Source organism: Paenibacillus sp. UMB7766-LJ446 (genome assembly GCF_030226665.1).
Taxonomy (GTDB): domain Bacteria; phylum Bacillota; class Bacilli; order Paenibacillales; family Paenibacillaceae; genus Paenibacillus; species Paenibacillus vandeheii.
Genome location: NZ_JASOYM010000005.1, coordinates 1 through 230,686 on the forward strand (window position 1 = coordinate 1; position 230,686 = coordinate 230,686).

195 protein-coding genes, 2 rRNA genes, 1 pseudogene, 4 CRISPR repeat arrays and 1 riboswitch (1 of these 203 cut by a window edge) are annotated in these 230,686 nt (G+C 47.1%); of the genes and pseudogenes, 141 read left to right on the forward strand and 57 right to left on the reverse strand.

The genetic code is table 11. The features are described 5' to 3' along the window. From QP794_RS13965 to QP794_RS13980, 4 genes are all read left to right on the forward strand, one after another. Nucleotides 1–123 (forward strand): 23S ribosomal RNA (locus QP794_RS13965); the annotation flags it as partial. An 83-nt stretch (nt 124–206) separates the two neighbouring features. Then, nucleotides 207–323 (forward strand): 5S ribosomal RNA (gene rrf / locus QP794_RS13970). A gap of 225 nt (nt 324–548) precedes the next feature. Then, on the forward strand, nt 549–1,172 hold the full coding sequence (locus QP794_RS13975) for a deoxynucleoside kinase (RefSeq protein ID WP_285077490.1): 624 nt from the start codon (nt 549–551) through the stop codon (nt 1,170–1,172). Further along, nucleotides 1,169–1,819 carry a deoxynucleoside kinase gene (locus QP794_RS13980; RefSeq protein WP_285077492.1) on the forward strand — a complete coding sequence of 217 codons (651 nt, stop codon included), beginning with the start codon at nt 1,169–1,171 and terminating at the stop codon, nt 1,817–1,819. The genes QP794_RS13975 and QP794_RS13980 overlap by 4 nt, the downstream gene beginning before the upstream one ends. A 57-nt stretch (nt 1,820–1,876) precedes the next feature. Here QP794_RS13980 and QP794_RS13985 read toward each other — a convergent pair whose 3' ends face one another. Beyond that, nucleotides 1,877–2,320, reverse strand: coding sequence for a ferritin-like domain-containing protein (locus tag QP794_RS13985; protein WP_285077494.1), 444 nt, complete (start codon nt 2,318–2,320; stop codon nt 1,877–1,879). A gap of 191 nt (nt 2,321–2,511) precedes the next feature. On the opposite strand from QP794_RS13985, the gene QP794_RS13990 reads away from it, so the two are divergent. Beyond that, nucleotides 2,512–2,994, forward strand: a complete 483-nt coding sequence (locus QP794_RS13990) for a hypothetical protein (protein WP_285077495.1) — start codon at nt 2,512–2,514, stop codon at nt 2,992–2,994. A gap of 276 nt (nt 2,995–3,270) precedes the next feature. Here QP794_RS13990 and QP794_RS13995 read toward each other — a convergent pair whose 3' ends face one another. From QP794_RS13995 to QP794_RS14050, 12 genes are all read right to left on the reverse strand, one after another. Next, nucleotides 3,271–4,014, reverse strand: a complete 744-nt coding sequence (locus tag QP794_RS13995) for a MerR family transcriptional regulator (RefSeq protein ID WP_285077497.1) — start codon at nt 4,012–4,014, stop codon at nt 3,271–3,273. Nucleotides 4,015–4,358: 344 nt separating this feature from the next. Next, a complete protein-coding gene (thiE, locus tag QP794_RS14000; RefSeq protein ID WP_285077500.1) occupies nt 4,359–5,024 on the reverse strand; it encodes a thiamine phosphate synthase in 666 nt (221 codons plus the stop codon). Then, complete coding sequence (thiD, locus tag QP794_RS14005; protein ID WP_285077502.1) at nt 5,024–5,836, reverse strand: bifunctional hydroxymethylpyrimidine kinase/phosphomethylpyrimidine kinase; 813 nt, start codon at nt 5,834–5,836, stop codon at nt 5,024–5,026. The genes thiE and thiD overlap by 1 nt, the downstream gene beginning before the upstream one ends. Next, entirely contained in the window at nt 5,833–6,645 is an 813-nt protein-coding gene (gene thiM, locus QP794_RS14010) for a hydroxyethylthiazole kinase (protein ID WP_285077503.1), read from the reverse strand. Before thiM ends, thiD begins: the two co-directional genes overlap by 4 nt. 303 nt (nt 6,646–6,948) lie before the next feature. Next, a complete protein-coding gene (locus QP794_RS14015; protein ID WP_483311915.1) occupies nt 6,949–8,016 on the reverse strand; it encodes an ABC transporter substrate-binding protein in 1,068 nt (355 codons plus the stop codon). 3 nt (nt 8,017–8,019) lie between these two features. Further along, nucleotides 8,020–8,844 (reverse strand): ABC transporter permease, encoded by an 825-nt coding sequence (locus tag QP794_RS14020; RefSeq protein ID WP_483311909.1) that lies wholly within the window; start codon nt 8,842–8,844, stop codon nt 8,020–8,022. Beyond that, nucleotides 8,831–9,598, reverse strand: a complete 768-nt coding sequence (locus tag QP794_RS14025) for an ABC transporter ATP-binding protein (protein WP_285077507.1) — start codon at nt 9,596–9,598, stop codon at nt 8,831–8,833. Before QP794_RS14025 ends, QP794_RS14020 begins: the two co-directional genes overlap by 14 nt. Before the next feature lie 169 nt (nt 9,599–9,767). After that, nucleotides 9,768–9,870, reverse strand: a riboswitch (TPP riboswitch). Between the two features lie 114 nt (nt 9,871–9,984). Further along, complete coding sequence (gene hisC, locus QP794_RS14030) at nt 9,985–11,097, reverse strand: histidinol-phosphate transaminase (protein WP_285077509.1); 1,113 nt, start codon at nt 11,095–11,097, stop codon at nt 9,985–9,987. 24 nt (nt 11,098–11,121) lie between these two features. Beyond that, nucleotides 11,122–11,898 (reverse strand): ATP-binding cassette domain-containing protein, encoded by a 777-nt coding sequence (locus QP794_RS14035; protein WP_285077511.1) that lies wholly within the window; start codon nt 11,896–11,898, stop codon nt 11,122–11,124. 24 nt (nt 11,899–11,922) lie between these two features. Continuing rightward, on the reverse strand, nt 11,923–12,717 hold the full coding sequence (locus QP794_RS14040; protein WP_483311910.1) for an ABC transporter permease subunit: 795 nt from the start codon (nt 12,715–12,717) through the stop codon (nt 11,923–11,925). Nucleotides 12,718–12,733: 16 nt separating this feature from the next. Beyond that, complete coding sequence (locus tag QP794_RS14045) at nt 12,734–13,786, reverse strand: ABC transporter substrate-binding protein (protein ID WP_285077515.1); 1,053 nt, start codon at nt 13,784–13,786, stop codon at nt 12,734–12,736. Beyond that, nucleotides 13,783–14,943: an iron-containing alcohol dehydrogenase family protein gene (locus QP794_RS14050; protein ID WP_285077517.1), complete on the reverse strand. Its 1,161-nt coding sequence runs from the start codon at nt 14,941–14,943 to the stop codon at nt 13,783–13,785. The genes QP794_RS14045 and QP794_RS14050 overlap by 4 nt, the downstream gene beginning before the upstream one ends. Nucleotides 14,944–15,217: 274 nt before the next feature. On the opposite strand from QP794_RS14050, the gene QP794_RS14055 reads away from it, so the two are divergent. From QP794_RS14055 to QP794_RS14100, 10 genes are all read left to right on the forward strand, one after another. Beyond that, nucleotides 15,218–15,910, forward strand: coding sequence for an aspartate/glutamate racemase family protein (locus QP794_RS14055; protein WP_285078024.1), 693 nt, complete (start codon nt 15,218–15,220; stop codon nt 15,908–15,910). Between the two features lie 137 nt (nt 15,911–16,047). Then, a complete protein-coding gene (locus QP794_RS14060) occupies nt 16,048–16,923 on the forward strand; it encodes a radical SAM/SPASM domain-containing protein (RefSeq protein ID WP_094938439.1) in 876 nt (291 codons plus the stop codon). Nucleotides 16,924–17,288: 365 nt separating this feature from the next. Next, nucleotides 17,289–17,957 carry a pectate lyase gene (locus QP794_RS14065; protein WP_024628995.1) on the forward strand — a complete coding sequence of 223 codons (669 nt, stop codon included), beginning with the start codon at nt 17,289–17,291 and terminating at the stop codon, nt 17,955–17,957. Nucleotides 17,958–18,602: 645 nt separating this feature from the next. Then, on the forward strand, nt 18,603–19,196 hold the full coding sequence (locus QP794_RS14070; RefSeq protein WP_285077521.1) for an ECF transporter S component: 594 nt from the start codon (nt 18,603–18,605) through the stop codon (nt 19,194–19,196). Further along, on the forward strand, nt 19,197–20,705 hold the full coding sequence (locus QP794_RS14075; RefSeq protein ID WP_285077523.1) for an ABC transporter ATP-binding protein: 1,509 nt from the start codon (nt 19,197–19,199) through the stop codon (nt 20,703–20,705). Continuing rightward, a complete protein-coding gene (locus tag QP794_RS14080) occupies nt 20,680–21,474 on the forward strand; it encodes an energy-coupling factor transporter transmembrane component T family protein (RefSeq protein ID WP_285077524.1) in 795 nt (264 codons plus the stop codon). Before QP794_RS14075 ends, QP794_RS14080 begins: the two co-directional genes overlap by 26 nt. A 109-nt stretch (nt 21,475–21,583) precedes the next feature. Next, nucleotides 21,584–23,872 (forward strand): outer membrane protein assembly factor BamB family protein, encoded by a 2,289-nt coding sequence (locus tag QP794_RS14085; RefSeq protein ID WP_285077526.1) that lies wholly within the window; start codon nt 21,584–21,586, stop codon nt 23,870–23,872. A gap of 131 nt (nt 23,873–24,003) precedes the next feature. Beyond that, entirely contained in the window at nt 24,004–24,822 is an 819-nt protein-coding gene (locus tag QP794_RS14090; RefSeq protein ID WP_285077528.1) for a methionine ABC transporter ATP-binding protein, read from the forward strand. Then, a complete protein-coding gene (locus QP794_RS14095; protein WP_285077531.1) occupies nt 24,809–25,480 on the forward strand; it encodes a methionine ABC transporter permease in 672 nt (223 codons plus the stop codon). Before QP794_RS14090 ends, QP794_RS14095 begins: the two co-directional genes overlap by 14 nt. Nucleotides 25,481–25,559: 79 nt before the next feature. Then, nucleotides 25,560–26,399 carry a MetQ/NlpA family ABC transporter substrate-binding protein gene (locus tag QP794_RS14100; RefSeq protein ID WP_079350005.1) on the forward strand — a complete coding sequence of 280 codons (840 nt, stop codon included), beginning with the start codon at nt 25,560–25,562 and terminating at the stop codon, nt 26,397–26,399. Nucleotides 26,400–26,526: 127 nt separating this feature from the next. Here QP794_RS14100 and QP794_RS14105 read toward each other — a convergent pair whose 3' ends face one another. Continuing rightward, nucleotides 26,527–27,390 (reverse strand): helix-turn-helix transcriptional regulator, encoded by an 864-nt coding sequence (locus QP794_RS14105; RefSeq protein WP_285077534.1) that lies wholly within the window; start codon nt 27,388–27,390, stop codon nt 26,527–26,529. A 142-nt stretch (nt 27,391–27,532) separates the two neighbouring features. Here QP794_RS14105 and fabF point away from each other — a divergent pair, with 142 nt between their 5' ends. From fabF to QP794_RS14120, 3 genes are all read left to right on the forward strand, one after another. Beyond that, the gene (gene fabF / locus QP794_RS14110; protein WP_285077536.1) at nt 27,533–28,771 is read left to right on the forward strand and encodes a beta-ketoacyl-ACP synthase II; all 1,239 of its coding nucleotides are present in this window, start codon (nt 27,533–27,535) and stop codon (nt 28,769–28,771) included. Nucleotides 28,772–29,077: 306 nt separating this feature from the next. Beyond that, the gene (locus tag QP794_RS14115) at nt 29,078–29,497 is read left to right on the forward strand and encodes a hypothetical protein (protein WP_285077538.1); all 420 of its coding nucleotides are present in this window, start codon (nt 29,078–29,080) and stop codon (nt 29,495–29,497) included. Nucleotides 29,498–29,520: 23 nt separating this feature from the next. Beyond that, on the forward strand, nt 29,521–34,506 hold the full coding sequence (locus tag QP794_RS14120; RefSeq protein ID WP_285077539.1) for a DUF4132 domain-containing protein: 4,986 nt from the start codon (nt 29,521–29,523) through the stop codon (nt 34,504–34,506). A 202-nt stretch (nt 34,507–34,708) separates the two neighbouring features. On the opposite strand, the gene QP794_RS14125 is transcribed toward QP794_RS14120, so the two are convergent. Next, on the reverse strand, nt 34,709–35,497 hold the full coding sequence (locus tag QP794_RS14125) for a formate/nitrite transporter family protein (RefSeq protein ID WP_285077541.1): 789 nt from the start codon (nt 35,495–35,497) through the stop codon (nt 34,709–34,711). 298 nt (nt 35,498–35,795) lie between these two features. On the opposite strand from QP794_RS14125, the gene QP794_RS14130 reads away from it, so the two are divergent. The 3 genes from QP794_RS14130 (at nt 35,796) to QP794_RS14140 (ending at nt 38,520) form a co-directional block, all read left to right on the forward strand. Further along, complete coding sequence (locus QP794_RS14130; protein WP_285077544.1) at nt 35,796–36,971, forward strand: sensor histidine kinase; 1,176 nt, start codon at nt 35,796–35,798, stop codon at nt 36,969–36,971. Next, nucleotides 36,958–37,605 carry a response regulator transcription factor gene (locus QP794_RS14135; RefSeq protein ID WP_285077546.1) on the forward strand — a complete coding sequence of 216 codons (648 nt, stop codon included), beginning with the start codon at nt 36,958–36,960 and terminating at the stop codon, nt 37,603–37,605. Before QP794_RS14130 ends, QP794_RS14135 begins: the two co-directional genes overlap by 14 nt. Nucleotides 37,606–37,710: 105 nt before the next feature. Further along, nucleotides 37,711–38,520, forward strand: a complete 810-nt coding sequence (locus tag QP794_RS14140) for a CPBP family intramembrane glutamic endopeptidase (protein WP_285077548.1) — start codon at nt 37,711–37,713, stop codon at nt 38,518–38,520. Nucleotides 38,521–38,631: 111 nt separating this feature from the next. Here QP794_RS14140 and QP794_RS14145 read toward each other — a convergent pair whose 3' ends face one another. Further along, a complete protein-coding gene (locus QP794_RS14145) occupies nt 38,632–38,856 on the reverse strand; it encodes a hypothetical protein (protein ID WP_285077550.1) in 225 nt (74 codons plus the stop codon). A gap of 131 nt (nt 38,857–38,987) precedes the next feature. Beyond that, nucleotides 38,988–39,977, reverse strand: coding sequence for a quinone oxidoreductase family protein (locus tag QP794_RS14150; RefSeq protein WP_285077551.1), 990 nt, complete (start codon nt 39,975–39,977; stop codon nt 38,988–38,990). Between the two features lie 137 nt (nt 39,978–40,114). On the opposite strand from QP794_RS14150, the gene QP794_RS14155 reads away from it, so the two are divergent. The 3 genes and pseudogenes from QP794_RS14155 to QP794_RS14165 all read left to right on the forward strand — a co-directional run. Continuing rightward, a complete protein-coding gene (locus QP794_RS14155; protein ID WP_285077553.1) occupies nt 40,115–40,984 on the forward strand; it encodes a LysR family transcriptional regulator in 870 nt (289 codons plus the stop codon). Between the two features lie 14 nt (nt 40,985–40,998). Further along, nucleotides 40,999–42,099: a threonine aldolase family protein gene (locus tag QP794_RS14160; RefSeq protein WP_285077555.1), complete on the forward strand. Its 1,101-nt coding sequence runs from the start codon at nt 40,999–41,001 to the stop codon at nt 42,097–42,099. A gap of 185 nt (nt 42,100–42,284) precedes the next feature. After that, nucleotides 42,285–42,424, forward strand: a pseudogene (locus QP794_RS14165) (LysR family transcriptional regulator); the annotation flags it as partial. Nucleotides 42,425–42,470: 46 nt separating this feature from the next. Here the strand turns inward: QP794_RS14165 and QP794_RS14170 are convergent. Beyond that, nucleotides 42,471–43,502, reverse strand: a complete 1,032-nt coding sequence (locus QP794_RS14170) for a PocR ligand-binding domain-containing protein (protein WP_285077557.1) — start codon at nt 43,500–43,502, stop codon at nt 42,471–42,473. 364 nt (nt 43,503–43,866) lie between these two features. Between QP794_RS14170 and QP794_RS14175 the strand changes: the two genes are divergently transcribed. Further along, nucleotides 43,867–45,009, forward strand: coding sequence for a glycerol dehydrogenase (locus QP794_RS14175; RefSeq protein WP_285077559.1), 1,143 nt, complete (start codon nt 43,867–43,869; stop codon nt 45,007–45,009). Continuing rightward, nucleotides 45,006–46,775 (forward strand): dihydroxyacetone kinase subunit DhaK, encoded by a 1,770-nt coding sequence (gene dhaK / locus QP794_RS14180; RefSeq protein ID WP_285077561.1) that lies wholly within the window; start codon nt 45,006–45,008, stop codon nt 46,773–46,775. The genes QP794_RS14175 and dhaK overlap by 4 nt, the downstream gene beginning before the upstream one ends. 199 nt (nt 46,776–46,974) lie before the next feature. On the opposite strand, the gene QP794_RS14185 is transcribed toward dhaK, so the two are convergent. After that, entirely contained in the window at nt 46,975–47,529 is a 555-nt protein-coding gene (locus QP794_RS14185) for a TetR/AcrR family transcriptional regulator (protein WP_285077563.1), read from the reverse strand. Between the two features lie 149 nt (nt 47,530–47,678). On the opposite strand from QP794_RS14185, the gene QP794_RS14190 reads away from it, so the two are divergent. The 3 genes from QP794_RS14190 (at nt 47,679) to QP794_RS14200 (ending at nt 51,415) form a co-directional block, all read left to right on the forward strand. After that, nucleotides 47,679–48,587, forward strand: coding sequence for a ketopantoate reductase family protein (locus QP794_RS14190; protein ID WP_285077566.1), 909 nt, complete (start codon nt 47,679–47,681; stop codon nt 48,585–48,587). Nucleotides 48,588–48,851: 264 nt separating this feature from the next. Then, a complete protein-coding gene (locus QP794_RS14195; RefSeq protein ID WP_285077568.1) occupies nt 48,852–50,030 on the forward strand; it encodes an alanyl-tRNA editing protein in 1,179 nt (392 codons plus the stop codon). Nucleotides 50,031–50,110: 80 nt separating this feature from the next. Then, nucleotides 50,111–51,415 (forward strand): DUF1963 domain-containing protein, encoded by a 1,305-nt coding sequence (locus tag QP794_RS14200; protein WP_285077570.1) that lies wholly within the window; start codon nt 50,111–50,113, stop codon nt 51,413–51,415. 157 nt (nt 51,416–51,572) lie between these two features. On the opposite strand, the gene QP794_RS14205 is transcribed toward QP794_RS14200, so the two are convergent. Continuing rightward, complete coding sequence (locus QP794_RS14205; RefSeq protein ID WP_285078025.1) at nt 51,573–51,914, reverse strand: DUF1801 domain-containing protein; 342 nt, start codon at nt 51,912–51,914, stop codon at nt 51,573–51,575. Nucleotides 51,915–51,916: 2 nt separating this feature from the next. Next, nucleotides 51,917–52,492: a GNAT family N-acetyltransferase gene (locus QP794_RS14210; protein ID WP_179132839.1), complete on the reverse strand. Its 576-nt coding sequence runs from the start codon at nt 52,490–52,492 to the stop codon at nt 51,917–51,919. Between the two features lie 255 nt (nt 52,493–52,747). On the opposite strand from QP794_RS14210, the gene QP794_RS14215 reads away from it, so the two are divergent. Continuing rightward, entirely contained in the window at nt 52,748–53,203 is a 456-nt protein-coding gene (locus tag QP794_RS14215; RefSeq protein WP_285077572.1) for a GNAT family N-acetyltransferase, read from the forward strand. Nucleotides 53,204–53,570: 367 nt separating this feature from the next. Further along, a complete protein-coding gene (locus QP794_RS14220; RefSeq protein WP_285077574.1) occupies nt 53,571–54,920 on the forward strand; it encodes an amino acid permease in 1,350 nt (449 codons plus the stop codon). 143 nt (nt 54,921–55,063) lie between these two features. Here QP794_RS14220 and QP794_RS14225 read toward each other — a convergent pair whose 3' ends face one another. Together QP794_RS14225 and QP794_RS14230 are read right to left on the reverse strand one after the other, a co-directional pair. Then, entirely contained in the window at nt 55,064–55,573 is a 510-nt protein-coding gene (locus QP794_RS14225; protein WP_285077576.1) for a GNAT family N-acetyltransferase, read from the reverse strand. A gap of 166 nt (nt 55,574–55,739) precedes the next feature. Next, nucleotides 55,740–56,507 carry a helix-turn-helix transcriptional regulator gene (locus QP794_RS14230; protein ID WP_285077577.1) on the reverse strand — a complete coding sequence of 256 codons (768 nt, stop codon included), beginning with the start codon at nt 56,505–56,507 and terminating at the stop codon, nt 55,740–55,742. Between the two features lie 196 nt (nt 56,508–56,703). On the opposite strand from QP794_RS14230, the gene QP794_RS14235 reads away from it, so the two are divergent. From QP794_RS14235 to QP794_RS14255, 6 genes are all read left to right on the forward strand, one after another. Then, complete coding sequence (locus tag QP794_RS14235; RefSeq protein ID WP_285077579.1) at nt 56,704–59,025, forward strand: beta-L-arabinofuranosidase domain-containing protein; 2,322 nt, start codon at nt 56,704–56,706, stop codon at nt 59,023–59,025. An 82-nt stretch (nt 59,026–59,107) separates the two neighbouring features. After that, nucleotides 59,108–59,344 (forward strand): hypothetical protein, encoded by a 237-nt coding sequence (locus QP794_RS33165; RefSeq protein WP_350338869.1) that lies wholly within the window; start codon nt 59,108–59,110, stop codon nt 59,342–59,344. Then, the gene (locus QP794_RS33170) at nt 59,311–59,610 is read left to right on the forward strand and encodes a Uma2 family endonuclease (RefSeq protein WP_350338870.1); all 300 of its coding nucleotides are present in this window, start codon (nt 59,311–59,313) and stop codon (nt 59,608–59,610) included. The genes QP794_RS33165 and QP794_RS33170 overlap by 34 nt, the downstream gene beginning before the upstream one ends. Before the next feature lie 448 nt (nt 59,611–60,058). Further along, nucleotides 60,059–60,790: a hypothetical protein gene (locus QP794_RS14245; protein ID WP_285077581.1), complete on the forward strand. Its 732-nt coding sequence runs from the start codon at nt 60,059–60,061 to the stop codon at nt 60,788–60,790. A gap of 11 nt (nt 60,791–60,801) precedes the next feature. Further along, complete coding sequence (locus QP794_RS14250) at nt 60,802–62,490, forward strand: vWA domain-containing protein (RefSeq protein ID WP_285077583.1); 1,689 nt, start codon at nt 60,802–60,804, stop codon at nt 62,488–62,490. 79 nt (nt 62,491–62,569) lie between these two features. Next, nucleotides 62,570–63,709: a toxic anion resistance protein gene (locus tag QP794_RS14255; RefSeq protein WP_024628952.1), complete on the forward strand. Its 1,140-nt coding sequence runs from the start codon at nt 62,570–62,572 to the stop codon at nt 63,707–63,709. 112 nt (nt 63,710–63,821) lie between these two features. Here QP794_RS14255 and QP794_RS14260 read toward each other — a convergent pair whose 3' ends face one another. Beyond that, on the reverse strand, nt 63,822–64,424 hold the full coding sequence (locus QP794_RS14260) for a TetR/AcrR family transcriptional regulator (protein WP_285077588.1): 603 nt from the start codon (nt 64,422–64,424) through the stop codon (nt 63,822–63,824). Between the two features lie 190 nt (nt 64,425–64,614). Between QP794_RS14260 and QP794_RS14265 the strand changes: the two genes are divergently transcribed. Continuing rightward, nucleotides 64,615–65,373 (forward strand): SDR family oxidoreductase, encoded by a 759-nt coding sequence (locus QP794_RS14265; protein WP_079349979.1) that lies wholly within the window; start codon nt 64,615–64,617, stop codon nt 65,371–65,373. Nucleotides 65,374–65,569: 196 nt separating this feature from the next. Here the strand turns inward: QP794_RS14265 and QP794_RS14270 are convergent, their stop codons facing one another. Beyond that, entirely contained in the window at nt 65,570–66,598 is a 1,029-nt protein-coding gene (locus QP794_RS14270) for a LacI family DNA-binding transcriptional regulator (RefSeq protein WP_079349978.1), read from the reverse strand. A gap of 457 nt (nt 66,599–67,055) precedes the next feature. Here QP794_RS14270 and QP794_RS14275 point away from each other — a divergent pair, with 457 nt between their 5' ends. The 4 genes from QP794_RS14275 (at nt 67,056) to QP794_RS14290 (ending at nt 72,075) form a co-directional block, all read left to right on the forward strand. Next, nucleotides 67,056–68,342, forward strand: a complete 1,287-nt coding sequence (locus tag QP794_RS14275) for a sugar ABC transporter substrate-binding protein (protein ID WP_285077592.1) — start codon at nt 67,056–67,058, stop codon at nt 68,340–68,342. Between the two features lie 95 nt (nt 68,343–68,437). Next, complete coding sequence (locus QP794_RS14280; RefSeq protein WP_079349976.1) at nt 68,438–69,793, forward strand: carbohydrate ABC transporter permease; 1,356 nt, start codon at nt 68,438–68,440, stop codon at nt 69,791–69,793. Next, entirely contained in the window at nt 69,790–70,626 is an 837-nt protein-coding gene (locus tag QP794_RS14285; RefSeq protein WP_024628944.1) for a sugar ABC transporter permease, read from the forward strand. The genes QP794_RS14280 and QP794_RS14285 overlap by 4 nt, the downstream gene beginning before the upstream one ends. Nucleotides 70,627–70,788: 162 nt before the next feature. Then, nucleotides 70,789–72,075 carry an MFS transporter gene (locus tag QP794_RS14290; RefSeq protein WP_285077599.1) on the forward strand — a complete coding sequence of 429 codons (1,287 nt, stop codon included), beginning with the start codon at nt 70,789–70,791 and terminating at the stop codon, nt 72,073–72,075. A 104-nt stretch (nt 72,076–72,179) separates the two neighbouring features. Here QP794_RS14290 and QP794_RS14295 read toward each other — a convergent pair whose 3' ends face one another. Next, nucleotides 72,180–74,336, reverse strand: a complete 2,157-nt coding sequence (locus QP794_RS14295; RefSeq protein WP_285077601.1) for an alpha-amylase family glycosyl hydrolase — start codon at nt 74,334–74,336, stop codon at nt 72,180–72,182. 674 nt (nt 74,337–75,010) lie between these two features. Between QP794_RS14295 and QP794_RS14300 the strand changes: the two genes are divergently transcribed. The 3 genes from QP794_RS14300 to QP794_RS14310 are packed head-to-tail and all read left to right on the forward strand — an operon-like array spanning nt 75,011 to nt 79,205. Then, nucleotides 75,011–76,384 carry an alpha/beta hydrolase gene (locus QP794_RS14300; protein WP_285077603.1) on the forward strand — a complete coding sequence of 458 codons (1,374 nt, stop codon included), beginning with the start codon at nt 75,011–75,013 and terminating at the stop codon, nt 76,382–76,384. 2 nt (nt 76,385–76,386) lie between these two features. Continuing rightward, nucleotides 76,387–77,802: a cysteine peptidase family C39 domain-containing protein gene (locus QP794_RS14305; RefSeq protein ID WP_285077605.1), complete on the forward strand. Its 1,416-nt coding sequence runs from the start codon at nt 76,387–76,389 to the stop codon at nt 77,800–77,802. Then, the gene (locus tag QP794_RS14310; RefSeq protein ID WP_285077607.1) at nt 77,799–79,205 is read left to right on the forward strand and encodes an ANL family adenylate-forming protein; all 1,407 of its coding nucleotides are present in this window, start codon (nt 77,799–77,801) and stop codon (nt 79,203–79,205) included. The genes QP794_RS14305 and QP794_RS14310 overlap by 4 nt, the downstream gene beginning before the upstream one ends. A gap of 237 nt (nt 79,206–79,442) precedes the next feature. On the opposite strand, the gene QP794_RS14315 is transcribed toward QP794_RS14310, so the two are convergent. After that, nucleotides 79,443–81,212, reverse strand: coding sequence for an alpha-glycosidase (locus QP794_RS14315; protein WP_285077609.1), 1,770 nt, complete (start codon nt 81,210–81,212; stop codon nt 79,443–79,445). A 255-nt stretch (nt 81,213–81,467) separates the two neighbouring features. Continuing rightward, complete coding sequence (locus QP794_RS14320) at nt 81,468–82,046, reverse strand: hypothetical protein (protein ID WP_285077610.1); 579 nt, start codon at nt 82,044–82,046, stop codon at nt 81,468–81,470. Nucleotides 82,047–82,450: 404 nt separating this feature from the next. On the opposite strand from QP794_RS14320, the gene QP794_RS14325 reads away from it, so the two are divergent. Continuing rightward, nucleotides 82,451–85,960, forward strand: coding sequence for a glycoside hydrolase family 2 TIM barrel-domain containing protein (locus QP794_RS14325; protein ID WP_285077613.1), 3,510 nt, complete (start codon nt 82,451–82,453; stop codon nt 85,958–85,960). Nucleotides 85,961–86,085: 125 nt separating this feature from the next. On the opposite strand, the gene QP794_RS14330 is transcribed toward QP794_RS14325, so the two are convergent. After that, nucleotides 86,086–87,636, reverse strand: a complete 1,551-nt coding sequence (locus tag QP794_RS14330) for a stalk domain-containing protein (protein ID WP_285077615.1) — start codon at nt 87,634–87,636, stop codon at nt 86,086–86,088. 197 nt (nt 87,637–87,833) lie between these two features. Here QP794_RS14330 and QP794_RS14335 point away from each other — a divergent pair, with 197 nt between their 5' ends. Together QP794_RS14335 and QP794_RS14340 are read left to right on the forward strand one after the other, a co-directional pair. Next, the gene (locus QP794_RS14335) at nt 87,834–88,079 is read left to right on the forward strand and encodes a hypothetical protein (RefSeq protein ID WP_285077617.1); all 246 of its coding nucleotides are present in this window, start codon (nt 87,834–87,836) and stop codon (nt 88,077–88,079) included. Continuing rightward, complete coding sequence (locus QP794_RS14340) at nt 88,025–88,306, forward strand: DUF4362 domain-containing protein (protein ID WP_285077620.1); 282 nt, start codon at nt 88,025–88,027, stop codon at nt 88,304–88,306. The genes QP794_RS14335 and QP794_RS14340 overlap by 55 nt, the downstream gene beginning before the upstream one ends. A 142-nt stretch (nt 88,307–88,448) precedes the next feature. Here QP794_RS14340 and QP794_RS14345 read toward each other — a convergent pair whose 3' ends face one another. Then, a complete protein-coding gene (locus QP794_RS14345) occupies nt 88,449–89,582 on the reverse strand; it encodes a DctP family TRAP transporter solute-binding subunit (RefSeq protein WP_285077621.1) in 1,134 nt (377 codons plus the stop codon). Between the two features lie 113 nt (nt 89,583–89,695). Between QP794_RS14345 and QP794_RS14350 the strand changes: the two genes are divergently transcribed. The 18 genes from QP794_RS14350 (at nt 89,696) to QP794_RS14435 (ending at nt 109,412) form a co-directional block, all read left to right on the forward strand. Continuing rightward, entirely contained in the window at nt 89,696–91,333 is a 1,638-nt protein-coding gene (locus tag QP794_RS14350; RefSeq protein ID WP_285077623.1) for an ATP-binding protein, read from the forward strand. Then, nucleotides 91,293–92,009: a response regulator gene (locus QP794_RS14355; RefSeq protein ID WP_285077625.1), complete on the forward strand. Its 717-nt coding sequence runs from the start codon at nt 91,293–91,295 to the stop codon at nt 92,007–92,009. Before QP794_RS14350 ends, QP794_RS14355 begins: the two co-directional genes overlap by 41 nt. A gap of 253 nt (nt 92,010–92,262) precedes the next feature. Then, nucleotides 92,263–93,696: an NAD-dependent malic enzyme gene (locus tag QP794_RS14360; protein ID WP_285077627.1), complete on the forward strand. Its 1,434-nt coding sequence runs from the start codon at nt 92,263–92,265 to the stop codon at nt 93,694–93,696. A 25-nt stretch (nt 93,697–93,721) separates the two neighbouring features. Next, the gene (gene dctA / locus QP794_RS14365; RefSeq protein WP_285077630.1) at nt 93,722–95,026 is read left to right on the forward strand and encodes a C4-dicarboxylate transporter DctA; all 1,305 of its coding nucleotides are present in this window, start codon (nt 93,722–93,724) and stop codon (nt 95,024–95,026) included. A 180-nt stretch (nt 95,027–95,206) separates the two neighbouring features. Then, nucleotides 95,207–95,407: a helix-turn-helix domain-containing protein gene (locus QP794_RS14370; protein WP_285078049.1), complete on the forward strand. Its 201-nt coding sequence runs from the start codon at nt 95,207–95,209 to the stop codon at nt 95,405–95,407. Next, the gene (locus tag QP794_RS14375) at nt 95,371–95,550 is read left to right on the forward strand and encodes a PadR family transcriptional regulator (RefSeq protein WP_285077632.1); all 180 of its coding nucleotides are present in this window, start codon (nt 95,371–95,373) and stop codon (nt 95,548–95,550) included. The genes QP794_RS14370 and QP794_RS14375 overlap by 37 nt, the downstream gene beginning before the upstream one ends. A gap of 264 nt (nt 95,551–95,814) precedes the next feature. Beyond that, on the forward strand, nt 95,815–96,165 hold the full coding sequence (locus QP794_RS14380; protein WP_285077634.1) for a hypothetical protein: 351 nt from the start codon (nt 95,815–95,817) through the stop codon (nt 96,163–96,165). A 652-nt stretch (nt 96,166–96,817) separates the two neighbouring features. Next, nucleotides 96,818–97,552 (forward strand): DUF4183 domain-containing protein, encoded by a 735-nt coding sequence (locus QP794_RS14385; protein ID WP_285077636.1) that lies wholly within the window; start codon nt 96,818–96,820, stop codon nt 97,550–97,552. Nucleotides 97,553–97,634: 82 nt separating this feature from the next. After that, the gene (locus tag QP794_RS14390) at nt 97,635–97,919 is read left to right on the forward strand and encodes a DUF4183 domain-containing protein (RefSeq protein ID WP_024628929.1); all 285 of its coding nucleotides are present in this window, start codon (nt 97,635–97,637) and stop codon (nt 97,917–97,919) included. 133 nt (nt 97,920–98,052) lie between these two features. Beyond that, the gene (locus QP794_RS14395; RefSeq protein WP_285077638.1) at nt 98,053–99,399 is read left to right on the forward strand and encodes a WXG100 family type VII secretion target; all 1,347 of its coding nucleotides are present in this window, start codon (nt 98,053–98,055) and stop codon (nt 99,397–99,399) included. After that, entirely contained in the window at nt 99,399–100,211 is an 813-nt protein-coding gene (locus tag QP794_RS14400; protein ID WP_285077640.1) for a hypothetical protein, read from the forward strand. Before QP794_RS14395 ends, QP794_RS14400 begins: the two co-directional genes overlap by 1 nt. Nucleotides 100,212–100,530: 319 nt before the next feature. After that, the gene (locus QP794_RS14405) at nt 100,531–101,013 is read left to right on the forward strand and encodes a hypothetical protein (protein WP_285077642.1); all 483 of its coding nucleotides are present in this window, start codon (nt 100,531–100,533) and stop codon (nt 101,011–101,013) included. A 666-nt stretch (nt 101,014–101,679) separates the two neighbouring features. Continuing rightward, nucleotides 101,680–102,279, forward strand: coding sequence for a hypothetical protein (locus QP794_RS14410; RefSeq protein ID WP_285077644.1), 600 nt, complete (start codon nt 101,680–101,682; stop codon nt 102,277–102,279). A 199-nt stretch (nt 102,280–102,478) separates the two neighbouring features. Beyond that, the gene (locus QP794_RS14415; protein ID WP_285077646.1) at nt 102,479–105,616 is read left to right on the forward strand and encodes a DUF3427 domain-containing protein; all 3,138 of its coding nucleotides are present in this window, start codon (nt 102,479–102,481) and stop codon (nt 105,614–105,616) included. 444 nt (nt 105,617–106,060) lie between these two features. Further along, nucleotides 106,061–107,188 carry a hypothetical protein gene (locus QP794_RS14420; RefSeq protein ID WP_285077649.1) on the forward strand — a complete coding sequence of 376 codons (1,128 nt, stop codon included), beginning with the start codon at nt 106,061–106,063 and terminating at the stop codon, nt 107,186–107,188. A gap of 34 nt (nt 107,189–107,222) precedes the next feature. Next, nucleotides 107,223–107,603 carry a hypothetical protein gene (locus tag QP794_RS14425; protein WP_285077651.1) on the forward strand — a complete coding sequence of 127 codons (381 nt, stop codon included), beginning with the start codon at nt 107,223–107,225 and terminating at the stop codon, nt 107,601–107,603. A 254-nt stretch (nt 107,604–107,857) separates the two neighbouring features. Then, on the forward strand, nt 107,858–108,178 hold the full coding sequence (locus tag QP794_RS14430) for a hypothetical protein (RefSeq protein WP_285077654.1): 321 nt from the start codon (nt 107,858–107,860) through the stop codon (nt 108,176–108,178). 499 nt (nt 108,179–108,677) lie between these two features. Further along, nucleotides 108,678–109,412: a restriction endonuclease gene (locus tag QP794_RS14435; protein ID WP_285077656.1), complete on the forward strand. Its 735-nt coding sequence runs from the start codon at nt 108,678–108,680 to the stop codon at nt 109,410–109,412. A gap of 77 nt (nt 109,413–109,489) precedes the next feature. On the opposite strand, the gene QP794_RS14440 is transcribed toward QP794_RS14435, so the two are convergent. Beyond that, the gene (locus QP794_RS14440; RefSeq protein WP_285077659.1) at nt 109,490–109,831 is read right to left on the reverse strand and encodes a helix-turn-helix domain-containing protein; all 342 of its coding nucleotides are present in this window, start codon (nt 109,829–109,831) and stop codon (nt 109,490–109,492) included. 141 nt (nt 109,832–109,972) lie between these two features. Here QP794_RS14440 and QP794_RS14445 point away from each other — a divergent pair, with 141 nt between their 5' ends. The 4 genes from QP794_RS14445 (at nt 109,973) to QP794_RS14460 (ending at nt 112,768) form a co-directional block, all read left to right on the forward strand. Then, the gene (locus QP794_RS14445; RefSeq protein ID WP_285077660.1) at nt 109,973–110,494 is read left to right on the forward strand and encodes an SNARE domain-containing protein; all 522 of its coding nucleotides are present in this window, start codon (nt 109,973–109,975) and stop codon (nt 110,492–110,494) included. A 173-nt stretch (nt 110,495–110,667) separates the two neighbouring features. Then, nucleotides 110,668–111,702, forward strand: a complete 1,035-nt coding sequence (locus tag QP794_RS14450) for a WXG100 family type VII secretion target (RefSeq protein ID WP_285077662.1) — start codon at nt 110,668–110,670, stop codon at nt 111,700–111,702. A gap of 8 nt (nt 111,703–111,710) precedes the next feature. Continuing rightward, nucleotides 111,711–112,214 carry a hypothetical protein gene (locus tag QP794_RS14455; RefSeq protein WP_350338874.1) on the forward strand — a complete coding sequence of 168 codons (504 nt, stop codon included), beginning with the start codon at nt 111,711–111,713 and terminating at the stop codon, nt 112,212–112,214. Between the two features lie 227 nt (nt 112,215–112,441). After that, nucleotides 112,442–112,768, forward strand: coding sequence for a nucleoside triphosphate pyrophosphohydrolase (locus QP794_RS14460; protein ID WP_285077666.1), 327 nt, complete (start codon nt 112,442–112,444; stop codon nt 112,766–112,768). Between the two features lie 102 nt (nt 112,769–112,870). On the opposite strand, the gene QP794_RS14465 is transcribed toward QP794_RS14460, so the two are convergent. Beyond that, nucleotides 112,871–113,335, reverse strand: coding sequence for a hypothetical protein (locus QP794_RS14465; protein WP_285077668.1), 465 nt, complete (start codon nt 113,333–113,335; stop codon nt 112,871–112,873). 526 nt (nt 113,336–113,861) lie between these two features. Between QP794_RS14465 and QP794_RS14470 the strand changes: the two genes are divergently transcribed. The 4 genes from QP794_RS14470 to QP794_RS14485 all read left to right on the forward strand — a co-directional run bounded on the left by QP794_RS14470 (nt 113,862) and on the right by QP794_RS14485 (nt 116,920). Next, complete coding sequence (locus tag QP794_RS14470) at nt 113,862–114,209, forward strand: hypothetical protein (RefSeq protein ID WP_285077670.1); 348 nt, start codon at nt 113,862–113,864, stop codon at nt 114,207–114,209. Between the two features lie 26 nt (nt 114,210–114,235). Continuing rightward, entirely contained in the window at nt 114,236–115,003 is a 768-nt protein-coding gene (locus QP794_RS14475) for a hypothetical protein (RefSeq protein WP_285077672.1), read from the forward strand. Between the two features lie 165 nt (nt 115,004–115,168). Further along, nucleotides 115,169–116,467, forward strand: coding sequence for a galactokinase (locus QP794_RS14480; RefSeq protein WP_285077674.1), 1,299 nt, complete (start codon nt 115,169–115,171; stop codon nt 116,465–116,467). Nucleotides 116,468–116,638: 171 nt separating this feature from the next. Next, nucleotides 116,639–116,920: a hypothetical protein gene (locus tag QP794_RS14485; protein WP_285077676.1), complete on the forward strand. Its 282-nt coding sequence runs from the start codon at nt 116,639–116,641 to the stop codon at nt 116,918–116,920. Between the two features lie 431 nt (nt 116,921–117,351). Here the strand turns inward: QP794_RS14485 and QP794_RS14490 are convergent, their stop codons facing one another. From QP794_RS14490 to QP794_RS14500, 3 genes are all read right to left on the reverse strand, one after another. Next, nucleotides 117,352–117,618: a hypothetical protein gene (locus QP794_RS14490; RefSeq protein ID WP_285077678.1), complete on the reverse strand. Its 267-nt coding sequence runs from the start codon at nt 117,616–117,618 to the stop codon at nt 117,352–117,354. Between the two features lie 272 nt (nt 117,619–117,890). Next, complete coding sequence (locus QP794_RS14495) at nt 117,891–118,421, reverse strand: hypothetical protein (protein ID WP_024628910.1); 531 nt, start codon at nt 118,419–118,421, stop codon at nt 117,891–117,893. Between the two features lie 353 nt (nt 118,422–118,774). Further along, nucleotides 118,775–119,053: a hypothetical protein gene (locus tag QP794_RS14500; protein ID WP_285077681.1), complete on the reverse strand. Its 279-nt coding sequence runs from the start codon at nt 119,051–119,053 to the stop codon at nt 118,775–118,777. A 334-nt stretch (nt 119,054–119,387) separates the two neighbouring features. On the opposite strand from QP794_RS14500, the gene QP794_RS14505 reads away from it, so the two are divergent. Then, nucleotides 119,388–119,765: a hypothetical protein gene (locus QP794_RS14505; RefSeq protein ID WP_285077683.1), complete on the forward strand. Its 378-nt coding sequence runs from the start codon at nt 119,388–119,390 to the stop codon at nt 119,763–119,765. An 89-nt stretch (nt 119,766–119,854) separates the two neighbouring features. Here the strand turns inward: QP794_RS14505 and QP794_RS14510 are convergent, their stop codons facing one another. The 3 genes from QP794_RS14510 to QP794_RS14520 are packed head-to-tail and all read right to left on the reverse strand — an operon-like array spanning nt 119,855 to nt 123,610. Beyond that, nucleotides 119,855–121,018, reverse strand: coding sequence for a Ger(x)C family spore germination protein (locus QP794_RS14510; protein WP_285077685.1), 1,164 nt, complete (start codon nt 121,016–121,018; stop codon nt 119,855–119,857). Then, nucleotides 121,015–122,517 carry a spore germination protein gene (locus QP794_RS14515; RefSeq protein ID WP_285077686.1) on the reverse strand — a complete coding sequence of 501 codons (1,503 nt, stop codon included), beginning with the start codon at nt 122,515–122,517 and terminating at the stop codon, nt 121,015–121,017. The genes QP794_RS14510 and QP794_RS14515 overlap by 4 nt, the downstream gene beginning before the upstream one ends. Next, a complete protein-coding gene (locus QP794_RS14520) occupies nt 122,477–123,610 on the reverse strand; it encodes an endospore germination permease (RefSeq protein ID WP_285077688.1) in 1,134 nt (377 codons plus the stop codon). Before QP794_RS14520 ends, QP794_RS14515 begins: the two co-directional genes overlap by 41 nt. Nucleotides 123,611–123,806: 196 nt before the next feature. Between QP794_RS14520 and QP794_RS14525 the strand changes: the two genes are divergently transcribed. The 5 genes from QP794_RS14525 (at nt 123,807) to QP794_RS14545 (ending at nt 130,910) form a co-directional block, all read left to right on the forward strand. Beyond that, the gene (locus QP794_RS14525) at nt 123,807–124,700 is read left to right on the forward strand and encodes an NAD(P)-dependent oxidoreductase (RefSeq protein WP_285077690.1); all 894 of its coding nucleotides are present in this window, start codon (nt 123,807–123,809) and stop codon (nt 124,698–124,700) included. A gap of 244 nt (nt 124,701–124,944) precedes the next feature. Beyond that, nucleotides 124,945–125,676 (forward strand): nuclease-related domain-containing protein, encoded by a 732-nt coding sequence (locus tag QP794_RS14530; protein ID WP_285077693.1) that lies wholly within the window; start codon nt 124,945–124,947, stop codon nt 125,674–125,676. A gap of 384 nt (nt 125,677–126,060) precedes the next feature. Next, nucleotides 126,061–126,963 carry a hypothetical protein gene (locus tag QP794_RS14535; RefSeq protein WP_285077695.1) on the forward strand — a complete coding sequence of 301 codons (903 nt, stop codon included), beginning with the start codon at nt 126,061–126,063 and terminating at the stop codon, nt 126,961–126,963. A 277-nt stretch (nt 126,964–127,240) separates the two neighbouring features. Further along, the gene (locus tag QP794_RS14540; protein ID WP_285077697.1) at nt 127,241–129,088 is read left to right on the forward strand and encodes an ABC transporter ATP-binding protein; all 1,848 of its coding nucleotides are present in this window, start codon (nt 127,241–127,243) and stop codon (nt 129,086–129,088) included. After that, nucleotides 129,069–130,910 (forward strand): ABC transporter ATP-binding protein, encoded by a 1,842-nt coding sequence (locus QP794_RS14545; protein ID WP_285077699.1) that lies wholly within the window; start codon nt 129,069–129,071, stop codon nt 130,908–130,910. The genes QP794_RS14540 and QP794_RS14545 overlap by 20 nt, the downstream gene beginning before the upstream one ends. A gap of 105 nt (nt 130,911–131,015) precedes the next feature. On the opposite strand, the gene QP794_RS14550 is transcribed toward QP794_RS14545, so the two are convergent. Continuing rightward, complete coding sequence (locus QP794_RS14550) at nt 131,016–131,990, reverse strand: NADP-dependent oxidoreductase (RefSeq protein WP_285077701.1); 975 nt, start codon at nt 131,988–131,990, stop codon at nt 131,016–131,018. A 174-nt stretch (nt 131,991–132,164) separates the two neighbouring features. On the opposite strand from QP794_RS14550, the gene QP794_RS14555 reads away from it, so the two are divergent. Next, nucleotides 132,165–132,728 carry a TetR/AcrR family transcriptional regulator gene (locus QP794_RS14555; RefSeq protein WP_285077702.1) on the forward strand — a complete coding sequence of 188 codons (564 nt, stop codon included), beginning with the start codon at nt 132,165–132,167 and terminating at the stop codon, nt 132,726–132,728. A gap of 126 nt (nt 132,729–132,854) precedes the next feature. Here the strand turns inward: QP794_RS14555 and QP794_RS14560 are convergent, their stop codons facing one another. After that, nucleotides 132,855–134,843: a DUF4832 domain-containing protein gene (locus QP794_RS14560; protein WP_285077704.1), complete on the reverse strand. Its 1,989-nt coding sequence runs from the start codon at nt 134,841–134,843 to the stop codon at nt 132,855–132,857. Nucleotides 134,844–135,485: 642 nt separating this feature from the next. Between QP794_RS14560 and QP794_RS14565 the strand changes: the two genes are divergently transcribed. The 5 genes from QP794_RS14565 to QP794_RS14585 all read left to right on the forward strand — a co-directional run bounded on the left by QP794_RS14565 (nt 135,486) and on the right by QP794_RS14585 (nt 141,029). After that, entirely contained in the window at nt 135,486–136,586 is a 1,101-nt protein-coding gene (locus QP794_RS14565; RefSeq protein ID WP_285077706.1) for a Gfo/Idh/MocA family protein, read from the forward strand. An 11-nt stretch (nt 136,587–136,597) separates the two neighbouring features. Continuing rightward, entirely contained in the window at nt 136,598–137,488 is an 891-nt protein-coding gene (locus tag QP794_RS14570) for a carbohydrate ABC transporter permease (protein WP_285077707.1), read from the forward strand. Between the two features lie 12 nt (nt 137,489–137,500). After that, a complete protein-coding gene (locus tag QP794_RS14575; protein WP_285077710.1) occupies nt 137,501–138,334 on the forward strand; it encodes a carbohydrate ABC transporter permease in 834 nt (277 codons plus the stop codon). A 70-nt stretch (nt 138,335–138,404) separates the two neighbouring features. Continuing rightward, on the forward strand, nt 138,405–139,748 hold the full coding sequence (locus QP794_RS14580; RefSeq protein WP_285077712.1) for an ABC transporter substrate-binding protein: 1,344 nt from the start codon (nt 138,405–138,407) through the stop codon (nt 139,746–139,748). A 252-nt stretch (nt 139,749–140,000) separates the two neighbouring features. Then, nucleotides 140,001–141,029 carry a LacI family DNA-binding transcriptional regulator gene (locus tag QP794_RS14585; RefSeq protein WP_285077715.1) on the forward strand — a complete coding sequence of 343 codons (1,029 nt, stop codon included), beginning with the start codon at nt 140,001–140,003 and terminating at the stop codon, nt 141,027–141,029. Between the two features lie 136 nt (nt 141,030–141,165). Here QP794_RS14585 and QP794_RS14590 read toward each other — a convergent pair whose 3' ends face one another. The 3 genes from QP794_RS14590 to QP794_RS14600 all read right to left on the reverse strand — a co-directional run bounded on the left by QP794_RS14590 (nt 141,166) and on the right by QP794_RS14600 (nt 143,689). Beyond that, a complete protein-coding gene (locus QP794_RS14590) occupies nt 141,166–141,771 on the reverse strand; it encodes a DUF4179 domain-containing protein (RefSeq protein ID WP_285077717.1) in 606 nt (201 codons plus the stop codon). A 97-nt stretch (nt 141,772–141,868) separates the two neighbouring features. After that, entirely contained in the window at nt 141,869–142,450 is a 582-nt protein-coding gene (locus QP794_RS14595) for an RNA polymerase sigma factor (protein WP_285077720.1), read from the reverse strand. A 333-nt stretch (nt 142,451–142,783) separates the two neighbouring features. Continuing rightward, complete coding sequence (locus tag QP794_RS14600; protein ID WP_285077722.1) at nt 142,784–143,689, reverse strand: AraC family transcriptional regulator; 906 nt, start codon at nt 143,687–143,689, stop codon at nt 142,784–142,786. 203 nt (nt 143,690–143,892) lie between these two features. Between QP794_RS14600 and QP794_RS14605 the strand changes: the two genes are divergently transcribed. Genes QP794_RS14605 through QP794_RS14615 form a run of 3 tightly spaced genes read left to right on the forward strand, consistent with a single transcriptional unit; the run spans nt 143,893 to nt 146,484 of the window. Then, the gene (locus QP794_RS14605) at nt 143,893–144,519 is read left to right on the forward strand and encodes a carbohydrate-binding family 9-like protein (RefSeq protein WP_285077724.1); all 627 of its coding nucleotides are present in this window, start codon (nt 143,893–143,895) and stop codon (nt 144,517–144,519) included. A gap of 50 nt (nt 144,520–144,569) precedes the next feature. Beyond that, nucleotides 144,570–145,418 carry a sugar phosphate isomerase/epimerase family protein gene (locus tag QP794_RS14610; RefSeq protein WP_285077725.1) on the forward strand — a complete coding sequence of 283 codons (849 nt, stop codon included), beginning with the start codon at nt 144,570–144,572 and terminating at the stop codon, nt 145,416–145,418. A 55-nt stretch (nt 145,419–145,473) separates the two neighbouring features. After that, the gene (locus tag QP794_RS14615; RefSeq protein WP_285077727.1) at nt 145,474–146,484 is read left to right on the forward strand and encodes a Gfo/Idh/MocA family protein; all 1,011 of its coding nucleotides are present in this window, start codon (nt 145,474–145,476) and stop codon (nt 146,482–146,484) included. A 395-nt stretch (nt 146,485–146,879) separates the two neighbouring features. Here the strand turns inward: QP794_RS14615 and QP794_RS14620 are convergent, their stop codons facing one another. Beyond that, on the reverse strand, nt 146,880–148,553 hold the full coding sequence (locus QP794_RS14620; RefSeq protein ID WP_285077729.1) for a bifunctional metallophosphatase/5'-nucleotidase: 1,674 nt from the start codon (nt 148,551–148,553) through the stop codon (nt 146,880–146,882). A gap of 240 nt (nt 148,554–148,793) precedes the next feature. Here QP794_RS14620 and QP794_RS14625 point away from each other — a divergent pair, with 240 nt between their 5' ends. From QP794_RS14625 to QP794_RS14645, 5 genes are all read left to right on the forward strand, one after another. Continuing rightward, on the forward strand, nt 148,794–149,777 hold the full coding sequence (locus QP794_RS14625; RefSeq protein ID WP_079349915.1) for a phosphate/phosphite/phosphonate ABC transporter substrate-binding protein: 984 nt from the start codon (nt 148,794–148,796) through the stop codon (nt 149,775–149,777). Between the two features lie 168 nt (nt 149,778–149,945). After that, nucleotides 149,946–150,746, forward strand: coding sequence for a phosphonate ABC transporter ATP-binding protein (phnC, locus tag QP794_RS14630; protein WP_024628881.1), 801 nt, complete (start codon nt 149,946–149,948; stop codon nt 150,744–150,746). Continuing rightward, nucleotides 150,743–151,606 carry a phosphonate ABC transporter, permease protein PhnE gene (gene phnE, locus QP794_RS14635; RefSeq protein ID WP_236703666.1) on the forward strand — a complete coding sequence of 288 codons (864 nt, stop codon included), beginning with the start codon at nt 150,743–150,745 and terminating at the stop codon, nt 151,604–151,606. Before phnC ends, phnE (QP794_RS14635) begins: the two co-directional genes overlap by 4 nt. After that, a complete protein-coding gene (phnE, locus tag QP794_RS14640; RefSeq protein ID WP_029880708.1) occupies nt 151,603–152,409 on the forward strand; it encodes a phosphonate ABC transporter, permease protein PhnE in 807 nt (268 codons plus the stop codon). The genes phnE (QP794_RS14635) and phnE (QP794_RS14640) overlap by 4 nt, the downstream gene beginning before the upstream one ends. A gap of 238 nt (nt 152,410–152,647) precedes the next feature. Beyond that, entirely contained in the window at nt 152,648–153,061 is a 414-nt protein-coding gene (locus QP794_RS14645) for a hypothetical protein (protein WP_285077738.1), read from the forward strand. Nucleotides 153,062–153,156: 95 nt separating this feature from the next. Here QP794_RS14645 and QP794_RS14650 read toward each other — a convergent pair whose 3' ends face one another. Both QP794_RS14650 and QP794_RS14655 read right to left on the reverse strand, forming a co-directional pair. After that, nucleotides 153,157–155,964, reverse strand: coding sequence for a chitinase N-terminal domain-containing protein (locus QP794_RS14650; protein ID WP_285077740.1), 2,808 nt, complete (start codon nt 155,962–155,964; stop codon nt 153,157–153,159). A 204-nt stretch (nt 155,965–156,168) separates the two neighbouring features. Continuing rightward, entirely contained in the window at nt 156,169–156,645 is a 477-nt protein-coding gene (locus QP794_RS14655; protein WP_285077742.1) for an RNA polymerase sigma factor, read from the reverse strand. A 206-nt stretch (nt 156,646–156,851) separates the two neighbouring features. Between QP794_RS14655 and QP794_RS14660 the strand changes: the two genes are divergently transcribed. From QP794_RS14660 to QP794_RS14690, 7 genes are all read left to right on the forward strand, one after another. After that, nucleotides 156,852–157,565: a response regulator transcription factor gene (locus tag QP794_RS14660; protein ID WP_024628875.1), complete on the forward strand. Its 714-nt coding sequence runs from the start codon at nt 156,852–156,854 to the stop codon at nt 157,563–157,565. Then, complete coding sequence (locus tag QP794_RS14665; RefSeq protein WP_285077745.1) at nt 157,562–159,025, forward strand: sensor histidine kinase; 1,464 nt, start codon at nt 157,562–157,564, stop codon at nt 159,023–159,025. The genes QP794_RS14660 and QP794_RS14665 overlap by 4 nt, the downstream gene beginning before the upstream one ends. Further along, nucleotides 159,022–160,179, forward strand: a complete 1,158-nt coding sequence (locus tag QP794_RS14670; RefSeq protein ID WP_285077747.1) for a hypothetical protein — start codon at nt 159,022–159,024, stop codon at nt 160,177–160,179. Before QP794_RS14665 ends, QP794_RS14670 begins: the two co-directional genes overlap by 4 nt. Before the next feature lie 244 nt (nt 160,180–160,423). Further along, the gene (locus QP794_RS14675; protein WP_024628872.1) at nt 160,424–161,128 is read left to right on the forward strand and encodes an ABC transporter ATP-binding protein; all 705 of its coding nucleotides are present in this window, start codon (nt 160,424–160,426) and stop codon (nt 161,126–161,128) included. After that, entirely contained in the window at nt 161,125–162,495 is a 1,371-nt protein-coding gene (locus QP794_RS14680) for an ABC transporter permease (protein ID WP_285077749.1), read from the forward strand. Before QP794_RS14675 ends, QP794_RS14680 begins: the two co-directional genes overlap by 4 nt. A 36-nt stretch (nt 162,496–162,531) precedes the next feature. Further along, nucleotides 162,532–163,671 carry an efflux RND transporter periplasmic adaptor subunit gene (locus tag QP794_RS14685; RefSeq protein WP_285077751.1) on the forward strand — a complete coding sequence of 380 codons (1,140 nt, stop codon included), beginning with the start codon at nt 162,532–162,534 and terminating at the stop codon, nt 163,669–163,671. A 556-nt stretch (nt 163,672–164,227) separates the two neighbouring features. Beyond that, on the forward strand, nt 164,228–166,660 hold the full coding sequence (locus QP794_RS14690; protein WP_285077753.1) for a glycoside hydrolase family 6 protein: 2,433 nt from the start codon (nt 164,228–164,230) through the stop codon (nt 166,658–166,660). A gap of 87 nt (nt 166,661–166,747) precedes the next feature. Here the strand turns inward: QP794_RS14690 and QP794_RS14695 are convergent, their stop codons facing one another. Next, nucleotides 166,748–167,194: a tetratricopeptide repeat protein gene (locus QP794_RS14695; protein WP_285077755.1), complete on the reverse strand. Its 447-nt coding sequence runs from the start codon at nt 167,192–167,194 to the stop codon at nt 166,748–166,750. 527 nt (nt 167,195–167,721) lie between these two features. On the opposite strand from QP794_RS14695, the gene QP794_RS14700 reads away from it, so the two are divergent. Then, on the forward strand, nt 167,722–170,046 hold the full coding sequence (locus QP794_RS14700; RefSeq protein WP_483311916.1) for a rhamnogalacturonan lyase: 2,325 nt from the start codon (nt 167,722–167,724) through the stop codon (nt 170,044–170,046). A gap of 421 nt (nt 170,047–170,467) precedes the next feature. Here QP794_RS14700 and QP794_RS14705 read toward each other — a convergent pair whose 3' ends face one another. After that, entirely contained in the window at nt 170,468–170,869 is a 402-nt protein-coding gene (locus tag QP794_RS14705) for a histidine phosphatase family protein (RefSeq protein ID WP_285077757.1), read from the reverse strand. 173 nt (nt 170,870–171,042) lie between these two features. On the opposite strand from QP794_RS14705, the gene QP794_RS14710 reads away from it, so the two are divergent. Together QP794_RS14710 and melA are read left to right on the forward strand one after the other, a co-directional pair. Next, entirely contained in the window at nt 171,043–172,053 is a 1,011-nt protein-coding gene (locus tag QP794_RS14710) for an AraC family transcriptional regulator (RefSeq protein WP_285077758.1), read from the forward strand. 180 nt (nt 172,054–172,233) lie between these two features. Then, nucleotides 172,234–173,739: an alpha-glucosidase/alpha-galactosidase gene (gene melA, locus QP794_RS14715; protein ID WP_285077760.1), complete on the forward strand. Its 1,506-nt coding sequence runs from the start codon at nt 172,234–172,236 to the stop codon at nt 173,737–173,739. A 113-nt stretch (nt 173,740–173,852) separates the two neighbouring features. On the opposite strand, the gene QP794_RS14720 is transcribed toward melA, so the two are convergent. Beyond that, complete coding sequence (locus tag QP794_RS14720) at nt 173,853–174,434, reverse strand: hypothetical protein (RefSeq protein WP_285077762.1); 582 nt, start codon at nt 174,432–174,434, stop codon at nt 173,853–173,855. A 301-nt stretch (nt 174,435–174,735) separates the two neighbouring features. Between QP794_RS14720 and QP794_RS14725 the strand changes: the two genes are divergently transcribed. The 4 genes from QP794_RS14725 to QP794_RS14740 all read left to right on the forward strand — a co-directional run bounded on the left by QP794_RS14725 (nt 174,736) and on the right by QP794_RS14740 (nt 179,142). After that, complete coding sequence (locus QP794_RS14725) at nt 174,736–175,506, forward strand: amino acid ABC transporter substrate-binding protein (RefSeq protein WP_024628860.1); 771 nt, start codon at nt 174,736–174,738, stop codon at nt 175,504–175,506. Between the two features lie 109 nt (nt 175,507–175,615). Then, the gene (locus QP794_RS14730) at nt 175,616–176,275 is read left to right on the forward strand and encodes an amino acid ABC transporter permease (protein ID WP_113054586.1); all 660 of its coding nucleotides are present in this window, start codon (nt 175,616–175,618) and stop codon (nt 176,273–176,275) included. Nucleotides 176,276–176,338: 63 nt separating this feature from the next. Next, nucleotides 176,339–177,094, forward strand: coding sequence for an amino acid ABC transporter ATP-binding protein (locus QP794_RS14735; protein WP_285077766.1), 756 nt, complete (start codon nt 176,339–176,341; stop codon nt 177,092–177,094). Nucleotides 177,095–177,319: 225 nt separating this feature from the next. Then, nucleotides 177,320–178,563: direct repeats of the CRISPR family, unit length 33 nt; unit sequence GTCGCACTCCGTATGGAGTGCGTGGATTGAAAT. A gap of 237 nt (nt 178,564–178,800) precedes the next feature. After that, entirely contained in the window at nt 178,801–179,142 is a 342-nt protein-coding gene (locus tag QP794_RS14740) for a DUF4190 domain-containing protein (RefSeq protein ID WP_285077768.1), read from the forward strand. Between the two features lie 126 nt (nt 179,143–179,268). Here the strand turns inward: QP794_RS14740 and QP794_RS14745 are convergent, their stop codons facing one another. From QP794_RS14745 to QP794_RS14755, 3 genes are all read right to left on the reverse strand, one after another. Next, entirely contained in the window at nt 179,269–181,455 is a 2,187-nt protein-coding gene (locus tag QP794_RS14745) for a YhgE/Pip domain-containing protein (RefSeq protein ID WP_285078027.1), read from the reverse strand. A gap of 84 nt (nt 181,456–181,539) precedes the next feature. Beyond that, complete coding sequence (locus tag QP794_RS14750; RefSeq protein WP_285077770.1) at nt 181,540–182,118, reverse strand: TetR/AcrR family transcriptional regulator; 579 nt, start codon at nt 182,116–182,118, stop codon at nt 181,540–181,542. A 378-nt stretch (nt 182,119–182,496) separates the two neighbouring features. Next, nucleotides 182,497–183,818: direct repeats of the CRISPR family, unit length 33 nt; unit sequence GTCGCACTCCGTATGGAGTGCGTGGATTGAAAT. Nucleotides 183,819–184,453: 635 nt separating this feature from the next. After that, nucleotides 184,454–184,663 carry a helix-turn-helix domain-containing protein gene (locus QP794_RS14755; RefSeq protein ID WP_285078029.1) on the reverse strand — a complete coding sequence of 70 codons (210 nt, stop codon included), beginning with the start codon at nt 184,661–184,663 and terminating at the stop codon, nt 184,454–184,456. Between the two features lie 364 nt (nt 184,664–185,027). Between QP794_RS14755 and QP794_RS14760 the strand changes: the two genes are divergently transcribed. The 9 genes from QP794_RS14760 to cas2 all read left to right on the forward strand — a co-directional run bounded on the left by QP794_RS14760 (nt 185,028) and on the right by cas2 (nt 195,460). After that, nucleotides 185,028–185,378, forward strand: a complete 351-nt coding sequence (locus QP794_RS14760) for a hypothetical protein (protein ID WP_285077772.1) — start codon at nt 185,028–185,030, stop codon at nt 185,376–185,378. 289 nt (nt 185,379–185,667) lie between these two features. After that, a CRISPR array of direct repeats spans nt 185,668–186,166; the repeat unit is 32 nt; unit sequence GTCGCACTCTATATGAGTGCGTGGATTGAAAT. Between the two features lie 713 nt (nt 186,167–186,879). Next, the gene (gene cas3 / locus QP794_RS14765) at nt 186,880–189,339 is read left to right on the forward strand and encodes a CRISPR-associated helicase Cas3' (protein ID WP_285077774.1); all 2,460 of its coding nucleotides are present in this window, start codon (nt 186,880–186,882) and stop codon (nt 189,337–189,339) included. A 237-nt stretch (nt 189,340–189,576) separates the two neighbouring features. Further along, nucleotides 189,577–189,780 carry a hypothetical protein gene (locus QP794_RS14770; RefSeq protein ID WP_285077776.1) on the forward strand — a complete coding sequence of 68 codons (204 nt, stop codon included), beginning with the start codon at nt 189,577–189,579 and terminating at the stop codon, nt 189,778–189,780. A gap of 95 nt (nt 189,781–189,875) precedes the next feature. After that, nucleotides 189,876–190,598, forward strand: coding sequence for a type I-C CRISPR-associated protein Cas5c (gene cas5c, locus QP794_RS14775; RefSeq protein ID WP_285077778.1), 723 nt, complete (start codon nt 189,876–189,878; stop codon nt 190,596–190,598). Beyond that, entirely contained in the window at nt 190,595–192,610 is a 2,016-nt protein-coding gene (cas8c, locus tag QP794_RS14780) for a type I-C CRISPR-associated protein Cas8c/Csd1 (protein WP_285077780.1), read from the forward strand. The genes cas5c and cas8c overlap by 4 nt, the downstream gene beginning before the upstream one ends. Then, entirely contained in the window at nt 192,611–193,486 is an 876-nt protein-coding gene (cas7c, locus tag QP794_RS14785) for a type I-C CRISPR-associated protein Cas7/Csd2 (RefSeq protein WP_285077782.1), read from the forward strand. It abuts the gene before it with no gap. Continuing rightward, entirely contained in the window at nt 193,473–194,132 is a 660-nt protein-coding gene (gene cas4 / locus QP794_RS14790) for a CRISPR-associated protein Cas4 (protein ID WP_285077784.1), read from the forward strand. Before cas7c ends, cas4 begins: the two co-directional genes overlap by 14 nt. Continuing rightward, entirely contained in the window at nt 194,129–195,160 is a 1,032-nt protein-coding gene (cas1c, locus tag QP794_RS14795) for a type I-C CRISPR-associated endonuclease Cas1c (protein WP_285077786.1), read from the forward strand. The genes cas4 and cas1c overlap by 4 nt, the downstream gene beginning before the upstream one ends. Nucleotides 195,161–195,169: 9 nt before the next feature. Then, nucleotides 195,170–195,460 carry a CRISPR-associated endonuclease Cas2 gene (gene cas2, locus QP794_RS14800; protein WP_285077788.1) on the forward strand — a complete coding sequence of 97 codons (291 nt, stop codon included), beginning with the start codon at nt 195,170–195,172 and terminating at the stop codon, nt 195,458–195,460. A 194-nt stretch (nt 195,461–195,654) separates the two neighbouring features. Continuing rightward, nucleotides 195,655–197,311: a CRISPR direct-repeat array (repeat unit 33 nt; unit sequence GTCGCACTCTGTATGGAGTGCGTGGATTGAAAT). 112 nt (nt 197,312–197,423) lie between these two features. On the opposite strand, the gene QP794_RS14805 is transcribed toward cas2, so the two are convergent. Beyond that, the gene (locus QP794_RS14805) at nt 197,424–197,549 is read right to left on the reverse strand and encodes a hypothetical protein (RefSeq protein WP_285077790.1); all 126 of its coding nucleotides are present in this window, start codon (nt 197,547–197,549) and stop codon (nt 197,424–197,426) included. Between the two features lie 108 nt (nt 197,550–197,657). Here QP794_RS14805 and QP794_RS14810 point away from each other — a divergent pair, with 108 nt between their 5' ends. From QP794_RS14810 to QP794_RS14860, 11 genes are all read left to right on the forward strand, one after another. After that, nucleotides 197,658–198,287: a TetR/AcrR family transcriptional regulator gene (locus tag QP794_RS14810; RefSeq protein WP_285077792.1), complete on the forward strand. Its 630-nt coding sequence runs from the start codon at nt 197,658–197,660 to the stop codon at nt 198,285–198,287. Beyond that, complete coding sequence (locus QP794_RS14815; protein WP_285077794.1) at nt 198,284–199,249, forward strand: alpha/beta hydrolase; 966 nt, start codon at nt 198,284–198,286, stop codon at nt 199,247–199,249. The genes QP794_RS14810 and QP794_RS14815 overlap by 4 nt, the downstream gene beginning before the upstream one ends. A gap of 277 nt (nt 199,250–199,526) precedes the next feature. Further along, entirely contained in the window at nt 199,527–199,736 is a 210-nt protein-coding gene (locus QP794_RS14820; RefSeq protein ID WP_094939836.1) for a tautomerase family protein, read from the forward strand. Nucleotides 199,737–199,792: 56 nt separating this feature from the next. Then, the gene (locus QP794_RS14825; RefSeq protein ID WP_285078030.1) at nt 199,793–200,710 is read left to right on the forward strand and encodes an ABC transporter permease; all 918 of its coding nucleotides are present in this window, start codon (nt 199,793–199,795) and stop codon (nt 200,708–200,710) included. 12 nt (nt 200,711–200,722) lie between these two features. Continuing rightward, nucleotides 200,723–201,601 (forward strand): carbohydrate ABC transporter permease, encoded by an 879-nt coding sequence (locus QP794_RS14830; protein ID WP_024628844.1) that lies wholly within the window; start codon nt 200,723–200,725, stop codon nt 201,599–201,601. A 43-nt stretch (nt 201,602–201,644) separates the two neighbouring features. Beyond that, entirely contained in the window at nt 201,645–202,682 is a 1,038-nt protein-coding gene (locus QP794_RS14835; RefSeq protein ID WP_285077798.1) for a response regulator transcription factor, read from the forward strand. Beyond that, complete coding sequence (locus QP794_RS14840; RefSeq protein ID WP_285078031.1) at nt 202,682–204,517, forward strand: cache domain-containing sensor histidine kinase; 1,836 nt, start codon at nt 202,682–202,684, stop codon at nt 204,515–204,517. Before QP794_RS14835 ends, QP794_RS14840 begins: the two co-directional genes overlap by 1 nt. A 30-nt stretch (nt 204,518–204,547) precedes the next feature. Further along, nucleotides 204,548–205,315: a glucose 1-dehydrogenase gene (locus QP794_RS14845; protein ID WP_285077800.1), complete on the forward strand. Its 768-nt coding sequence runs from the start codon at nt 204,548–204,550 to the stop codon at nt 205,313–205,315. Nucleotides 205,316–205,349: 34 nt separating this feature from the next. Further along, nucleotides 205,350–207,719 carry a DUF4962 domain-containing protein gene (locus QP794_RS14850; protein WP_285077802.1) on the forward strand — a complete coding sequence of 790 codons (2,370 nt, stop codon included), beginning with the start codon at nt 205,350–205,352 and terminating at the stop codon, nt 207,717–207,719. Between the two features lie 362 nt (nt 207,720–208,081). After that, complete coding sequence (locus QP794_RS14855; RefSeq protein WP_285077803.1) at nt 208,082–209,632, forward strand: extracellular solute-binding protein; 1,551 nt, start codon at nt 208,082–208,084, stop codon at nt 209,630–209,632. Between the two features lie 59 nt (nt 209,633–209,691). Beyond that, on the forward strand, nt 209,692–214,113 hold the full coding sequence (locus tag QP794_RS14860; RefSeq protein WP_285077805.1) for an alpha/beta hydrolase fold domain-containing protein: 4,422 nt from the start codon (nt 209,692–209,694) through the stop codon (nt 214,111–214,113). A 200-nt stretch (nt 214,114–214,313) separates the two neighbouring features. On the opposite strand, the gene QP794_RS14865 is transcribed toward QP794_RS14860, so the two are convergent. Both QP794_RS14865 and QP794_RS14870 read right to left on the reverse strand, forming a co-directional pair. Then, nucleotides 214,314–215,255, reverse strand: coding sequence for an NADP-dependent oxidoreductase (locus QP794_RS14865; RefSeq protein ID WP_285077807.1), 942 nt, complete (start codon nt 215,253–215,255; stop codon nt 214,314–214,316). Nucleotides 215,256–215,283: 28 nt separating this feature from the next. Then, nucleotides 215,284–215,781, reverse strand: a complete 498-nt coding sequence (locus tag QP794_RS14870) for a MarR family winged helix-turn-helix transcriptional regulator (RefSeq protein WP_094938598.1) — start codon at nt 215,779–215,781, stop codon at nt 215,284–215,286. A 171-nt stretch (nt 215,782–215,952) separates the two neighbouring features. On the opposite strand from QP794_RS14870, the gene QP794_RS14875 reads away from it, so the two are divergent. From QP794_RS14875 to QP794_RS14900, 6 genes are all read left to right on the forward strand, one after another. Beyond that, the gene (locus QP794_RS14875) at nt 215,953–216,597 is read left to right on the forward strand and encodes a Vat family streptogramin A O-acetyltransferase (RefSeq protein WP_285077811.1); all 645 of its coding nucleotides are present in this window, start codon (nt 215,953–215,955) and stop codon (nt 216,595–216,597) included. 243 nt (nt 216,598–216,840) lie between these two features. Then, the gene (locus QP794_RS14880; protein ID WP_285077813.1) at nt 216,841–218,652 is read left to right on the forward strand and encodes an ABC transporter substrate-binding protein; all 1,812 of its coding nucleotides are present in this window, start codon (nt 216,841–216,843) and stop codon (nt 218,650–218,652) included. An 88-nt stretch (nt 218,653–218,740) separates the two neighbouring features. After that, entirely contained in the window at nt 218,741–219,751 is a 1,011-nt protein-coding gene (locus tag QP794_RS14885; RefSeq protein WP_079349874.1) for an ABC transporter permease, read from the forward strand. Nucleotide 219,752: 1 nt separating this feature from the next. Continuing rightward, entirely contained in the window at nt 219,753–220,589 is an 837-nt protein-coding gene (locus QP794_RS14890) for an ABC transporter permease (RefSeq protein WP_285077815.1), read from the forward strand. A 4-nt stretch (nt 220,590–220,593) separates the two neighbouring features. Next, nucleotides 220,594–221,730, forward strand: a complete 1,137-nt coding sequence (locus QP794_RS14895) for an ABC transporter ATP-binding protein (protein ID WP_285077816.1) — start codon at nt 220,594–220,596, stop codon at nt 221,728–221,730. A 60-nt stretch (nt 221,731–221,790) separates the two neighbouring features. Beyond that, on the forward strand, nt 221,791–222,591 hold the full coding sequence (locus QP794_RS14900) for an ABC transporter ATP-binding protein (protein WP_285077817.1): 801 nt from the start codon (nt 221,791–221,793) through the stop codon (nt 222,589–222,591). 271 nt (nt 222,592–222,862) lie between these two features. Here QP794_RS14900 and QP794_RS14905 read toward each other — a convergent pair whose 3' ends face one another. Continuing rightward, nucleotides 222,863–223,135, reverse strand: a complete 273-nt coding sequence (locus tag QP794_RS14905; protein ID WP_024628827.1) for an HU family DNA-binding protein — start codon at nt 223,133–223,135, stop codon at nt 222,863–222,865. A gap of 73 nt (nt 223,136–223,208) precedes the next feature. Then, complete coding sequence (locus QP794_RS14910) at nt 223,209–223,409, reverse strand: cold-shock protein (RefSeq protein ID WP_024628826.1); 201 nt, start codon at nt 223,407–223,409, stop codon at nt 223,209–223,211. A gap of 172 nt (nt 223,410–223,581) precedes the next feature. On the opposite strand from QP794_RS14910, the gene QP794_RS14915 reads away from it, so the two are divergent. The 7 genes from QP794_RS14915 to QP794_RS14945 all read left to right on the forward strand — a co-directional run. After that, nucleotides 223,582–224,343 carry a tyrosine-type recombinase/integrase gene (locus QP794_RS14915; protein WP_285077819.1) on the forward strand — a complete coding sequence of 254 codons (762 nt, stop codon included), beginning with the start codon at nt 223,582–223,584 and terminating at the stop codon, nt 224,341–224,343. 25 nt (nt 224,344–224,368) lie between these two features. Next, nucleotides 224,369–224,509, forward strand: a complete 141-nt coding sequence (locus QP794_RS14920; protein ID WP_285077820.1) for a hypothetical protein — start codon at nt 224,369–224,371, stop codon at nt 224,507–224,509. Then, complete coding sequence (locus tag QP794_RS14925; RefSeq protein ID WP_285077822.1) at nt 224,487–224,759, forward strand: hypothetical protein; 273 nt, start codon at nt 224,487–224,489, stop codon at nt 224,757–224,759. The genes QP794_RS14920 and QP794_RS14925 overlap by 23 nt, the downstream gene beginning before the upstream one ends. Before the next feature lie 454 nt (nt 224,760–225,213). After that, complete coding sequence (locus tag QP794_RS14930; RefSeq protein WP_285077823.1) at nt 225,214–226,980, forward strand: response regulator; 1,767 nt, start codon at nt 225,214–225,216, stop codon at nt 226,978–226,980. Between the two features lie 50 nt (nt 226,981–227,030). After that, nucleotides 227,031–228,701 carry a cache domain-containing sensor histidine kinase gene (locus tag QP794_RS14935; protein WP_350338871.1) on the forward strand — a complete coding sequence of 557 codons (1,671 nt, stop codon included), beginning with the start codon at nt 227,031–227,033 and terminating at the stop codon, nt 228,699–228,701. Between the two features lie 80 nt (nt 228,702–228,781). Continuing rightward, nucleotides 228,782–230,002 carry a sugar ABC transporter substrate-binding protein gene (locus tag QP794_RS14940; protein ID WP_285077825.1) on the forward strand — a complete coding sequence of 407 codons (1,221 nt, stop codon included), beginning with the start codon at nt 228,782–228,784 and terminating at the stop codon, nt 230,000–230,002. A 127-nt stretch (nt 230,003–230,129) separates the two neighbouring features. Then, nucleotides 230,130–230,686 carry the 5' portion of a galactose ABC transporter substrate-binding protein gene (locus QP794_RS14945; RefSeq protein ID WP_285077826.1) on the forward strand. 505 nt of this gene lie beyond the right edge of the window, so 557 of the gene's 1,062 nt are visible here — the first part of the coding sequence; it begins with the start codon at nt 230,130–230,132; the stop codon falls past the right edge of the window.

A 230,686-nucleotide genomic window follows, 5' to 3' on the forward strand; every position in this document is an offset into this window, starting at 1 on the left:
CCCCTCAAGATGAGATTTCCCAGTATGTAAGACCCCTTGAAGACGACGAGGTAGATAGGCTGGGGGTGGAAGTGCAGTAATGCATGGAGCTGACCAGTACTAATCGGTCGAGGGCTTATCCAAGATATGCAGGTGATACATCGCGAATTTCGTTTCGGATCTAGTTTTCAGAGAATGATCTCTGAAATGTAAGGCTAAGCTATGCGTTTGGTGGCGATGGCGGAGGGGTTCCACACGTACCCATCCCGAACACGACCGTTAAGCCCTCTAGCGCCGATGGTACTTGGACCGCAGGGTCCTGGGAGAGTAGGACGCCGCCAAGCAATCGAAAGACACGATCGTATATAAGCGATCGTGTCTTTTTCTGTTATTAGAATTATAGGGATTATTATAATTACTATAGACTGTCTTATTTATATTAGTCCGTAGAGATAAAACTCATTTTATACATAAAATACTGGCCTTCCCATCATCGAAGCTGTGATACAATAGGTGAGGTCTATATAGAAACGGAAACACGCATGAGTATGAGGGGGAACTGGAACACGATGAAATCCGCACCGTTTATTGCAGTGGAAGGTCCCATTGGAGCCGGGAAAACAACGTTGGCAACAATGCTTTCCCAGGAATTGAATCTTCCGCTGGTCAAAGAAATTGTAGAAGAGAATCCCTTTCTGGCTTCCTTCTATCAGGATATAGATGAGTGGAGCTTCCAGCTTGAAATGTTTTTTCTGTGCAACCGATTCAAGCAACTGGAAGACACGGGCGCTCACTATATTCAACAGAACACTCCCGTTATTTCGGACTACCATATCTATAAAAATATGATTTTTGCCGATCGTACCCTAAAGGGAACAAAACGGGACAAATACCGTCAAATCTATCATCTCTTAACGGATGATCTTCCGAAACCAAATCTGGTGCTATATATTGAAGCTGGACTCGATACATTGATGCAACGCATCAACAAACGTGGACGGTCTTTTGAGCAGGATATGGACCCTGCGTATATGGAACAGTTAATCGCAGATTACAAAACAGGTATGGCCTACCTGGCTAACAGTCCGAATCCGCCGATTATCATTAAGGTGAATGCGGAACAGCTCGATTTTGTAGAATATCCTGAACATTTTAAACAGATTGTTAATCAGGTAAAGGAGTATATCACATGAACAACTATGGCATTCCCACGAATGCATTAATCACGGTAGCAGGTACTGTAGGGGTGGGCAAATCCACACTAACTGCAGCTCTGGCAGAGCGTTTAAATTTCAAGACCTCTCTTGAGCAAGTCGACCACAATCCATATCTGGAGAAGTTCTATCATGACTTTGAACGTTGGAGCTTCCATTTGCAGATCTACTTCCTGGCAGAGCGTTTCAAGGAACAGAAGAAAATCTTTGAACTGGGCGGCGGATTTGTACAGGATCGTTCCATTTATGAGGATACTGGCATCTTTGCGCAAATGCATGCCGATCAGGGCACAATGTCGACTACGGATTTCGAGACATACAGCAGTTTGTTTGAAGCGATGGTGATGACACCATATTTCCCTCATCCGGATGTACTGATCTACCTGGAGGGTAGTCTGCCATCCATCCTGAATCGAATTACGGAACGTGGACGGGAAATGGAGATCCAGACGGATCGTTCCTACTGGGAGCATATGCATGAGCGCTATTCGGTATGGATTAATCAATTTACGGCTTGTCCGGTGTTGCGTTTGAACATTGATGAGTATGACGTGAATGACCCAGCATCGGTGGATGCCATTTTGGCACAGATTGCAGCTGTCATTAACCCGGCTAAGGAAATCTAAATAAGAAATCATTATAATTTCGCATCCCCTCCTATGACAATAGGAGGGGATGTATTTTTATTTTACAGTGGAGCTTGGTTTATGCTTTGTCAGATAGTACAGGAACCATACGGCATGCCTTTGCTCGTCTGTGGCAGCCCGTCTAAATGTTTCTTTAATATGCGGGTCAGTGGCCTGATCTGCAGCATCAGAATAAAATTCGACGGTCTGTTGCTCATCTTTGAAGGCATAGTGAATTCCCGCGATGTATTCGGATGGACAATCCTGGGAGATTTGGACAGTGGGCTGAACTCCCGTCAAGGATACATAGATACTAATAAAATATTGAAGATGCTTCATTTCATCCTGGCGTATCTCCTGAATACGCATTTTTTCTTCTGTAGTTGGTGCCAATTCGGCAAGTTTAGTATAACAGGCAATAGCTGAGGATTCTCCGTTTATGGCTTTCGTAACCTGAGCTATGATCATGCTGTCATTCCGATAATAAGGATAACTGTACAAGGGAGTTGCTCCTTCCGTACATCTTCTTACAGCATATTATGTGAATCATAGGCAAATGTGCCTGTTCTAAAAATCAATAATCTGCATACCTAAGCATAGAAATTTGTTGAATAAAAGCAGGTTTTGTGGTTTCATAGGAAAGGTGAATTCTGGAAAATAAGCATAAGCATGACTCAGGAGGGAAAGTCAACGTGGAAGAGAAACAAGGGATCAAGATCGGCATGCCAATCGTTGGTGGTTTATTGGCAGCAGTTATAGGGGGTATTGTGTGGGCAGTGATCGCTGCCATGACGGAAAGAGAGCTTGGGCTCATTGCTATTGTCATTGGGGCGCTCACAGGCTACGCGGTTGTATTGTTCTCAAACAAACGAATCGCAACAGTACATAAAGTCATCGCAGTTATATTTGCACTTATAGGTATTTTGCTTGGAAAGTATCTGACGGTGGTGTATTTTACATCCGAGTTGTTCAGCGATGCGAGCATGATGGATCTGGTATTTGATGGTGAGATGGTAAGCGCATTTGTGGAAACCTTTACGGATTATTTCAGCGAGCCGGTTGATCTGTTATTCATCGTACTGGCGATCGTGTCGGCATGGCAGATTCCAGGACGGATGGCAAAAACCAGTCTGGCATCGGATGCATCGTCGTCTGATCACGCTCCAAGAGCTTAAACTGATTCGACTGGAAGACGCAGAAATTCTGTGGAATACAGGATTGCATGCAAAAAAAGGCGTACTCAGAGTGAATGGCTTTAAAGCCCGTTCACATTGCGGCTGAGATACGAAAAAGGGGACGTAGGCCAATGGCGTACGTCCCTTTTTGAATGAACTCAGCAAGAGGTAGATCCAATTGATCCTCTAATGTTCTAATCGTCCAAGTAATCACATGAATACCTAATGGTGGTGGACATCGGATGAGACAAAATGGAACTACAGCTTATTGCCTGATTAGCTGTTTCGATCAGCAAAGGCAGTCATGGCATCCCGCATAAATACAGCCAAGCCTTCGCCGAATTGATCAATATTACGTGTAAAGCGTTCGTCTTCCACGTACATCTGCCCCAGCCCTTTGAAGGCTTCAGGTGAATAATTACCCATGTTGTTTAGATAGGTGTACCATTCCGAGATACCGGCTTGAGCTTCGGCAGATGTGGGGTCAATGTGACGAATTGCTGCCAGTCGGGTGTAGATTGAGTTCATTTGATCGGATAGGGCTTTTTGCTTCTCAGGAGGCTGGTTCTGTAATTTTTGGTTAGCCTGATCCACGACTTGGTCTCCCCAACGTTCCCGCGCTTCCTGCTCATACGGATTATGACTGAAATTAAATCCTTCGAATTGTTCCTTGGCTGTCATTTTAATTTCTCCTCTCGCGTGTTGAACTGATTTATCAATGGTGGCAATCATTTGGTCCAACCGCTGGCGCTTTTCCAGTAGAATACGGCGATGCATATTTAGGGCTTCCTCCTGATCGAAAGAGGGATTGTTTATAATTTTCTTGATATCTTTCAGGGAGAAATCGAGTTCTTTGAAAAATAAAATCTGCTGCAGCATTTCCAGATTGGCATCTGAGTACAGTCGATAACCGACAGAAGTCACTTCGTCCGGTATTAACAGTCCGATCTCATCATAATGATGCAGTGTGCGCACACTGATCCCGACAAGTTCAGCTACTTCTTTTACTTTCATGGCCATGATTAATACCTCCTTACACCACCGATTGTACAGTGTCACGTTACGTGAGAGTCAACAGGGAAAAATGAAAAAACAAGATGCGAGCATGGAAACCGCATCTTGAGAATGGATTGGGGGAGTGAAAGCTAAGTAAATGTGTAAATGAGTAAATGTGTAAATGATTGCAAGCTTGGATAATTTCAATTATCCGTTGCTTACAGGAGTGCTGCTTGTCCATGTTATAGACTGTTGCGCTGTATGGGTAGTGCGACTGCCTCCTCTGTTATGGAGAGGAGGCAAAGTGTTGTTAGGCTGCACCAGGCACTTGGTGCAGCACAAGAGCTGGCGGTGCAGGGAGCGCATGGCTACGCCTGCATCCCGCGCACCGCCGCAGCGAACTGCGCAGCCGCTGCGCGCACATCGGCCGCGCCCGCGATGGCGGAGATGACGGCTACGCCGTCGGCTCCTGCCGCCATCACGGCGGCCGTGGTATCGGGCGTAATGCCGCCGATACCTACCACCGGAACTGCGATGCCTGCGGCGCGCAGTTCGGCCACCCCGGCGGGGCCCAGCACAGCGTGGGCATCCGCTTTGGACCGCGTCGGGTACATGGGCCCGACGCCAAGATAATCGGCGCCCGCCTGCATCGCACGGCGGGCTTCCAGCGCGGAGTGGGCGGATACGCCAAGCATCCGCCCTTCTCCGATGCGGGCGCGTACCAGCGCCGCGTCCGCATCGTCCTGGCCGACATGCATGCCGTCGGCCTCCACCGCCACAGCCAGCTCCACATCATCGTTCACGATGAACGGTATGCCGTGCTGGCTGCACACCTCGCGAAGCCGCATCGCAAGCGTGATGCGTGCTTCGCAAACCAGAGCGCCAGTTCCTTTTTCCCGGAACTGGAACAGCGTAATGCCGCCAGCGATGGCCTGGCGCAGCACCTCCACCGGGTCACGCGTCGTATTCACGCTGCCCATCACCAAATACACCTGCATCGCACGGCGTATCGCTGCTGCATCCAGATGGCGCATCACTGCTCACCTCGCTGTCTGCGCTGATACGCAAAATGATTCGTCGGCCCATGCCCGGCCCCAATCCCTAGCTCATCTTCGATAGCTGCCTGAATGAATGCTCGCGCGGTCGTGACGGCAGCAAGCACAGAGGAGCCCTTCGCCAATTCGGAAGTAATGGCTGCAGAATACGTACATCCCGTTCCATGGGTATGTCGTGTCACTACCCGAACATTCTCCAGGTAATGAAATGACTGCCCATCATAGAGCACATCGACAATCATGCCACTTCCCTCATCATGACCACCCTTCACCAAAGCATACGTCGAGCCCATCTGCACGATCCGCTTGGCAGCTTCTTCACGCTGACCCAAATTCATAATGGACATTCCAGTGAGCAGCTCGGCTTCCGGAATATTCGGTGTCGTGATCAGTGCATGAGGCATTAACTCTGTAATTAGCGCCTGAACGGCTTCCTGCTGTAACAGGGGGGCGCCGCCTTTGGCAACCATAACCGGATCAATGACCAGATTGGACCAGGCGTATTGCTGCCATTTCTCCGCGACCAGCCGAATGATCTCGGCACTGTAGAGCATGCCTGTCTTTACCGCTGAGGGCTGAAAGTCATCACCGGTCGAATCCAACTGTTGAGCGATACCTTCATATGAGATAGGGAAGACGCCCTGCACACCTGTTGTATTTTGGGCAGCAATGGCTGTAATCACAGTCATGCCGTATGCGCCGAGCTCCTGAAAGGTCTTCAGATCGGCCTGAATTCCAGCGCCGCCGCCATTATCCGAACCTGCGATCGTCAAAGCCTGCGCAATACTCATTGGACACCTCCATCGATCTGGCGAACCTGTACCCGTTTTGCGAGAATGTCAGGTGTCACTAGGGCCAGTTGATTTAGCAACTCGATTTGGAAGCTGCCCGGTCCCTGGTCAGCGGTACGTTCTGCCGCAATCTCTGCTGCAATGCCATAAAAAGCGAGTGCTTCCACAACGCTGTTCAGCAAGTCGTCACCTGGTTTCGCTAGGGCTGCAAAAGCCCCAATCACTGAACTGAGCAAGCAGCCAGCACCGGTCACTTGGGTAAGCAAGGCATGTCCATTACTCGTCAGGAACGTCGTTTGTCCATCCGTAATGACATCCTCTCGTCCGGTAATGACAACCACACAGCCGAGTTTTTGTGCCGCCCGTTCGGCTATTCCGACGCGATCTCCCTCGCCTTGACCTGCATCCACGCCTTTGATACTCCAGCTCTCACCGATGACATTGGCGACTTCCGCCACATTGCCACGCAATACCGTAAGGCGAAGCTCACGAACGAGCATCTGGACCGTTTCCGTACGATAGGGGGTTGCCCCAGCTCCGACCGGATCAAGCACAACAGGCACGTTATTTGCATTCGCCGATTGACCAGCCAGGCGGATTGCTTCAACTACCCTTTCGTCCAGAGTGCCAATGTTCAATACAACCGCTCCGGAAATTTTGGCGACATCTGCCACTTCTTCATGTGCATAGGCCATAAAAGGAGATGCACCGAGTGCAAGTAAACCGTTGGCGGTAAAGGGAGCAACGACAATATTAGTAATGTTATGAACAAGTGGATTTTGCGTACGAACACGTTCCAGATAAGACATATAAGATCCTCCTTATAAACAAGAAATTCGATCAACAAAAGCAGGCAGGGAAGGGTTGCCCTTATATTCAGTTGTTAATTCTGCAACGTTGGGAGTAGTGGGGGTTCCAATAAATGATGGGAGTTAAAAGCTATTCACGGATAGCTGCAAAGTCCATTTGTAAAAGCTTAATTAAAGATCCAAATCCTCGATAAGAATTCTATTCGTCCAAGAGCTGAATTCCGAATCTACTCAGGTGGACCGACATGGATAATGAATGACAATTTTCGGATTTTGCTTGATCTCATCCAGCAAGCGATTTCCTCACTCGCCCTGCAAGTTAATAAAAGCTTCCTCTGCCTTCACGGAATCTGGAATCAATTCACTTTGGACCAGCCATGCACGAACGTTTTCCCAAGACGAGGCGTCCTGTCCACCAAACGGCTGACCTTCTTCATTCATCAGGGGCAGTAAAATATTCAAGCTTTTGGTTTCGATCTCCGGGTCAAGCGGAGAGGTTTCGTTCTCATGTGCGAGCAGAATGTTCAACGCGTCCTCGGGGTGCTCCGTTACGTATTTCTGTCCTTCCTGTATCGCTTTGATAAAGCGTGTAAGCTGATCCTTTTTCGTTTCAATGCCCACCTCACTTGCAGTGAGGACCAGTTCATAATAATCAGGTACGCCGTAATCGACGGGATTGAATGAATTTATCGCATGGCCTTCTTTTTCCAAAATCAATTGCTCATGGTTAATAAAACCACCCATAATGGCATCCGCCTGTCCGGAAGCCATGGAAGGAATCAGGTCGAATCCCACATCCACCAGATCCATCTTGTCAGGATTACCTCCATCCTGGCTGATCATCGTACGCACCATCGCTTCATACAGGGGAATTGAGGAATAGCCGACCGTGAGCCCTTGAAGATCTTTAGGCGACTTTACTTTACCATCTACTTCAGTCAACAGATGCACAAGCGGATGCCTAACGATGGCTGCAATGGAACGTACAGGAATGTTCTCCCCACGCGCGAGCAGAATTTGCGGCTGGTAGCTCAACGCCAGATCGATTTTTCCGGCAGCAACAAGCTTGAGCGAGTCATTCGTATCGGCAGGCATCTGGACATCGACATCTAGTCCTTGGTCCGTGAAGTAACCTTTCTCCTGAGCAACATAGATGAAGGAATGTACGGCATTCGGGTACCAATCGAGCATGATGGACAGCTTATCGTTGGAATCTGATGACGTTTTGGTCGCAGATGATTCTGTATCTTTTACATCGGGAGCTGAATCAATAGCAGGTGTGTTGGTACCCGTATTCCCGCATCCGCTAACGATCAGCATCAGGGTTATAAGAAGGAGGGGGAGTAGGGGATAGATATGCTTTGTATTCATCATTTAAAGTACCTCGTTTCCTTGTTTTCTGTTTTGAATATGACGTTGTGTACCGAATCTTCTTTCCAGCCATGCAATAAGTACAAACAGGGCAATACCAAGCAGGGATAACAGCACAATAGCGGCGAACATGGCATCCGTGTTCATGTTGCTCGACATTCTGCGGCTGAAATAGCCAAGTCCCTTACTTCCGCCGAGCCATTCTCCAATCGTTGCACCAACTACGCAGTACACCACAGACATCTTCAGTCCTGAAAAGAAGGAGGGAAGGGCAAGTGGAATCTGGAGTTTACGAAAAATATCCCACTTGTTGGCCCCCATCGTCAGCAGCAGTTCACGCTGTTCCGGATCACCTTGGCGCAGGCCATCATAGGTGCTCACGACAATCGGGAAGAACGCGATCAGGAATACCACCGCGACTTTGCTCCACAGCGTGTAGCCAAACCACAGGATGAAGACGGGGGACAAAGCGATTAGTGGAATCGTCTGACTAATTACGATGAAGGGATATAACGCCTTTTCAATGGATCGGTTCATATGCATGCCTGTTGCAAGCGCAATCCCTGCACCAATGGACAGGACAAAACCGACGGTAACTTCGATCAAGGTAGCAGGTAAATGTGTAGCCAACAGGAGTCGGCGATGCTCATATAGCGAACTGGCAATTGCCGTAGGGGCTGGAATGATGAAGGAGGGCACCCATACCATATTCACAATCCACTCCCAGATAACGAGCAGTAACAACATGAGCAAGAGAAACAGACCATAACGGGCAAGCCAACGCTTTACACTATCCTTCATGCTGTCTCTCCAGTTACCGTTTCGCATGCAGTTGTTCCTCCAGAAGTCGTCTCATCTGAACGAGAGCCGATGCATAGATCATGTCTGAATGTCTTGGACGCGGCAAAGGTACCGTTATATCCTGCAGCTGTTGGCTTTGTCCCCCTGGAGTTAACAGGATAATTCGATCACTGAGCAGCAAGGCTTCTTCAATATCATGCGTGATGAACAACACGGTTTTGCCCAAACTTCCCCAGAGTTCTAGCAGCCAGCGATGCATCTCCCGTTTGGTCAGGGCATCGAGTGCACCGAATGGTTCATCCAGCAGCATCAGCTGGCCGCCTGTAAGCAGGGTGCGCAGCATTGCGACTCGCTGCCGCATGCCGCCGGACAGTTCGTCCGGGTACGCATGCGCGTAGCCGGATAAGCCAAATCTGTCGAGGCCAGCCAGGATGTCCGCCCGAATCTTTGCCTTGTCCTGCCGCCCTGAAGCAAGTTCGGAGGGGAGCATACAATTCTCCATGACGGTTCGCCAAGATAACAGGAGGTCCTTTTGCGGCATGTATGCCACGCGTCCAAGTCGTTCTCCTTCGCGAACCCACGGAATTTCGATGGTTCCGTGGGTTGGCTCGAGTAAGCCTGCCAGCAGCTTGAAGAGAGTGCTTTTACCGGAGCCGCTGGAACCGATGAGGGAGACGAATTCGCCTTCCGCTACACGCATCGACACATTGGAGAGCACGGGGGAATCCCTTTTTTCCGGGAAAGCAAAGCTCATGTTGTGAATGGTTATGTCGTTATCCATCTCGTTCCGTTCCCCCTTCTGATTCAAACATCAAACTGCGGGATCTTTAATTACATCTTCTGATCTGTCGCAGAACGCGAAAAAGACCCACCCATTTCCAGAGAAATGAGTGGGTCTATACGTTCAATTCATATTAAATTTCATCATTAACATGAAAAAATCCGCTTACGGATAGGCCGCTCCACTTCCCTCCGCTGGTATAATCCAGATCAGGTTCAAAGGGTCCGAATCGTTCGATTCATCTCAGCCGCAAGGCCCCCCTAGTGCAATGTGCAAGATATGCAGTTGTGTACTCAGCATATATCACAATGAAGCGGAATGTAAAGAGCAGGATCAGGCACGTCGTGGTGAGAAGATAAATGAATGAGAGAAGAAGCATGTACCGACTAGTGAATGAGTACACCCAGCTCACGGATCAAACGGGCAATCTGCTCAGGGGTGCCAATCGTAATCCGAAGCCAGGTAGACATACCGAATTCGGCACCGCCGCGGACAGAGATGCCTCTGTTCAACAATTCTTTGGTAATGGGGCCGCTATCCTGTAACAGATTGACCATGATGAAATTCGTATGGGAAGGAATATAGGGCAATTTCCACTGATCAAAGGATCGCATTAACGTTTCCCGTCCCTCACGATTGTAGTGCAGGCAGTGAGAGACAAATTCATGATCATCCAGACTGGCCGAAGCGGCTGCCTGAGAGGTAGCGGTCAGACTGATGGGCAGCTTGACCCGGTTAATGCCTTCAATGATGCTTTCATTCCCGATGCCATATCCGATTCGCAGGCCGGCAAGTCCATATATTTTGGAGAAGGTCCGCAAAATAATCAGATTATTGTAATGCTCCAGCAGTTTGACCGTATCGGGATAATCCTTGCTCTCCACAAATTCATAATACGCTTCGTCCAGGACAACCACCACATGAGAGGGAACATGCTCGAGGAAACGATGCAGTTCCTCTGCGGTAAATATAGTTCCGGTCGGATTATTCGGATTGCACAGCCAGATGATTCGGGTTGAAGCGTTGATTTGCTGCCGGAATTGCTCCAGGTCGAGCGAATGGTTGACCAAAGGCACTTCACGGATGACACCGCCTACCAGCAGCGTCGCGCCCTTATACCAGTTGAAGGAGGGTACCGGAATGAGTGATTCCTCGCCCGGATTAAGATAGGCTTGGGCAGTGAGGGTCAGCAGCTCGAATGATCCACTACCAAATACCAGTTGGGATGTACTGACACCCAGTCGCTCCGCAAGTTTGTCACGCAACAGTTGGCTGGAACCGTCGGGGTATTGTGCCAGAAGATCGGAGCCTAGCGATCTGACCGCTTCCGCAGCCAGGGGAGAAGAACCAAACGGATTCTCGTTCGCTGCAAGTCGATCCACACTTTCCAGTCCCAGCTCTCGCCGGATCTGTTCCATGGATTTGGCAGGAGTATAAGCCGGAATTTGATTTAACAGGTTTTTAACAGGAGGAGAGGGAACGGGTGAAAGGGATTGCATAATCATGCCTTCTTTCCAGTGGAATTAGATCGAGAATGATATCTGTTTCTGGGCAATCTGCTGTGGTGTCTCTTGTGGCGGAGTCAACAATCGATTCAGAATCAGGTTTTCAAAATGAGCAAACCCGCTGTCCCGAATGCGTGGCCGCTCCAGCGTAATTCGGGTATCCATCGTTATATGACCATCCTCGATTAACAGGACTCTGTCCGCAAGGGCCACCGCTTCACTTACATCGTGGGTGACCAAAATGACGGTCAAGTCTTCTTCCACCCACAAGCGTTCGATTAACTGCTGCATCTCAATTCGGGTCAATGCATCCAGCGCACCCAGCGGTTCATCCAGCAGCAGTAAGCGTGGATGACTGGCGAGTGCCCGTGCCAAGGCGACACGTTGTTTTTGCCCGCCGGATAATACGCCCGGCCAATCGCCTTCACGCTCTCCCAGTCCTACATTCCGAAGTGACTGGCGTGCATCTTCCTTGTTCTTGTCGGGGATGCCCAGCCGTACATTGTCGAGCACGGATTTCCAAGGCAGCAGTCGGGCTTCCTGAAACAGAAACCGTGTCTCGGGTGCCGTACTGCCAAGTTTTCTGTTGCCCAGCATAACGCTCCCGGAAGAGGGGGCTTCCAGCCCGGCGATCAGACGCAGCAAAGTACTTTTGCCACAACCGCTTCGTCCAACGATGGCTACAAATTCCCCTTGTCTTACATTGACGTTGATGTCAGATAGAATTGTCCGCTGATCATACGATTTCTGAACCCCGTTGACTTGAAGAAAAGGACTGATCTGACTTGTGCTCATGGATTAGTTCACGCTCCTTTGGCTTTACTTGCGGGATAGAGTCGGGTTCCAGCCCAGCCAGCGCCGTTCCAGCCATTTGGCGATGGTATCGGACAGCTTGCCCAGCAGAGCATATAGCAGAATGCTTAAGACGATCACATCCATCTGCATGAATTCCCGTGCGTTCATCGCCATGTATCCAATTCCCGCATCCGCTGCAACCGTCTCCGCTACAATGAGTGTCAGCCACATGATGCCAAGTGCATAGCGAATGCCCACCAGAATGGAAGGCAGCGCACCTGGCAGGATGATGTCCCTGTAGAGCGACCAACGGCTGAGGCCGTACACCTTGCCCATTTCAATCAGACCGGGATCGACCGACCGTATGCCGTGGAACGTATTCAGATATACGGGAAAGAAGACGCCCAGGGAAACGAGAAACAGTTTCGCTTCTTCACCGATCCCGAACCATACGATAACGAGGGGGATCAACGAAAGATGTGGGATATTACGGATCATCTGGACAGAGGAGTCTGCCACCTTTTCCGCAAGAGTAGAGATGCCATTCAGTACACCAAGCAGGAAACCGAGACCACCGCCAATGATGAATCCACCCAGGGCACGCCGCGCGCTGATACTAATATTGTTCAGCAGCTCACCGTTACGAAGCAGCCGAATGAAAGCCTCCAGTACCTGAGCGGGACGGGGCAATATATTGGCTGCAACGACTCCAGACGCCGTGAGCCATTGCCATAGAGCCAGAATGAGCAATGGTACGACAAAAGGGATGAATCGGTTAAACCATGTCCGGTTGAATATGTTGGAACGCACGTTAAGCATACCTCCTTGCCTGTTCTTATTTGCCTTCAGCAGCTGGCAACTGATCGCTAAGTACATCACTCCAAAACCTGCTTACATCTACCGCTTGATCAAAAATGCCTGCTTGCTGGAACGTATCCGCTACATCCTGTTCGGACTTGAGTGCATTATCAGAAATGGCAACAATGCGTGAAGGCCGTTGGGCTTCTCCGTCCCTGTAGGTTTTAAGTGCCTGCTCCAATGGCTGGTGGGTGCTGTCAGCAGTAATTTGAGCCCATTCTTCCTGATGTGTGCGAGCCCATTCGTTAAATTTGTTAATTCGTTCCAAATAGTCGGCGAGAGCCTTTTTCTGATCTTCATCGGCAAGGGCCTGATCCGAGGCGGCAACAAGAAAGCTGCCTGACAGAATGTCTTTGGCGCTGGCGATGGTGATTGCTTCATTCTGATGTGCGGAGATGATGGCGTTGCCGTAACTGGCGAGAGCTTCCACTTTTCCGCTGATCAAGGCGCTGTGGCCATCAGCAGTCGTAAGTTCGACAGGGCTGATGTCACTCCAGGTTAATCCAGCTTCCTCCAGCATTTTGAGCAGGAAATAGTGGGCAGTTGTATTTTTTACAAATGCGACTTTCTTGCCTTTCAATTCAGCGATGGATTGAATCGGTGAATCTTTGGGTACAACAACTTCCTGATTTAATGTGCTGCCTTGTTGTACGGCTATGATTTTGAAGCTCCCACCGTTCGCAGCTTGGGAGGCAAAAATAGGAGGGATCTCGCTAGTCACACCAAAGTCAAGCTGGTTTGCGGCCATCGCTTCCAGGATGAGATTGCCGCCCTGAAATACGTTGTAATGCACTGTGTAGAGGGTGTCATCGAGCCCGGCGGCCTTCAGCCCTAATTCAAGATTGCCCCATCCAGTCTGACCTACCCGAATGGAAACACCACTGGTTGAATTAGAAGCGGCTGTAGGTGATGTGCCTGCACCTGTAGCCTGATGATCAGCTCCTGTAGAACAGCCGGACACAATGAGAAGGAGAAATGTACTCACAAGAGCGGTTAAAGGTAGGGAGTAACGGCGATTTCGACGAATCATAGGGAAGAAACCTCCTTGGTATGTGAAATTCTCTCAGTGGACTTATCAGACTCATAGAAGCTGCCGGATGCAATAAACGCTCTGCCGATACGGTCTGCCTGAAGAATGGCTTCGGTTACCTGCGCTGTACTAACTCCGAAGGAGAGGTGTTCTGCACTGCCTTCTCGTAATTTCAATCCAACTGCAATGCGTACAGCAGCTTCCTGTGGTTGACTATGTAGGCCAAGCTGGGCAAGGGTAATGGGTAGATTCAGCTTGTGTAACAGAGTAAGCAGCTCATTCAGCTCGGCATCTGCTTTGCCTTCGAGAATACGTTGGGTGAACAGCCCGAAAGCTACCTTTTCTCCGTGCAGCGAAGCATGCGTCTCAGGCAATCTGGTGAGGCTATCGTGTAATCCGTGAGCTATAGCTGCATGGAGGGATCCGTCACTGATACTGCCGACAAGCCCTGCGAGGACAATAATAGCGTCGATAACATCACGGAATTGCGGTGTATTTCCGGTAGTGTCGGGGGACTCATAGACATCGATAGCATGTGCTTCCAGAATATCGAGTGCAAGCTTGGCGGTGCTGACACTATGTCGCAGCGTAAGACTGGCGCTGTTTCCACTGAGGTTGACCGCGAACTCATGCCATTTGACCAGCGTATCGCCAATGCCTGCGGCCAAATATCGTTTAGGGGCAATTGCCAGGATGCGACTGTCAGCCAGAATCAGATTCGGAGAACGACGGAGGGGGCGATATCCTGCAGCCTGCCCTTGTTCATCGTAGAGCACGGTTAAGGCAGACCATGCGGCACAGGTTGCTGCAATGGTTGGAATGGTCACAATCGGAAGGTTCGCCTGCTCCGCAACCGCTTTGGACAGATCGAGTACCCTGCCGCCCCCTATACCGATAATCAGATCAACGTCCAGATCGAAAGCGTGCTGGGTGAACGCATCAATCTGACCTGTCGTCACTTCCCCACGAAATAGCTGCACATGGAACTTGACCTGATGCTCTTCCAGTGAAGGCAGAAGGTGGGGCTGTACGGCTCCCCATGCAGACTCACCGGCAATGATGAGAGCATGATGCCCAAGCTGTGCAATCCTTGAGCCGCTTCGTTCAAGAAGGTTAGCCTCGTGTACATATACTGCGGGTGCTTTAACAGTAATCATGATTACACTCCCTTTATAACATATTATTCTTACGTTTTAACTTGGTTTTAAATTGTTTAGATTCTAGCATTGCAACTCTCCAACCACAATAACCTGGACAATCAATACATCCTATACTTCGATTGAAAGAATCTATAGGTGATAACAGAAAGGAGAAAAAAGAAACATCGACTCTCTACTCCTCTTACTGGGGCAGGTTTATTTAATAAGAAAGATACGGTAAAATTTCTATATGTTGCTTTCGGGATATCAAATAGGGGGAGTGTTTATGATTATGAAAACTATTGGCCTTATTGGTGGAATGAGCTGGGAATCATCGTTAGAATATTATCGAATTATTAACGAAGAAGTGAAAATTAAATTGGGAGGATTGCATTCAGCCAAGTGCATTTTATATAGTGTGGATTTTGCAAAAATCGAGCGCTATCAAGCTGAAGGTGATTGGGAAAGCTCGGGTACATTATTAGGGAATGCTGCTCAGTCTTTGGAAAAGGCAGGAGCAGAAATGATTGTATTGTGTACAAATACGATGCATAAAGTGATTAAACATATTGAAGAAAAGGTGAGTTTACCCATTGTACACATTGCCGATTCAACAGCAAATCAAATTCAAAAATCCAAAATAAGTACGGTTGGTTTACTTGGCACTAAATATACGATGGAACAAGACTTTTATAAAACAAGAATTGAATTAAATGGTATTAAGGTTTTGATACCGAATGAAGAGGATAGAAAAGTAATAAATAAAGTAATATATGAGGAATTATGTATAGGGGAAATTCAACAATTATCAAGGGATTATTATAAAAAGGTAATCAAGAGGTTAGTTGATGATGGAGCTGAGGGGATAATATTAGGTTGCACCGAAATTGGATTATTAGTAAAACCAGAGGATTCAGAAGTTCCATTATTTGATACAACACGAATACATGCCATCGAATCTGTTAATTTGGCATTAGCTAAATAATTTTGACACAACCAGATAAACTAGTTCTCGGATTTACCTTGGCTCTCTAACCCGATATAATAGTGGTGGCACATATGGGCCGGATCATAAATGAGGGTGGGACTGTTCTCCCTCTTAAGCAGAATGGGGACCCCGAGTTGAAAACATTCAAGAAAGTATATATTGAGATCACAAGTATATGTAATCTGGCATGCAGCTTCTGCCCGCAGACGAAACGTGCCAAAAATTTCATTGACCCCGAAGTCTTCAACAATATATTGGATCAGATCAAACCCCATACCAAGCATATTTATTTACATGTCAAAGGTGAGCCGCTGCTTCATCCCAAAATTGACTTGTTACTCGATTCCGCGCATGAGAAGGGGTTCAAGGTTAACATTACGACGAATGGTACACTGCTGCCCAAGACCCAGCACAAGTTGCTCGGCAAACCGGCGCTGCGTCAGATGAACTTTTCTTTGCACAGCTTTGATGGACACGAAGGTTCGACAGATCGTGAGGGCTATCTGGGCAATGTGTTGTCTTTTGTCCGGGAAGCAGTGAAGCACAATGTTATTATTTCATTCCGTCTCTGGAATCTGACACAGGATAACTTCACCAATGCCCAGATGAACCGTAACCGGGAGACACTGGAGGTTCTTGAACGGGAGTTTAATCTGGATTTCCGCATTGAGGAAAAGGTGGTGCCAGGCAGCGGTGTGAAAATTGCGCATAATGTGTACCTCAATCAGGATCACGAATTCCAGTGGCCGAGTCTGGATGCACCGGAAGATGACGGTAAAGGCTTCTGTCATGCGCTTCGCAGTCAAGCAGCTGTGCTTGTCGATGGAACTGTGGTTCCATGCTGCCTCGACGGTGAGGGTGTAATTAACTTGGGCAATGTTCACGAAAAATCGTTCTCGGAGATAGTAGATGGTGAACGAGCAAACAATCTGTTCTATGGTTTCTCCAAACGGGAAGCGGTGGAGGAATTATGTCGGAAGTGCGGATATCGTCAACGGTTTGGAGCCTAAAGCGTAATTTAATAAATATAATCAGAGATCAAAATAATAGAGATCACATTGTCTGGAAACAGATGAAGTGGTCTTTCGTTTTTTCTAGAACGATAAAGGAGCATCTAACCATAGATTACGAGTTGTAAATAAGGCATACCCGAAGTTGAGATCGGCACATTCGACGTTGAAGTGCGCTGCAAAAAATGCCGAGATCACAGGCATGATGCTGACGTTTCTATATCTAAGCTAATGATTATTATTGTAACATCCCTTTTTTGGTAGGATTAGGGTAGGTTCCGAACCAGAGGTGCACCTCTGAGGGGTTCCGTAAGGACAAGCTCTTGCTTGTACGCCAAATATCAGAATAAGGGAGGATTTAAGTTATGAAAAAAATGTTGACGTTGTTGCTGTCCGCCGGTCTGGTCGCTTCATTATTTGGTGCAATCCCCGCTTTAGCTGCACCTACCGTTGTAAACTCAACAATTATTGTAGCCAAGGGTGAAACGTTTGACGGCAAAGGCCAAACCTATGTAGCTAACCCCTCCACACTGGGAGATGGATCTCAAGCAGAAGATCAGAAGCCGGTATTTCGCTTGGAGGCAGGCGCTACGCTCAAAAATGTGATTATCGGTTCGCCTGCAGCTGATGGTGTTCATTGTTACGGTAACTGTACGATATCAAATGTGGTTTGGGAGGATGTAGGCGAGGACGCTCTGACTCTGAAGTCAGCTGGCACGGTCAACATTACGGGCGGGGCAGCTTACAAAGCCTATGATAAAGTGTTTCAAATCAATGCAGCGGGGACGATTAACATTAAAAATTTCCGTGCAGACGATATTGGCAAGCTGGTGCGTCAAAATGGTGGAACAACCTTCGCGGTGAACATGACGCTCGACAACTCGGACATTTCCAATGTTAAAGATTCTATTATGCGTACGGACAGCAGTACATCGCAAGGGAAAATTACAAATACACGTTACTCCAAAGTACCGACCTTGTTTAAAGGCTTTGCATCAGGCAAAACAAGTCAATCCGGGAATACGCAATATTAAATACGGTTCGTGTCGGTTCGTAATCGTTTTCCTATAAACGAGTTGAAGCATGCCAATTAAAAGGGGCTGTCCCATAAGTCATCATAATGACGGGGGACAACCCTTGTTGGCGTTATTTTTGGTCTAAATGAACCTGACACACTATTCGCTCCCATTTACACCGTTGTGAGATGCAGAAGCATATTTCCGCAAGAAGAACCATATATTTAATCACTCTTTCCCCTAGGTTAAACTTGATTTTCTCTTATCGGGATTGTCACAAATACCCATGTGTTGTACAGTAGAAGCAATGAAATAAGTGAACCGGGAGCTCAATGAAGTTGGGCTGAGAGAGTGGCCTTGTGCCGCTGACCGTATATCTGATCTGGGTAATGCCAGCGTAGAGAACATGAATTTGCGATGTGCAATGGTAAGGATTAAGGATAAGGAATAGATGATAGATGATAGATGTCAGCGTTTCTTGGGTGCAGCGGGATTTTTCCTGATGTGACGGGGATGGTGTCGTTTGTTTTCTTCTTTCTCCATATTTGCCTAATCCGTAGCATCGTGAGAATTGTAAACTGTGCGTATGGCCTGCCTGGTAACCGGGGAGGCTTTTTTGTTTTTTTTATAATCCAAGGGAAACAGAGGAAGGAAGTAGAGAACATGTCGACAGAATCACGCAGTAACAAATTGAAATTAACCGATATCTTGGTAACGATCGTGATTGCAGTTGTGTTTGGAGTAATCTACAAAATATGGGGGCCAACGTATGATCTGATGAAACCGTTCGGCGTTCATGCAGAGCAGATGATCTATGGCATGTGGTTTATGGCGGGCACGTTTGCTTTTGTCATTATCCGTAAGCCGGGCGTGGCTATTCTCGCTGAAGTTGCGGCATCAACAGTGAGTGCTTTTCTTGGAAGTGAATGGGGGATGTCCACACTGGTGTATGGCTTGTTTCAAGGACTGGGGGCAGAGATATTCTTTGCTGCAATGCTGTATCGAAAAACGAACCTGTTTGTCACCTGCCTCGCAGCGATTGGAGCAGCAGCGGCATCGCTATTGCTGGATTATCAGTACGGGTACATCGATTCACTCTCGGCGTGGAATTATACGCTGTTTATCGGTTTCCGCTTCATAGGTAGTATTCTGATTGCGGGTGTATTCGCCTATTATCTGGCCAAAGCGTTGGAGCTGACAGGGGTTACGCGCTCGCTCAGACCAGTTTCAAAGCAGGATTATGAGGCATTGGACTAGATGATCACGAAGGGGAATGCGCAGGCGGCAGGTGTTACGAATCTAAGATGCAAGTTCCCGGGAGAGAAGGCCTTGGTGTTTCAAGGCTTGTCTCTCTCTGTGCGTCAAGGGGAGAAAGTGTTGTTACTTGGACCCAGTGGCTCGGGCAAATCGACCTTGTTGCAAATTCTGAGCGGTCTGATTCCGCGATCTGTGGAGATTCCGATGAAGTGCGACGATATTCAGGTGCCCGAACAGCCCGGCATTGTTTTTCAAGATCCGGACACCCAGTTCTGTATGTCATATACGGATGAAGAGATTGCTTTTGTCCTTGAAAACAGAAATATTCCGCGTGAGCAGATGCCAGCTCTTATCCATCAATACTTGGAACAAGTCGGGTTACACTTTGAACATAATCGAACACTGATACAATCCATGTCTCAGGGCATGAAGCAGCGTCTTGCGATGGCTTCGATTCTTGCGATGGAGCCGGACGTGCTCTTTTTGGATGAACCAACGGCGCTGCTGGATGATGAGGGAACCTCACAGGTGTGGGATACGGTGAAACAGATTGCACAGGACAAAACACTCATTATCGTTGAACATAAAATTAATGAAATTGTCGATTGGGTAGATCGAATCATCGTATTGTCGCCTGAAGGAAAGATTGTAGCGGATGGCCCCGCGAATCAGGTGTTTACGGATGAGCGGAATATGCTGAGAGAATACGGAATCTGGTATCCAGGGGTTTGGGAAGAACGGGGCCAGACGAGGTCACAGGTGTTGGTCAAAGAAGAGCCTATTCTTTATGCGACCACAGAAACTGAAAGTATGGGTAACAAAGAAGAGCGAGCTTCTGCTCAGCTCCAGCCAGTCCTGGAAATGCAGCAATTCACCGGATGGCGCGGAAAAACGCCATTCATTCAGGTGGAACAGGCCAAGGTATGTTACGGAGATTGGGTGGCGATTGTCGGAGCTAACGGGGCAGGTAAAAGTTCATTATTGCTGTCTATGATGAATATCCTAAAAACGACAGGTCATTATGTTGTGGAAGGACAAACGGCCGGAAAAACGGAACAGCTTGCAGATCACATTGCCTTTGTATTCCAGAATCCTGAATTTCAATTCGTGACAAATACGGCCCGGGAAGAAGTGGGATTTTCCTTGCTGGGTGGCAAACTAACTGCCAAAGACAGAAATGTTCGAACTGATCATATGCTGGAGCAATTCGGACTGGAAGAGCTGTCCGAGCGGCATCCCTACCAACTGTCGATGGGACAGAAACGCCGCTTGAGTGTAGCGTCTGCTCTGGTGCGAGAACAGCGTATTTTGTTACTGGATGAGCCTACATTTGGACAGGATGCGCGAAATACCTTTGCGATGTTATCACAGCTGGAACGGCTGCGGCGTGAAGGGACAGCTATTGTGATGGTTACGCATGACCGGGAAATCGTGAAGCGTTATTGCAACCGGATCTGGACGGTGGATAAGGGGAGGTTAACGGATGCAGCTTTCGTTTCCTCATCGTGAGACCTGGCTTCACGCGGTGAATCCGGGATTGAAAATGACTTTCCTGACATTGCTGTTTGTCTTCGTCATCCTTATTCACAACCTGAATGTAATGGCTAATGTGGCAGTTGTCATGCTGTTATTGTTGGTCTGGACAGGTCACCCATGGCCCAGGTTATTGCTGTACGCGTCTCCGTTCATTCTGGTATTTATATCAACTTCCACAGGTATGATCATGTTTGGTAAAGGCGAGACCACTTGGTTTCAGTGGGGATTGATTCATATTACCGAAGAGAACTTTTATCGTGGGTTACACCTGGGATTTCGTTCGCTAAGTATGGCGGCGGCTGGATTGTTGTTCGGCCTGACGACCAAGCCTGTTCGTCTCTTTTATTCTCTCATGCAGCAGTGGAGGCTCCCACCCAAGTATGCTTATAGTTTTCTGGCGGCTATGCGAATGATTCCGATTTTACTGGATGAATTCCAGACGCTGCTTTACGCCATCCGCATTCGGGGAACGAGGCAGCGCGGCTCCCGCTGGAATGTTTATGGCATCCTGAAACGATATGCTATTCCACTACTTGCACAGAGTATTCGCCGTGCGCAGCGTATGGCGGTGGCGATGGAAGCGAAGGGATTCAAGGAAGGCGGGAGCCGGACGTTTTATGTTCAGATTGGGTACTCCCAAGCGGATGTATGGTTTGTGGGGTATTTTATCATTATGTTAACGGCTGCTTATCTATTGGGGATCACATTCCCTTATAATTCAACGGTTGTGGATGTAAGGTGAGACCTGTAATTATTTCACGCTTGGTAAATATATTTGGGAGTAACAGTAACTTTTCCTTGTTCAAAACGTCTTTAATGGAAATAACTTCAAATAGATGAGGTGAACGAGCGTGAAGAGAGGGTCGATGTGGCAAAAGACGGGGTACCTATGGATCACTGTAGCTGGAATATCGGCCGTACTGGTTACGGGGTTCATGCTGGTGGAAATGGATACTGAACCACGGGCAGGACAGGGCTCCGGTTCGACAACTCAAGCCTTGTCTGCACAAGCGAAAACGACTTATAAAAAGGGAGATACCTTGAATTTGGAGGCAGGTATGCCCCTATACACCCAAGTTATAGATAACAAAGTGCCCGTTGATTTGATGGGAATACAGTACTACACCTCCAGCAATGAGAAAATTAAAATACAAGCCGTTCGCGGCGAATGGATCAAATTCGAGGATTACAGCAGAGGGGAATTCTGGATTCCCGGCTGGTACGCATCCAAGGAAAGTCGAAGTTTGAAGACTATAACTCCCCAAACGTTCAGTCTTCGTCCCGGAAGTAAGCTGTATCTGGCTCCGGGAAGCTCGACAAGCTGGTCTCCAAGTCCATCGCTTACAGATCAGGCGGTGATTGTTGCAGCGACAAAGGATTGGTATGGCGTTTCCATCGCTCCACGAATCTGGAACAAGGAATCATTCACTTATCGACCTGCACTGCTCTGGATCAAGGCACAGAGTATAGAGCAGCAAGCCATTGTAGCGGATGGTTGGTTTCAACAGGATGCATCGCAGTCCGCGTTGGCTGTACGCCATTTGACGGATATCATGTTGAACAAAAAAACAACCTCCAAACAAGTCAAACAATGGCTCGGTGAACCGGACTGGAAAGAGAATTCGGCCAATTTGAATGACACTGGTTATGCAATGAGTATTGGACAGACCTGGCGATATGAGCGAACAGATGCCCAATTTCTGGTGACATTCGATAAGAACGGCAAACTTGCCAGAACACGCTGGAACATATCGCAAGATGATCCAAACAAGGTGGAGTCTGATTGGAGCTTCGGTCGTTCGGATGAATACGAATTCACCACCAAAATCACAGGCAAATCATTGCCGATAACACTACCTTGGAAACCAATATGGACGAATCAAGGGGATATCAATTATACCTTTTTGCAAGCAGCGACGGATGATGTGCTCCTGATGAAAGGGGATGACGGTGGATTTAGTGGGGGTTACTACGAAGGTTCCATATACGCCCTTAATCGTCATACAGGCCAGAAACTATGGCAGATCAATTCAGGGTATGGTGCGCTGCAAGCATATATAGATAGCGACCGTAAAGCTGTGACGATATATACAAGTTACGACCCAGACAAGAAAGAATATGTGGATCGTATACGCCATCTCCGGCTGAAGGATGGAGAGGTCACTTGGGAGTACACCCCACAGAAACAAAACAGATTGAAAGGCATTACTGCCGCAAAGAATGCAGTCGTTGTTGATAGTCCGGTTGTTGAAGGTTCAAGCAATAGCTGGTTAACCGTGTTGGACAGCAAGAACGGAAAAACATTGTGGAAGCGTAAACTAACTGCCGGCTATGAATTATTAAACAAGAGCGCAGAAGATCCTTATGTCATGTATTGGGAAAAGGATAAATTGATTGCAGCCGATCCGCGATCTGGCCGTACGGTGTGGAGCATTGCTGCGGCAAAATCGACGATAGAGCCTCTGGATCGGAATCCTTATTTTGATGGAATCATCCGCCTTGATCCGTTTGCAGCTGCACAGCCAGAACGCTGGATGCTGCTGGATGACCTGTGGGTGCTGGTCGATCTGAGCACAGGTAAGAAGCATGCACAGTTTCCAGCCCGGATGGGACAGCAAATCGAAGTGCTGAATGACGGCATGATACTCATCCGTGAGCACAAAAACGGGGAAATGTATGGTGATTATGCAGATTTCACAACCACCTTGTATAATGCCAAGAGTAGTAAAAAACGATGGACGCTGAACGACAAAATTGAACGGGTCCTCGTGGAGGACGATCAATTATATGTAATCAAAAACGGTTATCCAGCAGCCCTTGCATATGATACAGGCGAAACACGTTGGTCCGCACAAAACACGATTTCTTCACTTCGATATCCTACCAATCAGGGGAGTTACCTGGTGATTGATGATCAGCTTTTGCTGCCGATGGGTGAGGATCTTCTGATCATGGATAAACATGACGGTACCTTGATCGGCCGTGTACATGACGTTGTAATGGGAAGCCCGGAGCATCGTGATCGGGATGCGAAGAATGGAACCATGAATCGGCTCGGAAATGAAATCTATATCGGATCGTCCAACGGACGGTTTAGCATATATGAAGCAAGTGACTTGAACATAGATATCTCACGTTAAAGCTTGTTTCATGTCGAATGATGATTTATTATAGATAAACAGGATTGCTCGCGCTCCGGTTATCGGCTGTGCGGGCTTTCTTCATGTGTTCTTAAAGGACCATGTACGATCAATCGCAGGAGGAATCTCCCATGATTTCATTATACGGGGTAAGCAAGCGTTATAACGAGCGTGGGTCCCGTGAGGATCAGGGATTCGAGGCGCTAAGCTCGGTTTCCCTGGAAGTAGGCCAGGGAGAGATCCACGGCATTATCGGCTCCAGTGGTGCAGGGAAATCCACGCTTCTGCGCATGCTCAATGGATTGGAGAAACCGGATGACGGCGAAGTCATTGTAAATGGGCAGCATCTGACCCGGATGAGTGAGCGGAGTCTGCGTCAGGCCCGAAGGTCCATTGGCATGATTTTTCAGCACTTCAATCTGGTTAGCAATCGGACAGTGATTGGCAATGTCTGCATGCCTCTGGAACTTGCTGGCGTTTCCCGTTCCGATCGGCTTGCGCGGGGACAGGAAGTATTGAGATTTGTCGGACTTGAGGATAAGGCCAATCAATATCCTGCACAATTAAGCGGAGGGCAAAAGCAACGTGTTGCCATCGCAAGAGCACTTTCCAGCCGTCCGGATGTGCTGCTCTGTGATGAACCTACATCATCGCTCGATCCGCAGACAACGAGTGGAATTCTGGATGTGCTGCGTCATGTCCATGAAACGCTGGGTGTGACGATTGTACTTGTTACGCATGAGATGGAGGTTGCCCGAAAGCTTTGCGACCGGATATCGGTGATGAAAGAGGGACGGATTGTCAAAACGCTGTCGAAAACGGAAGTACGCAGTATACCGGTACCGCAGCCTGATCTGCTGACATCCTTACTGATGGGTGAGGATATATCCATTATCGGACGAAATGCCTCTCTTCATGGTGGTCAGGAGGATCATAATGATGATACCTGAATCCGTTGTGGAATATCAGCATGAAATATGGCAAGCCATCGGGGAAACCTTTGTTATGGTGGGGATCTCCATCATGGCGGCAGTGTTAATCGGGTTGCCACTTGGAACACTATTATATCTGTTCAGAAAAGGGCAACGTTATCAGAATCGACCTCTGTTCACGATTCTGGGAAGCCTTGTTAACATCATTCGTTCCTTCCCGTTTCTGTTGCTGGTCGTATTTATGATTCCGTTCACCCGCCTAATCGTTGGAACATCCATCGGGACGCTCGCGGCAACCGTCCCGCTCTCGATCATCGCAATTGCTTATTACGCCAGACTGGTAGAACAAGCATTGCTTGATGTACCGAAAGGTGTGGTTGAAGCTGCTTCTTCCATGGGCGCATCGACCATGCAACTTGTGGTGAAGTTCCTGTATGTGGAGGCCCGTTCAGGACTCGTCCTCGGTTTAACAACTGCCACCATCAGTTTCATCTCATACTCTACGGTGATGGGGATCGTCGGTGGTGGTGGGGTTGGTGATTTTGCGATTCGTTACGGCTATCAGCGATTCGAGACGGAAATCATGGTATTTACCATTATCATTATGATTATCCTGGTACAGATGATCCAATTCACAGGCAGCAGATTATCCCGCTGGCTTGATCGCAGATCCTGATTAGGGACAGGCCAGCAAAGAAAAAAATGAAATACAGCATGACCAATACAGATTACATGATGAAGGGGTAAATATACAGATGAAAGCAAAACTAATGCTCATGCTGCTGGCAGTAACGCTGGTTGCAGCCGGATGCGGCAAAAAAGAAGAAACACCTGCGGCGGAAGGAACCAAGGAAGGCAGCCAAGCCGGACAAGAAGTGACATTGAAAGTAGCTACTTTGATTCCGCCAATGACGGATGTGTTGGATATTGTGAAGCCATTGCTGAAAGAAGATGGTGTTAATCTGGAAGTCGTGGTGCTTTCGGATAACGTTCAACCGAATACTGCACTGGCGAACAAGGAAGTGGATGCAAACTTCTTCCAGCATGTGCCTTATATGAACCAGTACAATGAAGCGAACAATGCCAATCTGGTAGCTGTGCAGCCAATCTACAATGCGATCTACGGAGCGTATTCCAAAAAGTTTAAATCCATGGAAGAACTGCCTGAAGGTGCAACGGTTGCGATTGCCAACGATCCATCTAATATTGGACGCTCGCTGGTGATGATGGAGCAGAATGGCCTGATCAAGCTGAAAGAAGGCGTCGGATTCAATGCAACACAAGCAGACATCACGGAGAATACGAAAAACTTCAAGTTCAAAGAAGTGGATCTGTTGATGTTGGCCCGCATGCTGGATGATGCCGATCTGGTTGCCATGACTCCGGCCTATGCGAGTCCACTTGGACTTACACCGAAGAAGGATGCGCTGTTTACGGAGAAGGATGATTCCCATTTTGCCATTACGTTGGTTGCCCGGGAAGATAACAAGGATTCTGAAGCCATTCAGAAACTGGCGAAGCGTATGGCGGGTCCAGAAGTGAAGGCATTCTTTGAAGAGAAGTATGCGGATATTGCGATCCCGGCTTTTAAATAAGATCTCAGTTCATCTGCAACTGAAATGATTTTAAACCTATGATCCAAGACAAATACGAAGACCCAGGCCTCATCGCCTGGGTCTTTTTTGTTAATCTGCATTACGGAGTAAATGAGAAAGAGCAGCATCAGCTTTTATCAGAATCACCTTCTGCCTTCGGCCCCATGAGGCGGATCAATTTCCGCTCGGTAGCGGTGTCTGTTGCAGGTGTGTAGATGCTGCACCGCAGATCAGCATTTCCCTGAACCTGTAACGAGGTAAGATCAAAAAGCATTTTGCCAGCTCGGGAATGTCTAAATTCAATCAACACGTCCGGGGCGCTGCTAACACTGCTTTGTTTCCAGAGGGTATGAAAATCAGGATATCGGTCCATCATGTCATCCAAAAACAGGTTATACCATTCATCATCGACATATTGACCGTAATAAGCACGGAAAATAGCCAGAAATCCGCTAACAAAATCCTCCCAATTGACGGCCAGTCTACGAAATTCTTTTCGTTCAAACAACAAGCTGATCATGTTCCGTTGTTCTGCAGGAATCTGTTCAAAGTCCATAAACACATGCCGGGCCGCGTCGTTCCAGCCAACAATATGGCAGCGTCGGTCCGAGATGATTGTGGGACAATTGCGAAGTTCCTGCAATATTTTCTGCAAGGAAGGATGAATTTGGAGCGGCTTCTCATCCAGGATATAAAGTTCCGAATGATACTCTAGAGCAAGGGAAAATAAATATTTCCGTTCATCCGCAGTCAGCTTGAGAGCTGAAGCGATGTTATCCAGCACGGAATGAGATACCTGAATATCCCGGCCCTGTTCCAGCCAGGTGTACCACGTTGTGCTTACACCAGCCAACTGGGATACTTCTTCTCTTCTTAATCCTGGCGTTCTTCGGCGTGTGCCTGCGGGTAATCCGACGGATTCCGGAGAGATTTTGGAGCGTTGGTTTTTCAGAAAAGCGGATAGTGCCTGTAGCCTGACATCATGGTTCATGCCATCACCTTCAATCCTGAGTTTATCATGGTAGTCATTATACTATTATAATTGGCAACTTGTAATAGGATAATACGAATGGCAATATAAGTGCATAACTGAACGAAACAGGTATGGAAAGAGCACTGAAGGAGGATGCATTATGGAACGTGTAGTTATTACTGGAATGGGGATTATCTCTCCTTTGGGGAATGATGTGCATACATTTTGGAATGGATTGGTGAAAGGCAAATCAGGAGTTTCGCCTATTGAGGCGTTCGACACAACGTCCTACAAAACGAAGATAGCAGGAGTGGTCCGTGATTTTGACGGAGAGGAACGGTTTGGACGAAAGGAAGCACGGCGTATGGATCGGTTCGTGCAATTTGCTGTTGCGGCAGCAGATCAGGCTCTGGCTGACTCCGGTCTTGTGATGGATCATGTGGACAGGGAGCGAGTTGGCGTATATATCGGTTCCGGCATCGGCGGAATACAGACCCTGATGGAACAAGGCAAACTCCTGTCTGAACGTGGGCCTGCACGAGTCAGTCCAACACTGGTGCCCATGATGATATCTAATATGGCTGCGGCCATGGTGAGCATGAGGTTTGGCTGTTGGGGACCGACTCTCTCGCCAGTGACAGCCTGTTCGATCGGTAATACCGCGATAGGTGAGGCTTTCCGGCTGATTCGTCACGGTGGGGCAGATGTGATATTTGCTGGCGGGACGGAGGCTGCTGTCACCGAAGTATCGCTGGCAAGCTTCGGTAATGCAACGGCGCTATCTACGAGAAACGAAGCGTATGAAGGGGCGAGTCGACCATTTGATGCAGGCAGAGATGGTTTTGTCATGGCTGAGGGCGCCGGGGTCCTGGTTGTGGAGTCCTTGTCCCATGCCCTTGCTAGAGGCGCAAACATCCTTGCGGAGATTGTTGGGTATGGTGCCAGTTCAGACGCGTATCATATGGTGGCCACCCATCCGGAAGGGCGGGGTGCATACTTGGCGATGAAAGCCGCTCTGGCAGATGCGCAGCTTCAGCCGCATGAGATAGATGTCATTAATGCTCATGCTACCAGTACAGAGGCGGGGGATCTTTCTGAGACCCGAGCAATTAAGCAGCTGTTCGGTGCAGAAGCTTATGATATTCCGGTAACGGCAAACAAATCGATGACCGGGCATATGCTGGGTGCGGCTGGTGGGGCTGAAGCCATATCACTCATTCAAAGCTTGCGAAGCGGCATCATTCCACCGACGATCAATCAAGAGCAGGGCGACCCGGAGTGTGATCTCGATTATGTACCCAACGTTGCACGAGAAGCTGACATGCAGATAGGCATGTCCAACTCCTTTGGCTTTGGTGGTCATAATGCGGTTATTATTTTGAAGAAATATTCATCTTAACAATACAGAGAGCAGTGACTGTCCGAGGGCGCACTGTTCTCTTTTTATTTGCTGTGGGCGACCGATCCGGCTGTCAAAATGCTATATAGGTCATTAGTTCGCTAGTTGCATGTAAATATGAGGATTGGCCCATGAATATGGTCGGAATATTCGTTAGAATGTTCAATAGGGGCACATATGTACGTATATTTAAATGAATAACGAAATAGGAAGAAGCTTCAGTTTGGTCCTTTTTCCACGGTGATATAGATATAAGGGCGGATAGAGGCTTCTTCTAACATAAAGCTATACATAGGAGGGAACGCAGTGAACGTGTGGATTACGGTGAAAAGTCTGGGGAAACGCAAGCCGGCACTTGCCAAACAAGCTGCCGAACTTCCGGAAACAACCGATACGCCGAGACAGCTTATTAAGAACATGGTGGCTCAGCAGCTCAAGGCTCTTCAGGACAAGAAAAATGAAGCGGAATGGCTTGCCTACCTGATGCCCGAGGACATTCAGGAGCAGGGGAAAGCAGGCAAAGTGGGCTTTGGCGCGATTTACAACGAAGAGGTTCCTGATATAGAAGGCGCCATGGATACAGCTTTAACCGCATATGAAGATGGGTTATTCAAAGTGTTTCTCAATGATGAAGAGTTGCAGGGACTGGATGAGCCGTTGATTATACAAGAAGACGATAACGTGGTATTTATCCGTTTTACCATGCTTGCCGGGCGTCTGTGGTAGAGAGTGACGAGGAGGAGAATGGAATGAATCAGGAAGATAAAGTTCAACAGTATCAACAAGCGTTGCAGGAAAAAGTAAAATCGCTGAATGGTGTGGAGCAGGAACTCGCCGGCTATGTTGCAGAGATGGCTGGATTCACCTATTTGCGCGAAGACGAAAAGGCCTATTTGAATGCAGATGTACTATTGAAACGTATGGCCGCTGAGATGCAAGCCGCATTGTTCCGTCCATTGCTGGATGTGCTGGAACATCTGGTCAGCGAACCATTTCTGGCGAGGTTCCGCTACATTGCCGAACGTGCCGCGAATTTTCCTTATAGCAAAAATTATGAGCGCAGACCTTTTCGTACAATCGATCCCGAACAGCATATTGGACAGGTTTTTCGTAAAATGATCGCCTTGTTTCGCATGGAGATGCATGGCTTCTCTCTGAACGAGTATGTATCCATGCGGGAGTACAAGTTTGATTATCTTCATGAGATCAGAGCTGTTTTACCGGATTGCATTGCCTATGAGCTGGATCATGAAACCGGAGATATGAAGCAGGCACTGCATGATATTATCTATGGCGACAATCAGAATGCATTGCTGACCAATGAGATGATTAAGGGTATCTTTATGAGCGATCAGGTGGATGCTTACCAGATGGTTGGGGAATTGCTGATTGCAGCAAGGCTGCAGGAGGGTTTGCGCCAGAGCATTGTGGAACGGATGGATGAAGGAACACTTGAGGCGTATATATACATATTAAAAATAATTATCGACAACAACCTGATTCGGTTCAGTTCGGTGGTGAGAGCGCTCGCCGTATGGACAGGGATCGGAATTGAAGCAGCGAATCAGCGTGTTGCTGCGCAGCTCATCACCCAAGCGCATCAAGCATTGACTGATCCTGTGGTGCGAGAGGAATGGCAGCAAAGTGCCAATGCAAACCAATTGTTTGTTAGTCTTTGGGCAACGGCTGTCATCGAAGAGAAGGAACTGGAGCGAAAAGTCATCCAGATCATGGGTCACGGACAAGCATATCAGCAAATTGTTGCACAATACGTACTCGCAAACAGTCAGAACAGAGGGCTGCGGTTACATATCGCACGTCAGTATCTTGAAGTACAGGATCTGGAATTACTGCATTGGGTGATTGAGAATTATGATGCCATGTACATGTTTAACTGGAGCTTTGAAAATGGAGAGAATCAACGGAGTGTTCATGTCTGGCCGCTGCCTGTTTTTGAAGATAAAGCCGTGCGTCGGCGTGACTTCGATCTGTTCAAACAAATGCTGACCCACATTCCGCAGGGAGGGGATGGTGGACCATCCGGGGTTCTTGAATTTGTTCAATATCGCATCGATCCAGATGATGTAGTGAAAAAAATGCTGTACCTTGCTGCGTATGACATGGACCCGGAATGGATTGGCGAGATCATTGCACTCAAGGACAAGCTAAGCCCGGATTTGCGAGGGGAATTGTTGTCCCAGTTTGTCCATCACCCCGAGAATGAGGTCCAGAGACAGTTTATTTTTGACAGCTTGTCGGATAAAAGCATGAACAACCGTGAGAATGCTCTGATCAAAGCGAAGCTGTTGACGCTGACGGTTGAAGAGCTGCTGCAAATGGAGGCGTTGCTGAAGCTGAAAACGGGAACACTGCGTCAGAAGATCATTCAGGTAATGCTGCTTCAGCCAGCAGATCAGCTGATGGTATCACTGAAACGACTCCTGCAATCCAAAAGCGAACTACAGCGATTGGGCGCACTGGAACTGTTGACTGAGGTCTCCGCAGATCCACAGCGCTCGGACCAGCAGGAGCAGATGCAACCATTAATAGAGCTCATCAAGAAACCAACGGCCAAGGAGCAAAAGCTGCTGGATAAGCTTACAGAGCAGAGCAGCAGATATACGGCGGCTAATGGATTCGGCTTGTATGATCCTTCTTGGGAAAATCCACTGCTTCATGAAGAACGTGATCTCGGTGGCTTCAAGCCCAAGGATGTGTTTACCCTTTCTCTAGAAAAAGCGAAGCAGTTTCTTGAAGGTTTGGATGCGTTGGTGCATGAACACAGAGACCATGAATATGAGGCTGAATATTATGCGGGCTACAAAGAAACCTTGCTTGTAGGTGCGACTTTGCGTGCGATGGTCTACACCCCTTACGATCAGCGGCAGGGTGTAGTGTTATTGGAGCAATTCCCTCTCCATAATATATGGGGGGAATATGTGCAGAAGAGTGGTCTGGATAGTAAGGAACTGCTGCAAATGTTGTTCGCGATTCGTTTGGAGGATCTGAACAAGAAGCTGGATGATTATTACCGATACTATTCCACCGTATACGAATATGGTGAATTGGAGAAACGCTGGCTGCTGGAAGGCTGGCGTAAGGAATTTGCTGAAGAGGTCTATCCAGTTCAGCATATCCAGGACATGAAAAAGATGGTCAGTGAGCTTCGTTACGCAGATCAGGTGAAAACGCTGATTGAGGCTATTTATGAGGACAGTGATAGGTCAGATACATTTGAAATTGCTGAGCGGACACTGTATGCGTTGATGAAAATGATGCCTGAGGAACAAATGGAAAAGGAATCGGGCATGCTCGCTCTCTTGTCTGGTCCATGGTTCTATATTGTGCGGGATCGTGTACATGACGATAACAGTTTCAAACGGTATTTCCAGACGCTAAGCCAATTCGACCAATTAAATAAGGACAGTAACCGAGGTTCCTTCCTCACTCTGAATGATTACCTGCGTGCCTATGAATTGGACCTTATTGATGCACAGGAAGTCTACAAGCAGCTGCTTGTGGGAGAATCCCGTGCCCTGTTTATTCGGGAATTGACATCCAGTCGGGCCGACTGGATTGCGGAGAAACCGGAATTGGCAGAACTGCGAAGAACAGTTGTTGAACGAATTCTGGAGATTGAGCTGACCCGAGGAGAGCTCTCAACTGAAGTAAGTACGCTGGCGATGAAGCTTGAGCGCATAGATGGTTTGGAGCATTGGGTGCATCTCGTTGCTGCCATGGATCAGGATACCTTTGTCCGTGGATATATCTACAGCTATGGTGACAATACAACACGTAAAGAAACGTTCAGCCACCTGATCCAGGTATGCCATCCGCGTGATGGAGAGGACGAAGTGCTGTTGGGACAATTGCTGGCGAAGCATCCCATTCAGGAGAAGAAGCTCCTGGAAGCCGCGATGTACGCGCCGCAATGGATGGAGCTTGTTGCGAAGCATCTGGGATGGGAAGGTCTTCGCAGTGCAGCCTGGTACTTCCATGCTCATATCAATGAACGATTCACTGCTGAAAAAGAAACGATCGTGGCGCATTATTCTCCTATCACACCACAGGACTTCAATGAAGGCGCATTTGATATTGCCTGGTTCGAGGAGGCATATGAGGCCGTCGGCGAGGAGCGATTCAGTCTGTTGTACGATTGTGCCAAATATATATCCGGGGGAGCCAATCACCGCAGATCACAATTGTTCGCAGATGCGGCACTGGGTAAGCTGAAATTAGAGGACATGCGTGAGTCTGTGGAAGAGAAGCGCAATAAAGATCATTTGTTGACCTACAGCCTGATTCCGTTTGCAGCAGAAAAGGAACAGGATCTGCGCGAGCGATACGACTTCATTCAGAAGTTCCTGATGCAGAGCAAGCAGTTTGGCGCACAGCGCCGGGCCAGTGAAGGTCTGGTATCCCAGATTGCGCTGGGCAATCTTGCCCGTAATGCAGGATATGCCGATGTTACCCGGCTGATGTGGGATATGGAAGCTCGCAAGCTGGATGAAATGAAGTCTTATTTTGAGCCCTATGAACTGGATGAGGCGACCACAGCTCAATTGGTCATTGATGAAGAAGGTCAGCCGGAACTGCTCATCGTAAGCAAAGGGAAAACACTCAAATCTGTACCTGCCCGGTTCAAGAAAGAGGGATACATCGCCGAATTGAAGGAACTAAAGACAGATCTGGTTGAGCAGTATCGCCGGGCAAGACAGGAATTGGAGCGTTCCATGACCGCAGGAACTTCCTTTACGCGTCAGGAAGTTTCAAGTCTGTTGCAGAATCCGGTTCTTCGTCCACTGGTTCGCACCCTTGTGTTCCAGGCAGATGAAAAGCTTGGACGATTCGATGTAACGTCTGGTGGGCTGGTAGCTCAAGCTTCAGCAGGTTCGGAAGGCTTGATTCAAATATTGAGGGAACAGGATCGGCTGCTCATTGCTCATCCATTACATCTGTTCGAGAGTGGAAGCTGGAGCGAATTCCAACGCGATCTGTTCAACCGTCAGGAACGGCAGCCATTCAAGCAGGTGTTCCGTGAACTCTATCTTCCGAATGAGGATGAGTTGGCTAATGGTACAGTGTCCCGGCGATATGCGGGATATCAGATTCAGCCGAAAAAAACAGTCGCCCTGCTCAAAGGACGCCAATGGACCGTCAGCTATGAGGAAGGGCTGCAAAAGGTAAGCTATGAGCATAATCTGATTGCCAATCTCTATGCCATGGCAGACTGGTTCTCACCGGCAGATACTGAAGCACCTACCCTGGAGACGGTACAGTTCTATAATCGGAAGACGTATAAACCTGTTGCGTTGAAGGATGTTCCACCTGTCTTCTTCTCGGAAGTCATGCGTGACATCGATTTGGTCGTTAGCGTTGCGCATGTTGGCGGAGTAGATCCGGAAGCCAGCTTGACCACGATTGAGATGCGTCATGTGATCGTGAATGAGTCGCTGCGTCTGTTAAAAATCGATAATGTGCGTTTGGATGGAAATTATGCGCGAATTGATGGTGAACTGGGCGAGTATGCCGTTCATCTTGGTAGTGGCAATGTGTTCAAACAGGCGACGGGCGCGCTTCACATTGTACCGGTACACAGTCAGCATCGGGGCAGAATCTTCCTGCCATTCCTAGATGAAGATCCGAGAACGGCTGAAATTCTATCCAAAGTGATGTTATTGGCTGATGACAAGAAGATCAAGGACCCGCAAATCCTTGCACAATTGCAGCAATGATTAGAAATGTTGAGATGATGCTGTAGCCAAGTGGTACTCGGTTGGTAGAAACGAGGGCTGGCATATAGCGGACTGCCCATGAATAAACGCCCCCGCAACCTTCATCACAGGATGGAAAGGTTGCGGGGGCGTTTATGGTTTAGCTTACCGCCAGCCACGGTCAGGTGACCGGGCCAGTAAGGAGGATTTTTTTGCCCAAAGATTAGTGTGACTCTTCGTCCAGAAAAGGTTTGTTCACCGCATAATACATAAAGCCCATCAGCAGAACGCCGCCTACCAGATTACCCAGTGTCACCGGAACCAAGTTGTGGATTACCCCGCCGAACGAGATGGTCCCCGAATGGTTCAATACCAACGCAATCGCAAAAGTACACATATTGGCGACGCTGTGCTCATACCCCGAGATGAAGAAGCAGAAGACAAAGAGCATCATGGCGAACATTTTCGCACCATTCTCCTTCATGAACATAGGCACAAAGAATGCCAGACATACGAGCCAGTTACATAGAATCCCCCGGAAAAAGAGCTGCATAGCTGGAGCTTCCATCTTGTGCTCTACGACACTCAGCAGAAAACCATTAACCTGAGACGAATCGAACAGTCCCGTCAGATAGATCAACAGAGCAAAGACCGCCGCACCCATCAGATTCCCGCTGTAACTTGCGATCCACAGCTTCACGACTTCGAACCATTTCAGTTTCTTGCGTAAGGCAGCATAGGTGTAGTAGAACGTATTCCCGGTGAACAGGTCACCGCCACCATAGGCAATCAGAATAATCGCAGCGCCGAACGTGAGGGCAGCCATGGGGTATGTAAAAGGGGAATTCTCCATATAAAAGAAGTTACCCGTCTTGAACGCCACGATGACGCCAAACCCGATAAACATGCTGGCGAGCATGGAGCGTGCAAGGTACCTGATTAAGCTTTGTTTGTAAATCTTATGTTTCTTCAGAGCAAGCAGTTCCACGTTCCGCAAACCTTCCGTTTCCATAATTCGCCTCCTGATTTCCTGATGTCTTGTTTACATTATAACGAAAATATGGAAGTTGGGGAGAGGTGGCTAACAATTATAGGAACTTGGGTTGGTACGAAACAATTATATTTGAATTTTTGATTTGTCTTCATGACTAATCGTGAAGTTCGCACGTAATGTGCGGGCTTTTTATAATGGCCTCAGCCAATTGAGTGCGTGAAAATCCCGTTTATTTGGACGTCCCCAGATCAAACATATCGAATATTTGCGTAATTCATTTATTTCTTGGATTCCGAATTTCCTGTAGGATGAAGTTATGAAAAAGATATTGCCTTTTATGGATTGGAGCATATTTGCTCTTCGTTTTTATCATTATTTTTTGCTAGCCTCCCGTCTATTTGCAGAAACTGAGTTTTCGATGCTAACGGTAGTGAACATCATCTGGCTAATCTTAGCGCTTGTCGTCCCTCTTCTGTTCTGGTTCCCGGGGTGGAGAAATAACAAGGCCTGGTTCTGCATAATGGAGCTATTGCTGGGCGGTTCTTATTATGTGAATTCAGTCATCCATCCGGATCTGACATCAAGAGCTGACTATTTACTGCTGAGTCTTATAATGGGATATTTATTAACGAAGAAGACTCTCTGGGCCATTCCTGCGGTGGCGGTCATTCCTTTTTTATCGCAGTCTTACTTAAAACTACCTTGGGAGCTTGCTTTTAGTTTCGCAACAGACAATCTGTTGTTCTGCTTCATCGGTATATGGGCGAGCTCCGTAGCCAAGGCGTATGAGCAGAAGAATGAACTGGCCCTTAAAGTGGAGCTGCAAAATAAGCTGTTAACCCTCTACACTGCGGAAATCGAGAAAATGACGCTGCATGAAGAGCGTAACCGCATGTCCAAGGAACTTCATGATACATTGGGGCACTCCTTTATCTCACTCATTATGAGCCTTGATGCTTCGATTGCCCTTCTGGATCGCAAGCCTGAAGAGGTCAGAGACCGGTTAATCCGCTTAAGGGCATTGGCTGAACAAAATCTGGACGACATGCGAAACATTGTTCATGAGATGGGGGAAGAAAAGGAGTCGAGTCTAACACAACAGATCGAGTCCTTTGTTACCCGTTTCCAGGAGCATACTGGAACTGAATTGACCGTCAATCTGTTGGGGACAGAGCCCAGAATGCGTTTTGAAGTGCGGCAAGCGATTCTTCGGGTCATACAGGAATCTTTTACGAACGCATTAAAGCATGGAAAAGCATCTCAATTGTATTTGGAGCTTGAGTTTGGCGAGAGCACGATACAATTAATCGTTCAAAATAACGGGCAACTCATTGATAAGCTGAATTACGGGTTCGGCTTGACCACGATGAAGCATCGAATTGAGCAATTGGGAGGCAGCGTGTCCGTGTATTCTAAGGAGGAAGCTGAGGCGATCACCGAAGTCAGATGTGAAATTCCGCTGAAGGGAGTGTTGCTGCATGGCGAACATTAAAGTGCTGATTGCCGATGATCAAGAATTGATACTGGAGAGTTTACATATCGTGCTGTCCATGCATGAAGATATCGAAATTGTCGGGTTAGCCAAAAATGGGAAGGAAGCTATTGATGGCTGCGAGCAGTTTCAGCCGGACGTTGTGCTGATGGATATTAATATGCCAGTCATGGACGGCGTGGCTGCAACGGCCTTGATTAAGAAGCGAATGCCTGGTATCAAAATAATAATGCTGACATCCTATCGGGAAGTGGAATATGTGCTTGCGGCGTTAAGCCATGGCGCAGAAGGTTATCTGCTCAAGGCCATTCATCCTAAGGATCTGGCTGCAGGCATACGGGTGGTTCATGCCGGAGGAACCTTAATTACGCAAGAGATGGCGAGTAAAATGATCAAAAGCATGAACACGAACAATACCACCTTCGAGAAAAGTAATGAATACGGGCTTAGCGTCCGTGAGATTGAAGTGCTGCACAAGCTGGCTTCTGGTCTTCGCAATCAGGATATTGCGGAGGCGTTGTTTCTTAGTGAAGGGACAGTTAAAAATTACATATCAACGATTTATTCGAAGCTTCATGTGAAGGGAAGACGGGAGGCCGCCCGCAAAGCTCGAGATTCCGGAATTCTGGATTAAAACTAGCCAAAGCATGACAAAAGCGCACTATTTCTTTATGACTTTTTCGGTATATACTCAGAGCTATCAAGCACAGAGGAGTTGAAGAAAGACATGAAGAAAAAAATGAACATAAGCAAAAAGATATTGCGCTTTCCAATCATTTGGATGCTTATAGGGGCGGTCGCTATTATTCTGGTGCAGGGGTTATTCCTGTTGCTAACTGAACGAGTAGAGGGGATCGGTTCCCTGTTCTTGACAATAATATTAGGCTTCGTGGCTATCCTGTTGTATAAGTTCATAATGAAATACGTGGCGGGGCGATCAACGCCAGAGCTATCAAAGCAGAGTGCAGGGATTGAAGCTGTGTGGGGCGTACTAACCGGGGCGATTTTTGTCACAATGTCCACTTTTATTATTGTGGCAATGGGAGGCTACTCCTTTCAATGGGCACATGCAGATCCGGTTTCTGTTCTTATGACTTCTATTGAAACAGCATTAAGTGCAGCCATTGTCGAGGAACTAGTGTTTCGGGGATTGATGCTTCAAGCCATTCAAAAACTGGGGGGGAGCTGGATTGCACTCGCTGTAACCTCTCTTACCTTTGGAGCCTTTCATCTTGGCAATCCAGGAGCAACGCTATGGAGCGCGTTTGCCATCACCTTAGAAGCAGGGGTACTGCTCGGAGCTGCATTCTTGTGGCGGCGCAACTTGTGGTTCGCCATGGGATTACATTTTGCTTGGAATGCAATGGAAGCTTTGCTTGGCATTCCTGTTTCGGGATTCCCTGCTGAGGGCTTGTTTACTGTGGAGGTAAGTGGCCAAGCGCTGCTCACAGGAGGGGATTTTGGTCTGGAGGGCTCTATTGTTACGGTGATCCTAGGTCTTGTGATTGCCATTCCGATGTTGATTGGCGCTGCACGAAAGAGGTTGTAAATGTCCGCCCCCTGTGTTGAAGGAAAGGATGCAGATCCATTCGAACCAAATCGATTAAATGCAAATGGTTGGACATATGATACCTCCTGAATGATTCATAGAGTGAACAGACTAGTCTGTCATGGGCTGATCCAGTGGGTCATACGTAACGATCACCGGGAAAAATTTGGGCTCAAGCATCAGGCTAATGACCTTTTCGTCTTGATCAGCATAAGAAATGAAATAGCCTCCAAAATGAGATTCATAGATGAAATTCCTGTATCGAAAGGAGTGTTCAGGGTACTTCATGTTTACATATAACGTAGTTACCCCTCGGGCAAAGGTTTCTTTCAACATAGGAATTTGGGCCAGCAGCATAATAGCAACAAGAACAATGGCTGTGCGTTTAGAGAGACGGGTCAGATGGATTCACCCCATTATCGTAAAATTATTTTACCAAGTCATGAAGGTCCATCTAATATCAGATGTCACTCCACGAGTATAGCAAGATTGCCAAACTGCTCTCCCTTTTCCATACGTTCGAAGGCTTTCGCTGTGTCCTGCAGCGAATATATGCCATCGATTACAGGATGTATATCATGTTGCTCCACCCATTGCAGCATCTGGACAAACTCTTCGCGGCTTCCCATGGAAGTTCCAAGCAGGCTAACTTGCGGGAAAAAGATCGAGCGGATCGGAATATTCAGATCATCTCCCGAGCTTGCACCATACATCACGATACGGCCACCCGGTCTGATTATATCAAAATATTTCGGGAACATGGCTTGTCCGATGCTATCCAAGATTATGTCAACAGGTTCCAGATCGTTATGCGAACTCCAGTCTGCATGGCTATCCAATGCACGGGTTGCGCCAAGACGCAGAGCCTCATGTCTCTTGGCTTCACTTCTGGACGTAACGGTCACTTTCGCACCAGCGGCTACGGCCATGAGCAGGGCATATGTCGCTACACCGCCCCCGATGCCGGGAATGAGGATATGTTCACCCTGTTTAAGTCCGCCACGAGTGAATAAGGCGCGGTATGCTGTCAGAGCCGAAAGGGACAACACCCCTGCTTCCGCCCATGATAGATGAGAAGGTTTGGACAAGGCATTTCTGGCAGGCAGCGTAATATATTGTGCGAGAGTTCCATCCGTAGGGCCACCAACAATATCGGGCACGAGAGGTACGTCAGCTGCATGCTCCCAACCGAGAGTAGGGTGGATAATGACCTCATCCCCAACCGATAAGCCTTCTACAGCTTCTCCAATTGCTATGATTACCCCTGCTCCATCGGAACCAAGAATGAGCGGTGTGTCCTGGAATGTACGTCCTGCCATGATGAACAGATCACGATGATTAATTCCAGCGGTTTTTAGTTGGATCTGAACTTCCCCGGCTTGCGGTGCCCGAGATGTTGAATCTGTATATTGAAGACCTTCAAGGCCGCTTTGGCCGGCATGTATAATCGCTTTCATTTTCAAAGTTCCTCCCTGACTATATAAAAATTTTACTACTGAGCCTCATTGTACAGATGGGTCAGATTCACGTAAAATGAACAAAAATGAATGTCACTATCAATTCAGATTATAGATAACAAGCAGGTGATCAGGGCATGGATGCCGGAGATTTGAAAATATTTCAGGCGGTTGCCCGCGAAGGCAGTATCAGCAAAGCCGCATTAGCGCTGAACTATGTGCAATCCAATGTAACAACACGAATCAAACAGCTGGAAGATCAGCTGCAAGTGCCACTGTTCCATCGTTCCAACCGGGGCATGTCGCTCACACCAGCGGGTGAGAATTTGCTGGGATATGCGGATAAAATATTACATTTGTTATATGAAGCGGAGCAGGCAACACAGAAGGGGAGTCCACCCGCAGGGATGCTTCGTCTTGGTGCAATTGAGACCGCAGCCTCCAATTTTCTGACGCCGATGCTCGCTGAATACCGTTTATGTTACCCCGAGGTCCAGCATTCGCTAATTACAGGTGGTACACATGAACTGAATCAGCAGGTCATTCAACATGAACTGCATGGGGCTTTAATATATGGCCCGGTCGACCACCCTGAGCTGAGTTATATGAAAGTGTACGACGATGAATTGGTATTGATTGCCGAACCCGGAAACCACGAATTGCATGATTTATTGCGCAAACCGATGTTGTTTTTTGAAGTAGGCTGTACCCATCGCGATCAGGCAGAAGCCTTTTTGAAGGATCAAGGCGTTCACACCCTCAATGTCACGGAATACGGAACACTGCACACCATTATGTATGGCGTATCTGCCGGGTTAGGGGTGTCATTACTCCCACGCTCCTCGGTTACCAAAGCAGAACATAGAGGCGAGGTTACAGTGTTATCTTTGCCTGATCCGTATCGCAGGTTGGAAGTAGGATTTGTCTACTCACGGAGTGAGCATCTATCCGGAGCACTGGATGTATTGGTACAGATGATGATGAAAAAAGAATCAGAACAACAATAAAGGAGTGAATAACCTTGAAGGATACAGAGTTAACGTTAGCGGAAGCATTTGGTCAGGCGGAGTTTATTATAGGCGGCCATGGCAGCCGTAAAGTCAAAGTGCTTCAGGAAGTGCTGGCACATGTGGATGGGGAACAATATAGTGATCATTATGGCAACGGCGAAATTATTGATCAATTCCAGCAGCAGATGGCTGACGTTCTGGGCAAGGAAGCGGCTGTATTTTTCCCCAGTGGTACGATGGCACAGCAAATTGCGCTGCGTATCTGGTGTGACCGGAAAGGCATCAAGCGGGTAGCCTACCACCCTTTATCTCATCTGGAAATCCATGAGGAAGACGGACTGAAGGAGCTGCACCAGATTGAATCCATTTTGCTGGCGGACGAGGACCGATTGATTCGATTGGAAGATGTAGAGGGGATCGATGAGGGGATTTCCTGTCTGCTGCTAGAACTGCCTCAACACGAGATTGGAGGACAATTACCTGCGTATGAAGAGTTGGAGGCAATCTCATCCTATTGTCGTGAACGTGGAATCAAGCTTCATCTGGACGGGGCACGCCTGTTCGAAATCACGCCTTATTATCAGAAGACAGCAGCCGAAATTTGCAGTCTGTTTGATAGTGTTTATGTGTCGTTTTACAAAGGCATTGGAGGCATCGCTGGGGCCATATTGGCAGGGGATACGGATGTTATGCAAGAATCGAAAATATGGAAACGGCGTCACGGCGGCGATCTGATCGGCCTTTATCCATATATTCTGAGTTCTCAATACTATTTCAATGAACGGATTGGTAAAATGGGGCTTTATTATGAGCAGGCGAAGGAGCTGGCCTCCTTGTTAAATGCGTGTCACGGTATAAGTACGCTGCCAGAAGTGCCTGTCTCCAATATGTTTCACGTACATATTCCGTTGGCCCAAGCCGAGGTGGAAAGTATTTTGGCATCCATGGCTCAGCAATTCGGCATAGGGATCACTTCATATTTGCAGCAGACCAGTGCTCATAGCTGTGCCTTTGAACTCTCAACAGGGGATCGGTATCAGAATGTGCCCAAGGACAAGCTGTATTCAGCACTGGATTGGTTGGATGAAGAGCTGCATAAACAGGTGAACTAATAATGTTATACTCATATTGCCTTATCCACTTCTGGATAGGGCATTTTTTTTGTAGGAATAGTAGGAAAGGCGACGAAAGGTACTACTTTAATGAATGAATGATCGTGCTGGCTGAACAGCCGTCTGGGTTCAGGAACAAATGAAGTAATAGGCTAGTATAGTTGGGAGGCCCGTACAACAGACGTATGGATATTCGAAAATTACGATACTTTATCACCGTGGCGGAAGATTTCATTTCCACCGTGCGGCAGAGAAATTAAATATGACGCAGCCACCGCTGAGCCAACAGATTCAGAATCTGGAAGAAGAGCTTGGTGTGAAACTTTCTGGGTAACTTTTCCTGGTTAGCAAAAGCTTATGGTTATTCTCGCTCATTGCTCCTGCATGTATTTGCGATAGAGGGCAGGCGTAATCTCCTCAAACTTTTTGAATATTTTGATAAAATACCCCGATTCATTGAACCCCAGTTCATCACTGATCTGCGACACGGGCATGTCCGTTACTTCAAGCAGCTGCTTCGCCCATTTTATTTTAAGCCGTGCAATATAGGTTGTGAAGTTCTCACCCGTCTCCTTGGCAAACAGCCTGCTAAAATAACTTGGACTCAGGTGGCACAGATCGGCCATTTGTTTAAGCGAGACTTGCTCACTCTTGTGACTGTGGATGTATTCAAAAGCAGGTTGGAGCACCAGGTTGGAGCTTTCCGTTTCGCTAGGACTGTTTTTAAGATAGGCATCCGCAATCGCATTGGTCATTTCTTTTTTGATCGACTCAATATTTCGGATAGAGTAGCCGGGCAGAATGGTGGACAGGTTCAGAGATTCCTGATTCCCCGAAGCTTTCTCGAACATCTCCACCAGCAAATTTTTGTTGAGCGCTTCCTCCACAATGTAGTTACAGAGTAAAGAAAGCATGTTGGAAATTTTCACAACTTCTTCATAGGTCATGACAGGCAGTTGGTCATAATCGTCCTGTAATTCCTTTAGCTTCGCAGCATGCATAGGCACGTTCTTGGACGTGACGATCTGTTCCAAATCCGTCCCTTTCTCCGGGTCAGCGAGCTTCACCTGTCCCGCCATTACGGCGCCGATATATTTGCCATCGATCGTGATCGGAATGGCGATGTCCACGATATTGAAATGGCACAAGTAGACATAAGGCTCATTCAAGCGAACGGCTTCCAGACCCCCTCGAGAATCACATTTCTGGCAGTAGGGGAGCAGTTCGGGATCTTTGCGTACATTTTGGCAAAACGCCTGGCAGCTGCTATGGCTCGTTACGGGAATGCCTTTATAATCGACGGTTAGAATAGCCAGCTTGGTCACGGTGGCAAGAGAATCCTGTAGACGTTTCCATTTATTCAGGTCGAGGATTTTATTAATATGCAGATATTCTTTAATCATGGGTGTAACCTCCATAGCTAACCTGATGAATGATTACGTTTGTTAAAAGTTAGCAAGTTGTACATATTAAGATGAGTTCATGACGGGTAATGTATAGATGATGTCAAAAAATTTCATCCATCTCATGACAATAAGATACCATGATTTCGTTGAAAAGCAAAAAATTACGATTGCAAATTATAATAATTTGTTATCAAAGTCCACTGTAACCCGTACATGCATGAGTTATATTTAGAGTTAATTGAGAGTATTTAAAATTTAATGTATAAGTTCATCCAAGAATTACATCAGGTAGCCTTGTTGAAGGCATGTCGGTAATTGATACCGTTAACGAACTTATATCATCCATAGGAGGCATATCATTATGAGAAAAGCATTTATTAGCCCAACGAAATACGTGCAAGGTGAAGATGAGTTGTTGAACCTAGGTTACTTTGTGAAATCTTTTGGTGAATCTGCATTACTGATTGCGCATCCCGATGATGTAAATCGTGTAAAAGCGAAGCTCGATGCAACCGCACAGAAATTTAATATTACGTTTGTTGAAAGCGGTTTTAGAGGAGAATGTTCGCGCGAGGAAGTCGCTCGTCTCCAGGAAATTGCGAAGGAAAAAGGTTGTACATGCACCATCGGTCTCGGTGGCGGTAAAGCGATTGATGCAGCCAAATGTGTAGCAGAAGGCGAGGCATTGATTATCTGCCCAACGATCGCAGCAACAGATGCACCAACGAGTCACTCTGCCGTGTTGTATACGCCAGAAGGTGCTTTTGATGACTACGCTTATTTCAAACAAAGCCCAAGTGTGGTACTCGTGGATACAACGGTTATCGCAAACGCACCAACACGTTTCCTCGTATCGGGTATGGGTGACGCATTGTCTACGTACTTCGAGGCAAGAGCTACAGCAAAATCATACTCTCGTGTGAATGCAAGTTTGCCAATGGGTTCCCGTGAAGGATACACGCCATCCGCAGTAGGAACGAATGCTGCACTCGCGCTGGCCAAATTGTGCTACGAAATGCTGCTCAGCGACGGTGTAAAAGCGAAAGTGGCAAGTGATAGCAACATGGTCACCCAAGCGCTGGAAAATATCGTAGAGACGAACATTCTGCTGTCCGGTCTTGGATTCGAAAGTGGCGGTCTGGCGGGAGCCCATGCGATCCATAACGGATTCACCATTCTGGAAGGCACACATCACTTCTTCCACGGGGAAAAAGTAGCCTTCGGTACGATAGCACAGCTCGTTCTTGAAAATGCCCCGACTGAAGAGCTGCACCAGGTGCTCGACTTCTGTCTTGAAGTTGGTCTGCCGGTATGTCTCGCAGACATCGGTGTAGATACCATTAGCCAGGAAGAGCTGCTGAAAGTGGCTGAGATTGCTTGTATTCCGGAAGAATCGATTCACGCGATGCCGTTCCCTATCACCGTGACTGAAGTAGCTGGTGCGATTGCTACCGCTGACCGGATCGGTGCTGAATACAAAGCTCGGCGGGAGGCGAAATCATGAAGAAAATCATCAATCAGGCTGAAAATGTAGTCATGGAAATGTGCAACGGGATTGCGCTGGCGCACCCGGAGCTTGAATTTTTAAAGAAATATAAAGTGATTAAACGCAGAGAGATACAGGCTGATAAAGTTAGCCTGATCAGCGGCGGCGGCAGCGGCCATGAACCAGCTCATGCGGGTTACGTTGGTAAAGGCATGCTGGATGCTGCGGTCTGTGGAGATGTGTTCGCATCTCCTTCCCAGATTCAGGTGTATCAGGCGATCAAGGCCACAGCCAGCAAGAAGGGCACCCTGTTAATCATCAAAAACTACAGCGGCGACATGATGAACTTCAAGAACGCGGCTTATCTTGCGGAGGAAGATGGCATTGACGTGCAATATGTACGGGTTGAGGATGACATCGCTGTTCAAGACAGTCTGTATACGGTAGGACGTCGCGGCGTGGCCGGAACCGTATTGGTACACAAAATTGCTGGAGCCGCAGCCGAAGAAGGCCGCAGTCTGGCAGAGGTGAAATCCGTCGCCGAGAAAGCAGCGCAGAACGTACGCAGCATTGGATTTGGATTTACTTCCTGTACTGTGCCTGCCAAAGGCACGCCTACATTTGAAATCGCTGAAGATGAGATGGAATTCGGTGTAGGAATTCATGGTGAGCCAGGCATTCGCCGCGAGAAATTGGTATCTGCAGATGAGCTTGCAGGACGCATGATTGAAGCGCTGCTTGCAGACATGAAGCTGGACAACGGTGCATCCGCGGAGATTGCTGTGCTTGTCAATGGGTTCGGGGCTACACCTTTACAGGAGCTTTATCTGCTCAACAACTCGGTTCAGCGTGAGCTGGCACAGCGTTCAGGTCTGCATGTAGCTACTACATTTGTTGGCAATTACATGACGAGCATCGATATGGCAGGTGCATCGGTAACCATCCTGAAACTGGACGAGGAACTGAAGACGTTGTTGTTCAAGGAAAGTGACACACCGGCGTTCAAAGTGTCTGGTCCTCCTGCAGCGCAAGTAGCATATTCCGAAGCATTGGAAGCCGTCGTGACTGAAGATGCGCCTGTATCCTATGAAGTAGAGACAACTGCATCATCTGCGGTAATCAACAACAATCAATTCTCCCTGGATAATATCATTTATCTGATCGATAAGATGAGTGAGATTATCATTAAGAACGAAGTGCCGTTCTGTGAACTGGATTCCCATGCGGGTGATGGCGACTTTGGCATGAGCGTAGCGAAGGGTTTCAGACAGCTCAAGCGCGAATGGAACCATATCGTCAACGAAGAGAAAAAGAATATCGGTTCATTCCTCGATGCCTGCTCTCTTGTCATTATGGAATACTGCGGCGGTGCATCCGGCCCGATCTGGGGATCGGCATTCCGGGCGGCAGGCAAAGCCGTAGGTGACAAACAGCAATTGAGCGTTGCAGATTTCGCTGACATGATGCAGGCGGCAGCACAAGGAATTCAATCTACAGGCGAGCGTTCCTTTGGACGTGGTGCCGTTGTAGGTGACAAAACATTAATTGACGCACTTGTTCCTTGTGCAGACTCATGGACGCAAAGTGCGAAGTCTGGAGATGACTTCAAGACGGCGTTTGCCAAAGGTGCTGAAGCGGCAGTAGAAGGTGCGAAGAAAACAGAAGACATCGTGGCACGCATGGGCCGCGCGGGTGCTGTTGGTGATCGAAGTCTCGGATACCCGGATGCTGGGGCATATGCGCTGGGGGTTATTTTCACAGAGTTGTCTGAGTCAATGAAATAAAAATGTGTGCAGTCGGTAACTAAAAAAAGATCGACAATAAAACGAGCCTCTAGAATCGCTTCTAAGGCTCGTTTCGCATTTCAGGAATTATATTTAACCGACAGATTTCAGTGGCTACCATTTAAATTGGTGGCTTTTTTGGTGGTGATCGCTGCAGAATACTTACCTTCAGCCGCGTACACAGCTTTTCGGACCTTTTTCAATTTTCCTCACTATACGGCGTTACCCCTTTTGAATATAGGTTATCCACTAACTTGAAAAACTCTTCTGACGATAAATCCTTTTGTCGCTGGAGCCAAAGACGAAACAAAGAAAGTGATGTTGAGATGTGAAACTCAATTAAGTATGGCGTTATGGCACTGTCTGGCGGTAGGTTTAATTCCAATCTGCCAAGGGTGATTTCTCTTTTCAAGCGTTCTAAAAAACGAATACTGCCATAATCGCCCAAAAAGGCATTGAGAACCGAGAGATATTCCATGTTTTCCAAACAATGCAACGCATCTTGAACAGGATGTGAAGATAGCTCTTTTTTCGCCAATTCTTCTTTTATGTAGTTCACTAAGTCATTTTCAACAAAGTCTAACAGTTCGTAAATATCAGTAAAGTATTGATAAAATGTACTGCGGTTATATCCCGCCTTATTCGTAATCTCTTGAACCGAGATTTTTTCAATCGGCTTTTGACTATATAATTCACAAAAAACATTGATAAACGTTTGTCTTGTTTTTTCCGTGATTTGGGGCTGCTTTTTCATTTTTTTCTCCTATCGGTAACAAGAGTATCATCCGACAAATATTTAAAAATTGATGTTTGATCAAGGGCATAATAACGATTTATGATTAAATCATACAACACGTTGTTGCATAGTCAAGAGAGATTATTCAAAAAAGAGGGAGGATTGTTATGTCCGTTAAACAAATTAGAATTTTAATTTATGGTGCAGGTGTTATAGGGAGCATATACGCAATGAGATTCATAGAAGCAGGGCTTGACGTTACTATGTTTGCACGTTCTAATCGATTTGAAACATTGAAAGAAAAGGGTCTGCAATATAATGAAAAAGGTACGGTTAAATCGATAAAAGTCAATGTCATTGATACGCTTGAAAATGATGATATATATGATTTTATTTTCGTTACCGTTCGTTATGATCGATCCGAATCAGCGTTGTTAGCACTACAAGACAATCAAAGCAAAAATATTGTTACAATGACTAATAATTCAATTGGATTTTCTTCCTGGCTAGATATGGTTGGAGATAGACTTTTACCCGCTTTACCCGGTGTAGGCGGACAGATTAAAGAAGGAATATTGTTTGCCCGATTTCCACCAAAGATTCTAGTGACTACTGTGTTCGGAGAAATTAGTGGTTTAGTGACAGAACGTGTAGAGAACCTGGCAAAAATATTTAAAACAGCAAAACTCCCGTACACAATGAATAAGGATATGAAGTCGTATCTAATCACTCATGCCGTATCGGATATTGCAATGCTTGGCTTTTTGAAAATTGATAATAAGATCATTGACCCTGATACAGCTAACAATAGAAAAAAGGCACATCAAATAACACACACTTTAAAAACATATCTTAGGGCCATACAAAAGGCGGGCGTTGCTATTACTCCATCTGCATTTAAAATAGTGCTTACATGTCCAGATTTGATTTTGGATTTGTTATTTATGATATGGTTACGGACCAAAATGGTGAAGGATATGATGTTGCCGGACTATGCGAGTAGTGCAAACAACGAAGTTGTGCAGCTGAATAACGATTTATTGAAGTTTTTAAGTCAAAACGATATCACACCCTAAGAACGGAAACTGAGATTTTGGGTCAGTAAGTTGTATCGTCATGCTACTGAGATTCACATGACCGTCCTGTAGCTTGACTTGCAGAGCGGTTTTTTTGATAGGAAAAAGGATGCTTGCAGGCTGAAACTTGGCTTGTTTATGCCAGATAGTGTAATCTGGAGATCAGGTACATAAGGATTTTGCATAGATCAGAAAGTGACGATGCATTCGTAAAAATGCTAAAGCAACACTCTACTTTGAACGAGAAGGGATCGGGATGATTCGATGACGCAAAAAATCTATTATGACTCTGCATACACACGGGAGTGGCATACACAAATTACAGGCAGTGTGGACAAAGAAGACGGTGTATATGTCACGCTGGCGGAGACGGCTTTTTACCCCCATGGAGGTGGACAGCCTTGTGATCTGGGACAGATCGGTGGCATTACCGTGCTGGATGTGATTAGTGAAGACGGTGAGGTACTACATAAGCTGGAGCGTGCGCTGGAACAGAATGACGTGGATTGCCAAATTGATTGGCAGCGCAGATTCGATCATATGCAGCAGCATAGCGGGCAGCATTTGCTGTCGGCTATTACGCTGAAGCTGGCAGATGCGATGACGCTCAGTTTTCATCTGGGGACAGATTATATCTCGATTGATGTGGCTGCAGCCGAACTGGGAGCGAACCAACTGGCTGCAATTGAATTGGAGGCCAATCAGCAGATTTACCGGAATGCCAGAATCAGCAGTTCCTGGGTCACTGCGGAAGAAGCAGCACGACTGCCACTGGTGAAACTGCCTTCCGTAACCGAAGATATTCGCATCGTAGAGATCGAGGGTGTGGAATATAACGCTTGCGGAGGAACACATGTGTCAGCCACAGGTGAGATCGGGATCATTAAACTGTTGAAAACCGAGAAAATGAAGGGCAGCACCCGAATCTATTTTAAATGCGGATACCGGGCACTGAACGAGTTCAACACTGTACAAAGCGTGCTGAGCGGAATTTCGGCCAAATTGAAGACCAGTAGGGACGAGCTGGCGGATCGAATCGACAAAATGGATGCAGAACAAAAGCAGCTGCAAGCCGAGCTGAACACTGTGAAAGCCTCCAATGACGCTTATTATGCGCAAGAGCTTTTATCTGCACGGGAAGGACTGGTCATTGCTCAAATCTTTGAGGACAAATCGCTCAAGGATATGCAGAGTCTGGCGACCAAGCTGACATCGGAACATGAGGGACTTGTACTCTTTGCGAGCATCTCGGAGGCCAAAGTTGTTCTGGCACAGAACGGACAGCCGCCGGAGTGGGCTTGTGGACCTTTCTTCAAGGGCAATCTCGGAGCCTACCAGGGCAAAGGCGGCGGCAGCGACAAGATGGCTCAGGCGGGCTTTGCCAGCAGTGAAGATGCAATCGCATTTTATGAATTTACGAAGGACCAACTGGGACATCACTAATCTACGACTTTTCGCTAATCGATATGGATTGGGCTAAGTGGATCGTAAGGTGGAATCAACAGTAGAGGAGGTGCCCACAGATGACAGAACGCATTCCGTGCATACGTGAGGGGTGCCCAAATACGATTTTGCCAGCAACAGCTGCCAGAACAGGCGGGTACTGCATGCCTTGCAAGCAGGAGATAGAGCGCGAGGCACATCGTAAATACATTGAAGCCAATCGGCGTGACGTGAACTTGTATGAGGGAATGACAGACCCTGTGGAGATTCTAAAAATCATGCATACCCGCCAGGTTCATGATCCGTTAATCTGTTATGTTGCATACGAGCATTCCAAAGAAGAAGTATATCTGTCCTTGTCTGCGGAGCAGCAAGCGCTCATGATCGACTATGCGATGCAGGTCATTCGTGCAGGGGATGATGATACAGGTAAAGATATTCTGGTATATCTGGTTTGTTACCATGATCTTTCGTTGTCTGCACAGATTCCGGAGCTGATGGAGCGCGAAATCTACTACCCTGTCATTTTGTGTAAGAGTGCCTCTGCCGAAGTACGTGATCAACTCCTACAGCAGGTGAACACTGGTGATGAGAATCGGAACAATCTATTGCTCATGCTCGCCTATATTGGAGATGAGGTTGTCGTATGTCAGTTCCAGCAATGGAGGCAGTCTCCGCCTCGCTGGGCAGATCAGCTGCATGTTGCACCAGAGCGCTATACAACCGAAGCCGGTTGGGAGTTGACGAATGAAGGCCAGCGCAGGGATTTATTCATCACCCCAAGTTATTCACTCTATAAAGTAAAAGAGAATGAAAGTGCTGACGACACATCAATCAGCGCTCCGATCTCGGTGCTGTTGACCCGTGCCGATAACTGTGAGTGGTGTGGCGGTTTGTTAACGACCTTAATTGATCTGGATGTACAGCATCCAGCACTGAAGGACGTTGCTTGGAACAGTGAGCGGCTTCAAGTGCAGACTTGCGTGATATGCAGTTGTTATGGTGTCGTTTATATGGAGATGGATTCAGCAGGTGAACCGTGCTGGAGTGCCCATAATATGATGCCCGTGGGAGCGGATGATCTTGACCCGGATGACTATGCTCAGCTTGCACCGGATGCAGGTCGGCAGTTCCGGATTGCGACTGCACCACGTCAGGCGTTCCATGCCAGTGAGTGGGCGATGGAGCCTTCTTCTTCCCAGATTGGGGGCCATCCCGGATGGGTTCAGGACGCGGAGTATCCGAATTGCCCATGCTGTTCTTCGAGCATGAGGGCCGTTGGTCAACTGGACTGGAGCGAGGTTGAGGAGTATGGGGATGGCATGTATTACATGTTCGTTTGCGAGCCGTGCCAGATGACGGCGGTATCTTATCAACAGTCCTGATGAAGGAAGCAACGATCTGTTTATTTCATAGAAGCGATTTAGGTGTAATGACAGCAGCATACCCAATAGGGGCTATCCCATATGACTTAAACATGATGGGAAGCCCCTTTCGTATGATTAGGTCAACCATATGCTGGTTGGCCTTTTTCTCTAACGTTTAGAGTTCTGCGGATGCCTGTGTCAGAAGGCCAGCCAGCCACTCATAGTCTGGCGTATCTTTTTCCTTGATCTTGATTGTTTTGCGTTCCGCAGGGCCTTCAAATATCCCATCTGGCAGATCAAGCCCGGTTGCATTGAAGATCGTGAAGGATACTGCCGGCTTGGACGGGGAGATGACCGCCGCGTATTTGCCGTTTTTCAGAAAATGAGGTTTCTTGTATTGCACACGTTCTTGTACTTCAGGAATGGACTCATGTACCAACTCTCGCAGTTTACTTGCAACCTGGGCTTGCCAGGGAACCGGGATCTGTTCGATAAATTCAGTGACCTCTGCATTCATATTCATGCTTGTCCACCCTCCACATTGATCTGATTGTGTGCTTCCCATTCCGGTCTTAGAATTCCCATCAATAAGCGATCATAGCGCTTGCCGTCACGATATACAGCTGATCTGGCGCGACCTTCCAGCTGAAAGCCGACTTTCTCATAGGCACGGATGCCTTTTGCATTATAGGCGATGACATCCAGACCTACCCGGTCTAGATTCAATTCATGGAAGGCATATCGCAAAATGAGATTCAACGCTTCCGTTCCATACCCCTTGTTGCGATGCTCTGCGAGTCCAATACCAATGGCAAGCTGTCCGCAGCGGTTGTTCCATTCAATGCTGTGAATGACAACGAATCCGATCAGTTGTTCATCCTCAAGCGTTCGAAGCCGGAAGTAAACTTCCTTGTCCTTTGTCTCACCTTCATCTTCAAGCTGCTTTTCCGAAAAAGGGATGGCAATGTCCGTATCCACATTTCGCAAATATTCGGGATCTTCATTCCATTGCAGCATGGTTTGTACATCTTCTGTACGGGGCGGAGTCATTTTCAACCGTTTGCTATAAAACAGATTTTCAGTTGTTAGTGTCATGCTGGTCTCCTTTGAATAAATTAAGTTCGCTTCACCTCAAAACGACAATTAGCTATATGAATACTCCGCAATATTCTTCGCTCCTTTTGGTTTCAGATAGCCTCACTATAATGGAAATTTCAGGGCATCACAATAGACATTTTGTTCGTGTTCTTGAACCTGTTGTCAGAAAACCTGTCATGGTAGTACTATATAAATAATAGACATGTATTCAGTGATACACACACAACAATATTGTCGGCAGGAGTGGTAGATATGGAGATCAAAGTAGATGATTTGAGCGGTCATCAAGTCATTGGATTAATTGCAGAACATTTGCAGGGCATGGCAGCAGATTCGCCGCCGGAAAGTATTCACGCCCTGGATCTGGATGGATTGAAGAAACCGGAGATTACATTCTGGTGCGCATGGGAAGCGGAGGAGCTGCTGGGCTGCGGTGCCATGAAAGAATTGAACTCGGAGCATGCAGAGTTGAAATCCATGCGTACAGCATCGGCTCATCTGAGAAAAGGCGTGGCGAAACAAATTCTTGCCCATATTGTCGAGGTTGCCAAGAATCGGGGTTATAAACGAATCAGTCTGGAGACAGGTTCGATGGATTCTTTTATCCCGGCGCGGAAGCTGTATGAGGACTTTGGATTTGTTTACTGTGAGCCATTTGCAGAATATAGTTTGGACCCGAACAGTGCTTTTATGACAAAGGAATTATAAATCGAATGATAGATATATAGGCATAACGGCATAACGGGAATACCAGATAACCAGCATTCTGTTGTATGCAGACCGCTGGTTTTTTTGCGTGTAACGATTGTTTTGCGAAGTGGTGGACTGCAACAAATCATACATATTGGAGAGCGCAAGGAGAGTAGAATGTATTTAAATGAATGAGTTGGAAGCATACCGATTGGCTCGTATCATTGTGGGGTATAGAACATAAGTCATGTGAGCATAGGCATGGGATGAATTGGCCGTACGGAACTGCTGGGCTGAGGCATGCACAATAGGGTATACTGGACATTATGTTTATGTAAAAATGAAACAGGAAATGAAGACGTTTTTTACATCAGGAGGATTGGAATTGGCTCAGACAGAAGGAACATTGCAGAAGAAACTTAAACCAAGACATATTAGCTTTATGGCTATGGGTGGTGTCATTGGAACCGGAATTTTCAAAGGAAGCGCCGAAACGATTGGACTCGCAGGTCCGGGAGTCATTGTAACGTACATCTTTGCAGGATTGTTGCTGCTGGTAGTCATGGCTGCGATGGCAGAGATGGCTACAGTGTACAAGAACAAGAACATGAAAGATTTTGTGCAGGAAGCATTTGGTAGCAGGGTATCCTTTATTATGGGATGGATGTACTGTTTCCTCTGGTTATCGGTATGTGTGATTGAGGTGATTGCCGCAGGGAGTTTTTTGCAGTACTGGTTCACGGAAGTGCCGCTGTGGATGCTTAGTCTGACGTGTGCGGTGTTTATAATATTGATTAATCTGTTAAGTGTAGGCGTATTTGGGGAATTTGAATTTTGGTTGGCAGGCATTAAAATCGCCATGATTATTATTTTTATTTTCCTCGGTGCTGGTCTGATCTTCGGGATCATTCCAAGTGACAACACGCCTTATCTGCAAAATTACACGCAAGCAGGCGGTTTCTTCCCTAATGGATGGTCATCAATCTTCTCGGCATTGTTGGTCGTCATGTTCTCTTATGGAGGTTCAGAGTTGATTGGTTTGACACTGACCGAGACGGAAAATGCGGACAAGGTGATGCCCAAAATTGTGGGGAACTTCATGCTGAGAATTATTTTGTTCTTCACGCTGCCGATTCTCATCATCTGTGGCCTCATTCCGTGGAATGAGTTGGGTCCAGAGAGCAGTCCCTTTGTACAGGTGCTGGCTTCCACGGGACTCCCAGGTGCAGCGCATATTATGAACTTTATTTTGGTAACCGCCGTTCTGTCTGCTGCGAATTCAGGCATTTACGGTGCGTCCCGTATGATGCACTCCATGGCGGTAGGTGGTGAAGCTCCCAAGGCATTATCTCAAACGAATCGCAACGGCAGTCCGGTAAATACACTTCTGGTATGTGCTGTGATTCTGCTTGGTGGCTCCATGTTGGGACTATTCGCACAAGATCAGCTCTTCCGCGTGTTACTGGCGGTTCCGGGGTTTGTCGTGATGCTCGTGTGGATATGTATTGCCACCTCACAGCTGAAGCTGCGCAAGAGCTATCCGGTACAACCTTCATTTAAGGTTTGGGGATTTCCTTATATCACCGGGGCAGCAGTGCTGTGTCTTGGGGTGATTGCCGTCATGTTCGTGTTTGATGAAAGCAACCGTTTCAGCATCAGTATCTGTTTATCTGTACTCGCTGTGCTGATTATTTGGTCCCTGATCCGATTCAGGAAAACGAATGGACGGGCATAAAATGAAGTTATAATAAAATGAATTCAATTAAAAAAATAAAAGGCCGCTCTTGTTGAGCGGCCTTTTTGCGTAAATAACACCATATCGTTATTTACCTGTTATCTTTCTTTCCTGCGATCCACGCTCAATACCGTTTGCTAGAGTTATGAATCGTAACGGTAACAGATCGCTTTGCCTTCACTACTTTCGGAACTGAATTCCGGGTCTTCTACAAAACCGAAACGTTCGTATAGTCGGATCGCGTTAACCATTTGGCCGCCTGTATATAAATACACCGTATTTTTACCCATGTCTTTGGCCGATTCAACACATTGTTGAAGCAGCTTTCTGGCGATGCCATGACCTCTCCACTTGGGATCAACGCCCAACAGCCGAATAAACGGATAATCAATAGGCAGCTCGAAGGTCGGATAGGCCTTATGCGCGGTCTCGAACAATTGGACTGTTCCAACAATCTGATTATCTATTTTGGCAATCCATAATTGCTTGATGTAAGGATTAGTCGGCGATTCTCGAATATCCTTCAAATAATTTTCCCATTGTTCCTGGGGTTGGAACGTGTCCCGGTACTCGGAGTAACTTTCAATGAGAATATCTACAATTTCTTCATAATCTGCTTCTGTAGCGGGATGAATCGTTACTGCCGTTGTCATCTCAAGTTCTCCTTCTGATCTTGGTTTAATAAGAGATATAGTTGACTTGAATTGTATCACACCTGAGGGTACTTGATTAATTCAAATATTCTATATATGACTCATGAAATTCTATGAGTTGGTCTATCCGAACAAGCACATTCAAGGTTCGCACGGTTAAGGCTCATTATAGGCGATTGAGCTGTGTGGAATACAAATTATTGCGATATTCGGTAGGAGTATTGCCCTCGTATTGTTTGAACATGCGCAGGAATAGTTTGTAATCGGAAAAACCGCATTGTCCAGCAATTTCTTTTACACTGGCATTGGTATTGAGCAGCATCTGCTTGGCCCGGCGAATCCGTTCCGTGAGGATATAGGTTTTGAGGCCAATGCCTTTCTCACGTTTTACCATTTTGGAGATGTAGTCCTTGTTAAAATTAAAAGTCTCGGCAATCTTGCCAACCGTAATGTCGGTATGCAGATGAATATCCACCCATTTGCAGATGTGGTCAACGATCGCATTGTGCGGTCGATAACCCGCCTGTGTGTTGCGTTCCAGTTCTTTGAGCAGCAGCAGCAATGCCGCAACCGCTTCTTCTGGAGAGAACGATGAACTATGGAGCAGCTGCTTGAACAGCTGATTAGCCATGGACGGAACCTGAATGGTTGCATGGGTGGGATACTGGTCGAACTCTTTCTCATTCGAATCATAATGAACCCAGTAAAAGCTGACGGGAGCATCGCTGAACTGATAACCATAATGGGTGCGGCCAGCTCTCAGAAATAGCAGATCATTTGCACGAACTACGTATTGCTCGTCCTCCTCCGCAATGTACAGCTCACCTTCTAGCATCAAAATGACCTCGTGAACAGGCATGCTGCGCTTCATGTGGCTCCAATTGCCTTCGGATATGAACTTGCCGCACAGGTAATGCTCCAATGGTTTGTGCATAGGACGGATTTCTCCACCTTTTCTTGGATTATGAGTCTGATGTAGTTGTATTTTATTTGATAATATGAGGATATTCAAGGCCTGTATTAAGAAAGATCGTAAGGGATACATGAATCGCAGCACGGATTTTAACCCTTTGTACATCCATATAAGTACTTCTAAATATCCAACTACATATCGAGAGGAGAAAGCAGAAATGATTGAAACTAAAAAAGGATTTCTGGGACCTGAGCATGTCAATCTGTTAAATGGCGTTTTTCAAACGTCACAGGAAGTTGGAGAAAAGTATTTGTTATCCCTGGACATTGACCGTTTTCTGGCACCATGTTTTGAGGCCCACGGGTTACCTGCCAAAAAGGAATGGTACGCGGGATGGGAGGCACGCTCGATCAGCGGGCATTCTCTTGGACACTATCTGTCTGCCCTGGCTGTGACCTATCAGGCGACAGGCAATGAAACGCTAAAGCAAACACTGGATTATGCCGTCAGCGAGCTTGCATCCATTCAACGGCATACAGGCAGCGGGTATATCGGCGGATTATCCGAAGAAGCTTTCCACATTGCATTTCGGGCAGAGCATATTGGCGGTTTCAACATCGGGGAATACTGGGTGCCTTGGTACAGCGTGCACAAAATCTATCGCGGACTAATTGACGCCTACAAACTAACGGGTAATCAGCAAGCCCTTGAGGTGGTAATACGGTTTGCTGATTGGGCGGTAGACGGTCTGAGCCCGATGACCGAAGAACAAATGCAGATTATGCTTCAATGTGAGCACGGTGGCATGAACGAAGTATTTGCACATTTGTATGGCATCACGGGGAAGCAAGTATATCTTGAAATAGCCAACAAATTCACACATCAAATCATCCTTGAACCGTTGGAACACCAGCAGGACGATCTTCAGGGCAAACATGCCAATACGCAGATTCCAAAAGTCATCGGTGCAGCCGAAATCTACAATCAGGACCATACTCATGAGAGTTACCGGACAGCGGCGGAGTTTTTCTGGGACACCACGATTCATCACCGTTCTTATGTATTTGGCGCAACGAGCATTTCGGAGCACTATGAAGCGAAAGGCATGGAGAGTCTGGGCATCAAAACCGGGGAAAGCTGCTGTACCCACAACATGATGCATCTGACGAAGCAGCTCTACACCTGGAACCCCGACAGTGCCTATATGGACTATTATGAAAATGCGATCTACAACCACATCCTGGGCACACAGGACCCGAATACAGGGAACAAAACGTATTTTGCATCCACACTGCAAGGCCACTACAAAATTTACGGTGCGCACGATACCGCCTGGTGGTGCTGTACAGGATCTGGCATGGAGAACCCGGGCAAATACGCCGAGGCGATCTATTTCGAGGATGAACAGGATCTGTACGTCAACCTGTATATCGCTTCCCAATTGGACTGGAGATCCCAAGGCATATCGCTGAAGCTCGAAACCGACTTTCCATATTCGGAAAAGGGTACCCTTACGATCACCGAAGGCAGCGCCTCGGCCAATCTTAGATTACGTGTGCCGTCATGGCTGCAGGAGCCAATGACGGCAATAGTCAACGGGGATACGGCCCATCCGTATACCCGGATGGAACCCGGATACCTCAACATCGACCGCACATGGACCGCTGGCGATGTCATCACCATCACGCTGCCGATGTCGCTTCACCAATACACGTCCCGGGATGATGCACATAAGGTGGCGTTCCTGTATGGCCCGATTGTACTGGCAGGGGCTTTGGGAAGCGAAGGATTGCCCGAGGATACCATCGTGGACGAAACCGCTCTGAATCCCAAAACAGCCCCTGTACCTGTGATCTGGACGGAACAGGAGGATGTGCGTGAGTGGATTAAAGTCGTGGACGCAAGTACGCTGACGTTTGAAATCAGCAAGGAGGTCACCTCGGACGGCAAGCCGGTGAAGCTGATCCCGTTCTATGATGTGCATCATGAGTTCTATACGGTTTATTGGCCGTTTAACGATGAAGGGGATGCGCTGGAGAAGGAATTGAACGATATCACCATCGACAGGGTACAGCCTGACGGTCAGCAGGATGAGATTGGACATCATCTGGACAGTAATTGCCGTGCAGAACATCATAACGGTTCGTATACAGACAGCCGTAACAAGCTGCATATGTGGCGGGAAGCTTTTGGTGTCAGCGGGTCTTACTTCAGCTACCAGCTGGCGGTGGATGGTTCCGCACCGAACTATCTATGCGTTGCATACTGGGGAGGAGATCATTCTCCTTTTGAACGGGAAGGTACGCTGTATGAGAAAGTATTTAGTATCGCCGTCGATGGAAATGTGGTCGGAGAACAGCGGATTCATATGAACAAGATCGGCGAAGTATTCTATGTTACCTATGATATTCCTGAGACGATTACGTCAGGCAAAGACGTCGTTCGGGTTGCATTTCAGGCATTGGACGACAACGGCTGTGCCGGGAAAGTCGTGGAGGTACGTACAACGCGCAGCAAACCGGAGTCCATCTTTTCTTAAATGAGGTATGGTATGAAAATGGGCAAACACAATGGTATATTAAAAGCAAAATGCTCGTTAGGTAAAAGAGGAGGTTGAAAGTGTGGCCAAACCGGATAATAAAGGCATCTATACTTTTCAGGATTGGCTGACCTGGGAGGGTGCATGGGAATTAATCAACGCGAAAGCCTATAGCACGTCTCCAGCACCCACCTCATTAAACCAGTTTATTGTGGGTGAGCTGCACTTCTCCTTACGTACTTTTTTTCAGAATCGGAAATGTTTTGTATTTGTGCCCCTTTTGATGTGTATTTCAGTGAAAATGAACAGTATGACGTAGCTGACCATGTTGTACAACCGGATCTGTCGGTGGTTTGCTCTAAAGACCAAATATCCAAAAACGGCTGTCACGGTGCGCCGTCTCTAATCATAGAAGTGCTGTCTCCTTCAACTGCGCTGAAGGATTTTAACGAGAAGTTTAATCTGTATCAGAAATATGGTGTGAATGAATACTGGATTGTTGACCCTGGCAATCAGACCGTCCATGTGTATACATTGGAAGAAGGCAGTTACCAGACCGTCATCTGTACACGGAGCAAGAAATGATTCAATCGGTGTTATATCCGGAACTGGAGATTCCGCTTCGGAATTTATTCAAACTGAATTAGAATATCATAGATTTGCTCTAAGCAGTTTAACGAAGAACTAAATTCATCATCACTCCGGCGCTGGCGTCGGGGTGTTTTGTTTTTTTATCGAATAAGCCCTATATAAAAAATGACACGCACTGCAAATTTCCACGTATTACCTGATAACATTTCTTTTTCCGCCACCGATTGTTCAAGGGCACCAGCTCGTTTTCCAGAGGTTACAAAATCTTATCCACGTTGTCCCTCTAAAGATGAGATGGGATAAGCCCATGCCACGTATATTATGAGTATCCATATTAATCCACCCGAATGCGGCAACATCATGTACAATGATAGAAATATGCAATTGGAAATATCAACCTGTAGATCCGACATATAGCGCGAAAGGAGGTCTGATGATTTACATGATGAAGTACATAAAACTGCTGGGGCTGATCTTCGGCATTGTCGTCATGAACGTTCTATTATTCTCGCCAGGATTCATCGGGCTGAATTTTGATGGGGGTGCTTTTACGACAGCACTCTCGGTCACGTTCTTGTTCGGAAGTGCTCTTGCTCTCTTTTATGGAAGTTATACCTTGTTGTTCAGACAGCCTGTAGTCTTGCCTGTGAAGAATATCGAAACCCATGAAGATTATGTGGAAGCGTTATCCTTTTATCGACGCATTAAAGTGCTTGAGGAAGATATAACACTGGGATTATCCCAACTGAGCCGCATGAAGAAAAAGAAAGAAACCCTCCTGAACGTGTTGAATCAGCGATTTGATCCGGGGGAACTGAGCTACAAGAAATTTGCTTCGGTCACCCTCGAAGTGGAGAAGCTGTTATACCTCAACATCCGAAGCGTGCTGAACCGACTCAATGTGTTCGATGAAGCGGAGTACGCCAGCCTGATGAAGTCCAAATCCGCTACACTTCCCCAGAAGCTTTTTCAGGAAAAGACCAAAGTATATAACGACTATCTCAGTTACGTGAAAAATTCGCTTCATAGCAATGAGGAAATTCTTTTGAAGCTTGACCAGCTAATGCTGGAAATCTCCCGCCTGGACAGCTTTGAAGCTGGAAATATCGAACAGATGCCTTGTATGCAGGAAATTGACCAATTAATCAAGCACACCAAATTATACAGACAGTGAGGGGTTGCCTTATGGCGAAGAAGGGAAAGTTTTTTTTCATATCGATCTTGATGCTGGTGCTCGTGTTCGGCCTCGTATATGCAGGCATTACACTGACGTCGAACGTTGGTAAATCCAGTACACAGGTGACGACAGAGAATGCAGGCAAAGAATTAGGCAAGCTGTATGCGGACATTGCTCCTGCAACAGCTGAACCTGTGAAGGGACAGATCGATCTCGATCCGGTCGATGTGGCAGAGTCCTTACCGGACATCTCCAAATTCCCGATCACGGTCGAGAATACAACCAATGATTATGTAGAGATATTCTCTTCCATCGAAAAGGCGGGAACCGGGGCAGACGGCTGGTTAACCGAAGTAACCGAAGAGTTCAACAAGGCTAACATTATCGTTGGCGGCAAACAGGTTTCGGTGAAATTACGCAATATCGCATCAGGTACGGCGACCGATTATATCAAGTCTGGTAAGTATGTGCCTGATGCGTTTACTCCCTCGAATGAGTTATGGGGCGAGATGGTGGCCGCGAGCGGTGTAAAGACCGATCTTGTATCCAAAAGACTGGTGGGGAACGTTCCCGGTATCGTCATCTCCAAAGCCAAGTATGATGCACTGGTCGACACATACGGCTCGGTGAATGTAAAAACCGTGACCGAAGCGATTGCGAACAATGAGCTCGCGATGGGGTACACTGATCCGTTTGCCAGCTCCACGGGGCTAAATTTTCTCGTGACAGCACTCAACACATATGATAGCTCCAATCCGCTCGGTGAGAAAGCCATTGAGGGTTTTGAGAAGTTCCAGGCGAACGTACCGTTTACGGCTTCTACAACCATTCAGATGCGTGAAGCAGCCAAATCAGGGCGTCTGGACGCATTTGTACTGGAATATCAGACTTACGTAAACACTGCAGATCTGGAAAGCGGATACGTCTTTACACCTTTTGGCGTAAGACATGACAGCCCGCTGTATGCACTGGGGCAATTGCCACAGAACAAGCAGGAGATCATCAAGAAGTATGCGGAATTCGTAACCCAAGCGAAGTATCAGCAATCGGCTGAGGAATTCGGCTTCAACGGTTTGCAGGATTACAAATCCGAATTGAATACAGTGGATGGTGGCACCCTGTTATCCGCTCAGAAAGTATGGAAAGAGAAAAAGAATGGCAGCAAACCCATCGCAGCCGTATTCGTCACCGACGTGTCCGGAAGCATGGACGGGGAACCGCTAAACCGTCTCAAGGAATCCTTGCGCAAAGGCCAGAAGTTCCTGGGCACAGACAATAGTATTGGCCTCGTCTCCTACTCTAGTGGCGTAACCGTGAACCTGCCGATTGCCAAGTATGATACAAATCAGCAGTCCATGTTTGTCGGTACGGTGGATAGCTTGCAAGCAGGTGGCGGTACGGCAACCTTCGATGGCATCGTTGTGGCGATGAAGATGCTGGAAGATTACATGGCTACCAATCCAAATGTGAAACCGCTGATCTTTGTCCTCAGTGATGGGGAGACCAACGAAGGTCATACTCTGAAGGATATTCGTGATCTGGTCGAGACGTACAAAGTGCCAATCTACACGATTGGTTACAACGCGGACATCAAAGCTTTGGAGAGCATCTCCAGCATTAATGAAGCGGCGAGCATTAACGCGGATACCGACGATGTGGTGTACAAAATCGGTAACCTGTTCAACGTGCAGATGTAATACGGTTGCTGCACTCAAAGTGACCTAGTGTAAGTTCATTATTTTAATTATATAGCACGTAATTTGAGGGGGAACTTGGATGTCGTTTTCGATGGAGATACCTAGCCAGAAGGAAATTCAGAAGGTGATTGAGGAAGAAATAAAGCCTGTACCTGCCGAGGTGGCAGAGCTGCAGCAAGTGGCGGATGCCAACGTGGAGATGATCATGACACTGGATCTCGAATCGCTGGAGAAACGCAAAGAGATCTTGCAATCTATTGACGGCTTTGGCATGAACACGATGAGATCCTCTTCCGAGAAAAACGCGTTGCTTCAAGTCTCCGTTGGACATCTGTCCAAGACGGGAGATGAGGGCGGTCAGGTCGCCAAAGGCTTGACTGAGCTGCATATGCAGCTGAAGGATCTCGACCCAAGCGTGGTCGATTTTGCCAAAACCGGATTCCTCGGCAAATTGTTCAATCCGCTGCGGGCCTATTTCCTCAAATACCAGAAGGCTGACGCGGTCATCGCTGACATCGTGACGTCGCTGGACAAAGGCAGAGCAACCTTGAGAAATGACAACACCACACTGGAGATTGAACAGCAAAATTTACGGGAACTCACCAAACGACTGCAAAAGGAAATTCAGCTGGGTGTACTAATGGATGAGTCGATTGATGCACAGATCGAAGCCGCCAAAGTCCGCAACGAGGACCCGGAGAAAGTTCGTTTTATCACGGAAGAAGTGCTGTTCCCGCTCCGTCAGCGGGTCATGGATTTGCAGCAAATGCTTGTGGTGAACCAGCAGGGCATCATGGCAATTGAAGTCGTCATCCGCAACAACAAGGAACTGATCCGCGGTGTGGATCGGGCCAAAAATGTAACGATCTCGGCATTGAAAATTGCCGTCACCGTCGCAAGTGCACTTTACAACCAGAAGATTGTGTTGCAGAAAATTGAACTGCTCAACCGGACGACCAATGATCTGATCGCAGGTACGTCCAAAATGCTGAAAGATCAGGGCATTGCCATTCAAAAGCAAGCTTACGATGCCAGCATTTCAGTGGATACGATGAAGCAGGCGTTCACCGATGTACTTTCTGCGCTTGACTCGATCAGTGTCTATAAGCAGGAGGCGCTGCCGCGGATGCGGGAGACCATTAACCAGTTCCGTGAACTGGCCGATACCGGGGAGCAACAGATTCAGCGGTTGGAGAAAGGACAGAAGCTGGGGTTATAATTTTAACTTTCATAAACAAAAAATTGCGACCGTTCCTTGTTAAGCACTTGGGAATGGTCGCTTTTGGTATTCTTTAAGAATAGCTTTGTTCTTGAAATTCCCTTCACTAAACTCATTTTAGGTTAGACTGGACAACCATATTGCCCGGTTTGAAATTAATGATTTTAAATAACTCATCTGCCATATACGCGGGACTGTGCTCGAATTCCTGCCGAATCCATTCAATAATCATGCCAAAGATCGCATGGGACTGGTAACTTGCCAGCAGCTCACGGTTAATGTGAGACGGAAATATTTCGTTCAGATCCTGAAGGGCAAGGTCACGCAGAACATCGCAGATCATCTGTTGGAAATTGGAGGAGGCCTCCGACTTCACAACCAGAGTGTAAAATTGTGCATGCTGATGCACATGTTCAAATATTTTGATTGCAGAAGAGGGCATATGACTTACTTCAAATATTTCTTTATCCAGATAAGGTTCGCGATAGGAGAAGACCAGATCCTTGATCACGTCATCAATCATTTCATTGAAGAGGTCTTCCTTGTATTGATAATGTCTGTAAAAGGTACCTCGATTCAGATCGGCCAGCTGTACGATATCGGTAATGGATATTTCCTTAAACGACTGCTTTTGCATTAATTGGATGAGAGCATCCTTCAGCGCCGCTTTGGATTTTTTGATTCTTCGATCCATGGAATTTGGAAGTTCGGTCATATACAGTACTCCTCGTAAATGGATATTTTAAGATAAAGTACATTCTGAATGAGAAGTGTTGATTAACGTACAATTGGGCAAGCTTTTACTGATTGAACAAGATTGCTATGACTTATTATACTAAGGATAAGAGTTAATGAACATTTGTTTGTTAACTTATTGTAAACGAATACATGGAGGATGATACAATATGAGACTTCAAGATAAAGTAGCTGTAGTCACAGGTGCAGGTTCCGGCATGGGTAAAGCAATTGCAACACTGTATGCACAAGAGGGTGCAAAGGTGGTTGTATCGGATATCAATGAAGCTTCAGCGCAGGCGGTTGCGGAGGATATCAAGGCAAAAGGTGGAGAAGCGACGTTTGTGGTTGCGAATGTGGCGAAGGAAGAGGATATTCAGAATCTGATCGATACGACGGTTAACACTTATGGAACAGTGGACATCCTGGTCAATAATGCAGGCATTATGGACAGTATGGAACCAGCTGGCGACATTGTGGATGACAAGTGGGAACGGATCTTTGCAATCAACACCACAAGTGTAATGCGTGCTACCCGCAAAGTACTGCCAATCTTCCTGGAAAAACAAAAAGGCGTTATCGTTAACATCGCTTCAGCAGGCGGATTGCATGGTGCACGTGCAGGAGCGGCCTACACAGCTTCCAAACATGCGGTCGTGGGATTCACGAAGAATACAGGCTTCATGTATGCTCAGCAAGGTATTCGCTGTAACGCGATTGCTCCGGGCGGGGTTGAAACCAATATCGCTTCTACAATGACAAACATTAATCACTTCGGTGCGAGCAGACAACAGCTGGGAATGGCGATCAATCCGCGTTCAGGTAAAAGTGAAGAGATAGCACAGGTAGCCCTGTTCCTCGGTTCGGATGAATCCAGCTTCGTGAACGGAACAGTCGTAACAGCAGATGCAGGGTGGAGCTCCTACTAATCTATCGTTTAGGGCAGAAACGGAGATAATAGGGAAGATGTCATCATACGTCTTGCTTGTATCTGTTCTGCTTGTGAGCGAAGTGTCTGAAATATGCAAAGAAGCTCATACCAGGTGTATGGGCTTCTTTTGTCGTTCACAACAGGCAAGAATGTGGGACATCAAGGCAGTAGGACAAACGTTTGCACAGGCATGTCTACGCATTCCCAGATAACGTAAAGAGGGACGAATCCCGAACAATTAAGCGGTGCGGGATAATAACCGGATTTTGAGGCAGATGTTCACCATGCAAAATTTTCAACAATACCTGAACCGCAGTATAACCTAGCTGATAAGTTCCGATATCAATGGAACTGAGCGGCGGGGAAGCAAGCTCCGATAAGGCGATATTATTAAAACTCACAACACTTATATCTTCAGGAACGTTATATCCCAGTTCGGCCAGAGCACGAAGCACTCCGAAGGCAACATTGTCGTCGATGACAACGAGGGCGGTTGGTCTGTCCGGCAGCGACATGAACAGGGACATCGCCCGGAAGCCGCTTTCCTGCAGGAATTCTCCTTCCACGATCCAGTCATTGTTAGCATCAAGACCCGCTTCTTTAAGTGCATTATTATATCCCCGCAAGCGATCATGAGACAACGTCAAATCCGGTGGTCCGCTAACAAATCCAATTCGTTTATGTCCTTGGGCAATCAGATGTGTAGTTGCATCGAATGCCGTTTGTATATTGTTATTGTCCACCATCGGTGCATCGGGATGCGTTTCGCTGCGGCCAATCAGTACAAAGGGGAACTTTTCCGCCTCCAAAAATGAAATAATCGGGTCTTCCCGTTTGGAGCCAAGCAGCAAAATACCATCCACACGTCGCCCATGCACCAGGCGGGATATGGCATTCAATTCATCGCTGGAAGACGTTTCGGTGGAGAGAAGAAGTTCATAATTCATGCGGGTGGCATGCGTAATGATTCCCCGAAGCAATTCTCCGAAAAAGTAGTTCTGAAACAGCTCTTCAGCAGGTCGGGGCAGCATGATACCCAGGGTATGAGTCGTTTTGGAAACAAGGCTTTTGGCCATCATATTTGGATGATAATTTAGTTCTTTCATGATTTGTTTCACTTTGAGTGACGTTTCCGAACTGATTCTGGGATGGTTGGAAATAACCCGTGAGACCGTAGAAGGGGATACACCCGCCAATTTGGCAATATCTTTGATTGTAATCATGTGAAAAATCCCTTCTGTACAAGCATTTCAACATGTCTCCTATGTTAATTCAAAGACTTTGATAAATCAATTGCTAACTGCACCTTGAGGAAGAAGACGCAGCAAAATAAAGGAAGAAGGCGGGAGATCAAGGAAATCAGAAATTACAGGGACATATGCCGCCGAAATGAAGGAAAATGAGCAAAAATGACTTGTGCAAACGTTTGTGCAAATAAAGTTAGCTATTGTATGATGTGATTGTTATTATAGCGCTTACATGACTTGAATCAACATACATCTAAGAAAATTCATCCCGATTACATAAGGATTGGACCAGTCTGAGGTTAATATGAGCAAACGTTTGTATTACGTTCGAACGGATAGATGCCGAACTTCAGAATACAGGAACAGTACACAGAAAAACGGGTGAAAAGCGCAAGTACAGCATCGATCATGACTACGAAAAGGGGGAATTTCAATGAGAAAATGGCAGCAAGCAGCACTTGCAGGATTCATGGCACTCACACTTACCGCATGTTCAAGCGGAGGTGGAGGCGCTGCGCCAACCACAACAGACAGCGGTGAGACTGGTGAAACAACAGTGACCGCGGAAAATATTCAGCCAGAAGAGGGCGCAAGCCTTGTCATATGGGAGGATAAAAATCAGCGGAGCTTTATCGAGGAGCGAGCGAAGAAATTTGAAGAGGAGTACGGCGTCTCTGTAAAGATCGAGGAATTGCCGCCGACCGATCAGGTGACCAAGCTGACAACGGACGGACCCGCGGGATTGGCTGCGGATGTAGTCGTTTTCCCGCATGACAAGATTGGCAGCGCTTCAGAAGCCGGACTGATCTTGCCGAACGATATTTTTGAGCAACAGACCACACAATCATCCAGTGACAATGCGGTTAAAGCCGTAACCTTCAAAGACATCTTATACGGCTATCCCTACAGCGTAGAAACTTATGCATTGTTCTATAACAAAAAGCTTTATCCCGAAGCACCGAAATCATTTGATGACATTATTAGCTTTGCCAAAACCTTTAATGACACCAAAAACAACAAGTACACCCTGATGTGGGAGCTCCAGCAGTTCTATTACAACTTCGCTTATCTGGCTTCCCAAGGTGGATATATCTTTGGCGATGAAGGCATGAACAGCGAGGATATTGGCCTCAACAATGAAGGAGCCATCAAGGGCGGTCAGTTCTTGCAAACGCTGAAATCGGAAGTACTGCCTGTGAAAATGGGCGATGTGAACTATGACATTAAGAAAGGTCTCTTTTCAAGCGGAAAACTGGCTATGGATATCAACGGACCTTGGTCCATCGCCGATTATCGCAATGCCGGTATTGACTTCGGTGTTGCTCCACTCCCGGCGATTGAAGGCAAACCGATGACTTCCTTCTCTGGAGTCAAGGCATATTACGTCAATGCATTCACAACCTATCCGAATGCTGCCAAGCTGTTTGCGGCATATCTCTCCAGTGCCGAATCTCAGATGGTCAACTTTGAGATGAACGGAACTCTCCCGGCCAATAAAGACGTTGCGGCAGATCCGAAGATTCAGGGGGATGAGATTACAAAGGCATTCCTTGAGCAATTCAACAACTCCACTCCAATGCCTTCGCTTCCTGCCATGGACAGCGTTTGGGGTCCCATCAGCGCGGCAATTACCGACATATGGGATGGAGGCAAGGATGTAAAAACCTCTCTGGATAACGCAGTCAACCAAGTCAAGGAGAGCCTTGCAACTGTCCAATAAATAAAAAAAGAGCAGGTGCAGAGGATGCCAACACTTCCTCTGCACTCTGCTATAACTGATCGGTAACTTCGCTTGCCGGGAAGGAGTAGGAATGAATGAAACAGCAGCATGTTCCAGTCACTGTCAAGCCGAATAGAGAAAGACAGCATCGCATGACAGCGGCTGTGTTGTCCGTGGTCCTGCAAGGACTTGGACAGTTGTATAACCGTCAATGGATCAAGGGAATATGTTTTCTGATCCTGGAGGGAATTGGACTCGCATATCTGATTCCTCGTTTGAATCAAGCCGTATGGGGAGTATGGACGCTGGGCGAGCAGACGCAGCGTTTTGTCAAAGTGAATGGATCAACGGTGCTGCAGCAGGGCGACCACTCCATCTTCTTGCTGCTCAATGGAATTATTGTACTTTTGGTGTTTTTCGTTTTTCTTCTGCTGTATATCTTCAATATCCGGGACGCGTACCTCACGGGGAAATTAAGAGAGGAAGGAAAGCAGGCTACCAGAGCTTCTGCTTCCCTGAGATATCTGCTCGATAAACAATTCCCGTATCTTTTCTTGTCGATTCCAGCCCTCGGTATCCTGTTTTTCACGATTATGCCGATTTTGTTTACGATTACGCTGGCCTTCACTAACTACTCGGCACCGGATCATATTCCGCCCGCCAAGCTGGTGGACTGGGTGGGCTTTAAGACGTTTACGGACCTGGTTCAGCTTAAATCGTGGAGCCATACCTTCTTTGGGGTATTAACGTGGACGGTCATTTGGGCCATTCTGGCAACCGTCACTACCTATTTTGGGGGCGTGTTGGTTGCGCTTCTCATCGAACAGAAGGGCATTCGTTTCAAAAAGCTGTGGCGGACGATATTCATTCTTCCTTATGCCATTCCGCAGATTATTTCACTGCTTTTGATGCGTAACTTGTTCAACGGACAGTTCGGTCCCATTAATACGTATATGAAGGCTTTTGGTCTTGAGGGGCTGCCTTGGTTAACCGATCCGTTCTGGGCAAAAGTTACCGTCGTCATTGTCAACATGTGGATCGGAATCCCGGTCAGCATGGTGCTCATCCTGGGCGTGTTGACGGCGATTCCACGGGATTTGTATGAAGCGGCTGAGGTAGACGGGGCGTCCGGCTTTCAGAAGTTCCGCATCATTACGCTTCCTTTTATCATGTTCGCTACGACACCGGTGCTTATTATGCAATTTGCCGGGAATTTCAACAACTTCAATGTCATCTTCCTGCTGACGAATGGTAATCCGCTGCGAGGCGATTATCAATATGCGGGATCAACCGACCTTCTCGTGACCTGGTTGTACAAACTGACGTTGGATAACAACAAGTTCAATATGGCTTCGGCGGTCGGCATTATTATCTTCCTGATTATTGCGTCGTTCTCCATCTGGAATTTCCGTCGTTCCAAATCGTTCAAGGAGGAGGACATGATTCAATGAAAAAGCGCAACAATCCCATGCGTCTGACGATCAGTTATGTGCTGCTGGTCATCATTGCCATCGTATCGGTATATCCCGTCTTGTGGATATTTCTCTCGTCACTGCGTCCAGGGGCGGCCCTGTTCAGTGAACGTCTGTGGCCTGAAGCGTTCACGCTGGCACATTACGGGGAGCTGTTTAACAACCCGTCGTTCATGTATGGAACATGGTATCTGAACACGTTGAAGATCGCCTTTTTCACCATGATTTTCTCAACGCTTATGGTTACGTTGGGCATGTATGCCTTATCCCGTTTCCGGTTTCGCGGTCGGAAGACCATTCTATCCACCATGCTGATCCTGGGAATGTTCCCCAGCTTCATGAGTATGATCGCCATTTATATTATTTTGCTTCAGATCAAATTGCTGGACACCCATGCCGCGTTGATTCTGGTCTATTCGTCCGGGGCCGTGCTGGGTGGATTTATTGTCAAAGGGTTCTTTGATACCATCCCGCGCAGTCTGGATGAAGCCGCACGAATTGACGGCGCCAGTCATCTGCGCGTGTTCACCAGTATCATTTTGCCGTTGTCCCGGCCGATGCTGACCTATGTAGCTTTAACCAGCTTTACGGGTGCGTGGATGGACTTTATCTTTGCCCGGCTGGTACTCCGGACGAAAGAGAACTGGACCCTTGCAGTCGGCATGTGGGATCTGGTTAGCCGCTATCAGGACAGTAACTTTACGATGTTTGCTGCCGGGGCCGTACTGATCGCCATTCCGATTACGTTGTTGTTTGTATTCCTGCAGCGTTTCCTTGTGCAGGGGCTGACCTCTGGCGCCTCCAAAGGATAAAATGATAAAGGATATTAAACAATTAACCGCATAGACAGCCTGTAGAACATACCCAGGCCACCACCAATCAGGCGCTTCTGAGAGGTTCCATTCATCGCTGGAACTGCTTCGGAAGCGCCTGTCTGCTGTTTGAGACCGAATGATAAAAGGAGGAAAAGATCGATGGGAACGCTACAGTCCCCAGAACCCGAATTGGGGCCAAACGGGGCTCGCACTGCAGCGGAGAGTCAGAAAATGGCCAATAGGGCGCTTTGGCGCAATGTTGCTTATCGCAGAATTTTGTGCGGCTACGGCATCTCTGTATTCGGTGATTGCTTCAACGGCATTGCCATCAGTCTGTGGGTGTTGCAGACCACGGGAAGTGCCAAGAGCATGGCAGCTGTGCAGGTATGTAATATGGTCGTCAGTTTTCTGTTCGGATCATTCGCGGGTACGTTTGCCGACAGGCTGGATCGCAGAAAACTGATGCTGTCGTCGGATTTGTTTCGTGGAGCCATGGCGTTTATTATCGCAGTGAGTCTGTTTGTGCTGCACGCTCCTTTTCCATTCGTGCTGCTCTTGCTTTCCCTTTCGATGTTCTCCAGCCTGTTTCAGGCGCCTGCATTTCACGCTTCGGTAACCAGTCTGGTGGGGAGGGAGTATCTGCAGCAAGCTACAGGAACCATTCATTTGGTCGATAATATTGCCCGTATCAGCGGACTTGCCGCAGCGGGAATTGCGGTTTCTGCATTTGGAGGGTTTACGGCGATCATGATTACGGGTGTGACCTTTTTATTGTCTGCGATATGTGTGATGTTGGCCGGGCGTTTCCCAGATGTACAACGTTCTTCCATGCATAGAGGATCGTTCGTCAAGGAGTGGGGTGGCTCGTTCTCTTACATCTTTGCACATCCCCTGATTCGCTCCATCGTCATTCTTAATCCGCTGCTGATTCTCTTCTTCATGTCAGCCATCATGCTTGTTCAGGTCATGGCGGTCAACGTATGGCAGGCGAATCCTGTCCAGTTCGGACTGATCGAGACGTGTATTCCTCTGGGGTATATGCTGGGTTCCGGGATTCTGATTGCCTCCGGCAACCGGTTGAAACGAAGAGGACGATGGGTGTTTATCGGTTTACTGGTCCTTGGTCCACTGTATATGCTGTTATCCAAGGTATCCTCTCCATTGCTGGCCTTGCCGCTGATTATTGCCGGGGGAGCCATGTTTGCGTGCTGTACGATGTTAACCCAGATCATGATGCGTGCCGAGGTTCCTGATGAGCTGCAGGGAAGAATCTACGGTGTGCTCGGTACCATAACAAGTACAGCCCCGATCCTGGGATTAACGGTGGTTTCGGTTCTGGCCGATCAATGGGGTGCCCAAACCGTGTTGGAAAGCCTTGGGGCGTTGCTTTTGGTGGTAGGGGTGGTCGCAGCAGCAGGATTGAAATCCATTCGGACCTATCGATAGCCAAGCATGCCATGTCAAAGGTAAAACAAGCTCAATCAAAGAACCCGGAGCAGGCGCTTATCGCGTCTGACTCCGGGTTGAATGATAGGAAGATGAAGGAGTGACTATTGCCAGTCTACTGTAACGGTTGCCGTTCCGCTGGTTGGTGTGGTGAAGGTATGGTTATTACCATTTTCCCACGTGATGGTAGAGCCGTTCTTTTTGAAAAACTTGAATTCCAGTTTCGTTCCAGCAGGTACGCTGACGTCGTAGTACCAGGTTGGATAGGAGTAGATCACCTGATTAAACGCTGGACCAATGGCGAGAGGACCTGTGGACCAGTTGCCCAGCTCCGCGACACTACCTGACAGATAGAGATTCTGACCAAGCGTGGTGGATGCATTGTTGATCACAAAACGAACGGAAACCTGATTGCCACTAAGAATCGTGAAATTGTTATAGGTGTTACTGTTGACTCCGCTGGCTGCGACTTTAACTGCATAGTTGCCGGCGGCAACAGCAGGGATGGTCACTTTGATCTGAGTATCTTCCCAGGAAGTAATGGCTGAGCCGGTCACAGCTGTTGTACCGAAATAGACCGTGCCTTTGGTAGTACCGAATCCGCGACCATTAATAGTAACGGTGTTGCCCGCTTTACCCATGGTAGGACCTACATGCCCGATGGTTGGCGTTGTGGTATCGGCTGTATACTGCCAAACTGCTGTGGCTCCTGCGGCCAAAGTGAAGGTAGAGACGTTACCTCCTGTGGAGGTAATGTTATTACCGTTTAGCGCACCTGCAAGTACATCGTTGTATGTTCCAGAAGGGAGCGATGTAGTAAGGCCGCTGATGGAAGTGGAATTCGAGAGATTGCGGTTAACCGCTATGACAGCCACGTTGTTGCCGAATTTACGTTCATACACATACACATCATTGTTAATCCAGCGCTGCTGGGTAGTTCCGTAAGCGATAGCTGGATTGGTTTTGCGTAATGGTGCCAGTTTGCTGATGACGTTAAAAGCGGTTGTAGTTTTGGAGAATGAAGGCATTTTCGCCCGGTTGTTAGGATCTCCGTTACCCGTCAAATATTGTTCCGTACCGTAATAGATAGCTGGCACGCCCCGTGAGGTAAGTGTAAATGCAAGAGCTTGTTCCAGGCGACGGTTGTTAACGGCACTTGTTTTGAAACGATCCATGTCATGGTTGTCGATAAAGGTTACCTGATCATTCACCTGTGCATAATCAGCCGCAGTGCTGGTGATCATGGCATCCAGGGCAACCATCGAGGACGTGTTATCCCGGAACACGTTACGTACTTCATTGTTGAAGCGGAAGTCAAGCAGACTCATCCCGGATTGATTGGCAAAGTTGGTGTTGTCCGCATCCGATGCGGATGAACCCAGGAACCATTCACCAAACGTAAACACCGGTTTGTAGCCGTAGATGGAGGACATCCAGTTCTTTTGCCATCCCATCGGCATATGCTTGACCGCATCCACCCGGATTCCGTCAATGCCCATATCCAGCCAGAGCTTGATCGCATCCTTGAAGTATGTGTCAATCGTGCTGTTGTTGTGATTCAGGTCAGCGAGATCATAGAGGTTTTTGTAGATGCCATTCTCCAGTGTGGAGAAGTCGGAGCCGCCATTGTGGTGGAAATATTTGTTCGTATCATTGGTGTAGCCACCAAGCAGCGTGCCGTTATTGTACAACTTTCCATTCTCTGCGAATGAGGTATCGGTTTCCATGGCAGGAGAGGTATGGTTGGGAGCAAAATCAATGATCACTTTAATGCCCTTGGCATGTGCCGTATTGATCAGGTTCTGGAAATCGGTCATCGTACCGAAAGCAGGATTGGTCTTCTTGAAGTCACGTGCCCAATAGCCGTGATAAGCCGTATTATTGACACCGGAATAATTAATCAGCGAGTAAATGTTCTCCACAGGCTGGGAAATCCAGAGTGCCGTAATGCCGAGATCGGTAAAATAATTGTCGTTGATCTTGTTAATCAGTCCTTGCCAGTCGCCCCCGCAATAGAGCTTCAGGTTGGAACAGGAGGCGTCATAGGCCGCCCCAGTAGGATTGTTGGAGGGGTTACCGTCCAGAAAGCGGTCCGTAAATACTTGATAAATAACATCGGTGCTAAAGTTCTGCTTGTTGGTTACAGCGGTATCCGCATCTGCGAATACGGAGGCTGCCGGGAATATTGGCAGTGCACTTCCAGCCAGCAAGCTGAAGCTCAGCGTGGTACTGAGGATGATTCGCTTGGTCCATTTGAACATGGTAATCCACCCTTCGTTTATTATATAAATTGAACTAAAGAATATTTACACTTACCACTCCGATGACAGAACAACCTTCCGATCGCTGTTATCCCCAGATTTTTTTTGATTCCCTTTTTCAAAGGGGAAAATCCGGGGATAAAGGCGAACGTTGCACTTCTTCAGGTTATTTCTGTCCTCTCCGTTCTCGTGTAAATGTTTAGTTCAACTTATATTGATGTGTGTTCTCTTCCCTAATTAGAAAAGCGCTTTCAATTCAGCCATTGGCAGGTTATTCTTAAACAATATCCCCTCCTTATGAATGCCAACAACCCCGGCACCTCCTGATGGAGTTACCGGGGTTGTCCTAAACCGATTGGGTTTAAAAGCATGGCCCTCTAGTTATAATCACAACGTTATGATAATTAAATAATGGTTTGGTTGTCAATAACTTTTTCCTGAGCATTTTTTTTCTATTTCTATATTTACAAATCAGGCTCAACAGATTTAAACTATTCGCAGACCCACCAATATAAGGGCTATGCATTTTAGAACATTTCGGTGTTTTAAAACAACCCCGTCTCTTCAGAGACGGGGTTGTTTGTCGATGTAGCCGAAGGAAGAACAAAGCAGGCATAACCGGAAAAAACCAGTGTGTACAAGGGGAATCTATAGGAGAGGCGGTTGATGGCTCAGTGAACACTCATTCTGTCATCGAATGTGTGGAAGGTTTCAAGGCATCCAGGCTGGACAACACGAGAAAGATTTTTGTCTATTTGCCACCAGGCTATAAGGAGCATGTGGATCATCGTTATCCGGTGTTATACATGCATGCGGGTCAGAGAGCCTTCGGCTCTTCGACTGCGGGAAATGAAACGTGGCACGTAGATCAGGCAGCAGACCAACTGATCGCTCAAGGCTTGATGGATGGGCTGATCATTGTCGGAATTGCCCATGTTCGTCCAGTTACACACAATGAATTCTATCATTTCATTGCGCCTGCAAGAGAAGCGGTGAGTGTGGGCTGCTCCGGCCTGGATTATGAACACTTTATCATTCATGAGCTGAAACCGTTCATTGACGAGCATTACCGCACACTTCCGGACAAGGACAATACGGGACTGCTTGGTTCTTCCGCAGCGGCACTCAGCACCTTTCATATGGGAACACGTCATCCCGAAATTTTTGGCAAACTAATCATGCTCTCTCCCTTCTTCGTGGACGTACAGCTGGACGAAGCGTCGGACAGCAGGCTTCTGGAAGAGGACATGTATCTCATGCCTGAGAGCAGTGCTTCGATTCAAATGTGGATGGATATTGGGGACGCCGAAGGATTGTTTCTGCCTTCCCAGGTAAGGAAAATAGCCCATCAAATGCTTGAACTGGGGTATAAACCTGGCAAGGACATCGCATTTCTGGAACAGCCGGATGCAGGTCATCAGGAAGCGGATTGGGGAGAGCGGGTTCACCTTCCGCTGATGTACATGTTTGGCCGAATCGGCAAACCGGTCTCTCTGGAATTATCGGGGAGGGACGTTATTGGTTTGAAGGGCGGAATGAGAGTTCAAATCAATGCGCTGCTTCATCATGATAGTGGGTTCACCATGAGTGTGCTTGATGGGGAATATAGGTCCGGTCAACCCGATGTTCTTGAGGTACGACCCAATGGGGAACTGGTTCCTGTCAAGACGGGTCATGCAGTCGTTACCCTGACGGTGGGAGCGTTGTCGGCATCACGCATGTACACGGTTGTGGAGGAATTATCGGGTCACGTGACAGTCTGCATGAGTGCGGAGGTACCGTATCAGGACATGTATGATGACTCGATCTATGGAGGCATGGGCATGAAGCTTCTGCACGCAGGCGGCGGCCGTTATGAGGGCTGCTTCGAGGTTCCGCGTGACAGCGGATTTCGGTTCAGATTCACGCGAGGCTTCCGGCAGTTTGAGACCGATGCAGATGGCAAGGCACTGCCCAATCGGGTGTTTCGTGCCCGTGATAACCTGTCTCTTCATTACAAAATCCAGTCTTGGGGCAGCACAGCTGCCAAGGCCGGGAACAGGAGGTAGCCATGATTAGTCAACCATTTCAACCAACGATGGATATTCCGTATTATTATCCCTGCAATTTTCCTTTGATTCATGAAATCCTTCAGCGTCAGGGCTCATTAAGCAGTCTCGGATTGCTGGCTTCCAGCCGCTTGTATAGTCTGCCTTCCTGTTCGGATCGTGGCCTGATCAAGCCTTATTTTCATAAGCTGGATTATGGGGAGCCGATGTGGGAAGTGTTTGGAGAACGGGAATTTGACAGCTTCGAACAAGGAAAGGCATATATGCGGGAGCGCCTTGAAAATAAGGACCTTTTGATCGTCACAGGCACAAGTTATTGTTTGCCTTACGGGGAGGATTATCGAAATCCGGAATATATTCACAAACTCGTTAAACAAGGCTCGCGCCTGCATCTGGTCGATCATTGGCTGGCTGTGTACGGGATGGATGAGGAGCAGTTCTATATCTATGATCCTGTTCCCTCCAAATACATGGGAGCTGTATCGGCTGCTGATTTCCAGGAGTTCTGGAAAGGAAACAAAAATATCTCTGAGCTGGAAATAGCCCGGCGAAAAGAAACATTACGGACCTATGGCACGATGGAGATCCGTGCGGTGGAAACACTCGACTCTGCAGGCTACCGGAACATGCTGCGTTCTGCGCTGGCGACCCAAGCCCATGAATTCATCACGGGCAGAACCGTCTGGCAGGGCAATCGAAGCTATTATTTTGGAAAGGCTGTATCTTCACAATTGTTACAAAGACTGCAACCGGATGCCGAGGTGGATCGTGAAAAAGAGAAAGCCATCTCCGCGTTCCTGTTTGACATGCGCTGGAGCCGCTACTTTTTCCGTGATTTGCTAGAAGAGGCCGCCAAATGGCTTGATTCTCCCCATGATCAATATGTTGCGGAATTCAGTGCATTGATAGCTCGCTGGGAACAGGCTCACAAGCTGCTGCAGATCGCCAGAATGAAACGAAGCCCTGAATGGCGGGAGCAGTTAACGGATATTATCGAAAAATTGGCGGCGGATGAATTGCGCTGGTACGAAGCGCTGATGACGACACATCAGCATGCTGACCGATTCAGACAGACATCATCGACTGCAGAGAACTCCGCTCCTTCACAACGGGAAGTTATTGAGCGGATTGTGTTGGATAGCTGCGATGAGATTAATCGGTACCATAACGCGCCCATTCCTCTGGAGCATGGTTTGCAGGCGCCCTTATATGGAAGGCGGGGGAGACTGGACTCCCTTGAACTTGTCACTTTACTTGCGGTTGTAGAGCAAGGGGTTGAAGATACGTTTGGTGTAGGGATAACTCTCGCGGAAATAGCCGCTGCTTCCATGCCCGAAAGTCCTTACCGAACGGTGGAATCGCTGGTTGAATATTTGGAGGTGCAATTGAAACATGGCCCGAAGGATGATGAGGGATGAATATCACTTTTCTTCTGGAACGGTTCGCCGCGTATGATTTTCGCCCTGCCTTGATATGGAAGGATGAGCAATATAGTTATATCTGGTTATTGGATCAGGTGAACACCCTTGGTCAGTGGATTTCCAGAGAAGGTCTTGAAGGGACAATCGTTGTGCTTGAAGAGGATTATTCTCCTTATGCGGCAGCGGCATTAATCGCTCTTCTGGAACGGAATTGTATTGTGGTTCCGTTGGATCGACACTTGGTTGAGGCTAAACGGAATGAATATACAGCGCTCGCTCAGGCAGAATGGTGCATGAGTGTTGGAGAAGGGAAAGCTATAGCCAGACGCTGCTCCGTGCAAGTTAGTCGATCTCCGATATTGGCAAGGCTCGGTCAGGAAAAGAAAGCAGGTCTGGTGATCTTCTCCTCCGGATCGACAGGACGAAGCAAAGCAGCTGTTCACAGCGCGGATCGTCTGCTGAACGGGTTCAGGCGGCAAGTCCGGCCGCTTTGTACCATTCCTTTCATGATGTTTGACCATATTGGCGGCTTAAACACGATGCTGCAATCTCTGTCCAGCGGCGGCTGTTTATGTATCATATCGGATCGCTCACCCGTCGAATTATGCAGAACCATTGAAAAGTATCGCGTTCAGGCGCTGCCGGTCTCACCAACGTTCATGAATCTAATGCTCCTTAGTGAAATCTATCGGGAATTCGACCTATCCAGTCTCGAAGTGGTCTCCTATGGGTCAGAGGTTATGCCAGAGGCGCTGCTTGCAGCATGGAATCGACAGTTCCCGCATGTACGCACGGTGCAGGCTTATGGCATGTCGGAGCTTGGCATTTTGCCGACACGTTCCAAAGATTCGGATTCCTTGCTATTTACGGTGCGTGATGGAGAAGTCCGTTATCGAATTGTAGACGGGTTGCTTGAGATCCAGAGTGAAACAGCCATGATCGGGTATCTGAACGCTCCATCTCCTTTCACGGAAGATGGTTGGCTTCAGACCGGAGACGAAGCGGAGATGGAGGATGGTTACATTCGCATTCTGGGTCGCCGCTCGGAGATCATTAATGTAGGCGGACGTAAGGTTTATCCTGCGGAAGTGGAGAACGTTCTGGAGCAAATGGATTCCATTGAAACGGCTGTCGTCAGCGGGGAGCCGAGTGGAATTACGGGGCAGATGGTTAAGGCCACGGTCAGACTTACAGGTGAACAGTCTCTTACAGAACTGCGCAGACAAATCTGGGACTTTTGCCAAGACAAGCTGCCACCATACAAAATCCCGCAAAAGATCGTCGTTACTCATGAAACATTAACAAGTCCAAGAATGAAGAAAATAAGAAATCCCGGTCCAAGCTTCTCCGTTCTTGAGGAGGTTGCGGCAAGCATGGAGGAAGATTTGGAAGGGACTTAAGAATGAATGAACATATAAATGAAGCGACTCATGAATGCCAATGCAGGATGGGAAATAGTGAGTTGTAATTGGAGAGGGGAGCCGTTGGATGCATTACGCATCTACGGTTCCCCTTTTGTTGAACAGATTCGAAGTGATTCGTACGAGAGATAACCCTTTACACAATTTAATGTGAGATATCCTTATACGACGTACCAAGAGTCTCATCGGAAGAAGGATTTAGAATGAAGCAAGATGTTATGCTTTCACGTGTGATTTCACATCCAGCTGCAGCAGGGAGAAACCGTACGCTTCCAAGTCCAGCTTCAACTTGTTCTGCTGAGTTTCCCGGGCTGTGGCTGAGAATACATTACGCCAAGTCCCCTGGTGTAGTGGTAACTCTATACTGCGGGGTTCTTCGCTTGCATTCAGGACAAGCACGAATTGTTCCCCGGTCTCCTGATCCTTGCGTCCAATAGCAATGCATGGATCTCCGGCTTCAGCGTAAATCATCGTGATGTCCGCACCGCGCAATGCAGCGTGTTGTTTACGCAGGGCAATGGCTTGGGTGAAGAAGTCGAGCAGATCCTTATTCTGCTTTTGTTCGTCCCACTCCATACATTTGCGGCAACCTGGATCATAACCTCCATCAAGTCCTACTTCATCACCATAGTAAATACAAGGAGCACCTGGGTACGTAAGCAGCAGCATGACAGCCAGCTTCATTTTGCGTACATCCCCTTCACATAGGGTGAGGAGTCGCGGCGTGTCATGACTGCCAAGCAGGTTGAAAGCTGCCTCGGTTACAGGCTGTGAATAAGCAGCAAGCAGTTTGCCAATCTCGTTGGCGAACTCGAGACCGTCGAGCTTGCCGAGCACGGCATAATCCATAACGGAATTGGTGAACGGGTAGTTCATAACCGCATCGAACTGGTCTCCTTGCAACCACATGATGGAATCATGCCAGATTTCGCCGAGCAGATAAGCATCCGGATTAAGGGTTTTGACCGTTTGCCGGAATTCACGCCAGAATTGATGGTCTACCTCATTGGCAACATCCAGCCTCCAGCCGTCGATACCCATATCCTGAATCCAGTAGCGGGCCACCTCCAGCAAATATTCTTTGACCTCGGGATGCTCCGTGTTCAGTTTGGGCATAAGGGGTTCGAAGGCAAAGGTTTCATATGTGGGAATGCCATCCTCAATACGCGCCGGCCACTCTCTGACATGAAACCAATCCGCATAACGGGAAGCGGCTCCTTTCTCAAGCACATCCACGAATGGAAGAAACTCTCTCCCGGAGTGATTAAACACTGCATCCAGAACAACCCGTATGCCGCGTTCATGGCACGCATCCACCAGTTCCTTCAATTTCTCATTGGTGCCAAAGTGGGGATCGACCCTCATATAGTCTGCGGTATTGTATTTATGGTTGGTTGTAGCCTGGAACACCGGGCAGAAATAAATGGCGTTAATACCAAACGTACTCAGATGGTCGAGATGGTCCAGAACCCCCTGCAGGTCACCCCCGAAAAAATTGAAAGGCGTCGGTTCACCGCCCCAGGGCTCTGCGTTCTTCGGACTGATCGAAGGATCACCATTGGCAAAACGTTCAGGGAAAATCTGATAGAACACCGCATCCTTAACCCAAGCTGGCGGTTCGAAGATATCTACCGGGTTCATAAATGGAAAATCGAAAAATTCCAGCGGATGATCGGGCAGGGCCTGCTCAAATCCCCGTTCCGTCATCCAGACGGATTCCTCGCCCTCAATCAGCTGGAAGCCGTAGCGCAATCTGCGGTAGGGTGGTTGCGCTTCCACTTCCCAATAATCGAACAGGGCATCACGGGCAAAGATCCGCATAGGAAGGTGGAGGATCGTACGATCCCAGGCATATTTATCCCCGACAATAGCGATAACGGCATCCAGATCGCCGCGTTTGGAACGGAGTCTCAGGTGCATGGTCGAACGGTCGTATACGTAGGACCAATTCATTTTGGGACGATGATAAATAGCTTCAAGTAACATGACATTCACTCCTTGGTTGGGATGGATCATACGGCTATAAACGCAAAAAAGGCACAACCCCAATGTTTACGAGGTTGTACCTTTCGGCAGCATAGCCTTTTGATTATAGTGCTATTATACGAACTAATTTGGAAAAAGAAAACACTTTTTTTTCCTGAAATCTCAATTTGTTTATTTTGGAACGACTGGTGTGTCCCGCTTCATGTGTGAGGGTAGAATGATTCAAAATCAACACACATTTTGGTGGTCTATTTACTAAAATTCATACCCAAGTTTATTGGCATAGGCAGACAGTTCTTTGTGATATTTCTCGATGCTTTTCTTGCCTGCATCAATTTTGGCGTTACCTTGTTTCAGGACTGCACTGTTTACCGTTGTTTTGGAGACAGCTTTTTTAGCGAGTTGGAATCCTTCCAATTGTGTATAGCTTCCTTTGATCAAAGTGGCATGGATTTTTTGCAGTTCCGCATTTTGCGGCTTGATCAGCTTCAGCTTGGATACATACTTGGTGTAGTTGGGAATGGCTGTATTGGTCAATTTCAGGAAAACGGACTTGCGATTGGAAGACGTAATATATGAGCTGCCAGCCATAGCATCGAAGGCTTTCTCCTCATATACCGCTGCGCTATCCAGTTGATCCAGGTAGTTCAGGAAATCCTCTTCCTCGACTGTAAGTTCCGGCTCTTCTTCTGTTGTGTCAACTTCGGAGTAGGCGTCCTCCGAATATGTAGTGGTTGAGTCATCTGCAGCAGCGGCATACGACCCTGCAGTTGTGAATACCCCGCCGAGCAAAACAAAACTCATAATGATTGATAGTACCCATGATTTCTTCACGTTTTAATTTCCCCTATCTATATATGTGATATTATTCCAATGGATAATCTAACATAGCACGACAAGAAATTACAGGAATCGATTGACAGACATGGAATCTATAATTTGTTTTGAATTAACAAAAGGGAAGAATAGGAGTCCAGACAGCAGTGCCATATTTTTAATGAATGATTAATGTAGTTAGATGAATAAAAATAGAATTCGTAAGGTCCCGATTTGAATCAATCGAGAGCGGGATCTTTTTTTAATTAAATCTGCCCAAAATGGACGTACAGAGAGCGGTCAGATGATATAATCGAGTGAAGGTTATGGTCTCACCAGAATAGTTCCGAAAAGGTTTTCGGTGAGGAGTATATTTTTGTTTGTAACCGCAATCATAAAACACACAGAAAGTGAGAGCTGAGATGAATCAGAAAAGGCTTTTTACAGATGGATGGCAGTTTGCAAAAAGTAAGCTGGAGGTTACGGAGCCTGCGGGGTTAACGTTTGAACCGGTGGAGCTTCCTCATGATTGGCTGATCTATAATACGCTTGAACTGTATGAGGACAGCATTGGCTGGTATCGCAAGACATTCCCGTATACGAAGGATGAACAACAGCTTCTGCTTTGTTTTGACGGGGTGTACATGGATTCTTCCGTATATGTGAACGGGCAACTTGTAGGGGAATGGAAGTATGGATACTCTGCTTTCGAACACGAAATCACGAGTGCAGTGGTAGAAGGTGACAACGAAATTATAGTCAAAGTTGTGCATCAGAGCCCCAACAGCAGATGGTATTCCGGGGCCGGAATTTACCGCAATGTGTGGCTCAAAACGAGAGATCGTAACCATATCATCACAGACGGTACCTATATATCCATTCAGCAGCAGCCAGAAGGTTGGCAGGTTGAAGTGGATACGGAGCTGAATGTCGACCAGAACGCACAGCTTGTGCATACGATTTGGTATCAGGGTAAGCAGATCGTATCCAGCAAAGCGGACGTTATGACTACAGCGGGTAAAGACGCTGGACAAGGAGAGATACAATCCAACAGCCAACTGCTGAAAGTGGATCAACCGAACTTATGGAGCCCGGATGAACCGAATCTGTATGAGCTGGTAACGGAGCTGCAAGTGGCTACAGGTGAGCAGGGCTATGAGACGATCGAGTCCGTTACACAGCGGATTGGCTTTAGGGATATCAAGCTGGATGCAAACGAAGGCTTCCACCTGAATGGTGTCAAAATGAAGCTGAACGGCGTGTGTGAACACCATGATCTTGGGGCGCTGGGGGCTGCTTTTAACTTGACGGCACTGCGCAGAAGATTTGGGTTGTTGAAGGAAATGGGCGTCAACGCCATTCGAACAGCTCATAACATGCCTGCCAAAGAGTTCATGGAGCTTGCGGATGAGATGGGTATGCTGATCGTTTCGGAAGCGTTCGATATGTGGGAGAGAGCCAAGACCCCTTACGACTATGCGAGATTTTTCCCGGAATGGGCACATACCGATGTGAAGAGCTGGGTGAAGCGGGATCGTAATCATGCAAGTCTGATCATGTGGAGTATCGGGAACGAAATCTATGATACCCATGCGGATGAGCGGGGGCAGGAAGTGACTCGCATGCTGATGGAGTATGTACTGGAATTTGATCCAAAAGGGAATGCAGGCGTGACCATCGGTTCGAACTACATGCCGTGGGAAAACGCGCAAAAATGCGCTGATATCGTGAAGCTCGCAGGCTATAACTACGCGGAAAAGTATTACGACAAACATCACGAGGAACATCCCGACTGGATTATCTATGGTAGTGAAACGTCGTCTGTGGTACAGAGCCGTGGGATCTATCACTTCCCGTTTGAGCAAACCATTCTGGCGGATGATGACGAGCAGTGCTCGGCTTTGGGTAACAGTACGACAAGCTGGGGCGCGAAGTCGGCAGAATATTGCATTTTGGCAGAACGGGATACTCCGTATTCATTGGGGCAGTTCTTGTGGACCGGATTCGATTATATCGGAGAGCCGACACCATATCATACGAAGAATTCATATTTTGGACAGCTGGATACAGCAACGTTCCCGAAAGATTCCTACTATATCTACCAAGCAGCCTGGACGGATTACAAGAGAAACCCGATGGTTCACCTGTTCCCATACTGGGATTTCAGCCCTGGTCAGCTAATCGATGTACGCGTGTGCAGTAATGCGCCGAAGATTGAATTGCAGCTGAATGGCAAGACGATCGGCACGTATGATATCGACCATGCAAAGGGAACCCAGCTGGCAGGCTGGTGGAAAGTGCCATATGAAGAAGGTGAGCTCAAAGCCATCGCGTATGATGAGAACGGTAACGTCATTGCAACGGATGTACAAAGATCCTTTACAGACGCGAAGAAGGTTCGTCTGCAAGCCGATCGGGAGCAATTGCAAGCGGATGGTACAGATCTGATTTTCGTGGAAATTCAGGTGGAGGATGAAGCAGGTAATCCCGTACAAAATGCAAACAACCGTGTGCAGGTCCAAGTGACAGGTGCAGGCCGTCTGCTGGGTCTGGATAATGGCGATAGCACGGACTATGATCCATACAAAGGATTGAGCAGAAGATTGTTCAGCGGTAAGCTGATGGCAATAATCGGGGCAACAAACGAATCGGGAACGGTACGAATCGAGGTGACTTCGGAAGGATTGGAAAGTGCAGCTGCCGAGTTCGAATCGCAAGCTGTTGAAGGCACAGGAGATCTTACCTTCGGTGATTCCGGCGTCGCTGCAGGTCAGGAACAGACTGTACTCATGAGTAATACGGAACGTCCGGTGTTGACGGGACTCGCCCAGGAGATTCCTTTGCGCAAAATCGAGATCATCAGTGAAGATGGACAGCTATTCGATCCATCGAAACAACACATGACGGTGAGCGCCAAGCTGTATCCGGAGAACACATCTTACCGGGATATCGAGTGGGCGGTGGTGAACGATGCAGGTATCGAATCCAACATTGCCAAGGTGGAAGTGATTCATGCGGAAGCCGGCGTGGATAGAAAGAGTCAACATGCAGTGAAGGTCATGGCACTGGGGGATGGCGAATTCCGGCTTCGCGCGACGAGCAGTAACGGTACCGATAAAACGAAACTGATTTCCCAACTGGAGTTCAAAGCAACAGGTCTGGGTACGGCTTACAAAGATCCATACGGCTTTATTACTGGCGGACTCTACGATTACACCAAAGGGGATGTCGGCAACGGCAATGAACGCGGGGTAGCGACAAGCCGGGATGGGGAGACACATGTAGGCTTCCGCAATATCGACTTCGGGCCTTACGGCTCCGATACCATTACGATTCCGATCTTTGCGCTGTCCAGTGAAGAGTACTTCATTCAGATCTGGGAAGGCATGCCGGATGAAGAGGGAAGCACACTGCTGGCAGATGTGGTGTATGACAAAGAATCCAGATGGAATGTGTATCAGGAAGAGACGTATCATCTGTCCAAGCGGTTGAGCGGGATTACGTCGATCTGTTTTGTACTGAAGCAGAAGATTCATATCAAAGGCTTCTCGTTCGAGCGCCAAAGCCGCGCATTCGAGCAGAATACGGCTGCATCCTGCGATCATCTCTACGGGGATACATTCAAGATCGAGGGCGATCATGTTGAGGGGATCGGAAACAATGTGTCGCTGGAGTTTGAAAATATGGACTTCACGGCAGAAGGCACGTCGAAGCTCGTGATCTATGGCCGTTCGCCGATTGATAAAAACACGATTCATATCCGCTTTGCAGATGAGGACGGACAGAGCAATCAGCTGGTCGAGTTCACACAATCCGAAGGATATGAGGAGCGGGTGTTTGAGCTTGAGCAGGTTAAAGGTGTGCAGAAGGTAACCTTTATCTTCCTGCCGGGTAGTCAGTTTGACTTTGGCTGGTTCCGGTTCGAGAAGTAGGACGGCAGAGAAGAATTGAATTAAATTAATCCTCTTCAGGTGAACAGTGTTCGTTAAGAACAGGCCGTTTACCTGAAGGGGATTTTTTTCTATGCTATTTAATTCGTTTAGCTTCCTGAATCTTTCTAATCAGCATCGTCAATGGTCAGTATAGATTTCTCTTGATCCCAGGACACGTTCAAGCCCAAACCACGCAATACCTCAAAAGGCACTGTGGTTGCTCCCGAATAGCTATTTATGGGTTCAGGTAGCTGCATGACTTGCTCTTCAGATGCATCTCCGGAAGTTAAAACATACTTTGTTTCGTTAGGGCGGATTGTGATTGTCCGATTGTTATATTTCAACGTATAGTGGTCCAGGCTACCTTTCATCTGACGAACCTCAAATTCTGCTCCAAGTGCTGTGACGATGGCTTTGATGGGCAGTTGCACGGTCTTAGGCGTTTCAACAGCGGCATACATGGACTGAAATAACTCACTGTTCAGATATACATCCGTACCAATTTTGGCTTGAACGGGTTTGTAGACCATGCCTCCAGATGACGTTGCTGGTGCCCCCGCTTCCTCGTACTTATCACTTCCCCAGCCCCAGACGGTTCCATCCGAGGATAAGGCAAGACTGTGATAATATCCTGCTGAAATATCGGTAATACCGGATAGATGGTTTACTTTGCCTTCTTTGCCGTTCACGCTCCTTCCGTAGCTGTACACCTCACCGGATGTCGTGAGTAATAACATATATTGCGAATTTCCATCCATCTTCTTCACCTTGAAGTCGTAATCAAAAGCGATCGCTTTCCCTGTATCGTCCAAACCCCAGACTTTCCCGTTCTTATCCAGTGCAAGCAGGGATGTATCTGAACTTGTGATCGATGATATGTTGGTCAGGCCTTTTATTTTGGTAGGTTTGGACAGGCCTTTACCGGGTTCGTCTGGCTCATTCCACGTCCATATGGACCCATCTTTCTTCAGAGCATATCCATGCAGACCTGCGGTTTCAATCTGGATGATATCTTTCAGTCCACTGATCGCATGCGGTTTACGTATGAGATCAGAATCGCTTCCTTGAGCCGCCGGGTGCTGCCATGACCAGACTGTCCCGTTCTGGAGAAGGGCGACGTTGAAAGTACCAGTCACCACATCCTTCGCAGAGTGGATGCTTTCGACTTTGCTGGGTAGTTTACCAGCACCCCACTCCCAGACCGTTCCATCCGCCTGAACAGCTGCATTGATTCCACCACCGGCGGCGGAAATAGCTATTACATTGGATAGTTCCGGTATTCGGATTGGACTAGACGTATGACGATATCGGACCTTTTCGCTTATACCCAGTTCTCCGAACAGATTACGGCCCCAGGTCCATACCGAACCATCACTTCTCAAGGCGACTGTGTAATAATAAGCTCCCTCTACAGCGGTATAATGTAGCTTCTTCTCTGTGTTTGCTGCATTCGATTGAACAGAAGTGTTACTGGCGGAATGCTGTACGTTAGTGGCTGCGTGAGTAATTGGCTCAGCTGTCAGCTCCAACAACAAGCTGGACGCAACTAGTGCTGTAGCCATTGCAATGGCGAATCGTCGGGACGATTTACCTTTCCCATTGGGTCTATGATTCAAGCGTGAAGTGGAGCGTTGTTTGTCTTTTGCTGTATCATCGGATGGGTTAACCGAACGCATGGTATCGCCTCTTTTTCGGATGAGATGGACGTGAATAATGCATTGTTATATAAACACTTTATGGAGGATTGAAGTTACATACAAATAAGAAAATTTATTTATATTGAAGATCGGTGCTGAGTGTGTTTAAGTTTTTTTTAACCAGCACATAGGTAACATGTACGGAGTCCTTAGCGTTATTAACATGAGGTGATTGGATGAAAAGAGTACTGCTCACGCTTTCGTTAGCGTTAATGATGTTAACAGCCTGTGAGGCAATTGATCAGACATTGGATTCTCCAGTAATCTTGAATTCATTTCCGGAAATTATTGAGCCACATAACCCTGAGCAAGCGGAGCAAAGCGGGGATGTCGTTGTACTTTTCGAAGGCATGCGGAACGGGGATAAATGGACTACATTTATGAAGAATGTGGAGAAAAACGGCAGGATCAGGTTCGTGTGACGATGTATACCATTGAAGGTGGGGCCATCATCTATGAATTGATATACGATGGCTCAGCTATTCAATCGACTTATGATGGCTCAAGGGATGCCTATGGCTCCAAACAAGGGATCACTACCAACACCTGCAAAGGGATCGGTACAATGAAGAGTGAGCAAGGACGTGTTTTTTACGTGTTAACCGGGTGTGAGAAGGAAAGGAGTACCTTTTCGATGCCCAAGTTGTAAATAAACGATCAGGACATGCGATGCATCGACTCATGGTCGTAAATAATAGAAAATCCTGCGAAGCTGAAGAAGCTTTGCAGGAATATTTTGCTGCCTTATGAGAGGTATAGCCAAACGTCGGAGTCCCGCACCATGTATCACGTTACTGTTGGTCTGACGCAGCCCAAAAGGAAGAAGGACTGACCGCAGAGGTGTCGGTGTCCATCCATTCGAGGGGCTGCGTTCCGTATTGCTTCTGAAGTCGTCTGACTTCATCGATCAGCTTGCTTCCAATGGAGGTTTTGTACTGATCATACAAAGGCTCCCAAGCGGTTCGCCATTCCTGCAGCGTGGAATCATCCAGCTGGATAATCTGCATGGCAGAGGACGTTTGGATACGGCTCCACTGCTTCCGATTCAGTTCGACGGCATTGCGATTGGCCCATTCGGTCGTTTCCTGCATAGCACTTTCAATCTGTTGCTGAAGCGGGTCAGGAAGCCCTTCCCAGAAATCCCGGTTCATCAATACGCCGTAACCCAGATAGCTGTGGTTCGTAATCGTCAGATGATGCTGTACCTCATAGAGGCGCTTGGAGTAGATATTCGAGATTGAATTTTCCTCGCTATCTACGGTCCCTTTCTCCAGATTTTTATAGATCTGATTGAAGGGGAAGGTGTACGTTGCAGCTCCGAGCATGCGATACTGTTCCTCAATGACACGACTGGGCTGAATGCGCATCTTAAGATTGCGCACGTCTGCCGGATGCACGATGGCCGAATTACTGGAGGTGAACTGGCGAAATCCGTTTCCCCAGAAGGCCATAGCGATCATGCCGTTATCCCCGGCTGATTTCCGAAGCTCTTCTCCAATCTTCCCCTGAAAGGCAGCCATGACGGCCTGTTCGTTTGGAAAAGCAAAGGGCAGGTCCATCACCATCCATTGCGGAATAATCTCGGAGATATTGGAGAAGCTTGGGGCAATCATCTGCACGTTGCCGTCCTGCAGCGCCTCCATCTCGTTGCTTTCGTTATATAACATGCCGTTGGGAAAAAGCTCCACGTGAACGCGTTTGCCTGTTTTTTGCTCAACCAGTTGCTTGAATTTCTCCGCAGCCTGTCCCTTGGGTGTATTTTCCGCTACCACATAACTGAATTTAATGACAATATCCTCATGCAAACCCGTTTGTTCATAGTCGTAGACGACGGGCTCGGCGGTTAAGTGGGAATAGAAGCCGATCACCGTCGCTGTAAGCAGCCCGAACATGACAAACAGGCCGATCCCCCAAAATGATTTCATAGTATGCATCCCTCCGGTTGCTCAGCAGGCTGTTTATAGTTTATCATACGCTAAAGGATTTGTTGCAAGCGGTATCAATTCTTATTCTGTTTATCAGGTACTGGAGGTACATCGTGCGCAAAGGACTCCGGATTAAAGGAAAGATTACGATTCTGTCGTTTGGCATTGTGCTGTTTGCCCTCTGCATCGGAGGCATTATTTTGACCGGACATATTGCTGCGTTAAAGGAGGATGAGCTGGGACAGCGTCTGCTGATTACGGCTCGCACCGTTGCAGAGCTTCCGGCTGTGGCGGAAGGTCTGGAAAAGATGGACAAGCGCCCGACGCTTCGGGATCTGGCTGAACGTATTCGAATTGTGAATCATATGGACTACATCGTCATTATGGATATGAATGGAACTCGCTGGACACATCCGGCAGACCGGATGATCGGAACCTCTTCTGGGGGAATGGATGAAAGGGCCGCCTTTGCCGAGCATACCTACCTGTCGAAGGCTCAGGGGGAAGAAGGTATTGCCCTGCGGGCATTTGCGCCAGTCATGAACGCAGAGCGAGAGCAGGTGGGTGTTGTGCTTGCCGGCAATCTGTTGCCGACACTGGGTGCCGTTATTCACGGAATGCGGAGTGAAATTTATGTCATTTCGCTGCTTACACTGCTGTTCGGTATTTGGGGCTCCTGGCTGCTTGCAATCCATATCAAACGGCGAATGTTCGAACTGGAGCCCGAGGAGATTGCGAGGCTGCTTGTTGAACGGACGGCCACCTTTCAGGCTATGCATGAGGGTATTGTGGCGATTGACAGCCAGGAAAAGATTACGATTTTTAACGACAAGGCCAAGGAAATGCTGCGTGTTGCCGGAGATGTCATCGGGCGTCCCGTTCAGGAGGTGCTGCCGGATTCAAGACTGCCAGCCACACTTCGGAGCAACCGTCCGCTGTATAACCATACGGATTTTGTCGGCCCTGCCCATATTGTAAGCACGCGGGTTCCGATCACGGTGAAGGGAAAAGTGGTGGGTGCGGTCTCGATCTTTCAGGACCGGACGGAGGTCACACGCATGGCCGAGGAGCTGACCGGGGTAAAAGAATTTGTGGAGGCGCTGAGGGTGCAGAGCCATGAATATATGAACAAGCTGCACACGGTTGGCGGACTGCTTCAGCTGGGGGATGAGCAGCGAGCTCTAGCTTATCTGTATGAGGTGGTCGAGCAGCAGGAGGGCTTGCTGCGTCTGGTGAATCAGCGCATCCGGGTGGACAGTATCGCAGGCTTGCTGCTCGGCAAGATCAGCCGTGGAAGGGAGCTAGGCATCGAGGTCCGTTTGGACAACCATAGCTGGCTGGAAGAATTGCCGTCTGCGTTGGATCATCATGACATGGTGGTCGTTCTGGGTAATCTGCTGGAAAATGCATTTGATGCGCTGCAATCTAATACAGATGGACATAGAGAAGTTTTTATTAGTATTGAACAAAATGAAGATATTTGCTCCGTGCTGATTGAGGATAACGGCCTTGGCATGAGCAAGGAGACCCTGACGCACTTGTTCGAGCTGGGCTATACGACAAAGCAGGGCAATCATCGGGGTATCGGCATGCATCTGGTGCACAGTATTGTGGATGAGGCTGGCGGCAGGGTTGATATTGACTCCGCAGAAGGCGAAGGCACGAGTATTATGATTATGTTGCCCATGTGGCGAGATTGGGAGAAGGGGTATGATGAAGAAAAACAATCCAACAACCGTCGTGCTGATTGAAGACGATTCGATGGTGCTTGAAATTCATAGGCAATTTGTGGAGCGGGCAGGGCCATTCCAGGTCATCGGAACAGCCTCCAACGGACGGGAAGGCATGGAATTGATGCGCAGGCTGAAGCCAGACTTAGCGATTCTCGATATGTACATGCCTGTGCAGGACGGCTTGACCACGCTTAGTCAGCTGCGCAGCGAGGAACTGAATATCGACGTGATTGCGATTACGGCCGCTAATGATCTGGAGACGATTCGCAGGGTGCTGCAATTGGGTGCTGTGGATTATATTATGAAGCCTTTTCAATTCGAGCGAGTCAAGCAGGCATTGGAGCAATATGCGGCCAAGAGGGGCAGTCTCACAGGCGAGATCTCCCTATCACAGACCGAGCTGGACCGTTTGCTGTATGGGCAGGAGCGAGTGGAATCCGTAGTGAAGTCGGAGGAGCAGGATCTGCCTAAAGGTCTTCAGGCCATGACGCTGCGTCAGATTGTTCTATTTATGGAGGAGCAGACGGGTTCCCGCTCGGCGGAGGAGGTTGCAGAAGGCACAGGTCTTGCCAGAGTAACGGCACGCCGATATTTGGAGTATCTTCAGAAGCAAGGCCTGCTCTTGCTGGATGTGCAGTATGGCGGTGTAGGCAGGCCAATCAATCGTTATCAGTTCAAGGGCAATCCCCGGTAGGTGGGAAAGGCAAGGCTCAACGAAGCATGAGGAAGAGGAAAGGTTAGGAGCAACGCAAGACACACAATATAATATATAGCGGAAATTACCTTCGCGGATATCAAGAATCGCCATGTGTGGCGGTTCTTTTTTTTGTGATGCGAGCGAGACCAAAATAAACAAAAAGAACAAAAAGGTCAAATTATTCCCAACTCTTTATGTAAGCGGTATCATTTTGTCAATGACATAGATCACAAAAGGAGATGGGCATGAGATGAGTATTCCGGCAGGTACCAACACAAGCATTATTCTACGCATGGAGCTGGATCGGGGTATGGCCTCCTTCGGGGGAATTGCTACCGCAATCAGCGAAGCAGGCGGAGATATTATAGCTATTGATGTCGTTCGGAACGACAAGCTGACCACAACGCGTGATCTGACGGTAAATGTGACGGATAGCAAGCATAGAGAGCTGATCGTGGAATTGCTCGGCAAGCAGGAGGGGGTCAGGGTCGTTCATGTCTCGGATCAGACGATGCTGATGCATCTAGGCGGCAAAATTGAGATGAATCCGAAATATCCGATCAAAAACCGGAACGATCTGTCCCGTGTCTATACGCCTGGCGTTGCCCAGGTATGTACGGCGATTGCAGAGAAACCATCGCTGGCTCACCAGCTTACCATTAAGCGCAATACTGTAGCTGTTGTATCTGACGGTTCAGCTGTGCTGGGGCTAGGCAATATTGGGCCTGAGGCAGCTATGCCCGTGATGGAAGGCAAAGCGATGCTGTTCAAACAGATGGCGAATGTGGACGCGTTCCCGATCTGCCTGGATACGCAGGATACCGAGGATATTATCAAAATTGTCAAAGCGCTCGCCCCAACGTTCGGCGGGATTAATCTGGAGGATATTTCGGCTCCTCGCTGCTTCGAGATTGAAGAGCGGCTGATCGAGGAGCTTGATATTCCTGTCTTTCATGACGATCAGCATGGAACCGCGGTCGTACTGCTGGCGGGCCTTCTGAACGCATTGAAGCTGACGGGCAAGCAACTGGAAGCCTGCAAAATTGTTGTCTGTGGTCTGGGCGCTGCCGGAACCGCATGCGCCAAAATGCTCGCCGCAGCCGGGGCCACGAACATCATTGGTGTCGACCGCGAGGGCGCGATCCAGCGCGGGGCACGTTATGAGAATAGGGGTTGGCAATGGTTTGCCGAGCACACCAATCCGTTCGGAGAAGCCGGAAGGCTGGCTGACGTAATTGTTGGGGCAGATGTATTCATCGGTGTCTCCGGGCCGGGCGTACTAAAGGTGAATGACCTAAAACGCATGGCCCCGGACCCGATTGTGTTTGCCATGGCGAACCCCACACCGGAGATTTCACCTGAGGAAGCCGAGCCTTATGTGCGGGTTATGGCAACGGGTCGATCGGATTATCCGAACCAGATTAATAACGTACTGTGTTTTCCAGGCATGTTCCGGGGATTGCTCGATTGCCGGGCTGCCCGTGTTACCGATGAGATGAAAGTAGCGGCAGCCAAAGCGATTGCTTCGGTTGTGAAGGACGAAGAGCTGAACGAAACCTATATTATCCCGAGTGTGTTCAATCAGGCGGTTGCTGAGCGGGTGAGCGAAGCAGTCATTGCCACGGCACATGAATCGGGTGTAGCTCGCAGAAAGCATGACAAGGCCGTACCTGTGCTGAACTGACAGCGTGAACAAGGAGGTTGTAACGATGAAAAAGAAGAAGCTGTGGAAAAATCTGTCCATTCAGGTGCTGACGGCGATTGTGCTGGGGATTATATTCGGTATCGTACTCCCGCAATATGCCAGCCAGATGAAGATCATCAGTGATATTTTTATCAAAATGATCAAAATGGTCATTGCTCCAATCGTATTCATGACCATTGTTATCGGCTTCGCCAATATGGGCGATATGAAAAAAATCGGGCGGATTGGCGGCAAAGCGCTGCTGTATTTTGAAATTGTCACCACACTGGCGATGGCCATCGGTGTCACGGTTATGTATTTGGTTCGTCCCGGCGAGGGCATGAGCACACAGGGAGTGAAGTCGGACGCAGTGGCCAAGTTTCAGGAACAGGCCGCGGAATCCAGTCACGGCTTCCTCGATTTCCTCGTCGGCATCGTGCCGGACAATGCCATTGGTGCTTTTACCGGGGGGGATATGCTGCCTGTCCTGTTCTTCTCCGTGCTGTTCGGTCTTGCTATGGCGGGAATCGGAGAGAAAGCGAAGCCGGTGACCCATTTTCTTGAAAGCGCTAACGAAATCTTCTTCCGCATTGTTGCGATGATTATGAAGGTGTCTCCGTTCGCTGCGTTTGGGGCGATGGCTTACACGATTGGCAATTTCGGTGTAGGCTCCCTGTTCTCCATCGGTAAAATGATGGGCTCGGTCTACTTGACCATGTTCCTGTTCATCGTTATTGTTCTTGGCCTCATTGCGCGAATGAGCGGATTCAGCCTGTTCAAGCTGCTGCGCTTTATCCGGGAAGAACTGCTGCTCGTACTGGGGACTTCATCTTCCGAGTCGGCCTTGCCGCGTGTTATGAACAAACTGGAGAAGTTCGGGTGCTCCAAGCCGGTCGTCGGTCTGGTCGTACCCACCGGGTATTCCTTCAACCTGGATGGCACATCGATCTACTTGTCCATGGCGGCTATGTTCATTGCCCAGGCGTATGGGGTTGAGCTGACGATCACTCAGGTGCTGGTGCTGCTCGGTGTGCTGATGCTGACCTCCAAAGGCGCTGCAGGTGTTACCGGTTCCGGGTTCGTCACGCTGGCTGCAACGCTCGCGGCCATTCCGAACAACGTCATTCCGGTTGAAGGCATGGCTCTGCTGCTCGGCGTAGACCGCTTTATGTCCGAGGCCCGCGCCATTACCAATATTGTCGGCAACAGCGTAGCTACAGTCGTCATCGCGAAGAGCGAGAATGAATTCACCTCGCTGGAGGAGCAGGAACTGAAGCTGCGATCAGTGCCCTCTCTTAAAGTGGAAAGTAATACGGATGCGGCAATCTGATGAAGAAGTAGAGTTTACAATTAAGGTATAGCAATGACAAAGCAGGACGTCGTATTTATTACGAGGTCCTGTTTTTTGGGGTTAGATGAGATTGAGACGGTCGGAAGGAATGGAAAACAATTGCTTTTTGCAATATTTGTTTTTTATGCTATCTACATAGAATTACATAGTAGGTGGTGTGTGAAGCTGAGAAATGAAATGATTAAAGGTTACATTGATGGCATTGTGCAGTCTGTTCTTAGCAAGCAGGACGCATACGGCTATGAAATTTCCAAAACGGTGCATGACGAGACCAGCGGACAGTTTGATTTGAAAGAGGGACGTTATAACCCGCACTCAAACGAATGGAGGCTAACGGGTATATCGAGGGTTATTGGGTAGAGCAACTTGGAGGCCCACGCCGACGATATTACCACATGACCCCGGAAGGCCACACTCAGCTCGATAAATTGAGGACATCATGGACGGATAACATCAAAATCATCGATATTTTCTTGGGAGGGAACCTTCGTGGGAATCATTGAACGTTCCATGCAACAATTCAGATCCATCTCAGAACTGCACAGAACGGTAACCAAAGAAACGTATGGATTCAACATGAGAGCTATTCTATGCTGTGCTTTATCGAGTTTTGTCCTTTTTTATCGTGACACTTGTGGGTGACTAATAGCGAATCAATACGGCGTACATAACCGATATATCGAGCTTATGCTTATTGTTTTAATTACCGTGAGTTATTTGTGCCGCTGTTATTCACTTTAGGATATCTGCAAGCTTACTTTCATGTGATGTATCATTATTGGGGTGAAGGATTTACGTTCACTCTGTTTGAGAAGTTATTTTTTAGTGGCGTGCATCATTCGTCTGACGGGGTTGAGTTCACTTTATTCGGCGCTTTGTTCATGGTTGCGCAGGCGCTCGTCATTTTCGTTATAAGTAAAAATCGTTATATCTCCCTACTTCCGTTTGTCTTTTCCTCTTTGTATGCATTGGTTCATATGCTGATGTTCAGTCTTTATTATGCATTTTTTACGTCTGACCAGTTCAGTTCCTCGGTAACTCAGGGATACGGTGTATTCATGGAAGGCAATGTGCAGCGTTTGATGGAGATAGGGATGATTTGCTTATGGGTGCATTAATGTATGTGTTATTCAAGGTGTGGGGGAAGTTGATGGCAAAAAGGAAGTTAATTTCCGCTTCATAGACGAGTATGCGGGGAATTGCACATGCACTGATGCACAAATCAGGTATCTAAAAGGGTGTTGCACATCTATCAGATTACCTATGATCAAATGAATCCTCCGGTTGATTCCAATCACTCTGCTAACTTATTTCAACATAGGGATATATCCTCCGTTCAGGTTGATGGTAAAGATGGGATGCAGCGAATTGAGGTATAGACTATGGCAGAGGCTCTTGTCTCATTTATATTGGGCTTCCATCATAGTCATTAGCACACTCTCCGAATGTGCTAATGACATATATATAGGGCATACACACTGTGTGCATCGGCCTAAGGGAGTGACTATTTTGAAGTATCTGAAAAAGAGGATAGCTACGCCTAAACGATTAAGATCCAGACGTTCAATATCGAAATGCAGAAACAAGTCCCCGGGAAAACGCAGGAAGTGCCACATTATTCGTAAACCCTGTCGGAGAAAGCGTCGCTCCCTCCGACCAAAGCGTCCAATAAGACAACTGAAAGTAGTCTGTGGCAAAAAAATCATTGCTTTGCCGAGGGGGATTGGCGTCAACCCGGTATTTCCGGAGCCTGGGTCCCGGCTCGCTCCGATGAGACAACATGAACCGGAGACGGTCGGACCGCCCGGAATGCAAGGTCTAGTGGGGGGGCAAGGTGCCGTAGGCCCTGCTGGCACTCACGGCGAGCATGGCGTGCCAGGCCCTGTTGGCTCTCCGGGCAAGCAAGGCGACCCTGGCCTTCCCGGAGCGCAGGGCCCCGCTGGCCCTCAGGGCGAGCAAGGTGACCCGGGCTTGCCCGGAGCGCAGGGCCCCGCTGGCCCTCAAGGCGAGCAAGGCGACCCTGGCGTGCCCGGAGGGCAGGGCCCCGCTGGCCCTCAGGGCGAGCAAGGCGACCCGGGCCTGCCCGGAGCACAGGGCCCCGTCGGCCCTCAGGGCGAGCAGGGTGACCCGGGTGTGCCCGGAGCGCAAGGCCCCGCTGGCCCTCAGGGCGAGCAAGGTCCGCCGGGCAGCATACCCGGAATTGAAATCATTCCTACGGTAAACCGTTACTTCTATTTTCCAGACACCGATCTTAATTTATCGGACTCGGTTACGATTCCCGTGGGGGAATTCGTGAATGACGATGGTCGGAGTGTATCCGAATTTGCAGGAATAGGACTTACCAGTATCTACAATCTTTATATCAACGGGATCCTACAGCCAGGTAACTCATATGACGTAAGTAAGGTTATGCTATTTTTCCCTTCACAAGGTGGTGTGCTCTTTGCTGGAACGCCGATCATTGTGGAGATAATTCAACTAACAGCAAATATAATAAATGGTTAAATTTGGTCAAACCTCCTCGTGACTTCGCCTTCACTTCTCTCGAAACTACCACATATACTATGTCAGGTAGGAGGTGAGAACCATGCCACTCGTAACCCCATTTCAGAACAGTGTAAGATTTGCTGCAACCATTGGTGACGGAACGGGTACCGGAGCAACGTTTGCGATTGCTGCAACTGCTTTTACAAACGACGCCGGTGCATCTGCAACTGCATTTCCAGGCACTTTCAATTATTATAATCTTTATATTAACGGCATTATGCAGACAGCAGATACTTCCACTGTTACAACCACTACAATTACGATTCCCGGTGGAGACGCACTGAATGCTGGAATTCCAGTTGTAGTACAATTCGTCGTGTCTTAATGCTTACCTGAATCCTGCTGCATCATTACCTTGTTCGACTTCTATCGCAGATAGAAGTCGTTCTTTTTTTGTACAAGGCACCAGTCGACTCTAAGGGAAGTATGCACTAATGCGCAAAATAGCTGCCTAAGGGATGTTGCCCAATTACCGGATAACCTATGAGAAAATGAATCCTCTGTTTGATTCCAATCCCCGTTCTGACTTGTTAAAATTTAGGTACATATACTACGGTCAGGTTGGCGGTGAAGACGGAATGCAACGAATCGAGGTACATCCCGACTTATTGGACGAAAAAGCCCGGTTGGTCCAGCAAAAGAAGCTAGAACTGGAGCGAATGGTCCGAGAGCTTGAAAAAGCAATCTACCTGTTGCAATCGGAGTGGTCTGGTGTGACAGGGGAACGTTTCTTTTGGGATTTTATGCAGGTGAAAGAAGTTTTCCCAGCCACATTGGGTCTTTTGGATAAAATTCAGAATGAATTTATTTTTATAGCGAAGAATTTTAGAACAGCGGATGGTTCGGGTGAGGTTGCTCTATATATACCTGAAGAACTGAAACGAAATTTCGGTGTTGGACTGCTCGACAAGTCGGTTGGAGAGACCGTAACTGGGATTGGACAGACAGCAGAGGCTCTCTTCTATGACCCATTTGGTACGGTGACCAGTGTGGCTTATGCTATGACCTTGGGCAGAGTGGTCGATGTTGGGCGAGGCATTAAGTTTGCTTGGGATGCAGCCTGGGGAAACGGAACAGCCAGGTCTGATGTAGGTCAATTTGTGGATGAGCAGAAGAAACAGGTGGATGAGAGTGGGGCCGGGTACTATAGTGGTTCTGTGATGGGACAGGTATTGGCCTATGCTTTTGTTGGCAAGGCGCTTCGTTCGGTGGAGAATAAACATAGCGATCTGGGAGGATCGGGTGGAGGTAAGTCGGAGTCAGGTGGGATTTTTAAGTATAACGAAAATTTAAAACTTAATGAGATCCAACAAAAAAAGATATCTGAGTACATTGGAGTGAATTCCGATGAGCTTATAAGTTCAGGACTTGCCAGTGAGGACACATTAAAAAAGATTCTGAAAAATTTAAAAGAAGGATCAAAATCCGGTAGGGAAGGTTTTAGACTGGAAGCTGATACTGCTAAGTTATTACTTGATAATAAAATAAAAATAACAGAGGCTGGTACAACTTATAATGCTAAGGAATTAGGTGGTAGGATAGGGGAAATTGATCTGGGGACATCGAATTATATTATTGAATGTTTCAATGCTACTGGGGGTAAATCAAAATCAATAAGTGATTTTTATAAATACTTTGAAGGCGATGTTAAGCAGCCACATATAAATCCTGAACATAAAGGAGTTATTCTATATGCCCCAAATGGTATTGATACTGTGAAAGCAAAAAATATAAGTTCAATTGGTGTTCAAATTGTAACATCTCCAGAGGAATTAATTAATACCCTAAAAGGAGACAAAAGATAATGTCACAATCCAATATAGTAATGTACATGGAAGAAGAACTTAGTATTGAGAAATTAAACAGTGTGCTGTCTGAGTTTGGTGCCAAAGATCAAATATCCTCTTGGGGAATAGAAAGTTCCAACAGTTGGATATGGGTTAACTATTATATTCTTAAAGATAATGATGAGATAAGGAATATGTGGTTTGATATTTCTAAGGATAAGGTTAAAAATACTATTCTGAAAACTGCATTATTTATTCAACCTAGCAAGGATCGAAATGCTACGTTTTTGGCGTTATCTTTTTGTAAAGAGATTTACTCAATCCTTGATAAAAGCAAAGATGTGTTTATATATCATGGTGATAGTGGATTATTTGTTAATGATGAGATAGAGAATCTGAAATTTAAAAACACTCAACAATTTTATGACTCTAGACTAATTAATGATGAAATAATCGAAGGTATTATCCAATGTTTATACGAAGAGTTTGTCGGTGGAATAGAGTGTATTGAAGAAGACGGTGGATGGGATGGAGAGGAGTTGCAATACTTAGATTTATTTAGGAACCTTTTTGAGATGAGAGACGATCTAAAAGTTCAATCTTTAAATAAGTCACTTAAAGAAAAGATAAATCATGTAGATGAGTTGATTTTGAGATTATTGATTATAGATGATGAAAAATTATTGATAACTGCTGGGGATGAGAATAGAGATTTACCTATTAACAGTTGGTGGTGGCATCTTGATAAAGTGGATTCAGGAATACTCAAAGTACATATCAAGGAGGGATTTGTTAGTTACCAAGGCCAAAATAATGATAATGATCGATAAGTATGTTTTAAAATCAATAATTAATAGAAATAAATTGAAAATACTTGAACCACAAAGTGATTTTGAAAAGAGTTTTTTTTTGTTCCAGTTGCAACAGAATCTTTTTTTAAGGATTGCTGGAAACCCGCTGTTGAAGTATTAGATTTAAAATGGATAGATCCCTTTTCAACTGGTGTTTATGTAGAAGAGGAAGATGTTTGTTTATATAGGTTAGAGGATCTATATTTTATGAGTGTAGTGACTAAATAAACTAAGAAAATATATTTCAGGTATTTCATTAAATATCTAATCAAGAAGAATTGAAAGAGGGTCATTTGAGATGAGTTCTTTAATTTTTTTGAAAAAGATAGAAAATTACATTCCTGAAAAAGCTATTGAGGATTTTAAGAAAGCAGCGCAAAAAGCGAATATGTTTTGCATTTTGATAAAAGATAAATACCGTGATGATCTCTTTATATCTGCTGAAGGGACACTATCAGAAGTTGATGAATCTTCTTTTAAAAGCATAGAGAATAAGGACAATTTAAAGTATTTCACATTTAATGTTAATCAAGTAGAAGAAGATTCAATTGATAGTTTCACTTGGCTTACTCAAGACGAAAATTACTTCTGGGCTTTAGATATTGAAAATATAAATCATGAGTACAAGTTTATCTTTAGATTCGTTGTAGAGTACTTTAAAGATAATATTCAAGATTATCTATGGTTTGATGATGCTGAATGGTATTACACCGCTGACGATATTTTAAAATTAAGTCAGATGCCATATGACCCGAAGTGGTGCAGTGAAAAGATTGTCTAGTTTTATACATTTGAAAATAATGAGGTTTTAATAAGGATTAGACATCGGCGAGGAGTATTGAAAAAATGGGAATGTCATCTTTTGTATTATTTAAACGTGGAGAAAGCACGTCAGCAAATAATTTATTGAGTACTATTAAAAATATATGCATGAAAGAGAAACTTTTATTTGATAATGATGAAGAAACTTACAATAGCGAAGGTACATTAAAATACACTCGACGATATATATAAAACACGCCATTCAAGGAAAATTACTCAAGGACGCTTAGCTTTAGTGTATATGATGAACCTTATGAATTTCAAAACGTTACTTATGATTGGGATGATACGCAAAATGAATATTTTAAAGCAGTAGTATCTGATGACTTTGATGATAATGAGGACTTATTATTTAAATTCCTTTTTGCTTTTCTGAGCGAATGCCCCGATGCAAGAGTATGGATTGAGGAAGATTGGTTTTACAATTTGGAAGATATGAAAAAGATAAAGGCATCCTACAATTATAATTGGTGCTATATCAATCCCAAAAACAACATTTAAATGAAGCACAATAATTAAGATTCAGGCACTTCTACCAGATCGTAAGTAGAGGTGCTATTTGCTGTTTTATCCAAACAAATAATTCCGTGGTATAATTATAAAAAATACGATAAGGAGTTGACGTATGAGGAAAATTTCTCTAATGTTCATTGCTTTGTTCATGGTAGCGATCGCGTTCTTACCACTTTCCGCATCTGCTGCTTCGAAAGCAGACTTTCGCAATGTAAAGTGGGGCATGAACACTAAACAAATCAAGAAACTAGAAAAGGACAAACTGATTGATTCAGGAAGTGTTAACCATTTTTCATACCTTACATACAGTTCGTCGGTCTCCTCAACATCTGCAGAGTTATCTTACTTGTTCTACAAGAACAAACTGGTTCGTACTATCTACGAAGTGAAGGGTAACACGCTTGCGACTTCTGAAGATAAAATGAACACATACTACGGCATCAAAGATGCCTTGGAAGACAAATACGGTAAACCTACCAATTCGACTGATAAATACATCGTTGGTGCAGAGTCTAGTCTAACGAACGACGACGCATTGGACCTGAGTAGGGGGAACATTATGTTTAAATCACGGTGGGTAATCAATAATAAGAAAACAGAAGTTGCGCTTTATCTAGATCGATACCAAGGACAACCACGTTTGCGCATCTTGTACTCAGATCGGACAAATAACTTAGACATTGATAAGTTGATGTATTCAGATGGTTTGTAAGGCATAATACGATGATATTCAAAAAGGGGCGCTCCTGTCATAGGGAGAACTCCTTTTTTGGTATCAAATCAACTAATGAAAAAATTCCCATACTGGACGATAATATAGTAGAAGTATTACTTACCTATACCGATTATATAGCTCACCATATACATAGAGAACTATCCACAACCATCCTACACCCACACGAGGTACATTCATGAAACAAGGCATATATGAACAGCTTATCAACACCATCACCAGGCAGGAGATTTCGGCGCTGGACCCGGATGTGTACAACATTGGGACCGAGAAGCTAGATGTAGAGGAAGCGCGCAAGCTGCTGTCCACGTATTTGGCGGCGGTGACCCGGCGAGCGCTCAAGATTGTACGGGAACAGACGGAAGATAAGACGGCAGTGTTGGCGCAGATTCGAACGTGTAATGAGATTATTGCTACCCTGAAAGGCACACTGGGGGAAGAAGAGTACAACGAATTGCAACTGGATGAGCAGGGGGAAGTGTTGACTCATGTGTATTCCAAGCTGAACAGCATTCGTGCGGTCCGGGATACCAAAATCGTTCGTCCAGATACGCCGATCTCCCAAAGCTCTTTGTTCACAGGTGCGAAGTCCGAACCGAGTATGTTACTGGAGCTGCAAAAGGAGATCGTGACCGCAGATCGGATCGATTGGTTGGTGTCATTTATCAAATTCAGCGGGCTTCGCCTGCTGCTGGAACAGCTCCAACAGTTCACAGCTGGCGGAGGCAAGTTGCGGATCATCACAACCACCTATATGGAAGCAACCGACCTCAAGGCCATTACCGAACTCAGCAAACTACCTAACACAGAGATCCAGATTTCGTATGATACAAAAGTGACTCGGCTGCACGCCAAAACGTACATTTTTCACCGCGATACTGGATTCACCACAGCCTATGTCGGCTCCTCTAACCTTTCCAACCCGGCGCTAACCAGTGGTATGGAGTGGAACCTCAAGGTGACGGAGAAGGATTCACTCGACGTGCTGCGCAAGATTGAAGCGACCTTCGAGAGTTACTGGAATGACCGTGAATTTACGCGATATGTGGCTGAGGATGAAGGGCACGAGGCACAGTTGAAGGCGGCGCTGAATCGCAAAAAAGATCAGTCCAACCATTTCCACCTAGACATCCAGCCTTACGATTACCAAAAAGAAGTGCTGGAACAGCTGGACGCCGAGCGTATACTGTATGGACGAACCCGCAATCTGATCCTCGCCGCCACAGGTGTTGGCAAAACGGTCATCTCTGCCTTCGACTACAAGCGATTCCGTGCAAGCCATGAGGGAGCAAAGTTGCTTTTTGTCGCCCATCGGGAAGAAATCTTAAATCAAAGCCGGGACACGTTCCGGTATATCCTGAAGGATATGAACTTTGGTGAGCTGCATGTCGGGAATCACCGAGCGGAGGCGCTGGACCACCTGTTTGTTAGCATTCAGAGCCTTAACGCCATGAAGCTGACGGAGATCACCAGCCCAGACTATTACGATTACATCATTGTGGATGAATTCCATCATGCGGCTGCACCTTCATACCAGAAGCTGTTGTCCCATTACGAACCGAAGATTTTGCTGGGACTCACCGCGACGCCTGAACGGATGGATGGCAAAGACATTACAGCCTACTTCGATCATACGATTGCCGCCGAGATCCGTCTAACCGATGCAATTGACCGGAAGCTGCTGAGTCCTTTTCAATATTTTGGCGTCACCGATACTGTCGATCTATCTCAGGTGAAGTGGTCGCGTAAAGGCTACGACCTGAATGAACTAGAGAAGCTCTATACCCATAACAAAATCCGTGCTAACCAAATCATCCAAAGTCTGAACAAATACGTAACCGATCTGGATGATGTGAAGGGGCTTGGTTTCTGCGTAGGGGTGGATCATGCGATGTATATGGCAAAAATATTTAACGAAGCGGGCATTCCATCCATAGCCCTGCATGGCGGGTCGAGCGAACAGGAACGTCATTCTGCGAAAGGACAGCTGGTGAACGGGGAACTGCGCATGATCTTTGTCGTTGATCTGTACAATGAGGGCGTGGATATCCCTGAGGTGAACACCATCCTGTTCCTGCGTCCTACCGAAAGTCTGACTGTATTCCTGCAACAGTTGGGACGTGGACTACGGATGGCGGATGGCAAAGAGTGCCTGACCGTGCTCGACTTCATCGGGCAAGCGCATCAGGAGTATAGGTTCCAGGATAAGTTCCGTGCTCTGATCGGCGCTACCAAACATTCCATCTCGTACTACGTTGAGAACGGCTTTTCGAACCTGCCACGCGGCACGTTCATCCAATTGGAAAAGCAAGCGAAGGAATACATCATGCGTAACCTGAAGCAGGTGAGCCGCAATCGGAGAGCGTTGATCCAGAAGCTGCAATCGTTCCAGCAAGATACTGGACTGCCGCTGACCTTGGCTCATTTTGTAGAGCATCACGGGATGACACTATATGAATTGTATGGTGGACGTACGGGCAAAAGGTATTTCCGTGGCATGTTGGCCGAAGCTGGATTAACAGCACCCATTGAAGATGGACACGAGGAGTACATCCGCAGATTCCCATCTGTGTTGACGATTAATTCTCGAGTCTGGCTGACGTTCCTGATCGACTTTATTGAAAAAGGCAAAGAACCGACGACCGCGGATGAACGGCGCATGTTGATCATGTTCTATTATACCTTCCACCGGGCTGCGCCTGAGAAATTAGGATTGAGCAGCATCGATGAGGGAGTACAGCGTGTGCTGTCTTGTGAGGCTTTTCGAGAAGAACTTGTGGATATTTTCAAATATAATCTGGCTCATCTGCGATTTGTGGATAAAAGTAATCCGTTCCCGTACACTTGTCCACTGGATATCCACTGTACGTACTCCATCGACCAAGTGCTCGCCGCCTTCGGTTACTGGAATGCCCAGCAATCACCCGCCTTCCGTGAAGGCGTGAAGTATTTTGCCGATGAACAGACGGATATTTTCTTCATTACATTGAACAAATCGGACAAAGATTTCTCACCATCTACGCTGTATGAGGATTATGCGATCAACGAGCGGCTATTCCACTGGCAGACTCAAAGCAGGGTGTCGGAGCATACGGTTACCGCGCAGCGGTATATCCATCACCGCGAGAGAGGTAACCGGATCGTGCTGTTCGTGCGGGAGTATAAGGAGGAGCATAACTATACATCTCCATTTGTCTTCCTGGGCGAAGCCGATTATGTGAGTCATGAGGGGAACAAACCTATGAGCTTTGTATGGCGACTGCGGGAAGAGATTCCTGTGAAGATGGTGGCGGTGGCGAATAAGTGTATTGTTTGAATTAGTAGAGGGTAAAGCCTGCTGTAGGTAGCAGGTTTTTGTTTGAATTGTATTCATATGAAAGTTCTTGATTATTTGAAAAGAAAATGTCGAATTATCTGGAATAGGATATTCAGACTATTCATTCAAAAGTCATATTAAAAATCATTAATTCAGGGTCTTTTTCCTCATTTTTAATGATAACCGTTGCGATATAAACCTGAAATCAGTAATATTCATGTGTGTTATAACAATGATAGCTCACTAGAAATAATTCGTCTAACAATTCATATTTACTCTTTATCAATACTATATGTCTTTATAAGATTGACAAGTTTAATGATTTGGAAGTTGAAGAGAGTAATTAAACGGCGAATTTCAAATGTGGGCTAAAATTCTCTTAAGCTGGCCAGCATACAAAATTAGAGAGTTTCTGTATTTTTTATTTTTCAGGAGGTTAATCCAATGAGAAAAAGTATAATGTTTTTAGCTGTGATTTTGCTTGTTACTCTGTTTCCTAAGTCAACATATGCTGCAACTGATGATCAATTTACAATAAAGAATGTATATGAATATAACAATGAAACGTATGATAAAATTAAACAGTATGATCATTTAAACGTGGAACTGTTGTCAGAGAATAGCTTATCCATGGTTTTGGATACAGGAGAAGAAATTTTAAATGTGACTGATATTGCTTATGAAATGAACTATGATAGCGAATCGAATACAACTTTAATTTCAGCTAGTGGGATGTTGCAAAATGGTAAATCTTTTGTATTGAAGTTAGGTTACGATCAGAAGGAGAACGCTAACGGAGACATTATTATTACATCCACTTCAGAGGAAAATGAATTTCCTGAAGAGACCTTTATTCGTTTCAATAATAATGAATGGATTTCTTTAAAGGAGATACATGAAGGAATCCAGACTAATGAACAGCCAAGAGAAGTCCCGTCTGTGATCGGACCAATGGCTGCTGCTAATTTGCCTGTTGTTAAGTCGTCTAAATACGGTAAATATACGTTCTCGAATGTACAGTGGAATACAACGAATTTGATGTCAAATAACGACAATAACATGCAAATTAAATTCCAACCTTTACTTTCTAATCTGGCAACATGGAAAGCACCGAATGGGAGTACAGGTCAGCTCATTAAGAAACAATCCGACATCCATACGATTTTAACTCGTTATGAATCTTACGATGTTAATTCGACATATGCTATTGCATACACCAGACCTATTGTTAAGACGTCGAGTCAGCGCTCCATTCCGATTGCTATATCCTATGCAGGAATAGGAACTGAATTCCAGATCCCTATTGGTTCGAGTAACACAAGTAATGAAGGAAACCCTGCTAGATGGGATCTAAAAAGTATGTCGATTCCCCTTCAAGACTCAAGTGGTAGAGATCTTGAAAAATATACAATACAAGGTGTCACAAGTATTACTGGTAAAGGTAAGAATGTGAAAATTCAAGCAGGTGTCTATGTTAAAATTGGGGCATTCTATTCCTTCGGTAATAAGCCTGCTCAGTGGACTACATTTACAGATACTTACACACATGATATAACTGCTAAAGTTCAATAATTGCCTTAACGAGCTTTAGCTCTAAGGAGGAAATATGAAAATACTATTGCTTTTGGCATTGCTAGTTACATTAATTACTGGTTGCAGTTCAAATGACCGAGAAAAGGCTATAGATTATCTTGTAAAGAATCAAACCAATGATGTGACTGTCATCGTTTTTGGAGATAAGCCATCTGAGCGTTCCTACATCATTGATTTGCAAAAGGATCTCCAATTCATCAATGAGAACTTGAGAACAGATAATCCTATTGCGAATGTGAGCTATATTGATGTTAGTGAGAAGCAACAGTATAATTTCGAGGGGATTTTCGAGATCCAAACTTATCCGCATATTATTGTATTTGAAAAGAATCAGACCGTCTTGGAAGCACAAACACCAGATGAAATTGTTCGCTTCTACGAGAAAGAAAATTAGAATTATCTAAACCTTGCAGGGCAAATGCCTTTCAAGGTTTTTCTTTTTAAACATGCTTTGTTAGTAGGCGCTGATAAGTGTATCGTATGAATAGCAAAAGTAAGGGCTTGTGAAAATAAGATTTTTGTTTGAAAGTAGTGGTAATGAGTGGATCTATGCTTGATAATGATTCTATAAGCCTGATTCTCGTTCAATAATCTAGTCCATTAGACTTATATGTAGAAATTTAGATAAATAAGGAAGGTGATAAAGACATGGAAAGTGATGAAGTACATACCTCAAGTAACAAAAGTGGAAATTATAAATTTTGGGTCATAATGGGATTTATATTGATTTTGCTTGCCGTGACGAATCCAAGCAAAGAAGATTTCGTTGAGTGGGTCGTAAAATCTTCAATAGAAGAGTCAGATAATGAATGGGTCAGTGCAGGGATCAATTTGTTTGGGAGTCCAGTTATAAATGGCGTTACTACGCAACAAGATCTAATATTTGTTTCTATTTTTAAAATGGAGATTGGAACAGAAAAAACTTCTACATTGGGTTTCGGAAAACGCTTCTTTATTAGACTTCCTTAATTCTGAAGAAATGAAATTACTGCTATACAGCTGATTGGATAGGAGAATAAAACGATGAAGTATTTACTAGTTATAATGTTGATCATTGTAATTACAGGCTGTGATTCTAGTACCGGTCTGAATAACAAAGAAAATACTATAACTACTGAGTCAAGTACATATAAGAGTGTTGAAAATGGGAAAAGCAATGTGGAGTGAACCACATATCATAACATCAGATTCGGCTTCAGTATTAGTTATCCTGGTGATTGGATAGCAGGAGAGGAATCAGATAATGGAGATGGAAAGCAGCTATATGTGGGTTGGTTATGAGGATGGATGGTTTTACTGGAGTTATCCTGGATGTCTAATGATGAAATTGAATACAACTACTACGTTAAAGTATCAAAAGATTTTTTTGATGAAAACGAAAAAACTATACTTCGTATTGCTAAAAGTATGAAAGCCATTTAAAAGGTAAATCGGTTATATTTATATAAGTTCTAAGGAGAATAAGTGAATGAATGAAATAATATGGCTCGTTATTGGTGTTGTTACATTATCAGTTGTTGCTGGACTATTACAGCCTTCTAAAAAGAAAAAAAGAAAAAAGTCCAACCCACGGAAGAAACAGACTACTAAAAAAACCGTGAGTAGCGGATTTAATCGTGCCTCCTCTACGCGCAGATCAGACGAAGTGATTCTAACTTTACCACTAGATAAAATGACCGGAGCAGAGTTCGAACGTTTACTTACACTCTATTTTAGAGACAACGGTTATACCGTAAAAGAAGTTGGCGTTGGGGGTAAAGATGGAGGAGTAGATCTGGTTATTACGGATAAGCGCGGTGAAAAAACAGCAGTCCAAGCCAAATGTTATGCCGATCATAATAAGGTGCAAGTAATGACTGTTCGTGAGCTGGTAGGTGCGAAAAGGAATCATGACTGTATTTTGTCTCTAATCGTGACCACATCTGATCTTACGGGTCCAGCAAGAAAAGAAGCCGATCAATTCAAAGTGGATTATTGGCACGGTGGTTTAGTAGACAGCAAGCTACGCAGTTGGGGTAAATGGGTGCCATCCAATAGAAAAATGAAAATTGCACCGATTAAGAACGAGCAAGCGTCATCTAAGACATTATCTAATATCAAATGTAGTTGTGGTTCTTTAATGGTTAAACGTAAGAATAAAGCTGGGGCGGAATTTTGGGGATGTAGTAGCTACCCTACTTGTAGAAAAACGAAAGCTATCTGAGTGACCTCAATAAAATGACGGAGAAACAAAGGCAAAGCAGCTTGTAAGCTGCTTTGCCTTTGTTATTTTGTTCAAGATCACTTTAATATTTCACGTATCACATTTTTGGTTAGTTGAATACTATCAGGGGAGGCGTCTCTTAACATTTCTACAATCTCCTGTATAACGACTTCTGACTCTGTGAAATGAAAATCCTCGTCTACATAAGCGAAAAGCTGTATTAAGTTTACTTCAAGTGACTCAGCGATTTTAGCCAGATTCACCAAAGAAACATTCTTTTCTCCACGTTCAATCTGTCCTATGTATGAAAAATGAAATCCACCTTTTTCTCCGAGGGATTCCTGTGAATAGCCTCTTTCTTTGCGTAGTGCGCGAATTCTAGCTCCGACCAGCTTCAAAACTTCTCTGTCCTCGTTCATGGTATTCACCTCTCTATGTTCAAAAGTGTAGACAAGTTTCCTCGAGGTAAACACCAAACAAAGAATACAAATAATTTATTTGATTACTATAGGTATCATTTTAATGTATAATACTGGTATTAACTCTTTGGAGGGATGACAATGGCAAGAAATTGGTCCATAACCGAAGCACATTGTAATCACCAAGTAGATTTTACCCCACGTTCGCAAGACCATGATATCTCCACACAACCTAGATCCAAACATATTCCTGCTTACTATATGCTACGTACCACAATAATGGCCTATCACCAACATGCTAAGTATCATCTCAAACTTGCCGTCATCATGTGTAATCACAATCAGTTTAAAGCCTGCCTAATTCTATGTGATTGGGCTCTAGCCTCCATGATTAAGGCGCTTTATATCCATAAGTATCATTCAGTTCATCCACCCAAAGAACTCACCATGAATGAAATCTTACCATTAGTGCATACGGACACTGAATCTGGACTGGATATTGCCTTGTTCATCGGCACGATGCAACATCTGTCATCTTTAGAGGAACGCCAAGAGGATCAATATTTAGACCTTGATAACATCGAAAAGCTTCTTCAACGAACAGAAGACATATTGGAGGAGTTAGCCACTCGATTGAATGATAATTCAACAAAGTTTTCCTGATATAAGCGTGCCATGATGATCTGGAGGTTCCTTTCACAGGAATGGGACTGGAGGATTATAAGTACTGAAAGGTACTCATTTGGGGAAAGGGAAAATCAGGATAATAGGTGGATGTATTTGTAATAAACTTCTGCTAACATTGTGAAATCCTAATTTTAACGGCGGAGAACGATATGAATACAATTAAAGTGACACCAGAGCAACTTCTGCATGTATCTAAACAGATTGAGCAGGGCAGGCAGCAGTTGGAAGGTATACGTAATGACCTGACTGCAAGGATCGGATTCATCCAGTCTCAGTGGGTGGGAGCAACGCAGGAACGATTTTTCTTTGATTTCCAGCAGTCACGTTCAGTACTTGATCGAGCACTGGAAAGTATGGTTAAGTCATCCCAAGATCTGTTCGCGATTGCGGAGAGATTCGAACAAGCAGATCAGGAACAGGTGAGCTTGGGAGCTGTTGCTGGACAGATTGCTGCCCATACAATGATGAACCATAATACAGGTAACCCAGAAGAGCAACGACGAATGGTATATAATCCTTTGTTTGCAGTTAACATGCCTGCCAGTGAAGCAGAGGATGGGATGCCAGGACAAAAGGAGTTTGTTAAGTATTGGGAACAGGGTGGTACCTATGAAGAAATGAGAGCTGGACCGAAGCAACCGGAGTCTGGCGGTGGGGATATATATGATGAACAGATTAGTGCGTTTAAGGAAGGTCGTCATCCCATAACTGGAGAATCCATACCAGCATGGCAAGCAGCAGTTTCTATAGGAGGTTTACAGACTGCTAAGCTCGTGTTGGCTTTTACAGGAACGTATAATAAGAGTTATAAGGTTCCGAATGGAGGATTGAAGTTTCCAAAGTCTAAGCTAGATAACTTGAATGGTATAAACCCTGTGATACTTAACAGAGATACCGTTATTAGTTCTGCTACTGCTCCCAAAAAAGGTGGAGAAACCGTTGTAGGACATGCTTTGCAGAAACATGCAGGGCGAAACCAAGAAATATGGGGAAGAGTTAGAGGTGGGCCTGAACAAATTAATCAAGTAGCTCAAAAGCATTTACAGGATATACTTGATGCTCCAGGTGAATTTAAGAAAATTACAAACAATAGAGGTATTACTTTCCTCGAAAAGAATTTACCTGATGGTCGCGGAGCAAGGCTTAACCAAGATGGTTCATTCAAAGGATTTATCGATCAATGATGGAGGTTGTGAATTTGGAAAGTTTAGAAATCATTTTAATTGATTTTAACAAAAATAATCTGGATCAATTCATTAAAAATGATTTGAACATTCAGGTGGATCGGATCAAAAGTTCTCACTTTTATGATAACCGTAGTGAAACCGATATTGAATTTCAGCAAATAGAGAGCCTTGAAGAGATTCTTTCTCCTAAGGGAACGGGGAATATATTATTGTCTCAGCTTAACCTGGGCCATACCTTTAACGACGTGATGATTGTATTTTCATTTGATGAGGAATCTGGAGATATTGTAATTAATTTTCCTGAAGAGGAATTGTTCAGCGGAGAAACTTCAGAGACAACGTTAAAAGCTCAGAAGTTAATAGAGTATATTCTTGATATTAAGAAGAAGTATGCAATTGAAAAAGTTAGAATCGGTTATGAACCAGCTATGGATGATGACACTTGCTTGGTCGAGATAGATAAAGAAATGATGGATACGAATGTTATTGTCTCGAAACTGTTGGCTTAAAATCCTTCTGAACCAGAGTTTGATGCAGAAAAATAGACATTAATAATGGCAGAAAGCCCATTTCAACTCGAAAACGAGTAGTCATGGGTTATTTCTATCTCCTCATTCCAATCCAATTGCTTTACAAAATCAACCCATCCCTCCCAATAGCAAATAGTATAATGACAAAAAGGGAGATTCTGGAGACAAGCCCAAAGGTTCTCACAGTAGAAAGGATGTTATGCCACATGCCTACATACAACAAATTGGTGCGGGACAAGATTCCGCATATTATCACTTCCAGTGGTAAGGAATGTAAGACGCGCATTCTGGACCAGGAGGAGTATAAGCAAGAGCTAAGAACGAAGCTTCGTGAAGAGTCGGAGGAATACATGAGTGCAGCAAGTGATCAGGAAGCCCTGGAAGAACTGGCCGACATGCTCGAAGTGATTCGGGCGCTAGCTGAGGTGCATGGTGCGAATACAGCGCAGCTGGACAAGCTTCGGGCAGATAAAGCGGAGGCGCGCGGAGGATTCCAAGAGCGGGTGTATCTGATCGATGTCGACGAAGCTTAACGTTAAACTGACATATGTATTTTAGACAGAAAACCTTTGGTTGCTCTCCAGACATCCTGGAAAATAATCAAAGGTTTTTGAATATTTTAATCTTCCCGCAAGTTATCCAAGTTTTTTTAATCCCCAAACCACATATATGAACAACACTGCCAATAGAAACGCAGGTACGATGATGGGTTGTGCCAGATTGCCAATGGACATTGACGTCACTTGTGAACCAACCAGACTGACCGCGCCAACTCCAACAAACAAAGCGACATTCCATAAGGCAAAAGGGATTAATTTTCTTACATTTCTTCTATACCGCGTAATCATGATGATCATTACCAGTACGAACAGAACGAGAAACAGGGATTCAGTGATTGACGTCCATCTTCCCATTTGACTCATTGACTCAATACCTTGTTCGCTTATGAAACCACCAGAAGTCCACTGCTGTGATTGAACTATTCGATCCGATTCCAAGGAAATATAAATGCCATAAAATAAAATCATTAGTATGAGATACATAAGCATGGCTACGTTCATACGACGTTTATCTGGTTCTTTGTTTAAAATAACGTTCATAGATTCACCTCTTAACCTGAATAATGGGTTTTCACATGAAACAACATTGAAACCGATCCGACACCAAAAATGGATATCTTTGTAGTATAATCCATTTGGTTCTGGATCGAAACCATGCGCGAAAGAGGAGTGCTATGAAAAATAAATTGCTTTTGTTACTACTGTTTTTTGTACTCGTTACTTCAGCGGTAATTATAATTTGGTTTGATAGGTTAGAATCTTCCGCATATCAGACGAAAATGGGAAACGACTCCAACTCCTCAGGCTTGCCTACCCAAGCATCATCATTACCCAATATCATCGAAATCATGAATGAAGAAGCAGTCCTACAATTATCTCTTAACGACGTCCCAGAGTATAAGCACTACCTGATGAACGAACTGGACTTCCAAACTGAAATAGATCGTACACATTTTGAGTTGTTGAAGGTGCCTTCTTCGGACACATATTTGATGTTCAAGTATGGCTGTGGAACCAAAGCTTGCTCTACCCTTTTCGTGAAGACTGATGACAGAGGGACGATAGCTTGCCAATGCCTGAGGGCATTTTACAAGATTATAAACTTTCTTCTGATTATCAGCAGGTGTTGATTCGGTATGCTTATGATGAAGGCGGTCTGGTCAAGAGACATATCCTTGTTTCCGTGGATCTCAAAAAATTAGAAATCATCCCATATACATCAACTGATTTTGAAGAAGCATTCATGTTGAAACCGATCTGGCCCATCATCTCTTATGATTGGATGGACAATAACCATCTCACCATTGAAACAGCAGTATTAGAAACAAGCGAATATAGCGTACTTAAAGACTGGTTTGATGCCAATGATCGTGCAACGAGGAAGGTAACCATTCAGTTGAGTTCATTGGATTAATTTTAGCTAATTAGATGAGGGGGGACATGAATTTGATAAAAGAAATAGCTTTATTGATGTTGTTGAGTGCAGTTCTTCTTGGGGGATGCCAAACCGAATCGTTAGGTGCTGTCCATCAGGAACGGGACGAGTCTCCGACTAAACAGGTATCAACGAAGCCAGAACAAGAGACAAACTCAAAATTGAAATTAATCGGATCTTCTGAGGATGAACAAGTAAAACTTTATGCAGTTAAAGAAACGGAAGATGCAATTGAAAGAGTAACTCTAGATATAAACTGGCGCGCAAAAGATTTTGATTGGAGCATTTCTCATCATTCGGGAACGGAGCCGCAGTTATTTTATACCGATCTTACCGGTGATGGTAAGGAAGAGGCTATAATAATCATTCAGGTTGGCCGAGGGACAGGCTTGGATATCTATAAAATTCATGTCGTTAACTCCGATAGCTTATCGGAAATTAAAGTACAGCGTTATGAGGATATTGTTGCTGAGCATATTGAATCGCGTGTTTCTAAAAATGATGATGGTACACTAGCGATTACAGTGAATTCACAAGGACAAGTAGATAACTTCAATTATGATTTTGATCCAGCACCAGACTACCATCAAGATGAGTTTGCTTTCGGCGGTGTTGTTATTTATACATTGGATAATCACAAAATAAAATTAAGTCTTCCTGGCTCTATTGGTATATCTCCTACATATGTGTGTGACTTTAATATCACGTATACCTTTGATAAAGCCAACAACGCATTTATTGTTGATCAGATTGAAGTTAAACCTGTTGAATAAAAAATAAGAATGTCTTCAAAAAACGCTTACAAACTTTCAATTCTGCCCTACCTTTTCCGAAACGAAGCTGAGATAATGGGAGATAAACGGGCATGAACCGTTCCCCGCGTCGATCATTATACACAATAGAAAAATAAATGCTTTATTTCCATAGGAGGATTATCAATGACTACACAACCACTGGAACTGATCCAATCCACTTCAGGCCAAGCGTTGCTTGCCCAAATGTATGGTCAGCAGCAACTGGAAGAGCAGACGGCACGTTATACGAAGCTCAATGAATTATTCGAACAGTACTTCGGCGTGCAAGAGGGCAGCAAGTTATTCAGCGCGGCTGGACGCAGCGAAATTGGAGGCAACCATACGGATCATAACCATGGCAAGGTGTTGGCGGGCAGTATTACGCTGGACACGATTGCGGTGGCTGCGCTGACGACAGATTCGGTAATTACCTTTTATTCAGAAGGCTATGACCAGAAATATGTAATCGATCTCACGGATTTGGCACCGAAGACAGAAGACGATGGCACAACGGCGCTGATTCGTGGTATGGCTGCTGGATTTGGAAAGTTTGGATACAAAGTAGGCGGATTCCAGGCGTACATCTCCAGTAACGTGTTCTCGGCGTCCGGGCTGAGCTCGTCGGCATCATTCGAGATGCTGATCTGTACGATTCTGAATCATTTCTACAATGAGGGCAGATTAGATGTGGTGGTCATGTCCAAGATTGGTCAGTATGCGGAAAACAACTATTGGAATAAACCGTCCGGTCTGCTGGATCAGATGGCTTGTGCCTATGGCGGGCTGATTGCAATTGATTTTGAAAATCCGGCGGAGCCTGTCATCGAACCTGTACAATGGGATTTCCAACAAAACGGGTACTCACTGGTTATTGTAAACACAGGTGGGAACCATGCGGATCTGACAGAAGACTACGCTGCTGTACCTTATGAGATGAGAGCGGTTGCTAAGGCGCTGGGCAGCGAATATGTCCGGGAAATAACAGCCGAGGCGATCTACGCCAATCTCAAGCAGGTACGTGAAACAGCAGGGGATCGTGCGGTGCTGCGTGCATTGCATTTCCTGGAAGAAAACAATCGGGTGGATGGTCAGGTGCAGGCGCTGCGCGAGGGGCGTTTTGCTGATTTCCTGAAACTGATTACGGCGTCCGGGAATTCTTCCTGGAAGTGGCTCCAGAATGTATATCAGAGCGGTTCGGTGAAGGAACAGGAGATCGGTATCGCTCTGGCATTAACTGAAAATTATCTGCAAAAACTGGGTGATGGCGCTTGTCGTATACACGGCGGTGGATTCGCAGGGGTCATTCTGACGGTTCTTCCCAATGACAAGGTTGAGGAGTATATGTCCTGGATGCACGGCATGCTGGATACGCCAATTATTGTGGTTAACGTGCGTGCACAGGGTGCGGTGTGTTTGAATGAATTGATTGAAAACGTGGGCTAATGTAGTTCGCTGTAACACAATCCGATGTTTAATTCGTCCGAAAAGGATCAAACGGTACATTATAGCGGTTCTCCGACTTGACGCTAGTCATGCAAGAGGACCGTTTTTCCCTATAAAATTTCAAACTCTGGAGTCGTTACCGTGTTAATTAAGTAAGGGAGGAAATGCAAAATGACGAAAAGCACAGGGGCTGAGCAGGAAGAGGTCCGTTTGTATGACGAGTTGCGACGTGCGCTGGAAGAAGTGGAAGAAGGGGAACGGCGGCATAAAATGCTGAAGCAAATGATCAGGCAACTCAAGTTTGCTCGATGGCGAACACAACGACTCCGCAGGTTCAATCGTTACGTTCAGGATGTAAAGCCAGCAACACTTTGGATCATGTTAGCCACTGGGGCGCTTATGCCAGTTGTGTTGTTCAGCGTGTTTATATGGGTATCTTTATGGGTGGAATGAACGATGGAAGATGAGGGTTTGGAATACAGTTTACCGGATTAGTAAAAGATGCATTTATATCTTTCTTCTCAGTGAGAAATAAATCCATTTATTTAAGAGGCTTGATATTATCAGGCACTGAGCCTGTTCTGATTTCATAGGTATCATAATCAACCATAGCGAATACTTCTAGATCTTTGTTGCCTTTCACATGTCCCGTCAATGATACCGTATGAGATAAGTCAGCCGGAATGAATTTATGATTTGTGAATTCTACATCAATCTATAGTTTTCTTTAAAATAAGTGAGACTGGCTTTTTCGGCTTTTTGAAGGATGTCTTTCTGTTCACTTGACATACATCCGCTTAGTACGATGAAAGTAAAACTGAACTCTACAAATAAGAATGCTAATGTAAGATGTTTTTTATTGAAGTTATTCACTCCATTACTCCTTAATTTTTCTTTTTATTAAGTAACTCTTTGGGAACAATGGCATTCTGGACTTTGAAAGTATCATAATTGATAAGAATTGTGATTTCAGTATCTTTATTTTCTTTGACATGTCCGCTTAAACTTATAATGTGGCTAAGGTCTTTTGGCATGAACTTATGGTCAGTAAACTGCACTTCTGTACTATATTCATCTATAAAATAATTTTGCCCAACTTGAATTGCTTCTTCAATAATCTTGCCTTGATTTGGTATGGTATGGTATTGCATCCTCCCAACAAAACAGATATGAGTAAAAGTATGATTGATATGAATTGAACTTTTTTTAGAATATTCTTTCTACCTCCTATGTATTTGAATCTAACACTATATAATATACTTTAACTTTTGGATTTGGAAAATAATCAGTTTCAGCAAGCTGAAGAATAACATGTCCATACCTGTTCACAAGAAAAAAGTTAGATAGGAATTAGCCTTCCGATCTAACTTTTGTTTGTTTTTGAATTTGTATAAATGGACATCATTCAAGTCATCATTATAGTTTAATGTGTTTGAACATCCTTCTTTAAAGTCTGAATCTTCTCTTGCACGTACTGGTGGTAATCGTGAAAACTGCTGATGTGATGCAAAGAATCGGAGTTTTCAGACTGAATTTTGATTTTGCCGTCCTGTGGTAATTGTTTCATCTCAGCAACCACGGTTTTGGAGCTTTCGATATCTCCAGACATCTCCTGGATTCGCTGTAATAAGGTTGGGTGGCCTTCGTGCTGGAGCATTTCAGCGAGGGGTCTCATTTCCTCCAGCTTCTGGCTAGAACGTTCAAGCGTTGTCATCACTTTGTCGCCATCAGTACTTGCACTAAGCGAAACCATCCGGTGGATATGATCTTTTTCCATCCGCTCAAGTGCCTCCAGGTGCGATGCTTCCAGTCGTTTGGGATCCCTCCAACTCTCCGATTGGACAGTGTTATTCTGCTGCGGGGACGCATTATTCGTAGTGCCATTACTACAGCCCCACAACAGAGTTGAGCAAGCTAACACGGCTCCAACGGCGAAGATACTTTTTAATCTCATGTTGTCACTCCTTCAATATTTTCCTGAAGGTAGTATGAGCTATAATATCCATAATCATGCTTAATTTCTTCATTTCTTTCCCAGAAATAAGCATATCTCTGATGAGACTGGTAAGAACGTCCTATAAGTAATCCATATATCTGGCTCATTGAGCTTAAAAGTAAAGACTTTCTGCTTATTTTTGTAAGCATATGTTTTCGGGTATGTAGATATTGATTTATAATGAATAGATATAAACAAAGATGATTTTTGCAATTTAACTTCATCTAACAACTAAAAAAGACCAGGATTCTCTCCCAGTCCTAATCTAACGAAGTGTAAAATACATCTGTGTACCTCTTTGCAGATTTTTCTCAGGAAGAAGGTGCTTCCTTTTTCGGATTTCGGCTATCGATAAACCAGCCTGGTCCTTCTACACTGAGAACCTCCTGTTTATCATAATTATAGGAAACGGTAATACGTTCATCCTCATGTCCTGTTATATGACCGTATAGGTATAGCCGTGAATGGATGGAAGGATCATCAATATCATGACTCGTTACAATAAAGTCCGCATTGTAGTACTGCTTTATGTACTGAACACTTATTGGTGTAGCTGTTTCTACAATATTTTGCTTATCTGAGGTAGACATACTTGAACATCCTCCTAATAAAAAAATAAGTAAGATCAGAGCTACGGGTTTTATTTTCATAGGGCATTAATTCTCCTTTTATGGAAATAAACTCTTAAGACACTTTAATACAAATTATGGAAGTCTGCAAGATTGGAAGGGAGAGTCTGCAGTACAGTTGTCTGCAAAAATGTCGACTTTTCTTGAAGGGACTACATCCAAATTAGCTGAGCTAGAAGCACACAAAGAGCAATTAGAACGATATATAAGGAAAATGGAAAAGGCAGACCGCGAAGATCTACGCAAAGCTCAGTCCCCTTATTAAATGCGTTTACTTGCCGAGCCAGGAGGTATTATGTTTATCTACAATAATCCAATCTGGCGCTGGACCATTAATCTTCTGTATCCTGCCATTATCTTTGTCTTCCAGAGCTGGGGGCCAATATTGGATTCCTGGGCTGTTCCAATTGTATTTTTTGCGTTGTTCTGCTTTCTGTGGAGCGGGGTGAAGGAGTTGTTCATCTCTACCGGACTGACCTGGATGGTTGCCATTCCGTGCTGGTGGTACTTCATTGAGCTTCCCAAACCTTCATTTGGCGCAGAAAATTTTGCCGCTCACTTGGTGCTGATCTTGCCACTTTTTATATTTGTGGTGCTGCTGCCACAGACCCTGATACTGACCAAACGCATGCGAATAATGGAGTATTACAGGCAGAATGTATCCAATAGATAATCCATATACATATATCCCCCTGAGCAAAATAATCGAGCCTCAACCCAACAATCCCCTCGCCGTTCGATCCGGCAGGGGATTTGTTATGGCTACACCTTCCTACGGAATTTACCCGTATATGGAATCGTAATATGAATGTTCAGCTTCTGAATGGAATCTTCCGTAAGGATCATCTTGGAGCCATCATTGGATAACTTACGCCACAGGCTCGGATTTTTGCGATAAAGCTTCTCCTGAAGTCCATAGATATCGACCCCTTTTTGCAGACCTGCGCGATATGTTTGCAAGATTTGATCCCGTAATGTTTTCTCGCTAAATTGAACCATGTCATCATAGGAAATAGGGGTGAGATATTCATACAAGGCGGTCAGGTACTTGGCATCAATGTTGAAGCGAACCTCATTTCCACGAACGACAGGGACAATCTTGATGTTGGGCAAGCCGACACTGAGCACACCGTAAATGGTTCCTTCATTTTCAATAATCAATGGCGCACGCCGCATATCTTTAAGCAGCCAGTGGTAACCAGAGAGCTTGTTATGGGGCAAATATTCAAAGTCATCCCCGGTTTTCTCAAAAAAAGCGCCGTCAATGATAAACAGTTCATGATTTTTTTTATTCTGCGACCAATGCTCCTTGTTCATGGCGATGCAAGGCAGATAGGTTGTCGTGGATGCATCGTTATGTGTAGCAATGAGTTTGAAACTGAGCACCGGAGGAAACAGAGATTCTTCCAGAAATGAGGGAAGAGGGTTATGCAGAATGCTGTCCAGCGGCGACATATTGAAGATCGACGTGGCACTCAGAATGTTCTCCAACGGATCGCGAGTGCCGTACACCCAGGTTGTGTAACGTGATTCCGGGAAACGTCCAAGCATGTCGAACACTTCCTTGATATGCTTGCTTGTCAGGACACTTTCGGCCATAACAATGGCGGTCACATGCCCCCAAGCGATATGAAGCTGGGAACTTCGGAACAGCTCGTTTACAGCCAGATTCAATGTTTTTCCCGAGGCATGTCCAACCCATACCGGCGGGGATTCGGCCGTTTTGGCTGAACTTTCGCTTTTGGCTACACTGGCAAAGTCCATGCTCTGAACATACATATGGTACATTCCGTCCTTATAATCGATCCCAATCGCTTTGGCATAGTCCACCTGTTGAATCTCATATGCACTCCAACACCCGCTGGTCACGAAACAAAGAGAGAGACTTAGCAGCCCTAGCAACCATCGTTGTATAGGCCGCTTCATTGATCATTCCCATCCTTGCGCGGATTCTGCGTTTCCAGGTAGACGGGTCTGCGTTTCAGCCATCCCTTCGGCAGCTTGAATAAGGAGGCCACAGCCTGTTTGAAATGAAGCGGACTTAGCGGCGTCAGATAAGGAATGCCGAACGATTTCAGATCGGTCAGGTAGATCAGGAACAGGATGATGGACAGAATGAACCCGTATATGCCGAGGGATGCCCCCAGTACAAAACAGAAAAAGCGCAGAATCAGAACAGAACTGGTCAAGACCTGATTCACAATAGTTGCCCCGGCCACCACGGTTACGGCAATGACGACAATCATGAGCGGGGAAACCATCCCTGCACGGATGGCTGAATCCCCGATAATCAATCCGCCCACAACGGTCAGCGTTTGACCGATGGCGCTCGGTAGCCTTACCCCTGCTTCCCGGAACAGCTCCATGAGAAGCATAATGAGAAACATCTCTACACCAGACTCCATGGGCAGCCCCATTCGTCCAACCGAGATCGTGGCCACCAACGGAAAAGGCAGCTGATCCATATGAAATGAAGTCAGCGCAATATAGAAGCCGGGCAGGAATATGGTCACCAATAGCCCGATAAAGCGCAGCATTCGGCCCACATTCACCGGAAGGAACGGAAAACTGGCATCCTCAGGTGATTTGAGAAGGAGAAACAGATTCACCGGGCCGATGATGGCGCTGGGATTGCCATCCACGATGAGGATGAAGCGGCCGTTCAGAAGACATTCCGCTGCAAAATCGGGTCTGCCTGTGTAATGGGTGACCGGAAACAACGTGATTTTGGAAGGAGACAATAGTTCCTCCAGTTCATTGGCGGTCATGACTCGTTCCGTGTCGATTTTGCGAAGCCGATCCTTGACATCATCGATCAGCTCGGGATTGGCAATATTTTTGATATACATCAGGGCTACCTTGGTCACGGAACGTGAACCCATCAATTCGATGTTACAGGCCAGTTCGGCTGTGCGCAGCCGTGTACGAATTAAAGCGATATTAACGGACAGGCGTTCGATAAAGCCATCCCGGGCTCCGCGGATGGATACCTCCGTAGTCGATTCATCCGGCGAACGGGTAGGGATGTTGGATATATCCATGCTCCACATCGATTGAAGCGAAGGGATGCAAATGAGCAGATGACCTTCAAATACCCGCAGGGACATGAGGTCCGTTCCCAATGCGGGGTCCTGTAAATCCATACGGGTCCATTGAAGGGAGATGGACTTCTCGATATCCGATGTACGAACGAACTGAGTAATCTCGTAAGTACGGGCCAATTCGGGAAGAATAATATCGTAGATGGATTTGCTGTCCACCATACCACTGCAATACACAATGATAATCTGTGTGGGAGACTCCCCCATCATGTGCCTGCTAATAATGACATCGTCCGATCCGGCAAAAAAGGTTGTTAGATTATGCTGATTGATCCGGAATGGTTCAGTCCGATGAGGGCTCTTTGGTGTGGTTTTGAGCGGCATGAGCAGGAGCCTCCTTGTCTTTTTTGTGAATAAGTGCGGCCAAGGTCAACAGGATGGTGACGACAGATACATAAGCCAGCATGACGGGAAATTGGATATGGTTTACATAATAGTCGACGTAATCAATTCTCCACCACTGGACCGCTATGGAGCACATGATGAAGGTGACGATGAGAACAGCAATGTACCGTTTCTTCGGTCTGCGAAAATTGAGCAGATCCACAATAAGATAAATGGAGATGGCTACTCTGGCAAAGGAACCGCTCAGCCATTGGTATATGGATAGGAAATCCACGTGCTGAAGCAATTTCCCGATATTCACCAGCTTCCATTGCTCATAAGGGGTATTTCGTTGTTTAGCGGCTTCCTCCGGACCAAACTCAACGATGGCTCCCAGCGTTGGGCCAATGGCCATAGTGAGCATGAATAGCCCGAGCAGCAGAAGATGCCACCAGCGAATTTTGCTTTTGATATCATGTTGAAACAGCATCAAAATCCAGATTTCCATCAGTCCGGCAAGCGAATAGATCATGCCTCTCAGGACAGGACCGGTACCATATTCCATAATCGGGAACAGTTGTCCATAGTCTTTATATTTCATGTTGGCTGACATCACGAAGTATCCAAGCAGGATCACGAAGGGAAGCAGAAGGCTGGAGGTCATGGCAATGGAACGTATGCCTTTTGCAGCGGCCCAAGCAGCAACCAGTGCACCGCCGCCTGCGAGCACATAAGGTGGGGTGAATTGCAGGTAGGTGGATACCGTCCAGTTCGTTGTTTCATATAGGGTATGTGAGCCAAGTGAAAGCAGCAAAATTGAAGCAGTAATGCGGAAAATCCATGAAGGAATTGCACCAAATTCCCGCGTAATCCAGTCCGTCAAACGCTGTCCGCGTACCCGCCGGATGATCACGAACATCATACATAGAAACATCAAAAAGAAAGGGGCAGCAGCCACGACCGATAGCCATCCATCTCTGCCTGCATAATCCAGAATCGCCGGAATGGATAGAACATGGCATACAAGTCCTGCGCTTAACAAAATAATGGAAAAGGACAGCCATATCGTGATTTCTCCCTTTTCACGGCTCATGGGAATCCTCCTTTCCGTTCAAGGAAGTTTCCGTTAGGTTGTACAACATATGGGATTTCGATTCCTGTTTCATTGTTTTTGGACAGAAATGCGGAAACAGATAGACGGCCGCGCGCGAAAGCATTAACATACAGATATAGCAAGTTTAGAAGACAAGTTCCAATTGGAGCAGAGAGAAATAAGGAGGAGACCTACGATGACCAATACGACAAAGGCACCTGCAGAGACGAAAGTTGGCTTTATCGGTACAGGCGTGATGGGCAAAAGCATGGCAGGTCACATCCAGCAGGCAGGTTACCCGCTTCATGTCTATACGCGCACGGCCGCCAAAGCGGAAGCGCTCGTGAAGGAAGGTGCCGTATGGCATGACACCCCAGGCAAACTCGCAGCCGAGTGTGATGTCATCATCACAATGGTGGGGTATCCGAAGGATGTCGAGGAGATTTATCTCGGTGAGAATGGTCTCGTGGCGAACGCCAAACCAGGCTCGTACCTGATTGATATGACTACATCCAGTCCGCTGCTGGCTGCACGGATCTATGAAGCCGCTGAAGCCAAAGGACTGCATGCATTGGATGCACCGGTTTCCGGTGGAGATATTGGAGCACGGGATGGCAAGCTGTCCATCATGGTGGGTGGTAGTTCGGAGGCTTTCGAAGCAGTTCGTCCGTTGTTCGAGCAGATGGGCACCAATATTGTGCTGCAAGGCAAGGCGGGAGCGGGGCAGCATACCAAAATGTGCAACCAGATCGCCATTGCTTCAGGCATGATGGGTGTATGCGAGGCGCTTGCCTATGCCAAGACATCCGGCCTGGACGCGGAGAGTGTGCTGAAGAGCATCGCTACCGGTGCAGCCGGAAGCTGGTCGCTTAGCAATCTCGGTCCGCGCATGATCGCAGGCGATTATGAGCCCGGATTCTATGTGAAACATTTTATCAAAGACATGGGTATCGCTCTCGAATCCGCCAAAGCTATGGGCATGAAGACGCCAGGACTGGCACTGGCCGAATCTTTGTATCAGGAAATCTCAAGAAACGGTCTGGATGAGAAGGGTACACAGGTGCTTTACACATACTATTTACAGGCTTAATCGCCACAACCAGACCACAGCGCGTTCTTTTTCTTCCATAGAAAGGAATGCGCTGCTTTTTTAAAATCTCCCCTTCTATGCGTCTAAAGTCACAGGATTGGTTAAAGAATCGTATATACTTTAGTTTAAGCCGTGGATTTTTGGTCCTCTTCCCTTTATTTTTGCCCCTCTTTATCCGACATAAGTAATAGAAGTATACATAATGGATGTGCGAAACCCACACTACATAGAACGGAGCTTGCCCATGTTCAAAAAAATCCTGTCTCTGTTCAAGTCACAGCCAGAGCTCGCGAACCAGATCACTGCTTCCGCTTCATCTTTGCCCTCAACGGCGCCTATTCCTACACGTATGGTCCGCAGTCGACGCAAAGCAAAATCCGATGGCGATTGGACCCGTCAGCCAGAGGAACCTACCACTGCCCAGCAGCTGCATGGACTTCCGGGTGAATACAAAGTTCTCAATGACTTGCTCGTTGCCAATATCAAGTCCCGATCGGGTTATTCATCCATTGATCATGTCGTCATTGGTCCCCGGGGAATCTTTGTAATTGAGACACGAAACCTGACAACGGGTGAGATCCGCGGCGGCCGAAGAGAGGCCAACTGGACCGTCAGCAGCAGCCGAATCAAGATGTATAACCCACTGATGCAGCACCGGGGGCATGTAGAGGCTATTCAGGCGCACCTCGGTGATTATAAACGAGTTCGTCTCGTCTCGATGGTGACTTTCACCAATCGCTGCCGGATCAGTGTTGATCCTGCTGTGCGTTACGTCAATTCGGATGAACTGATTATCTATGATCATGAATTGGTGGAGACCATTCTGCGCAAAACGGAACGGCTTGAGACAGAGGTCCCCGAAACGTTATATAAAGAGCAGGATATTCAGGAGATCTACAACTTGTTGTCCGCAGTTAATTCCACAGATCCCCAGATCCGGGCTGATCATATGGAAAAGGCCAAAGGCATCAAATAAGAGGTACCTGAACCTGCTGCATCAATCAAGCGCGACAAAATGGGAATGGTATGGTTTTGGTTTGTACTCTTCGTTTCGGTCCATCACTTGATATAAAGTGTGGATGTAATGAAGTACACAGGATACACATAAACACGGTTGTCCTTTCAGGGGTGACCGTGTTTTTTTGTGATTTGTCTGTGAAATTAGGAAATAGGTGAGGTTACATAAGGATGCAGGCATATTGTCGTATACACCCAGTATTTAACTTATGATAAAATAAAGACCAGATTATATGCTGAATAATCCATGTTATCGGAAAGGGTCTTTATGAACCAGGTTGTTCATGCAGTAAAGTAGAGGTTAACGTAGTCGGATACATACATAAGACAAGGGGAAGATTACATGATGAGATGGAACCATAGAATCAAGATGTTTACAGCCATTTTCAGCTTAGCAGCTGTTCTGACCGCCTGTGGTGGTGGGGCAAAGGAAGCAGCAACGAAGGATTCTGCCCAGGATACTGATGCCTTAGCCACAGCGAACCATAGCACCGACACATCAACGACTGAAACGTCGTCAGCAGATACGAATGAAGCTGACGCTGCGGACACATCCTCGAATTCCGCTGCAACAGGGTCTTCATCAGATGAAGGCAAGATTGGCTTGGACTCGACACTCCAAGAGTTACAGCAGAAGTACGCCGACAAGCTTGGCTATATTCGGATTCCGATTAATGATCATCCAGTGCGCCGGGTCAGTGAGGAAGGCTCCAAAAATATTAATATTGCCAACTACAGTGATGCAGTAGTGAACATGAACACAGGTATTCCGATCCATTCCGATTCACAACGATTGATCGATGATGCCTTTCCTTTTTTCACAACCGTTCAGGCACCAGAAGTGTCTTATGTATCATGGGAAGAAGCGACCAATCTGGAGCGTGCCATGGTCAAAACGTTGTTTATCTCCCGTCAGGCGCTGCTACTTACGGAGGACGCCATGAAGAACAAGGATTACACAAGTCAGACTTTTACGGACTCAATGGATTTTTTCAGGACGGCAGCGGAGTTTGACTCGATGGCACCTGTCGCGCAGCATACGTATGACATTACCTTAACGAAACTCTACGATAAAGCCCGCGACGTGTGGGGCAAGCTGGCTGCCATCGATCCGGTCCAGGACGAGGCGGCATTTGCCGAGATGTATAAGTCAGCCAGAACGGAAGCGAATAACACGATGGGGCTGCTTAACATTTTGCTGTCCACCAATGAAGAAGAACGACTGGAACAGACCTACGGCAAATAAATGTGATGCTGATGCTATCGTATAAAAAATCAACAAGCCTGAGCAACCTGTTCAGGTTTTTTTGTACCCGATGATTGTTCCCTCACCGTCCATTTCAGGTTAATAAAGAAAAGGAATGAAGATATTAGCGATTTGAAGGTTCAAAATGCGATATAATAAGCGTATTGGATACGTGAAATTTTACATAGAGTTATTGAAAGAAGAGACTAACGGAGCTGGCTGCGTGAACATACCCAATCGTCACGAACATAAAGCGCTCCGGGCCGGAGGAATGATTATGATCAAGCTGTTGTACTACTTGAAGAAGTACCGAGTCGCCGCCATCGCAGCACTGGTCATGATGCTGATTGAATTGACGGTCGAATTGGCACAACCCTATTTGATCTCGAAAATCATTGATAACGGTATCCAGCAGGGCGACCTGTCAGTGGTTTGGCTATGGGGCGGGGTGCTTGTGGGCAGTGCCGTTGTGGCGTTTGCCGCGGGTATTGCGAGTTCGTTTTTTGCGTCACATGCGAGTCTTGGCTTCGGTTACGATCTGCGGGAGAAGTTGTATGATAAAGTGCAAGCGTTCTCTTATGCGGTGTTTAACCGTTTTACAACATCATCCCTTATTACCCGATTGACCGGGGACGTCACACAGGTGCAGGACACGGTGTTTATGAGTCTGCGTTTCATGACGCGTGTGCCGCTGGTCGTGATTGGCAGCATGATCATGGCGGTGGTGGTGAATCCGAAGCTGGGTCTGCTGCTCGTTGTCATGGTGCCTGTGCTGCTCGTGTTTGTGATCTGGATGATCAAAAAGGCAGCGCTGCTGTTCCGCAATGTGCAGCGCAGACTGGATGCCGTCAACGGAGTCATCCAGGAAAATCTGACAGGCATTCGGCTAATCCGTGTCTTCGTCCGGATGGGCCACGAGATTGAACGCTTTGCCGGATATAGCGGCAAGCTGATGAAAGGCACGATCTCCGCGCTGCGCCTGACGGAGACAACGATGCCATTCATGCTGCTCATGATGAATGGCTGTATCATCGCCGTTCTGTGGTTCGGACGGCGTGATATCGTTACCGGAAGTGCAACGGTGGGTGAAGTGGTCGCTGTCATTAACTATTTGCTTCGCACCATCGGAGCCATGTCTGCACTGTCCTGGATTCTGGTGACCTTCTCCAGAGCAAGCGCTTCGGCGCAGCGGCTTAATGAAGTTTTTGATACAGAGGATGTATCAGAATCAGCACATGATCAAGGATCAAGAAAAGCTGAACAAGTAGGACAGCAATCAGGACAACCAGAACAACCAGAACAACCAGAACAACCAGGGGAATCCTTGAGTGCAGTTCATTTGGCGCAAGCTGGAACAGGGAGTCCTGTTATCCAGGGTGCAGTTGATTTTCAAGGTGTAGGGTTCAGCTATCCGGGCAGTGAAATTACCGTGCTGGAGGATATTACGTTCTCAGCCAAACGAGGCGAGCGTATTGCCATCATGGGGGCTACAGGTTCAGGTAAATCCTCCCTGGTGCAGCTCATTCCAAGGCTCTATACCGAAGATCAAGGCGAAGTGCGTATCGATGGCAATGATGCAGAACGGTTGGATATTTCCAAATTGCGCGGAGCTATCGGTTATGTGCCGCAGGAGGTCGTTCTTTTTACCGGATCGGTAAGGGATAACATTGCTTGGGGCCGGGAGGACGCCACGCTGGAAGAGATTAAGGAAGCAGCAAGGCGTGCCCAGATTCACGAGACTATTGAGAAATTACCGAATGGCTACGATACACAGCTGGGTCAGCGGGGAGTCAATCTGTCGGGTGGACAGAAACAACGGCTTTCGATTGCCCGTGCATTGATTCGTCGTCCAAGCATTTTGATTCTGGATGACAGTACAAGTGCTCTCGATGTAGCTACAGAAGCAAGGCTGCTGGATGCACTGGAAGAGCTGTCATGTACAACGTTTATTATTACGCAGAAGATTAGTTCAACCACCTCTGCTGATTTGATTCTGCTTCTGGACGATGGGCATCTGATTGGACAGGGGAAACACGAGGATCTGATGGATTCTTCCCAACTGTATCGCCGAATTTATGAATCACAATACGGGGAGGGTACACCACATGTTCAAAGCATTCATTGAACCTTTCCGTCAGCCTCCACCGCCGTTAGATCCCGAGACGCTGAAGGCAGGTGGAGGTCGCAAGCCGAAGGCACGGGCGAAGAACTGGTCCGGTACGTTAGGTCGGATCTGGACGTATCTGGCTCGCCGCAAGGTCAAGCTGACGATGGTGCTGCTGATGGTATTTGCCAGTTCCGCACTTGCGTTGCTGGGGCCTTATATGGTCGGTGTGGCCGTGGATAAATTCATTGATGGAGAAGCAACGAGTTCCAGTTGGACGACTTTTTTGTTTGGTCTGGTAGCAGTCTATGTTCTCTTTTCCCTGACATCATGGCTGCAAAATATATGGATGATTGAAATTGCCCAGGAGACCGTGTTCCGTATGCGGTACGATCTGTTCTCTCATCTGCACAAGCTGCCAATTCCTTTCTTCGGCAAGCGACAACAGGGTGAGATTATGAGCCGGGTTACCAACGACATCGAGAATGTCAGCGGTACATTGAACAGCTCGGCCATCCAGATATTCTCCAGTGTGTTAACACTGATTGGAACGTTTGGCGTGATGCTCTGGTTAAGTCCGCTGCTGACCTTGCTTACATTTATCGTTGTACCGCTGATGGCGATTGGCATGCGCTGGATCACACGCAGAACCGGGCCGTTGTTCAAGCAACGTCAGCGTAATCTCGGCGAACTCAATGGGTACATTGAGGAGACGTTGTCCGGACAGAAGATTATCAAAGCTTTCTCCCAGGAGGAGCGGGTCATTCGCGGGTTTGAGGAACGAAATACGAAAATCCGGTTGTCCGGTTTCTGGGCGCAGACGATCTCCGGTTTTATTCCCAAACTGATGAATGGTCTGAACAACCTGAGCTTTGCGATTGTTGCGGGCATCGGTGGGATCTTGGCGATTCAGGGTTCCGTTACAGTTGGGGTAATTATCATCTTCGTGGAATATGCTCGTCAGTTTACCCGTCCACTTAATGATCTGGCGAACCAGTGGAATACGTTGCTGTCTGCAATTGCCGGGGCAGAGCGAGTGTTCGAAGTGCTGGATGAGGATGAGGAAGCGAAGGATGAAGGCGCGGCGGTGTCTTTGGACAAAGTAGAAGGCGCCGTTCGTTTCGAGAAGGTATCCTTTGGATACGATGAAGGACGCAATATTTTGCATGAGATTAACTTTGAAGCGAAGCCGGGTGAGATGATCGCTTTGGTAGGCCCGACGGGGGCAGGGAAAACAACCCTGATTCAGCTGTTATCCCGCTTCTACGATCCTACAGCCGGTACGCTGACAGTGGATGGACGTGACATTACGACTATTCGGCGTGAGAATTTGCGCTCACATATGGCATTTGTACTCCAGGATTCATTCCTGTTCCAGGGCACGATTCGGGAAAATATCCGTTTCGGGCGTCTGGATGCGACCGACGAAGAGGTGGAGGCTGCTTCAAGGCTGGCGAATGCTCACTCCTTTATCATGCGGATGAAGGACGGTTACGACAAAGTGCTTCAGGCCGACGGAAGTGGCATCAGCCAAGGGCAGAAGCAGCTGCTTGCCATTGCCCGGGCAATTCTGGCCGACCCGTCCATTCTTGTACTGGACGAGGCGACCAGCAGTATTGATACCGTTACGGAGATCAAAATCCAGGAAGGGCTGCAGCGCCTGATGCAAGGCCGCACCAGCTTTGTCATCGCTCACAGGCTGAACACGATTCGCCAAGCCGATCGCATTCTTGTACTGAAGGATGGTCAGCTGCTGGAGCAAGGTTCGCATGACGCATTGCTCGAACAGGGCGGCTTCTACAGCGAGCTGTATTACAGTCAGCTGCGAAACAAGGCGCAATAGTATAAAAAAAGAGCAAGTAACTGAACCTTGAAAGTGTTCAGTACTTGCTCTTTTTGCTGCTGTAAGTGGGACATCCCAGTTTCTTGAGCAACAATAGAAGGTAGATTATCTATTAATAACATCCCTCTGAATGACTATTTTGCCTCTCTTATTCCGGGTGTCGTAATATTTATGAGCTTCGGCTACACCTTGGCGGGTAAAGGGGAATACGTTGTCTACATGTATATCGAGCTTATTCGTCTGAATCCATTGGATAAACGCTTCCCAGTCGTTAGCATTGGGGCTGATCAAGGCAAACTGGGCATCAATTCCACGGATGAGAGGTTGCTTCGCAATCACCGGATTTACAAGGGAAATGAACGTCCCATTATTCTTTAATATGCTGTAATTTTTCAGTTCTGTTGCTCCGATTCCCGTGACTTTATCGACAACCGGGTCACGAACCATATCCAGCACGACATCAACAGGACTCAAAGTCTCAGCAAAGTCGGTTGTTGTATAATCAATCACTTCGTCGGCACCGAGCTGAAGAGCAAATGAATGGTTATGGGCCCGAGCCGTGGTGATCACATAAGCGCCGTGTTGTTTGGCTAATTGTATGGCGATGTGTCCTACGCCACCTGCACCGGCGTGGATCAGAATACGCTGTCCCGGCTGCAGTTTGCCATAGTGAAATAAGGCTTGCCAGGCCGTCACGCCGGACGCAGAAACCGAAGCAGCTTCTGCATCGGAAAGGGACTGCGTTATCACAGCAAGATCGCATTCTTCCACAGCGACATGTTCAGCGTAACCACCGCCTGTACGAGACACCGCAATAACGCGATCCCCGATTTGTACACGCGTAACCTTACTCCCTGTGGCCACGACGATTCCGGTTATATCGACTCCAAGAACATGAGGGAATTGCACGGGCATGAAATGCCGGAATGCTCCGGTTCTGATCAGTTGATCCGCTGAGGATACGGTGGTTGCCCTCATCTCCACGAGCACCTGTGTATCACTAATATGTGGTATATCGCGCTCCTGCTCCGCAAAAACTTCTGAGCCTCCATAATTCTCTATCACTACTGTTTTCATCATAGGCCTCCATTCGGTATTGCTGGCTGTCAGTTGATTTGTTACCAGCCGTTCAATATAATGATCGTACTTATAATGGGATTGGACGACAATTGTTAAAACAGTGGAATGTGTATAATAATGAACACAATTCACTGTTTTGTTTAGTCTCAGATCCGATAAATAAAAGGAGTAGGTATGGACAGAAGAATACAAAAATCACGTGAATCGATTATAGAGGCTTTTATTCAACTGCTGTCCGAAAGAAAATTCGAGCAAATCACGATTAATCAAATTGCAGAGCGAGCCAATGTAAGTCGCGGAACGGTTTATTTGCATTTCATGGACAAGTTTGATTTGTTGGATCAGTGTATAAAATCCCATTTGGTGGAAATGATCGAGAGCAGTTTCTTCTGCGGAGTCACTGGCATATTTCCTTCCAAAGAAGCTCTGCTGCACAGTTTTCGGTATCTGAAGGAACATGCTCTATTCTATGGTGCAGTGCTGGATGATCAAAGTGTCCCGGAATTTCGAACTCGCTTGCAGGCTGCTCTGTTGAGAGGACTGGATAAACAAATCGACATGAGTGGTATCAATCAGGGAAGGAACAAGGAGATTATGCTTCAATTCCTTGCTTCCGCGCTGGCTGGCATGATTGAATGGTGGATTACCTCAGCCGAACCGTATTCCGCAGAAGAATTGGTTGATGAATTATGGATTCTGATGGAACGCAATCAAATGACACCAGTGCCTCACGTATAGGGGAGAGTTGCTGGGGCTTACTGATTGTTGTATTCGGTTGATAGATAGGTTATCATCCAAAAAAAGAAAGAGCAGGAACGAAGGACGCTGGTACCCTTCGTTCCTGCTCTTTTCATGTCATGCTGTTTACTTCGTTACACTGCTCAGCTTGAATGAGCCGTCGGTGAGCTTGTTCGTATTGGCAAAGTCCACGCCAGGTTTATTCGTTTCCGGATCAATGATCGCAATCGCAATATCATAGGTTCCGGCAGCAAGACCGGAGACCGGAATGGAGTCGGTCAGGGTGTAGGTACCCGTTTTCCATGTGGTCAGATTAACGGTTGTTGTTTTCTTGGCGACCACGGTATTGCCGCTGCGCAGTTGAATTTCAACCGGCCAGGCAAATGGGAAGTGCTGTACGCCTTTGTTTTCTACTTTGATCGTCGTCGTAAACGTGCTTCCACTGATGGTGGATGGATGCGAAATTTCCTTCACGACAAAGTGGTAACCCATTCGTTTCTTGAGTGCATCGATGTTGGCCTGCAACGCATGATTCAGAGGAAGCGAGGCAGGGGAATTTGGTCCCAGCCAGCTTGGTTTGCTTAACTCCGTTTGACGCAACGTTTCCGTAAATCCGCTACCCGTGGTTAATGCCGCAAGCATGCCGGAAGCTCCCCCGTAAAATTCGCCGCCGGAGATGCGTGTCTCCCAGAAGTTCGCATGTGCTGGCTGCTGCTGGCCGATATCATCCCAATAGCCATTCTGGGTGCCTGTGTACCAGCCCCAATCGGCATCGAAACTGTCTTTATGTCCAAATACATCATTGAACATGCCCATGACCATGCCTTTGTTATTGGTTTTGGCAAGGGCAATACTGCGCCGGATCAGAACCTGCATTTTGTCCTCTTTGCCGGCAAAGGCATCGATATAATGCTGAACAAACTTGTTCGAAATATCATTGGTAGGGAAAGCACCTGTGTAATTGGTCTCGCCATTCGGTCCGACATATGGCCAAGTGTGGAACTCGCCCCAGTGTCCGAGAGAACCGATCTGGATAAAAGCAACGGGGCGATCATTCGTGTTGTACCTTGCCGCAATGGCCTCGATGGCTAATTTGTGCCGATCTTGCAGATAGGTGGAATTGTAGTTGGGAGAAAAGCCCATGTTGTTGCCTGTACCCATGCCTCCGGTTGTATCGTTATAAGCTGTTCCGGGTGATTCTCCGCGGGCAATCATGTCATTGTAGAGCCAGTCTGGAATATCCCGATGAGCCTGTCCTGTAGGGCTGTCCAGAATGAAGCGAAACACCACTTTGACGCCTTTACTTTTCCAGTAGGCGAGATTGTTGGCAGCTTCAATCGCGCTAAAATCATACGACCCTTTGGTAGACTCAAGTTCCTTCCAGGTTACTCCGGCATACACGAGCCTGTGCGGTTGTGCATATGTCGTGCTCTTGGCCGAAGGCGCCCAGCCTTTGAACGGATTGTTAAGTGGGCTGTCAAGCTCAACGGGATTCACGACGGTGTTCCCTGTCCCGCCGCCCGATCCAGCCGAGGTCAGAAGGTAAGCAGGCAGTGTTTGACCCGCCGCGGGCAGCCTCGACGTATCCGAGCTATTGTCGATATACCCGACCCGTACCGTGCTGCCTGCACTGATTTGCAATGTAGCGAGAGGGATTGCTACCTCAATGACGGATGCACTGCGATAGAATTGGGAAGTAGTCAATGTGCTGTTAGAATTCCAGCTCCAGTCTGTACCGCTACCGCCATAACGATATAATCCTGTATTTTCAAGCAGCCACTCCACACCTGTAGCTCCCCAGCCCGCTGCCTGGTAGCCGGTTGACGTATTGTTATCGGTATTGATCCAAAAGTTGCCCATCGCCGTACTCAGACCTGAACCTTGAACGAGCAGATAGAGATTGGTTCCATCATTGGTCACTTTGAGCGTCTGGGCAGTGCCGCTATTGGTCGTGAGAGCACTAACGCCGCTCCAGTCGCTGACATTGCCATCAATGGTGATGGTGGCAGCTGAGGCTTTTGGTAAGGCTCCCGCAGGCAATAGCAGGGTAATCGTAAGGACAAAAGCCAAAAACAGTCCAAGGGTCAGCTTGCTTTGATCGAATAATCTTGTCACGGTATACCTCCTGAATAATGAAATTTTGGATGTTGACTTCATCTGCTCCTCCTCATGTGTCTTCATGAGAGGGAGATAGGGAACCTCAGCTCCTTTCCAATCCACATTATCGCAGATCTGTGACGTTTTATGTAAGAGTCATGGGAGTAAGTGAGGAATAAACAACCTAAAAGATCATATTTTGGTTTGCGGCAAATATAAAAGTTGTTTTTATAATTGGAGTTCCGCGTCTAAATTGCATTATAGGGGATGAATAAAGGAGATTCAACAGGTTTTTTTCCAAGATTTATTGACTTTTTGATTGAAAATAGGAGTGTTTCATTAGATTTTGAACATAAATAATTATAATTACGTCATTATATTTGCCGCAAATAAAAATGAATACAAACTAAAGTATATGATAATAGAACAAAATTGTAAACGCTTAATTTATGATAAATAAAGAGTTATAGTGTTTAGTAGTATGTAAAATAAATCACGAATATGTTGCCGCAAAATAATTAAAAATTTAGCCAAAATCAATTGACAAGCAACTAAAACTATTTTACTATCGTTACATAGTCACTATCCTGTTAGATTACTTAACATCGAATTGGCTTCATGGCATTTGCCGCAAATTTACGAGCAACGGAGAGTGTAAGCATGGGGAAGATAAAAATGGCTTTTATCGGTGTAGGAGACATGGGGTCACATCATTGCATTGGTTTTGATTTGCTTGAAGATAGTGAGGTTCGTTATATCTGTGATATGAATGAGGCCAATGTGGCACGTACGCTGGCTGAACTCAAGAACAGTAATCCCACCATCGTAAGCGATTATCGTGAACTGCTCACCAAGGAAGATTTGGATGCGGTAGTCATCAGTGTACCGAACTATTTGCACCGTGAAGTGGCGGTAGCTTTTCTGGAAGCTGGCAAGCATGTATTTCTGGAGAAGCCGGTTGCCCATACCATTGAGGATTGCGATGCCATTATAGAAGCTGCTGAAGCGTCGGGGCGAATATTGCAGATTGGGCTGGTCTATCGGTATTCGAATTTGTATCGCCGGATGGAGAAGGAATTGGAGAACGGACGTCTCGGCGATGTGAAATTAATGTGGTGCAAGGAATTCCGTGACCCGTTCCCACCTGCGGATTGGTTCTATGACAAGACCAAGTCTGGGGGAGCGATTGTAGAAAAGGATTGTCATCACTTCGATATTTTCAACTGGATGATTCAGGCGAAGCCAGTCCGTGTGTTTGCCTCTGGAGGGCAGCATGTCATGAAGCAAGGGGAGCCTAATCAGATTCAAAATTCATACAGTCACTATCCGACGAAAGAAATTTCGGACACCTCCATCGTCGATCACGCCTTTATCACCATTGATTATGATAACGGCAGCAAAGCCAATCTGGGTCTGTGCATGTATTTGAAACCGCGCAATCTGATGGGAGAAGGGCTTGAGATCGGCCTGATCGGAGAGAATGGCGGTCAGATGGTGGCACGGAATGACAAGACGATTGATATCGTTGGCGGGCAGGACTGGACGAAGGACCACCTGGAAATTGATGTGTCGTCGGATTCCATCATGGGTGGACATACCGGAGGACAGACCCAGCGCATTGATTTTCTAAAATGTGTACAGGAAGGCAGACAGCCTTTTGCGAGTGCACAGGTTGGTCGTAATGCGCTGCTTATTGCCCTGGCGGCAGAGAAATCCATTTTGGAAGAACGGTACGTTTATTTAGAAGAAATTTCAGGCTGAGGGGTGTCATCATGAACAGGTTGAGAAAATATGACACACTGCTGTTTTTTCTCTTCATTTTGCCTTGGATCATCGGATTTATTACCTTTTTCCTGTTTCCTTTCGGAACCTCGGTTTTCTACGCCTTTACAGATGCAAGGCTTCCGGGAGCAACCAATTTCAACTTTGTCGGCGTTGATAATTTTACACACATGATGGACGATCCTATCTTTTTGAAAAGCTTGATGAACACGATGTTTTTCGTTGTATTCGGTGTTCCGATCGTTACGGCGGGCATGCTCGTTCTGGCGATGCTGCTTAATTTTAATGTCAAAGGTATTGCCTTGTTCCGTACCTTCTTCTATTTACCGACCCTGGTGCCCATCGTGGCAACGGTTATTATCTGGCGGCTGGTATTCAACTCCGAATTTGGCATCCTGAATGCCGGACTTGGTGCGCTCGGTATAGGCAAAGTGGACTGGATTGGCGGCGAACATACGATCAAGCCGGTCATCATCATGCTTCAGGTCTGGATCTCCGGCAGTGGGGTACTCATCTTCCTGGCTGCACTGAAAAATGTACCCAGACATTTGTACGAAGCTGCTGCAATTGACGGGGCAAGCGGGATTCGCCGATTTTTCCAAATTACGCTGCCGATGATCAGTCCGTCCATCCTGTTTGTCATCATTATTCAGACGATGTATAACTTTCAGATGTTTACGGAAGCACTGCTGCTATCCAAGGGAGGTCCGAACTACTCCGCCTATACGTTTGTCTACAACATTTATAAATCGGCCTTTACCGATCTGAAATTCAGCATGGCGATGACGCAATCGATTTTCCTGTTCGCTGTGATCTCGCTAGTCACCCTGATCCTGATGAAAGTATCGAACCGCTTAGTGTATTACGAGGGAGAACGATAGGAGGAGAGTTACATGAACAGCCGAAAAATAGCGGTAAAAGCGTCCCAATATACCATGCTGATCGCAGCATTAATGCTGTTCGCAGGGCCTCTGGTATGGATGCTCTCGACCATGCTGAAAACCAAAGCGGAAACCTACAAGGTCCCTCCAACCATTTTGCCGGATACATTCAGTCTGGAAGCCTTTGAACGGTTATTTGCTGTACAGCCGATGATGTGGCAGTGGATTCAGAACTCATTTATTATTTCCTTTTTTGTGGCGGCAGGCGCGGTAGTTTCAAGCTCACTTGTCGCTTACGGTTTTTCCCGCTTTGCAACCAAGTATCGGAATATTCTGTTCCCAGTGGTACTGGTTACCTTGATGATTCCTCCATCCATTATGATGATTCCCTCATATGTCCTTTTTTCCAAGCTGAACTGGATTGATACCTGGTTGCCGCTCATTGTGCCAGCCTGGCTCGGAGGCGCCTATTATATCTTCCTGTTCCGACAGTTTTTCATGACCATTCCCCAGGAGCTGGACGAGGCTACCTATCTCGACGGCGGCAATCGCTGGACAGTATATGCACGCGTCATTATGCCGCTGTCCAAACCGATTATTATGACGACTATTATTTTTGCCTTTGTGAATTCGTGGCTCGATTTTCTGGGGCCGTTCCTGTATATCAAAAACCCAGAGATGTTCACGCTGAGTGTTGGCCTGCAGCTGCTGATCGGTCAGACGAGCCAGGATTTGCCGGCACTTGCTGCCGGAGCATTCATCAGTATCGTGCCTATTGGTCTGCTGTATCTGTTTGCACAACGTTATATCGTCGAGGGGGTGGTGCTTACGGGCACCAAAGGGTAGAGTGGCTGCCTGCTTTCCGGTTTTCAGGTGAACAGGACTTATTGATATGACTTAAAGGGGAGCTGTGTATATGAGAGCGAAGAGTAAACGGCTATTCAATGTATGGGCACTTGTGCTTGCAACGATGGTGGTGATCAGTGGATGTGGAAACGGGGGATCTTCCGAGAACGCCGACTCCACGGATTCCGGCAGCAGCCAGAACGAGCCTGTAACGATTACGTACTCCCAATGGGGAACTGCTGAAGAGCTTCATCGTACACAGGAACTGCTGGATCAGTTCATGAAGGCAAATACCGATATTAAGGTCAAGCTGGAAGGCAAGGATTGGGGCAGCTACTGGGATGGACTGACAGCCAATGCAGCTGGGGGCACTCTTCCGGACGTGTTCAAAACGAGTTATGCATACGTAGAGAAATACGCTGAGCTGGGCATTTTTAAGGAATTGGACGGCTTGTTGGCTGAAAATCAGTTTGATCTGAACAACGTGGACAAAAGTCTGCTGGGACTTCACCAGTATGAGGGCAAACAAGTATCCTTGCCGATCGATGCCAACGTTATCGTATGGTATTACAACAAAGCGATCTTTGAGAACGAAGCGACCAATCCTCATAAGGCCCCGGTTCCATCGCTTGAGCCAACATGGGATGAAATTACCGATATTGCAACCAAGCTGACGCTGGATAAGAACGGGAAAAGCGCAGACGAAGCGGGTTTTGATGCCGGTAACATTGTGCAGTGGGGCTTGTCCATTTCACCAGGATCAACGATGGATTGGTTCCTGGAGCCAGAGCTGTGGTCCAACGGAGCGAAGCTGGTGAATGACGATGGTTCCCTTGCGCTTGAGACACCTGAAGCGATGGAAGTGCTGAACTATTTTATCGATATGACCAAAAACAAAAAGATTAACACCACACCTGCACAGATTGAAGGTTTAGGTGGACAGGTGAATCTTGCGATCACTACATCCAAAGTAGCGATGAATCCGGGTGGCAGCTGGAATACAACCAACTACCAGGAGGCTGGCGTGGATTATGGCATCTCCTATTTGCCAAAATTCAAAACCAACCAGACCGTTGTTCAGCCAGCAGGTCTTGCAATCAGCTCCAACACCAAGCATGAAGAGGCGGCCTACAAGCTGCTCGCTTGGCTTGCGGGTCCGGAAGGACAGACTGAACTGGCGAAGCAGGGATACTCCATTCCGGCTAACAAGGCCGCAGCGGATGCCTATATTGCTACTGTAGGCGAAGACAATAAGATCTTCCTGGATGCGCAGCAGTATGGTATTGTATCACCCTTTACAACCAAGAAAACCGATCTGGTCTGGACCTATGGTGAGCAATCACTCAAACTTCCGCTTGCCGGGGATGGTGACCTGAACGCAGCGCTGAAGGATTTGGCCTCCAAGATGCAATAAGAAGATAAAGAGGCGGAAGAGTTTCATACGTTTTTTTTAAAGGATTACAATTGGCGGCAGTTATAGGGGAAAGTAAACTCCCTGACTGCCGCTATTCTTTTATAAAAGACTGCGTCCGTGCACCATTTCATTGACTTCTGCCCAGTAGAAATATAGAATTATATTTGCCGCAAATTTGTGTTATCCGGGATAAAATTGCCCCAATATGAATGGGGTTAAAATACATAGGTAAAGGAAGGGTGGGGACTTCACATGGCAAAATTGAAGGATATTGCAGACCGCGTTGGTGTATCGATCTCTACCGTTTCACGTGTGATGAAGAACGATGTCAATCGATCGGTCAGCGATGAAACCCGCAAAAAGATCTGGGATACGGCCGAGGAGTTGGGTTATCGCTCACAGCGTCCCGCCAAGAAAAAGAAGATTGAACCTAAAACGGCTTATGCCATTGGTTGTGTGGTCGCCATTCCGCAGAACAAATATAACAGTCCTTATTTTTCAGTCATTATGGAAGGCATTGAGAAGCAGCTTGCCGAAGCGGGCATGCGGCTGGAATTTGTATATAGCATTGAGAATGACGGGGATATCGTGCAGCTGCAGTCTCTGGTGAAGGAACACCGGATTGACGGTATGATTGTCGTAGAACGAATTGATCCGGAAGCTTATCGCTGGCTCAAGGCCAATGTGCGGACTGTTGTGGGTGTAGATATCACGGACCCGAACATTCCGGTTGTCGGTTATGATCGGGAAGAGGCGGCCAGAGAGGCGACGAATCATCTGATTGCCCAAGGGCATCGGATCATTGCCTATATTGGCGGGGCAGAATTCAAGAATGATTTTTTGGAGGAAAAACGTTTTCTTGGTTATCGGCGTGCAATGACTGACGCAGGGCTGACTATTGATAATGACTGGGTAATCGATGTGAAATGGGATGTTTCGCTGAGCTACGAATTCACCAAGCAGGCATTTACCAACAATGCGAACAGACCTACAGCCATATTTGCAGCCAGTGACATGATGGCGATTGCGGCCATGCGGGCTGCAACCGAACAGGGACTCCGCATTCCGGAGGAAATTGCCTTTTTTGGTGTAGATAATATTGAAATATCCGAATTCACCTCTCCGCCGTTATCCACAATCCATGTGCCTAAGCTGGAGATGGGCATGTTCGCGGTTAAACTGCTGCTCGATTATCTGGATCACCAGTATGAAGTGGCTGTCAAAATGATCGTTCCGTACCGCTGTATTTTCCGGCAGTCTTCCAATGGCAAAATAGAATAGAATGGCTTTTGGCAATTCTATTATGCTGAAATCAGTAGAATTTTTTATGTTGCATTTGCTAGGTTTAAATATAAATCAATTCGTGCAATAAAAACCCCTTCTGCTGTTTGTTCAGCGGAAGGGGCTGTGTACTAAGTTATTGTGCTACTGCCTTGCTCACAGGCACTTGGAATTCATAAGTATCATTGATCCCTGCGAGTTTAACCTGGAGAGTTAATTCAAATTGATCCGGGAGCGGCAGCGCGCCGTTATCGGTTGATAGTTCCAGCAACGCTGCATTTTTTTGTACAGTATGATCGGATTTGATCAATGGCATTATGCTACTTGGTAGGACTTGTTCACCGTTAACCAGGACAATAAGCTCTTCTGTCACGAGCAGGCCTTTTTCCTTATTTTCTGAGGGGCCAATTAACCGATCCTCTGTCGTGGTTACTCCTTCGCGTTCAAGGGCAATCGACAGGCTGCTTCCATCGTGGTAAACCTCTGAAACTCTCAACGTTACGCCTTCATGGACGTCGCTTATGTCAAGCTTGGTAATAAGGCCATTCTCTGCAGCAGACTTCAGTCCGTTATCCACGTTATTATGGAATAGACTACCTATCATAGGGATTTGGCCCAGCGCATCTGCCATTACCGGTGAGATAAAGCCAGTACTGATGATCCCTAGTCCAAGTGCTGCTGCAGTAGTGCCGGCGATCAATGTTTTCTTAAGCATATTTCCTCGTTTGGTAGTCTTATTCATGGAATTCTCTCCTATTCGATTCATAATTTGTGTACTAAGACTAAACTGTGGCGTCTCGGTTTCTCGGATTATGCCTTCAATATGCTCCATTTGCTTGTCATTCGTTTGATTGCGCAAATAATCCACCTACCCTTCGTTGTTTGGTGGCTTGTTCCATGAGCTTCTGGCGCAAGCGTTGATATTTTTTTCGCACGGTTGCTGGTTTACCGTCCATGATTTGGGCAATCTCTTCAAAATTGTATTGCTCCACTGCTTTCAGCAGCAGAATGTGTCTTTCCTCCGGAGTTAGATAGGTCAGCAGCTCAGTTATAGCCGATTTCTGCTCTGGAATGTTCTCCTGGGTTTCCTCCTGTTGCTTGAAGTGTGCCAAAATTCTTAACCTTCGATGCTGTTTCTTTAGTAGGTTGAGGCTGTGATGATAGGCAAGCTTGTACAACCATGCTGAGAAGGAAACAGTAGGCTGGTACCGGTGAATATCCTGATAAGCTTTGATAAAAATCTCTTGAACGGCATCTTGAGCTTCTTCCCTATTTTTGAGCAGATGATAGCAATAGATGTACATGGGCTTTTCAAATCTGTGAATGATAGAGGTATAAGCTTCATGATTTCCTGCCTTCACCAATGCAACAGCAATCTCTATTTCCTCTGTAGCTGCGGTACTAGGTCTCGCTTCTTCCAAGCGATCACCTCCTTTGCTTTTCGTCTATATAACAATCTCAAGTAGTCGTTTTGTGACATTTTTTTTGGTGTAGTCCAAAACCCATATAGTCTTGAGTTCATTCGGCTCCCTCTCGGTAGAGAGGTCGATAGTGATTCATTGTTTAACCTCGTCAAGCAGTAGTTCTGGTATGATTGCCAGCAATAGTGCAAGCCCATTAAACACATGGGAACTTACGCTAATGATTGCTTACGAGGAGTGGATATGGTTTTTGAATATTGCATCATTCAACTAATGGGAAACATTAGCTCAAAAAGCATGGAGCAGCCAGCCGGTTGGCAGGCTGCTCTTTTTTTATAGCATTCTGGACAATTTCCGGTATTCCCGTGGTGAAATGCCCTCATATTTGCGGAACATGCGGCTGAAATAGTGAATGTCCGGGTAACCGCTTTGTACACCCACAGCCTCAATGGAATGATCCGTTTCCCGCAATAGTTTGCGTGCCTCGCTCAGGCGGATGGATTGAATATATTCGTTGGGCGGCATGCCCGCCATCTGTTTGAACAATTTGGCCATGTGATCCACACTTAAGTTTAATTGTTTGGCGATGCTCGAATTGGTCCACGGGTCGGATGGGGCGACCTCTATGCGTTTCATGAGTTCCAGCAGCTTATCTCCGTGCACCGAATCATGACGGGATGAACTTCGCCAGGATGAACGAAGCAGGTGGCTTAACAATTGCAGCATCAAGGCTTTACATACCAGTTCATATCCCGGTGGGCGCATCGTAAATTCATGAACCAATTGCTCCATAAGCTGCACGGCAGCTGGAGAAGGGGTATACACCGGGTTGTTAGATAGCGGCGTCATGCCCTCTGCGCAAGCTTCCACTCCGAATTTATGATGCTGAACCGTCTCCTCGTTCACAACCATGTCTGCCTCGGTCTGAATGGTCAATTCGTTGAAAAAATCAAAATGAATGCCAATAAAACGTGCTTCCGGGCTGGAGACCACTTCATTCTGGTGATAGACCCCGGCAGGTAGCATGATGAGTTGACCTGCCTTCAAAATATGATGTTTATCGTTCATATAAGTTGCAGCTTCACCTTGAGAGACGTACAGAAGTTCAAAATCATACAGACGCCGCTTGGCCAGCTTGCCGGGAGGAAGGCTCTGAAACTGAGCGTAATGCACGTTGGGAGACCATTCCTTGTAATGGGCGGTTCGTTGCAGAGGATATATCACTTGTTGGAGAGACATGAAATTCCATCTCCTTTTTCAATAAGATTGGCCAAAAATATATCTAGTTAAAACTGAACGGAATTGTGCAAATAATCTCTTTATCTCCTAAATAAATGATCCCGTAAATTATTTATAATATGTGTATTATCACATGTTCTTACGAGAGAGACAACATCACGGATTAAGCTAAAAAGGAGAGGATAACGATGCGCTCTCTCCCTATGGAACGGAGCATGATTTATTGCTGCGAACCACTCAGGTCCGTTGCACAGAGCGGATTCCCCTCGGCTGCGGATTGGGAGCGATGTGTACCAGTGAAACTGGTCGACACCGTAACAGGCAGACCGCCGCATCAATCCACGGAAGTCCGTTTTGGATGGAGCCCGGAATATTTGCATATTCGCTTTGTATGCCAGGATGATCACGTCGTATCTGATTTCACGGAAAGGGATCAGCCGCTGTACGAACAGGATGTAGTTGAACTGTTCATTGATGAACAAGGGGATGGCAGCAACTACATCGAACTGGAGGTCAGCCCGCACAACGTGGTGTTTGATGCACTCATCCACAATAACGGCGACGGTTCCGAATTAAAAGCCGATGTAACCTGGCAGCTGGAAGGTTTGCAAACGGCTGTAGAATTGGTCCGCCAGGGCAATCGGGTGTATATGATTCATATTCCCGCCAGTAACTTCAAGTCTCCTCTGACCAAAGGGGTATGCTGGAGGGTCAACGTTTACCGAATTGACGAGAATGTGCAAGGAGAACGGGAGTATCAGGCATGGCAGCCTACGGGCGCTGTAAACTTTCATTTGCCTGCTCGATTCGGATATTTTCGATTGGGGTAGTCATGCACTACTGAAGAACAGGTTTTTAAATTTTGAAGGAGGGTATTCGGATGAAAAAAGGGATTAATATATGGTCGTTTCCAGGAGATGCCTCTATTACGGATTGTATTAAGACGGCGAAGCAAGCTGGCTTTGAGGGAATTGAACTTTCGCTTAATGGAGAAGGAGAGTTGAGTCTGTCTGCCACGGATCAGGAGGTTCGTGATATTCAGGGGCGCCTCGAAGAAGCCGGACTTGAGATTGCGGGACTTGCAACCGGATTGTACTGGGATTACCCGATGACGAGTGCCCGTCCGGAGATTCGCACGAAAGCATTGGATGTATGTAAAAAACAGCTGGAGCTTGCCTCCGCCTTTGGTGTGGATACCATTCTGGTCATTCCGGGTGCTGTAGGTGTGGATTTTATTCCAGACAGCGAAGTAACAGATTATGAAGTAGCCTACGAACGGGCCCAAGAAGCTATAGCGCATTTGCTGCCATATGCGGAACGTGCCGGCGTATCGATTGGCATTGAGAACGTATGGAACAAATTTCTGGTGTCGCCGCTAGAGCTGCGTACCTTTATTGATTCTTTTAACTCCAATTATATAGGTTCGTATTTTGATGTGGGCAATGTGGTACAGAACGGTTACCCGGAGCAGTGGGTTCGCATTCTCGGTCATCGGATCAAAAAGGTGCACTTCAAGGATTATCGTCGTCAAGCGGGTGGACTTCACGGATTTGTGGACCTGCTGGCTGGAGATGTGAATTATCCGGCGGTGATGGAGGCATTGCAGGCTATTGGTTACGACAACTACGTGACGGCCGAGATGATTCCGCCATACACTCATCATTCAAAGCAGATCATATTCAACACATCCAAAGCGATGGATGCCATTCTTGGACGTTCTCAGGAATAGAAGATACAGCTAACACTGTTTATGCAAATACAACTTTTATTTGGGAGGTAGAAACATGTTAAAAGTGGGATTGATCGGTTTTGGGTTTATGGGACGTATGCATTTTGATAACTATGTGCGCCTTGCTTCCGAAGGGGAGCCCGTGGAATTGGTAGCCATCTGCGATCTGAGAATAGAGGAACTGAAGAACGGTAAAGCAGCCGGCAATATGGCGACAGAGCAAGAGGTATATGATCTCACACCTTATCGTTTGTACGACAACATCGACGCAATGCTGGAGCAAGAAGAGTTGGATATCATTGATATTACGCTGCCTACGCCATTACATGCTGAACTAACGTGTTCCTTGTTGGAGAAAGGCATGCATGTGCTGTGCGAGAAGCCGGTTGCGCGCCATTCGGCGGAAGGCTGGAAGATGGCAGAGACCGCCAAAGCGACCGGAAAAACACTGATGATTGGTCAATGTTTACGCTTTTGGCCAGCCTATAGCTACCTGAAATCTGTTGTAGAAGATGGTCGTTACGGATCGGTAAACGCAGGTTATTTCTTCCGAGGTTCAGGTTTGCCTCAAGAGTGGTTCCTTGATGGGGAGAAAAGCGGTGGCTGCATATTAGATATGCACATCCATGATGCGGATATTATTCACTGGCTGTTTGGCAAACCGGATCACGTATCTACGCTGGCTCGCAACATCATTCCGGGAAGCGGCTATGATACCGTGTCCACCAATTATATATACCCTGACGGAAAAGTGCTGAATGCCCAAGCCGACTGGACACTGGGGGGAGACTATGGCTTCTCGATGACGTATCGTGTTAATTTGGAGCAGGGGAATCTGGTCTTTGAGAATGGTGAGCTGAAAGTAAATCCGAATAATGCTCCCGGCTTCGTTGCCGAGCTGTCACCCGACTCGGGATACTATCACCAGCTTAAATATTTTATCCAGTCTGTTCAAGCAGGTACACCTGTATCTGTATGTACACCGGAGAGCGCAACGGGCACGCTTGAAATGATTGAAGCCGAGATGCGTTCGGCGGATGAGCGCGGGGCATTGGTTTCATTGTAGTAGAAAGAGCAGAACCTGTGATACGGGTTCTGCTCTTTTCATTTCTATAGTAGTACAAGTCTTTGAAAAAGAGAGAGAATTACCAAGAAGAATTTAGTTATAATTTATCTTTTAAACTTTCGTTATTCAATTTCCGTTCAATATCGGCTATTTTGTTATTCAGTCTCTTGATTTTATTATTCATAGAAATCAAAAAGTAAACCAGAGAAATAATCCCCAAAATAAAAATGAATTGGATTATTGTCGCAGACCACACAAAGCTCATTCGTACACCTCCCGAATTTATGTTGATTAACTATTATCATACATAATGTGGGAGGGGAATGATGAATAAAATTAATTTTACTATTCTAAGGAAATCATTTTTACCCTTTTCAATGAGAAATTACTAAGCACTATTCAACAACTCGCCAGTTATTCGCCTGCTCCACGGTCAGTGGTTGATGCCTGCGAATATAATCCTCCACCAGTGCCGCCATATCGGTGGCGCCTTCGTGAAGTACCTTTTTGCCTGGATACATCGCATAATCACCGCCACCTGCTGCGCGATAACTGTTCATCACTACAGAATACGTCGCGTCCATTGCAATAGGTATGCCCTCACGTTCTAGCTTCACCACACGACTTCCCGCAGGTTTGGAGATATCCAGCTCATATTCGATGCCTGCCCACATGTCGTAATTATAATGCTGTGGTTTCGGCTGCATGTACGCGGGATTGACGATAACTTCGCCCGAAGACTCCACTTCAAAGTAACGCGCCGTTTGCTCCAACGCATCCCGAATGTCCTGACCACGAAGCTCCAGCACCGTCAGTGTGTTGGGATAGATAAAATTGGACAACACATCCCGAACGGTAATGAGGGAACCGAAACCACGGGCTTCTTCGCTGAGTAATGCGGTATTGGAGATTTGAGCCCCCGTCGCTTCCATCTGCACCTGATGTACAAATGCAATGAAGGGATGTGCCGCGAGCCGTAGTGCAGCAGGATCTGCGATGGACAAGTCTCCGGCTACCTCGCCAATCGGCTGGTCCAGCCATGCCTGTGCTTTTGCTTCCAGCTCGTCTGTCAGCTTCATAACAGCCGCATCAGGTTGAACGTCACTATTTTCATCCAAAAGCAACAAGCGAGCCTGTTTGCCTGCAATCCACCACTTACCATTCGCTAATTGCTCCAACTGGACGGATACATGACCCACACCGTTCCCACTAAATCCAGGCTGGATTACAGTCACTCCATGAATGTCTGCGGTAAGCTGACGGTGTTGATGCCCGGTGAGCAGAACGTCAATTCCTTCAATGTCACGGCAGATGGCGTACGCCTGATTCTCCCCGGTTAACCGCTCGGCAGGTTCGCCTGTCTCCAGATCACTCTCAAAACCACCATGATAACTGACTACGAGCACATCCGGTTGTTCATGTTCACGAATATAGCCAACCCATGCGCGAATGGTCTCCAAAGCGTCAAGGAAATGTAATCCTTCTATATTCTTGGGATGCTCCCAGTTCGGGATATAGTGTGTCGTTGCACCCAGCAAAGCGATTTTGACGCCTGAAGACAAGGTTTTGATCAGATAAGGAGGACCGAAGGCGGGTATGCCTGTACCTGAGGGTGCAACGGGCCGTATTTCTTGGTCATGCTTCCCTTCATTTAAATGGTTCATGATGGTGTCGTCCTGATGTTCCACTACAATATTGGCGGACAGCCAAGAGAAGTGAGAGTCTTCAACTGCTTTACGCAGCAACTGCTGACCGTAATTGAATTCATGATTGCCCATCACAGCAGCATCATAGCCCAGTTCATTTAGCACATTAATGAAGGGATGCACTTCGTGATCTGAAACAAAGGACGCAGCATACGAGGCCAAAGGAGAACCCTGCAGCAGATCGCCGTTATCCACGAGCAGCAGTTCGGGTGAACGCTCCCGTTGACGCCGGATCAGCGAAGCGAGCAAAGCAAGTCCGGCTGGACGATAGGCATTGGTATTGTAATGTATGGGACGAATGGCCCCATGCAGGTCACTGGTTACCATGATGTCGAAGCTTGACGTAGTTGTTATGGATGTCATTTTACAATCTCCTCTAAATATATAAGTTTAAACATATCAAATCACAGCCGGAGTACAAAGGAATTCACTGATTCTACTAGTATCATCAACTGTAATGAGGCTATTCTAACAGATCATAGCCGCTCTGACAGCCTGACAGGAAACTTTACAAAACTCCAAATTTCGTTTCACATCGCGCAAATATTCGAAGACTATAGTAGACAAGTAATGAAAAATAGAAATCCTTTGGAGGGTGTTCGCTTGAAGAAGTCTGCTTTATTTTTACCATTGTTGATTTTGGTTCTGTTTCTAAGTGCATGTGGGTCTAACAGTAGTACAACAGGTTCGGCTAACGGGGCTGATACGAGCTCTAGTTCATCCAGTACCGACACGGCAGAGACAGATAAAGCCGCTGAAGGTTACGTGCCGACTGAGCTGACTGTACAATTCGTTCCATCACAAAATGCAGATACACTCGAAGCCAAAGCAAAACCGCTCGAGAAACTGCTGGGTGACAAATTGGGTATCCCGGTGAAGGTCAGCGTATCCACAGACTACAACACAATTATTGAAGCAATGGCTTCCAATAAAGTGGACGTAGGTTTCCTGCCTCCGACGGCTTATGTACTTGCCAAAGAAAAAGGCGCAGCTGAAGTTATCCTTCAGGCACAACGTTTTGGTGTAAATGATGAGACTGGCGCTCCTACCGAGCAACTGGCAGATTCGTATAAATCCATGATTATTGTGAAGAAAGATTCACCGATTCAATCCGTTGAAGACCTGAAAGGCAAAAAAATCGCCTACCAAAACGTAACTTCTTCTGCTGGTTATGTATGGCCGGCAGCATTGTTGCTCGACAGAGGTCTTGATCCTTTGAAAGATGTACAGCCAATCACGGTTAAAGGCCATGACCAAGGCGTATTGGCAGTACTGAACGGTGACGTTGATGCCGCAGCGATTTTCCAAGATGCTCGTAACACTGTAGCGAAAGACTACCCGACTGTATTTGAAGATACTCGTGTACTCGCGTTCACTGAGCCAATTCCTAACGATACAATCGCAGTACGTACAGACATGAATGCAGATTGGACAGCAAAAATTAAACAAGCATTTATCGACATCGGTAAAGATCCACAAGGTCACGAAATCATCAAAGAAATCTACACACACGAAGGTTATGTAGAATCAGATGACAGCAAGTTTGATATCGTTCGTCAATACAACGAGAAAGTAAAAACCGAGTAGTTTTCTGTTAAACGAAAGATAGTTAATGATTGCATTGCTTATCTTTTCATTGGATAACTTCATTGTATTAGCGGACAGGCCAGTTCAGCGTGACATACGCTGCGCTGGCTTGTCCCATTACAGCGTGAACCTGCGAAATACCATATTAATGAAAGAAGGACTACTGCCATGATTGAGCTTCACAATGTAACGAAAACATACGCTAACGGCACTAAGGGCCTGAATAATATTAACCTGAAATTTAAACAGGGAGAGTTTATTGCCGTAGTAGGTTTGTCTGGTGCGGGGAAATCGACGCTTCTGCGTTCCATTAACCGACTTCATGATATCAGTGAAGGGGAGATTTTGATTAATGGCAAGTCGATTACAAAAGCCCATGGCAAGTCACTTCGCATGATTCGCCGGGATATTGGCATGATTTTCCAGAGCTTCAATCTCGTGAAACGTTCCAGTGTGCTTCGCAACGTGCTTGCTGGGCGTGTGGGATATCATTCCACCATGCGTACCATTTTGGGCCGTTTTCCAAAAGAGGATACCGAACTTGCATTTGGAGCACTGGAGCGGGTGAACATCGCGGAGAAAGCCTATTCCCGCGCGGATCAATTGTCCGGTGGTCAACAACAACGGGTAGCGATAGCTCGCGTACTTGCACAGGAAGCAAAAATCATTCTGGCAGACGAGCCTGTCGCTTCACTCGATCCGCTGACAACGAAACAGGTTATGGATGATCTGAAACGCATCAACCAGGATCTCGGCATTACAACCATCGTTAACCTTCACTTTATTGACTTGGCCAGAGAGTATGCTACCCGTATTGTGGGTTTGCGTGCAGGCGAAGTGGTGTTTGATGGTCCGGTATCCGAGGCAACGGATGAGCGTTTTGCCGAAATTTATGGCAGACCTATTCTGGCAGATGAGCTGCTGGATAAACAGGCTGTACAGGAACAGCGGGGAGAAGTTCTGGTATGAAGCAACCCGTAAACGTATCGATAGATGGATCATTACAGAACGAATCAGGGAAGGGCAAGCGTCCTGGCACAGGCTCAGGTTCGACTATCCACCGTCCCAAACCACCGGGGCGCACCAAACATTTGCTCACGTTGGTCATCATCTTGTTGTTGCTGTGGGCAAGCGCCAAACAGACCGATGCCAGCTTCAGCGAACTGATTGAAGGTTTCCCGAACATGCTTGACCTGCTGAAGGAGATGTTTCCTCCGCGGTGGACATACTTTGATAATATCGTTCAGGGCATGCTGGAGACCATTCGAATGGCACTGATCGGAACAACGATCGGTGCGATCATCGCGATTCCGGTTTCCATCATCTGTGCAGGCAATTTGATGCCCAGCCGCTGGATCTACTATCCGGCCCGCTTTGTACTGAACTTGATTCGTACTGTGCCTGACCTTTTGCTGGCTGCGCTGTTTGTTGCCGTGTTTGGACTGGGACCGATTCCTGGTATCTTGGCACTTGCTGTCTTCTCGGTGGGACTGATTGCCAAGCTGACTTACGAAACGCTGGAAACCATTGATCAGGGACCGCTTGAAGCGATGACCGCTGTCGGCATGAACCGGATTCAACTGATTATTTATGGTGTAGTGCCACAACTGGCTGCCCAGTTTACTTCTTATGTGCTGTATGCCTTTGAGATTAATGTACGCGCTGCTGCGATTCTTGGGTTGGTCGGTGCAGGGGGTATCGGACTGTACTATGAAGCAACCCTTGGATTCCTGGAATATGACAAAACGAGTGTAATCATTCTGTTTACCCTTGTCATTGTTCTGATCATTGATTATGTAAGTACTAAGCTGCGGGAGAAATTGTTATGATGAAAAATGAAACGAGCGTAATCCGGCGCAAACCACGGAAGAACCCGCTTCGCTGGGTCATTGTAATCTTGCTTATACTTGTGTACGCTTGGGCACTTGCTGGTATACCGTTTACCGGTTTCAAGGAAACCGCAGGTCAGATCATGAAGGCGATTGTCGCCGGGATTTTCTCCCCGGATTGGGACTTTGTCTATCTGCCTGAGGGAGAGGATTTACTGCGAGGATTGCTGGATACACTGGCGATCTCGGTGCTGGGTACCGTCATTTCCGCCGTACTGTGTATTCCTTTTGCTTTCTGGTCTGCCCGGAATATGAGCAGCTACCGTCCTGTATCGGGTACGGGCAAAATGGTTCTGAGCTTCATTCGGACCTTTCCTGAGATTATCATGGCTTTGCTGTTCATCAAAGCGGTAGGACCAGGTTCTTTTGCGGGTGTACTTGCACTTGGACTGCATTCCATCGGGATGCTTGGTAAGCTATTCGCTGACGAAGTGGAAAATATTGATTATGGTCCTTCTGAAGCGTTGCTCGCTTCCGGTGCGACTCGTATGCAGCAGCTGTGGTTTGCTGTACTGCCACAGGTTTTGCCTGGATTCCTTAACTACACATTGTATCGGTTCGAGATTAATGTACGCTCTGCAACCATTCTGGGGGTAATTGGGGCAGGGGGGATTGGTACACCACTGATCTTCGCACTCAGCACACGGAACTGGCCGCGAGTAGGGATTATCCTGCTGGGTATTATCGTGATGATTACGATCATTGATCTGATCTCGGGATATATTCGCAAGAAGCTGGTATAAAGAAGAAAAGAGTAAAGTTTGCTTGTTAATAAAAACGAATATAATAAAAAACTTGATGGATAAGTTTCAATCCATTGTTGATCTATCGGAAGAGCAGCCCATGCAATAGCAGGTGCTGCTTTTTGTATTTATTTCATAATCTTATATGTAAATATATGATCGTAAATGAAATTACTGTTTAGAATCAGGCTCATATTATGATACTGTATAGTTATAAATGTAGTAATGGAGGGAGATTATGAGAAAAAATAATAACGTGTTATGGGTGTCGATACTTAGTTTAATAGTCTTTTTTACCATATCCCTTACTGGTTGTTCAAAATTGCAGACAAGAATTAATCTCATGGGAGAGAGTGAAAATTGGAGTGCCGAATTAGATACTACAGTAACGAATGAAAGAGCAGAAAATGGAGCATATACTGTATTTTATAAAAAAGATAATTTAGAAGATATTAAAGGATATAAAATTAACATAAATGAAGGAAGCATAATTAGACAGGAAAGTGATTTAACTTCGAAATCTATAAGTTTTCCTATAATGCGAACACAAGGTTCAAGTGTTAGTAGAAATGAAGACCAAGCAGTTGTCATTGAGTGGACAGATATTAACGGTAACAACTTCGAAGAGAAACTGATCTTAAGAGAAAAGTAACAGAAAAAAACCGAAGCAAGCTTGCCTGGAATCCCGGCGATCTCGCTTCGGTTTTTTCTATGCTTGGTTAAACGTTAGGCATTCCTTACTAAGACTTAGCTTGCTGCTGGCAGAGATACCGATTTGGTAACCTTAACCGTAATGGTTTCAGTGCTTGTCACACCTGCTGCATTGATCAGCTCGGCGCGATACGTGTACGTTCCATTCGCGTGACCGGATACATCTGTCACGGCGCTTTGGGCATTAGGTGTTACTGCGTTTAGTGTTTTGGTATCAATCAGTTGATCATTCTCATAGAGACGGTATTCTGTTGCATTCGTTCCCCACCACAGATTCATCGTCACTTTGTAGTTACCGTCACCATCCCAGTTGTCTTGGGAGAGAACAGCTTTGCCAGGGACAGCATTTGCAATTTTTACTGTGAGTACTTCACTGCTAGTTGTACCCTTGGAGTTCGTCAGCTCGGCTACATAGGTATAGGTACCATTAGCTTTGCCAGAAATCGTTGTTTTGGCTGATTGTGCCATCGGGGAAGCATCTGTCAGCTTTTGTGTATCAATCAGCACGCCATTTTCATACAGCTTATAGCTTGTGCCATTGTTACCCCACCAGAGATTCATGCTGATAGTATACGATCCTTCAGACAGACCGTTGCTATACCCATTGTTGGAGGTAAGCGCAGGTTTACCCGGTGCGCCAACAGCTGGCGTAGAAGGTTCTTCTCCGCCGCCTTCCTCAACTTTTACAAAATCGTTCAAGCTTCTAGGTTTTAGTTGGAATACGTCTTTGAAAATAGCGGCAACACCGGTCACGCTGATTTTATCGCCTGCCGCATAAGGGAAGGACGTTTGCGTTACACCTGTGCGTGTATCCACACGGACATGCGTGCTAGTTCCGTCCGCTGCAACCGCGTCAAATTCAAAGGAACCTACAGGTGTTGCACTAATGATATTTTGAACAGTTACTTCTTTCAATTGAACGAGTTGACCTTGGTTTGCAGCCGTTACTGCTGGAACCTCAACGGCAGCAGGGATGGATGCTGTACCTGTTTTCTCAATTGCTACGATATCTGTAAGCTCGAATTCACTGTTGTACAGCGCCGTTGCTGCGGTTACTTTAACCACATCTCCGGCATGGAAGCCGCCAGTACTTTGGAAAACATAAAGGCCGCCAGTTGTGTCTTGAAGATAGAAGGATTGTCCACCAAATGCACCGGGCTCTGTTGTGACTACACCCTCAACCGTAACAGTTGAACCAGCTGCTTTGGTACGTGCATCAGCAATGCTGATCGTTGCCGGGATTGGACCTTCCTCTTCCGGAAGCTGCTCAGCCGGAACATTGCCGACTGTAACTGCATTGGTAATCAGGTTGCTGCCGTTCAGACGCAGACGCAGGCTGGCAGCGCCCGTAGTACCTGATTTAATGCGGACATTCAGGTCCTTGATGGCGCGACCTTTGCTGTCGGAAGTAACGCTAAAGTTGGAGCTATAGCCGTACGAAGTCGGCCATGTGCCACTTTCGTTCTGAATCATGGCTACTTGTGTTCCGCCTGTCAGGTAGATCCCTGCACTGTAACCGGAAACCGTTGTGTTGGCAGGCATGTTCTCTACAACTACGCGGATTTGGAAATCCTCCGCATTAGGCAGGGTTTCTTGCTTCACGAAGCTGTAAGAAGCGTTCGCGCTTGAAGCTGGTCCACCATAAGAACCTGCTTTGAACGTGGAACGATCATACCATTTGTAGCCTGCAGCTGGTGCAGCCCAAGGTTCAGCCTGTGGTTCTGTAGTAGCAGCAGGTTGTTCAATTGGAAGCAATGCTGTTGCATTATCCAGTTGAAGTCCGTTCACTTGGGTCAGGCTCGTGTAATTTTCCTGATTAGCAAGCCAGTTGACTGTATTCACCAGCAATTTGCCGTCATCAACTTCTTTGAAGCCGTCATACGTTGTTTTGCGAGCGCCAGTCTCTTCGCGCAGATACTTCGGTGAAGCATCTTCAACAGGAGAGGAGTCCCCGATAAATGCTGCTTTACCAGCACCGAGCTTGGATACGGCTACGTAAGGACCTTCCTCAACGCCGCCACCGTTGTACACGCCTTGGTCAACTGCATTGGGCCAAGCCGCATTTGTTTTCGGCAGGTATACAATACCTTTTGCCTTTGTTGGATCAGTGATCGCAAGTGTGGACCCTGCGTGCATCGCTACAGCAGATACACCTTCCGTGATGCCGAATGCTTGTCCAGCAGGCACAATGTTAGTGGCGTTAATATCACCTAATGCGTTGTACCGGAAGCGTACACCGAAATTATCGGACAACCAGTCTGTGCTGCTTACATTTTGCATAGCCTCAGAGTTACGCTCCTCTGTGCTCATACCTTTGGCTGGATCTTCGAATGCACCACGACGATAGCCGTTAAACGCTTCGGAACCGTCCCAGCGGTTTTTGTTACGGTCAGCATTGTAGTGATCTCCAATGAAGAAGATGCTGCCGCCTTTTTCCACATACTCTTTCATGGCTGCCTGTTCTGTCGTTTTGAAGGGAACATTGGGTTCAGCGATGACAAACACGTTATATTCTTTCAGATCGTCATAGGTAAATGGAGTCGTCTTGCGCAGTTCCTTAACATAATATCCATCATTCGCGAGTGCATTACCGAAGTCAGAGAAACCTCCGTCAATGACCCAGTCAGCCGCTCCGGCTGTCTGTGCATGAGTATTGTCGAACAGTACTTTCTTGCCTGCATTTCCGTTAACAACCTTCGCCTGTATGAACGGCGCAGGGTCGGTTGCCCATTCTGCCTGAACCGATGCATCTCCGTTCCATAATCCGATCTGAAGCGGCAATGCCATGGACAATGCCAGGAGTGATTTTACCCATACTCCTCGCATACGTGTCAATTTACCCAACCAAATCCCTCCCAAATAATAGTTACTACATGAGTTCGTCCATATCTTATCACACCAAAATCTCACATAGTCATAACAATTTGTAAAAACGAACTCGACTTTTGTAAAAATGAGTCCTTTGTCATGCTCGATATAAGAAATTTTGATACTTTCTAACATCATATGTTGATTTCACGACATTCTGAGTAATAAAAAAGCCATCTCTTAGGAGATGACTTTGGCCCGAATGCGATTCACAGCATGGAATACCGAGGATTTGATCATGCCTTCACTGCGGTTGACGAGCTGTGCGGTTTCCTTGATGCTGTACCCGTGAATCACGCGTAATTCAAGAATTTTGCGATGCTCTGTATTGTTGATGATCGACACAAGGTCGTTAACACCTTCGGAGATTTCCAACTCGGATGCATCACAGTGAAAGGTTTGCATCTCCAACTTACTGTCTCGCTTCAGTGTACGGGTTCGCTTGCGGAATGTATCCATAGCGAGGTTGCGGGCAATTCTTTTGAGATAGTAGAGAAGGCGTTCTTCCGGAATGTCTGCAGTTACATTCATCATTCGAATGAAGCACTCCTGCGTGAGATCCTCTGCATCCTGTTGATTTTTGACAATCTGAGATAGATACCGTGTCACTTCTGATTTATAGTTTACATAAGCATCATGAATGGCTGTTTTGTTCACGTGATGTTTTCCCCTTTGGATACCGATCTGGCCTTTTCCGGTCTGGTTTGTTCTCAATGTTCCAAGTATATCGGGATGATGTTTCCAAAGACGCCAGACTTGTATCCGAGTTGTAACATTTCCCGTGAACCTCTGTTCAATCCTGGAGCAGAGATACAAAATATAAGGCAGATGAAATTCATAGAGCAGGGAGATTAAGATTCATCATGAGACCGAAACAAATTTTGATTATTGAGGACGAAGAGTCCATTCGCGACATCCTATCCTATTCTTTGCGCAAGGAAGGATTTGAGATGACAGAAGCGGCAACGGGCAGAGAGGGACTGGATTTGCTCAGGGAGTCCAGACCAGATTTGATCCTGCTCGACCTGATGCTGCCGGACATGAGCGGGTTCGATGTATGCAGACAGCTTTCCGTGAATTCAAAGATTCCCGTGATTATGATTACGGCGAAGTCCGATATGCTGGACAAGGTGCTGGGCATGGAGCTGGGGGCGGACGATTATATTACCAAGCCATTCGACATTCGTGAGGTGGTTGTACGCATTCGGGCCATTTTCCGCCGGATTGATCTAATCAGCGAAACGCTGGAGAATCAGTCCTATGAAGTGGTACGGCTCGGCAGACACATTGAAATTCGCAAGGATGAGCGTGAAGTCTGGAAGGATGGGGAACGCGCCGGACTGACCAATAAGGAGTATGATTTATTGCTGTATCTGGTCAACCATCACCGGAAGGTACATACGAGATCTGAATTGTTGGATAAGGTGTGGGGATTTGATTTTCCCGGAGATACCCGGACGGTAGACATTCATATTCAGCGCATCCGCAAGAAGCTGGATAGCGGGGAGCAGGGGATTTCACTTATTGAGACGGTCTTCGGCGTGGGGTACAAACTGAATATTCAGGTGCATACATGAAGTGGACGATCCAGTTCAAAATGGTCGTTCTCTTCTCGGTCATCGTATTTATCGGTTTTTCGGCCTTGCTCATTATTTCGAATAAAGTGGGTGAGGAGAACATGTACAGGGAAGTGCAGGAGGACATGGTACAATCCAAAAAAAATCTGGATATCGCGCTCAATCAATACTTCCTGATTCATAACAAACGGATTAGTGAGGACTCCCTGGGAACAGGGAATAGGGACCTCGCAGAACAGATCGGATCCGCTGTAGGTGGCAAGGTTATAGTCTATCGATCTGATGCAACCCCGTTTAGTACCGTGGGTGCTGAGGCGAAGCCGGGTGCTGCCAAAACCTCTGACCTACAGGCTGCCATGAAGTCAAAGATTGCTTATACAACAGTGGTGGATAAGGGCAGAGTAACAGGGAATCTGTCTTTCCCTGTGCTGTCGGAGGGGAGCATCCTTGGCATTATCCAGCTGGAAAGAGATTATACGGACCTGTTCAAACGGCATTTGCGCTTTCAGAACACCATCAAGGGCTTTGCAGCCGTCATTTTTGTGTTTGTTTTCATTGGCTCTGTCTTTATATCACGCCAAATTACGAAGCCCATTCGTGTGCTGACGAAACGTTCAGCCGAAGTTGCACAAGGCAGCCTGAATGCAGACATCCACATCTCAACGAAGGATGAGATTGGAGAGCTGGCTTCCAGCTTTACGGTCATGATTGATCGGGTAAGGGAGCAGATTGATGTGATTGAGAGAGAACGGGATGAGGTCAAGCATTTGCAGGCACGCAACAAGGTTTTTTTTGACAATGTGACCCATGAATTAAAGACACCGCTGACTACGATACTCGGGTATGCCCAGATTTTGCGGGATAATGGCTTTACGGATCAGGCATTCTTCGAGAAAGGGTTAAAATATATTATCAATGAGAGCCAGCGCCTCAACGTCATGGTTGCCGATATCCTGGAAGTGACCGTATCGTCCACACCGATTCAGACCTATCGCTTTGAGCGGGTGAATGTATCGAATATTATTCGGGAAGCTTGCGAAGACATGTCCATTAAGGCGGGTAAGTACAATATCGGTATTCGTTATGAGCTGGAAGAAACGCTGTATGTTCAGGGGGATTGGAACAAGCTCAAAGAAGTCTTCCTGAATGTACTGGATAACTCCGTCAAATACGGAAATGTGAATTCCATCATTCAAGTCCAATCGTTTCGACTGGGGGATTCGGTAGCCATACTGATTCGCGATGAAGGAGAAGGCATCCCGGAGGAAGCTTTGAAGCATGTATTTGAACCCTTTTACCGGGATAACGGGATGAACAGGACAGAGAAGGGAAGCGCTGGGCTGGGCTTGTCCATTGTGAAAAACACGGTAGAGCAGCATGGGGGAACAGTGGAAATGAAGAGTATATTGAACAAGGGAACACAGGTGAATATCAGTCTGCCTGGGGAATGGGACGTATGAAGAAACGAGGATTTTGGAGCAGACATCGCGATATGCTTATGTTATCCGGTTTGCTAATTGTATTTGTCGGAGGCATCTTTGGAATTGGCAGTCTCTTCAGCATTGGACATGCGAAGCCCAGAACCGTCATTCTGCCGGATAAACAGTTCAACAGTCGCTTGACCCCACCGCCGAGCAGCACGATTCAGATTGAGTCGGCTACCAAGCTGCCCAATGACTTTGCCATCTATGATTTTGAGGTAGCTGATCCCAACACGGTGATATTGAATCGGCCGGATCGTTCCTATACCGGGATTAAGCTGTCACAGCTGCATATGGATGATAATCGGTTGAAAGACATCGCTACGAATACAGAGTATGGCATTACTCTGAGTCCGAATCAGAACAAGCTGATCTATTCCCAGTATCGATCGACTCAGGCGCAGAAGACAACCTATAAATATGATTTGAAAACAGGAGAACATCACAAGTTGAAGAATGATAACTCCTATTCACGCATCTTTGTAGGCGATGAATCCTACATCGGATATGATGACCTGGTATTCAACATGGTGGATCTGAATACAGGAAAGAAACGCGAATTGTACAGTTATGATGAATTAGTTGCCAAGGTTGCACAGAAAAGCAACATTTCAAGTCAGGATGATACCCTAATCATGCTGGATTCGTATGAGATCAGTCGGGATCTGACCAAGGTGTATGTGCTGGTCAAACTGAAAGAAAATTACGCAGTGTATAGCTTCTCTCTTAACGACAAAAATGATATTACCGCATACCCCCCTGCCCAGGATATACAGCAGTTCAAAGTATTGAAGAATGGGGATATGCTGATTCAAGGTATGATGAATAACGAACAGGGATTGTACAGGTACCGAGCGGATACCAAGAAGTTTGAGCTGCTGGTCAAAGGGCCCATCTGGAGCTTCGATCTGGATGAAGAGGAGTCTCGCATTGCTTATTTTCTGACACTTGAAGGACAGAAGAATGAGGTTCACATTGCCTATCTGAATGATAGCAAGCTGGGGTCCGATACGGTTATCTACCGGAATATCGATTACTTTATCAAGTTGAAATGGAATGACAGCAATCTCTTTGTTGTTGGGAGCTCCATGGAAAAAAGCGAGTTATACCGATTTAGCTTCCGAGCTTGGTAAAACCGTAAATATGGAACGCTCAGACATGAGGGTCTTATGGAATGAAGTCGCTACGCAAGGACTAACCCATAGGGCCTTTTTGTGATTCGAGTATTTTGCATAAATCCAAAGAGGGCATTTCAATCGCATCTCGATCCAATGATGTAAAAGGATGATTTTACAAATTGGATACAAGTCCAGATTGGACCGATACATCTGATGGCTATAATTACCTCTATTACATCGATGAGAGGAAGCCGGATTCATGCTGCGAGTAGAACAGGTGTCACACACGTTTCGCAATGCACAAGGGATCGTTCCCGTATTGCAGGACATTAACATATCCGTGGGCAAGGGCGAGATGGTTGCACTGCTGGGAAGCTCCGGTTCGGGCAAATCGACGTTACTGCACTTAATGGCAGGTCTGATGAAGCCGGACACTGGCAAGATCCTCATTGCGGATCAGGATATTGTCCGTATGAGTGAGAACCGGTTGGCTGAATTCCGCCGGACACATATTGGCTTTATTTTTCAGGCGTATGAGCTGCTGGCGAACCTGACGATTCGGGAAAATGTGGAGCTGCCGCTCGTATTTCAGGGCATTCGCCCATCACGACGTAAACAAAAGGCGATGCACCTGCTGGAACAGGTAGGCCTTGTCGGCAAGTCCGAGTTATTCCCTTCCCAGCTATCGGGAGGACAGCAGCAGCGCGTCAGCATTGCACGTTCACTTATTACGGAGCCGTCCGTCATATTTGCAGACGAGCCTACCGGGAATTTGGATACGCGCACGGAGGAAGAGATCATTTCCATTTTGCAACAGCTGAATCGGGAGATGGATACGACATTTGTTATTGTTACGCACGAGGCGGAAGTGGCGGAGCAAATGCAGGTTGTCATTACATTGCAGGACGGATGCTTGGTGAAGAGTGGCCAGTCCAAGGCAGTAGAGCAGGGAGAGCGGTTGTGAGAATTCTGGATGTGTTGCGAATGTCATGGGGACAGATTGTACGGAGGAAGGTGGTTACCTTACTGTGCATGATTGGTCTGTCCATCGGATGTGCCGCCATGATTATCGCATTAAGTGTGGGGCAGTCGGTACAGGTCTATGGTGAGAAAACGTTAAACGAGAATTACAAAATGGATGAGATTACGGTATCTCCGAATGAAGGCATCAACTCGGGTGGGAGCGGGAGCAGTGGGCAAACGTCTACCTTTGAACGCGGAGCACTGACAGCTCGAAAAATCGATATTATCGCCAGTCTTCCGCATGTCGTCGCCGTTGCTCCGATGCTGAAGCTGGACATGCTGGAGATGGCAACGCTGGAAGGCAAGAGCTCCAATGTGGAAGTCATCGGTACAGAGCTTGGGACATTAAGCCGTTTTGGCTACCGTTTTGACAAAGGCGGGGCATCGGGGATCAACGGAGCCGCTATTGCGAATTACGGTGCAACCTTCGGACTTGTGGACGCCGAGGTCATACGTGAACTGAATGCCAAGCTCATGGAGGATTCGTTTAATGACGAGTTTCTACAGCAATACATGGCGTTGATGTCTACCCAAACCGAGCTGTTTCAGGCACAGTTTAATCTTAAATATCAGGACATGAATGATGCGTCCAAAGTCAAAACAAGCTCGCCTTTGCGAGTGACAGGGGTGCTGAAAGTTCCTGGCGGCATGAGTGAGAATAATGCCATGTATGACAAAAAGGTTTATGTTTCCCTCGAAACCGCCCGAATGCTCGCCGAACAGTTCCAGAGCAGTCAGGCACAGGCCGCGGCAGCAGGACGATTGAACTCGGCGCTCGTAAAGGTGGAGGACAAGAAGTATGTGGCACAGGTGCAGGAGCAGATTCAGAAGCTGACGCTGATGACAGACAGCAATCTGTATCAGGAGCAGGCGATGAAGGAGCAGCTCGGCATGTACCAGAAGGCCGCTATGGGCATTGGAATATTCGTCATGCTGCTGGCTTCGCTGTCCATTATTGTTGCGATGATCATGTCCACGCATCAGCGACGAAAACAGATCGGTGTCATGAAGGTGCTGGGAGCCAATCTGTGGCAGATCCGGCAGATGTTCATTACAGAAGCCGCTGTACTTGGCGTATTGGGCGGAATTGTCGGTGTCTTCATCGCTTATGGAGCCATCCAGGGGGTAAACGGACTGCTCCAAGGGCAAATCTCGATGGAGGCAAGCACACCTCTCCAAGTGATCATTCAGACGTCAGCCCTGCCTGCTGGAATAGCGTTTGCGGTATTAACCGGAGTGCTCTCGGGAATCTATCCGGCGATTAGTGCCTCACGTACGAATGCGTTACAGGTGATCAAATCGGCTTAAATGAAGCAGAGATACAGAGAATGAAAAGTTTAAGGATTGAACAGACAGAATCAGCAGACAGATTCAACGAAGGGACATACGGCAATGAAGAATTCGGCAATAAGCAAATGGATAAAGAGAATCATCATGATCGGACTGCTCGCGGGTGTTGGATATTTCCTATACCAACAATATAAACCGGTACCCGAAGCGCCCATTGAGGCGCCGCAGCCCATCACATTTGAAGTCACTCAGGAGACGGTCACGCAGGAAATTCAGGTCAAAGGCAAATCGGTTTATGCCAAGCAGACAGATGTTTACGCTCCTTTTGCCTCGAAAATAAAGCAGTGGAATGTAGAGAATGGGGAGCCCATTCGCAAGGGAGACGTTATGTTCTCGCTTGATTCGAAAGCATTACAGACAGAAGTGCAGCAGTTGGAGACCGATATTGAGAAATCGAGGCTGGAAGCGCAAATGAATGAGATTGGTCTTAATCAGGGAAACGGTTCCGAGCCATTAGGGGTCACCGAAGAAGAGCGGAAGAAAGCCTTCGCCGAGCGGGAGACCAAACGACTGACCAACGAAATGAATAAGGAATCCATCGCTGTGAAGGAGCAGGAGGTTCAGGCAAAGAAGGCGGTTATCGGTTTATCCACCGTGTATGCCCCGGTATCCGGCGTGTTTCTGATGAATGATACGGAGACCAAGACACGTATGGTGAGCGAAGGTCAGTATGTGGGTACCATTGTAGATACGGGCAAATTGCAGTTTGTGGCGACCATTACTGAGCAGGACATTTTCAAAATTCAAACTGGTATGCCTGTAAGCGTACATATGACGGGCAATAAGGAGGTTGCGTTAACCGGAAAGGTCAGCAAAATCTCCAAGTTTGCCAAAAAGGGAACGGAAACAGATCTCAAGCAGCCTTCCCAATTCGATATTGTCATTGATCTGAAGCCAAACGCCAAGTTGATCGGTGGATTAAGTCTGGAGGGGAAGATTGAAACGCTGCGTAAGGAGAAAGCGACGGTGGTTCCCACGCTGGCGGTTATGCGTGATCAGGATACGGCATATGTAATGCTGGATCAAGGCAACGGACAATATGCTCAGCAGACGATTCAAACAGGCATCGAGACGGATGACAAGACGGAAGTACTGAACGGTTTGAAACCGGGGGATATTGTAGTGCTTCCATAGAAAGAGAGCATGAAAGTATACGATGTGAATTAGCTCATTACGGGGGATAAGTCCGTGATGAGCCTTTCTTATGGCTTGCGCAGGCACATCTCAGAATTCCTGCCTGATTTATGGAATTAATTATAATAATATTTAATAAATTCAATTTACAGTAATATTTACATGGAGTATAATCAGATTCATAAGGAGGTGGACACGCGATGTGAGGTTTGTATCGAGGGTAAGCCTTTTTTAAAACCTCAAAAAGTAAGCGCTTACCAAATTAAAGGATGAGTAAAGATTTGAAAGTCGTTCACCGAAGATCACCCGCACACACCTACAGATGTTATCCCCCTTGATTTGTCATTTAACCTCAGTGTAAGACACAATCTCTGTTTCTTGTTACAGTTCAGGCTCTATTGTTGTTGACCTACGCTTGTCCCAATTTGACTGCATTCATGGAGGTGAAGTTCCAACAGCTCATCCATATGTTCTCTACCGTGCATAGCATCTTGCCGACACAGAGGATCAGACATGAGTAAATACCCAATCCAATTACAGGAAAGGTGGAACCCTAATGACAAAATCGAAAACCTTATCGAGAGGCGGAAAAGTCCTTCGCAGAAGTGTAAAACAAATGCTGGCAGCAACGCTGCTCGCGGCGGGCATTTTCCCGGGCATGGCTCCAGGAGTGAGTCAGGCGGCTGAAGCACATGTGGATAATCCGTTTGTCGGAGCTACGGCGTATTTAAACCAGGATTATTCCGCTCTCGTGGATACGTCCATTGCTCTCACCAGTGATGCGTCGTTAAAAGCCAAGATGGAAACGGTCAAATCCTATCCAACGGCAGTCTGGATCGACCGTATTGCCGCCATTCATGGTGGAACAGACAATGCCGGACGCAAAAGTGTGGAGCAGCATCTGGATGCCGCTTTGGCACAAAAGAAAGCAGGCACTCCGATTACCGCTTCATTCGTTATCTACAACCTGCCTGGGCGGGATTGCCATGCGCTTGCGTCCAATGGTGAACTTCCACTAACACAGGCAGCGCTGCAGACGTATAAAAATGATTATATCAATGTAATCGCCGATATTTTTGCAGAACCTAAATATCAGGACATTCGCATCATTGCCATCATTGAGCCGGACAGTCTTCCTAATCTGGTAACCAACCTCAGTACACCAGCCTGTGCCCAGGCGAGTTCAACAGGCATCTACGAAGCTGGCGTGAAATATGCTTTGGAAAAGCTGCATGCCGTTCCGAATGTGTACAACTACCTGGATATTGGTCACTCCGGCTGGCTTGGTTGGGATAACAACCGTACAGGTGCAATCTCGCTCTATACTAACGTTGTCCAAGGAACAAATGCAGGTCTAAGCAGCGCAGACGGATTCATCACGAACACAGCGAATAGCACACCGTTGAGCGAACCGAATCTGACCAACCCGGATCTGAACATCGGCGGACAACCGATCAAGTCCTCCAAGTTTTATGAGTGGAATCCGTACTTTGACGAAACCGATTTCACTGCGGCACTGTATAGCGGATTTGTACAAGCAGGTTGGCCGGCCAGCACGGGCTTCCTGATTGATACCAGCCGCAATGGATGGGGCGGGGTTAACCGTCCAACGTCTGCCACAGGCAGTGATATTAACACGTACGTGAACTCCGGGCGTGTGGATAAGCGGGATCACCGGGGGAACTGGTGTAACAACAGCGGAGCAGGCATAGGTGAAGCACCTAAAGCAGCACCAGGACCAGCCCATCTGGATGCCTATGTATGGGTCAAACCTCCAGGGGAATCTGATGGCTCCAGCTCGGAAATTCCGAATAACGAAGGAAAAGGCTTCGACCGGATGTGTGATCCAACATTCACGACACGTGATGGTGTATTGACCGGTGCACTGCCTAACGCACCGGTGTCGGGTCACTGGTTCCATGATCAATTCGTCATGCTGGTGCAAAACTCATTCCCTGTTCTTCCTGCCAGCAATGGTGGAGGGGGTGGAACGACAGCTCCAGCAGCTCCGGCAACACTGTCTGCGACAGCAAGCAACGCACAGGTTTCCCTGAGCTGGACCGCCTCCACAGGTGCGACCAGTTATAACGTGAAGCGGGCGTTGAGTGCATCAGGTCCATTCACTACGGTTGCTGCGGGCGTGACCGGAACATCGTATGCCAACACAGGTCTGATCAATGGTACAACCTACTATTATGTGGTTAGTGCCGTAAATGCCGCAGGTGAGAGTGCCAATTCGGCTGTAAAAAGTGCTGTCCCCGTTGCAGGTGTGACTGCTCCTGCTGCACCAACAGCGCTGACAGCTACGGCTGGCAGTGCGCAAATTAGCTTGTCCTGGGCGGCTTCTGCAGGAGCGACAAGTTATAACGTGAAACGGGCGTTGAGTGCATCGGGTCCATTCACGACGGTTGCTGCCAACGTGAGCGGCACATCCTACACCAATACAGGTCTGACCAATGGAACGACCTATCATTATGTGGTTAGTGCCGTGAACGCTGCCGGGGAAAGTACCAATTCTGCCGCAGCTTCCGCAACACCACAAAGTGTAGTCGTTCCGACCAGTGATCTGGTTCTGCAATATCGTGCAGGAGATACGAACGCAGCAGATAATCAGATCAAGCCATTCTTTAACATCAAAAACGTAGGCAACACGGCTGTAAACCTGAGTGATCTGAAAATCCGTTATTACTTCTCCAAAGAAGGCACCGCAGCAATGGACTCTGCGATCGACTGGGCACAGGTGGGCGGTGCTAACATCCAGCGCACGTTCACCGATTCCTATGTGGAGCTCAGCTTCACTGCTGGAGCAGGTTCGATTCAGGCAGGTGCACAATCCGGGGATATCCAGCTTCGTATGTACAAAACGGACTGGAGCAATTTTGATGAATCCAATGATTATTCCTACGATCCAACCAAAACCTCCTATCAGGACTGGAACAAGGTGACCCTCTATAAAGGCGGCACTCTGGTCTGGGGGATTGAGCCTTAATAGGAAAAGCAGAATAAATCAAGCAGGGGCGTTCCAAGTCATGTGTATGACTTGGAACGCCCCTGCTGTTATTTTCCGATTCACGAATCAACTATTGATAGCTATGCACCAACTCTCATGAAGAGCGGCTTCAAAATCAGAGAGAGTAAGAGCGGAACGTGACAAATTTTTTCTTGTAATGATCTCACCTTCATGATCATAGCCAAACCAGAGATGCCAGATTTCCAAGTTTATTTCTTTATGGAGTGTAGTTACATAATTATATAATTCCTTCGTTAGATTTATTGGAGGACCATCGAATTTGTAAATATGGTTGAGATTAGTATACTTACTCATGATTTTTAAAGCATATGAAGCACTTTCTATGTGAAAATGATTAGACGCTGCTGGATCACCATAAAGAATCTTTGCATTTTCATTCATTTCTTTCCAAGGAATCAGACCATCCGGAACATTCATACGAATCATATCCCCTACGGTTAAAACCTCTTGTCCTCTAAGTTTAATCTCGGGAATCGGACGATCTGCTGCCATATAGAATTCGAAACTCATCTTCATCACCCTGCCTATATTAAGGTATTCTTGTATTATTGCAATAAAAGGGAAAATTTTAAAGTGAATGGAGGGGCTGCTCGAAAGAACTGAAGCACCACTTTCACGTCAAGCCCTCCTCCAACAACACTGAATATTGATCGTTTTGGACGGATATTTGCCTATGTCGCAGCAGGCAGGATGTCTATAATAATACCCGATGGGCAGGATGAAACTGCTCTGATGGAGAGGGAACGGAAGGGGGACGGAATCGAAGAAGTCTGAGAAGTCTGTTCAAGCAGATTATTCTCTATTAATTTTGTAAGCGCATTCAGTTATTTGAAGGATATGAACGTTTGTATCGATTGAAGGATGCCGCAACGATCCAAGCACAGCCACAAGCATCACCCATTCTGTCTCAAGGAGAGTGAAGGTCGATGAAATCCAAAACAACAGCGCCGATACATAAAGGATCGGTTTCAGGTATGCACTCCAATCGTAAAAAGGTACGTTTGCCACTTGCAGCCAAAATGCTATCTTCGGCACTAAGCGTTGCTTTGCTCGTTGCGGGAACAGCGGGTGCGAGCGGAGCAGCAGCTTCCAGTGAGAACAGCGCGGCTGATGCCAGCGTGCAGTCACATAATGGAGGTGGTTCTTTGAAAGACATTCAGCTTGAATATTTGGATCGCGGTCTGGTCGCGGCGTCTACTTCGGAGGGTGTTTTTCTCAGTTGGAGATTGCTTGATGATGAGGCCACAGGGTATAGCGATAAAGGTCTGACAGGTACAGATTTTAACGTATATCGTGATGGCAAAAAGATTGCTACGGTCACCGACAGCACCAACTATGTTGATGCAGCAGGCAAATCGTCGTCCCGTTATGAAGTGGCATCGGTAAGCAAGAAGGGCAAGGAGAGCAAACGCAGTGCATCCGTCAAACCTTGGGCGAACGGCTACGTCGATATTCCTTTGCAAAAACCGGCTGATGGTGTGACGCCAGTAGGAGAAGCCTACTCGTATTCTGCGAATGATATGAGTGTGGGCGATGTGGACGGGGACGGACAGTATGAGTTTTTTGTAAAATGGGACCCTTCTAACGCCAAGGATGTCTCGCAAAAAGGTTACACCGGTAAAACTTACGTAGATTGTTACACGCTGGACGGACAATTGTTGTACCGAATCGATCTCGGCGTCAACATCCGTTCGGGTGCTCATTATACACAGATGCTCGTTTATGATTTTGACGGGGATGGCAAGGCCGAGATGATGTTCAAGACCGCGCCGGGCACCAAGATAATCCAATATAACAAAAAAGGAAAAGTGACGTCCGAGAAGTACATCACCCTTCCGAAGCAGGATCGCAAAGCGGGTTATTCCAACGAAGATGATTACCGTTTAAGTGCAGATGGCTATTATGATCATGTCGTGGATATGTTCAAGAACTGGCATAAACATGAAGAGGTCGTGAAGGGCAACTGGCCTGCTACGCTGGAGGAAGCTTTTGGGATGGAGAAAAAGTATAGTTATCCTTTGTCTCAGAAGGATGCTGAGAGCTTGGCCGATTACTTCATCGATGTGTATGCACCAAGCCGCAGTGGCAAGAATGAGCTGCGCAAGTTCGAAGGCTTCATCGTAGATGGGCCTGAGTATGTAACGGTGTTCGAAGGAGAGTCAGGAAAAGAGCTGGAGACCATTCCTTACGAGCCGGGACGGCAGGATGATGGATTGATGTGGGGCGATTACGCAATGGCGCGTATTGAACCGGCGAACCGGGTTGACCGTTTCCTGGCAGGGGTGGCGTATCTGGATGGGAAGAAACCGTCTGCGATCTTTGCACGCGGGTACTACACACGTTCCACACTGGTCGCCTACAACTGGGATGGCAAAAAGCTCAAACGTGAATGGAAGGTGGACAGTGGCTGGACACCGATGAAGAACCCGTTCAATGACGGTCCGCATGGGGTGGACGGTACAGATCCGGTGTATGGCTCAATTACCACACAAGGCGCGCACTATTTCAGTGTGGCTGATGTGGATGGAGACGGCAAACAGGAGATTGTGTACGGCTCGGCCACGATTGATCATGATGGCAGTGTGCTGTACAGCTCCAAGGACCTGATGCCTGCGGAGAGCGCCGCTCCGGGAACGATTGCACGTCTGGGCCATGGGGATGCGCTTCACGTAGCGGATATTGATCCGGACCGTCCGGGACTTGAGATCTTCATGGTGCATGAGGGTGGTCCTTGGGCGCCGTACGGATATTCCCTGCGGGATGCGAAGACTGGTGAAGTGATTTATGGTGGGTACACGGGCAAAGATACCGGACGTGGCATGATCGGTGATGTGGACCCAACCCGCCGCGGGTTGGAGACATGGGCTGTAGGATTGTGGACAGCCAGCGGTGAGAAAATAAGCGACAAAGCCCCTGGGACCAATATGAATATTCGCTGGGCTGCTGATATGACAACTCAGATCGTGGATGGTGCCATCGATGTCACACCTACGATCAAGGATTGGAATCGGGGCACGCTGCTGACCGCAACCGGAACATTGACCAACAATTATACCAAGGGTACGCCATCTCTCGTAGCGGATATCTTTGGGGATTGGCGGGAAGAGATGCTGGTCAGAACCGAAGACAGCTCGGCGATCCGCATCTATCTGAGCACCGAGAAGACAGATCGCAAACTGTACACGCTGATGCATGACGCGATGTATCGTGTCGGCATTGCCGGACAGAACAGTGGGTACAATCAACCGTCTTACCCATCCTTCTACATGGCATCGGATATCGACTGGTCTAAGGTTACACTGCCGAAGTTCCACACGCCCAAGTCGGGTAAGGGTGGGAAATGAGAAGTAAGAGATGATAGATGATAAGTGATAAATGGCCCAAAACGCAGATGATATGATCCTCTGAAGGCTGGGCTTGAGGAGCGCAATACCTGTATGGTGATACAGCGGAACTCTGGAGTAACCTCGGTGCGTTTAGGCGTACGGAAGGTTACCCGGAGTTTTTTTGATCGGAGTTTGGCCTGATGCTAAACCGAAGCAACTGACGACATCATTACATCATCATTCCAAATGTTTTACGGATGCAAAATCATGAATGGTGTAGTTCCCGTTCTCATGGATCAATGTGGTGATGGAGCATTCGGGAATCAGTTGACTTTGCATGGCGATAAAATCAGGATGCCAGCCATTAAGTTCATGCTCTGAAAATGTGTTTACGAGAAGATCCGTAATTAACCCGCCGTGAGTAACGATAACGATATAGCTATCTGGTGAATCTAAAATTCACCAATTCCGTTAGGGAAGAGGCCAAACGTTCGCCTGCCTGCTTAGATGAGTCGCCCACGGGTGGCAGGTAGTCTGGCTCGGATGTACATTGGTCCCACATCGCGATAAATTCTTCAAAGGTTTGTTCAGGCAGGTCACCCCAGTTGGCGCGTTCCCGCAGACGCCGGTCCTCAGTCACTGTCACCTTTGTTTGGAGAGCAATATGCGCCGCTGTGTCGATTGCTCTTCGAAGTGGGCTTGCAATGATCTTGGTGACAGGTACATTAGACAAATAAAGTGCTGTTGACTTAGCTTGTACTACTCCTTCGGATGTGAGGGGTACATCTCCAATTTGTTTTTCTTTGACCCCATGTCTCACCAGAAAAAATGTAGTTTTCATCCCTCAAGACCTCCTGCTTATAGATTGGATAAAAAATGATTAGATTTATGGCTAATTATATAATTATCTAATTTATAATCGCAATGTTTTTCATTTACATGATGCTATACATCGCCGAGACTTGCTACAATGGAGAAAAGTGAGGATCGTTGCAGCAACGGAGGTGCAAGGCATTGGAAGCAAAACAGTGGACAGGCAGTCTGTTTCAGGAGAAACTGCGCTTGGAGGAATATGGGCCGCGTTTCTACGCGTATTATTACAAGCAATGGGACAACTACCAGATGTCCTATCACGATCATGATTCTACGGAGATCATGTACATTATTTCGGGAATATGCCGGGTCGATGTACAGATGCCGGATGGCAGCTCCGAACAGGCAGTATTGAAAAAAGGTCAATTCATTCTGTTGGACGCGGGGGTTCCGCATCGTCTGCTGGTGAAAGATGGAGTCCCGTGCCGCATGCTGAATGTGGAATTTGGAGTTGCCAGATCGGAGCCAGGACAGCCTTCCATTCGCCAGCTCGCGCTGGAAGAGGAAGAAGTCCATGCTTTTCTAACACAAGACTCGCCTTATCTCGTTTTGCCTGACCCGGAAGAGGTGTATCACATTATGAAAAGCCTAGTGCTGGAGCTGGATCAGCGCGGTCTGATGGAGCAGGGACGATCTTCTGCGCCCATGCGGATTATTCCGCCGGAGGAACGCTCACATCATCGCGAAGCCCGGGATCTGAAATCCCCTGAGCAGGGGACGCTGGTACGTACACTTTTTATCCAACTGCTGGTTAGGGTCGCACGACTTCGAGGGGAGATCAATCGAAGTACGCTGGATCAGACGGAGCTGTACGTGAAACGTACGATTGAATTCATGCATCACAATATGGATCGCAATATTCAGATGAAGGATATTGCGGCAGCAGTGAATCTGCATCCGGGGTATTTGCACCGTATTTTTCGCCAGCACACGAAGCGCACGCCTACCGATTATCTCACAATGCTTCGAATGGAAAAGGCGAAGATGCTGCTGCAACAGACAGATATTCCAATTTCCGAAATTTCCGATTACGTGGGGGTGGGGAGCAGACAATATTTTCATATGTTATTCAAGAAATATACGGGCCGAACTCCGGTTGAATTCCGTTCCTCGATGGAGCGACATGTCAGTCATTATCCCGCTGAAGAATAAATCGTGCAGTTTATCTGAATAGTACAACACGGTGGATGTAAAAGTGAGGATTTTTGACAACCTCGTGGTGAAGTGGTCATGATTTTGATAACGCTTCCTTACAACCCGTTGCTACAATGATTTCATGAAGTGAGATCATTAACCGAGCGGATATATCTCGGATTACGGGAGGAACTGTGCATGTCGTTTAAAGTGGCATTTATCGGGGCAGGCAGTATCGGATTTACACGGGGGTTGCTGCGGGATTTGCTCGCGGTACCGGAGTTTAACAATATTGAGGTTGCTTTCTGCGATATCAATCAGCACAATCTGGACATGGTTACCGAGCTGTGTCAGCGCGATATCCGCGAGAATGGGCTGAATATTCAGATTCAGCCAACAACGGACCGGAGAGAAGCGCTCAAGGACGCGAAGTATGTACTGTGTACAATCCGTGTGGGTGGGTTGGAAGCTTTTGCAACCGATGTGGATATTCCGCTCAAATATGGGGTGGATCAATGTGTCGGGGATACGTTGTGTGCAGGTGGGATTATGTACGGACAGCGCGGAATTGCCGAAATGCTCGACATCTGCAAAGATATTCGCGAGCAAAGCGCACCGGATGTGCTGCTCCTCAATTATTCCAACCCGATGGCCATGCTGACCTGGGCCTGCAACAAGTACGGCGGTGTGCGTACGATCGGACTATGTCACGGCGTACAGCATGGGCATCACCAGATTGCGGAAGCGTTTGGACTGAAAATGAATGAAGTGGATATTGTATGTGCCGGAATTAATCATCAGACCTGGTACATCAAGGCGTCCCATGAAGGTAAAGACCTTACGGGCAATTTGCTCGAAGCCTTCGAGAAACATCCAGAGTACAGCCGCACCGAGAAAGTGCGGATCGATATGCTGCGTCGATTTGGTTATTACAGTACGGAATCGAATGGTCACCTTAGTGAATATGTGCCTTGGTACCGCAAACGTCCGGAAGAGATCATGGACTGGATCGACCTGGACAGCTGGATTAATGGCGAGACAGGCGGGTATTTACGCGTATGTACAGAGGGCAGAAATTGGTTTGAGACCGACTTCCCGAACTGGATGAAGGATGAGCCGATGCAATTTGTTGCAGAAAAACGCGGCGGAGAACATGGTTCCTACATTATAGAAGGGTTGGAGACGGGGCGCGTATACCGTGGACATTTCAATACCGTTAATAATGGTGTGATCTCCAACCTGCCGGATGATGCCATCATCGAAGCACCGGGATATGTGGACCGCAACGGCATTTCGATGCCACATGTAGGCGATCTGCCGCTCGGTCCGGCTGCGGTGTGTAATGTGAGCATTTCCGTACAAAGGCTTGCGGTTGAAGCTGCTGTACATGGTGACGACAAACTATTGCGTCAGGCGTTCATGATGGACCCACTTGTGGGTGCGGTATGTAATCCAAAAGAAATCTGGCAAATGGTCGACGAGATGCTGGTCGCTCAAGCCGAGTGGTTGCCACAATATGGGGATGCTATTGCTGCGGCAGAAGCAAGACTGGCTGCGGGCAACCTGATTCCAACGAAGGAATATGAAGGCGCTGCACGTCTCAAAGTGAAAACAGTGGAGGAGATGCAGCAGGATCGCGACGCCGCCAACAAAAATGCGGGTGAATCGGATAAAGGCAAAGATCGTGAGAAAGTGCAGCAATAGATAAAGACAGGATGTACAACAACGGAATATGAATGGGAATATGATCGCAAGAAAAAACGAAATATAAACAGCAAACAGGGCCCTCTCCGGTAGTGGAGGGGCCCTGTTTGGTTTTATTTTTTCTCCACAACATGAACTACAAACGCAAAAGAAGTATCTCCCAGGCTGACCTGTGAATCTTGAGGGGAAGACCAGCGGACAGATGCTCCGTAATAATATGTCCCTGGTTCCATGGGAAGTTGGAAGGTCCCACCCGTTGAAGTAATGAGTTGACTGCGGTTGTCCACATATTCAGAAATACTTATCTCATCCGGGGGGATATCTATGCCCATATCTATGGATACTTCCTCACCGGCAAGAACTGAGATCGGACTTTTGTCTTCAAAATTTAAGCTAGCGTAATCAGCGCACGTTCCACTCCAACAATAACTGCCCTGTACAGAAGGGATGGAGATGCCGCTTTTGCTCTTAATAATTGGTGTAGGCAGTTCCTGGGGTAAGTTGGGCTCCGCTTCCTGAGCTTTCTCCTGTTGTGATCCCATTTCGCCTTCCTTTGGATTAGTTGTGGGGGGCGAGGCAGTTCCGTTTGTACCATTAATTGAAGTAGGATTACAGCCGGATAATATCAGCAAAGTTGTAAGGAACAACAGTGAGATCAACGTTCCCATAGTATTGAAGATTTTTATTGTATCCACCTCCCTAATATCTTCCAGACGAGAAGTTAGAGAAGAATGTTGCTTAGCGTGGGCCGGAACGGAACTGAAGACTCTCCAGGAACCGGATAAGTGGGATTCAACTGTACGTAAGAAGCTGGTGGAACCGGCGCAAGTGAAAGAAGCTTTTTCACAAATTGTTGACAATTGACCGGAATAGATATGAATGAACTTGGCAAGAGGCTCGACTCTTCTCCCATGCTATGTTATTATAAGACTCTGATAACGTGGTAACGAACTAAAGCGTTTGGGTTTTGGTTATAGACATGGAGGGGTTAGAGAGATGAGAAAACAAGCGATATTTCTATTATTGATCAGCATATGCATGATTGTTGTTGCGGGATGTTCTAGCTCGGGAAGCAAGGATGACAATGCCATTATCGTGGGGATAGATGATAAATTCGCTCCAATGGGCTTCCGCGATGACAAGAATGAAATTGTAGGTTTCGATATTGATTACGCAAGAGCAGCAGCGGAGAAAATGGGGAAAGAAATTACGTTCCAGCCAATTGACTGGTCTTCCAAAGAATCGGAGCTGAACAGCGGCCGGATCGACCTGATCTGGAACGGGTACACGATTACGGATGAGCGGAAAGATAAAGTGCTGTTCACGAAGCCTTATCTGGAGAACAGCCAGGTTGCAGTTACATTGGCGGACTCACCGATTACGAAGCTGGATGAACTGGATGGCAAGAATGTAGGATTGCAGGCGCTGTCCTCTGCGGCAGATGCACTCGCGGCAAGTCCGCTGAAGGATAAAGTGAATGCGTCCGAGTTCCCGGACAATGTACTGGCGCTGACCGATCTCAAAACCAAACGTCTGGATGCAGTCATCATTGACGAAGTGGTTGCGAGATATTACATGTCGAAGGAAGAGGGCACGTTCAAATTGCTGGATGAATCCCTTGCTCCGGAACAATACGGCATTGGTGTGAAAAAAGGCAACGAAGAACTGCTGAACCAGCTGCAAAAGGCATTGGATGAGCTGAATGCCGATGGAACAGCAGCCGAGATTTCCACCAAATGGTTTGGTGAAGATGAAGTTTTGAAATAGGATCAGGCCATTTGCCTGACATATGTAGTAAACAACATGACCCCGGATTCCAAAAAGGAGCAAGTCTCCTGCGGAATTCGGGGTTAACAGATTAGAGGAGCCGATTGCGATGAGCTGGGAGTATTTACTGGGCGTTATGAAGCCCATGCTTGAAGGGGCACAGACCACAATCTTTTTATTTTTGCTGGCAATTATAGTGTCTGTACCGCTTGGATTTGGAGTAACCTTATTGATGAAAAGCCGATTCAAGCCACTGGCGTGGATCGCTCATACGTACGTCTATGTGATGCGGGGAACGCCGCTGATGCTTCAGCTGTTGTTCTTCTGCTTTGGTCTGCCGCTGCTTCCAGGCGTAGGGGAGTATCTTGTATTTGACCGCTTCACGGCGGCAGCACTGGCCTTTATTTTGAATTATGGGGCTTACTTTGCCGAGATTTTCAGAGGTGGATTGCTTTCCATTGATAAAGGACAACATGAAGCTGCACAGGTACTGGGCTTAAGCAAATGGCAGACGATGACGAAAGTCATCATCCCACAGATGATCCGGGTTGTGCTACCTGCGACGGCGAATGAATCGATTACGTTAATCAAAGATACGGCGTTGCTGTATGCTGTGGCTGTACCTGAGCTGCTGCATTACGCACAGGCCGCGGTAAACCGTGATTTCCGTCTGACACCGTTTCTGATTGCCGGTATTATTTATTTGTTGCTGACCATGGTACTCACCTTGTTCTTCAAGGCACTGGAGAAACGCTATACATTTGAGTAAAACGCGCACGAAACAGAAGTTTACGAAGTTATCCAATCTGATCAATTAAAGGACTGTCTGCATATGACACATATTATAGAAGTGAATCAATTAAGAAAATCATTCGGTACACTTGATGTGCTGAAGCAGGTATCGTTCCACGTGGAGCCGGGTGAAGTGATCGCCGTGATCGGACCTTCTGGTTCTGGTAAAAGTACGATGCTGCGCAGCCTGATTCATCTCGAGGATATTTCGGGTGGCACCATTCGCATTCAAGGCCAGACGCTGGCTGAGAACGGAGCATATGCGGGCGGCGCGGATATACGGAAGATTACGGATCGCATGGGCATGGTCTTTCAGCATTTCAACTTGTTTCCGCATCTGACGGTACAGGCGAATCTGGAACTGGCACCGAAGACGTTGAAAAAAGAAAGCTCGGCGATCATCCGGCAGCGCAGTCTTGAATTGCTCGGTAAAGTAGGGCTGTCCGACAAGGCGGATGCCTATCCTGCCAACCTGTCCGGCGGACAGAAACAGCGCGTAGCCATTGCGCGCGCACTGATGATGCAGCCAGACATTCTGCTGTTCGACGAGCCAACATCGGCACTCGATCCCGAACTGACGGGGGAAGTGCTGCGTGTCATCAAGCAGTTGGCACAGGAGAATATGACGATGATGATTGTCACCCATGAGATGAGCTTCGCTCGCGATGTTGCAGATCGTGTCTTCTTCATGGATAACGGCGAAATTGCCGAGGCGGGACCTCCGGAACAGATCTTTGGCAATCCGAAGCTTTCGCGTACGCGAACGTTTTTGCAGCGGGTGAAAGTGGAAGGGTAGAAAGTGGTTGGGAAAGTATGCAGGTGCGAATGCCAAGCTCACATGAAATCCCCGGGAGATTCGCACCTCAGAATTTGTCGAAAGGGTCCTATTTGTAACCTTTTGGCAACAGGGCTATTGAATATATTGAGTTTTGTGTATTAAAATGGTTGTATGATTAGCAAGAAATAGTGAAAGAACGTAATGATATTATTGAAAATAGTATTATTACGTTCTTTTTTCGCTGTCGCACTCCGTATGGAGTGCGTGGATTGAAATGACTAAGTCGTGTTGCTTATCCGATAATGACATCCGTCGCACTCCGTATGGAGTGCGTGGATTGAAATATCATATTGAGCCTTCGACGCTGCTAGTGCCGCTGGTCGCACTCCGTATGGAGTGCGTGGATTGAAATTTGTCGGTTACCAATATTCTGTTGCGCGGTGTTGGGTCGCACTCCGTATGGAGTGCGTGGATTGAAATCCTAGCAATCTTTATCGCGGCTGGTTTAATCTTTGGTCGCACTCCGTATGGAGTGCGTGGATTGAAATTGGAAGAGGTAAAAGGAATCCGGGAGTACATTGAGTCGCACTCCGTATGGAGTGCGTGGATTGAAATTCTCAATCTATTATGCATAATATACAGCGGTATACGTCGCACTCCGTATGGAGTGCGTGGATTGAAATCATCTTCGGATATTGCAAGTGCTTCGTTTGTCATCGTCGCACTCCGTATGGAGTGCGTGGATTGAAATTCGTTCGTGATGAGGAAGTAATTACGCGGAGTCTGTCGCACTCCGTATGGAGTGCGTGGATTGAAATAATTAGCGTCATCTCCTTTAAAATGTTGTTAAAAGTCGCACTCCGTATGGAGTGCGTGGATTGAAATATCGTGCATAACCGGAATATAAACGTGCATCCCTGTCGCACTCCGTATGGAGTGCGTGGATTGAAATCGACAAACTCACGCTCGATACAGCGGTCCCGAATCGTCGCACTCCGTATGGAGTGCGTGGATTGAAATTGTGTAGCTAACTGCGAGGAAAACGGAGTCTCGTCGCACTCCGTATGGAGTGCGTGGATTGAAATTTTAATATTCCAACAGATAATGACGATCCGGATGGTCGCACTCCGTATGGAGTGCGTGGATTGAAATAACTACCTGCAGAGATTAACGGTAAGCCGGCTCTGGTCGCACTCCGTATGGAGTGCGTGGATTGAAATATGTGCTGACCACCTCTATTTCATAATGTGTTCCGTCGCACTCCGTATGGAGTGCGTGGATTGAAATCCTAATGGGCATACCGTAGATATTAAAGACAAAGTCGCACTCCGTATGGAGTGCGTGGATTGAAATTCAACGCCTTCGACTACAGGAGAATAATCGACTTGTCGCACTCCGTATGGAGTGCGTGGATTGAAATCAAAACACATGACCCCTGAGCGGCTCATGAGAATGTCGCACTCCGTATGGAGTGCGTGGATTGAAATCGATGAAGTGAGCCAGGAAAATAAAGGTGAGTTTTTTTGGATATTTAGATCTTTTCCCAACGATCACCTCATCCTTAAAACTAGAGTATTATACTTTTCTGTACATTGCATGCTTCGCGTATTTGGTCGAGAAAGTAAATATATTTAATAAAACCGGAATATTTACAAATAATGGAGCATATTTTTCCAGCTAATCAAGTATAATGAGACTACTTAACCAACAGGGAGGATTTACCTTTGGATCAACGTCAGAATGATGTGGATCGTTATTATAGCGATCCGCTTCCGCCACCACCTTATGTAGTACCCAAAACCAATAGCAAGTCTATCGCAGCTCTTGTCCTGGGGATTTTGTCAATCATGATTCCATACTTGGGATTTCTGATTGGGATTGTCGCTATCGTATTCGCATCTATTTCTCTTAAGGAAATCAGACTTCGCATGGAACAGGGAAGAGGATTAGCAATTGCCGGTCTCGTGTGTGGCATCATTGGCACGGCGATATATGCGATTATCATTTTGTTCATTCTGGCTGCAGCCTTCTTCTACGTTAGCACCGATATTTCCACTACATACTAGAATGATAAGGATCGTGGATTTAAGAATAGTTTCACACTAAAAAAGCAAGGCCGTGTATAGCAAATCCTCGCTGTGTTCCAGACGAGGACGTTGCTTATAACACGCCTTGCTTTTTATTTTTCTATTTTACACGTGAAGAGCGACTTCACCACTAACTTCCTCACCTTCACTCGTACGATGCACCATGAAATAGGTGAAGGTAGCCGCCAGCCCAATCACAGCAAAGATACACAGTATTCCGATCTGATCCCAAGCCACACCGAACTGTCCACTCGAAATAACAGCTTTATACCCAGTTACCGAATAGGTCATCGGCAGCCATGGATTGAAACCTTTCAGCCAATTCGGAATGAGCTCCAACGGGAATGTACCTGCACTGGTGGTCAATTGGAAGATTAACATGAGGATCGCCAGGAAGCGGCCGGGATTCTCCAACCAAGTAACCAGAGCCTGAATGATGTACATGAAGGTCAGGCTGGTAACGAAGCTGAATAAAAGGAACAAAGGCACGCTTTGAACTTCCAGGCCCAAGCCGGACAAGACAAGCCAGGAAGCGAGCAGGGACTGCACGGCACTCATGATCGTGAACGCGAGTGTTCTGCTCACAAAACGATTCCAGCCAGTCGCATCGGTAACCGAGCTGCCGCGTGTGGGCACAACTAACGTTGCAATCAATGCCCCGACAAACAGCCCTAATGACAGGAAGTATGGCGAGAACCCTGTTCCATAGTTGGGCACTTCGTTATGTTTATGTTCATCCACCTGAACGGGCTCTGCGTACATCGTTACCAGTTCATCCGTCTTTTTCACACTGCCTGTTTGATCGGCGGCATCATTCAACTTAGTGGCAAGCTCACCAGAGCCGTCGGTCAACTTGGCGGTGCCTTCTTTTAAATCACCTGCGCCGTTATCCAGTTTGCGGGAACCATCGGCAATCGTGTTGATTCCAGCTGAAAGTTGGTTCAACCCGTCAACCAGTTTCCCTGCACCTGTGTTTAATTGGCTCGAACCCTCTGAAAGTTTGGCTCCACCAGCGGCAGCCTCAGACAATTTGGCGTTGAACTGCTGGAGGCCAGTTGCAAGCTGACCCTGTCCAGCGGACAACTGCGTTGCTCCTTCTAAAAGCTGCTGCTCACCCTGCACTAACTGGCTGCTGCCTTGATGCAGCTGCTGTTGTGCAGCTTGCAGGCTTTGGCTGCCTTCGAGCAATTGCTGTCCCCCTTGATATACCTGTTCGCTACCAGCGGCAACAGCCTGGCTTGCTGCCAGCAACTGCTGTACACCCGGGTTAGCAGCTAACTCTGGACTGGCCTCAGCTAATTGAGCAAGACCTTGCGCAACGGCCTTGGCTCCTTCACTTACTTTGCCGCTGCCTCCGACTGAATTCTGCAATCCTGCAGTCAGCTTGGCACTGCCTTCCTCGGTTGCTGCCAGTCCAGCGTCCAATTTTGCGGCTCCTTCCTGAGCAGATTGAATCCCAGCCTGTAACTTTTTGCCGCCAGCTTCAGCCTGTGCTGCTCCGTCACCAAGCTTCGTACCTGCTGCCGCCAATTGGGACAAACCGTTGGAAAGGGAGCTGGCTCCCGTATGAAGCTCATCAATTCCCTGAGCCAAGATGCTAGTGCCTTCTTTTAAAGGGGCAATACCTGTTTCAAGTTTGTCGGTTCCATCGGCCAGTTTGGACAGGTTCTCTTTCAGCTTGGAGGCACCTTCATCCAGCTTGACCGCACCCTTATTGATCTGACCTGCGCCATCTCCGGCATCTGCCAAACCACTAGAGATTTTCTCCACCTGATCCAGCAAGGTTTCGGTATAGGATTCCGTCACTTTGGCAGAGACTTTGGATTTGATCTGTTTGACCGCTGTCCCGCCAATTTGACCCGCTAGGAAGTTGTATCCTTCATTGGGTTCATAGATCAGCTCTGCCGGTTGTGGATGCTCATCCATTAGAGTGGTAGCTTTTTCGGAAAAATCCGCCGGAATTACAATCGTCATATAATACGTGTTGTCTTCCATGCCTTGTTCGGCTTCTTCGCGGGACACAAATTGCCAGTTGAAGTCGTCACTTTTTTTCAATTCATCGACCAGATTCTGTCCGACTTCCAGCGATTTGTCATTGTAGGTTGCCCCCTGATCCGTGTTGACCACGGCGACAGGCAGTTCATTCATTTTGCCGTAAGGGTCCCAGAATGCATTGAGGAACAGGCCGCTATATAGCACCGGAATGAACAACACCACGAGAATCGGAATAAATACTTTTGGTTTCTTGAAGGCGGATTTCAAATCCTGCCCAAATACAGTGAATGATTTCATCATGTTCTCTCCCCATCATTACGCTACTCTGTTGCTATATCTATCTATCTCTAATCTGAAAAGGATTCGGCCGCACAACTTTCTTTATGTAGGGGATAATCCACTTTTGAGAAAGAGGCCCACGAAATCCTTGATCTGATCTTTGTTCAGCGAAGGATGCGCTTTGTTCCAATCAGATGTTAAGGTGACATACAGCTTCAGCAGGACAAAAGACACCAGTCTTGGATCGTCCTCGCGAATCTGCTGTAGTTCCATGGCACGTCTTACTTGGCGCTCTAAATATTCAAGAATCGCAGTCTCTACTTTCTGCAAACCTTCTTTGGCCTGTGGCGTGCCGAACTCGTTCACCTCCTGAAACAGCTTGATCAATAACTCATGTTCCTCTCTATACTCCAGTAAAGAGTCCATGCTTAGGTGCACGTTTTCAAGAAATGGTTTGTCGTCCTGCACAGTTTCTTCCGTAATTCGCTTCATATCAGCAATGATCGAGTGGAGGATCTCTCCAAACAGTTCTTCCTTGTTCTCGAAAAAAGTATAGATCGTACCTTTACCTACATTTGCAAGTCTGGCAACCTGCTCCATGGTCGTAGCCTTGTAACCAAACAGTGCGAATGATTTCTCTGCTGAATCCATCACCTGTTGCCTTCGATCGATTGTTCTCATAGCATATCCACCTCCTAGTCGTATGGAATGATAAAAGATAACTGAGATTTGACTAAATTACTTATTTGGTCAATTGGTCGTTTATAACTGTAGCACTCGAACAGGCAGAGTGGATGTGATCTTTGTCATAATGTACATGGGGAGAGTAAGAAGGTTATTCAGGGGAATCAGTACGTGACTTAGGCAGGTGCGAATGTGATGCTCACATGAAAACCCTGGGGGATTCGCACCTCAGATTTTGTCGAAAAGGGGTATTTATTGCCTTTTGGCAAAAGACAGACAGGAATAGATTGAATTATGATATGGAAAGTCATAGAATAATAGTGGAAAAAACGTGTCTTTGATGAATCAAATCGTTAAGATACGTGTTTTTTCGCTGTCGCACTCCGTATGGAGTGCGTGGATTGAAATTTATAATAGTAGTTCTTACTCCAATCATAGCTGTAGTCGCACTCCGTATGGAGTGCGTGGATTGAAATGACTACGGTCGGCGACTGGTTCTGCATGATCTCCGTCGCACTCCGTATGGAGTGCGTGGATTGAAATTTTTACCTCGACCCACTCACCGCCTGCCGTCCGTATAGTCGCACTCCGTATGGAGTGCGTGGATTGAAATTTCATGCGGTTAACCTCCTAGACTTGGATGTTGTCGTCGCACTCCGTATGGAGTGCGTGGATTGAAATTTACTTAAAGCCGCCAATTTCGTGAATAGCACCGTCGCACTCCGTATGGAGTGCGTGGATTGAAATCACCATTTGTTCAATCACGCTTTCCATCTCAGGATGTCGCACTCCGTATGGAGTGCGTGGATTGAAATTTAGTTGGACTGAATTTATGCTTAATCACGCGATACGTCGCACTCCGTATGGAGTGCGTGGATTGAAATCATTACAATAATACTCAATTCCAAAGGGTCCTTTGTCGCACTCCGTATGGAGTGCGTGGATTGAAATACAACTTTGGATTTGCCATTGATTATGCTTTGTTGGTCGCACTCCGTATGGAGTGCGTGGATTGAAATTGGTCTCTCGCTTATCGAATGAAATGGGTAACTGCTGTCGCACTCCGTATGGAGTGCGTGGATTGAAATTGTAGGCGTAATGGCTCCATTGGTTTTCGAAAAAAGTCGCACTCCGTATGGAGTGCGTGGATTGAAATTTTCAGAAGAGACTATCCTTGCAAATCACCCGTGGGTCGCACTCCGTATGGAGTGCGTGGATTGAAATCTAAATGCTCAGAGTCGGGCTATGTCCACGTTACAGTCGCACTCCGTATGGAGTGCGTGGATTGAAATATCTAAATAATCATCATAACAGAGGATTTCAGCTGTCGTACTCCGTATGGAGTGCGTGGATTGAAATCGTATAGCGTAATAAAGGAAAAGTCCTACAGCCAAGTCGCACTCCGTATGGAGTGCGTGGATTGAAATTTGGCAGATACGTAGCGCTGGCTATTCCGCTCCGTCGCACTCCGTATGGAGTGCGTGGATTGAAATGAAAGTTGCATCGCTGTATTATGCGCATGTCCGATGTCGCACTCCGTATGGAGTGCGTGGATTGAAATCATCGTGTGTCTACACCTCCTTGTCACTCATTATAGTCGCACTCTGTATGGAGTGCGTGGATTGAAATTACAATGTCGCCAGTTTACCAGACGTTAGAACAGTGTCGCACTCTGTATGGAGTGCGTGGATTGAAATGAACATTTACATGGGAACCATCAATAAAGTATATAGTCGCACTCCGTATGGAGTGCGTGATCAGGAGGAAGATGGAAAATAAAAAAGGGGATTAACATGTATACGTTGAAATTGGAGACACAAGGGATGTGCCTGAACGTGTTACCTATATGCAACGCTGTAGGTTTAGAAATCTAATTATTTTTTTGAAAAAATTAGTGGGTTCAAAAATTCTGGTACACAGTATAGATGGACCATCTATAGGGTGCGAAGTGAAAGATGTCAGCTTGTCTTTTTCGATTACAGAATGCCCGATTGTGGGGATTAATATTAGAGGGGAATTGAAAAGATTGAACCTTAATAGAATTAAGAGAGGATCTTTTATTCGAATATATAAAAAATGATGATATGTGCTAAATCGGGATAATGTGATTACCGTTTTTCAAAAAGTAATTATCAGAACTCGTGTAGCATGAACATCAAAATATCTTATTGCAAGGGAGCATCGGTTTTGATTTTAAATATCGTAGATCGATGTGAAATGTAGGCAAGTTTCTCTCTATAAAGTAAATCCGCACAAACAAAACTCCTTTTTCAAGTTCACTAAAAAAAGTATTGTCTCTCGCATCGTATAGATTTGAGATATATACTTAAATTTACTCCTCTATAAATTCAACAACTTCTTCAATACGACATTGTAGGTCTTCGCAAATACGTGCAATCACACTTAACGCAACAAATTCCCCATTAGACATTTTGGCTAGAGTAGAAGGTGAAATACCTAGTTGAGTACGCAGGTAAGTTTTAGTTTTGTCCTTTTTAATTAGAGTAATCTCCATTGGTTTATAGCTAGGTTTTAATGCCATCATTAACCTCCAAGAAAAAGTGTGTTTATACGTTATTTTATTGAATATGGACTATAAATACAAGAAGTCGAACTTTTTGTATAAATTAGTATTGAATATAATTCTGACTTGTTATACTATATGTATAATAAATCGAACTTTAAGTTCATTAAAAAGAATTTATTTATTTTTGTAATATGGAGGCGATATCTCAGTATGAAAGATTACTATGCATGAAAAATGATTTTTGATTTAAGTATATATATTAGAAAATTGTGAGGCTTTGCTGAGGCTGTACGGAACAAACATCTAATTATACTAATCTAGTAAGTTACAGAAATATGAGATTTTGATAACGATTTAATGAAAAGAGGTGTTCCTGAGTATGTCAGATCGTATTGAATTAGCTTCTGTAGTGATAGGTCCTTTTGATGACGTTCAGGATTTTTATATTTATCAAGGATATGTTATGAATGAAAGTTATATCTTTTTTCTTGACGAAGGTACGCTATGGCTCCGGCATGTGCATAAAGTTGCTCACGTTGATCACTTATATATTAATGGAGATACCGGAGGAATAATTCTCGCTGAGCACCCCCAAGGAAATGTCAAAGAACTGATTGAGTCAATCATGGATAGATTGTGTGGCATGGATGCTTTGACATTTCTCACGGATGTCTTATTGTGGACTCCAGAACGTGTTGATATGAATTTGAAGCTTGATCGTTTTTCATAAAAATATGATACGATGGTCATAGCAGCATATAGAATAAGATCAAATTAATATTTTTAAAGATTAGACCGGTGAAAGCGCTACTTTACAAGTGCGAATGTTAAGCTCACATAAAATCTCTAGGAGATTCGCACCTCGAAAATTGTCGGTTAAGCCATTATTGTCCCCTTTTGGCAACATCATTCTTGAATTAACTGGATTATTTGTATTAAGATGAATTTATCATCTTTACTAAATGATAGAATTACGTTAAAAACATCTTTTTTTAAACGACTATACGTTATTTTCTGCTGTCGCACTCTATATGAGTGCGTGGATTGAAATTCTCACCTCCTTATTTGGCAGAACGTAGCTTCGCTCGTCGCACTCTATATGAGTGCGTGGATTGAAATACCTTACGGCCGATAGTCGCCCACTTCGCCTCCTCGTCGCACTCTATATGAGTGCGTGGATTGAAATCGTAAAGTCTCTGCATCGAGAACGAGATCTCTCGCGTCGCACTCTATATGAGTGCGTGGATTGAAATGATCACCAACGCGCCAGTCTGCGAATGTCTCGGCGTCGCACTCTATATGAGTGCGTGGATTGAAATTCCGTCATCACTTAGCGAAAACGACGCGTTAGCTGTCGCACTCTATATGAGTGCGTGGATTGAAATGCTGAAGGGAATCGTGATTGAATCAAGTTCACCAAGTCGCACTCTATATGAGTGCGTGGATTGAAATATTTCGCGGCTGTTATTCCGCGCGGAGTTTGCTGGTCGCACTCTATATGAGTGTGTGGATTGAAATAGTACCGTATTAAAGACAAGCTTGACGCCGTTCCAGTCGCACTCCGTATGGAGTGTGTGGATTGAAATACGTTAGCCAGGCTGACGATCACTATCAACCAACTGTCGCACTCCGTATGGAGTACGTGGAATGAAATTTAAGTCCTTCTTCACTACGATACTTATTGACCTGTCGCGCTTTATATGGAGCGTGGATTGAACTAGCAAGTTTTTTGGTGGCTTCGGATTGTATATAAAGTAGCACTCTGTATCGAGTGCGTGGATTGAAATTTTGGATCTGGATTAACTCCGATAGATGTTCCAATGTCGCACTCCGTATGGAGAGCGTAGATTGAAATAAATCAAGGATCACACATAATAGCTACGGCATGGTTGTTTAGCACTCTGTTTAAAAATGAGAGATTGAAGCATAGCCAATAATCCGTCACTGGAGGCTTTTTCTCGAAATTGTCCTTGAAATCGCGAAGTATATCCTTTTCCTATAGGTGTTCCTAACTGCCCGGTTATAGAATCTTAGATGCCTTTAATAATTAGTAAACCTCTCCTCAAGCTTTGGCCTGGGGAGTTTTTTTGTTTTCGCCTAATCTGCTACAAAATTTTACACTTTTCATGTAAAGGAAAACGAATCTTCTTGTCGAAATGTAAAATACAAGTCGAATTTCCTGAATACCGAAGTGTGATTGTGTTGTTTCAAATCAAATGAGGGGGACACTTGTGACCTACATTGCGCATATACGAGTCAAGGACTGGGCAATTCAGACGGTGGTCGAGCATTTGCTGGAGGTAAGCAGAGCCAGTGGACGAGCCGGTGCCAAAATGGACGTGGAACATCTGGCAGCTCTGGCAGGATTACTACATGATATGGGCAAGTTCACCGATGAATTCAAAAACTATATCCAGCTTGCCGTTGCCCAATCGGATCAGGCCCCTCGTAGGGGATCGGTGGATCATTCGACAGCAGGCGGAAGACTGTTGCATCAACGGTATGGTGGGCCTGACCAGAAGGTACCAAGCCGGATGACAGCAGAATGGCTGGCGAATTGCATCATCTCACACCATCAGGGACTGCGAGATTATGTATCACCGGATCGGGAATCTCCTTATCTGAAACGTGTCCAGGATAATGCTCTGCCTCATTATGAGCAAGCTAAGCAACAATTTCATCAGCATGTAACAACCGAAGAACTCGACCTTTTATTTGCTCAAGCCGTCGAAGAATGGAAGAATTTTTATCGTAAAGCTAAACATCATGGATTGCCGTTGATCACGGCGTCACTTATGACGAAATACATATTTAGTTGTCTGATCGATGCAGACCGAAGTAACACCCGTGAGTTTGAAGAGGACGAGCCTCCGGCTGAGGTGCCCGATTACAAGCCTTTTTTTCAAAAGAGTTACGATGCACTTATGAACCATCTTCATAAGATAAGCTTGAATGCAGACTCGACTAATCCGATTCAGGCGTTGCGTCAGGAGATGTCCGATCAATGCGAACAGTTTGCATTTCGTGAATCGGGCATTTACTCCTTGTCTATTCCCACAGGTGGAGGCAAGACGCTTGCGAGTATGCGTTATGCGCTAAGACACGCGCTGGAACACGGCAAGCAACGCATTATTTACGTTGTACCGTACACCACCATAATCGAACAAAATGCTGCGGAGATCCGCCGTATTTTGCTGGGGGATGATGATGAGGAAAGCATGATTCTGGAACACCATTCTAATGTGGTAGATAACCAGGATGATGAACGACAAGACGATGAAGATGGCGAACGTTATGATATGAAACGCAAACAATTGAAGCTGGCGCGGGATCATTGGGATCGTCCAATTATTTTCACAACGATGGTACAGTTTTTGAATACGTTTTATGCCAAAGGAACTCGCAATGTGCGCAGATTACATCAGCTATCCAACGCAGTTATTGTCTTTGATGAGGTACAGTCAGTGCCTGTGTATTGTATTTCCCTCTTTAACGAAGCGCTGAATTTTCTGCGTATTTTTGGTAAGTCCAGTCTGCTGCTATGCACGGCTACCCAGCCTGCGTTACATGAGGTGCCACAGAAGCTACGACTGTCGAATGATGCGGAAATCGTAAGTGATCTACGCAATGTGGGCGATGCCTTCAGGCGGGTGGACATTCATGATTTGACTTCTCAAGCCCCGACGGGGTGGGGGGCTGAGGAGCTGGCTTCTTTTGTACAAGAACAGATGGATAAGGTGGACAGCGTGCTGGTCATCTTGAACACAAAGTCGGCTGTGCGTAAATTGTATCGGGAGTTGAATGAATTGGCATGGGTGGAAGTGGAGAATATTCGACTTGTGCATCTGAGTACCAGTATGTGTGCGGCACATCGGAAAGAGATGCTCGCTGGGCTTATTGCCGGACTGAAAGATGGAGAGCGCGTCATTTGCGTCAGTACACAACTCATTGAGGCAGGAGTGGATATCAGCTTCCAGTGTGTGATACGCTCGCTCGCCGGACTGGACTCCATAGCGCAGGCAGCGGGGAGGTGCAACCGCCACCGGGAAGTGCCGCTACGGGATGTATATATTATTCGGTCGGCTGATGAAAATTTGAAGCATTTGCGGGAAATTAAGCTTGGTGCAGAGATGACGGAACGGGTGCTGAGAGAGTTTGGAGATGATCCAGAAGCATTGGGCGGTAGTTTGTTATCAGCAGAGGCGATGACTTGTTACTTCAGGTATTACTATCATGGCATTGGGGAGAAGGTGCATTATCCAGTGCCGAAATTGGAGCAAAATCTGTTCGATCTGATGAATCGTAATGCATACAACATCGACGGATATAAACAGAAACATGGTCATTTACCTGAACTAGTAAACAAGTCTGCCATTGCAACGGTTGAGAAGTATTTTGAAGTCATCACGTTGAAAGCAACACCAGTCATCGTTCCTTATAATGAGATAGGCCGTGAACTAATTGCAGACCTGAACGGTCAATTAGGCCCGGGCGATCTCAGCGATCTATTGCGCCAAGCACAGCAATATACGGTGAATGTGTACGAGTATGAAATGAAGATACTTAGCCAAAATGATGAGATTATTTCATTGCTGAACGGACAAGCCTTTGCTTTACGGGATACGGCATACTCGAAAAAGTTCGGTATGCATCTGGAGGGCAATGGAGAGTGGGAGAGCCTGGTTTTTTAGAATGTAGGACTCGTTAAAGAGAGAAAACTCGCCACAGGCGAGTCTCCAATCATCAAACCACACTTTTCAATCCGCGCTTGGTAGCGACAATTAGAGTCTGACATAGTAGCAACCGTTTAGAGTGTAACATAAATAGGTGGAGAGATAAATTTCACATGCAATCTTTTAAAACACACGAAGTAATTAAATTGTGTGTTCGAACATAGGATGGGTTATATACGATGGGAGGTGAGTAAGATGATATTTACCAAAAGCACCAGTCGTGGGAAACTTTGCTTTAGAACGGAATGTAACACAGGAAATGAGTATCTTGAATCATCAAAAATTTCTAACAGCCATGTAACAAGCGAAAAGATGATTCCTGAGCTACTCAAGGCTATGTGTGCGGTGCCTGGTAACACAAAAATTGAGGTTAAAATTAACTGGAGTTCTAAACGTTAAAGAAGGTTGATACACTGCTTTGGGCAACGGGGAGTATCATGACATGCTGCTCTCCGAAGCTTCACCAACTTCTATCCAGAAAGGAGGATTATGCAATGCGGAACCAGATTGAATTCAAAGTATATGGCAACTATGCGTTGTTTACCGATCCGCTGACAAAGCTGGGAGGCGAGAAATTTAGCTACCAGGCACCGACATATCAAGCGCTGAAAGGGATCGTAGAATCCGTATACTGGAAACCGACCATTATCTGGATCGTGGATGAGGTGCGAATTATGAAGCCAATCCAGACCGAATCCAAAGGGATGCGTCCTATCGAATACAATGGTGGAAATACGCTGGCCTATTATACATATTTGAAAGACGTATGTTATCAGGTCAAAGCCCATTTCAGGTTCAATCCCCATCGGGAAGACTTGGCCTATGACCGAAACGAGCACAAACACCATAATATCGCCAAGCGAGCGGTGAACGTTGGTGGACGCAGAGATATTTTTCTCGGAACTCGCGAATGTCAGGCATATGTGGAGCCTTGTCAATTCGGCGAAGGGGAAGGCGCGTACGACAAGGTGCCAGAGATTGATTTTGGAACGATGGTGCATGGCATGAATTACCCGGATGAGACAGGGCGCAATGAACGGGAAGTGAGGTTGTGGCGAGCCAAGATGAATAACGGCATTATTCGTTTCGATCGTCCCGAGGAGTGCACGTTGGTACGTAGTATAGGGGAAGGTACATCCAAAGCATTTCACACAGACAACATGAAATCTGTGGATGAGTTGTATGACGAATGGTTTGAGGGGCGTGATACGGTATGAGCTGGCTGGCGAAATTGACGCAAACCTACAATAACAACATATTGTCAGTAGGAAGATTCGAAACGAAAAAGAATGGACGCGAATACGCTCTGATCCCGGTCGCTCATACAACGCAGACTGCACATATCGAAGTACATCTGGATGAAAAAGGAAACTTCGTCACCGCCTACGTTCGAGACAAGGTGGAGGGCAGCACGATCATTCCATGTACCGAAGCTGCGGCCAGCAGGACAAGCGCTCCGGTACCATATCCGCTTTTTGACAAGTTGGTGTATGTGGCTGGGGATTTTGTTCAGTTCTGCGGTGATGTGAAAGGCACGCCTTATGAGGATTATCTGGCTCAATTGAAGGCTTGGTGCGATTCGCCCTACTCCCATGAAAAAGTGCAGAGCGTGTATGACTATGCCCGCAAAGGAACACTGATTGCTGATCTCGTTGCCGAAGGTATCCTGCATGTTGATGAACAGGGGAAGCTGCGGGATAAGTGGGCTCCGGCCCCAAGTCAGGAAGCGAGTGAGAAGCCGCCGATCTTCAATGTGCTGGCATCTGATCAGAGCAGCGCGTTTGTGCGGTTCGCTGTCAACATTCCTGGTGACCCGGAGGCGAGACTGTGGCGGGATGTAGAGGTACAACAGTCATTTGTCCAGTTTTATGAGAGTAGTCTGGTGGATATGGATATCTGTTATGTGACGGGGGAGACGTTGCCTGTTGCGGATAAACATACCTCTCGGATTCGGCATTCTGGCGACAAATCCAAGCTGATTTCGGCGAATGATTCGGCCGGATTTACGTATCGTGGACGATTTCGGACAAGCCGTGAGGCAGCATCTGTCAGTTACATGGCATCGCAAAAGGGACATAATGCGCTCAAATGGCTGATTGACAGACAGGGCATTACGATTGATGGTAAAGTGTTTGTCGTTTGGGGAAACCAGCGGCTGGAGTTGCCGGAACCGCATCAGGATGCATTGGAACTGAGGGAAGCTGCTCAAGAGTTGGAGGGGTATGATGAAGACTCGGAGTTCGAAGAGGATTTCGATCTGGGTGCCCATGGCGATAAATCGTCCAACTCGGAACATGCTGCACCGGCAGGCGATACAACGTCCAAAGCTTTCGCTCGAGAGATTAAGAAGGCTATCGGCGGTTACCGTTATGATGGTGAGCACTATGCCCATGTCACGATTATGGTGCTGGACGCGGCGACGCCAGGCCGAATGTCGATCACGTATTACCAGGATTTGAATCATGAAGACTATCTTGACCGATTGCAAGCATGGCATACCAGTTGTTACTGGCAACATCGGTATCGGAAGGACAAGGACAGCCAATGGACGACCTTTACCGGAGCACCTGCCACGAGAGATATTGCGTTTGCTGCTTACGGACCTAGAGCGAGCGACAAACTGGTCAAAGGTCTGATGGAGCGAATCCTGCCATGTATTATAGAAGTAGGGCGTGAGTTGCCGCGTGATATCGTGCGAAGTGCTGTACAGCGTGCATCGAACCCGGTTGGGATGGAACCATGGGAATGGGAGAAGACGCTGAGCATTACTTGTGCCTTGGTGAATAAGAAGAATGAGAAGGAGGGCTTCGATGTGGGCTTAAACACGGAAACGACGGATCGCAGTTATTTGTTTGGACGGATGCTGGCGATTGCCGATGTGCTGGAACGAAGAGCGCTGGGACGAGAAGAGAAACGGGCCAGCAACGCGGTTCGTTACATGAATGCTTTTGCCCAACGTCCGGGACGCACCTGGAGTATTATTCAGTCGAACTTACAACCTTATCAAGCTAAAATGGGTACGGATGCAAGATACTACAACAGTTTGCTAGATGAGGTAGGTGCGATGCTCAACCTGGAAGATTATACAGACAAACCGCTGACCGGGTTGTATTTGCTTGGCTTTTACAGCCAGCGTAACGATCTGTACACCAGTAAAAAAGCGAAGGAAGCGACGGGTACATCAGACACACAACAAGGTGAAGATAACGATACACAGGAGGAGAATTGAATGAGCGTATTGGATCGTAAAATTGATTTTGCTGTCGCAGTCTCTGTCCGGAATGCCAATCCGAATGGTGACCCGCTGAACGGGAACCGTCCACGTCAGAATTATGATGGTTACGGAGAGATTTCCGATGTATGTATCAAGCGCAAGCTGCGCAACCGTCTGCAAGATATGGGTGAGTCGATACTGGTGCAATCCGATGATCGTCGGGATGATGGACACCGTTCGATCAAGGATCGAGTCGATGCTAATGAAGCCGTACAGGAACACGCTAAGGGTAAAAAAGCCAATAAGGAATTATATGCAGATGCGGCATGCCAGTCTTGGATAGATGTACGCAGCTTCGGGCAGGTTTTTGCTTTTAGCGGAACAGATGTGTCGGTAGGTATTCGTGGTCCGGTATCTATTCATACTGCGGTAAGTCAGGATCGGATCGATATTAGCAGCATGCAAATTACGAAAAGCGTCAACTCTGTTACCTCTCCCAAAGACCCCGACAAACGTGGCTCGGACACCATGGGCATGAAACATCGTGTCGATTTTGGAGTGTACGTGATCTATGGTAGCATCAACACACAGCTTGCAGAGAAGACTGGATTTACATATGAGGATGCGGAAAAGTTGAGGGAGGCGCTTCGCACTTTGTTCGCCAACGATACATCCTCTGCTCGTCCTGACGGAAGCATGGAGGTACACAAGCTGTACTGGTGGGAGCACAAATCTAAGCTGGGACAATACTCTTCTGCAAAGGTGCATCGTTCATTGGTCATAGAAGAGAATCCGGAAGTCACCGAGGCTGAGAAAAACACTTATGCACGTTATACCTATGACATTCATCCGCTCGACGGGCTGGAAGTCCAAGAATATGAAGGACTATAACGAAGAGGATTATCTGCTGCTATCAGGGATTCAGCATTTTAACTTTTGCAGAAGGCAGTGGGCATTAATTCATATTGAACAGCAGTGGGAAGACAACGTGCGTACCATTGAGGGAGATCATTTGCATCGAAAGGCAGATCAACCAGCGCTTCGTGAGAAACGGGGCGATAAACTGGTGGTTCGTGCGCTTCCGGTGCAATCCACGGAACTTGGGATCACAGGCATCTGTGATGTGGTTGAATTCATCCGTGATCCGGCTGGAGTTCCACTTGCAGAGGAGGAAGGTTTATACCTTCCTTATCCTGTTGAATACAAACGCGGCAAACCCAAACGAAATGATTCCGATCACTCCCAATTGGTGGCACAAGTCATGTGTCTTGAAGAGATGCTCGTATGTGATATTCACAAGGCCTATTTATATTATGACGAGATCAAGCACCGGGTAGAAGTAGTCATTACTGCGGCAGATCGGGAACGTGTGAGGGCAAGTATTGAAGAGATGAGACATTACTTTGAACGGAACCACACACCGAAAGCCAAAGCAGGGCCACACTGCCAAAGTTGTTCCTTGAACAATATTTGTGTGCCGGACATTTTAAATAAGCGATCCGTTTCAAGCTACATCGAAAGCAGGTTGAATGAATGAAAAAGCTGCTGAACACCTTGTTTGTTACACTACCCGATACATACCTGGCACTGGATGGAGAAAATATAGTGATTAAGCAGGAGGACAATATTCTTGCTCGTTACCCACTGCATAATCTGGAGGCCATATGTACTTTCGGATACGCGGGAGTAAGTCCAGCACTTATGGGTGCTTGCGCGTCACGCAATGTGAATCTGACCTTTATGACACGGACGGGGCGATTCCTGGCACGGGTTATTGGTGAAGATCGAGGGAATGTGGTTCTTCGCAAAGAACAGTACCGCATATCGGACAGTGAGGAGCGCAGTGCGCGTGTTGCTCGTAATATGATTACAGGGAAGTTGTATAACAACAAGTGGATTTTAGAACGTGCGACACGAGATTATGCATTACGTTTAGATGTAGAGCGATTGAAAAAGGTAGCGAATTCACTTGGTGAGACGATGAAGCTTTTGCGTGAAGTGGAACAATTGGATATCTTACGTGGCTTGGAAGGCTCTGCCGCTGTGCAATATAACTCGGTATTCGATGATCTGATTCTACAGCAAAAAGAATCGTTTTACTTTTATGGACGCAGCCGCCGACCTCCTTTGGATAAAGTGAATGCATTATTGTCTTTTGCCTATACTTTACTCGCTAATGATATGAAGTCTGCGCTTGAATCTGTCGGACTTGATGCATATGTTGGTTTTTTGCACCGTGACCGTCCTGGAAGAGCTTCTCTCGCACTGGATATGATGGAAGAGCTCCGGGGCGTGTATGCCGATCGATTTGTGCTTTCTCTTATTAACAAGAAGGTAGTTAACGATAAAGGATTTTATGTGAAAGAAAATCTTGCAGTCATTATGGATGATGAAACACGAAAGAAAGTGTTAAAAGCGTGGCAGGAACGCAAACAGGATAAGATTATGCATCCGTATTTGAATGAAAAAATACCTTGGGGGCTAGTACCATACACTCAAGCGTTACTACTGGCAAGATATATACGCGGAGATCTGGACGAATATCCTCCGTTTCTGTGGAAGTAGGTGTAATGATTGCTTATTTTGATTACGTATGATGTGAGCACGATTGATAGCGAAGGTAGAAGAAGACTATCCAGAGTGGCCAAAAAATGTGTGGATCACGGTCAGCGAGTGCAGAACTCGGTATTTGAATGTATACTGGACGCTACCCAGTTTAGACGATTAAGATTTGAACTGGAAGAATTGATTGATAAGGATACAGATAGTCTTCGATTCTATAACTTAGGCAATAATTACAAAAGTAAAGTCCAACATGTGGGAGCCAAAGATTCCTATGATATGGGTGATCCGTTGATACTCTAGCAGGTGCGAATGCCAAGCTCACATGATTTTCCCGGGGGATTCGCACCTCGAAACTTGTCGAAAAGGTCATTTTTGTGACCTTTTGGCAATGATCGATAGCGGAGAATGATTGATAATGGGTTTTAATAAAGTGAAAATAACGAAAATACGTTAATATCTACTTCTGAAATACAGATATTACGTGATTTTTCGCTGTCGCACTCTGTATGGAGTGCGTGGATTGAAATCACCAACGATCAAGAACCATATCTGCCGTGATATGTCGCACTCTGTATGGAGTGCGTGGATTGAAATATCGCCAAGCGCCTGCAGATCGTCGAGATCGATTAGTCGCACTCTGTATGGAGTGCGTGGATTGAAATCTCACGTAATCTCGAGATCATATTCGGTAACTCCGTCGCACTCTGTATGGAGTGCGTGGATTGAAATATCCATGTTGCGTCCTCCTTAGCGTTATTTGTCACGTCGCACTCTGTATGGAGTGCGTGGATTGAAATTCTCCACAGACGTTCTTGATCGCTAATAGTCATTAGTCGCACTCTGTATGGAGTGCGTGGATTGAAATCGTTGCAGCGTTCACAATGTACGAATGTGGTATTGTCGCACTCTGTATGGAGTGCGTGGATTGAAATGCGTGGGCTGTATTGGCGTTCCGCGCCGCTACCTCGTCGCACTCTGTATGGAGTGCGTGGATTGAAATTGCTTTACCACCGAATAGGAGCGCCAACTCCTTCGGTCGCACTCTGTATGGAGTGCGTGGATTGAAATCGTTTACGTTCGCTCTCTTGCGGACCAGTGCGACGTCGCACTCTGTATGGAGTGCGTGGATTGAAATTCCCGCCCGGATTAGTTAGGCACTACGCGCACATCGTCGCACTCTGTATGGAGTGCGTGGATTGAAATCGGTGTTTGGGTGAGGCAATGAATGCAGAAAAAAGTCGCACTCTGTATGGAGTGCGTGGATTGAAATACAAAACACCCCGTTAAAGGCGTATCAGAAGTAGTGTCGCACTCTGTATGGAGTGCGTGGATTGAAATCGGAGTCAAACACGGCGCTCTACAGACTGGCAGTCGTCGCACTCTGTATGGAGTGCGTGGATTGAAATCTCCGTTTTGGTTTTTTAAAATGAAAAAGACCGCGTCGCACTCTGTATGGAGTGCGTGGATTGAAATTTCGAAAAGAAATCGTGTATCTTCGTCGCGGTAGTCGCACTCTGTATGGAGTGCGTGGATTGAAATTCTCTGTCCCTGTCGTCCGATGCTTGCGGGGTGGGCCAGTCGCACTCTGTATGGAGTGCGTGGATTGAAATTCACCAATGATGGATGCAGCAGCCGTGTGCGTAATGTCGCACTCTGTATGGAGTGCGTGGATTGAAATAATTGCAGGAACAGTAAGAGAAGAGATTGGTAGTAGTCGCACTCTGTATGGAGTGCGTGGATTGAAATCAGGGTGATAACACGAGCTGGATACCGCGAAGCGGTCGCACTCTGTATGGAGTGCGTGGATTGAAATCTTGTTGGATTCGCTCTTGATCCGTTGGGTGTTGGTCGCACTCCGTATGGAGTGCGTGGATTGAAATAACTAAACAACGCGAGGTTTCCCAAATTCGAGGGCGTCGCACTCCGTATGGAGTGTGTGGATTGAAATAGGACGTGTACAAGCCCTGTATCGAAGTTGTAGTGTCGCACTCCGTATGGAGTACGTGGATTGAAATTTTGAAAAATTTGGCTGTTACGGTTTCTGCTCCGCGTCGCACTCCGTATGGAGTACGTGGATTGAAATTTTGAAAAATTTGGCTGTTACGGTTTCTGCTCCGCGTCGCACTTCGTATGGAGTGCGTAGATTGAAATTACGGTGTCCCAAGTTTTATTTTTTGAAACGATTAAATGTTTCAATTGTAGAAGCTTTGCAGATCTGCTGCAAGGTTGCTGTTTTGAGTCCATTTTTTATGACAACAGGGGGTTATCGTTCAACTGTCTCCACAATTAAAGGAAGGCGGAACGTGTACTCATCCAAGTAACCAAATACAGACAAGCCGGAGGCGCATGTTGGGCGCACTCCGGCTTGTTTGTATTTGTAGAGATTCATCCTGCTTGGAAGTAAGCTAAATTAGCTCTTGCAATCATCCATAATTAAAGATATATTATTAATTAACTGATTAGTTAATTAATTAAATTTAAAGAGAGGGGAATACATTTGGCAAGACCCATCAATGAAGAAAAAAGGCTGGAGCGTCGTAAAGAGATTCTAAAAGAAGCAGTTGTCCTGTTCGCAGAAAGTGGATACTCCAATACCACAACGGCAATCATTGCGAAAAGTGCGGGAGTGACTTCTGGAACCATTTTTCAATATTTCCCTAGCAAAGAAGCTTTATTCTATGCCGCTGTTCTTGAGCCGCTTGCTGATATTCAGATGAAATCAATTGCTTGTCTACAACAAGAGGGAACGCCGGGCGCATTGATTAAGAACATGGTGAAAGAACAATTCAACCATATCTACTTCTATACCAATGAATTGCGGCTTGCCCAATCTGTTTTAGGACAACGAGAAAGATTCCCTGAACTTACACAGGAGGTCCTTGAGAGTATTAAGGTAATGACAGATGAGATCGAAAGTGTCTATGCCAAGGGACAATTAATGGGAGAATTCAACAAAAGCTTTTCTCCAGCAATGATTTCTCGTGCCTATATCTCTTTCTTAAATGGAGTTGCTTTAACTCTTGGAGAAAGTATTGTTCATCATCCCGAGTGGGAAAATCTGAAGGCGCATGCCTTTTATTTGTTCGGACCCATATCACCTATAGAAAAACTGGAGGAGTCTGAATGAGTCAAACATCATTAGAGCCCAATCAGAACGTTCGTGTGAAAAAACGGAACAAAATTTTATGGAGCCTGGGAATCGTGATTTTGCTTGTGGTGGCTCTTGTGTTTTTTATATCGTTTAAAGTAGTAGACACCTTGTTGCACCATCCTAGAGACACGAATGTTAGCTACGAACTGAATATCGATAAAACTCCCTACGAAGAGGTCGAGTTCAAGAGTTTAAAAAATGATAATACGATTAGAGGTACCTTCTTTCCTGCAAATACTGGTGTTAAATCAAGCGATAAGACGATTATTATCGTCCATGGATATACGAGCAATCGTTTAGTCAAAGGGCGGACGCCAAAGTTAGTAGAGCATTTTGTTCCAAAAGGCTACAATATATTAGCATTTGATCTCAGCTCGCAAGGTAAATCCGATGGTGATTTGATTACACTTGGTCTCAATGAAAAATACGATTTGCTGGGAGCCGTTGACTATTTAAAATCCAAGGATCATGCGGGTGATAACATTGGAGTGATCGGCTTTTCAATGGGCGCTGCTACTTCATTGCTGGCCGCGAGTGAAAGTGATGACATCCAAGCTGTAATCGCGGATAGTCCGTTTCGCAATGCCGGTCTATTTCTGAGAGAGGGTCTGCCTTTCTTTTCAGGTTTACCTGCGTTCCCATTCAGTTATACATCGACCTGGATGGCCAATTGGGTCTATAAGGTTGATCTTGATTCCGTATCCCCTATGGATGCGGTAAAAAAGATGCAAAACAAGCCAGTAATGCTCATCCATGGTACTGGAGATCAGCAAATTAGTTATAAAAATACAGAAGTGATTTATGAGTCCTTAAAAGATAATCCAAGCGCAGAAGTATGGTATCCGGAAAATACGGAGCACATCGATGCGATCAACCACTACCCCACTGAATATTTCCAAAGAGTAGATCGTTTTTTGGATGAGTATGTAGGAAAATAAATGTAGTCCTAGAGAGCTGATTAGTAGAAGGGCTCTCTAACGAGGTGAAAAAACCATAATATCAAGCATGTTCAGCCTATAGTGGGAAAAGCCGCTATGGGCTGAATTTACATAAAACTACATTGTTTAAGCCCGGAAGCGGTGAACACCAGCGCTGCTCTCACCTAAAGAAAACACAAGTGAACGAAAAGACAGTCCATTGTTGCCCTCTCACAGGAACGCTAAGATGAAGTTGTTAAAGCGTTTACATTACGTGGTGAAAGGGAGCTGAACTCGGATGCCAGAAATTTCAATCAGGCTGTATGAAGGCAGGACGGATGAGCAAAAGCAGGAGATCGTGGAGGTGTTCACTCGTGAGCTTTCACGTATTATCGATCGTGAGCCGGAGTACATTTCCGTTGAATTCAATGAAATCCCATGGGACGAGAATGTTCCTGATAATTTGAGAAGCATGCAATCACAGAAGCAGGGAGGGGAGAAAACGTGAAGCCGGCGGATATCGCGCCGCCAAGCCGGGGAACAGCCAGACTTAATTCGTCTGGTCTGGGCACTCGGCTCGGAGATGCGGGACGTTATCTGTGGCGATACCGGATACTATATCTGCTCTCGTTACCGGGCATCCTGTATTTTTTTCTCTTCAAATATGTACCCTTGTTCGGCTCGGTCATCGCTTTTCAGAACTACAACATTTTCAAAGGCATCACGGGAAGTGATTGGGTAGGCCTGGAGCATTTTCAGAAGATGTTCAGCCATTATGACTTTTTGCGGATTCTCAATAACACCATTCTGCTTGGACTATATGATCTTGTAATTGCATTTCCGGTACCCATCCTGCTGGCGATTTTGCTGAATGAAGTGCGGATGATTGTGTTCAAGCGTTTGCTGCAAACGATTGTATACATGCCTCACTTTCTGTCCTGGGTCGTCATAAGTGGTATTTTCATGGGTATTTTCTCGATGGATGCCGGGGTGGTGAACAAGGCACTTGGATTTCTGGGGATGCAGCCAATCTACTTTCTTGGGGAAGACTCATACATTCGTTCCATTCTGATCGGTTCCGGGATCTGGCGCGACTCCGGGTACGGCACAATCATTTTCCTGGCTGCCATTGCGGGGATCAATCCCGATCTGTATGAGGCGGCAGAGGTGGATGGAGCCGGACGTTTGAAGCAAATATGGTCGATTACCCTGCCATCCTTGCTGCCGACGATTATGATTCTGCTGCTGCTGCACATCGGGAAGTTCCTCGATCTGGGCTTTGAGCGGGTGTTCGTATTCCTGAATCCGCTCAATCTGGAATCCGGTGAAATTCTCGATACGTACATCTACAAAGCCGGGCTTCTCTCACAGCAATACAGCTATACAACGGCCATCGGGTTGTTCAAGTCCGTTGTTGGCCTGATGCTTATTCTATTGGGTAATTTCTTCAGCAAAAAAACAACCGGCGAAAGCCTGTATTAGGAGGCGAGTTCTATGCGTACCCCCAGTGTCCGTTACCGTATATTCCGCATTGGAAATCTCGTTTTCCTTACGCTGCTCTCGTTGACGATGATTCTGCCTTTCATTAATGTGCTGGCCCAATCACTCAGCAGCTCGGAAGCGATCATGGGCGGAAAGGTCAGCTTCTGGCCTGTTGCTTTTACCTGGATCAATTATGAATATGTATTCGGCGATGCTTCGTTCTGGCGGGCATTTGCGGTATCGGTTGGGGTGACACTGTTCGGGACGCTGATCAATCTCGCCGCAACGGCATCACTGGCCTATCCCGTTTCCCGTCCAGAGTACAAAGGACGCTCGTTGGTCGTCATGTTTGTTCTGGTGACCGTTGTATTCTCGGCGCCGCTCATTCCGAACTTTATCCTGATGAAGGAACTGCATCTGGTCAACAATCCGCTGGTACTGATTGTGCCAGGAGCGATTAATGCCTTTAACTTTTTCGTCATGCGCTCGTTCTTCGCACAGCTGCCGGGTGAACTGATCGACGCTGCCCGCATCGATGGCTGCGGGGAATTTGGCATCATCTGGCGTATCGTCATCCCATTGTCCAAACCGGCCATGGCATCACTCGGCATTTTCTATGCTGTAGGCCATTGGAATGCCTACTCCACCGCGCTGTATTATCTGAATGATCCGGCCTGGTGGCCGATCCAGGTAACACTTAAGAAGCTGTTTGAGAGTGACGATATTTCCGTCGATCCGGGTTCAGCCGTCTATAGCACTCTTGCACATACATCGCCGGAAGGCATCAAAATGGCAACGATCATCATCGCCACCTTGCCGATTATTATCATTTACCCTTTCCTGCAAAAGCATTTTGTAAAAGGAATCATGGTCGGCTCCGTCAAATCTTAAGTACAAGAAGCATACAGATCTGACGAAAAACGGGGGAATGGCGATGTTCAGAATCTTGATTGCGGACGATGAGCCGATGATTCGGATGGGTCTGGCGAAGATGATCAAGCAAGCGGGACTGTTCGACTGTGAGATTCGGCAGGCAGCGCATGGGGAAGAGGCCCTTCAAGTGGTGGAGGACTTTCGGCCACACATCCTGTTTACGGATATCCGCATGCCAACGATGGATGGTATTGAGCTGTGCCGACGTTTATCCGAGCAAGGCAGTACAATACGCATTATTGTGGTTTCCGGTTATTCGGACTTTGAATATGCAAGAGCCTGTATGGACTATGGGGTAAAGCGATATTTGCTGAAACCTGTGGGACGACAGGAGCTTCATGAGCTGTTACTCAAATTGCTGGCATCGGAAGAGGAAAAACCTACGGTTTCCCTTGTTCCCGTGCGGGAGCTGAATGATTGGGCGTTCCGCCTGGAAGAGGCCATATGGGAGTTACGGCAGTCCGATGTGACAGAGCTGCTCGCAGCATGGTCAGGTCGTTATCCGGCATATTCCTTGATGCCTGAGCAGACAGCGGAGCTTTTTCAAGAATTGCTGGAATTGATTGTGGCCCGAATGAATGCACGTGGTAACGGAACGATGAGTACGTCCTGCGAGATTAATGTAAGCGCTTCCTCTAAAGAGTGCTTTGAGACTCTGGGCAACGAGATTCACAGATTAATGAAGACGATCAAGGAAAAGCGCAGCGGCAAGCGCAAGCATCCGGTAGAAGAAGCAAAAGCCTATCTGGAGAAGCATTTGCGCCGTGAAGTATCGCTGGATGAGATTGCAGCCAAACTGGGGCTTAACCCATCCTACTTCAGCCAGCTGTTCAAACAGACGACAGGCCAGACCTTTATCCAATACCGGATACGCAGCAAAATGGAACTGGCTAAGCGCATGCTGGAACAGCCGGGTAACCGGATTACGGATATTTCCTACGAAGTGGGATATGCGGATCATCCCCATTTTACGAAGACGTTCAAGAAGATTACCGGACTGACACCGTCCGAGTACCGCAGCAAGTTGGGCATTGAGTGATGAAGCGCAGCCTGTCGATCCGCCTGTTCTTTCATTTTGCCATCGTGATTACACTTTCTCTGTCTGCTATCGGCTTGTTTACCTATACCTATGCCTCAACCGAAATGAACGACCAGCTTGCGGACAACATCGCCCAAACGATGCGCAATACGGCGTACCAGACCGACCTGTATTTGCAAAATTATGATCGGGCCACGTACTCCATTCTGGCGAGTGGAAGTGTTAAGCAATTTCTGGACATGAATCCGGAGGATAGTTATGCCTATTACGAATACAGCCGTCAGATCAAAACGAACGTGTTCCCGCCTGTTTTTATGTTATATCCGCAGATCAAGTTTCTGTATGTTATTGGGGAAAACGGGCGTGTTGTCATTGATGACAACCAGAATTCAGCCGGTATACCGGATATGGACGCGGCTCTTCAATATAAGGAGCTACTGGCCGCAACGCCTGCAAACGGCGAATCCACATTGCTTACACGCAGTATTCGCAGTGAGCAGAGTGCCAATGTCATTACGATTGCGCGGCGGATCAGAGGAGTGTCCTCCTATACCCCAAACGGTGTACTGGCGATGGAAGTGAATGTGCTGGAGCTTGACAAAATATGGGGAGAACTCGATCTCGGCCAAGGCGGATATCAGTATGTGATAGATCAGAATGGAACGGTTATCTATACTCCCGGTGAGGCAGAGGCGCAGACAGCGATGCCATCCAGCAGCGTAAACAGACTTATGCAAATGGAGGCGGGCTCGCTTGAACTGAACACGGATGGCACCAAACGGCTGTTCATTTCGGAGCTTTCCAATTATTCTGGCTGGCGCTTTGTTGCTTCCGTGCCCCTGGAGGAGCTTCAACGACCGATTGCAACGATTCGCTCGACCACATTGTGGGTTGGTGCAGGAACATTGCTGGCTGCACTTGTCGTGGCCTATCGGATCGGAGCTTCACAGGTGGAACCGATTCGGGTGCTGATGAACGGAATGAGACAGACCGAGAAGGGAATCTGGAACAAGGTGGAGATGAAGGAAAGGCGCGATGAAATCGGCGTGTTGATTCGCAGTTATAATCTGATGGTCAGCCGCTTGTCGGACATGATTGAGCGTGTGTATGAATCGGAACTGCGCCGTCAGAAATCGGAGATCGAGCTTCAGCAGGAGGCGCTGGAAAGGCACCGTGCGGAATTTCAGGCACTTCAGTTGCAGATCAATCCGCATTTTCTCTACAACACCCTAGAGACGATCAAATGTTATGCCGTTGTACAGGATTCCGAAGAAATTACGCAGATGGTGGAATCGATGGCCCATATGCTCCGTTATTCCATTCAGACGAACTTGGAGGAAATTACGGTTGCGAATGAGTTGAAACATGTGCTGGCCTACCTTTCCATCATGAAGCATCGCATGGATCGGGAACTCGAAGTAGAGGTCATCATTAGACCGGATCTGTTGTTGGAGAAAATGGTTCGTCTCACCCTTCAGCCACTGGTGGAAAACGTGTTACAACACGCGTTTCCGCGAGGCATGGAGCCCGGTCACTTTATCCGAATCGACGCTCGGCGTCTTGAAGATCGCTTTCTAGTCATCGTCCAGGATAACGGCATGGGCATGAGCGAGGAACGCTTGGAGAAGCTGCGTCGACGTCTGGAATTGAACCGCCTGGCAGGCGAAGATTCCGATGATGTCTACCATCGCGGGGGCATTGGGCTCATGAATGTTCATCGCCGGATTCAGCTTGTTTTTGGAGAAACATATGGCTTGATGATTGAGAGTGAGCAAGGCTTGGGAACGACCATTACGATGGCGCTTCCGGCGGATCAGCATAGCAAGCGGATTTAATTGAACCTATAACAGGGAGGACGATAGAAAATGAATATTAACTTGCAGAACAAAATTGCGCTGGTCACGGGCTCCAGCGGAGGAATTGGTGCTGCCATTGCTGGGGCATTGGCTCGTTGCGGGGCAAAGGTGGCTGTGAATGGCCTGCATAATATGGATCGGGCTGAGGAGGTTGTAGCCGCGATTCGGGATGCTGGCGGTGAAGCAGCAGCATTTCAGGCAGATGTGACGAATGCGAATGCGATTGAATCGATGGTTGGGGATATTACGCTCCGCTTTGGTGGTCCGATTGACCTGTTGGTGAATAATGCGGGACATCTGGTGGAGCGGAGCCCCATTGAAACAATGAGCGAGGAGCTTTACAGCCGAATTATGGATGTGAATCTGAAGAGCGCTGTATTTGTCTCCAAAGCGGTCATTCCTGGCATGAAGGCGGCTGGAGGCGGTCGAATAATCAATTTGACTTCGGTAGCGGCTCATAATGGTGGCGGTCCGGGTGCAGCAATTTACGCAGCCTCCAAGGCAGCAGTCATTGCGTTAACTAAAGGGCTTGCCAAAGAGCTGGCTCCTGGCGGGATTACGGTTAACGCCCTCTCACCGGGCTTCATCGGGCAAACGGCGTTCCATGCAACGTTCACCTCGGAGGAAGGCCGATCTTCTGCGGTAAGCAGCATTCCCCTTGGACGGGAAGGCAATCCCGAGGATGTGGCAGGTGCGGCATTGTACCTGTGTTCGGAGTTGGGTTCTTTTATAACGGGGGAAACGCTTGAAATCAATGGCGGAATGTATATGCGTTGATGCTACACCATTGCGATAAGGAGGGGACGATACGATGGAAGTGAAGCGGAAGCTTGCAGAAAGACCGTTATACCAACCGATCAGCGGGCCGTTCCATGTGGACTACTCGCCTGATGAACAGACTGTTCTGGCAGAGAATCCGCCGAGGTTTACCTGGATGGCGGCACAGCAGGAGGATGAGAATGCCTATATTCTACAGGTGTCGGTGGGGCCATCTTTTCAGGAAAAAGAGACGATGACCTTTGCGCCGCTCCCGTATAACTTTTTCACGCCGGACCGGGTGTTTGAACCTGGTGAATATTATTGGCGATATGCGCTGCTTGTAGATCATCGAGTTCAGCAAGGAAGCGAAGCCGAAGTGGACGCCGTTCTGGGGAAGCAGCAGGAAATGTCGGCATGGAGTGAGGTGCGGCGGTTTACGGTACCAGCGGGATTACCCGAGACACCGATACCTTCTCGGGCACAGCGGTACGTTTCCACGGACACGGCTCATCCCCGGTTATGGCTCGGAGTAAGTGGGCTGCAGGCACTTGCAGATGGCATTGCATCCGATCCCTCATATTGCGGTTGGGATGTATTTATGGCAAATTCCGTTGAGCCGTGGGCAAACCGCAAGCCGATCAGTGAACCGCTGCCTTACCCGGATAACAAACGCGTCGCTCCGTTATGGCGCCAAATGTATATTGACTGTCAGGAAGTGTTATATGCCATTCGTCATCTGAGCATCGCTGGCCGGGTGCTTCGTGACGAACGGTTGCTTGAAGCGGCGAAAACATGGCTGCTGCATGTGGCAGCCTGGGATACGGAGGGAACGACATCCCGCGATTATAATGACGAGGCAGCCTTTCGGGTTGCCGCCGCGCTGGCTTGGGGTTATGACTGGCTGCATGATGAGCTGAACAGCGAAGAGCAAGATGTGGTAAGGCGCAGTTTGCTGCGGCGGACAGAGCAGGTGGCCCAGCATGTGATGGTACGCTCGAAGATCCATCATGTGCCTTACGACAGCCATGCGGTACGTTCATTGTCCTCCGTGCTTGTACCTTGCTGTATGGCCTTGCTGCATGAGGAACCAAAGGCCGCAGCGTGGCTGGATTATGCGATCGATTATTATGCCTGTCTGTACTCCCCTTGGGGAGGAAGTGATGGAGGTTGGGCCGAGGGTCCGATGTACTGGACAACAGGCATGGCTTATGTGACCGAAGCAATGAATTTGTTGCGAAACTATGCGGGCATCGACTTCTTCCGCCGGCCGTTCTTCCAGCGTACCGGGGATTTTCCGCTCTATGTGTATCCACCCGATGCCCGCCGCGCCAGCTTTGGCGATCAGTCTACGCTTGGTGACCCGGTAAACTTGAAAACAGGATATCTTGTCCGCCAATTGGCAGGTGTTACAGGCAATCGTTGGTACCAGTGGTACTTTGAACGTGTACGTCAATCCGATCCGGGGACCAAGGGAGCTTTTTATAATTACGGTTGGTGGGACTTTAACTTTGACGACTTGGTATACCGCCACGATTACTCCCAGGTGGAGGAAGAGTCTCCTGTAGACATCGAACCGCTCAAGTGGTTCCGGGATGTGGGGTGGGTAGCCATGCATCACCGGATGGATGATCCGGATGAGCATATGATGCTGCTGCTCAAGTCGAGCCGATATGGCTCCATCAGCCACAGTCATGCCGATCAGAACAGCTTCACTCTGCATGCATTCGGTGAGCCGCTCGCCGCGGATACTGGCTACTATATCGCACACGGCAGCTCCTTTCACCGGGAATGGCGCAGACAGACCCGCTCCAAAAACAACCTGCTGATTGGTGGAGCAGGACAGTACGCCGAGAATAACAAGGTGCTGAATATGGCCGCAACGGGACAGATTGAAGAGGCCTACTGGCGGGATGGCGATGGTTATGTGCGCGCGGTAGCGACCGATGCCTACGCCAGCACCGTACCGCATGTGAAGCGTGTTGTACGGGAAATCCATTTTCTGCAATCATCCTACTTCGTTATTGTGGATCACATTGATCTGGAGAAGCCGGACAGCGTTCAATGGCTGTTCCATGCACTGCACCCGCTACAGCTGAAAGGGCAGAGCTTCCGTCTAAACGGAAATAAGGCAGGGTTAGAAGGGACATTTGTCTATGCTTCCTCCGGTGAGCTGTCGCTCAGTCAGACGGATCAATTCGCAGGAGTGGACCCGGCAGAGTATGAAGGGCTGGAAAAGCATTATCATTTAAGCGCGGAAACGCGGTCCGCTTCAAGCCATAGAATTGTAACGCTGCTTGTGCCATATAAGATCGAGGAGCCGAAGTATGTCCCCTATTTCATCGATGACCAGGATCACGGCATCCATCTCTACTTCACCGACAACGGTGTAACGAAGAAGATTGGGGTATCCAAGACGTACTAGATAAAATGAACTGAATATTTACACAAGAACGAAGAGTGCAGAACCCATCTGAAGAAGCGAAGCGTTCGCCTTTATCCCCGGATTTTTCCCTCTGAAAAGGGAATTAAAAAAATCTGGGGATAACAGCGATCGGAAGAGGGTACTGCAATCGAAGTGGCTGAGTGTAAAGTTTGTACGTTCAATTTATATAATGCTATATGACTGGATGCTGCGGAACGCTGAGTACTGACCTAAAGAAAACGCAACCTCATCTAAAACATCCCCATTGTTGCAGGCGGTGGGGATGTTTTAACATCTAATTTGAAAGCGCTTCACAATCGAGTGGTACCTAAACCTAAAATCAGGATGAAAAGAGGGGTAGCATGAAAAAGTGGATGGTCTCAGGCATGGCGCTATTGCTGGTGGCAGCTGTCATGACAGGGTGCAACAAGGGGAGCGGAGCGGCATCCGGTGAGAGCGGGGGAGACGGCAAAACGAAGTTCTCCATGTCACTGCGTACGTTGGCGTATACGTATGTGGAGAAGTCGCCGGACATTAACAAGGATAAATGGGTCAAGAAGCTGGAGGATCTGACCCATACCGATCTGAAAATCGTCCTGGTGCCTCATAAGGAATATGAGCAGAAGATGGTCCAGATGTTTGCCACCAACGATATTCCTGATGTGGTGCAGGGTGACGGCGGGGTCAACGGTAAAGAGATGGCCGGATCGGTCGAAGCCGGAGTATTTCAGCCGCTGGATGAACTGCTGCAGCAGTATGGGCAAGATTTGCTCAAAGCCGTGCCGAAAGAAGCCTGGGACCAGGTAACCCATGACGGCCATATTTATGCCATCCCCGAATATTTATCCAATCCATCTCGCCGGGCAACCTGGATTCGCAAGGATTTGCTGGATCAAACGGGGCTACCGGTGCCCACTACAGTCGAGGAGACTATGGACGTTTTACGTGCCTTTAAGAAGCTTGGCGTGGAGAATCCATATATGGGGCGTGAAGATTTCAAGTATGCAGACACCTTTTTCGGCGCCTATGACGTGCAGCAGTTCCTGTCCATGATGGAGCAGCAGGGTGATCAGATTGTACCGAAGTTTATGGATAATGAGAATATGCAGCAAGCCCTGACCGTCTACAAGACCATGTACGAGGAAGGGCTCATTAACAAAGAGTTCGCGACCATTAATTCAACGGTATTTAAAAATACGATTCTCTCGGGCAAGGCGGGCATGTGGTCCATGAACGCCAACGAATTGATCCAGTGGGAAAAGCAGATTAAAGCGTCGGTTCCCGATGCCAAAATCGAGATTATCCCATCGCCTGTCGGCCCGGACGGAAAAGGTGGTTATTATCTGTACGGTCCGGTGACACGGGCTTACTTTATTAATAAGGATGCGGCTGATCCGGCGTCCATTATCCGTTTCTTTAACTGGATGGTGTCCGATGAAGCGGAGAAGTTCTTCACGTACGGCACGGAAGGAGAGACGTACACAGAGGATAATGGCGTGATTTCATATACAGCTCCGACAGACTCTGCTGGTGTGGACGAGGAGCGTTACCGTCAGTCGTTCTTATGGTTCGTGCAGGACACGACGTACAATAAAGGCTCGTTATCGCTGACAGAAGAAGGCAGAAAGCTGATGAATATTTACGATACTGTTTTAGCAAAAGAAGGTCGGGATGGTATCAACTTTGATCCACGTTTGGAAGCTTTTGTACAGAATCCTGATATCGCTCCCAATTCGGATACACCTCCTCAGGTATTGCTCACGCACATGATTAAGATGGTTTATGGGAAGGAGCCGATCTCCGATTGGCCGAAAGTGGTTGAGGAATGGAAATCCAAAGGCGGCGATCGAGCGATTGAGGAAGCCACGCAGAAATTCAAGGACGGTGAAGGCGTATCTTTGCCGCGTCGCTAGAATTGTGCGGGATAAGCAACGACTACAATTAGCAATAGGATGTCCTGCTCACCGTGCAGATGAAACACGTCAACGAGAAGCAGCCGCTCCGGAGAACGGGCAGATCGCAAGGGCATAATGTCAGGAGATTTGACTACCGTGCGGAGGGGATACAAGTGAATGACTTGTTCAAAACGTGGAAAAAGCGCGTTGTACTTGTTGCCATGTCTGTGATTCTCATTAGCGGCACCATCGTTCCCGTGAATGAAGTCCGGGCAATGAATGACGCTGCTCCTCATTCTATTTTAAATGCGACGCAGGAGGAGAATATCCCAGATCCGGAGGGCCCGGAGCTGGAGATTTACGCGGAAAATTTTGATGACCCTGACAATTTTGGCTCTACGGGTGGAATTGCACTGAGAGCCCCCTGGCTGCAGGAAGGTGCAGGCGGAAGCAAGGCCAAAACGTCATCTTCCACAACTGCTCCGTCGCTGCCCAACATGATCAAGATGGACGGAACCGATGCGCTTGCGCTGCCGCTAAATCTGACCGGATACGGAAACATCCGGTTGAGCTACTACACGCGTGCTTCTTCCTATATAAGTGGGAGCGTCATTATCGAATGGTCTAAGGACGGGGGAACATCTTGGACGACGCTGGAGACGTTCGAACTTCCCCCGGGCACCCCAGATGTGAAGAACAAGGAAGGCAATACACTTAAAAGCTGGACGCTGGGTGCGGAAGCGAACAATAACAGCACGGTGAAAATTCGTTTTCGGACAGGAGATGCCATGCAGGCCAACATGTATATCGATAATGTTGCCATTTACGGTCAGGCTATTCCCGGTATAACGCCTGCACCTTCCCCAGTGCCGCCTGGAGAAGAGGATACTGAATTTACACCACCACAAGGAGTGACTTTATACGAGGATGTGGAGATTGGCACGGCTGGTGGGCGAGCAATCTATTCATCCATTGCTGTTCCCGAGACAGCGGCAGCTGAACCGATGCCAGTTATGGTCTATATCCATGGAGGTGGATGGAACCACGGGGATCGGAAGCAAGCACTCGGATCTATATGCAATTATGTACTCAAACGCGGTTACATCGGTGTGTCTCTGGACTACCGACTGACGCCTGAGGCTCCTTTCCCTGCCCAGATTCAGGATGTGAAGCTAGCCATCCGATATTTGCGGGCCCATGCAGCTCAGTACAATTTGGACCCTAGTCGCATCGGTGTCTGGGGATCATCTGCGGGTGGCCATCTGGCTGCATTGCTCGGCACAACAGGGGACATGGTCGCTGGTGACACGGTAGTGCTCGATACAGGAGTGACGGTAGATGTACCTGATCTGGAAGGTTCAGGCGGATGGGCTGAGTATTCCGACAAAGTGCAGGCGGTCGCCGACTGGTATGGACCCGCTGATTTTACGACGACATTTGCCAATAATTATAGCTCGGTCACGGCTCTGCTTGGCGGGCATCGTGCATTCGATGTACCGGAACAGGCCAGACTTGCCATGCCGGGCACATATGCTTCATCGGATGACCCACCGTTCTGGATTCGGCACGGCGATGCTGACGCCACCATTCCCTATACCGACAGCGTTACTTTTGCCGGACAGCTTCAATCCGCGGGTGTCCCAATTGTGGATCTGAAGGTCGTACCCGGCCAGGGCCATGGGTTTACGGGAACGGCATCCGAGACTGCCAATGCAGAGGCGTGGGCCTTCCTGGATGAACATGTGAAGAACCGGGTAGTTACGGAGCCAATAATTTTCAAAAGCAATCCTGAAGACACTTCGCCTGGAGGTGAAGAAGTGGATGAAGAAAAACCGTTGATAGAGAAGGTCATCGCCAGCAAGCTGCCAAGCGACGATGCGGCGATTGACAGCGGCAAGCCTGACCTGAATTTTAATCTGGCTACGGGTTCCAGCACCGGATTACTCAGCATTTCCTCGACTTCGTCCACCAAGAAATATGTGTATTTCAAGTTTAATTTGACCGGAAATGAGCCCGAGGGAGATCGGTATCGATTGCGGATTGCCGCAAAGAAAGGCACGTCGAATACGGATACGGAATTGTCTATGTACGGTTTGGATGCAACAGACTGGAGCGAATCATCGTTAACTTGGTCAAATGCGCCAGTCAAAATTCTCAGTGAAAGTTCGTTACTTGGTTCATTCCAGGTCACGGCAGATCGTAATGGAAGCCCGGCAGTCTACGAAGTCGATGTGACCGATTATGTGAAGAGCCGTTCAGCGGCGGGACAGGTGGCATTTCTGCTCGGGGACGCCGGGTCAACAGGCGTTTCCGTGAACGTTTATACCAAGGAAGCCAACGGAACGAGCAATCCGCGTCCGCAGTTATCCGTCATCGCTTTAATCGAAGATGGAACTGACACACAACCCCCGGAGTGGGAGCCGAACGCCGCCCTGGTAGTTCGCAACTGGGGAACGGAGTTTGCCGAACTGAGATGGCCCGCTGCCAGCGATGATAAAGCTGTATCTGCCTACCGGATTTATCGGGATGGAGTTCTGTTGGCCGAACAAGGCAAGCAGTCATTCCGGGACAACGGACTTGCAGCCGGAACACCGTACACGTTTCAAGTGAGGGCCATTGACGAGGCGGGCAACGTCAGCAGTGCTTTATCAACCGACCTGACCACCCTTGTCGTTCCCGTATCGTCCCTGCCGATTGCTTCCGTCTCGGCAAGCGGCAGCGACGGCAACCTGGCGACCAATACCATCGACAATAACAGCTATACACGCTGGTCTGTTGCCGGAGAGGGGCAGTGGATCACGTTTGATCTGGGGCAGGCGCAGCAAGTTGGCTATGTTGGTGTTGGTTTTTACAAAGGGGATATAAGGAAGACCTTCTTTGAAATCGAAACGTCTGTTGACGGTGAACTGTGGACGCAGGTGTTCAACGGAGCAAGCAGCGGGGATACGACAGAGTTGCAAGCGTTTGATATCCCGGACACTTCTGCACGTTATGTACGGATTACCGGGCATGGGAATTCAGATTCAAGTATTTATACGAGCCTGACCGATGTGCATCTGTATGCCCCTTTTGCTGGTGGAGGGACGCCTGTTGCACTGATTCCATACCTTGAGCCCCAACCACCGGAGGGGACGGTGCCCTTTATCGCTCCAGGTCTGACGAAGACAGATGGGACACCACATGCTGTCCATTCTCCACATGCCGTAACCGGACGAACGATTGATGTACGAGATTATGGAGCAGATCTGGCTGACAATACGAGCGATGACCGACTTGCTATACAGGATGCCATTGATGAGGCGAACGTTGGCGATGAAGTGTTTTTACCTAATGGAGTGTACAATTTGTTATCCGGGCCAGATGGAACCACTAATCTGATGCTCAAATCCGGGGTGAATATGAGAGGAGAGAGCAATGAAGGAACCGTGCTCAAGACATCGCTGGATCAGATGACGGGCAGCGCCGTCCTGAAGGCATCGGCTCAGCATAGCATTCTCGTATCCAATATGACCATAACTTCTTCCTGGTCTGGCAGCTACACGACTGACCACAAATCCAATAATCCCTCCGCAGGGGGACCGGATAGCATGATCCATATCGCCAACTATGGCGAGGCTCCGTCGTATAACATTACGATCGATGGCGTGATTGTCGAGAAGTTCAAACGAATGGCTATCCGCATCGAGCACAGCCGAGATGTGGTTGTGAGGCATGCAACATTCCGCAATGCAACAGATTTGGGTCCTGGAGGTTCAGGTTATGGAATTTCCATTCAGGGGACGGCCAAGACCGATCGGCTCGGCTTTGCCAATGATACGATATGGAATGTGGTGGAGGACAGCACGTTTGAGGGTCCCTATCTCAGACATGGAGCACTGATCCAATTTGTGGCTCACAACAACGTGCTGAGTGGCAATACGTTTAACGGAACGAAACTGGATGCCATCGATCTTCATGGCGAATTGGAGTATTTCAATGAAATCTCCGGCAATGTGATTACCGATGTGCTGACAGGTGCAGGGGTTGGACTTGGCAATACAGGGGGGTCAGCACCCAGCAACCACAGCAAGTCAGGCAAAGGAAACTACATTCATGACAACACGATCACGAATAGCCAAATCGGCATCTCGGTGACTATGGGCACACCAGATACGTTAATCGAGGATAATCTTATCGAGAATACAACCACGATTGCAGATGCGGCAGGAATCAAAGTGTTGAACGGACCGGGTACGGTGATTCGTGGCAATGTAATCCGTAACAATACCGCCAGTGGATACTGGGGTGTGCGGCTTGAGCGTGACAAAGGAGATGCCGGAGCGGGCAATATCGGCGAAGGAAACCCCGAGAATGTGTTGATTGAAAATAACCGAATTGAAGGTAACACAAACGGAATCGGACTCTTTGCCGGAGTCGGTATTCTGCTGAAGGCCAACATTCTAAACAACGTAAATGAGAACTACTACAAAGCAGCAGGTGTGACAGTTACCGAGCTATAAAGTTATAAAGGATTAGAACAAGTAGCCTGGCAGGCGTCTATATAAGTTGAAGCTCAATGTTACACCTAAACGGCACAAGTCACACTTGCATCCAAATAAGAAATCTCTCCGGTAGAGCAATGTTGTTCTACGGAGAACGAGGAAAGGGGTTCGATGCTCAGATCGAATCCCTTTTTGCTCTGCTTTTTTAGGTGTCTCAATTAGACGGAGCGCACATCCAGCAAAATCCGGCCTCGTCCATGTCTGGCCTCACTTTTGGCATGCGCTTGATTAGCTGCACTTAAAGGGAAAATGGAATCAATCTCTGGACGTAGGGAGCCTTCAGCCATAAGCTGGGCGATTATGTTCAGGTCTTCGGATGTAGGGAATTTGGAATTAAACTTGGCGGTAACGCCATGCTGCTCTGCCTTTTCGGCAGAAGGCAGTTGAGTCAACGATACCAGTTTGCCTCCACGTTTCAGAACACCCCATGAACGATCCTCGATTTCTCCACCAACCGATTCAACAACCAGATCGACATTGCTTACCTGCTCTTCAAACAAGGATGTCTTGTAATCAATCACTTGGTCAGCACCCAGTGAAGCAACAAAATCAACATTATCCCCAGAAGCTGTAGCTATGACGTGAGCGCTTTTCCATTTGGCTAGCTGCACTGCATATTGTCCAACACCACCCGCGGCAGCATGGATCAGCACCGTTTGTCCGGCTTCCAGCTCACCTTCAGTGAACAGCGCTTTCCATGCAGCTTCGGCTCCACCTTTAATGGTAGCAGCATCTTCAAAACTTAGGCCGTCCGGCATATGCACCAGATCCTGAGCAGGAGCAATGCCATATTCCGCATAACTTCCGTTTACATTGCCAAAAACGCGGTCACCCGGCTGGAAGGTTTCTACGCCATCGCCCACGGATTCTACGATGCCAGACATGGCTGTTCCGGGTGTATAAGGCAGCTTTTTGACAAACACGTTCTGCAACCAGCCGTTACGAATTTTCCAATCCAGCGGAATGGCTCCAGCATACTGAATGCGTACCAGAACTTCCCCTGCCGCTGGCTCGGGCCGCTGGACTTCCTGTTCGAACTGTAATGTTTCTGGGCCACCGTATTGATGAACTTGAATAGCTTTCATTGTGGATGTATGCATGGTGTACTCGCTCCAATCGTTAAGGGATTTAGGATAAGGATGAATCAATCTGTGCAGCAATTTTCTGTGTAAGGGATAGCAGCAAGTTCTTCTCTTCATCTGAGAGGCCTGCCGTGGTGATCTGCTCCACTTGGCTCCAGGCGGCATTCACTTGATCCTCCAGTGCGCGTCCCGCTTCTGTCAGGGATACAATGGTGACCCGTCCGTCTAATTTGGAGCGACTGCGAGTAACGAGACCGGCATCTTCCAGTCGGCGAACAGACTTGGCTACGGTTGAATGATCTAGGCGAAGCGTGCGACCCAGGGAATTTTGGGATTGATGGTCATGGGCATACAATTGCATGAGCATGATCTCTTGACCGGGGAAAAGTCCGGTATCCCGAATCAATTGCGCAGCAAGACCTTTGTGTGAGCGTGCCAGTGCAAAAATGCTGAAACTGATAGGGAAATGCTCTACTGCGCTGAATTCCTCGTTATTTAAATTCTCGAGGATATCATGATTGTTAGAATGATCTTTGGATGTCATAACATTCCTCAACTTTCTTGTTTGTGTTGTCGGCAACATAAATATAACATCGAAATATGTGGTTGGCAACATATTTTAATTATTTCTTTTTCTTTTTTTATGACTTGAGACATTGTTAAGTCTGTTCAAAATCTGATTTCTGGTACAATGAGGGAAAAGGAGGGAACACAGATGGCTCCCGATAAAACAAAACTTTTTCCTAATGATAATATTCGTACCGTTTGTTACATTCAAAATTTGCCGCCGCGCTCCAATGTGCTGATCGGTGATTATACGTATTATAGTGACAACAGTCGTCCACCTGAGCAATTTTATGACCGCATTCAGCACCATTATGATTTCCTGGGTGATCGTCTGGTGATCGGCAAATTTTGTGCAATTGCCGAAGGCGTGACATTCATTATGAATGGTGCCAATCATCGAATGGAGGGCATGACGACTTATCCTTTCAACATTTTCGGTGGCGGTTGGGAGAGAGTAACCCCTACGCTGGAACAGCTTCCTTTTAAGGGAGACACTGTATTGGGGAACGACGTCTGGATTGGGCAAAATGTAACCATTATGCCGGGTGTCACCATCGGAGACGGTGCCATCGTCGCTTCCAATGCTACGGTCACCAAAGATATCGAGCCTTACACCATTGTGGGTGGAAATCCTTCCAAGCCAATTAAAAAGCGCTTCGACGACGAGATCATTGCTTTACTGCTGGAACTGAAATGGTGGGATCAGGATGAGGCGTGGTTGGACACTCATTTGGAACGCCTGGTCTCTACATATGATCCGCAGACATTGCGTGAGCTTTTGAAGAGCAAGTAGATTGGTGTACGTGAATGGATGTGCAAAAAACGAGGCTATCGCTGGTTCCTTACGGAGCCGGCTTTTTATTTAGACACCATATTTCCCAGCTGCCTCATGCGGAGCTGGTTATTTGGTATGTCCCCATAAACAATGTCTCAATATTGAGAAAAGAGATGGAATGTTTGGTGTGAGATAAGTCATAGAATAACTTTAAGTAAGCGCTTCCAATACTATCAAAATGAATTCACGGAGGGGTTCAGGATGCGATTCAAGAGTGCTGCAAAACCGCTCGTTGCTCTGTTCATGTCTGTCACGCTGTTAGCCGCATGCCAAAGTGTTCAGCCGCCATCAGTAAGTGAACCACAAGGGACGGTGGATACACCGACCACGACAACCCAGAACGAACCTGCACCACAAACCAACAAGGAGACCCCGCGTAACGAGACCTTGTATATCAACGGGCTGCAATGGGGGCCACCTACCAACTTTAATCTGCTGAGCGGAAATCCCGCATTTCCTGTGAATTACGGCAACTCCAGGGAATTGGTATATGAGACGCTGTTTATGGTGAATCAACTGGACGGCGGCCTTGAACCTCTCCTAGGCAAGTCGTATGAATGGACGGATGAAACCACACTGCGCATTGAATTGAACGCGGATGCGAAGTGGAGCGACGGGACGGCTTTTACGGCAGATGATGTTGTATATACCTATGAGCTGGGCCAAAAATACGATATCAACTGGAGCAGCTTCTGGACTTACATCAGTGAGGTAAAAGCAGATGGAGCACAGGCCGTGGAAATCAAGCTGAACCCCGATAACCCGAACAAGCTGACCGTATTGGACAGCATTGAACTGATTCCGATGCTGCCGAAGCACATCTGGGCAGAGATCGAGAAGAAGAACAATAATGATCTGACCGCGATTCGCAAAGAGATCAATGACAATCCGGTGGGTACCGGAGCATATAAGCTTCATTTTTATAACGACCAGAAAATTACGATTGTCCGTGACGACAACTACTGGGGTCAGAAATTGTTCGGCAAGCTGCCTGCACCGAAGTACATCACCCATGTGATCTACAAGGATAATGCCGCAGGCGATCTGGCATTCAAGAGCGGGCAAGTGGACGTCTCGCAGCAGTTTATCCCTCAGGTGTGGAAGATGTGGGAAGGCGGGGCTGCCGTCAAAACATATCTGAAGGATGCACCGTATTATCTGCCCGGTTCCATGCCAAGCATTTTCTTCAATCTGTCCAAAGCTGGACTGGATAATGCTGACGTTCGCCGCGCGATAGCCATGAGCATCAACTATGACAAAATCTCGGAGCTCGCCATGAGTGGATATTCTGCACCGATGCAGCCTTCCCTGACCTTGAACTCGGACGCCGAGTCCAAATACATTGACCAGGATGCCATCAAATCGTTGCAATGGACGATGGATATTGAAGGAGCCAATGCCCTGCTCGACAAGATTGGAGCGAAGAAAGGCAAGGATGGCATCCGCGTCCTTAACGGCACACGCCTTGGACCTTTCGAAGTTGAATGCCCTTACGGTTGGTCTGACTGGAATGCTGCCCTGGAGATCGTAGCACAGAGCGCCAAGGCTATCGGTATCGAGATCCGCACCAAATTCCCGGAATCCCCGGTGTGGACCAATGATCTGCAAACCGGCAAATTCGATATCATCATGAACACACCTGCCGGCGGGGTCAGCCCAAGCCAGCCGTGGAACCGTGCCATGACGATCATGTACTCCAAAGGGGTTGCCCCAATGGGCGAGATGGCGTTCTGGAACTGGGGACGTTACCAGAATGACCGCGCAAACGCCATTATTGAAGAGATTCCATCCGTGTCTGATGAGGCGAAGTTGAAGTCATTGTACACCGAACTGAATACGATCTGGTTGAAAGACATTCCTTCCATTCCGTTGATGTACAGACCATGGGTGTTTGACACCGTGAATGAATCGGTCTGGAAGGGCTTCCCGACCGAAGGAGACGGCACCAACATTCCACCGCAAATCTCGATGGATGGAGCAGGCATCAAGGCGTTATATCAGATTCACAATTAAGGAATTTAAGCATTAAATCAGTACACAATGTGACACACCACTTCAGACATAAGGCCCTTATCCGCTAAACTCGGGGGTGCTAAATTCTATGAATGCCTATTCCAGATATGTCGCCAAAAAAGTATTCTGGTACGGCCTGACCCTGGTCATCGCCATCGGACTGAATTTTATTTTGCCAAGACTGATTGAGGGCAATCCGGTGAGCATGATCGCTTCCAAAATGACGTCAGGGATGACCGACTCGGATTCCATCAAGCGGGTGTATGAGACGTTTACGGTTGAATTCGGCATTGATCAGCCGCTATGGACCCAATTCGGCATCTATTTGAAAAATCTGTTTACAGGCAACCTCGGTACGTCCTTTGGACTGTATCCGAAGCCTGTGACGGACATTCTGGCCTCCGCCGTCCCTTGGACGGTGGGGCTTCAGCTTCCGGCCATCCTGGTCGGCTGGTTGATTGGCAATTTGCTCGGCGCTATTGCGGCGTACCGTAAGGGTGTTTTTGATAAAGTGCTGTTTCCGGTAGCGTTGTTTATCAATTCCATTCCTTTTTTTACTCTGGCTATTATTATGCTGTATGTCTTTGCGTTATCACTGAAATGGTTCCCGCTGTCGGGGGGATATGACTTCCAGATGGTACCGCAGCTGAGCTTCGACTTCATCATGTCCGTTGTTCGCCACCATACCTTGCCGTTTCTCTCCATTGTGCTTGTGACCATTGGCGGTCAGGCTATTGGCATGCGGGAGATGTCCATCTATGAGCTGAATTCCGACTATGTGCTGTACAGTAAATTGCTGGGCATACGCGACGGCCGAATTGCGCGTTATGTATTCCGCAACGCCATGCTGCCGCAAATTACGGGACTTGCGCTCTCCATCGGCACGATGGTTGGCGGATCACTCATCTGTGAGATTGTATTCAGTTATCCGGGTATCGGCACATGGCTGTTCACGGCCATACGGCAGCTGGATTACCCTCTAATTTCGGGGTGCACGCTGCTGATTGCCATTGCTGTATTGCTTGCCAATTTCACCATTGATGTCATCTACGGCTTCATTGACCCGCGCATCAAGGCCGCTCAAATGGAGGAACAGTGATATGAAGCATTCGATCTCGATTTTGCTGAAGTCACCCAAATTCATGATCGGTGCGGTGACTTTTATCGGCATGCTGCTTTTGGTTACGATCTATCCGCTCATCAATCGCAGTGATCCCCTGGAGATGATTGCGATGGCGTTCCAGCCGCCGGGTGATGGCCTGCTGCTTGGCTCGGACAATTTTGGACGGGATATTTTCCTTGAATTGATGTATGGCATCCAGACGTCTATACGCGTGGGACTGATTGCAGGTATTTTTGCGACCGTTATCGGTCTGGTTATGGGCCTGGTGTCGGGATATATCGGAGGAATGCTGGATAACTTTCTGACGGCAATTACCAACATATTCATCGTTATACCTTCGTTCATCATCCTGATCTTGATCTCGGTCAGTATTGATTCACGCAGTTCTCTGGTGACGGCCATTATTATCGGGATAACCAGCTGGCCCTGGACAGCCCGGGCTGTGCGAGCCCAGACGACATCTCTTCGCAGCCGGGATCATGTGCATATTGCGAAAATTTCGGGACACAGTACGCCGCGGATCATTATTCATGAGATTTTGCCGTATATCGCGTCTTATGTAGTGATGGCTTTTGTACTCCAGACGGCCTCGGGCATCCTGTCCGAAGCTTCCATCTCCATGCTGGGGCTGGGACCGTATAATACGATCTCACTCGGCATTTTGATGAACTGGGCATTGGTGTTCGAAGCACCAGTAGCAGGGGCATGGTGGGCATTCATTCCTGCGGCGCTGGCGATTGCCGTCATTACCTTCTCGCTTTATCTGATGAATACGGGCATGGACGAAATTTTCAATCCGAAAATAAGGAGCTAAGACCATGAACCAACCTATACTTCAGGTCAGCGGTCTCAAAACCTACTACCGTACCCGGCTCAAGGAAAATGTCTTTGCCGTTGACGGGGTGGAGTTCGGACTGAAAGAGGGGCAGACTCTTGGGATTGCAGGTGAATCGGGCTGTGGCAAATCGACGCTGGCGCTCAGTCTGATGGGCTTTTATTTCCCGCCCCTGCATTATGGCAGTGGTTCGATCCGGATCAATGGTACCGATATTATGCAGTTGAACAAAGAGCAGCTTCGTGCTCGAATTCTAGGCAAGGAAATTGCCTATATTCCACAGGCCGCCATGAATGCACTGAATCCAACGCTGCGGATTATCAGGTTTATTGAAGACATCATGAAGGAGCATCGTCCGGAGATGAAACGTCCGGATGTGCGGAAGATGGCTACGGAGCGTTTCCAATCATTGAATCTGTCGCCGGATGTGCTCGATATGTATCCAAATGAATTGTCCGGCGGTATGAAGCAGCGTACGGTCATCGCGATCTCCACGATTCTGAATCCGAATGTGCTGATTGCGGATGAACCTACTTCGGCACTGGACGTCACTTCTCAGAAGGCGGTCATCCGTTTGTTGAAGGATTTGCTGAACCGCAAGGTCATCAAGTCACTGGTGTTCATCACGCATGAGTTGCCATTGCTGTACCATGTCACGGATGAAATTATGGTGATGTATGCCGGGGAGATCGTGGAGCGAGGAACGGCAGAGCAAATGATTTTCCATCCACTGCATCCATACACTCGCAAGTTAATGGGCTCCATTATTGTACCTGAAGAGGGAATGAAGGAGCATAAGCTGGCTGCGATTCCCGGTGCACCACCGAATCTGAAAAATGTGCCGGAAGGCTGCCGCTTCGCAGAGCGCTGTACACTGGTGACCGACGAGTGCCGTCAGGGAAAAATTGAGAACATTCATGTTGATGGGCGCATATATCGCTGTCTCCTGACACCGGAGATGCTGGAGCAGATCAGGGTACAGGAGCAGGACGACCACTTAGAGCAGGAACGTGTGAACGAAGAGTCCCGGGAGAGGGAACAGAACCAAGAGGAGAACGCTTCAAACGGAGAAGAAGTCCAGGATGTTCAAGTTGACACAGACGATAGTGCAGACCAATGAAATAATTACTTCTGGGCGTAGTGGGCTCGGATCAAGGCTCCCTGAAAGGAGTGAGGTAGTATGACGATGGGCAAGGTGCTGATCAGCGGCCGCCATCTGTCCAAGGTGTACGGTACAGGCAATCGCAAAAAGGCAGCGGTGGACGATGTGAGCTTTGATTTTCATGAAGGGGAGATTATCTCCATTGTGGGAGAGAGCGGCAGTGGTAAGACCACGCTTGCGAAAATGATTATGGGATTGCTCAAGGAATCGGATGGAGCGATCGAATACGATGGCAAGCCCAGACAGTTGAAGCGGTACCGTGAGCGTAAAGCCTATTGGAAGGATATTCAGGCCATTTTCCAAGACCCGTTCTCCTCGTTCAACGTATTTCACCGGGTGGAAAAGCTGCTGGTGGACTGTATCAAACTTCAGGGGCTGAAGCTGAACAAAGACGAGGAATATGCCAAAATGAAGGAAGCCTGTTCCTTCGTTAACCTGAAGTTCGAGGAATTATACAACAAATATCCGTTTGAGCTGTCCGGTGGACAGATGCAACGGCTTATGATTGCCCGCATTTTCATGCTGCATCCCAAGGTGCTGATTGCGGATGAACCGACTTCCATGGTGGATGCCTGCTCGCGTTCAACCATTCTGGATATGCTGCTCAAGCTGCGTGACGAGAACCGCATGACTATTGTATTTATTACGCACGACGTGGGGCTGGCTTATTATGTGAGCGACACGATCTGTATTATGGAGCAAGGACGAATGGTGGAGGCAGGGAGAGCAGAGGAGATCATTCATCATGCAGAGCATCCCTATACCAAGCAATTAATCAATGACGTACCCAAAATTCATTCTCCCTGGGTGCTCGATTGACACAAATCAAGCCCTGGACCGTGTTGAGCGGAACAGGGCTTCTTATTGTCCAAGATGAAAGGTTCGTTTTAGCGAGTGGGTGGTTGTGGCGTCTGTGCAGACTCTTCTAATGGGGGTGTTGAATGGGTGTGATCTTCCGCGTTATTCTGGTCTGTCTGCTTGCCGGAATAAAAGTTAATGATATCATCAACCGTAGAAAACACGACATTTACATCAAAATGTTCATTGTGTGTTTGAATAAAAACCTCTTTTCCAATCCTGTTGTTGCTGTTTAGTTTAAAGCTTCTTTCATCGTTAATCCGGCTGTAAATACAGGAACCTTACCTGCTGGAAGTTGAATTTCCTTGCCCGTTCTGCGACTCTTGCCCGTACGTGCTTCACGATTACGTACTTCGAATTTGCCGAATCCGACCAGTTGAACCTCTTTGCCTTCTTTTAATGCTTCCAAAATCGAATCCAGTACAACCGTTACGGCCTTTTCAGCGTTCTTTTTGGAGAATCCGCCGTTCTTGGCTACTTCTGTGATCAATTGTTCTTTGTCCATTTGTCATACCTCACTTTTCGTATTTGGTTGAAATAAAACAAAAAGCTGCCTTGTACAGGCAGCCTTAATATAATTAAACTTTAGTAACGTTCTCAGCTTGTGGTCCACGGTTACCTTGAGTTACTTCAAATTGGACGCGTTGTCCTTCATCCAAAGATTTGTAGCCGTCGCCTTGAATTGCACTGAAATGAACGAATACGTCTGTTCCTTCTTCAGTTTCGATAAAGCCAAATCCTTTATCCGCGTTAAACCATTTCACTGTACCTGTTTGCATGTGATTCCTCCAAAAAAATAAGTTTTTAAACGACCATTTTGAAAAGGCTAATTTAGAAAATCAACGCTAATCAGGTATATTCAAACCCACAGACTTGATGTCCGCTAATGTATCGATTAATATGATAATACCATGTCCGCTAATATAAGTCAAGATTTGGAGGTTTTTTCTATTGGATAAGGGATCTGGTACTTCTGTACAAGGAGAAATGGTTGTTCAGGAATTCATACATATACTTACGATTCAGGGAGAATTGACTCCCAAAACCTTGAAGGAATATGCGAGTGATTTGAAGCATTTTACCGAATGGTATAAAGGAAATAATTCTCGGGGGGAAGGGATCTCATTCCAAATCGAGGACGTGCACACATCGACTTTAGTCCGTTACCGGGAAGATTCACAAAAGATAATGCAATTGAAACCATCTACCATTAATCGCAGATTGATTACATTGAAGCGTTTTTTCAAGTGGGCAGCCTCGGAATCCAGGATCATCAGTGATCCTGCCAAACCACTGAAATTCATTCCGGAAGACAAGGTTAGCCCGCGCCGAATGACTACCGAGGAAGAACAAGCGTTCATATCTGCGGTCGAGAACGGCAACTCGCTTCGGGATCAGACCATCCTTACTCTCATGTTTCATACGGGTTTGCGAACGATGGAGGTATGCAATCTTGCTCCCACAGATATTGAATTAGGAAAACGAAGCGGGCAACTCACCGTGAGGGCCGATAAACGAAACGGTCAACGGAAAATCCCGCTGAACATGACGTGTATTGCGATGTTGAATGCGTATATGGCTGGACTTGATCTGGATAGTCCTTACCTGTTTCCTTCCGAGAAAACCAGTGATCGCTTAACGGAGAGGGCGCTGCGCCATTTGATCAAAAAGGTGATGACCACAGCCGGACTGGAAGGGGCTAAGTTCCCATGATCTTCGTCATCGGTTCGGATACGCTATGGCCGAGCATACACCACTGCATCGCTTGGCCGAAATGATGGGGCATACCAATCCCGATACCACCATGATTTATGTGAAGGGGTTAAATGCCAATCTATCTTCGTCAGTAGAAGAGGATGGAGAAACGGATTCGGATTAAAGCATATGCAGCAATTGAGCATGAGTGTACACAGCAGTGGGTAGAACTGGACCTGAGCAGTTCCCTCTTGAAGAAAATTAAAGGCCCTAGCCCGCTTAAGAGTGGGTTAGGGCTTATTTATTTCCTGCGAACGACTTATATACCACTCGTCTTTGCCATTTTCATTAATTCGGGTATCCATCATTATTATGGCATAGGTTCCATCATGCTTTTCCCAAAAGAGTATCGCCTTTGTCTGATTTGGATGTAAAAGCAAGGCTGGCATGATGTCCCCTTTTTCCAACATAGTTCTTCGTTCGTTACTATAATAGGCAGCGATGAAGGAAGATTGCTCTTTATGGGAGAGTGTGGTTAATGAATCCTCCAAGCTGTAAAACAGTTCCCATCCAGTGATATTCTCTTTCTCATCATGTTCATCCAGCGTGTCACGAATCGCTTCTATACCCCCGCTCCACGATTTTATTAACTTCTCTTGAAGTTCTTGAGGTTGGTTCTCCCAGCGTGAGGACTCAGTGGATAAACTCCTTTCAATAATTTACCATATATATCGTTTGTGAGCGCCATTTTAATAATCTTATCACCTTAAAAGTAAGCGGTTACACAATTGAATTTATATTGTATATTATGATGGCAACCTTGGATCATATCGACATATACATTATTGCTTGGGCTTAAGGCCCCTTAAATAAAGGAGGAATCCGAACGTGTACCGGGTATTGCTGGTGGATGATGAAGAGGATGTACGCGAAGGGTTGGTTGTAGAGGTAAATTGGGAAGCGCTCGATTTGCGCATTGTTGGTCTGGCGGAGAATGGCCGGGAAGCCCTGGAGATGGCAGAGCGGGTGGACCCGGATATTGTGGTGACAGACATCAGCATGCCTTTTATGGATGGACTTGAACTTGCCAAAAGGTTACGGGAGCGTAATCCGCTTGTGAAAGTGGTGATTTTGACCGGATATGATGAATTTGACTACGCCCGGCAAGCGGTCTCGCTGAGTGTGGATGAATATTTACTGAAGCCTTTCTCGGCGGGACATCTGACAGAACTGCTTACCAGATTGCGTGCGCAGATGGAGTCCGAAGTAGCAGAACGGGAAAATGTACAACAGCTACGCGATCACTATTATACAAGCTTACCCTTGTTGCAGGCCGATCTGATGGCAACTTTGCTGCATCGGCAGAAATCGCCAGAATATATTCATGACAAAGCGAAGCAATGCGGACTGGATCTGCACGGTGAACGGTATGGTATCTCTGTATTGACCCTCCATATGGATGGAGAAGGGAAGAAAACGCCGCGGCGTATGCAAGCGGAAACTTCAGAGGCACGGAATGCTGAGATAGTGCAGCAAGGAGTGGATCGCGAGCCGTCTGGTGCTGAACGTCAGAATACACTTGAACATAGACAAGGTACAGGACAGTCCTTGCTTCAATCGGAGGATGCGGAGTTGAAGCAATTCGCTGCGCTGAACATTGCAGCAGAAGTGTGGATGGAACACGGGGCCGGACATGCTTTTATGCATCAGGAGACGATTGTACTGCTTTACGTGGATCGCTGGGGTAGAGCAGAGGGGGAGAAACGCCAGCAGCAGGCACTCGAAAATGTCATGCGCAGCATAAACCATTATTTGCGTATTCCCGCTACGATAGGATCAGGACAGATTGTCAATTCACTGGCGGGTGTAAAGCATGCTTATGAGGATGCACTGTTGGCGCGGGATTACCGACTTGTGCCGGGGACCGATCCGCTTATCTATATTGCCGATGTCGAGCGGCAGACGGCGGGCAAGCTTCGTTTTGACGAGCTGAAGCAGCAGACGCTGACACGCTGTCTGAAGGCGGGAACGCAGACGGAACTGGAAGACGCGCTGGAGATCATTTTCCGGGAAATTACGGTAGAGCATGGGCGAAGTGACATTCAGCTCTATTTAATTGAAGTTCTAACGACTGTCTGGAAGGCAGCTCAGGCATCAGGTGAGGCGATGGAGGACATCTTTGGGGCGGGGTTCCAATTGTACGCCGATTTGTTCCGTTTACCAGGGTTGTCCGAGGCACAGAACAAAGTGCGGGAGGTTTGTCTGCTTGTACAACATCGCATCGCCAGCGGACGGCAGCATGTATATAAGGATATTGTGGAGCAGGCGTTATCGTATACCAGAGAACACTATGCCGACCCGGATCTGTCCATTCAGAAAGTATGCGGACATCTTCATATTAGCTCGGGTTATTTTTGTGGGATTTTCAAAAAAGAAGTGCAGCTCACCTTTCTGCAATATCTGATGCAGATTCGAATGGAAGCGGCCAAGGAACTGCTTCGCTCCACGGAGCTGAAGTCGTTTGAGATTGCAGGTCAGGTAGGCTTCGCCGAACCGAATTATTTCAGTTTTTGTTTTAAAAAGCATATTGGCATCTCGCCTAAAGAATATCGCAAGCAGGCAGCACTAACAGCTAATGAAGGCTCAATCCGATGAGACCGTTTGCCGGATGGATGAGATCCCTTTGGCTTAGGCTGCGGTCCAGGTTGAGGTCATCGAGAGTCAGCAGTATCCGCTTTATTATTACGTGGTCCTTCTCCGTCTTTATCGTATTGGTGCTCACCATCATGGCGCTGCTGCTGCATGACAAATTCACACAGGCTGCGGAGCGAAGTGCGGAGCTGACGACGAGACAGATCGTGGACCAGGTCAGTTACAATCTGGAGGATTATGTTCGCAGCATGTCGCATCTGTATCGAGCTATCGAAGAGCATATGCTGCGGGATGGAACGTGGGAAGGGGATCAGGTAGACAAACAGCTCGACACGCTGCTTAGCAGCCGCGAAGATATCATCTCCATTACTTTGCTGGATTCGACAGGGCATTTGCTCAAGAACAGACCTTCAGCCGAATTAAAACCGAGTGCCCATGTGACACAGCAAGGGTGGTTTCAATCCGCGCTTAGAGTGCCGGATCACCTTAGTTTCTCGCTGCCTCATATCCAGAACATGTACACAGGCCCATACAAATGGGTCGTTTCCATGAGCAAAGGTATTACCATACGGCAAAATGGTCAGGATCAGCAGGTCATTTTGCTGGTGGATATCAACTTCAAACAGATGGATGAACTGAGCCGCCGGGTCAGTCTGGGGCAACGGGGATACGTCTATATCATCGACGAGAGTGCAGGTAATATCGTATACCACCCACAGCAGCAATTGATGTACATGGGGCTCAAAAGTGAAAATATTGAACAGGCTTTGGTTGCAACAGGTAGTTATGAAGATGAGGCGGACGGGCAGAAAAGGTTGAATACCGTCAAGTCTGTCGCCAATATTGGGTGGAAGATCGTTGGTGTGGCCTATCTGGATGAGATCATGACGACCCGCCAGGAGGTTAATGGATATCTGATTCGGGTGCTGTTGGTTGTGTTGGTCTTGGTCATCCTGGTTTCGCTGTTCCTCTCTTCCAGTCTGACACGTCCAATTCGGCGCATGGAACGAAAGATGAAGGCCGTGGAACGGGGGGACTTCAACGTGGAGCTACCTATCGAAGGGCCGCTGGAAGTGGAACGCTTATCCCGTCGCTTTAACTTGATGGTCAATAAAATCCGTACCTTGATGAGTGAAATTATCCATGAACAGGAACAGAAACGGCGTCTTGAACTGGAAGCTTTGCAGGCTCAGATTAATCCGCATTTCCTGTACAACACGTTAAATTCGGTCGTGCGTATGGTGGGCATGAGCCGGAATGAGGAAGTTATTACGATGATCACTTCGTTGTCCCGATTGTTTCGCATCAGTCTCAGTCAAGGCAAAACGATTATTACAGTCAGGGAAGAACTGGAGCATGCCCATCATTACCTGACGATTCAGCAAATGCGATTCAAGCGCAAATTCAATTTCAGCATGAATGCGGATGAGGACACACTGGACTGCCTGACACTTAAGCTGGTGCTTCAACCACTCATTGAAAATGCGATCGTGCATGGCATTGAATATCATATGGACGAGGGATGCATTGAGATTCGTGTATACCGGGAAGGAGACAAGCTGGTGTTCCGCATTACGGATAATGGGGTCGGCATGACGGAAGAACAGATGTCAAAACTCCTGGTAGGCAGTCCTATCGTGAAAAGTGGTGCAGGATCAGGTGTAGCTGTACGCAATGTACATGATCGAATTCAGCTCTATTATGGCGAGGCCTTATGGTCTTGAATTCGATAGTGAGCTGGAAGAAGGTACAACGGTCTGGATTCGGATTCCGCTCCAATGGGAACGGGAGGAGGACGATGCTCATGATGAACAATAAAGGGAACAGCACCTGCGCCAAGCGAATCAACAAGGCGAATATGATCAATAAAACTGACTGGATCGGGCATCAGGTTATGAAAATGAAACTCTGCATCCGCGTGGAAAATTTTCGCGTGAGAGTCGCTATACTTCGTTATATGGCCATGACAGCAGCTATCTGCTGCCTGTTGTTATGTATGGCGTGTGGGTTGTCGAACGCTGATCCGACGGGGTCGCCGCCGCTTATTGCACTAATTACGCCAGCGGGAACCGGGGAACTTGCAGAAGCGATTCGTCTTGGGGCTGAAGCGGCTGCCAAAGAAGCGGGGGCAGAGCTGATTACGGTGGAGGCTTTTCCCTCGGAGGGGTTAACTTACGCGCCCTCTAACCCTGACTTCACAGCAGGACAGGGAAAGGTCAAGCAAGAGCATTTGCAAAATGGAACTTATCCACTGAGCGAGCGTGAACAAGCTCAGGTCGATGCAGTCATGCTGGCACTGGAACAGGGAGCATCCGCCCTGTTGATCGATCCCTTGAGTGAGAAGGCACTAAGCGGCATCATCCAGAAGGCACAGACAAAGGATGTCAACGGAGTGGCCCTCCCCGTAATTTTGCTGAATGACGAGTTTCCTGTAAAAGGCATAACAAGTGTCATCTCGATGGATAACGTTGAGGCTGGACGGCAGGCGGGCGAGGCCATGGCTGTACTGCTGGGAGGACGAGGGCGGGTTGCCTTGCTCGGTCCTGATCCTGTAAATCCGGGTCTGATTAATCGAGAGCAAGGAGTAGAGGAATCACTAGCCGAGTATCCGGACATTCATGTGGAGACACAATCCGTGTGCAGCACCCGGGATGGTTGCTGGCAGGCGACGAAGCAATTGCTTGATCAGCAGCAGGTGGACGGAATAATTGCCCTTCAGGAACCTGCTTCTCTGGGTGCAGCGGATGAATTGAACCGGCGAATTTCAGAGAAAAATGGGAACAAGGTGAAGATTGTGGGATTTGGCAGTGAACAGCAGCAGTTAGAACAGTTACAGGAAGGCAGAATTCAACACTTGATTGTACAAAATGGATTCAGTGCAGGATATCTTGGCGTGAATCAGGCCGTTGCACGGCTGAACAATCAACAAGTGCAAGCCAGAGTAACGCTGGAAACGAAGCTGGTCAGTACGGACAATATGTTCTGGATGGATAACCAGAAGCTGCTGTTTCCTTTTGTACAATGAAGACAGGAAGATAATTGAGGAAGATTTCGATAAAACAGAGGAAGATATTGTATTCGAATTTATTGTAAACCCTTTCATAATAAAGACATCGGTAAAGCCGAATGAACTTGGGGGAGGTCATTAGGATATGAAGAAAAGGTGGATGACATTGTTGCTTACAGCATGTATGGTTGCGGCGGCGGGGTGCAGCAGTGGTGGAGACAGCGCAGGCGGAAGTACGGGAACAGACGCAGGAGGTCAGGCAGCAGGAGGAACAGAAACGCCGAAGATCGGTGTAGCGATCTATAAGTTCGATGATACGTTCATGACAGGGGTAAGGAATGCGATGACCGCAGCAGCGGAAGGCAAAGCCACACTCGATATCGTGGATAGCCAGAACGCACAGCCAACCCAGAATGAAAAAGTCGATCTGTTTGTATCCAAGAAGTACAATGCAATGGCCGTGAATCCGGTGGACCGGACCGCAGCGGGCGTCATTATTGATAAAGCCAAAGCGGCAAGCATTCCGGTGGTCTTCCTGAACCGCGAGCCGGTTGCCGAAGACATGAACAAGTGGGATAAAGTGTATTACGTTGGAGCCAAGGCGGAAGAGTCCGGCACGATCTCGGGTCAGCTCATTGTGGATTACTGGAAGGCTCACCCTGAGGCAGATAAAAACGGGGACGGCAAGCTGCAATACGTCAT

Coding starts and splice junctions, on each gene's coding strand:
- QP794_RS14265 (WP_079349979.1), top strand. CDS start 64,615: ATGAGACTTCAAGATAAAGTAGCTGTAGTCACAGGTGCAGGTTCCGGC.
- QP794_RS14150 (WP_285077551.1), bottom strand. CDS start 39,977: ATGAAAGCGATTATACATGCCGGCCAAAGCGGCCTTGAAGGTCTTCAA.
- QP794_RS14185 (WP_285077563.1), bottom strand. CDS start 47,529: ATGAAAAAGCAGCCCCAAATCACGGAAAAAACAAGACAAACGTTTATC.
- QP794_RS14270 (WP_079349978.1), bottom strand. CDS start 66,598: ATGATTACAATCAAAGATATTGCCAAATTGGCGGGTGTATCCCCTTCT.
- QP794_RS14570 (WP_285077707.1), top strand. CDS start 136,598: ATGAACAGGTTGAGAAAATATGACACACTGCTGTTTTTTCTCTTCATT.
- QP794_RS14380 (WP_285077634.1), top strand. CDS start 95,815: ATGTATCATTATTGGGGTGAAGGATTTACGTTCACTCTGTTTGAGAAG.
- QP794_RS14705 (WP_285077757.1), bottom strand. CDS start 170,869: ATGAAAACTACATTTTTTCTGGTGAGACATGGGGTCAAAGAAAAACAA.
- QP794_RS14725 (WP_024628860.1), top strand. CDS start 174,736: ATGAGAAAACAAGCGATATTTCTATTATTGATCAGCATATGCATGATT.
- QP794_RS14020 (WP_483311909.1), bottom strand. CDS start 8,844: ATGCGAAACGGTAACTGGAGAGACAGCATGAAGGATAGTGTAAAGCGT.
- QP794_RS14140 (WP_285077548.1), top strand. CDS start 37,711: ATGAACATAAGCAAAAAGATATTGCGCTTTCCAATCATTTGGATGCTT.
- QP794_RS14435 (WP_285077656.1), top strand. CDS start 108,678: ATGAATGAAATAATATGGCTCGTTATTGGTGTTGTTACATTATCAGTT.
- QP794_RS14745 (WP_285078027.1), bottom strand. CDS start 181,455: ATGAAATCATTCACTGTATTTGGGCAGGATTTGAAATCCGCCTTCAAG.
- QP794_RS14610 (WP_285077725.1), top strand. CDS start 144,570: ATGAAAAAAGGGATTAATATATGGTCGTTTCCAGGAGATGCCTCTATT.
- QP794_RS14485 (WP_285077676.1), top strand. CDS start 116,639: ATGACGAAAAGCACAGGGGCTGAGCAGGAAGAGGTCCGTTTGTATGAC.
- QP794_RS14805 (WP_285077790.1), bottom strand. CDS start 197,549: ATGAATCTCTACAAATACAAACAAGCCGGAGTGCGCCCAACATGCGCC.
- QP794_RS14905 (WP_024628827.1), bottom strand. CDS start 223,135: ATGGACAAAGAACAATTGATCACAGAAGTAGCCAAGAACGGCGGATTC.
- QP794_RS14695 (WP_285077755.1), bottom strand. CDS start 167,194: ATGGCAGCAGATCGTCCGATTCCCGAGATTAAACTTAGAGGACAAGAG.
- cas4 (WP_285077784.1), top strand. CDS start 193,473: ATGAAGGACTATAACGAAGAGGATTATCTGCTGCTATCAGGGATTCAG.
- QP794_RS14170 (WP_285077557.1), bottom strand. CDS start 43,502: ATGATTAAAGAATATCTGCATATTAATAAAATCCTCGACCTGAATAAA.
- QP794_RS14940 (WP_285077825.1), top strand. CDS start 228,782: ATGATGAACAATAAAGGGAACAGCACCTGCGCCAAGCGAATCAACAAG.
- QP794_RS14215 (WP_285077572.1), top strand. CDS start 52,748: ATGGAGATCAAAGTAGATGATTTGAGCGGTCATCAAGTCATTGGATTA.
- QP794_RS14145 (WP_285077550.1), bottom strand. CDS start 38,856: ATGTTGAAAGAAACCTTTGCCCGAGGGGTAACTACGTTATATGTAAAC.
- QP794_RS14670 (WP_285077747.1), top strand. CDS start 159,022: ATGAAGAAACGAGGATTTTGGAGCAGACATCGCGATATGCTTATGTTA.
- QP794_RS14665 (WP_285077745.1), top strand. CDS start 157,562: ATGAAGTGGACGATCCAGTTCAAAATGGTCGTTCTCTTCTCGGTCATC.
- QP794_RS14305 (WP_285077605.1), top strand. CDS start 76,387: ATGATTAGTCAACCATTTCAACCAACGATGGATATTCCGTATTATTAT.
- QP794_RS14690 (WP_285077753.1), top strand. CDS start 164,228: ATGACAAAATCGAAAACCTTATCGAGAGGCGGAAAAGTCCTTCGCAGA.
- QP794_RS14580 (WP_285077712.1), top strand. CDS start 138,405: ATGAGAGCGAAGAGTAAACGGCTATTCAATGTATGGGCACTTGTGCTT.
- QP794_RS14530 (WP_285077693.1), top strand. CDS start 124,945: ATGTTCAAAAAAATCCTGTCTCTGTTCAAGTCACAGCCAGAGCTCGCG.
- QP794_RS14125 (WP_285077541.1), bottom strand. CDS start 35,497: ATGGAAACGGAAGGTTTGCGGAACGTGGAACTGCTTGCTCTGAAGAAA.
- QP794_RS14545 (WP_285077699.1), top strand. CDS start 129,069: ATGTTCAAAGCATTCATTGAACCTTTCCGTCAGCCTCCACCGCCGTTA.
- QP794_RS14880 (WP_285077813.1), top strand. CDS start 216,841: ATGCGATTCAAGAGTGCTGCAAAACCGCTCGTTGCTCTGTTCATGTCT.
- QP794_RS14375 (WP_285077632.1), top strand. CDS start 95,371: ATGGAGGCTAACGGGTATATCGAGGGTTATTGGGTAGAGCAACTTGGA.
- QP794_RS14910 (WP_024628826.1), bottom strand. CDS start 223,409: ATGCAAACAGGTACAGTGAAATGGTTTAACGCGGATAAAGGATTTGGC.
- QP794_RS14615 (WP_285077727.1), top strand. CDS start 145,474: ATGTTAAAAGTGGGATTGATCGGTTTTGGGTTTATGGGACGTATGCAT.
- QP794_RS14390 (WP_024628929.1), top strand. CDS start 97,635: ATGCCACTCGTAACCCCATTTCAGAACAGTGTAAGATTTGCTGCAACC.
- QP794_RS14430 (WP_285077654.1), top strand. CDS start 107,858: ATGGAAAGTGATGAAGTACATACCTCAAGTAACAAAAGTGGAAATTAT.
- QP794_RS14055 (WP_285078024.1), top strand. CDS start 15,218: ATGAAAACTATTGGCCTTATTGGTGGAATGAGCTGGGAATCATCGTTA.
- fabF (WP_285077536.1), top strand. CDS start 27,533: ATGGAACGTGTAGTTATTACTGGAATGGGGATTATCTCTCCTTTGGGG.
- melA (WP_285077760.1), top strand. CDS start 172,234: ATGTCGTTTAAAGTGGCATTTATCGGGGCAGGCAGTATCGGATTTACA.
- QP794_RS14035 (WP_285077511.1), bottom strand. CDS start 11,898: ATGAGCACAAGTCAGATCAGTCCTTTTCTTCAAGTCAACGGGGTTCAG.
- QP794_RS14820 (WP_094939836.1), top strand. CDS start 199,527: ATGCCAGAAATTTCAATCAGGCTGTATGAAGGCAGGACGGATGAGCAA.
- QP794_RS14845 (WP_285077800.1), top strand. CDS start 204,548: ATGAATATTAACTTGCAGAACAAAATTGCGCTGGTCACGGGCTCCAGC.
- QP794_RS14770 (WP_285077776.1), top strand. CDS start 189,577: ATGATATTTACCAAAAGCACCAGTCGTGGGAAACTTTGCTTTAGAACG.
- QP794_RS14205 (WP_285078025.1), bottom strand. CDS start 51,914: ATGAATGCAGAGGTCACTGAATTTATCGAACAGATCCCGGTTCCCTGG.
- QP794_RS14450 (WP_285077662.1), top strand. CDS start 110,668: ATGAATACAATTAAAGTGACACCAGAGCAACTTCTGCATGTATCTAAA.
- QP794_RS14755 (WP_285078029.1), bottom strand. CDS start 184,663: ATGGCATTAAAACCTAGCTATAAACCAATGGAGATTACTCTAATTAAA.
- QP794_RS14155 (WP_285077553.1), top strand. CDS start 40,115: ATGGATGCCGGAGATTTGAAAATATTTCAGGCGGTTGCCCGCGAAGGC.
- QP794_RS14750 (WP_285077770.1), bottom strand. CDS start 182,118: ATGAGAACAATCGATCGAAGGCAACAGGTGATGGATTCAGCAGAGAAA.
- QP794_RS14620 (WP_285077729.1), bottom strand. CDS start 148,553: ATGACATCCATAACAACTACGTCAAGCTTCGACATCATGGTAACCAGT.
- QP794_RS14585 (WP_285077715.1), top strand. CDS start 140,001: ATGGCAAAATTGAAGGATATTGCAGACCGCGTTGGTGTATCGATCTCT.
- QP794_RS14040 (WP_483311910.1), bottom strand. CDS start 12,717: ATGCTTAACGTGCGTTCCAACATATTCAACCGGACATGGTTTAACCGA.
- QP794_RS14395 (WP_285077638.1), top strand. CDS start 98,053: ATGTTGCCCAATTACCGGATAACCTATGAGAAAATGAATCCTCTGTTT.
- QP794_RS14490 (WP_285077678.1), bottom strand. CDS start 117,618: ATGCAATACCATACCATACCAAATCAAGGCAAGATTATTGAAGAAGCA.
- QP794_RS14760 (WP_285077772.1), top strand. CDS start 185,028: ATGTCAGATCGTATTGAATTAGCTTCTGTAGTGATAGGTCCTTTTGAT.
- QP794_RS14895 (WP_285077816.1), top strand. CDS start 220,594: ATGAACCAACCTATACTTCAGGTCAGCGGTCTCAAAACCTACTACCGT.
- QP794_RS14920 (WP_285077820.1), top strand. CDS start 224,369: ATGGCCGAGCATACACCACTGCATCGCTTGGCCGAAATGATGGGGCAT.
- QP794_RS14330 (WP_285077615.1), bottom strand. CDS start 87,636: ATGCGTTCGGTTAACCCATCCGATGATACAGCAAAAGACAAACAACGC.
- QP794_RS14310 (WP_285077607.1), top strand. CDS start 77,799: ATGAATATCACTTTTCTTCTGGAACGGTTCGCCGCGTATGATTTTCGC.
- QP794_RS14645 (WP_285077738.1), top strand. CDS start 152,648: ATGAGAAAAAATAATAACGTGTTATGGGTGTCGATACTTAGTTTAATA.
- QP794_RS14090 (WP_285077528.1), top strand. CDS start 24,004: ATGATTTCATTATACGGGGTAAGCAAGCGTTATAACGAGCGTGGGTCC.
- thiD (WP_285077502.1), bottom strand. CDS start 5,836: ATGAGTATTGCGCAGGCTTTGACGATCGCAGGTTCGGATAATGGCGGC.
- QP794_RS14120 (WP_285077539.1), top strand. CDS start 29,521: ATGAATCAGGAAGATAAAGTTCAACAGTATCAACAAGCGTTGCAGGAA.
- QP794_RS14225 (WP_285077576.1), bottom strand. CDS start 55,573: ATGACAACGGCAGTAACGATTCATCCCGCTACAGAAGCAGATTATGAA.
- QP794_RS14095 (WP_285077531.1), top strand. CDS start 24,809: ATGATGATACCTGAATCCGTTGTGGAATATCAGCATGAAATATGGCAA.
- QP794_RS14235 (WP_285077579.1), top strand. CDS start 56,704: ATGATTGAAACTAAAAAAGGATTTCTGGGACCTGAGCATGTCAATCTG.
- QP794_RS13980 (WP_285077492.1), top strand. CDS start 1,169: ATGAACAACTATGGCATTCCCACGAATGCATTAATCACGGTAGCAGGT.
- QP794_RS14105 (WP_285077534.1), bottom strand. CDS start 27,390: ATGAACCATGATGTCAGGCTACAGGCACTATCCGCTTTTCTGAAAAAC.
- QP794_RS14075 (WP_285077523.1), top strand. CDS start 19,197: ATGATCACGAAGGGGAATGCGCAGGCGGCAGGTGTTACGAATCTAAGA.
- QP794_RS14510 (WP_285077685.1), bottom strand. CDS start 121,018: ATGAAGCGGCCTATACAACGATGGTTGCTAGGGCTGCTAAGTCTCTCT.
- QP794_RS14050 (WP_285077517.1), bottom strand. CDS start 14,943: ATGATTACTGTTAAAGCACCCGCAGTATATGTACACGAGGCTAACCTT.
- QP794_RS14465 (WP_285077668.1), bottom strand. CDS start 113,335: ATGAACGTTATTTTAAACAAAGAACCAGATAAACGTCGTATGAACGTA.
- QP794_RS14500 (WP_285077681.1), bottom strand. CDS start 119,053: ATGTCTACCTCAGATAAGCAAAATATTGTAGAAACAGCTACACCAATA.
- QP794_RS14135 (WP_285077546.1), top strand. CDS start 36,958: ATGGCGAACATTAAAGTGCTGATTGCCGATGATCAAGAATTGATACTG.
- QP794_RS14250 (WP_285077583.1), top strand. CDS start 60,802: ATGGCGAAGAAGGGAAAGTTTTTTTTCATATCGATCTTGATGCTGGTG.
- QP794_RS14700 (WP_483311916.1), top strand. CDS start 167,722: ATGCTATCTTCGGCACTAAGCGTTGCTTTGCTCGTTGCGGGAACAGCG.
- cas7c (WP_285077782.1), top strand. CDS start 192,611: ATGAGCGTATTGGATCGTAAAATTGATTTTGCTGTCGCAGTCTCTGTC.
- QP794_RS14285 (WP_024628944.1), top strand. CDS start 69,790: ATGAAAAAGCGCAACAATCCCATGCGTCTGACGATCAGTTATGTGCTG.
- QP794_RS14420 (WP_285077649.1), top strand. CDS start 106,061: ATGAGAAAAAGTATAATGTTTTTAGCTGTGATTTTGCTTGTTACTCTG.
- QP794_RS14830 (WP_024628844.1), top strand. CDS start 200,723: ATGCGTACCCCCAGTGTCCGTTACCGTATATTCCGCATTGGAAATCTC.
- QP794_RS14525 (WP_285077690.1), top strand. CDS start 123,807: ATGACCAATACGACAAAGGCACCTGCAGAGACGAAAGTTGGCTTTATC.
- QP794_RS14355 (WP_285077625.1), top strand. CDS start 91,293: ATGATGAAGAAAAACAATCCAACAACCGTCGTGCTGATTGAAGACGAT.
- QP794_RS14590 (WP_285077717.1), bottom strand. CDS start 141,771: ATGAATAAGACTACCAAACGAGGAAATATGCTTAAGAAAACATTGATC.
- cas1c (WP_285077786.1), top strand. CDS start 194,129: ATGAAAAAGCTGCTGAACACCTTGTTTGTTACACTACCCGATACATAC.
- QP794_RS14045 (WP_285077515.1), bottom strand. CDS start 13,786: ATGATTCGTCGAAATCGCCGTTACTCCCTACCTTTAACCGCTCTTGTG.
- QP794_RS14850 (WP_285077802.1), top strand. CDS start 205,350: ATGGAAGTGAAGCGGAAGCTTGCAGAAAGACCGTTATACCAACCGATC.
- QP794_RS14730 (WP_113054586.1), top strand. CDS start 175,616: ATGAGCTGGGAGTATTTACTGGGCGTTATGAAGCCCATGCTTGAAGGG.
- QP794_RS14190 (WP_285077566.1), top strand. CDS start 47,679: ATGTCCGTTAAACAAATTAGAATTTTAATTTATGGTGCAGGTGTTATA.
- QP794_RS14505 (WP_285077683.1), top strand. CDS start 119,388: ATGTTTATCTACAATAATCCAATCTGGCGCTGGACCATTAATCTTCTG.
- QP794_RS14460 (WP_285077666.1), top strand. CDS start 112,442: ATGCCTACATACAACAAATTGGTGCGGGACAAGATTCCGCATATTATC.
- QP794_RS14835 (WP_285077798.1), top strand. CDS start 201,645: ATGTTCAGAATCTTGATTGCGGACGATGAGCCGATGATTCGGATGGGT.
- QP794_RS14815 (WP_285077794.1), top strand. CDS start 198,284: ATGAGTCAAACATCATTAGAGCCCAATCAGAACGTTCGTGTGAAAAAA.
- QP794_RS14440 (WP_285077659.1), bottom strand. CDS start 109,831: ATGAACGAGGACAGAGAAGTTTTGAAGCTGGTCGGAGCTAGAATTCGC.
- QP794_RS14540 (WP_285077697.1), top strand. CDS start 127,241: ATGATCAAGCTGTTGTACTACTTGAAGAAGTACCGAGTCGCCGCCATC.
- QP794_RS14405 (WP_285077642.1), top strand. CDS start 100,531: ATGAGTTCTTTAATTTTTTTGAAAAAGATAGAAAATTACATTCCTGAA.
- QP794_RS14520 (WP_285077688.1), bottom strand. CDS start 123,610: ATGAGCCGTGAAAAGGGAGAAATCACGATATGGCTGTCCTTTTCCATT.
- QP794_RS14245 (WP_285077581.1), top strand. CDS start 60,059: ATGATGAAGTACATAAAACTGCTGGGGCTGATCTTCGGCATTGTCGTC.
- QP794_RS14605 (WP_285077724.1), top strand. CDS start 143,893: ATGGAACGGAGCATGATTTATTGCTGCGAACCACTCAGGTCCGTTGCA.
- QP794_RS14335 (WP_285077617.1), top strand. CDS start 87,834: ATGAAAAGAGTACTGCTCACGCTTTCGTTAGCGTTAATGATGTTAACA.
- QP794_RS14575 (WP_285077710.1), top strand. CDS start 137,501: ATGAACAGCCGAAAAATAGCGGTAAAAGCGTCCCAATATACCATGCTG.
- QP794_RS14070 (WP_285077521.1), top strand. CDS start 18,603: ATGTCGACAGAATCACGCAGTAACAAATTGAAATTAACCGATATCTTG.
- QP794_RS14480 (WP_285077674.1), top strand. CDS start 115,169: ATGACTACACAACCACTGGAACTGATCCAATCCACTTCAGGCCAAGCG.
- QP794_RS14870 (WP_094938598.1), bottom strand. CDS start 215,781: ATGACATCCAAAGATCATTCTAACAATCATGATATCCTCGAGAATTTA.
- QP794_RS14325 (WP_285077613.1), top strand. CDS start 82,451: ATGAATCAGAAAAGGCTTTTTACAGATGGATGGCAGTTTGCAAAAAGT.
- QP794_RS14200 (WP_285077570.1), top strand. CDS start 50,111: ATGACAGAACGCATTCCGTGCATACGTGAGGGGTGCCCAAATACGATT.
- QP794_RS14290 (WP_285077599.1), top strand. CDS start 70,789: ATGGGAACGCTACAGTCCCCAGAACCCGAATTGGGGCCAAACGGGGCT.
- QP794_RS14890 (WP_285077815.1), top strand. CDS start 219,753: ATGAAGCATTCGATCTCGATTTTGCTGAAGTCACCCAAATTCATGATC.
- QP794_RS14735 (WP_285077766.1), top strand. CDS start 176,339: ATGACACATATTATAGAAGTGAATCAATTAAGAAAATCATTCGGTACA.
- QP794_RS14175 (WP_285077559.1), top strand. CDS start 43,867: ATGAGAAAAGCATTTATTAGCCCAACGAAATACGTGCAAGGTGAAGAT.
- QP794_RS14130 (WP_285077544.1), top strand. CDS start 35,796: ATGAAAAAGATATTGCCTTTTATGGATTGGAGCATATTTGCTCTTCGT.
- hisC (WP_285077509.1), bottom strand. CDS start 11,097: ATGCAATCCCTTTCACCCGTTCCCTCTCCTCCTGTTAAAAACCTGTTA.
- QP794_RS14100 (WP_079350005.1), top strand. CDS start 25,560: ATGAAAGCAAAACTAATGCTCATGCTGCTGGCAGTAACGCTGGTTGCA.
- QP794_RS14360 (WP_285077627.1), top strand. CDS start 92,263: ATGAGTATTCCGGCAGGTACCAACACAAGCATTATTCTACGCATGGAG.
- QP794_RS14415 (WP_285077646.1), top strand. CDS start 102,479: ATGAAACAAGGCATATATGAACAGCTTATCAACACCATCACCAGGCAG.
- thiE (WP_285077500.1), bottom strand. CDS start 5,024: ATGCGCCATCTGGATGCAGCAGCGATACGCCGTGCGATGCAGGTGTAT.
- QP794_RS14210 (WP_179132839.1), bottom strand. CDS start 52,492: ATGACACTAACAACTGAAAATCTGTTTTATAGCAAACGGTTGAAAATG.
- QP794_RS14195 (WP_285077568.1), top strand. CDS start 48,852: ATGACGCAAAAAATCTATTATGACTCTGCATACACACGGGAGTGGCAT.
- QP794_RS14855 (WP_285077803.1), top strand. CDS start 208,082: ATGAAAAAGTGGATGGTCTCAGGCATGGCGCTATTGCTGGTGGCAGCT.
- QP794_RS14410 (WP_285077644.1), top strand. CDS start 101,680: ATGAGGAAAATTTCTCTAATGTTCATTGCTTTGTTCATGGTAGCGATC.
- QP794_RS14475 (WP_285077672.1), top strand. CDS start 114,236: ATGAATTTGATAAAAGAAATAGCTTTATTGATGTTGTTGAGTGCAGTT.
- QP794_RS14340 (WP_285077620.1), top strand. CDS start 88,025: ATGGACTACATTTATGAAGAATGTGGAGAAAAACGGCAGGATCAGGTT.
- QP794_RS13975 (WP_285077490.1), top strand. CDS start 549: ATGAAATCCGCACCGTTTATTGCAGTGGAAGGTCCCATTGGAGCCGGG.
- QP794_RS14015 (WP_483311915.1), bottom strand. CDS start 8,016: ATGAATACAAAGCATATCTATCCCCTACTCCCCCTCCTTCTTATAACC.
- QP794_RS14275 (WP_285077592.1), top strand. CDS start 67,056: ATGAGAAAATGGCAGCAAGCAGCACTTGCAGGATTCATGGCACTCACA.
- QP794_RS14675 (WP_024628872.1), top strand. CDS start 160,424: ATGCTGCGAGTAGAACAGGTGTCACACACGTTTCGCAATGCACAAGGG.
- QP794_RS14315 (WP_285077609.1), bottom strand. CDS start 81,212: ATGTTACTTGAAGCTATTTATCATCGTCCCAAAATGAATTGGTCCTAC.
- QP794_RS14515 (WP_285077686.1), bottom strand. CDS start 122,517: ATGCCGCTCAAAACCACACCAAAGAGCCCTCATCGGACTGAACCATTC.
- cas5c (WP_285077778.1), top strand. CDS start 189,876: ATGCGGAACCAGATTGAATTCAAAGTATATGGCAACTATGCGTTGTTT.
- QP794_RS14865 (WP_285077807.1), bottom strand. CDS start 215,255: ATGCATACATCCACAATGAAAGCTATTCAAGTTCATCAATACGGTGGC.
- dhaK (WP_285077561.1), top strand. CDS start 45,006: ATGAAGAAAATCATCAATCAGGCTGAAAATGTAGTCATGGAAATGTGC.
- QP794_RS14550 (WP_285077701.1), bottom strand. CDS start 131,990: ATGATGAAAACAGTAGTGATAGAGAATTATGGAGGCTCAGAAGTTTTT.
- QP794_RS14230 (WP_285077577.1), bottom strand. CDS start 56,507: ATGCACAAACCATTGGAGCATTACCTGTGCGGCAAGTTCATATCCGAA.
- QP794_RS13995 (WP_285077497.1), bottom strand. CDS start 4,014: ATGGCCATGAAAGTAAAAGAAGTAGCTGAACTTGTCGGGATCAGTGTG.
- QP794_RS14255 (WP_024628952.1), top strand. CDS start 62,570: ATGTCGTTTTCGATGGAGATACCTAGCCAGAAGGAAATTCAGAAGGTG.
- QP794_RS14885 (WP_079349874.1), top strand. CDS start 218,741: ATGAATGCCTATTCCAGATATGTCGCCAAAAAAGTATTCTGGTACGGC.
- QP794_RS14425 (WP_285077651.1), top strand. CDS start 107,223: ATGAAAATACTATTGCTTTTGGCATTGCTAGTTACATTAATTACTGGT.
- QP794_RS14565 (WP_285077706.1), top strand. CDS start 135,486: ATGGGGAAGATAAAAATGGCTTTTATCGGTGTAGGAGACATGGGGTCA.
- QP794_RS14535 (WP_285077695.1), top strand. CDS start 126,061: ATGATGAGATGGAACCATAGAATCAAGATGTTTACAGCCATTTTCAGC.
- QP794_RS14900 (WP_285077817.1), top strand. CDS start 221,791: ATGACGATGGGCAAGGTGCTGATCAGCGGCCGCCATCTGTCCAAGGTG.
- QP794_RS14400 (WP_285077640.1), top strand. CDS start 99,399: ATGTCACAATCCAATATAGTAATGTACATGGAAGAAGAACTTAGTATT.
- QP794_RS14280 (WP_079349976.1), top strand. CDS start 68,438: ATGAAACAGCAGCATGTTCCAGTCACTGTCAAGCCGAATAGAGAAAGA.
- QP794_RS14260 (WP_285077588.1), bottom strand. CDS start 64,424: ATGACCGAACTTCCAAATTCCATGGATCGAAGAATCAAAAAATCCAAA.
- QP794_RS14840 (WP_285078031.1), top strand. CDS start 202,682: ATGAAGCGCAGCCTGTCGATCCGCCTGTTCTTTCATTTTGCCATCGTG.
- QP794_RS14555 (WP_285077702.1), top strand. CDS start 132,165: ATGGACAGAAGAATACAAAAATCACGTGAATCGATTATAGAGGCTTTT.
- dctA (WP_285077630.1), top strand. CDS start 93,722: ATGAAAAAGAAGAAGCTGTGGAAAAATCTGTCCATTCAGGTGCTGACG.
- phnC (WP_024628881.1), top strand. CDS start 149,946: ATGATTGAGCTTCACAATGTAACGAAAACATACGCTAACGGCACTAAG.
- thiM (WP_285077503.1), bottom strand. CDS start 6,645: ATGTCTTATCTGGAACGTGTTCGTACGCAAAATCCACTTGTTCATAAC.
- QP794_RS14295 (WP_285077601.1), bottom strand. CDS start 74,336: ATGTTCAAATGGACCAAGCGAATCATCCTCAGTACCACGCTGAGCTTC.
- phnE (WP_029880708.1), top strand. CDS start 151,603: ATGATGAAAAATGAAACGAGCGTAATCCGGCGCAAACCACGGAAGAAC.
- QP794_RS14495 (WP_024628910.1), bottom strand. CDS start 118,421: ATGAGATTAAAAAGTATCTTCGCCGTTGGAGCCGTGTTAGCTTGCTCA.
- QP794_RS14600 (WP_285077722.1), bottom strand. CDS start 143,689: ATGTCTCTCCAACAAGTGATATATCCTCTGCAACGAACCGCCCATTAC.
- QP794_RS14345 (WP_285077621.1), bottom strand. CDS start 89,582: ATGAAATCATTTTGGGGGATCGGCCTGTTTGTCATGTTCGGGCTGCTT.
- QP794_RS14065 (WP_024628995.1), top strand. CDS start 17,289: ATGAAAAAAATGTTGACGTTGTTGCTGTCCGCCGGTCTGGTCGCTTCA.
- QP794_RS14660 (WP_024628875.1), top strand. CDS start 156,852: ATGAGACCGAAACAAATTTTGATTATTGAGGACGAAGAGTCCATTCGC.
- QP794_RS14875 (WP_285077811.1), top strand. CDS start 215,953: ATGGCTCCCGATAAAACAAAACTTTTTCCTAATGATAATATTCGTACC.
- QP794_RS14080 (WP_285077524.1), top strand. CDS start 20,680: ATGCAGCTTTCGTTTCCTCATCGTGAGACCTGGCTTCACGCGGTGAAT.
- QP794_RS14385 (WP_285077636.1), top strand. CDS start 96,818: ATGAGACAACATGAACCGGAGACGGTCGGACCGCCCGGAATGCAAGGT.
- QP794_RS14445 (WP_285077660.1), top strand. CDS start 109,973: ATGGCAAGAAATTGGTCCATAACCGAAGCACATTGTAATCACCAAGTA.
- QP794_RS14860 (WP_285077805.1), top strand. CDS start 209,692: ATGAAACACGTCAACGAGAAGCAGCCGCTCCGGAGAACGGGCAGATCG.
- phnE (WP_236703666.1), top strand. CDS start 150,743: ATGAAGCAACCCGTAAACGTATCGATAGATGGATCATTACAGAACGAA.
- QP794_RS14025 (WP_285077507.1), bottom strand. CDS start 9,598: ATGGATAACGACATAACCATTCACAACATGAGCTTTGCTTTCCCGGAA.
- cas8c (WP_285077780.1), top strand. CDS start 190,595: ATGAGCTGGCTGGCGAAATTGACGCAAACCTACAATAACAACATATTG.
- QP794_RS14925 (WP_285077822.1), top strand. CDS start 224,487: ATGGAGAAACGGATTCGGATTAAAGCATATGCAGCAATTGAGCATGAG.